General features: G+C 53.4%; 203 protein-coding genes, 1 tRNA gene, 1 pseudogene and 1 riboswitch (1 of these 206 cut by a window edge). Of the genes and pseudogenes, 137 read left to right on the forward strand and 68 right to left on the reverse strand.

Annotation, left to right across the window (positions count from 1 at the left end; genetic code table 11):
• Positions 1-513 precede the first annotated feature (513 nt).
• The 9 genes from SACSAC_RS10630 to dnaA form a co-directional block, all read right to left on the reverse strand.
• Complete coding sequence (locus tag SACSAC_RS10630; protein WP_037286077.1) at positions 514-1,605, reverse strand: HD-GYP domain-containing protein; 1,092 nt, start codon at positions 1,603-1,605, stop codon at positions 514-516.
• Entirely contained in the window at positions 1,577-1,861 is a 285-nt protein-coding gene (locus SACSAC_RS10635; protein ID WP_037286079.1) for a hypothetical protein, read from the reverse strand. The genes SACSAC_RS10630 and SACSAC_RS10635 overlap by 29 nt, the downstream gene beginning before the upstream one ends.
• A 33-nt stretch (positions 1,862-1,894) precedes the next feature.
• Positions 1,895-4,435 carry a DNA gyrase subunit A gene (gene gyrA, locus SACSAC_RS10640; RefSeq protein WP_037286082.1) on the reverse strand — a complete coding sequence of 847 codons (2,541 nt, stop codon included), beginning with the start codon at positions 4,433-4,435 and terminating at the stop codon, positions 1,895-1,897.
• A gap of 266 nt (positions 4,436-4,701) precedes the next feature.
• Positions 4,702-6,618, reverse strand: a complete 1,917-nt coding sequence (gene gyrB / locus SACSAC_RS10645; protein ID WP_037286084.1) for a DNA topoisomerase (ATP-hydrolyzing) subunit B — start codon at positions 6,616-6,618, stop codon at positions 4,702-4,704.
• Positions 6,619-6,836: 218 nt separating this feature from the next.
• The gene (gene remB / locus SACSAC_RS10650) at positions 6,837-7,088 is read right to left on the reverse strand and encodes an extracellular matrix regulator RemB (RefSeq protein WP_037286086.1); all 252 of its coding nucleotides are present in this window, start codon (positions 7,086-7,088) and stop codon (positions 6,837-6,839) included.
• 29 nt (positions 7,089-7,117) lie between these two features.
• Positions 7,118-8,227, reverse strand: a complete 1,110-nt coding sequence (gene recF / locus SACSAC_RS10655; RefSeq protein WP_037286088.1) for a DNA replication/repair protein RecF — start codon at positions 8,225-8,227, stop codon at positions 7,118-7,120.
• 156 nt (positions 8,228-8,383) lie between these two features.
• Positions 8,384-8,602 (reverse strand): S4 domain-containing protein YaaA, encoded by a 219-nt coding sequence (gene yaaA, locus SACSAC_RS10660; protein WP_037286090.1) that lies wholly within the window; start codon positions 8,600-8,602, stop codon positions 8,384-8,386.
• Between the two features lie 247 nt (positions 8,603-8,849).
• Positions 8,850-9,992: a DNA polymerase III subunit beta gene (gene dnaN, locus SACSAC_RS10665; protein ID WP_037286092.1), complete on the reverse strand. Its 1,143-nt coding sequence runs from the start codon at positions 9,990-9,992 to the stop codon at positions 8,850-8,852.
• A 157-nt stretch (positions 9,993-10,149) separates the two neighbouring features.
• The gene (gene dnaA, locus SACSAC_RS10670) at positions 10,150-11,505 is read right to left on the reverse strand and encodes a chromosomal replication initiator protein DnaA (protein WP_037286093.1); all 1,356 of its coding nucleotides are present in this window, start codon (positions 11,503-11,505) and stop codon (positions 10,150-10,152) included.
• A 660-nt stretch (positions 11,506-12,165) separates the two neighbouring features.
• Between dnaA and SACSAC_RS27985 the strand changes: the two genes are divergently transcribed.
• The 31 genes from SACSAC_RS27985 to dnaB all read left to right on the forward strand — a co-directional run bounded on the left by SACSAC_RS27985 (position 12,166) and on the right by dnaB (position 41,146).
• The gene (locus SACSAC_RS27985; RefSeq protein WP_156950988.1) at positions 12,166-12,531 is read left to right on the forward strand and encodes a hypothetical protein; all 366 of its coding nucleotides are present in this window, start codon (positions 12,166-12,168) and stop codon (positions 12,529-12,531) included.
• 108 nt (positions 12,532-12,639) lie between these two features.
• The gene (gene rpmH, locus SACSAC_RS10680) at positions 12,640-12,774 is read left to right on the forward strand and encodes a 50S ribosomal protein L34 (protein WP_018976936.1); all 135 of its coding nucleotides are present in this window, start codon (positions 12,640-12,642) and stop codon (positions 12,772-12,774) included.
• A 68-nt stretch (positions 12,775-12,842) separates the two neighbouring features.
• Complete coding sequence (rnpA, locus tag SACSAC_RS10685; RefSeq protein ID WP_037286100.1) at positions 12,843-13,220, forward strand: ribonuclease P protein component; 378 nt, start codon at positions 12,843-12,845, stop codon at positions 13,218-13,220.
• 129 nt (positions 13,221-13,349) lie between these two features.
• On the forward strand, positions 13,350-14,237 hold the full coding sequence (locus SACSAC_RS10690) for a YidC/Oxa1 family membrane protein insertase (protein WP_037286102.1): 888 nt from the start codon (positions 13,350-13,352) through the stop codon (positions 14,235-14,237).
• Between the two features lie 76 nt (positions 14,238-14,313).
• Complete coding sequence (jag, locus tag SACSAC_RS10695; protein WP_037286106.1) at positions 14,314-15,171, forward strand: RNA-binding cell elongation regulator Jag/EloR; 858 nt, start codon at positions 14,314-14,316, stop codon at positions 15,169-15,171.
• Between the two features lie 197 nt (positions 15,172-15,368).
• Entirely contained in the window at positions 15,369-16,745 is a 1,377-nt protein-coding gene (gene mnmE / locus SACSAC_RS10700; RefSeq protein ID WP_037286108.1) for a tRNA uridine-5-carboxymethylaminomethyl(34) synthesis GTPase MnmE, read from the forward strand.
• Between the two features lie 335 nt (positions 16,746-17,080).
• The gene (gene mnmG / locus SACSAC_RS10705) at positions 17,081-18,967 is read left to right on the forward strand and encodes a tRNA uridine-5-carboxymethylaminomethyl(34) synthesis enzyme MnmG (protein WP_037286111.1); all 1,887 of its coding nucleotides are present in this window, start codon (positions 17,081-17,083) and stop codon (positions 18,965-18,967) included.
• A gap of 2 nt (positions 18,968-18,969) precedes the next feature.
• On the forward strand, positions 18,970-19,692 hold the full coding sequence (rsmG, locus tag SACSAC_RS10710; protein ID WP_037286112.1) for a 16S rRNA (guanine(527)-N(7))-methyltransferase RsmG: 723 nt from the start codon (positions 18,970-18,972) through the stop codon (positions 19,690-19,692).
• 462 nt (positions 19,693-20,154) lie between these two features.
• Positions 20,155-20,979 (forward strand): nucleoid occlusion protein, encoded by an 825-nt coding sequence (gene noc / locus SACSAC_RS10715; RefSeq protein ID WP_037292630.1) that lies wholly within the window; start codon positions 20,155-20,157, stop codon positions 20,977-20,979.
• 34 nt (positions 20,980-21,013) lie between these two features.
• Positions 21,014-21,775 (forward strand): ParA family protein, encoded by a 762-nt coding sequence (locus tag SACSAC_RS10720; RefSeq protein ID WP_037286114.1) that lies wholly within the window; start codon positions 21,014-21,016, stop codon positions 21,773-21,775.
• Positions 21,776-21,779: 4 nt separating this feature from the next.
• On the forward strand, positions 21,780-22,622 hold the full coding sequence (locus SACSAC_RS10725) for a ParB/RepB/Spo0J family partition protein (RefSeq protein WP_037292632.1): 843 nt from the start codon (positions 21,780-21,782) through the stop codon (positions 22,620-22,622).
• Between the two features lie 43 nt (positions 22,623-22,665).
• Positions 22,666-23,835 carry an aminotransferase class V-fold PLP-dependent enzyme gene (locus tag SACSAC_RS10730; RefSeq protein ID WP_037286117.1) on the forward strand — a complete coding sequence of 390 codons (1,170 nt, stop codon included), beginning with the start codon at positions 22,666-22,668 and terminating at the stop codon, positions 23,833-23,835.
• Between the two features lie 172 nt (positions 23,836-24,007).
• Positions 24,008-24,514, forward strand: coding sequence for a DUF4446 family protein (locus SACSAC_RS10735; protein WP_037286119.1), 507 nt, complete (start codon positions 24,008-24,010; stop codon positions 24,512-24,514).
• Positions 24,515-24,528: 14 nt separating this feature from the next.
• The gene (locus tag SACSAC_RS10740; RefSeq protein WP_037292634.1) at positions 24,529-24,771 is read left to right on the forward strand and encodes a putative Se/S carrier protein; all 243 of its coding nucleotides are present in this window, start codon (positions 24,529-24,531) and stop codon (positions 24,769-24,771) included.
• Between the two features lie 136 nt (positions 24,772-24,907).
• Positions 24,908-26,029, forward strand: coding sequence for a mechanosensitive ion channel family protein (locus SACSAC_RS10745; protein ID WP_084778005.1), 1,122 nt, complete (start codon positions 24,908-24,910; stop codon positions 26,027-26,029).
• An 18-nt stretch (positions 26,030-26,047) separates the two neighbouring features.
• Positions 26,048-26,254: a DUF951 domain-containing protein gene (locus tag SACSAC_RS10750; RefSeq protein WP_037286122.1), complete on the forward strand. Its 207-nt coding sequence runs from the start codon at positions 26,048-26,050 to the stop codon at positions 26,252-26,254.
• Between the two features lie 187 nt (positions 26,255-26,441).
• Positions 26,442-26,532 (forward strand) — tRNA-Ser (locus SACSAC_RS10755).
• Positions 26,533-26,699: 167 nt separating this feature from the next.
• Complete coding sequence (rpsF, locus tag SACSAC_RS10760; protein ID WP_037286125.1) at positions 26,700-26,990, forward strand: 30S ribosomal protein S6; 291 nt, start codon at positions 26,700-26,702, stop codon at positions 26,988-26,990.
• Positions 26,991-27,023: 33 nt separating this feature from the next.
• On the forward strand, positions 27,024-27,581 hold the full coding sequence (ssb, locus tag SACSAC_RS10765; protein WP_037286128.1) for a single-stranded DNA-binding protein: 558 nt from the start codon (positions 27,024-27,026) through the stop codon (positions 27,579-27,581).
• A 21-nt stretch (positions 27,582-27,602) separates the two neighbouring features.
• Positions 27,603-27,878 (forward strand): 30S ribosomal protein S18, encoded by a 276-nt coding sequence (gene rpsR, locus SACSAC_RS10770; protein WP_018976953.1) that lies wholly within the window; start codon positions 27,603-27,605, stop codon positions 27,876-27,878.
• Positions 27,879-28,599: 721 nt separating this feature from the next.
• Positions 28,600-30,369: an ABC transporter substrate-binding protein gene (locus tag SACSAC_RS10775; protein ID WP_037286131.1), complete on the forward strand. Its 1,770-nt coding sequence runs from the start codon at positions 28,600-28,602 to the stop codon at positions 30,367-30,369.
• An 88-nt stretch (positions 30,370-30,457) separates the two neighbouring features.
• Positions 30,458-31,420, forward strand: coding sequence for an ABC transporter permease (locus SACSAC_RS10780; RefSeq protein WP_037286133.1), 963 nt, complete (start codon positions 30,458-30,460; stop codon positions 31,418-31,420).
• 43 nt (positions 31,421-31,463) lie between these two features.
• The gene (gene opp4C / locus SACSAC_RS10785; protein WP_037292639.1) at positions 31,464-32,363 is read left to right on the forward strand and encodes an oligopeptide ABC transporter permease; all 900 of its coding nucleotides are present in this window, start codon (positions 31,464-31,466) and stop codon (positions 32,361-32,363) included.
• Between the two features lie 43 nt (positions 32,364-32,406).
• Positions 32,407-33,393 carry an ABC transporter ATP-binding protein gene (locus tag SACSAC_RS10790; RefSeq protein WP_037286136.1) on the forward strand — a complete coding sequence of 329 codons (987 nt, stop codon included), beginning with the start codon at positions 32,407-32,409 and terminating at the stop codon, positions 33,391-33,393.
• Positions 33,390-34,400: an ABC transporter ATP-binding protein gene (locus tag SACSAC_RS10795; RefSeq protein ID WP_051507035.1), complete on the forward strand. Its 1,011-nt coding sequence runs from the start codon at positions 33,390-33,392 to the stop codon at positions 34,398-34,400. The genes SACSAC_RS10790 and SACSAC_RS10795 overlap by 4 nt, the downstream gene beginning before the upstream one ends.
• 250 nt (positions 34,401-34,650) lie before the next feature.
• Positions 34,651-35,598: a D-alanyl-D-alanine carboxypeptidase family protein gene (locus SACSAC_RS10805; RefSeq protein WP_051507036.1), complete on the forward strand. Its 948-nt coding sequence runs from the start codon at positions 34,651-34,653 to the stop codon at positions 35,596-35,598.
• Between the two features lie 290 nt (positions 35,599-35,888).
• Positions 35,889-36,320: a CBS domain-containing protein gene (locus SACSAC_RS10810; RefSeq protein ID WP_037286141.1), complete on the forward strand. Its 432-nt coding sequence runs from the start codon at positions 35,889-35,891 to the stop codon at positions 36,318-36,320.
• 86 nt (positions 36,321-36,406) lie between these two features.
• Positions 36,407-37,336, forward strand: coding sequence for a DUF2232 domain-containing protein (locus tag SACSAC_RS10815; RefSeq protein ID WP_037286144.1), 930 nt, complete (start codon positions 36,407-36,409; stop codon positions 37,334-37,336).
• Between the two features lie 12 nt (positions 37,337-37,348).
• Positions 37,349-39,340: a DHH family phosphoesterase gene (locus tag SACSAC_RS10820; RefSeq protein ID WP_037286147.1), complete on the forward strand. Its 1,992-nt coding sequence runs from the start codon at positions 37,349-37,351 to the stop codon at positions 39,338-39,340.
• Positions 39,337-39,780, forward strand: a complete 444-nt coding sequence (gene rplI, locus SACSAC_RS10825; RefSeq protein ID WP_037286150.1) for a 50S ribosomal protein L9 — start codon at positions 39,337-39,339, stop codon at positions 39,778-39,780. The genes SACSAC_RS10820 and rplI overlap by 4 nt, the downstream gene beginning before the upstream one ends.
• Position 39,781: 1 nt before the next feature.
• The gene (gene dnaB / locus SACSAC_RS10830; protein ID WP_037286152.1) at positions 39,782-41,146 is read left to right on the forward strand and encodes a replicative DNA helicase; all 1,365 of its coding nucleotides are present in this window, start codon (positions 39,782-39,784) and stop codon (positions 41,144-41,146) included.
• 364 nt (positions 41,147-41,510) lie between these two features.
• On the opposite strand, the gene SACSAC_RS10835 is transcribed toward dnaB, so the two are convergent.
• Positions 41,511-41,888 carry a DUF2512 family protein gene (locus SACSAC_RS10835; RefSeq protein ID WP_037286154.1) on the reverse strand — a complete coding sequence of 126 codons (378 nt, stop codon included), beginning with the start codon at positions 41,886-41,888 and terminating at the stop codon, positions 41,511-41,513.
• 581 nt (positions 41,889-42,469) lie between these two features.
• On the opposite strand from SACSAC_RS10835, the gene SACSAC_RS10840 reads away from it, so the two are divergent.
• From SACSAC_RS10840 to rlmH, 12 genes are all read left to right on the forward strand, one after another.
• On the forward strand, positions 42,470-43,756 hold the full coding sequence (locus SACSAC_RS10840) for an adenylosuccinate synthase (RefSeq protein ID WP_037286156.1): 1,287 nt from the start codon (positions 42,470-42,472) through the stop codon (positions 43,754-43,756).
• Positions 43,757-43,985: 229 nt separating this feature from the next.
• On the forward strand, positions 43,986-45,647 hold the full coding sequence (locus SACSAC_RS28650; protein WP_051507037.1) for a M23 family metallopeptidase: 1,662 nt from the start codon (positions 43,986-43,988) through the stop codon (positions 45,645-45,647).
• A 491-nt stretch (positions 45,648-46,138) separates the two neighbouring features.
• Positions 46,139-46,882 (forward strand): response regulator YycF, encoded by a 744-nt coding sequence (gene yycF / locus SACSAC_RS10855; protein WP_037286160.1) that lies wholly within the window; start codon positions 46,139-46,141, stop codon positions 46,880-46,882.
• 3 nt (positions 46,883-46,885) lie between these two features.
• Entirely contained in the window at positions 46,886-48,748 is a 1,863-nt protein-coding gene (gene walK / locus SACSAC_RS10860; RefSeq protein WP_211251337.1) for a cell wall metabolism sensor histidine kinase WalK, read from the forward strand.
• Between the two features lies 1 nt (position 48,749).
• Entirely contained in the window at positions 48,750-50,048 is a 1,299-nt protein-coding gene (locus tag SACSAC_RS10865) for a YycH family regulatory protein (RefSeq protein ID WP_037286162.1), read from the forward strand.
• 37 nt (positions 50,049-50,085) lie between these two features.
• The gene (gene yycI, locus SACSAC_RS10870; RefSeq protein ID WP_037286164.1) at positions 50,086-50,823 is read left to right on the forward strand and encodes a two-component system regulatory protein YycI; all 738 of its coding nucleotides are present in this window, start codon (positions 50,086-50,088) and stop codon (positions 50,821-50,823) included.
• A gap of 38 nt (positions 50,824-50,861) precedes the next feature.
• A complete protein-coding gene (locus SACSAC_RS10875) occupies positions 50,862-51,677 on the forward strand; it encodes an MBL fold metallo-hydrolase (protein ID WP_037286167.1) in 816 nt (271 codons plus the stop codon).
• A gap of 113 nt (positions 51,678-51,790) precedes the next feature.
• On the forward strand, positions 51,791-53,020 hold the full coding sequence (locus SACSAC_RS10880) for a S1C family serine protease (protein ID WP_037286169.1): 1,230 nt from the start codon (positions 51,791-51,793) through the stop codon (positions 53,018-53,020).
• A gap of 330 nt (positions 53,021-53,350) precedes the next feature.
• Positions 53,351-53,521 carry a CxxH/CxxC protein gene (locus SACSAC_RS27665; protein WP_084778008.1) on the forward strand — a complete coding sequence of 57 codons (171 nt, stop codon included), beginning with the start codon at positions 53,351-53,353 and terminating at the stop codon, positions 53,519-53,521.
• Between the two features lie 149 nt (positions 53,522-53,670).
• Positions 53,671-54,738 (forward strand): YdcF family protein, encoded by a 1,068-nt coding sequence (locus SACSAC_RS10885; protein ID WP_051507038.1) that lies wholly within the window; start codon positions 53,671-53,673, stop codon positions 54,736-54,738.
• A gap of 87 nt (positions 54,739-54,825) precedes the next feature.
• Entirely contained in the window at positions 54,826-55,305 is a 480-nt protein-coding gene (gene greA / locus SACSAC_RS10890) for a transcription elongation factor GreA (protein WP_037292648.1), read from the forward strand.
• Positions 55,306-55,651: 346 nt separating this feature from the next.
• Complete coding sequence (gene rlmH, locus SACSAC_RS10895; protein ID WP_037286171.1) at positions 55,652-56,131, forward strand: 23S rRNA (pseudouridine(1915)-N(3))-methyltransferase RlmH; 480 nt, start codon at positions 55,652-55,654, stop codon at positions 56,129-56,131.
• 14 nt (positions 56,132-56,145) lie between these two features.
• On the opposite strand, the gene SACSAC_RS10900 is transcribed toward rlmH, so the two are convergent.
• The 3 genes and pseudogenes from SACSAC_RS10900 to SACSAC_RS27030 all read right to left on the reverse strand — a co-directional run bounded on the left by SACSAC_RS10900 (position 56,146) and on the right by SACSAC_RS27030 (position 57,466).
• Positions 56,146-56,733, reverse strand: coding sequence for a hypothetical protein (locus SACSAC_RS10900; RefSeq protein WP_156950989.1), 588 nt, complete (start codon positions 56,731-56,733; stop codon positions 56,146-56,148).
• Positions 56,734-56,903: 170 nt separating this feature from the next.
• Positions 56,904-56,993: pseudogene (locus SACSAC_RS28780) on the reverse strand (hypothetical protein); the annotation flags it as partial.
• 179 nt (positions 56,994-57,172) lie between these two features.
• Positions 57,173-57,466, reverse strand: a complete 294-nt coding sequence (locus SACSAC_RS27030) for a transposase (protein WP_051507039.1) — start codon at positions 57,464-57,466, stop codon at positions 57,173-57,175.
• Between the two features lie 433 nt (positions 57,467-57,899).
• Between SACSAC_RS27030 and SACSAC_RS10910 the strand changes: the two genes are divergently transcribed.
• Both SACSAC_RS10910 and SACSAC_RS27035 read left to right on the forward strand, forming a co-directional pair.
• Positions 57,900-59,915 (forward strand): AAA family ATPase, encoded by a 2,016-nt coding sequence (locus SACSAC_RS10910; protein WP_037286177.1) that lies wholly within the window; start codon positions 57,900-57,902, stop codon positions 59,913-59,915.
• A 183-nt stretch (positions 59,916-60,098) separates the two neighbouring features.
• Positions 60,099-60,716 carry an MltR family transcriptional regulator gene (locus SACSAC_RS27035; RefSeq protein ID WP_051507040.1) on the forward strand — a complete coding sequence of 206 codons (618 nt, stop codon included), beginning with the start codon at positions 60,099-60,101 and terminating at the stop codon, positions 60,714-60,716.
• A 14-nt stretch (positions 60,717-60,730) separates the two neighbouring features.
• Here SACSAC_RS27035 and SACSAC_RS27040 read toward each other — a convergent pair whose 3' ends face one another.
• Positions 60,731-61,450 (reverse strand): zinc ribbon domain-containing protein, encoded by a 720-nt coding sequence (locus SACSAC_RS27040; RefSeq protein ID WP_051507041.1) that lies wholly within the window; start codon positions 61,448-61,450, stop codon positions 60,731-60,733.
• Between the two features lie 108 nt (positions 61,451-61,558).
• Complete coding sequence (locus SACSAC_RS27045; RefSeq protein WP_051507042.1) at positions 61,559-61,825, reverse strand: recombinase family protein; 267 nt, start codon at positions 61,823-61,825, stop codon at positions 61,559-61,561.
• Positions 61,826-62,725: 900 nt separating this feature from the next.
• On the opposite strand from SACSAC_RS27045, the gene SACSAC_RS10935 reads away from it, so the two are divergent.
• From SACSAC_RS10935 to SACSAC_RS10955, 5 genes are all read left to right on the forward strand, one after another.
• A complete protein-coding gene (locus SACSAC_RS10935) occupies positions 62,726-64,813 on the forward strand; it encodes a GTPase domain-containing protein (protein ID WP_037286185.1) in 2,088 nt (695 codons plus the stop codon).
• A 496-nt stretch (positions 64,814-65,309) separates the two neighbouring features.
• Entirely contained in the window at positions 65,310-66,398 is a 1,089-nt protein-coding gene (locus tag SACSAC_RS10940; protein WP_037286188.1) for a 5-methyltetrahydropteroyltriglutamate--homocysteine S-methyltransferase, read from the forward strand.
• A 42-nt stretch (positions 66,399-66,440) separates the two neighbouring features.
• Positions 66,441-67,931 (forward strand): aldehyde dehydrogenase family protein, encoded by a 1,491-nt coding sequence (locus tag SACSAC_RS10945; protein ID WP_037286191.1) that lies wholly within the window; start codon positions 66,441-66,443, stop codon positions 67,929-67,931.
• Positions 67,932-68,064: 133 nt separating this feature from the next.
• The gene (locus SACSAC_RS10950) at positions 68,065-69,012 is read left to right on the forward strand and encodes a helix-turn-helix transcriptional regulator (RefSeq protein ID WP_037286193.1); all 948 of its coding nucleotides are present in this window, start codon (positions 68,065-68,067) and stop codon (positions 69,010-69,012) included.
• A 79-nt stretch (positions 69,013-69,091) separates the two neighbouring features.
• A complete protein-coding gene (locus SACSAC_RS10955; RefSeq protein ID WP_037286196.1) occupies positions 69,092-69,493 on the forward strand; it encodes a VOC family protein in 402 nt (133 codons plus the stop codon).
• A 97-nt stretch (positions 69,494-69,590) separates the two neighbouring features.
• On the opposite strand, the gene SACSAC_RS10960 is transcribed toward SACSAC_RS10955, so the two are convergent.
• Both SACSAC_RS10960 and SACSAC_RS10965 read right to left on the reverse strand, forming a co-directional pair.
• Positions 69,591-70,250, reverse strand: a complete 660-nt coding sequence (locus SACSAC_RS10960; protein WP_037286199.1) for a YczE/YyaS/YitT family protein — start codon at positions 70,248-70,250, stop codon at positions 69,591-69,593.
• A 109-nt stretch (positions 70,251-70,359) separates the two neighbouring features.
• Positions 70,360-70,782, reverse strand: a complete 423-nt coding sequence (locus tag SACSAC_RS10965; protein ID WP_037286201.1) for a hypothetical protein — start codon at positions 70,780-70,782, stop codon at positions 70,360-70,362.
• A 184-nt stretch (positions 70,783-70,966) separates the two neighbouring features.
• Here SACSAC_RS10965 and SACSAC_RS27050 point away from each other — a divergent pair, with 184 nt between their 5' ends.
• The 5 genes from SACSAC_RS27050 to SACSAC_RS28420 all read left to right on the forward strand — a co-directional run bounded on the left by SACSAC_RS27050 (position 70,967) and on the right by SACSAC_RS28420 (position 78,720).
• Positions 70,967-71,923, forward strand: a complete 957-nt coding sequence (locus SACSAC_RS27050; RefSeq protein WP_051507043.1) for a VanZ family protein — start codon at positions 70,967-70,969, stop codon at positions 71,921-71,923.
• A gap of 162 nt (positions 71,924-72,085) precedes the next feature.
• Entirely contained in the window at positions 72,086-74,152 is a 2,067-nt protein-coding gene (locus tag SACSAC_RS10975; RefSeq protein WP_037286204.1) for an S-layer homology domain-containing protein, read from the forward strand.
• A 178-nt stretch (positions 74,153-74,330) separates the two neighbouring features.
• A complete protein-coding gene (locus SACSAC_RS10980) occupies positions 74,331-76,070 on the forward strand; it encodes an ATP-binding cassette domain-containing protein (protein ID WP_037292653.1) in 1,740 nt (579 codons plus the stop codon).
• A 75-nt stretch (positions 76,071-76,145) separates the two neighbouring features.
• Positions 76,146-77,093 carry an alpha/beta hydrolase gene (locus SACSAC_RS10985; RefSeq protein ID WP_037286207.1) on the forward strand — a complete coding sequence of 316 codons (948 nt, stop codon included), beginning with the start codon at positions 76,146-76,148 and terminating at the stop codon, positions 77,091-77,093.
• A gap of 163 nt (positions 77,094-77,256) precedes the next feature.
• The gene (locus tag SACSAC_RS28420; RefSeq protein ID WP_245608620.1) at positions 77,257-78,720 is read left to right on the forward strand and encodes an S-layer homology domain-containing protein; all 1,464 of its coding nucleotides are present in this window, start codon (positions 77,257-77,259) and stop codon (positions 78,718-78,720) included.
• A gap of 136 nt (positions 78,721-78,856) precedes the next feature.
• On the opposite strand, the gene SACSAC_RS10995 is transcribed toward SACSAC_RS28420, so the two are convergent.
• Positions 78,857-79,948, reverse strand: coding sequence for a GntR family transcriptional regulator (locus tag SACSAC_RS10995; RefSeq protein WP_037286209.1), 1,092 nt, complete (start codon positions 79,946-79,948; stop codon positions 78,857-78,859).
• Positions 79,949-80,505: 557 nt separating this feature from the next.
• Between SACSAC_RS10995 and SACSAC_RS11000 the strand changes: the two genes are divergently transcribed.
• The 5 genes from SACSAC_RS11000 (at position 80,506) to SACSAC_RS11020 (ending at position 86,777) form a co-directional block, all read left to right on the forward strand.
• On the forward strand, positions 80,506-82,107 hold the full coding sequence (locus tag SACSAC_RS11000; RefSeq protein ID WP_037292655.1) for a xylulokinase: 1,602 nt from the start codon (positions 80,506-80,508) through the stop codon (positions 82,105-82,107).
• Between the two features lie 22 nt (positions 82,108-82,129).
• On the forward strand, positions 82,130-82,825 hold the full coding sequence (locus tag SACSAC_RS11005; protein ID WP_037286212.1) for an L-ribulose-5-phosphate 4-epimerase: 696 nt from the start codon (positions 82,130-82,132) through the stop codon (positions 82,823-82,825).
• An 86-nt stretch (positions 82,826-82,911) separates the two neighbouring features.
• Positions 82,912-84,336, forward strand: a complete 1,425-nt coding sequence (araA, locus tag SACSAC_RS11010) for an L-arabinose isomerase (protein WP_037286215.1) — start codon at positions 82,912-82,914, stop codon at positions 84,334-84,336.
• A 299-nt stretch (positions 84,337-84,635) separates the two neighbouring features.
• A complete protein-coding gene (locus tag SACSAC_RS11015; protein ID WP_037292656.1) occupies positions 84,636-85,223 on the forward strand; it encodes a TetR/AcrR family transcriptional regulator in 588 nt (195 codons plus the stop codon).
• 57 nt (positions 85,224-85,280) lie between these two features.
• Positions 85,281-86,777 carry a DHA2 family efflux MFS transporter permease subunit gene (locus tag SACSAC_RS11020; RefSeq protein WP_084778449.1) on the forward strand — a complete coding sequence of 499 codons (1,497 nt, stop codon included), beginning with the start codon at positions 85,281-85,283 and terminating at the stop codon, positions 86,775-86,777.
• Between the two features lie 109 nt (positions 86,778-86,886).
• Here the strand turns inward: SACSAC_RS11020 and SACSAC_RS11025 are convergent, their stop codons facing one another.
• On the reverse strand, positions 86,887-87,798 hold the full coding sequence (locus SACSAC_RS11025) for a helix-turn-helix transcriptional regulator (protein WP_037286218.1): 912 nt from the start codon (positions 87,796-87,798) through the stop codon (positions 86,887-86,889).
• Positions 87,799-87,895: 97 nt separating this feature from the next.
• On the opposite strand from SACSAC_RS11025, the gene SACSAC_RS11030 reads away from it, so the two are divergent.
• The 5 genes from SACSAC_RS11030 (at position 87,896) to dnaN (SACSAC_RS11050) (ending at position 91,329) form a co-directional block, all read left to right on the forward strand.
• Entirely contained in the window at positions 87,896-88,360 is a 465-nt protein-coding gene (locus SACSAC_RS11030) for a VOC family protein (RefSeq protein ID WP_037286221.1), read from the forward strand.
• Between the two features lie 141 nt (positions 88,361-88,501).
• Positions 88,502-88,879, forward strand: a complete 378-nt coding sequence (locus SACSAC_RS11035) for a VOC family protein (RefSeq protein ID WP_037286224.1) — start codon at positions 88,502-88,504, stop codon at positions 88,877-88,879.
• A gap of 87 nt (positions 88,880-88,966) precedes the next feature.
• Positions 88,967-89,755, forward strand: coding sequence for a nitroreductase family protein (locus SACSAC_RS11040; protein ID WP_037286227.1), 789 nt, complete (start codon positions 88,967-88,969; stop codon positions 89,753-89,755).
• Between the two features lie 167 nt (positions 89,756-89,922).
• Positions 89,923-90,165, forward strand: a complete 243-nt coding sequence (locus SACSAC_RS11045; protein ID WP_156950990.1) for a ribbon-helix-helix domain-containing protein — start codon at positions 89,923-89,925, stop codon at positions 90,163-90,165.
• A 24-nt stretch (positions 90,166-90,189) separates the two neighbouring features.
• Positions 90,190-91,329, forward strand: a complete 1,140-nt coding sequence (dnaN, locus tag SACSAC_RS11050; protein WP_037286230.1) for a DNA polymerase III subunit beta — start codon at positions 90,190-90,192, stop codon at positions 91,327-91,329.
• A gap of 106 nt (positions 91,330-91,435) precedes the next feature.
• On the opposite strand, the gene SACSAC_RS11055 is transcribed toward dnaN (SACSAC_RS11050), so the two are convergent.
• The 6 genes from SACSAC_RS11055 to SACSAC_RS11080 form a co-directional block, all read right to left on the reverse strand.
• A complete protein-coding gene (locus tag SACSAC_RS11055; protein WP_037286233.1) occupies positions 91,436-94,252 on the reverse strand; it encodes an alpha-mannosidase in 2,817 nt (938 codons plus the stop codon).
• Positions 94,253-94,327: 75 nt separating this feature from the next.
• Complete coding sequence (locus SACSAC_RS11060) at positions 94,328-95,152, reverse strand: carbohydrate ABC transporter permease (protein ID WP_037286235.1); 825 nt, start codon at positions 95,150-95,152, stop codon at positions 94,328-94,330.
• A 20-nt stretch (positions 95,153-95,172) separates the two neighbouring features.
• Entirely contained in the window at positions 95,173-96,039 is an 867-nt protein-coding gene (locus SACSAC_RS11065; protein ID WP_037286238.1) for a carbohydrate ABC transporter permease, read from the reverse strand.
• A gap of 142 nt (positions 96,040-96,181) precedes the next feature.
• The gene (locus SACSAC_RS11070) at positions 96,182-97,552 is read right to left on the reverse strand and encodes an extracellular solute-binding protein (protein ID WP_037286240.1); all 1,371 of its coding nucleotides are present in this window, start codon (positions 97,550-97,552) and stop codon (positions 96,182-96,184) included.
• 126 nt (positions 97,553-97,678) lie between these two features.
• The gene (locus SACSAC_RS11075; protein ID WP_037292660.1) at positions 97,679-98,932 is read right to left on the reverse strand and encodes a glycoside hydrolase family 125 protein; all 1,254 of its coding nucleotides are present in this window, start codon (positions 98,930-98,932) and stop codon (positions 97,679-97,681) included.
• Between the two features lie 354 nt (positions 98,933-99,286).
• A complete protein-coding gene (locus SACSAC_RS11080) occupies positions 99,287-100,492 on the reverse strand; it encodes a GntR family transcriptional regulator (RefSeq protein ID WP_245608621.1) in 1,206 nt (401 codons plus the stop codon).
• 382 nt (positions 100,493-100,874) lie between these two features.
• Here SACSAC_RS11080 and SACSAC_RS11085 point away from each other — a divergent pair, with 382 nt between their 5' ends.
• From SACSAC_RS11085 to SACSAC_RS11110, 6 genes are all read left to right on the forward strand, one after another.
• Positions 100,875-101,861, forward strand: a complete 987-nt coding sequence (locus tag SACSAC_RS11085) for a DNA-3-methyladenine glycosylase family protein (RefSeq protein WP_084778011.1) — start codon at positions 100,875-100,877, stop codon at positions 101,859-101,861.
• 78 nt (positions 101,862-101,939) lie between these two features.
• Positions 101,940-102,878, forward strand: a complete 939-nt coding sequence (locus tag SACSAC_RS11090; protein ID WP_245608622.1) for an alpha/beta hydrolase — start codon at positions 101,940-101,942, stop codon at positions 102,876-102,878.
• 3 nt (positions 102,879-102,881) lie between these two features.
• Positions 102,882-103,307, forward strand: a complete 426-nt coding sequence (locus SACSAC_RS11095; RefSeq protein ID WP_037286242.1) for a DUF3237 family protein — start codon at positions 102,882-102,884, stop codon at positions 103,305-103,307.
• Positions 103,308-103,383: 76 nt separating this feature from the next.
• Positions 103,384-105,066, forward strand: coding sequence for a family 10 glycosylhydrolase (locus SACSAC_RS11100; RefSeq protein ID WP_037286244.1), 1,683 nt, complete (start codon positions 103,384-103,386; stop codon positions 105,064-105,066).
• A 16-nt stretch (positions 105,067-105,082) separates the two neighbouring features.
• On the forward strand, positions 105,083-105,577 hold the full coding sequence (locus tag SACSAC_RS11105; protein WP_037286247.1) for a VOC family protein: 495 nt from the start codon (positions 105,083-105,085) through the stop codon (positions 105,575-105,577).
• A 219-nt stretch (positions 105,578-105,796) separates the two neighbouring features.
• On the forward strand, positions 105,797-106,249 hold the full coding sequence (locus SACSAC_RS11110; RefSeq protein ID WP_037286249.1) for a helix-turn-helix domain-containing protein: 453 nt from the start codon (positions 105,797-105,799) through the stop codon (positions 106,247-106,249).
• Positions 106,250-106,436: 187 nt separating this feature from the next.
• On the opposite strand, the gene SACSAC_RS11115 is transcribed toward SACSAC_RS11110, so the two are convergent.
• Positions 106,437-107,390, reverse strand: coding sequence for an aldo/keto reductase (locus tag SACSAC_RS11115; protein ID WP_037286252.1), 954 nt, complete (start codon positions 107,388-107,390; stop codon positions 106,437-106,439).
• A gap of 560 nt (positions 107,391-107,950) precedes the next feature.
• Here SACSAC_RS11115 and SACSAC_RS11120 point away from each other — a divergent pair.
• Positions 107,951-108,556 (forward strand): TetR/AcrR family transcriptional regulator, encoded by a 606-nt coding sequence (locus SACSAC_RS11120; protein WP_037286256.1) that lies wholly within the window; start codon positions 107,951-107,953, stop codon positions 108,554-108,556.
• A gap of 4 nt (positions 108,557-108,560) precedes the next feature.
• On the forward strand, positions 108,561-108,908 hold the full coding sequence (locus SACSAC_RS11125; protein ID WP_037286258.1) for a DUF4260 domain-containing protein: 348 nt from the start codon (positions 108,561-108,563) through the stop codon (positions 108,906-108,908).
• 33 nt (positions 108,909-108,941) lie between these two features.
• Here the strand turns inward: SACSAC_RS11125 and SACSAC_RS11130 are convergent, their stop codons facing one another.
• Together SACSAC_RS11130 and SACSAC_RS11135 are read right to left on the reverse strand one after the other, a co-directional pair.
• On the reverse strand, positions 108,942-110,555 hold the full coding sequence (locus tag SACSAC_RS11130; protein WP_037286260.1) for an extracellular solute-binding protein: 1,614 nt from the start codon (positions 110,553-110,555) through the stop codon (positions 108,942-108,944).
• 67 nt (positions 110,556-110,622) lie between these two features.
• The gene (locus SACSAC_RS11135) at positions 110,623-112,950 is read right to left on the reverse strand and encodes a helix-turn-helix transcriptional regulator (RefSeq protein ID WP_037286263.1); all 2,328 of its coding nucleotides are present in this window, start codon (positions 112,948-112,950) and stop codon (positions 110,623-110,625) included.
• Between the two features lie 271 nt (positions 112,951-113,221).
• Here SACSAC_RS11135 and SACSAC_RS11140 point away from each other — a divergent pair, with 271 nt between their 5' ends.
• The 6 genes from SACSAC_RS11140 to SACSAC_RS11165 all read left to right on the forward strand — a co-directional run bounded on the left by SACSAC_RS11140 (position 113,222) and on the right by SACSAC_RS11165 (position 122,364).
• Entirely contained in the window at positions 113,222-114,997 is a 1,776-nt protein-coding gene (locus SACSAC_RS11140; RefSeq protein ID WP_245608735.1) for an acid phosphatase, read from the forward strand.
• An 835-nt stretch (positions 114,998-115,832) separates the two neighbouring features.
• On the forward strand, positions 115,833-118,277 hold the full coding sequence (helD, locus tag SACSAC_RS11145) for an RNA polymerase recycling motor HelD (protein ID WP_037286270.1): 2,445 nt from the start codon (positions 115,833-115,835) through the stop codon (positions 118,275-118,277).
• A 223-nt stretch (positions 118,278-118,500) separates the two neighbouring features.
• Entirely contained in the window at positions 118,501-119,175 is a 675-nt protein-coding gene (locus SACSAC_RS11150) for a response regulator transcription factor (RefSeq protein ID WP_037286274.1), read from the forward strand.
• Complete coding sequence (locus tag SACSAC_RS11155; RefSeq protein WP_037286276.1) at positions 119,172-120,545, forward strand: sensor histidine kinase; 1,374 nt, start codon at positions 119,172-119,174, stop codon at positions 120,543-120,545. Before SACSAC_RS11150 ends, SACSAC_RS11155 begins: the two co-directional genes overlap by 4 nt.
• A gap of 151 nt (positions 120,546-120,696) precedes the next feature.
• Positions 120,697-121,692, forward strand: a complete 996-nt coding sequence (locus SACSAC_RS11160; protein WP_037286277.1) for an alpha/beta fold hydrolase — start codon at positions 120,697-120,699, stop codon at positions 121,690-121,692.
• 195 nt (positions 121,693-121,887) lie between these two features.
• Positions 121,888-122,364: an SRPBCC family protein gene (locus SACSAC_RS11165; protein WP_037286280.1), complete on the forward strand. Its 477-nt coding sequence runs from the start codon at positions 121,888-121,890 to the stop codon at positions 122,362-122,364.
• Between the two features lie 356 nt (positions 122,365-122,720).
• Here SACSAC_RS11165 and SACSAC_RS11170 read toward each other — a convergent pair whose 3' ends face one another.
• The 6 genes from SACSAC_RS11170 to SACSAC_RS11195 form a co-directional block, all read right to left on the reverse strand.
• Entirely contained in the window at positions 122,721-123,542 is an 822-nt protein-coding gene (locus tag SACSAC_RS11170) for an ABC transporter ATP-binding protein (RefSeq protein WP_037286282.1), read from the reverse strand.
• Positions 123,542-124,600, reverse strand: coding sequence for a FecCD family ABC transporter permease (locus SACSAC_RS11175; RefSeq protein ID WP_245608623.1), 1,059 nt, complete (start codon positions 124,598-124,600; stop codon positions 123,542-123,544). The genes SACSAC_RS11170 and SACSAC_RS11175 overlap by 1 nt, the downstream gene beginning before the upstream one ends.
• Positions 124,597-125,637: a FecCD family ABC transporter permease gene (locus tag SACSAC_RS11180; protein ID WP_037286283.1), complete on the reverse strand. Its 1,041-nt coding sequence runs from the start codon at positions 125,635-125,637 to the stop codon at positions 124,597-124,599. The genes SACSAC_RS11175 and SACSAC_RS11180 overlap by 4 nt, the downstream gene beginning before the upstream one ends.
• Before the next feature lie 5 nt (positions 125,638-125,642).
• The gene (locus SACSAC_RS11185) at positions 125,643-126,764 is read right to left on the reverse strand and encodes an iron-siderophore ABC transporter substrate-binding protein (protein WP_037286286.1); all 1,122 of its coding nucleotides are present in this window, start codon (positions 126,762-126,764) and stop codon (positions 125,643-125,645) included.
• A gap of 597 nt (positions 126,765-127,361) precedes the next feature.
• The gene (locus SACSAC_RS11190) at positions 127,362-129,065 is read right to left on the reverse strand and encodes a methyl-accepting chemotaxis protein (protein ID WP_037286289.1); all 1,704 of its coding nucleotides are present in this window, start codon (positions 129,063-129,065) and stop codon (positions 127,362-127,364) included.
• Between the two features lie 273 nt (positions 129,066-129,338).
• Positions 129,339-130,619, reverse strand: a complete 1,281-nt coding sequence (locus SACSAC_RS11195) for a sensor histidine kinase (protein ID WP_037286293.1) — start codon at positions 130,617-130,619, stop codon at positions 129,339-129,341.
• A gap of 280 nt (positions 130,620-130,899) precedes the next feature.
• A riboswitch (TPP riboswitch) is annotated at positions 130,900-131,010 on the forward strand.
• A gap of 80 nt (positions 131,011-131,090) precedes the next feature.
• On the opposite strand from SACSAC_RS11195, the gene SACSAC_RS11200 reads away from it, so the two are divergent.
• From SACSAC_RS11200 to SACSAC_RS11240, 8 genes are all read left to right on the forward strand, one after another.
• Positions 131,091-132,110, forward strand: a complete 1,020-nt coding sequence (locus tag SACSAC_RS11200; protein ID WP_037286296.1) for a ThiF family adenylyltransferase — start codon at positions 131,091-131,093, stop codon at positions 132,108-132,110.
• Between the two features lie 81 nt (positions 132,111-132,191).
• Entirely contained in the window at positions 132,192-132,821 is a 630-nt protein-coding gene (gene thiE / locus SACSAC_RS11205; RefSeq protein ID WP_037286299.1) for a thiamine phosphate synthase, read from the forward strand.
• 3 nt (positions 132,822-132,824) lie between these two features.
• Complete coding sequence (thiS, locus tag SACSAC_RS11210) at positions 132,825-133,025, forward strand: sulfur carrier protein ThiS (RefSeq protein WP_037286301.1); 201 nt, start codon at positions 132,825-132,827, stop codon at positions 133,023-133,025.
• 89 nt (positions 133,026-133,114) lie between these two features.
• Entirely contained in the window at positions 133,115-133,873 is a 759-nt protein-coding gene (locus SACSAC_RS11215; protein WP_037292667.1) for a thiazole synthase, read from the forward strand.
• 69 nt (positions 133,874-133,942) lie between these two features.
• Positions 133,943-135,211, forward strand: coding sequence for an FAD-dependent oxidoreductase (locus SACSAC_RS11220; protein ID WP_037286304.1), 1,269 nt, complete (start codon positions 133,943-133,945; stop codon positions 135,209-135,211).
• A gap of 575 nt (positions 135,212-135,786) precedes the next feature.
• A complete protein-coding gene (locus tag SACSAC_RS11230; protein WP_037286310.1) occupies positions 135,787-136,479 on the forward strand; it encodes a response regulator transcription factor in 693 nt (230 codons plus the stop codon).
• Positions 136,472-137,596 (forward strand): sensor histidine kinase, encoded by a 1,125-nt coding sequence (locus tag SACSAC_RS11235; protein ID WP_037286313.1) that lies wholly within the window; start codon positions 136,472-136,474, stop codon positions 137,594-137,596. The genes SACSAC_RS11230 and SACSAC_RS11235 overlap by 8 nt, the downstream gene beginning before the upstream one ends.
• Before the next feature lie 84 nt (positions 137,597-137,680).
• On the forward strand, positions 137,681-138,544 hold the full coding sequence (locus tag SACSAC_RS11240; RefSeq protein ID WP_037286316.1) for a M15 family metallopeptidase: 864 nt from the start codon (positions 137,681-137,683) through the stop codon (positions 138,542-138,544).
• Between the two features lie 14 nt (positions 138,545-138,558).
• On the opposite strand, the gene nadA is transcribed toward SACSAC_RS11240, so the two are convergent.
• The 3 genes from nadA to nadB are packed head-to-tail and all read right to left on the reverse strand — an operon-like array spanning position 138,559 to position 142,175.
• The gene (nadA, locus tag SACSAC_RS11245) at positions 138,559-139,665 is read right to left on the reverse strand and encodes a quinolinate synthase NadA (RefSeq protein WP_037286319.1); all 1,107 of its coding nucleotides are present in this window, start codon (positions 139,663-139,665) and stop codon (positions 138,559-138,561) included.
• The gene (gene nadC / locus SACSAC_RS11250; protein ID WP_037286322.1) at positions 139,666-140,535 is read right to left on the reverse strand and encodes a carboxylating nicotinate-nucleotide diphosphorylase; all 870 of its coding nucleotides are present in this window, start codon (positions 140,533-140,535) and stop codon (positions 139,666-139,668) included.
• Positions 140,517-142,175 (reverse strand): L-aspartate oxidase, encoded by a 1,659-nt coding sequence (gene nadB, locus SACSAC_RS11255; RefSeq protein ID WP_037286325.1) that lies wholly within the window; start codon positions 142,173-142,175, stop codon positions 140,517-140,519. Before nadB ends, nadC begins: the two co-directional genes overlap by 19 nt.
• Positions 142,176-142,310: 135 nt before the next feature.
• On the opposite strand from nadB, the gene SACSAC_RS11260 reads away from it, so the two are divergent.
• From SACSAC_RS11260 to SACSAC_RS11290, 7 genes are all read left to right on the forward strand, one after another.
• The gene (locus SACSAC_RS11260) at positions 142,311-143,453 is read left to right on the forward strand and encodes an IscS subfamily cysteine desulfurase (protein WP_037286327.1); all 1,143 of its coding nucleotides are present in this window, start codon (positions 142,311-142,313) and stop codon (positions 143,451-143,453) included.
• Positions 143,454-143,474: 21 nt separating this feature from the next.
• Positions 143,475-144,005, forward strand: coding sequence for a transcription repressor NadR (locus SACSAC_RS11265; RefSeq protein WP_037286330.1), 531 nt, complete (start codon positions 143,475-143,477; stop codon positions 144,003-144,005).
• A 70-nt stretch (positions 144,006-144,075) separates the two neighbouring features.
• Positions 144,076-145,101: a Gfo/Idh/MocA family protein gene (locus tag SACSAC_RS11270; protein WP_037286333.1), complete on the forward strand. Its 1,026-nt coding sequence runs from the start codon at positions 144,076-144,078 to the stop codon at positions 145,099-145,101.
• Positions 145,102-145,461: 360 nt separating this feature from the next.
• Complete coding sequence (locus SACSAC_RS11275) at positions 145,462-146,718, forward strand: MFS transporter (RefSeq protein ID WP_037286336.1); 1,257 nt, start codon at positions 145,462-145,464, stop codon at positions 146,716-146,718.
• Positions 146,719-146,896: 178 nt separating this feature from the next.
• On the forward strand, positions 146,897-147,379 hold the full coding sequence (locus SACSAC_RS11280) for a hypothetical protein (protein ID WP_156950991.1): 483 nt from the start codon (positions 146,897-146,899) through the stop codon (positions 147,377-147,379).
• A gap of 105 nt (positions 147,380-147,484) precedes the next feature.
• Complete coding sequence (locus tag SACSAC_RS11285; protein ID WP_156950992.1) at positions 147,485-147,982, forward strand: GyrI-like domain-containing protein; 498 nt, start codon at positions 147,485-147,487, stop codon at positions 147,980-147,982.
• A 167-nt stretch (positions 147,983-148,149) separates the two neighbouring features.
• Positions 148,150-149,160, forward strand: a complete 1,011-nt coding sequence (locus SACSAC_RS11290; RefSeq protein ID WP_037286342.1) for a glycoside hydrolase family 43 protein — start codon at positions 148,150-148,152, stop codon at positions 149,158-149,160.
• A 123-nt stretch (positions 149,161-149,283) separates the two neighbouring features.
• Here the strand turns inward: SACSAC_RS11290 and SACSAC_RS11295 are convergent, their stop codons facing one another.
• On the reverse strand, positions 149,284-149,502 hold the full coding sequence (locus SACSAC_RS11295; protein ID WP_037286345.1) for a hypothetical protein: 219 nt from the start codon (positions 149,500-149,502) through the stop codon (positions 149,284-149,286).
• A 348-nt stretch (positions 149,503-149,850) separates the two neighbouring features.
• Between SACSAC_RS11295 and SACSAC_RS11300 the strand changes: the two genes are divergently transcribed.
• On the forward strand, positions 149,851-151,350 hold the full coding sequence (locus SACSAC_RS11300; protein WP_037286347.1) for a malate:quinone oxidoreductase: 1,500 nt from the start codon (positions 149,851-149,853) through the stop codon (positions 151,348-151,350).
• Positions 151,351-151,679: 329 nt separating this feature from the next.
• Here SACSAC_RS11300 and SACSAC_RS11305 read toward each other — a convergent pair whose 3' ends face one another.
• Together SACSAC_RS11305 and SACSAC_RS11310 are read right to left on the reverse strand one after the other, a co-directional pair.
• The gene (locus SACSAC_RS11305; protein ID WP_037292670.1) at positions 151,680-152,681 is read right to left on the reverse strand and encodes an alpha/beta hydrolase; all 1,002 of its coding nucleotides are present in this window, start codon (positions 152,679-152,681) and stop codon (positions 151,680-151,682) included.
• Positions 152,682-152,758: 77 nt separating this feature from the next.
• Positions 152,759-154,042, reverse strand: a complete 1,284-nt coding sequence (locus tag SACSAC_RS11310; RefSeq protein WP_037292671.1) for a histidine--tRNA ligase — start codon at positions 154,040-154,042, stop codon at positions 152,759-152,761.
• A 365-nt stretch (positions 154,043-154,407) separates the two neighbouring features.
• Between SACSAC_RS11310 and SACSAC_RS11315 the strand changes: the two genes are divergently transcribed.
• From SACSAC_RS11315 to SACSAC_RS11325, 3 genes are all read left to right on the forward strand, one after another.
• Positions 154,408-157,704, forward strand: coding sequence for a glycosyl hydrolase 53 family protein (locus SACSAC_RS11315; RefSeq protein WP_037292673.1), 3,297 nt, complete (start codon positions 154,408-154,410; stop codon positions 157,702-157,704).
• Positions 157,705-157,811: 107 nt separating this feature from the next.
• Positions 157,812-158,090 carry a type II toxin-antitoxin system RelB/DinJ family antitoxin gene (locus tag SACSAC_RS11320; RefSeq protein ID WP_037286350.1) on the forward strand — a complete coding sequence of 93 codons (279 nt, stop codon included), beginning with the start codon at positions 157,812-157,814 and terminating at the stop codon, positions 158,088-158,090.
• Entirely contained in the window at positions 158,083-158,349 is a 267-nt protein-coding gene (locus tag SACSAC_RS11325) for a Txe/YoeB family addiction module toxin (RefSeq protein ID WP_037286353.1), read from the forward strand. The genes SACSAC_RS11320 and SACSAC_RS11325 overlap by 8 nt, the downstream gene beginning before the upstream one ends.
• 60 nt (positions 158,350-158,409) lie before the next feature.
• Here the strand turns inward: SACSAC_RS11325 and SACSAC_RS11330 are convergent, their stop codons facing one another.
• The 3 genes from SACSAC_RS11330 to SACSAC_RS11340 form a co-directional block, all read right to left on the reverse strand.
• A complete protein-coding gene (locus tag SACSAC_RS11330; protein WP_037286356.1) occupies positions 158,410-159,279 on the reverse strand; it encodes an SDR family oxidoreductase in 870 nt (289 codons plus the stop codon).
• A gap of 206 nt (positions 159,280-159,485) precedes the next feature.
• Positions 159,486-160,331, reverse strand: a complete 846-nt coding sequence (locus SACSAC_RS11335) for a helix-turn-helix transcriptional regulator (protein WP_037286359.1) — start codon at positions 160,329-160,331, stop codon at positions 159,486-159,488.
• A gap of 145 nt (positions 160,332-160,476) precedes the next feature.
• Entirely contained in the window at positions 160,477-161,199 is a 723-nt protein-coding gene (locus SACSAC_RS11340) for an S-layer homology domain-containing protein (protein WP_037286362.1), read from the reverse strand.
• A 244-nt stretch (positions 161,200-161,443) separates the two neighbouring features.
• Between SACSAC_RS11340 and SACSAC_RS11345 the strand changes: the two genes are divergently transcribed.
• From SACSAC_RS11345 to SACSAC_RS11365, 5 genes are all read left to right on the forward strand, one after another.
• Positions 161,444-162,112 (forward strand): GDSL-type esterase/lipase family protein, encoded by a 669-nt coding sequence (locus tag SACSAC_RS11345; RefSeq protein WP_037286365.1) that lies wholly within the window; start codon positions 161,444-161,446, stop codon positions 162,110-162,112.
• 205 nt (positions 162,113-162,317) lie between these two features.
• Positions 162,318-163,505: an MFS transporter gene (locus tag SACSAC_RS11350; protein WP_037286368.1), complete on the forward strand. Its 1,188-nt coding sequence runs from the start codon at positions 162,318-162,320 to the stop codon at positions 163,503-163,505.
• A 23-nt stretch (positions 163,506-163,528) separates the two neighbouring features.
• The gene (locus tag SACSAC_RS11355; protein WP_037286371.1) at positions 163,529-164,107 is read left to right on the forward strand and encodes a TetR/AcrR family transcriptional regulator; all 579 of its coding nucleotides are present in this window, start codon (positions 163,529-163,531) and stop codon (positions 164,105-164,107) included.
• Between the two features lie 136 nt (positions 164,108-164,243).
• The gene (locus SACSAC_RS11360; RefSeq protein WP_037286375.1) at positions 164,244-165,326 is read left to right on the forward strand and encodes a hypothetical protein; all 1,083 of its coding nucleotides are present in this window, start codon (positions 164,244-164,246) and stop codon (positions 165,324-165,326) included.
• 91 nt (positions 165,327-165,417) lie between these two features.
• On the forward strand, positions 165,418-166,488 hold the full coding sequence (locus tag SACSAC_RS11365; RefSeq protein ID WP_037286379.1) for a threonine aldolase family protein: 1,071 nt from the start codon (positions 165,418-165,420) through the stop codon (positions 166,486-166,488).
• A gap of 339 nt (positions 166,489-166,827) precedes the next feature.
• Here the strand turns inward: SACSAC_RS11365 and bglA are convergent, their stop codons facing one another.
• Both bglA and SACSAC_RS11375 read right to left on the reverse strand, forming a co-directional pair.
• The gene (gene bglA / locus SACSAC_RS11370) at positions 166,828-168,258 is read right to left on the reverse strand and encodes a 6-phospho-beta-glucosidase BglA (protein WP_037292674.1); all 1,431 of its coding nucleotides are present in this window, start codon (positions 168,256-168,258) and stop codon (positions 166,828-166,830) included.
• Positions 168,259-168,306: 48 nt separating this feature from the next.
• Positions 168,307-170,280: a beta-glucoside-specific PTS transporter subunit IIABC gene (locus tag SACSAC_RS11375; RefSeq protein WP_037286382.1), complete on the reverse strand. Its 1,974-nt coding sequence runs from the start codon at positions 170,278-170,280 to the stop codon at positions 168,307-168,309.
• A gap of 207 nt (positions 170,281-170,487) precedes the next feature.
• Here SACSAC_RS11375 and SACSAC_RS11380 point away from each other — a divergent pair, with 207 nt between their 5' ends.
• From SACSAC_RS11380 to SACSAC_RS11390, 3 genes are all read left to right on the forward strand, one after another.
• Complete coding sequence (locus SACSAC_RS11380) at positions 170,488-171,198, forward strand: GntR family transcriptional regulator (protein ID WP_037286385.1); 711 nt, start codon at positions 170,488-170,490, stop codon at positions 171,196-171,198.
• 121 nt (positions 171,199-171,319) lie between these two features.
• A complete protein-coding gene (locus SACSAC_RS11385) occupies positions 171,320-171,895 on the forward strand; it encodes a TetR/AcrR family transcriptional regulator (RefSeq protein WP_037286388.1) in 576 nt (191 codons plus the stop codon).
• 82 nt (positions 171,896-171,977) lie between these two features.
• Positions 171,978-173,201, forward strand: a complete 1,224-nt coding sequence (locus SACSAC_RS11390) for an MFS transporter (RefSeq protein WP_037286390.1) — start codon at positions 171,978-171,980, stop codon at positions 173,199-173,201.
• A gap of 38 nt (positions 173,202-173,239) precedes the next feature.
• Here SACSAC_RS11390 and SACSAC_RS11395 read toward each other — a convergent pair whose 3' ends face one another.
• Complete coding sequence (locus SACSAC_RS11395; protein WP_037286393.1) at positions 173,240-173,992, reverse strand: hypothetical protein; 753 nt, start codon at positions 173,990-173,992, stop codon at positions 173,240-173,242.
• A 28-nt stretch (positions 173,993-174,020) separates the two neighbouring features.
• Positions 174,021-174,908 (reverse strand): AraC family transcriptional regulator, encoded by an 888-nt coding sequence (locus tag SACSAC_RS11400; RefSeq protein WP_037286397.1) that lies wholly within the window; start codon positions 174,906-174,908, stop codon positions 174,021-174,023.
• 472 nt (positions 174,909-175,380) lie between these two features.
• Between SACSAC_RS11400 and SACSAC_RS11405 the strand changes: the two genes are divergently transcribed.
• Positions 175,381-178,302, forward strand: a complete 2,922-nt coding sequence (locus SACSAC_RS11405) for a glycoside hydrolase family 3 C-terminal domain-containing protein (RefSeq protein ID WP_037286399.1) — start codon at positions 175,381-175,383, stop codon at positions 178,300-178,302.
• A gap of 379 nt (positions 178,303-178,681) precedes the next feature.
• On the opposite strand, the gene SACSAC_RS11410 is transcribed toward SACSAC_RS11405, so the two are convergent.
• A complete protein-coding gene (locus SACSAC_RS11410) occupies positions 178,682-179,131 on the reverse strand; it encodes a hypothetical protein (RefSeq protein WP_245608624.1) in 450 nt (149 codons plus the stop codon).
• 208 nt (positions 179,132-179,339) lie between these two features.
• On the opposite strand from SACSAC_RS11410, the gene SACSAC_RS11415 reads away from it, so the two are divergent.
• From SACSAC_RS11415 to SACSAC_RS11445, 7 genes are all read left to right on the forward strand, one after another.
• Complete coding sequence (locus tag SACSAC_RS11415; protein ID WP_051507048.1) at positions 179,340-179,897, forward strand: GNAT family N-acetyltransferase; 558 nt, start codon at positions 179,340-179,342, stop codon at positions 179,895-179,897.
• Between the two features lie 96 nt (positions 179,898-179,993).
• Positions 179,994-180,416: a hypothetical protein gene (locus tag SACSAC_RS11420; RefSeq protein WP_037286402.1), complete on the forward strand. Its 423-nt coding sequence runs from the start codon at positions 179,994-179,996 to the stop codon at positions 180,414-180,416.
• Positions 180,416-180,784, forward strand: a complete 369-nt coding sequence (locus SACSAC_RS11425; RefSeq protein ID WP_037286405.1) for a type II toxin-antitoxin system RelE family toxin — start codon at positions 180,416-180,418, stop codon at positions 180,782-180,784. Before SACSAC_RS11420 ends, SACSAC_RS11425 begins: the two co-directional genes overlap by 1 nt.
• Positions 180,785-180,826: 42 nt before the next feature.
• Positions 180,827-181,303, forward strand: a complete 477-nt coding sequence (locus SACSAC_RS11430) for a VOC family protein (protein ID WP_037286407.1) — start codon at positions 180,827-180,829, stop codon at positions 181,301-181,303.
• 165 nt (positions 181,304-181,468) lie between these two features.
• Entirely contained in the window at positions 181,469-182,059 is a 591-nt protein-coding gene (locus SACSAC_RS11435; RefSeq protein WP_037286410.1) for a TetR/AcrR family transcriptional regulator, read from the forward strand.
• 64 nt (positions 182,060-182,123) lie between these two features.
• The gene (locus tag SACSAC_RS11440; RefSeq protein ID WP_037286413.1) at positions 182,124-182,981 is read left to right on the forward strand and encodes an SDR family NAD(P)-dependent oxidoreductase; all 858 of its coding nucleotides are present in this window, start codon (positions 182,124-182,126) and stop codon (positions 182,979-182,981) included.
• Positions 182,982-183,128: 147 nt separating this feature from the next.
• Positions 183,129-184,544, forward strand: a complete 1,416-nt coding sequence (locus SACSAC_RS11445) for a M24 family metallopeptidase (RefSeq protein ID WP_051507049.1) — start codon at positions 183,129-183,131, stop codon at positions 184,542-184,544.
• Between the two features lie 37 nt (positions 184,545-184,581).
• Here the strand turns inward: SACSAC_RS11445 and SACSAC_RS11450 are convergent, their stop codons facing one another.
• The 4 genes from SACSAC_RS11450 to SACSAC_RS11465 form a co-directional block, all read right to left on the reverse strand.
• Positions 184,582-185,274, reverse strand: a complete 693-nt coding sequence (locus SACSAC_RS11450) for an ABC transporter permease (protein ID WP_037286416.1) — start codon at positions 185,272-185,274, stop codon at positions 184,582-184,584.
• A complete protein-coding gene (locus tag SACSAC_RS11455) occupies positions 185,246-186,190 on the reverse strand; it encodes an ABC transporter ATP-binding protein (RefSeq protein WP_037286419.1) in 945 nt (314 codons plus the stop codon). The genes SACSAC_RS11450 and SACSAC_RS11455 overlap by 29 nt, the downstream gene beginning before the upstream one ends.
• Before the next feature lie 91 nt (positions 186,191-186,281).
• The gene (locus SACSAC_RS11460) at positions 186,282-187,262 is read right to left on the reverse strand and encodes a sensor histidine kinase (RefSeq protein WP_037286422.1); all 981 of its coding nucleotides are present in this window, start codon (positions 187,260-187,262) and stop codon (positions 186,282-186,284) included.
• Positions 187,262-187,975 carry a response regulator transcription factor gene (locus tag SACSAC_RS11465; RefSeq protein ID WP_037286424.1) on the reverse strand — a complete coding sequence of 238 codons (714 nt, stop codon included), beginning with the start codon at positions 187,973-187,975 and terminating at the stop codon, positions 187,262-187,264. Before SACSAC_RS11465 ends, SACSAC_RS11460 begins: the two co-directional genes overlap by 1 nt.
• A gap of 103 nt (positions 187,976-188,078) precedes the next feature.
• On the opposite strand from SACSAC_RS11465, the gene SACSAC_RS11470 reads away from it, so the two are divergent.
• The 3 genes from SACSAC_RS11470 to SACSAC_RS11480 all read left to right on the forward strand — a co-directional run bounded on the left by SACSAC_RS11470 (position 188,079) and on the right by SACSAC_RS11480 (position 194,356).
• Complete coding sequence (locus SACSAC_RS11470; protein WP_037286427.1) at positions 188,079-189,716, forward strand: protein adenylyltransferase SelO; 1,638 nt, start codon at positions 188,079-188,081, stop codon at positions 189,714-189,716.
• Positions 189,717-190,132: 416 nt separating this feature from the next.
• Entirely contained in the window at positions 190,133-192,559 is a 2,427-nt protein-coding gene (locus SACSAC_RS11475; RefSeq protein ID WP_037286430.1) for a GH36-type glycosyl hydrolase domain-containing protein, read from the forward strand.
• A gap of 222 nt (positions 192,560-192,781) precedes the next feature.
• Complete coding sequence (locus tag SACSAC_RS11480; protein ID WP_037286433.1) at positions 192,782-194,356, forward strand: glucose-6-phosphate dehydrogenase; 1,575 nt, start codon at positions 192,782-192,784, stop codon at positions 194,354-194,356.
• A gap of 154 nt (positions 194,357-194,510) precedes the next feature.
• Here SACSAC_RS11480 and SACSAC_RS11485 read toward each other — a convergent pair whose 3' ends face one another.
• Both SACSAC_RS11485 and SACSAC_RS11490 read right to left on the reverse strand, forming a co-directional pair.
• A complete protein-coding gene (locus SACSAC_RS11485; RefSeq protein ID WP_051507050.1) occupies positions 194,511-195,653 on the reverse strand; it encodes a low temperature requirement protein A in 1,143 nt (380 codons plus the stop codon).
• A 58-nt stretch (positions 195,654-195,711) separates the two neighbouring features.
• Positions 195,712-196,557 (reverse strand): TrmB family transcriptional regulator, encoded by an 846-nt coding sequence (locus SACSAC_RS11490; RefSeq protein ID WP_037286436.1) that lies wholly within the window; start codon positions 196,555-196,557, stop codon positions 195,712-195,714.
• Between the two features lie 256 nt (positions 196,558-196,813).
• On the opposite strand from SACSAC_RS11490, the gene SACSAC_RS11495 reads away from it, so the two are divergent.
• Positions 196,814-197,722 carry a DMT family transporter gene (locus SACSAC_RS11495; RefSeq protein ID WP_051507499.1) on the forward strand — a complete coding sequence of 303 codons (909 nt, stop codon included), beginning with the start codon at positions 196,814-196,816 and terminating at the stop codon, positions 197,720-197,722.
• Positions 197,723-198,005: 283 nt separating this feature from the next.
• On the opposite strand, the gene SACSAC_RS11500 is transcribed toward SACSAC_RS11495, so the two are convergent.
• The gene (locus tag SACSAC_RS11500; protein WP_037286438.1) at positions 198,006-198,560 is read right to left on the reverse strand and encodes a helix-turn-helix domain-containing protein; all 555 of its coding nucleotides are present in this window, start codon (positions 198,558-198,560) and stop codon (positions 198,006-198,008) included.
• Positions 198,561-198,696: 136 nt separating this feature from the next.
• Between SACSAC_RS11500 and SACSAC_RS11505 the strand changes: the two genes are divergently transcribed.
• Positions 198,697-199,278, forward strand: a complete 582-nt coding sequence (locus tag SACSAC_RS11505) for a LysE family transporter (protein ID WP_037286441.1) — start codon at positions 198,697-198,699, stop codon at positions 199,276-199,278.
• A 94-nt stretch (positions 199,279-199,372) separates the two neighbouring features.
• Positions 199,373-200,137: a class I SAM-dependent methyltransferase gene (locus SACSAC_RS11510; protein WP_037286444.1), complete on the forward strand. Its 765-nt coding sequence runs from the start codon at positions 199,373-199,375 to the stop codon at positions 200,135-200,137.
• 1 nt (position 200,138) lies between these two features.
• Here SACSAC_RS11510 and SACSAC_RS11515 read toward each other — a convergent pair whose 3' ends face one another.
• Complete coding sequence (locus tag SACSAC_RS11515; protein ID WP_037292681.1) at positions 200,139-201,062, reverse strand: DMT family transporter; 924 nt, start codon at positions 201,060-201,062, stop codon at positions 200,139-200,141.
• A 148-nt stretch (positions 201,063-201,210) separates the two neighbouring features.
• Between SACSAC_RS11515 and SACSAC_RS11520 the strand changes: the two genes are divergently transcribed.
• Positions 201,211-202,101, forward strand: a complete 891-nt coding sequence (locus tag SACSAC_RS11520; protein WP_037286446.1) for a helix-turn-helix transcriptional regulator — start codon at positions 201,211-201,213, stop codon at positions 202,099-202,101.
• A complete protein-coding gene (locus SACSAC_RS11525) occupies positions 202,098-202,772 on the forward strand; it encodes a hypothetical protein (protein WP_037286448.1) in 675 nt (224 codons plus the stop codon). Before SACSAC_RS11520 ends, SACSAC_RS11525 begins: the two co-directional genes overlap by 4 nt.
• Before the next feature lie 59 nt (positions 202,773-202,831).
• Here SACSAC_RS11525 and SACSAC_RS11530 read toward each other — a convergent pair whose 3' ends face one another.
• From SACSAC_RS11530 to SACSAC_RS11550, 5 genes are all read right to left on the reverse strand, one after another.
• Positions 202,832-204,214, reverse strand: coding sequence for a sigma-54 interaction domain-containing protein (locus SACSAC_RS11530; RefSeq protein ID WP_037286449.1), 1,383 nt, complete (start codon positions 204,212-204,214; stop codon positions 202,832-202,834).
• A 229-nt stretch (positions 204,215-204,443) separates the two neighbouring features.
• Positions 204,444-205,403, reverse strand: coding sequence for a DUF561 domain-containing protein (locus tag SACSAC_RS11535; protein WP_037286451.1), 960 nt, complete (start codon positions 205,401-205,403; stop codon positions 204,444-204,446).
• A 141-nt stretch (positions 205,404-205,544) separates the two neighbouring features.
• Entirely contained in the window at positions 205,545-206,798 is a 1,254-nt protein-coding gene (locus SACSAC_RS11540) for an L-lactate MFS transporter (protein ID WP_037286453.1), read from the reverse strand.
• A gap of 46 nt (positions 206,799-206,844) precedes the next feature.
• Complete coding sequence (locus tag SACSAC_RS11545) at positions 206,845-208,449, reverse strand: acyl CoA:acetate/3-ketoacid CoA transferase (protein WP_037286455.1); 1,605 nt, start codon at positions 208,447-208,449, stop codon at positions 206,845-206,847.
• 533 nt (positions 208,450-208,982) lie between these two features.
• Positions 208,983-209,780, reverse strand: a complete 798-nt coding sequence (locus tag SACSAC_RS11550; RefSeq protein ID WP_425414835.1) for a phosphatidate cytidylyltransferase — start codon at positions 209,778-209,780, stop codon at positions 208,983-208,985.
• A 320-nt stretch (positions 209,781-210,100) separates the two neighbouring features.
• Between SACSAC_RS11550 and SACSAC_RS11555 the strand changes: the two genes are divergently transcribed.
• From SACSAC_RS11555 to SACSAC_RS27060, 5 genes are all read left to right on the forward strand, one after another.
• Positions 210,101-210,682 (forward strand): hypothetical protein, encoded by a 582-nt coding sequence (locus tag SACSAC_RS11555; RefSeq protein ID WP_051507051.1) that lies wholly within the window; start codon positions 210,101-210,103, stop codon positions 210,680-210,682.
• 133 nt (positions 210,683-210,815) lie between these two features.
• Complete coding sequence (locus SACSAC_RS28425) at positions 210,816-211,394, forward strand: YecA family protein (protein WP_037286458.1); 579 nt, start codon at positions 210,816-210,818, stop codon at positions 211,392-211,394.
• 273 nt (positions 211,395-211,667) lie between these two features.
• Positions 211,668-212,255, forward strand: coding sequence for an RNA polymerase sigma factor (locus SACSAC_RS11565; RefSeq protein WP_037286460.1), 588 nt, complete (start codon positions 211,668-211,670; stop codon positions 212,253-212,255).
• The gene (locus SACSAC_RS11570) at positions 212,252-212,923 is read left to right on the forward strand and encodes a hypothetical protein (protein ID WP_037286462.1); all 672 of its coding nucleotides are present in this window, start codon (positions 212,252-212,254) and stop codon (positions 212,921-212,923) included. Before SACSAC_RS11565 ends, SACSAC_RS11570 begins: the two co-directional genes overlap by 4 nt.
• A gap of 97 nt (positions 212,924-213,020) precedes the next feature.
• Positions 213,021-214,157: an S-layer homology domain-containing protein gene (locus SACSAC_RS27060; protein WP_051507052.1), complete on the forward strand. Its 1,137-nt coding sequence runs from the start codon at positions 213,021-213,023 to the stop codon at positions 214,155-214,157.
• Positions 214,158-214,308: 151 nt separating this feature from the next.
• Here the strand turns inward: SACSAC_RS27060 and SACSAC_RS11580 are convergent, their stop codons facing one another.
• From SACSAC_RS11580 to SACSAC_RS11590, 3 genes are all read right to left on the reverse strand, one after another.
• Positions 214,309-215,694 (reverse strand): ATP-binding protein, encoded by a 1,386-nt coding sequence (locus SACSAC_RS11580; RefSeq protein ID WP_084778018.1) that lies wholly within the window; start codon positions 215,692-215,694, stop codon positions 214,309-214,311.
• The gene (locus tag SACSAC_RS11585; RefSeq protein ID WP_037286464.1) at positions 215,694-216,374 is read right to left on the reverse strand and encodes a response regulator transcription factor; all 681 of its coding nucleotides are present in this window, start codon (positions 216,372-216,374) and stop codon (positions 215,694-215,696) included. The genes SACSAC_RS11580 and SACSAC_RS11585 overlap by 1 nt, the downstream gene beginning before the upstream one ends.
• 405 nt (positions 216,375-216,779) lie before the next feature.
• Positions 216,780-217,517, reverse strand: coding sequence for an SDR family NAD(P)-dependent oxidoreductase (locus tag SACSAC_RS11590; RefSeq protein ID WP_037286466.1), 738 nt, complete (start codon positions 217,515-217,517; stop codon positions 216,780-216,782).
• Between the two features lie 169 nt (positions 217,518-217,686).
• On the opposite strand from SACSAC_RS11590, the gene SACSAC_RS11595 reads away from it, so the two are divergent.
• The 9 genes from SACSAC_RS11595 (at position 217,687) to SACSAC_RS11635 (ending at position 227,037) form a co-directional block, all read left to right on the forward strand.
• Positions 217,687-218,289 carry a TetR/AcrR family transcriptional regulator gene (locus SACSAC_RS11595; RefSeq protein WP_037286467.1) on the forward strand — a complete coding sequence of 201 codons (603 nt, stop codon included), beginning with the start codon at positions 217,687-217,689 and terminating at the stop codon, positions 218,287-218,289.
• 447 nt (positions 218,290-218,736) lie between these two features.
• Positions 218,737-219,546, forward strand: a complete 810-nt coding sequence (locus SACSAC_RS11600) for a polyphosphate polymerase domain-containing protein (protein WP_037286470.1) — start codon at positions 218,737-218,739, stop codon at positions 219,544-219,546.
• The gene (locus SACSAC_RS11605; protein ID WP_037286472.1) at positions 219,539-220,228 is read left to right on the forward strand and encodes a DUF4956 domain-containing protein; all 690 of its coding nucleotides are present in this window, start codon (positions 219,539-219,541) and stop codon (positions 220,226-220,228) included. Before SACSAC_RS11600 ends, SACSAC_RS11605 begins: the two co-directional genes overlap by 8 nt.
• 27 nt (positions 220,229-220,255) lie before the next feature.
• Positions 220,256-222,709, forward strand: coding sequence for a carbohydrate-binding domain-containing protein (locus SACSAC_RS11610; protein ID WP_084778019.1), 2,454 nt, complete (start codon positions 220,256-220,258; stop codon positions 222,707-222,709).
• 153 nt (positions 222,710-222,862) lie between these two features.
• Complete coding sequence (locus SACSAC_RS11615) at positions 222,863-223,060, forward strand: hypothetical protein (RefSeq protein WP_037286473.1); 198 nt, start codon at positions 222,863-222,865, stop codon at positions 223,058-223,060.
• A 580-nt stretch (positions 223,061-223,640) separates the two neighbouring features.
• Positions 223,641-224,159, forward strand: a complete 519-nt coding sequence (gene paiA, locus SACSAC_RS11620) for a spermidine/spermine N(1)-acetyltransferase (RefSeq protein ID WP_037286476.1) — start codon at positions 223,641-223,643, stop codon at positions 224,157-224,159.
• A 216-nt stretch (positions 224,160-224,375) separates the two neighbouring features.
• Complete coding sequence (locus SACSAC_RS11625) at positions 224,376-225,587, forward strand: sensor histidine kinase (RefSeq protein WP_051507053.1); 1,212 nt, start codon at positions 224,376-224,378, stop codon at positions 225,585-225,587.
• Positions 225,588-225,609: 22 nt separating this feature from the next.
• A complete protein-coding gene (locus SACSAC_RS11630) occupies positions 225,610-226,278 on the forward strand; it encodes a response regulator (protein WP_037292687.1) in 669 nt (222 codons plus the stop codon).
• A gap of 243 nt (positions 226,279-226,521) precedes the next feature.
• Positions 226,522-227,037, forward strand: a complete 516-nt coding sequence (locus tag SACSAC_RS11635) for a CcdC protein domain-containing protein (protein ID WP_037286478.1) — start codon at positions 226,522-226,524, stop codon at positions 227,035-227,037.
• A 124-nt stretch (positions 227,038-227,161) separates the two neighbouring features.
• On the opposite strand, the gene SACSAC_RS11640 is transcribed toward SACSAC_RS11635, so the two are convergent.
• Positions 227,162-227,443, reverse strand: a complete 282-nt coding sequence (locus SACSAC_RS11640) for an ArsR/SmtB family transcription factor (protein ID WP_245608625.1) — start codon at positions 227,441-227,443, stop codon at positions 227,162-227,164.
• A 188-nt stretch (positions 227,444-227,631) separates the two neighbouring features.
• Between SACSAC_RS11640 and SACSAC_RS11645 the strand changes: the two genes are divergently transcribed.
• A complete protein-coding gene (locus tag SACSAC_RS11645; RefSeq protein WP_051507055.1) occupies positions 227,632-228,012 on the forward strand; it encodes a nuclear transport factor 2 family protein in 381 nt (126 codons plus the stop codon).
• Positions 228,013-228,103: 91 nt separating this feature from the next.
• Here SACSAC_RS11645 and SACSAC_RS11650 read toward each other — a convergent pair whose 3' ends face one another.
• The 3 genes in view from SACSAC_RS11650 to SACSAC_RS11660 are tightly spaced (at most 47 nt apart) and all read right to left on the reverse strand, a layout consistent with a single transcriptional unit that may run on beyond the window.
• On the reverse strand, positions 228,104-229,006 hold the full coding sequence (locus SACSAC_RS11650) for a carbohydrate ABC transporter permease (RefSeq protein ID WP_037286483.1): 903 nt from the start codon (positions 229,004-229,006) through the stop codon (positions 228,104-228,106).
• A 47-nt stretch (positions 229,007-229,053) separates the two neighbouring features.
• On the reverse strand, positions 229,054-230,022 hold the full coding sequence (locus tag SACSAC_RS11655; RefSeq protein WP_037286486.1) for an ABC transporter permease: 969 nt from the start codon (positions 230,020-230,022) through the stop codon (positions 229,054-229,056).
• 38 nt (positions 230,023-230,060) lie between these two features.
• Positions 230,061-230,686 carry the end of a type 2 periplasmic-binding domain-containing protein gene (locus SACSAC_RS11660; RefSeq protein ID WP_245608626.1) on the reverse strand. 1,111 nt of this gene lie beyond the right edge of the window, so the window shows 626 of its 1,737 coding nt (coding positions 1,112-1,737); its start codon lies beyond the right edge, outside the window — the gene reads right to left on this strand; its stop codon occupies positions 230,061-230,063.

Below are 230,686 nucleotides of genomic sequence, written 5' to 3' on the forward strand. Positions count from 1 at the left end.
TCAAGTCCGCTCGACTTGCATGTATTAGGCATGCCGCCAGCGTTCGTCCTGAGCCAGGATCAAACTCTCCATTAAGGTGGCGACCGAAGTCGCCGTTTAAAAGAAAGCACGATGTGCTCGTTTAAAACGTTGGCGATTCTTGACGAATCAAGAATCTTATATTCTCACGATGATCTTCATCATCGCGACTCACTTACTGTTCAGTTTTCAAGGAGCAAACCGTGTTTCTCGTTTCTGCCGTCCAGCGTTTCGCTCGCAGCAGCAACTCTTATATATTAGCACGTTCGTTTTCGTTTTGCAAGTCTTTTTTGAAATCTTTTTTTCAGCTTCGTTTGAAGCTTTCTTTTCGATCTCCTGTTGACTCGCTCACTTGTTCGAACCGCACCGGCGCTCTCTCAAGGCCGTTCCTAGAATATATCATGCGGGTATGCAGATAGCAAGCATTTTTTTAATAAAAACCGCTTTTTCATAAAAAAAGGCCCCTGATTGCTCAGGAAGCCTCATTATAGGGCTTTATAACACTTCAAGGATGAATAATTTGCGTTCCTGAATCAAGTTGATGATCTCTCCATTAATAGAAACAATCGGCCTTGTCGGCTGGTGAGCATCGGCATAAACGATCTCGCCCATCTTGCGGTTACTCAGCTTAACCCGAGTGCCGAGTGACAATTGCGTGGTGTGCTTGATCAAGGTACGTACAATCGCAGGGTCCAGCTTCCCGAAGGAATCCTGCTCCAATTGCTCGAGTACCAGGTAAGGCGACGTGGAGCCCTGATAGCGCCGATCAAGCGTCATCGCATGGAAGATGTCGGCTACGGCTACGATTTTCGCGTAGATGTGCAGTTTCTCTCCTGTTGATCCGAATGGGTATCCGCTACCGTCGACACGCTCATGATGCTGCAAAGCTGCCAGCAGAACGCCTTCTTGCAATGCCGTTGCATTTTTCAGGATTTGATAGCCGTACGTTGTATGGTTGTTCATCTCTGCTTTTTCTTCCGGACCGAGCTGATCGGGTTTATGCAGGATGTTCGGCGGAATTTTGACTTTGCCGATATCATGCAGCAGTCCGGCCAATGCGACTTGAATCCAGTTTTTCTGCGGAATATCGAGCCAGCGTGCAAGCATATATGAAGTCAGCGCACATAATACGGCGTGATGGTACACATAATCGTGCTTGTCCGGCATACGCGGAGTAAAGCCGAGAATACGGTATCCCTGAATCTGATCGATCAGTTTCTCCAGCTGTGCCCGCCATTGGAAAATCGGCATCTCCATGGCCAGTACAGAAGGAAATCCTGTTTTAATTAAAGCCACCAGTTGCTCGTATTCTTCGATAAAGCTTTGTTCCCTGCGACTAGGAACATTTCGGCCCGCTTCAATATTTTGAGTTGCGGAGGTCTTGCCATTTTGTTCTGAAGCTGTCTTCTCGCTGTCCCCTGCGACGCCCTGAAGCTCTACGTAGTCAATCATAAACGCTTGCAAAACCTCTAAATCTTTCGGGAGCAGTACTCTTCCTTTTTGAAAAAGTAGATTGCCTTTATCCGTATAAACATTGGCTACGATTCTTTTACCTGCTTCAAGCTCGCTCACGGGTGTACTCACCATGGCATTCCACCTCCTCTATTGCGGTCGTTCGGGTTTTCCGAATTGAATATTCGTCCTGACTACAGGCTTTTCCGCCTGCTGCGGATTCAGCGTGGCAGCCAGCAATATTCGTTTGCTTGTTGCCGTATACCGCTTGCTTACCAATTCGATTATATGCCGTGATACCAAGCGCAACAATACCAAAAATATCCGAAATCGGTCTTACGCCCAATCTTTTATCAAAAAGGAGGTTTTTACACAAAAAAGGAGGTTCCAAAGAACCTCCTTCCTGCATTTTTAACGATATCAATTATTCGGCGGACTCTTCATCGGTCTCAGGCGCGTTTTTCGTACCTTCATCCGAAGTCGTCGCTTCTGCTTGTCCTTCGACGAATTCGCCTTCAACCAATTCATCTTCATCGACTTCTTCGCTCTTATCGATCCGGCACACGGTCGCTACCGCTTCGTCTTCGCGAATATTGATCAATTTGACGCCTTGCGCATAACGACCCATCGAAGAAATGCCGTCCATGCTCGTACGAATCAGAGTGCCGCCATTTGTGATAATCATCAGATCCTCTTCCGATTTCACGACCTTCAAGCTGGCAACCGGTCCGTTTTTATCCGTGACGTTGATGGTTTTGATCCCTTTACCGCCACGGGTCTGAACCCGGTACTCGCTAATCGGCGTACGTTTACCATAACCTTTGCCGGTTACGATCAGTACTTCGCGGTCAGGCTTCACGACGTCCATGCCGATTACGATATCCTCGTCTTCGAGCGCAATACCTTTGACGCCGGTAGCGCCTCGTCCCATCGAACGAACATTGCTTTCTTTGAAACGAATCGACAGGCCCGAAGCCGTACCCATGATGATCTCCTGCTCGCCGTCCGTCAGCTTGGCTCCGATCAGCGAATCGTCTTCGCGCAGCGTGATCGCGATCAGACCGCCTTTGCGGATGTTGCCATAATCGGTCAGCGGCGTCTTTTTCACGATGCCCCGGCAAGTCGCGAAGAACAGGAAGCGGTCTTCTTTGAACTCGTTTACCGGTATAACGGCATTGATGGATTCGCCTTGCTCGATCTGGATCAAGTTGATAACGGGCGTTCCCCGTGCCGTACGGCTGAGTTCCGGAATTTCGTAAGCTTTGATCCGGTATACTTTGCCGCGGTCCGTAAAGAACAGCAGGTGATTATGGGAGTTGGTTGCGAAAAGATGCTCGACAAAGTCTTCGTCCTTCGTGCCCATGCCCATAACGCCGCGTCCACCGCGCTTCTGGCTGCGATAGGTGCTTGCAGGCAGACGCTTGATATAACCGGTGTGGGAAATGGTGATGACCACTTCTTCCTGCGGAATCAAGTCTTCGTCCAGAATGCTGTCTTCGCCGATCGTGATCTCCGAACGACGTTCGTCCGCATAACGCTCCTTGATATCGTTCAGCTCGTCGCTAATGATTTGAAGCAGCAGCGCCTCGTCGGCGAGAATCGCTTTGTATTCACTGATTCTGGCCAGCAGCTCATTGTACTCGGCTTCGATCTTCTCGCGTTCCAGACCGGTCAGGCGTTGCAGACGCATATCGAGAATGGCCTGGGTCTGCTCCTGGCTCAGCGAGAATCGCTCAGTCAGTTGTTCGCGCGCAGCATCAGCCGTTTGCGAACCGCGGATGATCGCGATCACCTCGTCCAGATGATCAAGCGCTTTGCGCAGACCTTCCAAAATATGAGCGCGGGCTTCGGCCTTTTTCAGGTCAAACTCGGTCCGGCGGCGTACGACTACTTTCTGGTGCTCCAGATAGTGGTACAGCACTTCTTTCAGATTGAGGGTCTTCGGCTCGTTGTTCACGATCGCCAGCATGTTCACGCCGAACGTCGACTGCATCGCCGTATGACGGTACAAGTTGTTCAGCACGACGCTCGGGTTCACGTCGCGACGAAGCTCGACCACGATACGCATACCGTTACGGTCGGATTCATCGCGCAGATCGGTAATGCCGTCCAGACGCTTCTCACGTACCAGTTCAGCAATCTTTTCTACCAGACGGGCTTTATTGACCTGGTAAGGAATCTCCGTTACGATAATTCGCGCTTTGTTGCCGAATTCTTCGATCTCGGCTTTGGCGCGCATCGTGATCGAACCGCGGCCCGTCTGATACGCTTGGCGAATGCCCGAACGTCCCAGGATATATCCGGCAGTCGGGAAGTCGGGTCCTTGAATATATTCCATCAAATCGAGCGGCGTGAGATCCGGGTCTTGGATCAGAGCCTGCACGCCATCGATGACTTCGCCCAGATTATGCGGGGGAATGTTCGTTGCCATACCCACCGCGATCCCCGATACGCCGTTGACCAACAAGTTCGGATAACGGGCCGGCAGCACGACAGGTTCGCGTTCTTCTCCATCATAGTTATCTTGAAAATCGATCGTTTCTTTGTTGATATCGCGCAGCATCTCCATAGCAAGCTTCGATAAACGAGCTTCCGTGTAACGCATTGCGGCCGCACCGTCACCGTCAACGGAACCGAAGTTGCCGTGACCATTAACAAGCATGTAGCGCATCGAAAAATCTTGCGCCATACGTACCATCGTTTCGTATACGGCAGAGTCACCGTGAGGGTGATACTTACCGATAACTTCGCCGACGATTCTCGCTGACTTTTTGTGGGGCTTATCCGGCGACATGCCCAGTTCCGACATTGCGTATAAGACGCGACGGTGAACCGGCTTCAATCCGTCCCGGACATCGGGCAGCGCGCGGCTGACGATAATACTCATTGCGTAGTCCATAAAGGATTCTTGCATCTCTACGCTTATATCCCGGTCTACGACCTGCGATTTTTGTTCTTCCGCCATGACGGCCTCCTTCTATCTTGGATACCACATCGGTACCTGCATAAGCATGAGGTTCATTCTTTTGATTGTATTTGAAAATAAATCTTGAAAACACCTTCCAAATGCCCGAAATCCGGGGCTTCCACATCCTTATTATTATACCATTAATCCAAACAAATGTCCGTATTTTATGGTGGAAAAGCGCCTTGAAACTAAAAAGAAAAGGCGAACCCGAAGCGGGCCGCCTCTTCTGAAAATCGTGCCCTTTCAGCGGAAACGAACTTTCGTTAAATATCCAGGTTTTTCACGTAACGCGCATGTTCGTTGATGAAGTCGCGGCGCGGTTCGACGTTGTCGCCCATCAGCGTATCGAACATCGTATCGGCAAGCATCGCGTCGCCGATCGAGACTTGCAGCATCGTGCGAGAATCCGGATCCATCGTCGTTTCCCACAGCTGTCCCGCGTTCATCTCGCCCAGGCCTTTATAGCGCTGCACGTTGACTTTCGCGCCTTCGCCGAAGCTTGCGATCATCTCGTCGCGTTCTTTTTCGCTGCCGGCATACAAAACCGTTTTGTTGCGTTCGACTTTGAATAACGGCGGCTGCGCGATATAGACGTAGCCCGCTTCAATGATCTGGCGCATGTAGCGATAGAAGAACGTCAGCAGCAGCGTGCGAATATGCGCGCCGTCGACGTCGGCATCGGTCATGATGACGACTTTGTGGTAACGGGCCTTCGAGATATCGAAGTCTTCCCCGATCCCTGTACCGATTGCGGTAATGATCGCGCGAATTTCCGTACTCGACAAAATGCGGTCCAAACGAGCCTTTTCCACGTTCAGGATCTTACCGCGAATCGGCAAGATCGCTTGGAAATGACGGTCGCGTCCTTGTTTGGCCGAACCGCCGGCGGAGTCCCCTTCGACGATATACATTTCGCAGAGCGAAGCATCCTTGGAGGAGCAGTCCGCCAGCTTGCCCGGCAAGGCACTAACTTCGAGCACGCTCTTGCGTCGAGTCAGTTCGCGTGCGCGCTTGGCAGCTTCGCGCGCTCTCGAAGCTTGCAGCGCTTTGTCGAGAATGCGACGAGCGGCAGCCGGATTCTCGTTCATGAAGTCCGTCAGCTTTTCCGAGAACAGGGACTCGACGATGCCGCGAACTTCGCTGTTGCCCAGCTTGGTCTTCGTCTGACCTTCGAATTGCGGTTCCGGGATTTTGACCGAAATGATCGCCGTTAATCCTTCGCGCACGTCGTCGCCCGTCAGATTGCCGTTCGCATCCTTGATCACACCCGCTTTTCGAGCGTAATCGTTGATGATCCGAGTCAAAGCGCTCTTGAAGCCCGATTCGTGCGTACCGCCTTCGTGCGTATGGATATTATTCGCGAACGAATAAATATTTTCGTTGTAGCCGTCGTTGTACTGGATCGCGATCTCGACAGCGATCATATCGCGCTGTCCTTCCACGTAGATCGGTTGTTCTTGAATCACTTCTTTGTTCTCGTTCAGGAACGCGACATATTCGCTGATTCCGCCTTCGTAGTGGAACGAGGAATTTTCACCCGTACGCTCATCCAGCAACGAGAGCGTGATCCCTTTGTTCAAGAAAGCCAGCTCGCGAATTCTTTTCAGCAACGTCGGATAGATAAAGACCGTCGTTTCCGTGAAAATCTGCGGGTCCGGTTGGAAAGTCGTCGTCGTGCCGGTATCTTCCTCGTCCGTCTCGCCGATAATGCGCAGATCGTATTGAGGGGCTCCGTAACGATACTCCTGTTCGTAGATCTTGCCATCGCGTCTGACCTTGACGACAACCTTTTCCGACAGCGCGTTGACGACGGATACGCCGACGCCGTGCAGGCCGCCGGAAACTTTATATCCGCCGCCGCCGAATTTGCCGCCTGCATGCAGAACGGTCATAACGACTTCAAGGGCGGGACGCTTCAGCTTCGGATGTTCGCCAACCGGGATGCCCCGGCCGTTATCGATCACCGTAACGCTGTTGTTCTCGTGCACGATTACCTGAATATGATCGCAGTAGCCGGCGAGCGCTTCGTCGATACTGTTGTCCACGACTTCCCACACCAAGTGGTGAAGGCCTCTTTCGCTTGTGGAACCGATGTACATACCCGGCCGTTTGCGTACCGCTTCAAGTCCTTCGAGAACCTGTATCTGACTGGCATCATATGATTGTTGATCCATTGACATGCTTCGTTCACCCACTCCTGTAAGTTGTGAAATTGTGAGAAAAGAATACGAAACGCCCGCTCCCGGAGCTAAAATCAGCTACAGCGGGAAGGGCGGCGTATCCATGCGTTGACTGCGCTCGATATGAAAATTTCGCTTGGCTTGCAAGAGCAAATCCTCAGAATCGATTCAGTCGACGCAATCGAAAAAGGAATCGCTATAAACCGGACGATCCGGCGTTATAGGCCCGACACGAAAGACTTCGAACGCTTTTTGAGCGTTGCGGAAGAGATCGGCGAGTAATAAACGACAGACTTGGTAACGACGATCGACTTGGCTTCCTCTTCGCCGATTGTTTCCACCACTTTGTTTTCTTTCGCGGCGTTGACAAACTGCTTGGAGATGCGCGAAGACTTTTCGATCGAAACGTCGAAGATGGCGACCAGTTCCGAAGAACGGATGATTTTCTCGCCGCCGAGATGGATATACATAAGAACTCGAAGCCTCCTTGAGAACGCCTTTAGGATTCGACATGCCCTTCGCTGACCTGATAAATATGTGCGCCCTGCAGCTTCTCCGCATGAATCGTTTCGATTCCCGTTGCGGTAATGAAAGTCTGCACCCGGCTCTGGAACGTCTCGATCAGCTGGGTCTGTCGGTACGGATCGAGTTCGGACAATACGTCGTCGAGCAGAAGGATCGGATATTCGCCGATTTCTTCATGGATAAGTTCGATCTCTGCCAGTTTCAGCGAGAGCGCAGTCGTTCGCTGTTGACCTTGAGAACCGAAGTTATGCACCTCTTTTTCGTTGATGAAAAAGCTGAGGTCGTCCCGATGGGGCCCGGCAAGGGTCGTTCCCCGACGGATTTCCTGTTCGCGCACTTGTGATAATTTTATCATAAATTGTTCCAATAAGACAGCTTCATCTTCCTCCTCGGCTTCGCCGAACGAAGGGACATAACGCAGAACGAGCTGTTCCTTGCCGCCAGTTATCCCCTTGTGGATATCTTCTGCCCAGACTTGGAGCTTGCGGATAAATCGCTTGCGGCGTCGCACGATATTAGCTCCGTGCTCGGCCAATTGTTCATTCCAAATTTCCATCATGACCGGGTCCGGCGTTTTACCGTACGATTGCTTCAGCATGTTGTTGCGTTGCAGCAGAACTTTTTGATACTGCTGGAGGTGGAACAGATAACTCGGCTGAACCTGACCGATCTCCATATCGAGAAAACGCCGACGGATGCCCGGCGTGCCTTTGACGATCTCTAAATCTTCGGGAGCGAACATCACCGCGTTCAGCGTGCCGATAAAGTCGCTCAGCTTACGCTGCTCCAGGCCGTTGATCTTCGCTTTTTTTCCTTTGGGCGAAAGAGAGAGTTCGAGGTGGACGTTCCCGTATTTTTTCTCTACATGACAGCTTGCATAAGCGGCATCTTGGCCGAATGCGATCAGCTCGCGATCTTTGGACGTACGGTGCGATTTGGTCAGTGCGAGAACAAACAAGGACTCCAGCATATTCGTTTTCCCCTGGGCGTTCCGGCCGATCATCAGGTTCACGCTGCCGAAGTTTTCCAGTTTCAATTCGTCATAGTTGCGGTAATTTTTGAGTGCGATGTCTCTAACTTGCACGTGATTTCAATGCCTCCTGTGCGCCCGCCGCAAAATGAAGACGAGGCCGCATTTGCATCCTGCAAAGCCGCCCCGTCTGCTGTGGATTGTGGATAACCCGCTTTTTGCGGATGGTGTACGCTGCTCGTATTTGCCGCCGCCAAGCGAGGAAAACCCTTAGGCTTCCCGGATGACTTTGTAGGTGCCTTCGCCGTCGACTTCGACGGTATCGCCCGGATATAGTTTGCGGCCGCGGCGCTCTTCGCTTTCGCCGTTGACCTTGATCAAGCCTTCGGCGATCAGCATTTTGGCGCTGCCTCCGGTGGAGATGCAGTCGGCAAGTTTCAAAAAGGTATCCAGCTTGATGTATTCGGTTCGGATGGAGACTTCATTCATCGGTTTTATCTTCCTTTCGGGGGAGGTCCTGAGGAAAAGGCTCTGCGGCTGCGGGGAAGTTCCGTTACGATCGCTGTTTCCCTCGGGAAGAAGGATTGGATTTTAAAGTGGAATCTTCCCGAGGTCAAAGGCGATACATAGCATATGCTTCCGAAGTGCATTTCTTCGAAATGCTTCAGCTTCTTCACTGGAACTTCCCCTGCGCCTTCGGCCTTTTCTTCAGGACTGGGTATCTGTATTTTAGAGATCAGTTCGTCGTGCGGTAAGGCAGGATGATGTAGAGGCTGTTGCTCTCGTCGGTCGGTTCGATGATGATCGGGCTCATGACGCCGGTGAAGCGGATTGTCAGCTGTTCGCTTTCGATGACTTTTAGGACGTCGAGCATGTATTTGGAGTTGAATGACAGGCGAAGTTGTTCGCCTTCGAATTCGGCTAACTGAATTTCTTCTTGCACGCGGCCCAGTTCGGTCGAGCTGGACGAGATTTCGATGCCGCCTTGTTCCAACGTCTGCATGCGAACGATGTTCGTTTTTTCTTCGCGGGACAACAGGTAGGCGCGGTCGATCGACTCGCTCAGGTTTTTGGTGTCGAGCAGAAGTCTTGTTTTGTGGCTCGACGGAATGATTTTCGACGTGTCCGGGTACAGGCCGTCCAGGATGCGCGAGTAGAACAAGACGCGATCGACTTTGAACAGGACCTGGTTGTCGGCTACGACGATATCGACCAAAGTGTTTTGATCCGGAATGATTTTGCTCAGTTCGTTCAGCGTTTTGCCGGAAATGACGATGTTGTTGAACTCGAGCTCTTCTGCGCCTTCGAGTCGAACGGTACGCGTCGCCAGGCGGTGACGGTCGGTTGCGACGAATTTGAGCTGTCCTTCTTTCAAACTCCACATCACGCCGGTCAGAATCGGAGTCGTCTCCTGGGTCGAAATGGAGAACACCGTTTGGCGGATCATATGACGCAGCAGATCGCCGGGTACGGAAAGCACGCGGTTTTCTTCAATGCTCGGCAGTACCGGGAATTCTTCAGGATCCAAACCTACGAGCTGAATATCGGTTGCGCCCGCACGGATAAAGGTCTGAAACCCGCTCCCTACTTCCATCTCGATTTCCGAGGTTGGAAGTTTTTTGATGATTTCCACGAAAAACTTGGCCGGAAGCACGACGCTGCCCACTTTTTCTACGGTCACAACGGTTTTATTGCCTTCTTCTGCCGGAATGAAGGATTGGATCGAAATGTCCGTATCGCTCGCTGTTAACGTTACGCCGTGATAGGCCACGTCGAATTTGATCCCGCCGAGAATCGGAATCGTGGTTCGGCTGGAAATGGCTTTGGACACATGTTGAATAGCTTCGCTGAGGTGGGATTTGGAAATGCTGATTTTCATCTCGTCACTCCTGTAATAGATAATATATTCTTTAAGATCTTTATAGTAAAAGTAGTAGGGGCACTGAATATGTGGATAAACTGAGAAAAGACCCGAAAAACATAACAAACTAAGCCTATCCACATGTGTATAAGTTGTGCATAGGCTTTTTGTTTATTCAGGAAGGATTTTTTATTTTCTCAGTCAGGCTGTGGACAACTTTCGAGAGTTCTTGGTCCACTTTCAACGAGTGCGTGATCTTTTCATGCGCGTGAATGACCGTCGTATGGTCGCGTCCGCCGAATGCTTCGCCGATCTTGGGCAGCGAGTAGTCGGTCAGTTCGCGAGAGAGATACATGGCGACTTGGCGCGGGAAAGCAATGGCTTTCGTCCGTTTTCTCGCTTTAAAATCTTCCATTTTCAAATTATAGTACTCGCCGACCCGCTGCTGGATGTCCTGGATCGTGATGATCCGCGGCCGGCTGGACGGAATAATGTCCTTCAGCGCTTCGGCTGCCAGATGGGCGGTCACGTCCTGATTGGTCAACGACGAATAAGCCACAACGCGAATCAGCGCGCCTTCAAGCTCGCGAATGTTGGTATCGATCTGATTCGCAATGTACATCATCGCTTCATTCGGCACGTCAAGCTTCTCCGCACGTGCTTTTTTCCGCAAAATCGCGATCCGCGTTTCCAAATCCGGCGGCTGGATGTCGGTAATCAATCCCCATTCGAACCTCGAACGCAGACGTTCTTCCAGGGTCGGGATCTCCTTCGGAGGCCGGTCGCTGGAAATAATGATCTGTTTGCTCTCCTCATGCAGCGCATTGAACGTATGGAAGAACTCTTCTTGCGTCGACTCTTTTCCCGCAATGAACTGAATATCGTCGATCAGCAGAATATCGATATTGCGATACTTATTCCGGAAGCTTTCGCCGCGGTTGTCGCGGATCGAGTTGATGAACTCGTTCGTAAACTTCTCCGAAGAGATATAAACGACGCGGCTGCTCGGATTATGCTGCAAAATGTAGTGGCCGATCGCGTGCATCAAGTGTGTTTTTCCGAGCCCTACTCCCCCGTACAGAAACAAAGGGTTGTAGGCTTTTGCCGGCGCCTCGGCGACGGCGAGCGATGCCGCATGCGCGAAACGGTTACCCGAGCCGATGACGAACGTGTCGAACGTGTATTTGGGATTGAGCATATTGGCGTTCGCTTCGACGTTAACTTGAACCGGAGCAGGCGGCGGAGTCGATTGTTTTTGAAGCGACTCTTCTTCGTGTCCGGGTTCTTCAATGACAAATTTAACCGTGACGCTGCGTCCGAGGACGTCAAAAGCGACCTGCGCCACCAGTTTGGTATATCGGCTTTCCAACCATTCCACGGCAAAAGTCGTCGGCGCCGATACGGTCAGCGCTCCGTTGGTGAGGTGAATGACCTGTGTGGCTTTGAACCAGGTATCGAAGCTGGGTTTGCTCAGCTTCGTTTGGATGATCGATAGAATTTGTTGCCACAATTGAGCGGTATGGCTGTCCACAAACTGTCACTCCTTTAAAAATCGTACGATGTGGCTTGAGCCGGAGCGTCCGCCGAGAGTTTTCGGGATTGCAGGTTGTCTTCAAACGACTCATTCGAATCTGATTCTTCACTTCCGCCGCCGCGCCCACTCAGGCCGGAAGCCGATCAAGAAGCGGAGCTCGCGAAACGAGGAGCGTAACGAAGACGAAACCCAGGGAAGCCGAGAGAGGTTATCCCCACGATCCATAATTATGGGAACAAAAAAAGAAGGATAAACAGGACTTGTTCACAACGTTATCCACAGACTGTTGATAATATAGAGGCTAAAACCGAATATTCACACCGAAAAGTAATCTAATCATAGCAAAAGAAGCCGTTCATTTCAACGGTTCATGCTATTTTATCCACAAAACCAATACCTTGTGCATAAAACATATCCACACCACTAGATATTGTTCATAACGTGTTTAAAATTGACCTGTGAATAAAATAGCTCTCCAAAAATATACACAGGCCAAAAGGCAATACGGTGGAAAAGTGGGTTACGCAAAAACGTGTCTTTCGCAAGGTTGCCAGGTTGGGTGAAAAACGAGACTGTGGATAACCTTGAGAACATCCAAAACCCGAATTCGAATCCCCGATTGCGAAAAACCCGAAGTTCGAGAGGGTGAAGGTCGAGGTGAAGGATCGAAAAAAGGACAACGCCGAAAAAGAGGGAGCAACGAATAATCACGATTTTCAAAAAGGGGAAGAGGAAGCAAATCATTCGGGCCCGCGAATAGGCCGAGCCGTTCTTGGATCGCCAGCGAATGTATTCCGGCGCTGGCCGGCAATCGAGCGCAGTCCAGCGCGATCCGGCAGACTTCATTTGTTTAAAAGGCCGGAACGGCGCCATTTCCAGCCGGTTCAAACCAAGTTAGCAATACGAGGAATATTGCTTGCGAAATTGCCTTTCCTTATATATAAGCATTCCAAGCCTGTTTTTTTCGTTAAAAAAGAGGGAGGATTACGAAGAAGTTTACTTGACTTTGCTGGAAACGCATGATTAAATGATAAAAGGCATGTTCTGCGAGAAGAAGAACGAATGTGTGTAATTATATTGGTTTAGCATATTGCAAAACCTGTACTACCCGTAAAAGGAGGTGCTATTGTAATGGGTCCTACTTTCAAACCTAACACCCGCAAGCGCAAAAAGGTGCACGGATTCCGTAAAAGAATGAGCACGAAAAACGGCCGCAAGGTGCTGGCTGCTCGTCGTCTCAAAGGCAGAAAAGTGCTGAGCGCGTAAGCTTGGGCACATGAGCGAAGACCACCTGGAGGTGGTCTTTTTTCTTAATAAAGGGGACGCGAGAAAAGGTGCAAAAAAAGCTACGATTACGGAACCGTGCCGAGTTTACCCGCGTATACCGTCACGGCAAGTCTTTCGCGAACCGGCAGCTGGTCCTGTATTGGTTTCACAAACGGGATGTCGATCAGTTTCGCATGGGCGTGTCGGTCAGTAAAAAGGTAGGCAATGCGGTTGTCCGCAACCGGATACGCCGTTTAATGAAGGAAATCGTTAGGCATCATGCCGACGAAATCGCGGATCATGTCGATCTCGTGTTCATTATTCGAAAAGGCGCAGTCGACATGGATTACAAGGAGTTGGAGAAGAGCGTGCTGCACGTGCTTCGCAAATCCTTATTGCTCAAGCGTAAAGGTCGGCAAGACCGGCCGGGGGAGACCTCGAAGTGAAGCGCTTTTTTGCGTTTCAAATGAAGGGCTAATTATGGTATGATTTTCACAACTGCAAGCGGTTTGCCCGATGCGGGAGGAAGTCCTGCGGGAGTGCAGGTACATGAAGGTTAAGAGAGGGGTTATCTAGTGTCTCATTTGTTCAAACGCAGAGGCAAGTGGGTGATGGTTATCGCCGCTGTTCTGCTGATTGCCGTCCTTGCGGGCTGTACGCCGGCCACAACGCTGCATACGACGGAAGACTTGAAAAACAGCGGCAGCTTCTGGCAGAGTAACGTCGTCTACTGGTTTGCGCTGGCGCTTGATTCGTTCGCGGAATGGTTCGGCGGCGAATACGGCCTGGCCGTCCTGCTGCTCGTACTCATCGTGCGTACGCTGATCCTGCCACTGACAATCAAATCCGTCAAGAGCTCGAAAGCCATGCAGGCGATCCAACCGGAAATGCAGAAGCTGAGAGAACAATTCAAGGACGATCCGCAACGCATGCAGCAGGAGCAAATGCGCCTGTTCCAAGAGAACAAGGTGAATCCGGCCGCAGGCTGTCTGCCTTTGATTATTCAGATGCCGATCTTTATCGCGCTGTATAATGCGATCATTTATAACAGTGACTTGGCGCAACATTCCTTCCTCTGGATGGAACTTGGCAAACCAGACATTCCGTTGACGTTGTTTGCGGCAGCTACGACGTTCTTGCAAACCTGGTTGATGATGCGTCAAAACCCGGCGCAACAACAAGGACCGATGAAGTTCATGTTGTTCGTTTATCCGGTACTGATCTTCTTCATGGGTTATCAATTCCCGTCCGCCCTCCCGCTCTACTGGGCAATGAGTAACGTATACACGATCGTGCAAAACTTCTTCCTGTACCGCAACAAAGATTCGAAAGCAGCAGCGGTTATCGCTCAACAAGGCGGAGCAAAGCCTGCTGGCAAAACTAGCACTTCCGGCGGCGGCGTAAGCTTGTCCAAAGGCGCGGGCCCGGTATCGAGCCGCAAAAAGAAAAAGAAAAAACGTTAAGTTTACAAAGATCGAAGATAGCTGAATAACGAGCGTGTGCAAAAGACGAAGCGTAACATGAGGGGGCGCGGATTCGATGACGAGCAAAGTGACGGCTGTAGGAAAAACGGTAGATGAAGCCATCTCGCTGGGACTTGGGCAGCTTGGCGTAACGAGGGATCAGGTTGAAGTGAATGTGCTGGAGCACCCTTCAAAAAAATTCCTTGGTTTGTTCGGTGGGCGCAATGCCAAAGTCGAGCTGTCATTGGTTCGTTCTGGCCGTGTTCCGACAGAGACGGAACCTCAGGTTGCTCCGATTGTCGAAGCCGAGGATAACCGGTCTGCAACTACTCGACTGGAGAGCCCGAATTCTGCGGCACCCGGTCCCATGAAAGCCGATGCTTCGGCGCCTACGGAATCCACTCCGAGACGCGAGCAGCCTAATCCGGTCGTGATTGCGCCGAATGAAGCCGACTTGTCCTCCGACGACGCAACAGGCGTTCGCCCGATGGAGCGTTATCATGAGGCGGCCGACTTCATTCGCGAGGTTGCCGGAGCCATGGGGCTCGATGTGGAGGTCGACGTCCGGAAAAATCGGGACGGCGGTCTGCTGGATATTTCGGGTCCCGAGTTGGGCATGCTGATCGGAAGACGGGGCCAGACGTTGGATGCTCTTCAACTACTTGCCGGCGTCGTCGCGAATAAAGGGTCCGATAAGTTTGTAAGACTGACGCTGGATGCGGAAAACTTCCGTCGTCGTCGAGCAAAAACGTTGGAAGACCTGGCTGATCGTTTGGCGGAACGCGTCGTTCGAACCCGTAAGGAAGTCGTGTTGGAACCGATGCCTCCGCAGGAGCGCAAGGTCATTCACGCCCGGTTGCAAAACCATCCTGAAGTCGATACGGGAAGCCGTGGCGAAGAACCGAATCGCCGCGTCGTCATCACGCTCAAATAACGGCGAGCATTCAGGTGAGCGCCCTCTTTGCCCATGCGGCGGAGAGGGCCTCTGCCGTTTGCGCGATAAGCCGCACTATTAAATTTGAAATTGAAAGAAACGGGGAATCGAAGCTTGCGGTCCATTGACCGAAGCCTCCCGTTTTTTCTTGTATATAAGACAGGCAAAAGACAGGCTTGGAAAGAGAGGCATATGGGATGATTAGCGATACAATTGCGGCTATTTCTACAGCGGTGGGGGAAGGCGGGATTGCCGTGATCCGCGTCAGCGGGCCGGAAGCAGTCGGCGAAGTAAGCCGATTGTTCCGGGGCGCTACCCCGCTGACGGAAGTGCCAACGCATACCGTACATTACGGATTCATTATCGATCCGGAAACAAAAGAAAAAATGGAAGAAGTTCTGGTTACGCTCATGCTGGCACCCAAGTCGTTTACCACAGAGGATGTCGTGGAGATTAGCGCGCACGGCGGCGTCGTATCCGTTCGCCGAATCATGGAGCTGCTGCTCAAGCAGCGTATCCGCCTAGCGGAACCGGGCGAGTTCACGAAGCGCGCCTTTTTGAACGGACGCATCGATCTGTCGCAGGCGGAAGGCGTGATCGATTTGATCCGTTCGAAGTCCGACAAAGCTTTTTCCGTCGCGTTCAAACAGGTCGAAGGCGATCTGTCCCGCCGGATTCAGGAACTGCGGCAGACATTGATCGAGACGTTGGCGCATATTGAGGTGAATATCGATTATCCCGAGCATGACGTGGAATCAATGACTTCGCTGTTTATTCAAGAGAAATGCGGCTCGGTGCTGACGGAGATCGAACGCTTGCTCCACACGTCGAATCAGGGCAAAATCCTGCGCGAAGGCATCACCACCGCCATCGTCGGGCGTCCCAATGTCGGGAAATCTTCGCTGCTCAATGCACTGTCCGGTCAAAACCGCGCGATCGTCACCGATATTCCCGGCACGACCCGCGACGTTATCGAGGAATTCATCACCATCAACAATATCCCGCTCAAGCTGCTCGATACCGCCGGTATTCGCGAGACGCTGGACGTCGTTGAAAAAATCGGTGTCGAACGTTCCCGTACCGCGCTGAACGAAGCCGATCTGATCCTGCTCGTGCTGAACAACGGCGACGAGTTAAACGAAGAAGAACAACAGTTGATGGAACAGATCAGCGGTCGTCAATCGATCGTGATCCTGAACAAAATGGATCTGCCGCAAAAAGTCGAAACGGAAAAAGTTCGTCAGTTCTACAAAGAAGAGCTGATTGTGCCGATGACCGTTAAAGAGGGAGAAGGCGTCGACCGACTCGAAGAAGCGATCTCTGCTCTATTCTTCGCCGGTAAGATCGAAAGCGCCGACCTGACCTATGTATCCAACGTTCGCCATATCGCGCTGCTGCACCAAACGAAGCGCTCGTTAATTGATGCCATCGAAGCAGCCGAAATGTTCGTCCCGATCGACATGATCCAGATCGATGTCCGCTTGGCTTGGGAACAACTCGGCGAGATCGTAGGTGACACCGCCCAAGACTCGTTGATCGATCAGATTTTCTCGCAGTTCTGTCTGGGCAAGTAACGTCGATCGACTATTCTATTCAGCCTCATATCGTCCCTATATAGATGAAGCAATTTTTCAGGACTCCTATCCTGAAGCTTCCCCAATCCTGTTATTGCTTTTAAAAAGCGATGTTCAAACGAACAAAGCAGCCCTTTTCTTTTACAAAAACCAAAGCGAAGCCATTGAACGACCAAGCGCAGTATCCTGAAGAAGCGCAGCGCTCGCCTCTGTTTTCGGAATGCCCCCTTAGCCCTACTTCCAATCAGGCATTCCGAAAACAGCACGCGATCGTAAGGATACTGCGCGACGCGGAGTTCATACCCGGCGACGCCCCCACAATCAGGAGGATCAACATGACATACACAGGCGGAGAATTCGACGTCATTGTCGTCGGCGCCGGACATGCCGGCGTCGAGTCGGCATTGGCCGCGGCCCGGATGGGCTGCAAAACATTGATGGTTACCATCAACCTCGACATGGTCGCGTTCATGCCCTGCAACCCGTCGATCGGCGGCCCGGCAAAAGGACACGTCGTGCGCGAAATTGATGCGCTCGGCGGCGAAATGGGACGCAATATCGACAAGACCTTTATCCAGATGCGGATGCTGAACACGGGCAAAGGCCCGGCCGTTCACGCGCTGCGCGCGCAAGCGGACAAATTCTCGTATCAACAAACGATGAAAGAAACGATGGAAAAAGAACCGAACCTGACGATGCGCCAAGGCATGGTCGAAGAACTGATTGTCGAAGACGGTAAATGCGTAGGCGTTGTGACTAAAACAGGCACGCGCTACATGGCCAAATCGGTTGTTATCACCACGGGCACTTACCTGCGCGGCAAGATTATCATGGGCGAGCTGACGTACGAGAGCGGCCCGAACAACCAACAGCCGTCCGTTCGCCTTTCGGAAAACCTACGCGAACTGGGCTTCCAACTGGTTCGTTTCAAAACCGGTACGCCTCCGCGCGTGCACAAAGATACGATCGACTTCTCGAAAACGGAAATCCAACCGGGCGATGATAAACCGAAGTTCTTTTCCTATGAAACGAAAGGTTCGAGCAACGAGCAGCTGCCTTGCTGGCTGACCTATACGTCGCCGGAAACGCACCAGATCATCAACGACAACTTGCACCGCGCTCCGATGTTCTCGGGTCTCATCGAAGGTACGGGGCCGCGCTACTGTCCGTCTATTGAGGACAAAGTAGTGCGCTTCAGCGACAAATCGAAACACCAGATTTTCTTGGAGCCGGAAGGCAAAAATACGTCCGAGTATTATGTACAAGGACTATCGACAAGCCTGCCGGAAGACGTACAGTTGAGTATGCTGCGCACGATCGCCGGTATGGAAAAAGTCGAAATCATGCGTAACGGTTATGCGATCGAATACGACGCTATGGTTCCGACGCAACTATGGCCGACGCTCGAAACAAAGCTGCTGCCAGGTCTGTTTACGGCCGGACAAATCAACGGAACATCGGGCTATGAAGAAGCGGCGGGCCAAGGCATCATGGCGGGGATCAACGCGGCGCGCAAAGCGCAAGGCCGCGAAGGCGTCGTGCTGGATCGTTCGCAAGGCTACATCGGCGTTCTGATCGACGATCTCGTTACGAAAGGCACCAACGAACCGTACCGCCTGCTGACTTCGCGCGCGGAATATCGGTTGCTGCTCCGTCATGACAACGCCGATCTGCGTCTGACGCCTATCGGTCATGAGATCGGACTGATTGGTGACGAGCGTTACGACGTTTTCCTGGACAAAAAGGCCAAAGTCGAAGCGGAGATCAAACGTCTGGGCAAAGCGAAGGTTCATCCGGATCAAGTGAATCCGATGCTGGCGCGTCTGGACTCGGCAGCAATCAACAACGGCTCCGATCTGCTGACGATTCTGCGTCGTCCGGAAGTCTCGTACGCCGATATTCAAGACATCGTCCCGACGGAGATCGAACTGGATGAAGAAATGAAGGAACAAGTCGAGATCCAAGTGAAGTATGCAGGTTACATCGAGAAGCAGCTTGCGCATGTGGAACGACTGAAAAAGATGGAACAGAAGAAGCTGCCTGAAGACCTGGCTTACAATGAAGTTCGCGGCCTGGCCATGGAAGCGAAGCAAAAGCTTTCTTCGATTCGACCGCTGTCGATCGGACAAGCATCGCGCATTTCGGGCGTCACGCCCGCCGATATTTCGATTCTGCTCGTTTACCTGGAACAGTATAACCGGGTAGCGGCTGCACGGGGGTAAGCATGGACGATATTCAACAACGTTTTAGCGATCGATTGAAGGAAAAAGGCATTGAATTGAACGAGCAGCAGCTTGAGCAGTTCGAGACGTATTACAAGCTGTTGGTCGAGTGGAACGAGAAGATGAATCTCACCGGCATTACCGATCGCGAACAGGTGTATGAAAAACACTTTTACGATTCGCTGACGCTAGCTTTTTACGTGGATATGAAAAAAGTAACCAGCCTCGCCGATATCGGTTCGGGCGCAGGCTTCCCGGGGGTACCGCTGAAGATTGCTTTCCCGCATCTGAAGCTGTGCATTATCGACTCGCTCAACAAACGCATCACGTTCCTCAAAGCGGTCTCGGACGGAATCGGGCTGAAAGGCGCCGAGTTCCTGCACGGCCGCGCCGAGGAGTGGGGACACAAGCGCGGCTACCGCGATTCGTTCGACCTCGTTACCGCGCGTGCCGTGGCACGTCTTGCCGTGCTGAATGAATTTTGTTTGCCGTTTGTCAAAAAGGATGGCATCTTTGCCGCAATGAAAGGAACCGACCCTACGGAAGAAATTGCCGATTCGCAAAAGAGCCTGCGCGAGCTGCGCGGGGAAATCACGAATGTGGACGCGTTCCGGTTGCCGTTCGACGATTCGGACCGTCATATCATCCGCGTGCTGAAATTTGCGATTACCCCTTACAAGTATCCGCGCACGCCGGGACTTCCGATGAAGAAACCCTTGGTATAATTGTGTTTCACGTGGAACAGACTTCGGCATGATCCACGGAATGTTCCAAAACGTCGCCTTCGGGCGGCGTTTTTTTGTCCGAATCAAGCTCGAATCAGGATTGGACGAAAAGAATCCCAGGGGATTTCAGGATAGGATTCAGATGGGAAAAGTGATAAACTGAAGTTGTCTGCCTACAGACTTTTTTGAGTTTAACAAATAGAGAATCCTATTAAGTTTCCGTTAAAAAGGATGTCGATCGCACCTCGTGTCGGCGAGATCATTGTATGAAGTCCTGTTGCAAACGGTTGAAAGAACAGGTTTGGCAGATGGCGGCTAAAGCGGAATATGACGGTTGTCCGAAGATGCGGGGGGAACGCAGCGGCACCGAAGCTTCACCGGTATCTTGCGAAATCGGGAGTTGAAATTTCTTGAGAAGAACGGCGTATGGCCGACTTCCCGGAATAGGTGGTCATGTTCGGAATGAAAGAGCAATTTTCCAAATTATTCGGGCTGACGGAGCGTTCGGCCACAGACGAGGTCAAGCAGATTCCGGTAGGCGATATCGTCGGCAGTCCTTATCAGCCGCGAACGATCTTCGATGAAGAAAAGATCGAGGAGTTGTGCCAAACGATTCGAACGCACGGGATCATTCAACCGATCGTGGTTCGTCTTCGCGGCGGCAAACACGAGATTATCGCGGGTGAGCGTCGCTGGCGTGCGGTGCGTAAGTTGGGACTTCCCACGATACCCGCGATTGTCCGCGAGTTCAATGATTCGCAGACCGCTTCGATTGCGTTGATTGAGAACTTGCAGCGCGAAGGCCTGACGGCTATCGAAGAAGCGATTGCTTACGAGAAGCTGATCGAGCTGCATCAATTGACGCAGGAAAGCCTGGCTCAACGGCTGGGCAAAAGCCAGTCGACGATTGCCAATAAGCTTCGTCTGCTTCAGCTGCCGGAACCCGTAAAGTCGGCTCTGATGGAGCGCAAAATTACGGAGCGTCACGCGCGGGCTTTGTTATCGCTAGGCGGCGAAGAGCTTCAATTGCGCGTGCTCAAAGAAGTTGTCGAGAAAGAGCTGAACGTCAAACAGACGGAAGCGCGAGTTTCCTTTTACAAAGAAAAGGAAGCAGTAACGACCCAAAAGTCCAAGCGAGTCTCGTATACGAAAGACGTCCGGCTCGCACTGAATACGATTCGTCATTCCATCGATATGGTATCGGGTTCGGGGATGGATATTCAGACGACGGAAGCGGACCAGGGGGACCATTACGAGATCGTGATTCGGATTCCGAAGAAGTCCTGACGGAATCATCAAAAGCCAACCGAGGTGAATCCGATTGTCCAAAATTATTGCAATTGCCAACCAAAAGGGCGGCGTCGGTAAAACAACGACTTCCGTGAACCTGAGCGCAGGCCTGGCCAAGCTGGGGAAGCGCGTACTGCTGATCGACATCGACCCGCAGGGGAATACGACAAGCGGCGTCGGAATCAACAAGGCTGATGTGGGGCATTGCATTTATGACATTCTCATCAACGAAGTGCATCCGAAGGAAGTCATCGTGCCGACGCATATCGAAGGACTCGACGTCATTCCGGCGACGATCCAATTGGCAGGAGCCGAGATCGAACTGGTGCCGGTCGTCACGCGGGAGCTTCGGCTGAAAAAGAACATCCACCTGGTCAAAAAAGACTACGATTATATCCTCATCGATTGTCCGCCTTCCCTCGGCATTCTGACGATCAATTCGCTAACGGCTGCCGACTCGGTCATCATTCCGATCCAATGCGAGTATTACGCCTTGGAAGGGTTGAGCCAACTGCTGAACACGGTGCGCCTCGTACAGAAACATCTCAACACCGAGCTTCAGATCGAAGGCGTACTGCTGACGATGCTGGACGCGCGCACGAATCTCGGCATTCAGGTCATCGAAGAAGTGAAAAAATATTTTCAGGATAAAGTGTACGGGACGATTATTCCGCGCAATGTGCGTTTAAGCGAAGCACCTTCGCACGGCCAGACGATCATGACCTACGATCCGCGTTCCAAGGGAGCCGAAGTCTATATGGAGCTGGCAAAGGAAGTGGTTATCGGTGAATAAGAAATTGGGCAAAGGGCTCGGCAAAGGACTGGACGCCCTGATTCCTTCGTTATCGGTAGGGGAAAACGACAAGGTGGTCGATGTGCCTTTGAACCGGCTGCGCGCCAATCCGTACCAGCCCCGGCACTCTTTTGACGAGGAAGGGTTGCGAGAGCTGGCCGAATCGATCCGCCAGCACGGCGTGATCCAACCGATTATCGTTCGAAGCGTGTTAAAAGGGTATGAGATCATCGCAGGCGAACGTCGAACGCGTGCGTCCGCTCTGGCAGGTCGAACCAATATTCCGGCTGTCGTTCGCGAGTTTACCGATCAGCAGGTGATGGAGATTGCGTTGATCGAGAATGTTCAGCGCGAGAACCTCAATGCGATGGAAATTGCGGTAGCGTATCAGTCGCTGATGGACGAGTTCAAGATGACGCAGGAGGACCTGTCCGTCAAAGTCGGAAAGTCCCGCTCGCATATCGCCAACTTTTTGCGCCTACTGACGCTTCCGGAGGAAGTAAAAGACTTTGTTTCACGTGGAACGCTCTCGATGGGGCACGCCAAAGCGATCGTCGGATTGAAAAATCCTTCGATCCAGATCGAGCTGGCCGAGCAGGCGATCCGCGAAGGGTGGAGTGTTCGCGATCTTGAAGAGGCGGTTCAAGAAGCGGGAAACAAGGCGAAAAACAAAGCGAAAAATAAACTCAAAAGACGCGATCCCTACATTGAAAATGTCGAGGAGTCGTTGCGGGAGCATTTTAAAACGTCAGTCAAGATCAAACCGGGCAGTCAGGAAAAAGGCAAGATCGAATTGAGTTATTATAACCAGCAGGATTTGCAGCGTTTGCTTGACCTGCTTCAATAGAAGGTTCCGCGTCAGGCGGACGCGCACGGAAGGAGAACCGAGTATGAACAGAGCAAGCGATAAGCCTGTCATTTATCTCGATCATGCCGCAACTTCCTGGCCGAAGCCCAATTCGGTGCTTGAAGCGATGCAGCATTCGATGCTGGAAGAAGCGGCCAATCCGGGCCGCGGCGGACATCGTATGGCGATCGCCGCAGGTCGGGTGCTGATGCGGACGCGAATAGAGCTTGCTCGCCTGTTCGGAATTTCGAATCCGAGCGATATTGCCTTCATGCCCAATACGACGGCTGCATTGAATCAAGCAATCAAAGGACTGCTGCGACAGGGGGATCATGTGATCGCGACGATGATCGAACATAATTCCGTTCGTCGTCCGTTGGAGTACATGCGTCAAGAGCACGGTGTTCAAGTCGATTACGTTCAGGTCGACGAGACGGGGAAGATTGACCTGCTGCAGCTAAAGTCGCTTTGTCGCGCCAACACCCGCCTGATCGTATGCAACCACAGTTCGAACTTGCTTGGTAACGTATTGCCGTTGACGGATATCGCTGAGCTTGCTCGCAGCCGGGGGGCTTTCTTCTTGGTGGATGCCGCTCAGAGTGCGGGAGTCATGGATATCGATGTTGGGGCTTCAGGAATCGATATGCTGGCTTTTCCCGGACATAAGGGACTACTAGGCCCGCAGGGAACAGGCGGGTTGTACATCCATCCTTCCATCGATCTTGTTCCCTTGATCCATGGAGGGACAGGAAGTCAGTCCGAAGAAGCCAATCAACCGTCCGTGCGTCCGGATCGATATGAGTCAGGTACACCGAATACCGTAGGTATTGCCGGATTGGGTGCGGGAGTTCGTTATGTTCGAAGTGAAGGGCCTGCTGCGATCGGTCGCCACGAATGGGAGTTGACGCAATCGCTGATGGAACAACTGTCCTCGTTAGAGGGACTTCGCTTGCTGGGTCCGCAATTGGGCGAACCGCGTACGGGCATCGTTTCTTTTACACTGAAAGGAATGGATTCGGCCGAGATTGCTTTCCGCTTGGATCGGGATTACGGCATCGCGGTCCGAGCCGGTTACCATTGCACGCCGCTGGCGCATCATTCGGCCAACACGTCGATAAGCGGCGCGGTACGCAGCAGTTTCGGCTACACCACGACCCGGGCCGATATTGAAGCACTGATTATCGCCATGCGGGACATTGCAGCTTCCGTGTAAGGCGGCTCAAAATCGGGTAAATATCGAAAATGCACCCGAGCCTCGTACGTTGACCGCTTTTACGCATTTCCAATACATCGGCGCGCATGCAAGTGGCCGGGATCGTCGCTTGTCGATCCGTTTCGCTCGCATGCGCGCCGCAGATAAGCGACAGAAGGGAAAGAGTCGAAGCATGACAGAATTGAATGAATTAGTTTCCGAGCAGATATTCGTAATAATGTCCCTCCTGGCAGTACTGGTGCTTATCCTTCTGATTATTGCGATTGTACAATCGGTCAAGCTGGGCCGACTGCGTAAGCGGTACGAACGCATGATGGCGGGTGCAGGAGTCGAAGACCTGGAATCGCTGCTGCTCAATTTGAAAATGCAGACGGATTCCGTCGAAGACGAGCAGGAGAAACAGCGTCGTTCGCTCATGACGATCGAGCAGCGTCAGCGGATGTCGAAGTCGAAGCTCGGCATCAAGCGCTACAATGCATTTTCCGATCAAGGGAGCGACCTCAGTTTTTCCCTCGCGCTGTTGGATGATCTGGATAACGGTATCGTTCTGAGCGGTCTGCATAACCGGGACAGCTCTTACGTATACGCCAAGCCGCTTGAACAGGGGACTTCGAAATACGCGTTGTCGCCGGAAGAAAAAGAAGCGGTTGAGCTGGCGCGCAAAGAGGGTCAAAAGTGATCGGCGCGCGCGTTATGGCATTCGACTCCTCCCAGCAGGCGCTTCGCGCCGAAATGTTGCTGGAAGAGCGGGGTATTGCGTTCGACATGATTCCGACCCCTGGAGCCATTACGGCGGGATGCGCGTTGAGCCTTTCTTTTTCGACGGAAGAACTTGGGCGTGTCATGGCGGTTGTGCAAGAAGAACATATCGAGATCCGCGGAATTTTCCGGGCTGGCGATTCTTCCGGCGAGGGCTCCTTCGAACAATTGGTCTGATTGACTATAACGAATACGAACGAGGTACCCGTGCCCGGGTCGCAATGTGTCTATCCCAGATGCTGATGCGATTCGGGCGTTGTGCCAGTATGCGGTCTCGACCGACTGAAACCCTGCAAAAGGAAGGAGTGTTAGCATGTTTGAAGGATTTTTGAGTGCAGCAACGACGAGTACGGCTACAGACGGGACAGAGGGCGGCAGCGCACCGGAAGCACCGGCGGGTGATCCTTCTGAAACGGTCCAAGAGGCATTGTCGTTTACCGCAAAGCTTTGGGATCAGGTGACGGACCCCGCCATGTGGTGGGGAATTGCCGATACGGCGATTCGCATTGTGCTGATTATCATTTTGGCGCAGATTGCGATTCGCATTGCCTACAAGGTGATCGATCGGGCCTTACTGAAACAGAAGCAGGATAGCGGAGAAAATAAATTCCGCGTCAAGCCGCGCCGGTTCGTGACGATCGGCAAGCTGCTCAAAAATATGGTCGTGATCGTGCTTAACTTTATGATGTTGATGCTGATTATCTCCGAACTCGGCTATGATCTGGCTCCTCTGATTGCGGGTGCCGGTGTAATCGGCCTTGCGATAGGCTTCGGTGCGCAGAGTTTGGTCAAAGACGTTATTACCGGATTTTTCATCGTCTTTGAAGATCAATTCGCGGTAGGCGACGTTGTCCAGATTGCCACCTTCAAAGGCACGGTCGAAGTCATTGGCCTGCGAACAACGCGGCTGCGTAATTGGAACGGTGAAGTTTATGCGATTCCGAACGGAACGATCACGAACGTAACGAACTTCTCGTTGGCCGATGCCAAAGCCGTGATCGATATTCCGATGAGCGCTGACCGTGCCTTGGATGAAGCGACCCATCTGGTTGCCAACTCTTTGGAAAAGGTTAGCGATGAAAATGAAAAGGTATTGGGTACTCCGAAAATTCATGGCGTGCAAACGATGACGACCGGGGAGTATACGCTTCGCGTTACGGTAAGCTGCTCGCCTAACGCCCAGGCAGAGGTAGAAAGCCTGATCCGGGGCGAGGTGAAGCGGGCGATGGAGCGAAGCGATGCTTTGAAGCAGGCGCTGGCCGAAGAGGCCGAGCGCAAGGCTCAAGCGGCAGAAGAGGAACAAGCCCGTGAATCCGCTGCTGCGTCATCCGAGATCGCGGAGACGAAAACGGAAGGGCTGGGTAAACCGGAGTCGGAAAAAACCGATGCGGAGAAGACGCCGAATACGGAGGACAAGCCGCATTCGGCAAAGTAAGCGAAGGGGGTGGCCCGGTTGGAACGCAAAGTATTCGGCTTGGGAGACATCGTACAGATGAAAAAGCCGCATCCGTGCGGCAGCAACGAAATGGAGATCATTCGCATGGGCATGGACATTCGGATCAAGTGCGTCGGCTGTCAGCATAGCGTGTTGATTCCACGCGTCAAGTTCGAGAAAAACATGAAAAAGGTGCTGAAGTCTGCGGCAGCGGACGAGCAATAAGTAAAAGGCTTCGGGTTAGCGGCTTGTCTTCATTTACTGGGGACAAGCCGTCGATCTGATTCGAGATTAAAAGGCGTTCGGATCGAAGCTTCGTCGGAGTTCAGAAATATTTTTGAAAATACTGATAAAGCGCTTGATTTTTACTTGAGCCTGCTATATAATAAATTCTGTTGTGACACTTATTTATGGAGAGGTACCCAAGAGGCCCAAGGGGGCTGACTCGAAATCAGTTAGGCGTGTCAAAGCGTGCGTGGGTTCGAATCCCACCCTCTCCGCCATATTGTTACTCAGACTAACGACCGTGGGTCGTTTTTTTGTTTTGAAGGGCTGGAAATTTTTATTGATGCCATAAGCAAAGTCTGATATAATAATACGGTCCGGGCTTAACGCCCGTTCCTTGCTCCCAACCCGATTGGGGGCCTTAGTCCAAGAGGAGGTGAAATATATGCGTAACTATGAAGTGATGTACATCATTCGTCCAGACGTTGAACAAGAAGCGGTAGACGCCGCAATCAATAGATTCTCGGGCATCATCACTGACGGTAACGGCGAAATTACCAAGCACGATGCTATGGGTAAGCGTCGCCTCGCGTATGAGATCAAGAAACATCGTGACGGATTCTACGTTCTGACTAACTTCACGGCTGAACCAGCTGTCGTTACAGAGCTTGAGCGCGTCATGAAGATTTCCGATGATGTCATCCGCTACCTGATTACCGCAGTACCAACGAAGTAACAGTCGATCTAATCGGCAAAGGAGGGGACCGAGATGTTGAACCGAGTCATTTTGATCGGCCGGCTGACACGTGACCCTGAGCTGCGGTACACGCCTGCGGGCGTAGCCGTAACCCAGTTTACGATTGCAGTCGACCGTCCGTTTACGAGCCAGGGTGGAGAACGCGAAGCGGACTTCATTCCGGTAGTCACCTGGCGCCAACTGGCTGAGACTTGCGCAAACTATTTGCGCAAAGGACGCCTGACGGCGGTAGAAGGCCGTATTCAAGTACGGAACTACGACAATAATGAAGGAAAGCGTGTATACGTGACCGAAGTTATTGCCGATAATGTCCGTTTCCTGGAATCGCCGAATCGCGAAGGCGGCGGCGGATCGGGCCGCGACGAGTCGTCCTCTTACGGAGGCGGCAACAGTGGTGGCAATAGCAGCGGTGGCGGAAACCGTCCCGAACCATCTTACGGTGGTAACGGTGGCGGCGGAAATCGCGGCGGCGGTAGCCAAGCTCCTCGCGGAGGCGGCAGCAATAATCAGGATCCTTTTTCCGATGACGGAAGACCGATCGATATTTCGGATGATGACCTGCCATTCTAATTATAGAAAGGAATGAATCGAATGAGCTTTAGACAACGTGATGCCGGAGACGGCGAAAGACGTCCTAGCGGCGGCCGTCGTGGTCGCAACAAGCGCCGTAAAGTGTGCTATTTCACTGTAAATAAAATCACTTTCATCGACTATAAAGATACGGACCTGCTTCGTAAATTTATCAGTGAGCGCGGCAAAATTTTGCCACGTCGCGTAACAGGCACAAGCGCGAAATACCAACGCATGCTGACTGTTGCAATCAAACGTTCGCGTCAGGTAGCCCTGCTGCCTTACACAACGGAATAGTATAATTTCCCGAGAGACGATTGGCCTTTGGCCGGTCGTCTCTTTTTTTGTTTTCGAAAAGAACGTTAACAGAGACAAAAAAAGCTGTACAAATATGAAAACGTTCTTATAATAGAAGGAAAATAAAAAAACCTGGCGTGACAAAAAAGACTATCCTTTTGCCCGTGATATGCTAGAATGAAAAAACTCCCTATTTTAAAGGCAAATTCCTTCAAACTTCGAATTCTCATTGTACATATTTGTTATCTAATCTCACATCAAAAGATAATCGTATTACATATTCTTTCCTAAAAGGTTTCGTTTGCATACAAGTCGACGTTTTTTTATACATGATAAAGAGATAAAATACACATTTGAGCTCGAAATGAAACTAAAAAAGGTTTTTTTTCTCAAAAAAAGTGTTGACGTGAGTATATTTTACACGTATTATTTACATTAAATTTACCGCTGGTTCATTAAGCCGACGCTTTATTTCAGGTCATTGCGCGGTTTGAAATCGACCAAAGGTTAAATGCCAAGGTACCAAATGCGTTTATGCATTTATACCGGAGATGGATGCATCCGATGTGTAAGCAGTTTACAAAAGCTGACGAAACACGCGAGGCTCAGCCATCCCAATGTCGATCGCCGTAAAGTTTGTTTGAAATAATCAGAACGCTCTGCGATTTCCGATTATTTTTATAGCTTTTGCTGCTTTTAAACTTCGATTAGGGGGATCTACATGAAAAAGAGACTGTCTTTGATGCTCGTGACGCTTATGGCTTTCGGTTCGATCTTGGCTGCTTGCGGCGGCGAGGAAGCTGCGCCTGCGGACGAGAGCGCAGTAACGACTCCTGCCGAAACCGGCGAGGAAGCAACGGAGGAAACTCCTGCTGAAAACGCGGAAGAAAGCGGTTCGGAAAGCGCAATCGGTTTGACGGAAGCGACCGACATGAGCATGAATCCGGCGCCTGCGCTGGCACGTACGGATTCGATGATTATCGGTACGGTAGCTCCTCAAGGCGTATTCAACCCTCTGTTCCATCAAACCGCATACGACTTCGCGATCGACGACATTATTTTCCCTTCGCTGATCAAGGTTAAAGAAGACGGCACATACGAGAACGACATGGCTGATAAAATCGATATTTCCGACGATAACTTGACTTACACGTTCCATATTCGCGACGATGCCAACTTCAGCGACGGCACGCCTGTTACGGCCAACGATTACCTCTTCGCCGCGAAAGTATTGATGGATGCGAGCTACGACGGCCAGTCCGATCCGCTGAGCTGGAACATTGTGGGCGCCAACGAATACAACGAAGGCACGTCTGCTGATATTTCCGGTATCAAAGTCATCGACGACAAAACGGTCGAAGTCACGGTAAGCGATTATGATGCCATGACTCAAATCAACTTGGGCCTGATTCCGCCGATGTCCGAAGCTTACTACGGTGCCAATTACAAACAAGGCGACGTAAGCAGCATCAAGGAACTGAACAACAAACCTATGGGCGCAGGTCCTTACAAAATGACAAGCTATTCTGCAGGTCAAGAAGTGGACATGGAAGCCAACGAAAACTATTACGGCGGAGCGCCTAAAGTGAAGAGCTTGATCTTCAAAGTTACTACGGACCTGACAAGCATCTCCACGCTGCAGTCCGGCGAGACCGATCTCGATAACGTGACCGTCAATGAAGATAACGTGGAAGAATTGCAAGCTTCCGGATTCCTCGATGTCGACATTCTGAAAAACAACGGTTACGGATACGTGGCGATGAACAACAACAATCCTTTGTTCACCGACGTTAAAGTGCGTCAGGCGCTGACTTACGGCCTGAACCGCGAAGAAGTCGTCGTAGCGGCTTACGGCCCTTACGCCGAAGTTATCAATATCCCGCAATCCGACGTATCATGGGCTTATACGGCCGAAAATATCGATACGTACGACTATGATCCGGAAAAAGCGAAACAACTGCTGGAAGAAGCGGGCTGGGTCGAAGGCGCGGACGGCATTCGCGAAAAAGACGGCAAAAAATTCGAAATCAATTTCTCGGCAACAGCGGATAACCCTGTTATCGAAGCCTTGATTCCGATCATGACGGAAAACTATGAAGAACTCGGCATCAAACTCGTGACGGAGACGCTGGACTTCAACGCGATCATGGAGAAAAAGGACAGAGGCGATTATGACATGTTCTTCGCCGCTTGGGGCCTGACTCCGGATCCGGACACGACCGTATACATTACGGACGGCGCGCAAAACAATTCCGGTTATTCCAACCCTAAAGTAGACGAATTGTATGCTCAAGGCAAAAAAGAACTGGATCTCGAAAAACGCAAAGAAATTTACGCGCAAGCTTATCAGTTGATCAATGCTGACGCTCCTGAAATCCTGATGTACCAAAGAACGAACATGCTGGCGATCAACGGCAGACTCGACGGGTGGGATATCTCTCCTTACAAAGAGTATCAACACAGCTTGAGCCAAGTCGAAATCGCTCAGTAACAGTCATCGCGCATAATAATTGGTCATCCGATATGCTCAGCTCGAGAGAGCTGGGCATATCGATTTATATCCAGAAGGAGAAATGTAAATGAGTCAGTATATCATCCGGCGGCTGCTGCAGATGATCCCGACTTTGATCGGTATTTCGATCATTGTTTTTGCCATTTCCCAGATGGTGCCGGGAGATTATATCACCGCATCGCAAAATCCGAACATGACAGCCGAAAGAGCCGATCAGTTGCGGGCTATTTACGGTTTGGACAAGCCTCCCGCTCAGCAGTATTTCGTTTGGGTGAAAAATATGTTAACCGGTAATCTGGGCGACTCGTTCCAGCATAAGATGCCGGTTACCAGCGTAATCAATACTTATGTTTGGAATTCCTTTCTTATTGCGTTCGTGACGCTGATTTTGAGTTGGACCATTGCCGCTTTCGTCGGCGTTTTCTCTGCACAATTCCAGTATTCCTTTTTCGATAAGGTCGTCACATTGATCGTATTCCTGTTAATGTCGCTGCCTTCCTTCTTTATCGGACTGCTCGTCATCAAATATTTCGCACTCGATTTGAAATTATTCCCGACCGGCGGCATGACGACGGCCGGGTTAAAAGTTAGCGGCTTTGAGCAGATCAAAGATATCGCGAAACATATGGTATTGCCCGTAGCCGTTATGACGGCGCTTAGTATCGGCGGCTTGACGCGTTATTTCCGTACCGGGATGTTGGAGGTTATCCGTCAGGACTACATCCGTACTGCCCGTGCTAAAGGTCTTAAAGAACGCACCGTCATTTTCAAGCATGCTTTCCGCAATGCCCTGCTTCCCGCCATCACTTTGCTGGGGCTTGAGCTGCCGGGGTTGTTCGGCGGCGCAATGATCCTGGAGCGCGTTTTCGCTTGGCCCGGGATCGGACAAGTTTACTTGGCGTCGCTGAATATGCGCGATTATCCGTTAATGCTCGGATTCACGATGTTTCTGGCAGTTCTGACGCTTCTCGGTAACCTGATATCCGACGTATTATATGGGGTTGCAGACCCGAGAATTCGCCTAAAGTAGGAGGAGATGGATAGTGGAACAGCCGGTAAACCGAACTGAGCAGCTGCAAGAGCAGCTCAAAATTGTCAAAACCGAATCTCCTTGGAGAATCGCGCTTCGACGTTTCATGAAAAATCGCTTGGCCTTGATCGGCCTGATTATTTTGGTTCTTATGTTTTTGCTTTGCTTCATCGGTCCTATATTTTCTCCATATACGTTGAATGAAACGGATGTAACCAACAAAAACAGCCCTCCGGATTCGACGCATTGGTTAGGTACGGACAAGCTGGGTCGCGATATTTTGCTCAGAGTCATGCTGGCCGGTCGTATCTCGTTGACGGTGGGCCTCGTGGCGACGGCCATCTCCGTAGCCATCGGCGCCACGCTCGGCGCGGTTGCGGGATTCTATCGCAGATTTGCGGATACGCTGATCATGCGCATCGCGGACATATTTCTCGCTTTGCCTACGCTGCCGATCCTGATTACGCTCGGCGCGATCTTGTCCGACCTTAAAGTTGCGCCCAATCAACGGATTTATTACCTGATGTTTATTATTGGGGTGTTGGGCTGGGTCTCCTTGGCCCGTCTCGTGCGAGGCCAGATTCTGACGCTTCGCGAACAGGAATTCATGCAGGCGACCGAAGCTTTGGGTTTGCGCGACAATCGCAAAATATTCCGTCACTTGATGCCGAATACGGTTCCGATCATCATTGTATCGGCCACGCTGGGCGTCGCGGGCGCGATTCTGCTCGAATCCGCGTTGAGCTTCCTCGGGCTCGGCGTTGTGCCGCCTACTCCTTCTTGGGGCAATATGATTACGGCGGCTAACAGTCTGATCGACTTCCGTAAACGCCCTTGGACCTGGATTCCGCCGGGGATGTGCATTCTGGTTACCGTAATGGCAATCAACTTGATCGGCGACGGTTTGCGCGACGCGCTCGACCCGAAAATGAAACACAGATAAGCCGGTATAAGGCCGTAAATAATCAAGAAGTAGGAGAGACGAAATGGCAAAAGACTTAGTCGAATTCCGAAACCTCGAGACCCATTTTAAAACGTCCGCCGGTACGGTCAAAGCCGTAAACGACGTGAGCTTTTCCATTCGCGAAGGCGAGACGCTGTGCGTCGTCGGCGAGTCCGGCTGCGGAAAAAGCGTAACGGCGATGTCCCTGATGCAATTGATCGAATCTCCTCCGGGAAAGATCGTCGGCGGCGAGATCATGTTCGAAGGCAAAGACCTGCTTAAGCTGAGCAAAAAAGAGATGAGCCGACTTCGCGGCAACGAGATCGCGATGATCTTCCAAGAACCGATGTCTTCGTTGAACCCGGTATTCACGATCGGCAAACAGATTACCGAGCCGCTGCTCTACCATCTCACCATGACGCAAAAAGAAGCCAAAGCCCGCGCGATCGAGCTGATCACGATGGTCGGCATTCCGCGTCCGGAAAAGATTTTCGACTCCTATCCGCACGAACTGAGCGGCGGCATGCGCCAGCGGATCATGATCGCGATCGCGCTGAGCTGCAATCCAAAGCTGCTGATCGCGGATGAGCCGACCACTGCGCTCGACGTAACGATTCAGGCTCAGATCCTCGATCTGATGCGCGACATCAAGACCAAGATGAACACCGCGATCATGATGATCACGCACGATCTGGGCGTTGTGGCCGAGATGGCGGATTTCGTTGTCGTCATGTACGCGGGTAAAGTCATCGAGGAAGCGCCGGTGCTTGAATTGTTCCGCGAACCGCGGCACCCGTATACGCAAGGTTTACTGAAAGCCAAACCGATCATCAACCAGCGTCAAGAACGACTCTATTCGATTCCGGGACAAGTTCCGAACCCGGTCGATCTCGGCGAAAACTGCCATTTCCACGACCGCTGCGAATTCTGCATGGAAATCTGCAAAGTCAAAGCACCGCCGCTGCGTGCGCATATCGATGGGCATAAGACGGCGTGCTGGCTTTACGAAGAGGAGGGGAAAGCACAATGAGCGAATCGGCAGTCCAAGTGGACACCAGACACAGCGGCGGAACCGGCGAACCCCTCGTTCAAGTAGAGAACCTGAAAAAATACTTCCCGATTACAGGCGGAGTTTTCCAGCGTCGGGTCGGCGACGTGAAAGCCGTCGACGGCGTATCCTTCACGATCAATAAAGGCGAGTCGTTCGGCCTGGTCGGCGAGTCCGGCTGCGGGAAAAGCACCATCGGCCGTACGCTTCTTCGCCTGAACGACAAGACGGACGGAAGCGTGCATTTTGAAGGCCAAGATCTGCACAAGCTATCCAAATCCGAGCTGCGCAAAATGCGGACTAAGATGCAGATCGTGTTCCAAGACCCGTTCAGCTCGCTCAATCCCCGGATCAAAGTGGGCGAAGCGATCGGCGAGGCTCTGATCGATCACGGCTTGGTCAGTCGAAAAGACGTTAAAGAACGCGTGATCGAAACGATGAAAATTTGCGGCTTGGCCGATTATCACTATGACCGTTTCCCGCACGAGTTCTCCGGCGGGCAGCGTCAACGGATCGGAATCGCGCGCGCGTTGATCATGAATCCGGAATTCATCGTCGCCGATGAACCGGTATCCGCGCTCGACGTATCGATTCAGGCTCAAATCATCAACTTGCTCAGCGATCTGCAAAGCGAGAAGCAGCTGACCTACCTGTTCATTTCTCACGATCTCAGCGTCGTCGAGCATTTGTGCAATCGGGTAGGCGTGATGTATCTCGGCACGATGATGGAGATGGCGCCGACGGACGAGCTCTTCAGCAATCCGCTGCATCCTTATACAAAAGCGCTCATGTCGGCGATTCCGGTTCCGGACCCGACGTTGAAGCGCGAACGGATCGTGCTTCAAGGCGATATTCCGAGTCCGGCCAATCCGCCTTCCGGCTGCAAGTTCCATACCCGCTGCCCGATGGCTTCGGATATTTGCAAGGAGCAGGTTCCGGAGTACCGCAACGTAGGCAATGAACATTTCGTAGCTTGTCATTTTGCGTAAAAGAATTCAGTGCTCTTATTTTCATAAAGTCGAGATCGAACAATACGTTCGAATCTCGGCTTTTTTCGTTTTGATCGTGATTTCGTTCTTGCTTATGGTGCATTTCGCATATAGATTGGTTACTTCTTTTATGAAAGAATCATGCGAAAAAAAGAAAATTCATAAAAAAGTTAAAATTTTTTTACTTTTTGCAGACTAAAATCAATTTTCGTGCGTCTATAAGAGTAATGAACGAAAGGAGCGGATCGATTTGAAGAACGGGGGCATTTGGAAAAAGAGCATATTGATCGTCATCGCCGTCTTATTGCTGCTGATTCCTCAACAATTGCTGGCCAGCCGTCCGAAAGTCGAAGCGGCGGCAGCCGTTCTGATCGATGCGCAGACGGGAGAAATACTGTGGCAAGCCGAAGGAGACCGGGTAGTGGCTGCTCCGGCAATGGCACAACTCATGACCGAGTGGCTGGTGCTGGATGCGGTGCGCGGCGGTCATGTGGACTGGGAAGATTCAGTGCGCGTCGGCGGCGATGAAAAGGTGGCTCAAGCATCGCTTAAGCCTAATTCCGGCAAAGGCGGAATTTCGTTGAGAGCCGATGATCAGATTCCGTTGAATGAGCTGTTCATGGGGCTTGCCGTTTCGTCGTCGAATGAAGCGGAGCAGGCGCTGGCTCGATATACGGGCGGTTCGGAAGAGTCTTTTGCCTGGATGATGAACGAAAAGGCGCGCCGAATCGGCATGTCGTCATCGACATTGTTCAAGCCGGGCGATACCACCAAAGTTTCTGCACCTTCAACAGAAGGAAGTTTGCCGAACGGCAGTCGAATGACCGCCAAAGACGCAGCCGTATTATGCCGGGCTTTGATCGAAGAGCATCCTGAAGTGTTGCGGATGTCGTCGGTCACGCAGACCGAGATTAGTTCGCGGGGCATTTATATGATGAATACCAACGCCATGCTGCCGGAATTTGCAGGGCCTCATGCTTATCGCGGAATGGATGGGCTTAAAGTTTACGGCTCGGAAAAAGAAGGGTACTCGGTGGCCGGTACGGCGCAGCGCGACGGACATCGATTGATTGTCGTCATTTTGGGAGCGGATAGCCAGCAGAAGAGTTTCCAGGCTGCCGGACGCCTGCTTGATTACGGATATGCGAGGTCGGGTTCGTTCGCGGAACGGGCGACTTCTTGGTTGAAGCTTGTATGATCGTGGAAAAATAAAAACAGCGACCGATCATTCGGTCGCTATTTTTATTTTCCCGCTCATTGTTATTGCAGTAACGAATTTATTCGAACATAAACCTGTGTTTTGAACGTGGTCAATGGAATAGTTTAAGCTATAATAGAAATGAGGCTCACCGGATTGAATGTTCTATTTTCCGGGTGATGAACAGAAGAATGTCCGTCCGCCGACGTGTTTACCAATAGTGCGTTGCTTGAGTGCGAGCTTGCGCTTGCGATCGCGAAGACAACGTAATAAAGAAGGAGAAATCCGTTATGAATATTGCTTTTTTCCTGCTTCCCAAGCATGAAGTTGCGTTCGTGACGCTCGATGCGACGCTTCGTCAGGTCATCGAACGCATGGAGCACCATCAGTACACCGCAATTCCGATTATCGATAAAGAAGGCCAATATGCCGGAACGGTGACCGAAGGGGATATCCTTTGGCATATGAAGCGCTCCGAAGGCCGCATTACTTTTGAGAACGCTTCACGTTTTATGCTCAAAGAACTTCCGCTTCGGATGAACAATAAACCCGTATCGATCGAATCGGACATGGCAGACCTGATCAACCTGTCCAAAATGCAAAACTTCGTGCCGGTCGTCGACGATCGGGGCCGTTTTATCGGAATCGTGCGCCGCAGCCAAATTATCGAATATTGCGCAGGCTTCGTTCCGAGGCAAAACGTGGAATCGCAAAGCACGTAACGCGGAACTCGCTCGGTATCGGGCGCCGCTACGAATATGCTATAATGATTGTTAAACTTTCATATCCGCACAAGAGGTGAATCTACTTGAAATTGCGTTTGTCTTCGGCGATGTGGGCGATCTTGTACCTACTGGTCCTGCTGTCGCTGTTAACGCCGCTGTCCGCGATCACGCTGCTGGTTATGATCGTTCCGGTAGCCGTACTTTATGCCTCGTTGCGCGTAAACGTATTTTGGCTGCACATCGTGCCCGTATTGGCGATTCTCGGTATTCTATCCGGCTCATTGGCACCTGTTACGCTCATATTGGCCGGTTATTTTCTGATTGTCGGCATTGTGATGGGGCATCTGTACAAGAAACGCGCTCCTGCCCTTCAGACGATCATGTACGGGATGGGCACATTGCTCGGTTTGCTGCTGGTTCTGCTTGCCGCAGGAAAATTCATTTTCGGCTTCAATTTGTCCGATTACGTGAGCGATTTCGTGCATCAGACGTTCGATCCGCTGTTGGTTGTCGCAGAAATGAGTCCGATGATCAGCAGCGATCAATGGAATCCGGATTTCATTTTCGCTTTGGCCAACCAGACGGTCATGATGATTCCTCTGGGAATGGCCGTGAGTTCGTTCGTGCTGGCGGTCGTCACGCATGCCATCGTTCGTCCGACATTGTCTTCGATGGGCGTGGCCGTTCCCAAACTTCGTGCCGCCCACGAGTGGAAGCTTCCGCGCGCGCTGATTTTCTATTACTTCGTCGTGCTGATCGTGGACATGGTGACTTACGATCAGGCAGACGGATTTTGGAAAATGGCTGCGGTCAACCTGCTTCCTTTGCTGCAATTCTGCTTTATCATTCAGGCGATCGGATTCTGGTTCTTTATCGGACACGTCAAAAAATGGCATCGGGCGATCAGTGTCCTGATGGCGATCGTGACGGTCATTTTCCCACCCATGCGCATCATCGGGATTATCGACCTGGCCTTCCCGCTGCGTGAGTTCATTACAAGACCGAAACGATAGGGTGAGGAAACCATGCCAAACTTTTTGTTGAAACGCTGGTACGGTTACCGGACCGTTTGGGCGTTTCTTCTGCTGCTGACACTAACGGCATTTGTCACCGCGTATAACTGGCCGATCGGCTTGCTTGCGTTGTGTTTGGTTTTTGTCGTCATATTCGTCATGCTTCGGGCAGAGATGAAATTCAGGCGTGAATTGGCCGAATATACCACGACGCTCTCCTACCGCGTAAATAGCATTGAAGGCGAAATTACGAGTCGCTTGCCGTTCGGCTTGCTGCTGTATGATGCTGAGCGTACGATTGAGTGGCATAACCGCCAAGTCGCCCAGTTGTTTCAAACGGACAGCGTGGTCGGGCTTCCTCTGGTCGAACTGCTGCCCGGACTCCCTCCGCTGACCCGGGATAAAAAAGACGGATCCAAAGAACCGCTTAGTCTGGTACGGGCGGAAATCGAGGTCGGAACCGAAACCTACGATGTTCGCGTGTACCCGGAAGAACGATTGATCTATCTGCAAAAAATGACCGAAATGGCCGAGCTGCGCGAACGTTACGAAAAGGAAAGCTTGGCGCTCGGCATTCTGTTGTTCGATAACCTCGATGAAGCGTTTCAGGGGATGGACGATCAACAGCGTACATTGACGATTGCTCGCGCAACCAGCTTGATTAACGGGTGGGCACGCCAGTATGATGTGTATTTGCGACGTCTGTCCAGCGAGCGTTACATGATGCTTCTGAATCAAGCGGCACTCGAAAAACTGGAAAATAGCCGCTTTGTTATTTTGGACGAAGTACGCGAAGCGACAAGCGATCTGAAAGTTCCGATGACGCTCAGCATAGGAGTGGCCTGCGGCAACGAAAAGATCGGCGAGCTGGGCGCTTTGGCGCAATCCAGTCTGGATATGGCGCTGGGACGCGGCGGGGATCAGGCCGCGGTCAAGGTCGGCCAGCGCCTGTCGTTCTACGGCGGTCGATCCAATGCGGTGGAGAAACGCACTCGCGTGAGGGCGCGCGTGATCGCCCATGCGCTTCGCGATCTGATGAAACGCAGCGATCGCGTACTGATCATGGGGCATCAAAACCCGGACATGGACGTGATCGGCGCCGCAATCGGCATGCTTAAAGCTGCCGATCGGCTGGAGGTCGAAGCGAGCATCGTGCTGGATGGGGACAACCCGTCGATCAGCAAAATGATGGAGCGTATTCGCGCCGACTTAACCTTGGCCGACCGTTTCGTCGGCCCGGAAGAAGCATTGGCACAGATGACCGAACGGACGCTGCTTGTTGTGGTCGATACGCACAAGCAGTCGCTGACGATCGAACCCAAGCTGGTGCAAAAGGCGAAGCAAGTCGTGGTCATCGACCATCATCGCCGCAGCGAGGAATTCATTAACGAAGCCGTCATCGTGTATTTGGAGCCGTATGCGTCTTCCGCCAGCGAATTGGTGACGGAGCTGCTTCAGTATATTCACGACAATATGACGTTAACTCCGTTGGAAGCCACGACATTGTTGGCCGGTATTACGATGGACACCAAACATTTTACGCTGCATACCGGTTCCCGCACGTTCGAAGCCGCAGGCTTCTTGCGCCGAAGCGGCGCGGATACGATTCTTGTTCAGCGCATGCTGAAGGAGGATTTGAGCGAGTACATCTCGAAAGCAGACATTATCAAAAACGCTCGCGTCGTGATGGGCGGGGTCGCGATCGCCGTTACCGACGAGGGACGCCAGTTCCCGCAGCTGTTGATCGCGCAGGCGGCAGATACGCTGCTCAACATGACGGACGTGAACGCGTCGTTCGTCATCGGCAGTCGTCCTGACGGACTGACCGCCATAAGCGCCCGCTCGTTTGGCAAAATCAACGTGCAGGTCGTGATGGAACGCCTGGGCGGCGGCGGGCATTTGACCAACGCGGCGGTACAGCTTGATATTTCTCCGCGCGAGGCTGAGAAAAAGCTGATGGCCGTGCTTGAAGATATCGAAAAGGAAGAGGGGCTATTCGAATGAAAGTAATTTTTCTGAAAGACGTTAAAGGTCAAGGCAAAAAAGGCGACGTGAAGGAAGTATCGGAAGGATACGCACAGAACTTCCTCTTTAAAAACGGAGTGGCAAAACCAGCGACCGACGGTAATGTAAAAACGCTTGAAAATCAGCATGCGGCAGAAGAAAAGCGCAAAGAGAACGAAAAGCAAGAAGCGGTAGACCTCGGCAAAAAGCTGGAAGAAGTTACGGTGCAAATCAAAGCCAAATCCGGCGAAGGCGGCCGTCTGTTCGGCGCAATCACAAGCAAGCAAATCGGCGAAGCGTTGTCCAAGCAGGGCTTCAAAGTCGACAAACGAAAAATCGAACTGGAAGAGCCGATCCGCACGCTCGGCGTGACTCAAGTACCGGTCAAACTTCATAAGGACGTCAAAGCGACGCTCAAGGTTCAGGTTTCGGAGGAATAAGATGAGCGAGGATCTCTTTTTCGATCGGATTCCGCCGCAAAATCTGGAAGCGGAGCAGGCCGTGCTCGGCGCGGTGCTGCTTCAGGCCGAGGCACTCATCACCGTCATGGAAAAGATCACGGCCGACGATTTCTACGACAAGTCGCACCAGATGATATTCGAGGCTATGGTCCAGCTCGGGGAAGAGAGTCAGCCGATCGATCTGGTGACGCTGACCTCGCTGCTCAAGGATAAAGGACAGCTGGAAGATCTCGGCGGGGTCAGTTACTTGGCCAAGCTCGCGCACGGTGTTCCGACAGCCGCCAACGTGGAGTATTATGCGCAGATGATCGAGGAAAAAGCGATGCTGCGCAGACTCATTCGCACCGCGACGCAAATCGTCAGCGAAGGTTATACCGGCGGCGAAGACGTCGGCGCGATGCTGAGCGACGCGGAACGTAAAATTCTCGAAATTTCGAACCGCCGCTCAAGCGGCGGTTTTATCGCCATACGCGACGTATTGATGGAAGTATTCGACCGCATCGAAATCCTTAGCCAAACAGCGGGCAACACCGGAACTACGGGCATCCCGTCGGGCTTCGTCGATCTGGACGGCATGACGGCCGGTTTCCAACGCAACGACTTGATCATTTTGGCTGCGCGTCCTTCCGTCGGCAAGACCGCGTTTGCGCTGAACGTCGCGCAAAATGTCTCGGTTCGCGCCGGCGAAACGGTCGCCATTTTCAGTCTGGAAATGTCGGCGGCGCAGCTCGTTCAGCGGATGATCTGTGCCGAAGCCAACCTGGACGCGAGCATCATGCGGACAGGCGAATTCAAAAACGACGAAGACTGGACCAAGCTGACGATGGGGATCGCGTCCTTGTCGGAAGCCGAGATTTATATCGACGATACGCCGGGCATCACGGTAGCGGATATCCGCTCCAAATGCCGTCGACTTAAAAAGGAACGCGGACTCGGCATGATCGTCATCGACTACTTGCAGTTGATTCAAGGCCGCGGCAAAGCGGGCGAGAACCGTCAGCAGGAAGTCTCCGATATCTCGCGTACCTTGAAGCAGATTGCCCGGGAACTGGAAGTTCCGGTTATCGCGCTCTCCCAGCTCAGCCGGGGCGTCGAGCAGCGTCAGGACAAACGCCCGATGATGTCCGACCTTCGGGAATCCGGCTCGATCGAGCAGGATGCCGATATCGTCGCGTTCTTGTACCGGGACGATTACTACAACGCCGATACGGAAAAAAAGAACATCATCGAGATCATCATCGCCAAACAGCGGAACGGGCCGGTAGGGACGGTCGAGCTGGTGTTCTTGAAGAACTTCAACAAGTTCGTCAATTATGAGCGGGCGCATGATTCGTTCGCCGGGTAAACTCTACGGCCTCACGTTGTCCTCGAAAGTTACGTGTGCGGGGGAAGCGAGAAGACTGCGAGAGAAATTCGTTCAAGACGCTGTCTCACTTGGAAAAGTCGATTGAAATTTTAAGTGGAAGTTTTCCAAGTTCAAAGGCGTATTTCACTGAATTTCTCTCTCCGTCTTCTCGCTTCCAGCTACGTTGGACTTTGTCGACACTTTGAAACCATCGATAACCCGGCGGATTCAAAGTGGGGTAGGATAGGAAAAGGGAAAAGGCACCGGACATAAATCGTCCGGTGCCTTTTCGCTGTGCGTTAAAAAGTAAAACTTCCACTTTTAAAGACATCAAACTCCAAAGAGATCAACATCGTCTCCCTGCTTAACGCTGAGCGGGGAAACGAGCATGGCCGTTGTTATCTTTACGGCCGGGAATGCCGTCTTGGAGCAGCCAGATATGGAAAAAGAATTCGAAAATGCCGACGATGAACGCGATCACGAAAATATCGAAATACGAGATGTTCCAGCCGAGCATCGAAGAAGCGCCCCACAAAACAAGATACGTCAAGGCCGCATCGCCGATCGTGGCGGCGGTATTGCCGGCGGCAGGCAGAATCGTCATATCGCCAAGTACGTAAGCGACGGCGCCGAGTACCAGAGCAACGAGCAAAGCGCTCAGAAAGCTCGCGTCTCCGAACCACATCGTCAAGCCAACCACTACAACCGCGTTCGCCAACATTTTAACTACCAGCTTGATCATACTTTCCACCTTCTCCTCGCTGTATTTTTCATGCTGTATGTCCTTAAGGGAAGTCATGCCTTGTTTAACCTCCAAATTCCAATTTTGAACCTTTTTTTGGAAATGAAAAAACTCGCTCTTCTTCTCTTTTCTCCTTCCCGCTATTTAATGCCGAGGAAAACCCCAGCGGAGGGAAAGTTCTGTAGAGGAAGCCTTTGAAACCGGGGAAGTCCTTATCCAATCCAATTCAAATTCCCCGGTTGAGACAGCGCCCGACACAGAACTCTCCCGCAGCGCCTCCCAACCTCCCCTCCACCTTCCTTTTTCCGAACATTAAATTTACATCCTCACTGATTTGTTCGTTATTTATTTGACTTTGAAAAAACGGGCTGGTACACTATTACTGCTGCGTTAAAGCAGCATAAGGAGCGTTTTTCCCTTTTTCACGGATTGCAACGAAGTACGAAAAAGCGCGAAAAGGCCGTCTCCGCTCGTCCGTTAGCACGCTTCTCTGTTGGTATTTTCCACTGACGAAATTCCTGCCGGGATAGAGGACGGACGACCAATACAAAGGTGCAAAGGCACCCACGGAGGAATGAAAAATGTCAACAGTAGTTGTAGTGGGAACGCAGTGGGGAGACGAAGGAAAAGGCAAGATCACGGACTTTTTGGCAGAAGGTGCCGACGTTGTCGCTCGTTACCAAGGCGGTAACAACGCGGGCCACACCATTTTGATCGAAGAGAAAAAATACAAATTAACCATGATTCCGTCGGGCATTTTCTACACGGATAAAGCCTGCGTCATCGGTAACGGGATGGTCATCAACCCGAAAGCGCTGATCGAGGAAATCAATTATATTCACGATAACGACTTCACGACGAAAAACCTGTCCATCAGCGATCGCGCGCATATTATCATGCCTTACCACATGGTGCTGGACGCGTTGGAAGAAGAGCGCAAAGGCCCGAACAAGATCGGCACGACAGGCAAAGGCATCGGCCCTTGTTACATGGACAAAGCCGCTCGAATCGGTATCCGCATGGCGGATCTGATGGACGCGGAAGAGTTCGAATTGAAACTGCGCCATCTGGTGAAAGAAAAGAACCATATCATTGAACAAGTCTACGGCGGCGGAACGGTCGACGTGGAAGAAATTCTCAAAAACTATTTGGAATATGCCGAAATCCTGCGTCCTTACGTATGCGATACTTCGGTTGTCCTGAACGAATATATCGATGAAGACAAAAAAGTATTGTTCGAAGGCGCGCAAGGCGTCATGCTCGATATCGACCAAGGCACGTATCCATTCGTGACTTCGTCCAACCCGTCCGCGGGCGGCGTATGCATCGGCTCGGGCGTAGGCCCGGCGCGGATCAACCAGGTTATCGGCGTAGCCAAAGCGTACACGACGCGTGTCGGCGACGGTCCTTTCCCGACTGAGCTGCACGACGCAATCGGTGATACGATTCGCGAAACCGGTCACGAGTACGGTACGGTTACAGGCCGTCCGCGCCGCGTAGGTTGGTTCGATACTGTCGTTGTGCGCCACGCAAGACGCGTCAGCGGCATCACGGGTCTGTCCCTGAACTCGCTCGACGTGCTCACAGGCCTGGACACGGTCAAAATCTGCACAGGCTACAAATTCCGCGGCGAGATCATTTCGCACTATCCGGCAAGCCTGAAGCAGCTGGCGGAATGCGAAGCGGTCTATGAAGAAATGCCAGGTTGGAGCGAGGATATCACGGGGGCGAAAACGCTGGACGACCTGCCGGAAACCACTCGTAATTACGTCAACCGCGTAAGCGAATTGACAGGCATTCCGATCGCGATCTTCTCCGTCGGTCGTAACCGCGAGCAAACAAATCCGGTCCTGCCGATCTACGTATAAAGCGGCAAGACAGGCTGCACGCTTGGATCGTCTTATGAAAAAAGTTGGTTAGAAACCTCCAAACCCGCGCCCGGCGCGGGTTTTTTGCTGTTTAGCAAAGTTGAACTATCGGCGCCGGCTGTGGTACAGTAGACAAAGGTTTTGAAAAGGTTAAAATTTTGACACTATTTGAGAGCAATGTTGAAGATGCGCAATAAATCAGTAAGCTTGCCATTTAAAGGAGAAGATCATGAATAGTTCGAACAATAAAGGCCAGGGCGAAGCGGCAGCTTCCGAGAAGTCGGAAATGCAGCAGGAAAGCAAAATCGTCGTGGTCGGGGGAAAATCGAAAAGGACTCGTCGCTGGGCAGCGGGGATCGTCGGCGGGGTTGTGCTCGCAGGCGGACTGACCTTCGGCGGATTCAAATACGTAGAAGCGAATACTTATACCTACTATACCGTTTACTCGGGGGATACGGTGATCGGAACGATCGCCGACAAAAACGAACTCGACGAGCTGATCGACAACAAGCAGCAGGAGTTCTCCAAAAAGTACCCGGGAGCGGACATGAAGCTGTATACGGCAAGCATCCGCGCGGAAGAAATGCAGGGCTACAAAATCGTGCCCGATACCGAAGCGACGTTGGGCAAACTGGACGGCACGATCAAAGCTTACGCTACCGGCGCGGAACTTGTCGTGAACGGCGAAGTGGTCGGAATCGTCAAAGACAAAGCCACGGCGAAAAAGCTGGTCGAAAAAGCGAAAAACTCCTATGTCGAAAAAGGTACGCAAACCGAAGGAGCCGCGACCAAAAAGCTGGCTTCCACAGGAAGTGCGGCTTCGAGCGACGGTTCGACGTCCAAGCTGAACTCCATCAAGATCAACGACAAGATCACGTACGCGGAGACCAAAACGTCGCCGACGCGCATTTTGAGCGAAGAAGAGGCCTACAAGCTTTTGACGATCGGCAAAAAAGATCCGGTTACGTACACGGTTGTCGAAGGCGACAGCGTCAGCTCGATCGCGGCGAAGTTCGGCATCACGCAGGACGAGATCTACGCCAATAATTCGGATATCAAAGAGTTCACGCTTCAGATCGGCGAAGTGCTGCGCATCACCCTGCCTGATCCGATGATGAACGTCACGACGGTCGAGTCCGTATCCGAACTGATCCCGACCGCTCCGGAAATGTTCATTCGCCATAACTCCGAGCTGGCCGCAGGCAAACGCATCGTCGCTTCCCAAGGCAAAAGCGGCTCCAAACGCGTCGATTACCGCTTGACCAAAAAAAACGGCGAGATCGTGCGCGAAGAATGGATCGGCCAAGAAGTCGTTCGCCGTTCCGCTCCGATCATCATTATCAAAGGAACCAAAGTGATCGTCGAAGAAAAGCCGGTGGTTGAAGAGAAGGTAGAAGAAGTATCGACAGCTTCGGTTGAATCGACGGAAGAAAGCAGCGAATCTGCCGAGTCGTCTTCGGAGTCGTCCGCGTCCAGCTCGTCCGATGATTCCTCAAGCTCCAACCAAGAGGAAGTCACATCGAGCGGCAGCGGCTTCAGCTGGCCCGTCAGCGGCGCTTCGATCTCCAGCACCTTCGGAACCCGCTGGGGCAAACTGCACGCCGGCATCGATCTGACAGGCCCGTCTACCATCATGGCCTCCGCCCCGGGCACCGTCACCTACGCCGGACAAATGAACGGCTACGGCAACATCGTCATCATCAGTCACGGCGACGGCTACGAGACCCGCTACGGCCACTTGAGCAGCATCGGCGTCAGCAACGGCCAATCCGTCTCCCGCGGCCAATCGATCGGCGTCATGGGCAACACCGGCCGCTCGACAGGCACGCACCTGCACTTCGAGATCCGTAAAAGCGGCTCCCCTCAGAATCCTTTGTCCTACTTGCCTTAACGACAAAGGACAAGCAGTAACACGCCGGATGCTAAGTAATCAATGTTGAGAGTGACTTTAAACCTCATGAGTGAGCGATGAAGAAAGGCCATGATCAACTCGAACGTGTTCAAGCTACTCGTCTTAATCAATTTAACGAAACTGTTCATATCCCTTGATCTTCTCTTCTTTTTAAAAAAAGCGCCGCCGGCATTCTCCGGCGGCGCCTTTATGTCTTGAATGTGCATTTCCGAAGGCACCAGGCGGAGGGAGAGTTTCAGTGTAGGAGCGCTAGCGTTCGCCTTTGCAGTTGGGAAGCTTCCTTCTAATTCTAATCAAAGCTTCCCAACTGCAACACGCGACCGAAACGAAACTCTCCCGGAGCCGCCCCGCCTTCCCATCAGAAATGTATATTCAAGACGTCCCGCGCCCCCGGAACCTTTTCCGTCGGCGCTTTTTCCCGTCTCCTATGGTAAAATAACGAAGAATCAAAGCAGGGGGGCTGAAAGAAAATGCAGGGTAAAATCCTGGTTGTCGACGATGAACAGCCGATTGCGGATATATTGAAATTCAATCTCGAAAAAGAAGGCTACCAAGTCACCTGCGCGTTCGACGGCATTACCGCCGTCGAACTTGCGCTGAGCGAGCAGCCCGACCTGATCCTGCTGGATCTGATGCTGCCGGGCAAAGACGGCATGGACGTGTGCCGCGAAGTCCGCGCCAAATTGGCCGTGCCGATCATCATGCTCACCGCCAAAGACGGCGAGATCGACAAAGTGCTCGGTCTTGAGCTGGGCGCGGACGATTACGTCACCAAGCCGTTCAGCACGCGCGAACTGCTGGCCCGGGTCAAAGCCCAGATGCGCAGGCACCAGCCGGGCGCGCCGTTGTACGCGGGGGCAGGCGGCCCGAGCATGGGGGCGGAAGCGCCGAAGCGTCAAGGACTGACGGTAGATGCTCTTTTTATCGATACGGATATGTATATGGTGTACAAGAACGGCGAGCAGCTTGATCTGACTCACCGCGAATATGAACTCGTTTACTACATGGCCAAGAATTCGGGCAAAGTCATGACGCGCGAGCACCTGCTGCAAGCGGTCTGGGGCTTCGAATATTTCGGCGACGTGCGCACGGTCGACGTGACCATTCGGCGGCTGCGCGAAAAGATCGAAGACGATCCGAGCAAACCGGAATATATCCTGACCCGGCGCGGACTCGGTTACATGATGCGTTCCAACAAGCCGGGAGGATTTTAACGGATGCTGCGCGGCGCTTCCTTTTTCCGTTCGGTCCAAGCCAAGCTGATTATCGTGTACATGCTGCTGATCGTGATCGCGATGCAGCTGATCGGCGTTTATTTCGTGAGTGCGATGAAGACGTCCCTGACGAACAACTTCACCAACGATCTCAAAGAACAAGCGGAGCTTTTATCCGTGCTGGCCGGGCAAAACTGGTCGGGCAGCGGAGAAGCCGCCGAAGACAAAGCGGCAAGCCTGCGCACGCTGGTCGACAACTTTTCCAGCATGAGCAGCGGCGAGATTCAAGTGCTCGACGTGAGCGGCCGGGTGCTGATTACGTCGCTGTCCACGCATGCCGACCTGGTCAACAGCAAAAACACGCAGACCGTCGTCAGCCGCGCGCTGCAAGGGATCGACGATAACGAAGAGTATATTATCGACGAAGACAATCTGCGCAAAAAGGTCGTCGCCAAACCCGTGTTCAGCGGCGGAAAAATCGTGGGCGCGATCTATATCGTGGCCTCGATGCAAAGTCTCTACGATACAATGCAGCGGATCAACAGCATCTTTATCTCCGGCGTGCTGATCGCGCTCGGCCTGACGGCCGTACTCGGCGTCATCTTGGCGCATACGGTCACGCAGCCGATCAAAGAAATGACCAAGCGGGCGACGGCGGTCGCGGAAGGTCGTTTCCACGTGCGAATGCCCGTGTTCGGCAACGACGAGATCGGACAGCTCGGCGAAGCGTTCAACCATATGACGAGCCGTTTGCAAGGCGTATTATCGCTGAATGAAGAAGAAAAAGAAAAGCTGGCTTCGATCCTCACCAACATGAGCGACGGCGTGATCGCGGCGGACGAGTCCGGTTCGGTCATTTTGGTCAACCGGGTTGCCAGCGCCATGCTGGGAATGCGGGAAATGGACATCATCGGGCGAAGCATCTCGGAGCTGCTGGATCTGCCGGAAGAAGACGAAGAGCTGCCGTCCGCCGGACTGCGCAGCATCATCCTCGGCGGCAGCGGCGGCACTCCGGATTCGCCCGGCGCTCCCGACGGACTCGGCGAAATGACGATCAAAGCGACGCTCAGCCCGATTCACCGCCGCGAAAGCGGAACGGAAATCGGCGTCAGCGGCACGATCGCGGTCTTGCAAGACATCACCGAGCAGGAACGATTGGATACGCTGCGCCGCGAATTCGTGGCGAACGTCTCGCACGAACTGCGCACGCCGCTGACCACGATCAAAAGCTACACCGAAGCGCTGGAAGACGGGGCGCTCGACGATCGGGCTTTAGCGGGACGTTTTGTCGGCGTGATTCAAAACGAGACGGAGCGCATGATTCGCCTCGTGACCGATCTGCTCCAACTGTCGCGCATGGATTCCCGGGAAACGCTCGTGCGGCGCAAGAAAGCGAACTTGTTCGAGCTGATCGAAGAAGTCGCCGAACGCTTTACGTTCCCGCTTCGGGACAAAGGGATCTCCGTATCGCTCAAAGCCTCGCCGCAGCTCGGTTCCGTCAACGTAGACCGCGACCAGATCGATCAGGTTCTCGACAATGTCGTGTCCAACGCGATGAAGTACACGGCGGACGGAGGCAAAGTCACGCTGGACGCCTACCCGCTAGAAGACGGCAAACGGTATGCGGTCGTGATCGCGGATACCGGCATCGGGATTCCGAAGGAAGAGCTGGGACGGATCTTCGAACGTTTTTACCGGGTAGACAAAGCGCGTTCCCGCGGCATGGGCGGCACGGGCCTCGGCCTGGCGATCGCGCGGGAGATCGTGGAAGCGCACGGCGGGGACATCGCGATCGAATCGGAGCTGGGACAAGGTACGCGTGTAACGTTCACCTTGCCTGCCCATATCGAAGGAGGCGGGGATTAACGTGAAAGAGCAGCTCAAAACGGCGGCACTCACGCTCCTCGTCGCCGTCAGTCTGGTGCAAAGTTATCTGTTGATCTATCGGCTGCCGGGTACAGGCTCAGTTGTCGTCTCGTCGGCGGGCTATGTCCGAACCGACGAGATGGGCGAGCAGCTGAACGTGGAAGATACGCTGTATCCGGACCGGATGATTATTCATATGGGCGAGGACAAGCATACGGTTTTTTATCCGAATTCGGCTTTTTACAAGCTGATCTATGCACGGATTCAGGCCCGGGATTTCGCCGCTTTTCAAGCCCAACCGATCTCTAGCGAGGATTGGGAAAAAGTAGCGGCGAACAATCCCGGCATCGAGCTGTCGTTCGGAAGCGGGCTGCCGGTGCCTTTGCTGCAAAAAACGATGCGGCTGGCCGCCGACGCGACATTCGAGACGGCCGACATCGATCGCATCTGGATTTATACCGGAGCCGGCGAGGAGAAGCCGAGAGCCTTTTTCTTCAGTTCGAACGGGCAGGATATCTACGAAGCGAAGCAGCTCGACCTGACGGTGCAGGACGTGCTTCAGCATGTGGCGTTCGGCGAAGAATGGACCCCGTATACGCCGCTCAAAAACCATGCGTTGTACGTGCCGTCCAAGCCGATCGTGCTGGCGGAAGCGGTTCTGGAGACGGATGCGTTTACCAGCGACCAAATGCAGCGCAACCTGTTCGCCGATCCGGCCGTGACGCGCAATATCCATGAACAGGACGGTTCGGAGATTTACACGGACAGCAAGCGGAGCCTTCAGATCGAGGACGAAGGGCGCTGGATGACGTACACCGATCCGGCGGCGGTTCCGGCGATCCGGGCGGACGCCACCGAAAGCGTGCTATCCGCCGTCGACTTCATCAATCAACACGGAGGCTGGAACGGAACGTACCGGGCTGAACTGACCGCGGGCAGCGACGAAGATTCGAATGCGGATCTGAGCGTGCGTTTCCGGCAGTATTATGGTTCGTTACCGATCTTCGGCAGCGGGACGGTACGTTACGGGTATATGGATCTGCTGCTCCAGCAAGGCACGGTCTCGTTCTACGAACGCTCTCTGCTTGAGACGCCGCAAGTGGGCGATCAAGGGCCGCAGTATACGTTGTCCGGCGGTCGGGATCTGATCGATCGGATCGTCAAAGTCGAAGAAGTGCATGGTTTGAAAGTGACGGATTTGTACCCGGCGTACACGCCACGCATGAACGGCGATACGCTGCGGCTGGTGCCGGGCTGGGTAGCGGTGCTGTCCGACGGCACGAACGCGACATTTAACTAATCGGTCGTAGCCGGCCGGGCGAGAGGGGAGGCGGAACATGGATTGGGGAAGGGCTAAAAATGTCTTGATCTACGCGTTCCTACTGCTGAACCTGGTGCTCGGCTATCAGCTGTGGAGCGATTACCGCGAGCAGCAGGGCGCCAACTTGGGCTTCGATTCGCTCAGCGAAAGCACGCAGCGGGCGATGGAAAACAAAAATATTCAGGTGCTGACCTCCGTTCCGGCGGATACGCCGAGCCTGCCGAAAATCTCTTACCGATATACCGAGGAGCTTCCGGACGATCCGGTACAGCTTGCCATTCCGGCGGACAGCAAGCTCATTTTTACGCCCGGAGACCTGGTGTCGGCACTGAAAAACGAAATCCCGCAGATCGGAAATTATAGCTACGACGCTTTTGCGGACAGCAGCGAAGACGGGTCGTTCACGCTGCATCCGTTATTCGAAGGGCAGTGGCCGTTGTTTAACGCGGATCTGGAACTTTTTTATACCGACCAGAAGATTACGGCTTACCTCGGTTCCCCGGTACAGATTCAAGATGCCGGAGGCGAAACGGAAGTGCTGCCCGCGCAAAAAGCACTCGGGACGCTGGTCGAAAATTATTTGCCGGACGGCTCGGTCGTCAAAGAGATCACGCTGGGCTTTTACGGGCAGACCTTCGATTCGGAGACCCAGGTGGCTGCGCCGGTATGGCGGTTTACGGTTGAAAACGGCGATCCGTCTTCGTACAGCGTCTACTACGTGCAGGGAGCCAGCGGAGACGTCATCAGTCCCTGAAGCAGCAAGAGCAGGAGAAAAGGAGATCAACAATGAGTATGGGAATGCGTTTTACCGTGTTGTCGAGCGGATCGACGGGCAATGCGACCGTGATCGAGCTGGGCGGCACGACGATCTTGGTCGATGCGGGCCTCAGCGCCAGAAGAGTCGAAGAACTGCTGCGCGAACGCGAGGTGTCGCCGGAGCAACTGAGCGGCATTCTGGTCACGCACGAGCACACGGATCATATCAAAGGCGTCGGCGCGCTCGCGCGCAAGTACAAGATGCCGATCTACGCGAACGAAAAAACGTGGGAAGGCATGAAAAAGTACGTCGGTCAGATCGAGCCGGAGCAGCGCAAAATCCTGGAAACGGGATCGGCGATCGACTTCGGTTCGCTGAGAGCGGAATCGTTCGGCATCTCGCACGACGCGGCGGAGCCGGTCGGCTACACGTTCGACGACGGCATCCACAAGCTGAGCCTGGCGACCGATCTCGGCTACATGAGCGAAAAGGTCAAAGAAGCGATCTACGATTCCGACGTGCTGGTGCTCGAATCCAACCACGATATCGAGATGCTGCGCATGGGACGCTACCCGTGGAACATCAAACGGCGCATCCTCAGCGACATCGGCCATTTATCCAACAACGCGGCGGGCGAAGCGCTCAGCGAGCTGTTGAACGGCCGTTTGAAGCGCACGTACCTGGCCCACCTCAGCCGCGACCATAACATGATGGATATCGCGAAAATGACGGTGCGCTGCTCGATGGAGGATTGCGGAATATTTTTCAAGGATAGCGAATTCGAACTGCGCGACACGTATTGGAACATGCCCACGCCGTGGGACGAGGTAGGCAGCAAAACGGGCGAATAACGATCGGCAGAGCGCTTTGGAAAAGGCGTCGTTATGCCGATAATCGGTTTAATGGATAGCAGGCAGGAAAAGGGCAAAAAATGCGGCGCATACGGATGGAAGGGTGAATGCACATGGGGCTGTTTGACGACGAATATTATGGCGGGAGCGGGAAAAGGCGCGGATTCAGCGAACGCAGTCCTCGCCGCGGCCGGAGACGTTCCGGTGGCTACGACGCTAACGGCCGCCGTTCTGGCGGTACGCGTGCGGTCGCTTTTAGCGCGATTCTCGCTTCGCTGCTTACGGCTCTGCTGCTCAGCGGCCTGTTCGCGGGCTTTGTCCTGCCGCGGATGAATACGACAGCCATCTCCGCAGGAGCCAATCCTTACGATCGCATCGTTCAGGCCGCCGCCGCCGTCCGGCCTGCGGTCGTCAGCATCGTGAGCCACCGCACTGCGGGCGACACGTCGCCGGACAGTGCGGCATTAGGTTCAGGCGTAATTTTTCAAAAAGAAGGCGGCAAAGCGTACGTCATCACCAATCACCACGTCGTCGCGGGCGCGGAAGAACTGCAAGCCGTGCTGGTCGACGGAACAAGCCTGACCGCGAAGTTGGTCGGCTCCGACGTCATTACCGACGTGGCGGTTCTGGAGATCAGCAGCGCGAAAGTCGCCGCGATCGCGCAGATCGGCGATTCGGATACGCTGGATCTCGGCGAGACCGTAATCGCGCTCGGCAACCCGCTCGGTCTCGGCGATACGCTCACCTCCGGGATCGTGAGCTATCCGAAGCGCGTTATGCCCGTATCGCTGAACGAAGACGGCGTCTACGATTGGGAGCAGCAGGTCATTCAGACCGACGCCGCGATCAACGAAGGCAACAGCGGCGGAGCCCTGGTCGACCTCGACGGCCGGCTGATCGGCATCAACACCATGAAGATCGCCAGTACCGGCGTCGAAGGCATCGGCTTCGCCATCCCGATCAACCAGGTCATGAACACCGCCGAAGAGCTGCTGACCACCGGCAAAATCAGCCGACCTTATCTGGGCGTCTACTCCCTCGACCTGAACAACCCTTACGCCCCGATGGACGAGGACCAGGTCGAAGAACTGAAGCTGCCGAAAGAAGTCGAAAAAGGCGTCGTCGTCCTCGAATCCCTCGGCCCCGCCAAAGACGCCGGCATCCAGCTCAACGACGTGATCGTAGGCTTCGACAACCAATCGATCGACTCCACCCTTATGCTCCGCAAATACTTGTACGGCTACAAAAAGATCGGCGAAAAAATGACCATCAGCTACTACCGCGACGGCAAAAAACAATCCGCCACCGTGACCCTCGGCGAACGCCCGGAAGCGACGCAGTGAGCGCTGATGTACAGATGAGCGGCTTTTTGGAAAAAAGATCGATAAACGAGAAATAAATAAACATCGAAGAAGTCTTGATCGTCAGATAGAAACGTAGTTCTATAATAGAAGCAATGCATTTGCTTTTTTCCTTAACGAAAGATTTTGCAAGAGTAAAGGCTGCACAGCGGCGGGAGAGTTTCAGCGTAGGAGCGTTAGCGATCGCCTTTGAATTCGGGAAACTTCCATATATAATTCATTCCAGTTTCCCGAGTTCAACACGCGACCGAAGCGAAACTCTCCCGCCGCCGCTCAAGGCCGGTTTACCCCAAAAAGTCAGGAGTGTTCTTATTGTACTGTGTCTGCAAGCAACATATCGAAACCGCGCTCGACGAATTTCTAAACGAATACGAAGACGCCGCGCCCGATCTCGTGAACCTCAAAGAAACCGAGTTCTCCGACTGGGACCCGCCGCTCAAATGCGCACACTGCGAAGAGCCGGCCGAAGTGCTCGTCGTTTAATCCGGTTTTAGCGTTTCAACGTTCGCCAAGCTGTATTTTCCGTAATCCAAATCATATGACCGACGGACGGCCGCCCGCGCGCTCCGGCAATGCCGGAACTCGCGAGCGGTCTTTTCGGCCGACGGAACGAAAGGGAGCTTTAACCCACGATGATCTTCCTTTTTAGCTATGGACTGACCGCCCTTGTTTTGCTCGGTTTTGTCGTCTCGTACATGCGCGACAAGCGCCGGATCCGCGTCGGGATGCTGCTGACGTTCGGGCTGCTGCTGCTGGCGTTCTCCCTGATGATCAGCGTGATCCGGATCGCCGACGACAATTCCGCCGTCCGGTATGCCGCCGCGTTCGGCGCGCTGGGCGCCGTCGTCCTGCTGCCGCTGCTCGTGGTCGGTACGGGAGCCGGACTGATCTACAACGCGCGCATTTTATGGAGAAAAGAAGGACTCAAGCCCAAAAACCTGCTGACGCTCGGTCTGGGTTTGCTGATCTTTGTGTTTTTGGGTCTGATGATCACGTCGCCGCTATGGACCACGGACGGAAAACTTGCGCTGCCGATCGCGGTCGTCTCGACGATTACGGCTTATCTGGGCTTCGTTTTCCTCTGCTACCTCGTCTCGTCCGTGCTGTATAATTGGGTGCGCCCGCGCGTTCCGCGCGATTACATCGTCGTGCTCGGCGCGGGGCTCAAAGGCGACAAGGTCACGCCGCTGCTTGCCGGACGGCTGAATCGCGGCATTGCCTTTTACAAGAAACAAGAAGCCCTGCCTTACGTCCCGCCCAAGTTCGTCGTCTCCGGCGGCAAAGGCTCGGACGAGATGATCTCCGAAGCCGCCGCCATGCGCAACTATTTGCTGGAGCAGGGCATACCGGACGAGTGGATCATTATGGAGGACCAGTCGGTGAACACGCTGCAAAACATGAAGTTTTCCAAAAAGATCATGGATGAGGAAAGCGGCAAAGGCCAGTATACGTGCGTGTTCGCGACTAACAACTTCCACCTGTTCCGGGCCGGCGTCTATGCGCGTCAAGCAGGGCTGCAGGCAGACGGGATCGGTTCGAAAACGGCCTTTTATTATCTGCCGAATGCGTTTATCCGCGAGTATATCGCTATTTTGACCATGTACCGCCGCTGGCATCTGTTTTTCATCGCGACGATCGTGTTGATGTATGCGGCTGCGGCCGGGCTGTTCTGGTGGGTAGAGCATACGGTGGACGTTTAATTTGCCGAAACAAGCGAATAGGTCGATTGTTGGAGCAAAAAGGAGTACACTAGATAGATAAGAAATTGTAGTGAGGTGAGCGAAAGCATGGCAGAGGAAGAAGTAGTATTGACCCAAGAAGGATTCGACAAGCTCCAAGCGGAGCTCGACGACCTCAAATACGTGAAACGCAAAGAGCTGGCGGCGCGCATCAAGCTTGCGATCAGCTACGGCGACTTGAAAGAAAACAGCGAGTACCATTCGGCCAAGGACGACCAAGGTTTCATGGAAACGCGCATTATGATCTTGGAGAAAATGCTGACCAAAGCACGGATCGTGGATACAAGCGACAGCGATTCCAGCGCGATCGGCGTCGGCTCGAACGTGGTGTTGAAAGACATCGAGTTCGGCGACACGTTGGAGTATCAAGTGGTCGGACCTGCGGAAGCGGACGTGGCGAACGGGAAGATCTCGTACGAAAGCCCGCTGGGTAAAGCCCTGATGGGCAAAGCGGTCGGCGACAAGATCGACGTCGAAGCGCCGATGGGTATGATTCATTACGAGCTTTTGGAGATTAAAGCGTTGTAAAGCGTGACGATGTACTATGGAAAAGACGGCACTGCCCCAGTGAGGGAGCGGCGGTCGTCTTTTTTGTTGGGCTGCTGGGCGGGGGCTAGCGTATAATGGAAATAATCCAGTACCCTTTCAACTCTTAATCAGAGGATTACGTTTGGCTGAAACCCACACGCTTTAGGTGGATTTCAGACAGGCGTAACCTTACTTTTAACGTTGACAAGGTACTAAGGGCTTGTCTCTCTTATATAGTAGGCTTACGTTTGTAGGAATCGCGCATGGTTGTAGTGCGAATCCTGCGGACGTAACCGTTCATTGGTTTGAGACAAGTCCTTATCATGAGCGGTACACGGGAGGATTTATGTTTATACAAATCATCGGAGTCGGCAAATTGAAAGAGAAGTATCTGGTGCAGGGCATCGCGGAGTACAGCAAGCGGCTGACGCCTTACATCAAGCTGCAAATCATCGAAGTGCCGGATGAGAAAGCGCCGGACAGCTTAAGCGATGCGGAAGTGAAGATTGTGAAGGATAAGGAAGGCGAGCGGATCCTGAGCCATATCAAGCCGGACGCCCACGTGATCGCGCTGGCTTTGGACGGGAAGATGTGGAGTTCGGAAGATCTGGCGTCAGAGTTAGATAAGCTCGGCACGTACGGCAACAGCCACGTGGTGTTCGTGATCGGCGGGAGTCATGGGATCGGGGACGAGGTTCTGAAGCGTGCGCAGCAGAAGCTGTGTTTTGGGAAAATGACGTTGCCACATCAGTTGATGAGGTTGGTGTTGGTGGAGCAGGTGTATCGGGCGGTGAAGATTAATAGGGGTGAACCGTATCACAAATAGGGCGAAATTGGCTGCTATTTATTAGCGATTTTTACGGAAATTCTTTTGTTGAATCCATTGAAAATATCTTGTATTGAAGTGGCTCTTTTTTCAATGAATGTATTCTGACTTGCTACTTCTCTTCTAATACTGACCTGGTCTGTTAGATTTAAAGTCTCCAAATGCTGGATAGCATTTTTTATTAATCCTTTGTGGTTTTGGGCTTCTTCAAGAAACTTATCTGGAATCCAGTATGGGTGAGGATGGGCAGAATTGTCTCTAGACGCTTTTAAACTCTTTAAATGTTCCGCCTGTTCATCGTTGTAGAAGCGGTGGTTCATCGCTTCTCCTAGATCTTGGAGGCTTTTCGTTGGGCTTGAATGACGTTTGTACGTACCTTCGGCTTTCTGGTTTGCCTGATATATTCTAGCGCAATATCCACTTAATTCATCGCGTAGCCTTTCAAGCTTTAAGATCCGCTTTTTTTTATTTTTTATAACAGAAAGAGCTTGGATATCTTTCTTAATTTCATTAATTCTATCTTCGAAGTTTTCATCTAAACGCTTTAGTTGTGCAAGCGTCTTATTGATCTCTTGCTTAACATCTTTGGTTCGTCCCATCATGACTACCTCCTTATTACCTAATATATTATTGATTGTACTCTGCATTCGATTAATGTCACAAGTGTTCTGTATAAAGTATAGATTGGCACTTCACCACAACTTGTCCTTGACAGATTGACAGATGCAGGGTCGGTTTCGAGCCGAATCCGGTGCATAAAATGCGCCATGTTTCAGTAGTCATGCGCTCGTCTTTTTAAGAGTTTCACTTTCGTATTCATACCTTCGAATGGTCCGTTCGACTCGGCAAAAAGAGCTGCTGAAAGAACGCCTTCTTTTTAGGATCGCATCGTTTTGGCCAGACGCTTCACCGCAGCAAACGTATGAAAAGAGAACCGACTTAGCTAAGCCTCTAGTCTTTGTTTAGCTATAGATTGTGTTGGGCTTTTCAGCACATAACGGAAATGCTGCAAGGCTTGGTAACGAGCTTTCAAGGCCTCGTCTACCTGCAATGCTCGCGGACTTCTCTTCGTTCTTCGTCGGTCAGTCGTTCTGGCTTAACGGTCAATAGCCGAAGGGTATGCGGGATTTCTCTGCGTGGATTTCGCCCAAGTGCAGGCATTTTGCGCCTTTGCTTCATGGAATCCGTAAAGAATTGAATCAAGCGAAATCGATCGAGCACATGCACGGCCTGCGGACAAGCGTTTCGAATCGCCTTACTCATCGCGGGTGCAACATCGCTCACGACAATCTGAGCCTGCTTCGCCGTACTTTGCAGAAGTTCACGAATATCCATTTCTTATCATCCTTCGCACACGCCTAAGACCTGTTTGATGTCCAAATCCACCGTACATACATTGTAGGAATGACCCTTTCGCAGCGCAAAATTGTCTACACTGACCCGTCTTGGAGGTGGCCTTTGCGCTGAAGCTGAATCGGCATAAAACCAATGTTCTAGCGTGGTATAAGGAATGCGAAGTTGCCGGGAAACGGCCTGAATGAAACGACCGTGACAGAAGGAAACCGCTAGGCACCGAAACGCTTACGTGACGCGCCCCCGTTCGGGAATGTCGGGAGGTCCCGGGTAAAGGTGCAGTCAAAAGACCGGTAAAACCGTCTTTCGCTCGGCTCTTCCACAGTAGGGTAAAGTGGCTCAAAAAATGTTTTGATAACTTGAGAGGTTGATATATACTCTAGACATTACAATATTAAATGGATGGAGTGTAGAAATGTTACTCGGCGCATTGATCAAAGGTTATAAGTCCTACGAAAAGTCAATTTTTGTCCCAATAAGTAAGTCCGAAAACGAAAAATATTCAGTCTACATAGGTAACAATGGAGTAGGGAAAAGTGCAATATTAGAGGCACTCGATACATTTTTCAATGGAAGACAATGGAATTTAACTAGAGGTGCTACAAAAGATGAAGTTTATATTGCACCAGTTTTTTTGATTGAGAAGGATAAGTTTAGAGAGAGATTGTCAAACAGCAATTATTATGAACCTAATGAATTAGATAAAAACCGACAAGTAATACTTCCATTCATAGAACATATAAGTAATTATTTTTGGAATGTAGAACAGAATTTTAATTCTCTTGTACATAAGTGGCCACATATATTGAGCTTTTTTGATTTAAGGGAGAGTCTTAGAAATAAGTACGCCCAAGATAGATACCTATTGCTGATATTAGGAATACAATATACTAATAAAAATGTTTATTTTAGTGCCTTTAATGAGGACATCAACGGATACCTAGCACAAAAATATCCTAGTAGCGTTCCTAAGGAACTTCTAAATATATCGGAAAGCTCTAGAGAGGTAGTTTCTGATTATTACTCATATGTATATCTGCCTGTTGAGCAAAGTGTTGAAGAAATATTAAAAGTAGAAGCTAAACAGATGCAGACATTGATGAACAAAGATGTTCTTGAGGAAATTGGTTCGGCTTTAACTAGTCGATTTGAAATAAACAGCAAAGAGAGAAGTTTTATAACCTTTTTAAATGATCACTTAAATGAGTTTATGAAGGGGATAAACGAATCTATCCATCAAATAGATAATAAATATAATTATGGAGCAGACCTTTTTATTAAAAAGAATTTGACCGTTTCAGATATTAGAGAAAAAATTTTAGAAGCCTATTTCATGAAGAAATCTTTAAAATATGACAGAAAGGAAATTAGTCAGCTAAGTTCAGGAGAGCAAAGAAGAGCACTAATAGACATAGCTTATGCATTCCTATCGAATGACGGTGTTAGAGATCGAAATATTATTCTGGCAATTGACGAGCCAGAGGTGTCTTTAAGTATATCTAATTGCTACTCGCAATTTGCGAGATTAGAAGAGTTGGCAAATAAGTATAACAATCAAATCCTAATAACGACACATTGGTACGGTTCATTACCCACAATAAACAAAGGATACTTACATCACATTCAAGAAGAGCAACAGCAGGTTGAAATTCGGCAGTTTAATTTCTTTAATTACCTCGAGGAAAGAAAAAAATTTCCTGACGATGTAGATTTAAAGAGTATGTTTGACCTTGCTTCAAGTATATTAAGTTATATAAAAGTGAATACATCATATTGGATTATCTGCGAAGGAAGCGACGATAAAATCTACCTAGAGACAATTTTAGGGAATGAAAATCCCTATAAAATTTTACCTGTTGGTGGTATAGGAAATGTTGTAAAACTCTTCAACCTACTTTCTAGCCCAATTTCTAGCGATAAAAAAGATTTCACTGGATTAAAGCAAAACGGAAGTAAAATACTATGCCTCATAGATACAGACGATCTAAAGTTAAATTTTATGCCTTCAGATAAGGATAGTGCAATACAATTGCGTAGACTACAGGTATTAAGTGACCAGTCGAGGATAGATGTGGTCGATCCCGCACGTCCTGGTGATTACAATAAAACTGTTATGGAAGACTGCCTAGACCCGGCTTGTTATTACTTAGCAATCAAAAAAGTGATAACTGAAAAGGGAACTCAAGATTTAGTAGATTTGTTTGAGGATTTTGACTTCAATAATGAAATGGTAGTTTCTAATTTGAGATCATATAACTCTATAATTATACCCAAAAAGATTGAAGTTTTTAACCGTAAAAAAGAAATAGAAGACTTTTTAAAACAACACGATATTAAGTTTTTGGTTTCTAAAGCTTATTCTGAAATATGCGTACCTAGTCCTCGAGTCTCGCATAAATTGGAAGAAGTTTTAACTGATTTTTTTAAATAGTAAGATAACGCGGACCACGAATCAACGCGGTCCTTTTAACGTATGGAGACATAAAGATGTTTGTTTGTCATTAAGTTAATATACTAAACCGTATAAGAAGTAGGGTGAAGTTTATGTTACAATTGTCTTTAAATAGTATGCGCTTTTACGGTTGCTTTTACATTTTTGATTGGAGGAGATATTGTGGACCTCAAAAATATAAAAAGTATCGAGGATGTAATGAGCTTATTGGATCAAATGGGAATTCAAGAAATTTTTCAATATCGTTTGCATCTCGATACAGAAACAGATCGAGGATGTGCTCTAATGACAGCAGCCTTTTTAGAAGAACAACTCAAAGGGCTTCTAGAAAAAACTTTAGTGCATGACTCTGAGGTGTTTAAAGATTTATTTTCTGGTACAGGTGGCTTGGCAACCTTCTCTTCAAAAATAAATTTATGTTATTTAATGGGCTTGATTGCTCCTAGTGTCCAAAGAGATTTGCATCTTATTCGAAAAATTAGAAATGAATTTGCACATTCAATGCAAATAATAGATTTTAACCATTCTTCTATAGCTTCACGATGCAGAGAACTCCAACATAATGTTTTTCAGGACGAACTTGCTCCTAGAAAAGCATTTAACCGTGTTGCTTTTGGTATAGCAGGATTACTAAATGGGGCAAAGACTATGGCTGAAAAATTAGAGATGCATAAAGATATTAACTTCGGCTCTGAAGAATTTCAAAAAGGGCTAAAACCTGTAGCAGAAATAATGAAATTCTATAGTGATTTTAAGCAACAGCAAGAAAGTGAACAGTAGATTCAACTTTTATTTTAAAGCTTGATTGAAAAATGATGCTTTTTAAGTGATGAAATTTTATCAGACAAAAAGAAAGTCCCCTCTGCTGTTTTAACAGCAGAGGGGATCTCATTTAAAAAGTAGATTTGAGTTTTCTCATTGAACTTTAGCTCGATATGCTCTACCTTTTTCTTCTCATCCAACGTAATCCTTTTTACGATCAAGTGCAGTAACGTCTTCCGCTGCGGAAAAGGCGACAGTCTCAACAACTCCTCGAACCTTTCCATCAAGGAACGCACAAATTCGTAAGGAACCGGCTCTGACTGATCGTCTCGAACCGCCGCCTCCAGCTTCGATCTTCGCCTCAACTCCACATCCAGCTCCTCGTTCAGTTCTCTAAGCCGTTCACTGAAAAGCGCCCGATCAATCTCATCCATTTCGTACAGCTCAAGGTATTTTCGTTTCTTCTCCTCCAGCTTCTCAATGCGAGACTTTACAGCTATGAGTTCAGCCAGCGCCGGTTTGGACTGCTGAGTCCTTTGTTCGTTTACCCTCTGAACGATCGCCTTCAAAATCGAAGGGTTCTCGACGACGCTGCGAATCCGATCCGTAACCGCCTGCTCTGCTTCCAGCTTGCGAACGCTGTTGGCGTGACAAACAGAACTACCCTGACTACGGAAACGGCTGCACGAGTAATACATACGAGTGACTTTGGTTCCGTCCTTCATCTTGTTGACCGTCCGGCTGGCGGTCATTGCCGCCCCGCATTCGGGGCAGCGGATGAGTCCGGTTAGCAGGTATTCGCCTTCGAAATGCTTCTAGGGCTTCTTCGATTTCTTACGCTGAAGAAATTTTACTTTCTCCTACAGTTCTTCGGAAATGATCGCCGGATGTAGCCCGTCCACGATGATCTCGTTATCGCTCTGTCCCCTTCGCCATTTCTCGAACCAGTTCTCGTAGCGATTGTAACGGAGCTTTCCGACGAACATAGAATTAGTGACGATGTCCTCAATGGCCGTCGTGGAAAAAGGCTTTTTTCGCTTCGTTCGATGCCCTTCCTGATTCAGCTCGTTGGAGATCGACTTGAGTCCCCGACCTCCGGCGTACGAGATTTGCTTCTTCCTCGACAATAACGACTTTCGTGTCGCGACTGTACGGGGTACCGTGTTCGTCGACGAATAATTGACTGAATTTTCTGGAAAGTGTACAATAAAGGTAATTTCAAATGCGCATTATGCAATAGCATGCACCAGAACATCGCGAACTTCGAAAACGCGAAAATGTGTTCTGTAAGTTTGTTTCGTACAGACTTTGATGGCCGGTTACTCAACCACAAGGAAGAGGCATGGTCTATTTAGACCATGCCTCTTTTATTGTTTCAAGAGCTAGACAAGCCGTTGTGATTTGTGGTTTGAAAAATCCAAATTGCAGGAGGAAAGAGATTGGATAGTTCAAAATCCGCAAAATTGAAGAATACGGGGCAGAGGGAATTTCAACTCACGAATATCGCTTCGACGACCACAGTATCATGCCCCTCTGAATCTGGTGAGTTATATCTTTTATCGTTGATTCTCCCTAAGACCAGTAATAACCTGCTGGCCTGTAACGTGAAGTTGAAAAGCCCTGCCTTGATTGAAGAGAAGTGTTTTACATGAGCAAGTGGATTTTTAAGATATTACTCTTGATCTTAGTGCTTGGGTTGCTACTTTTAGCTGGGCATCATGAGGTTATTACCATGAAGATTTTTATAACTAAAGTGCAACTATGGGCGGCTTTGGAATGGTTCCTAAGCATTTTAGCTTCAGGTCTCCTATGTTATTACATGGGTACAAGGAAATAGGGTCCTAAAGCAAAAGGGTGAAGGATTTCCTTTCCACGTTTTAAGGATTCTATTAAAAATCCTTAGTAGAACAAGAGTAAGTAAATACTAGTTTACGCAACTTGTAACTCTCCCGACTAAAAGGAGGTATTGTTCACCACAGGCGAATTGAAACAGATTGAAAACGTTTCGTAAGGAGGAATTTCAGTAAATGGATAACATTACATCCAAGGACAAGATGAAACAGAGACGTTCTCGGTTTCGTATGCAAGAAAATGCTCCAACAATCACAGTATCAGGCCCTTCGGGGTCTGGTAAGTCGTATCTGTTAACGGTGCTTCTCCCTGAGACCAGCAATAAACTTTTGGCCTGGAACGTAGGCATGAAGCAAACTACATTGATTAATACAAAATTGATGCTCGATAGTACAATGAACCAAGATGAAGCGGTCATTCGCGTTAAAATGAGGCCTTTCGACATCATGTTAATCAAACCAATTATGCATAAGATGATACTTGATGTCATATTTGAGAACAGGGATGAGTTAGATGGGCTGGAATTAGACGAGGATATAGTGTACAAGGTGCTGAATCCTCGGAATCGAGCCTATCACTTTGCTGAATTCGTCCAAAAACATAGCGATAAACAAGGGTGTCCAGATCAAAAGCTGCTCCTACAATTGCTACAGCGTTTCTTTGAGGGCTTGATTCCAGAAATACAAGAAGCAGTTAAGGAAAAAGAGAAGGGCACCAAAACCGTCTATCCTAAGCCTAAAAAGAAGGAAATTTACGAAATGGTCATTCAAGAGCGCTTGGGCGATAGTGAAGTTCAAGGTCTGGAGAGTGAAGTCTATACTTGGTTCATGCAACTCTATAGTTTTATTAAAGGGGAGATACTAAAAACGTGCGAATTTCTTGATTCAGAGCAGGTGTACGCGGTTGTTGAGGACCGGGTGGAAAGCGATTCGATCAAGAATCTTATTCAAGACACCTACAATGTGGATAGCCCTTACTCGCTTATTATTGAAGAGTTGTCTTACTGCGTGCAACCATCTATACCCTTTGCAATGGCTTTTAAGGAAGCCTATCGTGAGGATGCAAAGCTTGGGAAGGTGCTTAGACTCAATATTCTTGATACACCCGGTTTAACCCAAACGGGAGAGACGAAGGAAGACATGCAGGAAGTTCTGCAACAGGTAATGGGGCATCAATCTGACGCATACCTATTCCTTTGCAGTACGGATGAACGACCGACGGTATATGAAAACATGAAGGAACTTCTCATTAAGAGAAGGGAGAAATTTCAGGAAATACCGATTAAACTTCTTCGGACCAAGGTGGATTTGAACCTGTATGAACTGATGAAGAAGGATCACCTTATGGAGGTAGGCCGTCCTGAGTTTACGGATACTGAGGCATTCTTTTATGCTGAAAAAGCTTACGAAAAATTCACACAAGCTATCGATGCAGAGAACGTTGAATTGAGCGAAAGTTTGGGTGTCTATAATCCACTTGATTTCATTTCTTTAGACTTTACACCCCTGCGCAACTTAGCTGGGTCTTTCTTCGAAAAGAAACCAACCATAGAAAAGGAAAAATTGTTCCATATTTTGTTCGATCTTTCCCGTAAAGTACATGATGCTCATATGCCTTCATATGTAGGGCGCCGCTACCTGCAAATGAAAGAATTGGATGAAGCAGCACTTGTGATTAAGATGAATAAGGAAATGGGGCAATTACTGGAAGACTTTGCTGTCCATATGAAAGTTATGAACTCACGCGAGTATCAGGGGAACTACTATCAATTTGAGTCGAAAAAGAAACTGTACCATGGTCATTCAGTATATACCGGCCTGAAGAAGGCACGGATCGGAGAAGGGCATGAGACACGGGCAACGGTGTACGAAAATTTTAACATCCATGTTCGAAGCATGATCCAAAAGTGGACGACAGCATTTATCCAGAACCGTCCGATTTCATTTGATGTCTCATTTGAAAATATTAGAGATTCCGAAGCCAAAAGGTTAGCGGAGATTGAGGCACCGCAAGTTTTGAAGGACATTTTCCGACAACAATTGTCCCAAATTCTTTACCGCATTAGTAAAGCGTTGAGTTATGACGGGATGAAGACAGAAATTGAGGATATCTATGCCAAACAAGCACCAGACCAGGCCTTCCGAAATAATATGCGCCTTTTTTATGCCAAGTTTAGCGACGAAATGTATTGGAAGGAGGGACTCTCTCGATTCTTGCAGCAGGAACTGAACCAATTACTTAGTAAGATGTATTTTTACGAATAGGCAAAAAGACATGTTGAACATGAGACCTTTAATTGAGCATTGCTATGATATATGCCATTTTCAGTTTGTCATTTCGTAATTATTGAAAAGAACTCTTATATAGTGATTTAAAACTTAGTAGAAAGCATAATATTACTCGTGGATTTCAGGTTAAATTATCTCTTAATGGTGTGGTTATTGGATTAATAAGTGTTAAGCCACTTCCCCAAACATCACGGGCATCACGTGGCGTCGAATTGTGGATTTATACAGTGACAACTCATTAAGGAACCCGTGTCCAAAAAAGTCTAAAGGCACCCCATCGGGTGCTTTTAGACTTTGCTCTGTAACCGACGCCGAACCGTATCATAAATAATGGAAACGAGTCGTAAACCAAATTATTAACCTTCCCAGCTATCACCCAACCATATGACTAGACATGTTTTTTTCCTATAACAACCCTCCTCCTCCCTCGTGGTATACTCATGAGAACAAAAAGCCAGAAGGAGCACTTCATATGATCCCATTCCGACACGACCATGTAGGCAGTTTTTTACGCCCTGCGAACTTAACCCAGGCGCGCGAACAATATAGATCAGGCAGCATCACGCACGACGAATTAAGAGCGGTGGAAGATCAGGAGATCATCCGCATCATCGAAAAGCAAAAGGAAAACGGCGTGCTCGCGGTCACGGACGGCGAACTGCGCAGAAGCTGGTGGCATTTCGACTTCCTGGGCGGCCTGGACGGCGTCGAGCTGTACGAGCAGATCGACGGTCCGAAGTTCCACAATATGCAGACGCGCAAAGGCGGCCTTCGCGTGGATGGCAAAGTCGATTTCTCGACGCATCCTTTCGTGGAAGACTTCAAGTTCGTGCAGCAGCACGCGGGTGACACCGTAGCGAAACAGACCATCCCGAGTCCGAACATGCTGCTCTATCGTTTGGAAAATGGCGCAAACACTTATTACACGGACAATGAGGCGTTCATTCAGGACACAATCGCAGCGTATCAAAAAGCGATTCAAGCCTTCTACGATGCGGGATGCCGTTACCTGCAATTGGACGACACCGCTTGGGCGGACCTCTTCTCGGAAGCCGGTCACGACAAGCTGCGCGCCAAAGGCATGGAACCTGCGCAAGAGTTGAAAACGATGCAGCGCATGATCAACGAATCGTTGGCGAACAAGCCGGCCGATCTCGTGGTCACGATGCACGTCTGCCGTGGCAACTACAAATCAAACTACTTCTCCACGGGCGGCTATGATTACGCGTCCGAAGTGATCTTCGGCGGCTTGGACGTAGACGGATTGTTCCTGGAATTCGACGACGAGCGCTCAGGCGGTTTCGAATCGTTGAAGCATGTGAATCGCAAAGATTTGAAAATCGTACTCGGCCTGCTCACATCCAAAACAGGCGAGCTGGAAGACAAAGAACAAATCAAAGCCCGGATCGCGGAAGCGGCAACTTACGTTCCTTTGGAGCAACTTTGCTTGAGCCCGCAGTGCGGATTCTCGTCGACGGAAGAAGGCAATATTCTGACGGAAGACCAACAATGGCGGAAGCTGCGTTACGTGAAGGAAATTGCAGACGAAGTTTGGGGTTAAGCTTTTCTCAAATTACCAATAGGATTCGCGGAGGGATATCAAATGACAACTCAAGCCAGCCCAGAAGCCATTACCGTTGAAGCGTTGATTAACGGCCAGAACGTAAAATCCCTTTCCCAATCAGCAAAAGAGAATCCGACCAATCCAACCAAGATCGTGGGCTACTTCCCGGATACGACGAAAGAACAAGCCGTTGAAGCAATCGAAGCGGCGGCGGTTGCTTTTAAAACGTGGAAGAAAACCGATATCGAGGAACGCGTTGCCAGCATGCGCAAAGCGATCGAGAAGATCCGCGCAGCCGAGAACGAGATCGTGAATTTGCTGTCCAGAGAACACGGCAAGCCGCTGTACGATGCGCACGGCGAGGTCTATGTAGCCTTGATGTGGATGGAGTTTGCGTGCAACGAAGCGGCCGCGGCTCTGCAAGAACAAGTCACCGAACACGATCACGGGAAAACGATCTTGTCTTACGATCCGATCGGCGTCGTAGCCGCGATCAGCCCTTGGAACTATCCGATTGCGTTGTCCACGATCAAGATCGCTCCTGCACTGCTTGCGGGGAACACGATCGTGCTGAAGCCAAGTCCTTACGCGCCGCTCGCGGCAGCGAAGGTAGCGGAGATCATCGCAAGCGAGTTCCCGGCCGGCGTTATCAACGTGGTGCATGGCGGCGCGGACGTGGGCGTTGAACTCACGACGAATCCTAAAGTGACGAAGATCGCCTTCACGGGCGGAACCGAAACAGCCAAGCATATTATCAAGGCCGCTTCGGATACGATCAAAGACATGACGCTGGAGCTTGGCGGCAATGACGCGGCGATCTTCCTGGAGAGCTTTGACGTGAACGATGAGCGCGCAATGCGCCGGATCGTCGTGTCCAACTTCTTGACGACAGGCCAGATCTGCATGATCGCCAAGCGCGTCTACGTCCACCGTTCGATCTATGATGCGTTCGTGGAAAAATATATCGAAGCGGCAAACCGTTGGATTCGCATCGGCGATCCGTTTGACCCCAATACGACGGTAGGTCCAGTCAATAACCTGAAGCAAAAAGACTACGTACTGAGCTTGGTTGAAGATGCGAAGCAGCGCGGAGCGAAGGTTACGCCTCTCGGCACGATCTTGGATCAGAAGCTGTTCGATCAAGGCTACTACCTCCAGCCTACGCTGGTTACGGGCTGCGACGCGCATGACCGGATCGTCGTGGAAGAGCAGTTCGGTCCTACCGTTCCGATCCTGCCGTTCGACGACGAAGAGCAGGTGATCGGTCTCCACAACGAAAGCATCTATGGCTTGACGAGTTCCGTATGGGGCAGCGAAGCAGAGGCGATCTCCGTGGCGCGTCAGCTCGAAGCCGGAACGACTATGATCAATACGGCTGCTGTACAGGGACTGGACGTTCGCTTCCCATTCGGCGGTTTCAAGCAATCCGGCATCGGCCGCGAATACGGTACGGAAGGCATTCGCACGTATACGGAGCAGCATGTCATCAATGTTCCGAACATGCTGGATCTTCCTTATATCCCGGAATAAAAGCGATACGCCAATACTCCGCTCTGTTGACTGATTCGTACGAATCGGTAAGCAGAGCTTTTTTTACCTGAAGAAGATCCGCTTGATTCGATGGGATGAACGAAATAAATGAACGTAATCAAAAGGAGCGCACGTGAACAAAACCGACCGCCTGCTCGCCATCGTCCTGGAACTGCAAGCCAGAAGAGCTGTACGCGCCGAGGACCTGGCTGCGTTATTCGAAACCAGCGTCAGAACCATTTATCGGGACATCCAGGCACTGAGCGAAGCCGGAGTTCCGATCATAGGAACTACGGGCCAGGGCTATTCATTGGTTGAAGGTTACTTTCTGCCCCCGGTTCGCTTCACGATCGAGGAGGCCGTGACCTTGCTGATCGGAACGGAGTTTATTGAGCAGCAATTCGACGAGGAATACCGCCATAGAGCCTGTCTAGCCCGAAAGAAAATCGAGGTTACGCTATCCGACCGCGTTCGCGAAGAGACTTCGCGCGTCCATCAATCGCTGAGATTGCTCGCTCCCGGCAAGCGGTCGGATTCGTCGGCGGAAAAAGAAAACCTCAACGACATCCGCCGGGCGATATTGGACAGACGGAAGATCCGCTTCGGGTATACGAAAAAAACGAGCCCGGCTGCGGACAGCGCCTACAGCAAACGGACCGTCGATCCTTACGGACTGGTGCTTATTGAAGGCACTTGGATGCTGGTAGCCCGGTGCGATCTGCGGCAGGGCATCCGTCATTTTCGCTTGTCCCGAATAGAGGAGCTTACCGAGCTGGAAGAACCTTTTGAATTTCCGGCCGATTTTGATCTAAAAGCGTATACCCCTTCGGATGATCGCTCCTTGGCCGTGACGCTTCGCTTCGACCCGAGTCTCGCAGACAAGGTCAGACAGTCGAATTTTCCGTACATCGAGGAGACACACGAGCATCCGGACGGCTTGGATGTTGTGCTGCGCGTTCATCAACCGGATGACCTGCTGCAATGGGTAATGGGTTGGGGAGCGGGCGCCATTGTATTGGAACCGGAGTCGTTTCGGCAGCGAGTCCGAGAAGAAGCATATAAGATTCTTAAACGTTACTGACATGATGTTGTCAGTAACGTTTTTTATGATGAGAATTGTCAGTCAATCTTAGTTCTTAATAACGAAAGGATGATCCTTCATGAATTTTGCATCTGTACGTATCATTACCGACCGCGTTGACCGCCTCGCTTCGTTCTACGAGCAAGTCACGGGAATTACGGCGGAGCGCCCCGCCCCCGTATTCGCCGAGATCGTCCTGCCATCCGGCACGCTCGCAATCGGGCATACCCAGACTGCGCAGCTATTCGGAACGGACGCTGCGATCGCAGCTCATAACCGCTCGATAATAGTCGAGTTCCGCGTGAAAGACGTCGAAGCCGAATATGCACGCCTGAAGCCGCTGATCGAAGACTGGGTGCAGGAGCCGACGACGATGCCGTGGGGGAACCGTTCGATCTTATTCCGCGATCCCGACGGCAACCTCGTTAATCTTTTCCAACCTGTAAGCGAAGCGGCCATCGAACGGTTCAGAGATCGATAACCGAACCCTTCCGCATGCAAATAACCCTATCGCCTGCTGTGTCATAAGCGGCAGCGCGATAGGGTGCGAAGCGGTTGATCTAATGTTCGTTCGGCATTTAAGAGCTTACCGTTTTTGGAGGTGCATTTTTTCCGGCCAAAAGTTTTTCCGTAAAATACACGTTGAAGAAATGAATGATCGGTCCCAAGCCGATCATGCACACCAACGTCCCCAGCCCGATAATGCCCCCGAATAAGAAACAAACCAGCGCGCACAGAGCGTCGGTGAACATGCGGTGCCAGAAATAGCTGACTCGCGGGAAGCGATCTCTCATCATCAGCGACAGAGCATCGTAAGGCGCGATGCCGACGTTGGAGGTCTGATACAGGGAGACTCCGAAACTGCATACCACGACGCCGATCGCGACCGTCACCACGCGCTGCCACAGCAGTTGGGGTTCGCCCAGCACATCGATCCAGATATCGTAAAAGAAGGTCGCGAAATAACCCAGCAATACAGCGTTTACAACGGTTCCGGCTCCGATAAAACGGCGTCCCCAAATCAGCTGCACCACGAACAAGGAGAGGTTGAACAGGATCAGAAACCGGGCGTACACGATTCCGCTCGTATCGGCCAAGGCCATCACCATGCCGCTGAAAGGATCGTTCCCCAAGCCGGACAGTTTGAAAATGCTTATTCCCATACCCAAAAAAATATTGCCGATCAGCATGATGATCAATCGTTTCGGATCGGCTAGCGTGGTCAAAAATCCCTTCATATCAACCGTCCCATCGTCAGATTGTCATTTTTGTCCAGCATGAATAACGACGCCATTATATCACAGGTTCCGCGGTCGAAGCTGTACTGTTTTTTTGTTTTCCGATCGGTCAAATCTGCATCCTCGTCTCCAAAAACTCCAAATACTTCGGATCGTCTTCCATAAAAATTCCGATGCCGCCGCCCATGTAGGCCCGACTTAACTCGTCCGCTGCTTTGTCGAAATTCTCCTGCTCGTAATAGACCTGCCCAAGCCGAAGATGGATATACGGATTGCCCAATCCTTTCGGACACTGAACGGCATTGAAAAAGCATTTGAACGCTTTCTCGAAATGGTTCGTCTTATAATGCACGTCGCCCAGCGCGACGTAAATCCAGGTCGCGGCTTCCCATTCTCGGGCAGGGTCGGGCAATAAGCGGAGCGCGGCCAGATACTGCTGCTTGGCGGCCTCCATTTCGCCTGTCTTCGCCAGTTCGTCGCCTTGTCGGCACAGCGTCTGGATAGCGGAATGCGTCGAGTCTGAAAGCTGCACGATATTCCTCCTGTTCGATCGGGACATAAATTCGCTTCGGTCAAAAACTTTCCATTAAAAGTCTAACCGACTTTCCTATTGATTCCTAGGTGATTAACCGATACATTTTTCCGTTTCGAACCGTCTTCCTGACGCTGCGGATTCCGCTTCATACTCACAACCGCAGCCCAAAGGAGATTTTTTGATGACTTCGATAATCCGGCACCGCCTTTTGAACGCAGCCGCCGCTTTTTATTTCGCGCTGCTGTTATACTTCCTTTTCTTCGGATTCGGCCGTTCGGAAAAAGCGGCGAAAGGCGTTTGTTTTTACAACTTGTCGCTTGAGGCGATCGAGCCTTTCCGCTTCGCCGGCCTGCTTCATAATCCGTTCATGCTGTTTCAACTGGGCAACTATCTGGCGTTCATCCCCTGCGGGTTGCTGCTGCCGATGCTGACCCGTTGGGGACCGTTGAAGCTGATCGGAACTTTTTTGCTCGGCAATCTGCTGGTCGAGACGCTTCAACTGCTTACGGGGCTCGGGAGATTCGATATCAACGACGTCGTGCTGAACGCATCGGGGTTCCTGACCGGTTATGCGGCGTGGGCGATCGGCAAATACCTGGGCGGCGCCGTATTCGGCTTTAAACGAATCGCGTATACGGCTGCTTCCGCGGTGCTGCTCGCATCGATTTTCTTGGCAGCTCCTTCGGCGGCGGAACGGATGGTTCAGCGATACGCGGAAGCCGGCGAGATCGCTTTGGAGAACCTGCAGCCTTCGGAAGGAACGGTGCGGTGGGAGAAGGTTCCCGCCGGTCTTGAGCAGACGGGCGCGGCCGACGATCCTTACGCGCCCAAGCTGCATGCTTGGTCGGGCGAAGGCACGGAGACGCTGCATTACGAGCTGGACGGCGGCTATGTGCGCTTTCAGGCGTACGGAACCGTAGAAGGAGGGACAGGCGGCGGCATCGCGTTTATCGTCGACGGCGAACCGGTCTACGAATTTTCTTTTCAAGGCGCTGACGGCGATGTTTTTGATACGGAAAAGATCGAGTTCGATGTTCGGAACGCGCGGGAGCTTACGATCGAATTGAGCCGTCCGGAGGACGGTTCGAACGGAAGCGTGCTTTTGTGGGAAGCCGGACTTGTCGAACGCAAGCGCTGATTTTCCTGCTTGAAGCCGGCTCGGTACGGAAAAAACGAGAATTCGAGTTTAGGCATTTAACGTCCCGGCTCAAAATTTCATTGTTGCTCATAAGTAAGACTCTTTTGCACGATAAAGTATAAGAGAGCAATCCCTATTAATCACAGCGAGAGGATAACACCTATGAGAAAAAAGAAATATTACACCAGCCTGTTGTTGATTGTCGTTCTGCTGTTTTCGCTCCCGCAATATGCATTTGCCATGCAAGTCTTCGTTAAAACACTTACCGGGAAAACGATTACTTTAGACGTGGAACCCAGTGATTCGATCGAAATCGTAAAAGCGAAAATACAGGATAAAGAAGGCATACCTCCCGAACGAATGCGGTTGATATTCGCCGGTAAACAGTTGGAGGACGGGCGCACTTTATCTGATTATAATATTCAAAAAGAATCTACGTTACATTTGGTCGTACGGCAGCCGGAACCGATGGATACCGCGAGTGCCGAGGCTGCTTCATCGATCGTGGGCGTCGGAGCGGATAATGCGATCACGCTGACGGTAAAGGATTCGGAGGACAACGCGGATACCGCGTTTAACGGAGCGTATAACGTGACGATCTCCGGTTATGCGGTTGCACCGAACGGATCGTACGGCAGCTTCAATGGAACAGATTTGACGGAAGGGTCGACTACGGTCAGCGCGACGTTCGTGAACGGTATAGCCGAACTGAACCTGACGCTGAATAAAGCGGCAGAACAAACCATCACGCTGAGCGTGGAAGGCGTGGCAACGCCGCAAACGAATACGTTAAATATCACGTCTACGGCGGGAAATACGGCTTCTATGGAACTAACGACCGAACTTGCAGCCCCGACCGTCAACGGCCATGCATTCGCGAAGCAGCCCGTTATTACGCTGCGCGATGCTTACGGGAATACAAGCGCGGGCGACAACAGTACGGTCGTAACCGTATCGAAAAAGGATACGGGCGCATGGACGCTGACCGGAACCTTGTCCGCAACCGCGAACGCGGGCGTCGCAACCTTTTCCGATCTTGGCGCTGCGAACGACAAGGGCCTCGCCGGCGTACAGCTCGCGTTCGATGCTGCGGGGTTAACGCAGGTGACGAGTTGGACGGACCCGTCGGTGTCGCTTCCTTGGCCCGGACTTGGAGCAGCTCCGAATTTGGAATCTATTGAAGCGGGTGACGGTCACGTACGGTTGAAGTGGAGCGAAGTACCCGGATCGGTGACCTATTCCGTATATCGGGGAACCACTTCCGGCATCTACGGAGAAGCCGTCGCTTCAGTAACCGCAGCCGAGTACGATGCCGCCGGACTGACGAACGGTACGACTTATTATTTTATCGTTAAAGCCGTCAATCCGTCCGGAACAAGCGCATCTTCCAATGAAGTGAAAGCAACGCCGCAGTCGCCGGCTGTTCCGGTGCAGCCTGTACCCGTACAACCGACACCTTCTATACCTGTAGACACATCGATTATAACGAAACCGACACCGTCGGTAGTGACACCGCCCGTGGTAACGCCACCCGTAATAGCGCCGCTGCCAACACCGCCACTGCCGGAACCTGTAGCGGATGTCTTCAAGACAGGCGTTGTGAATACAGGCGAGTTAGTCAAGAAAATGGAATCCCTTGTAGCCGAGGCGAAAGGAACCGACGCGATCATCGATTTTGCCGACACGCAAGAACACTGGGCGGCAAAGCCGATCCACACGTTTATCCAATTGCAGTTGATTAACGGCTACAAAGACGGAACGTTCAAGCCGAATCATTCGATCACCCGTGCCGAATTCGCCACGATTCTGAATCGCACATTCGATATTCAAACGGGGAATGCAAATACGTCACTGAAGGATATCGAGGGACATTGGGCCAAACGAGAGATTGAGAACCTCGTAGCGACAGGCATCATCAAGGGTTACGGCGATGACCGATTCAAGCCGAACCAAACGATTACGCGCGAAGAAATGGTGGTCATGCTGTCCCGGATCGTCGATCTGGATCACTTGGCGAAGGATCAGGACAAAGGCCGTTTTAATGATCTGAAGGGTTCTTATGCAGCATCCGAGGTCATCGCAGGCGCGCAGGCCGGGATCATTCAAGGGAACGGAACCGGAAAGTTCTATCCAAAAAACGGTGCCACGCGTGCAGAAGCCGTGCAAGTCGTCTTGAACGTGCTGGAATTTAACCCTCAGTTAAAGACCGCATTGGATTCACTCACTTGACGCAAGTATGCGGAGGGCTCCCGATCCGGGGGTCCTCTATTTGCCGTAAACAAAAATGAACGGTGCAACTCGGGGGCGAAAAACGTATAATCATAACAGTAAAAGCACAATACAATCCCTGATTTCTAAGCAGCTTTCCCAAATAACCGCCATGACGGCGATTCAGAAAGGTAACACCATGATCAAACTAGAACACCTCTCCTTCTCCTTCCCGCAAAAAGAACTCTACACCGACGTTTCCTTCACGCTCGAAGAAGGCCAACACTGCGCCTTCATTGGCACCAGCGGCAGCGGGAAAAGCACTCTGATCGAGATCCTGATGGACCCGGACAAGCATCTGTACGACGGGAAACTCACGATCGATCCGAATTGCAGCATCGGTTACGTCAGTCAATTTTCGCAAGTCGACCCTGCGCAGCAAATGACCGTGTTTGAATATATCGCAGAACCGTTCAACAAGATTCAAGACGAGCTTACTGAGATTTACGCGGAAATGGCGACGACGTCGGACATGGATGCGGTGATGGAAAAGTATCAACTGGCGTTGGACGCGTTCAATGCGATGGACGGAGACAACTTCGAGAACGTCATCAACAAGCAGCTGAACCTGGCTAACCTGATGAATCTCAAAGACCTGGACGTCACCTCCGTAAGCGGCGGGGAATTCAAGCTGATCCAAGTCATGAAAGAAATGATCAGCCGTCCGGATTTGCTCATTATGGACGAACCGGATGTCTTTTTGGACTTCGAGAACTTGAATTCGCTGCGCAAGCTGATCAATTCGCATAAAGGCATGCTGCTGGTCGTCACGCACAACCGCTACCTGCTGAACCACTGCTTCAACAAAATCATCCACCTCGAAAACACCGAGATCCAGGAGTTCGACGGACGCTATATCGACTACAACTTCTATCTGCTTCAGACCAAGATCGAGCTGCAAGAAATCGCGGTCGCCGAACGGGAAGAGATCGAGCGTTACGACGGCATTATCGATAACCTCAGAGAAATCGCGACGTATAATTCGGAAGCCTCGAGAGGCCGCGCTTTAAAAGCCAGAGTGCGATTCCAAGAACGTTTGGAAGCCCGCCGGATCAAAGCGCCGTTCGTCGATATCAAACAGCCGAAGATCACGTTCGCGAACGGGCCTGAACTGGAAGATGTCGCAGTGATCAACGTCGAGGATTACGGCGTTTCGTTCGACGAGCTGCTGCTCCAAAACGTGACGTTCGAGATTAAAGCTACGGATAAAGTCGCGATCATCGGTCCGAACGGTACGGGGAAAACGACGCTGCTGCGCGACATTTTCCGTAACGAACACGAAGCGATCCGGATCAATCCAGACGCGAAAATCGGTTATTTGTCGCAGCTTCAAGGGGAAACGCTGAAAGACTCCAACACGATTCTGCACGAGTTTATCGATGCCGGATTCGACACGTATGACGAGATCCGCGCGCATTTGCTGGATTACGGCTTCGAAGGCGAGATTTTGGAGCAAAAGATCGAATCCTTGTCCGGCGGCGAAAAAAACATGCTCCAATTGGCGAAAGTCGCGGCCGCGGAAGCCAATGTGCTGATTCTCGACGAGCCGACGAGCCACTTGGACCTCTACTCGCAAATCGCGCTGGAAAAAGCCGTTCAAGACTACAAAGGCGCGATCCTGATGATTTCCCACGATTTCTATTCCGTCGTCAACGGCATGGATTACGTCCTGATCATCGACAACAAAAGCATCCGGAAAATGACGATGCGCAAATTCAGACAGATGATTTATAACCGTCATTTCAGCAAAGACTATCTGCACAACGAGCAACAGAAAAAAGCCGTGGAATTGAAAGTCGAACAAGCGTTGAAAAATGAAAACTTCGAGCTTGCCAAAGTATTGTTGGACGAGTTGGAAGCGATTATCAAGACTCTTTAAAAAGTGTGAAGTCGATGAAAAAGGCTGCTCGATTTATCGGTGGCCTTTTTTGCTTACCAAAGAACGGAGATGCGGATGAAGGAACTATTGACCTACAATCAATCGGTACGTTACTGGGAGCAGTACCAGAAGTTTTTCCCGGAAGAGATGCGAATCACGCCCGGCAACGGACCGACCGAAGAATGGATGGAATGGCGCTCGATGCGGATTCATGTGGACCGGATGCCCGCGCCGAATGCTCCGTTAAAAGTGATCTTTATCCATGGCGCAGGCGGTAACGGCCGGTTGTTGGCTCCTTATGCGCGATTATTGCAAACGGGTGGCTATGAGGTGGTCGCGCCGGATCTGCCTCCGTACGGATTAAGTCATATCGACTCGGTGAAAAGGGTGGATTATCGGCTCTGGATCGATATTCTGGTGGAACTGATCGATCGGGAGCTGGAGCGTGACGGCAAACCGATCGTTCTGCTGGGGAGTAGCATCGGGGGAATGTTGGCTTATCATACTGCGGTGCAAAGCAAGCGGGTGAGCGGACTGATCGTGACGACATTCGTGGACACCAGTCAACCGGACGTGCGGGATCAACTGGCACCGAATAAGCTGATCAGCCGAGCAGGAAAGCGGGTTATGGACACCTTCCCGTCGCTACTGGATTCTCTCAAGATTCCGGTAACCCAAGTCTCCCGTATGAATCTGATCACCAATGATGCAGAGATGACGGAACTCATCATCAAAGACGTTCATGCAGCAGGGACCAAAGTTCCGATTCGGCTGCTGCGGACTTTTTTAAATATGGAGCCTGCGCTCAAGCCCGAGGAATTCGATGTCTGCCCCGTGCTGCTCGTTCATCCGGAACTGGACCCCATGACGCCTTTTCGTTTGAGCCAATCCTTTTTCGATAAGCTGAATGTCCGAAAAGAATGCGTCATTTTGAAAGGCGCCGGACATTTTCCGATTGAGCCGCAGGGGCTGGAGCAGATGAAGTCGGCGGTGCTTTCTTTTCTACGAACAGTCCTTTTGTAAAGAAATCTTTAAAAACGACTTGTTTCATTTGTCTATTAATAAAGTCACTTACCGATTATAATGGGCGTGAAGTCACCTGGATTTTTCAACAAAAGAGCTAATTCGACTATATTTAGGGTGAAAGATTGACCATTTTAATCGGGAAAGTGGGATGATCGAGGGGATGAAAAAGAAAAGTTTGATTTGGGGAGCGGCGCTTATTGCTGGCTTGGTGTCTACGGCAACCGTCGATGTACATGCTGGCTTTGCGAAGACGTCTGCTGATTTTACAGACTTGCAGGACTTGGATGCGGCAACGAAAGCCAAATTTGATGCGCTGATTTCGGGCGGGATTTTTGAAGGGGTCTCCGATAGCAATTTTGGAGTAAAAGAAAACATGAATCGGGCTCAATTTGCCAAAGTTGCAGCTCTGATATTTGGTCTCAAAGTCGATAACGATTTGAAGACTTCTTCGTTTAGCGATGTAAAAGCAGATGACGCAGCAAACGGTTATGCTTTGCCTTACATCGAAGCGCTTAAAAAATCAGGCATCACCGACGGAGTCGGAGCAGGCGAGTTCAATCCGGCAGGCGAGGTAACCAAGGAACAACTGGCTGCATTTTTGGTAAAAGGACAAATGAGAAGCATAGATATAGAAGCCAGTACGAGTAAAAGTGAAGACGCTACCGTTTCGGATTGGGCCAAAGGCTATGTGGCTCTTGCTCTTGAAAAGAAGTTGCTTAACAATGGAAGCGACGGAACGTTTGACGGCAGCTCCAAAGCAAACAGAGAACAGCTAGTGACAGGTGTTTATGAAGCAAAAAAAGAGAGTACCGAAAATAATCCGTTGGAAGTTACCAAAGCTGAATTTGTAGAGGGAAATAAGTTAAACCTGATCTTGACCGATAAGGTCGATGAAAAATCGATCGATCTGTCGAAGATTACGGTTGACGGCGTACCTTTGGATCCTGAAAAAGACAGCTACCAATTGTCGGCTGACGGCAAAACGATTATCGTGACCTTGAATGAAGCCTTTACTTTCAACTTTTCCAAACAGCCCTTGATTAAAGTGGCAGGCTTAAAAACACCTTTCGGGAATGAACTGAAGCAGGAAGAAAATAAAAATATCCTGGTCGATATTAAGGCTTCGTCGAATTACGCTGGGGCAGCGGTGCCAAGAGCTGCGGCGGCAGGAGCTGCGGGGGCGGCAGGAGCTGCGGGGGCGGCAGGAGCTGCGGCGGGATCATTAGTAACAATACCGCTAGGAAGCGCAGTAGCAGTTGGGATCTTTCCAGCAGAACCACCGACGGATCCGAAACCGCCGGTCGAAGAACCGACGACTCCGCCGACAGGAGGAGGATCAGAAGAGCCGATCGAAGAACCGACGACTCCGCCGACAGGAGGAGGATCGGGAGAGCCGATCGAAGAACCGACGACTCCGCCGACAGGAGGAGGATCAGAAGAGCCGATCGAAGAACCGACGACTCCGCCGACAGGAGGAGGATCAGGAGAGCCGATCGAAGAACCGACGACTCCGCCGACAGGAGGAGGATCCACAGGTCAACCATATCCGCCTGGAGGTCCACCAAACGATCCATTTTCTAATCCACCATTTATCTTCCCTACACCGCTTCCCAAAGCCGATTGAGCTAACTGGATCAAACAATGAACTGACGCATATCCAAACGCTCACTTCAAGCGCATGCCAATTCCAAAAGGCGACCTTCGGCCATGATGCCGGGGTCGCCTTTTTTCAACCTACTACCTTATCAACGCTAAAGGTACTACTCCACTTCAATCACCCGAACCGTCTCACCCTCCACCACCACCGGCTGGTAATACGTCTTCTCCGGCAAATCCTTTTTCCCCTGCAAACTCTTGATCACCCAATCCGCCGCGTCGCGCCCCAACTGCTCCTGCGGATGCGTTAGCGTCGTCAACTGAATATTCGCGTTTTTCGCCATATACGAGTTGTCCTGCCCCACGATCGAAAGCTCGTCCGGAATCGAAATCCCCAGCTTTTTGCACACATTCACGACTTCCAGCCCGACCTCGTCGTTGTAGCACACCAGCGCCGTCAGCTCATCCCGATTCTCCGTCAAATACTTCTCCAAATTCACGGACAAGTCAGGCTTGCTGTCCGTATCGAACGAAAGCACATGCTCATGCTGGAACCGCAGCTTATCCTCGCCCAACGCCTTAATAAACCCTTTCATCCGAAACTTCCCTTGCAGATCGTCCATTTTCGCGATAATCCCGATCTGCGTATGCCCTTTGCCGATCAGCTCCCGCGTCGCCAGATAGCTCGATTGCACATCATCCAGGCAGAAAAACGGCACCTCAAGCTCCTCGTAATAAGCATTGATCATCGTAAAAGGAACATCCTGCTCTTTAAAAGAAAGGTAGTACGCGATATTCGGGTTGTACACATTACTCCGCGTCGGCTCCACGATCAACCCGTCCACCCCGTACGACAACATCATCTCCAGCGCTTTTCTTTCCTGAGCAATGTCGTTATTGGTACTGGCGAGCAGCAGCGAATAATTATCCTCATTTAACCGACTCTCGATCCCGCGAATGATAGAAGGAAAAATGTAATCCGAAATATACGTCGTAATGACCCCGATCGTCTTATTCGAAGACTTCGCCCCCGTTTTCGACCGATACTGACCGCTCACATACGTCCCCGACCCTCGTTCGCTCCGCAAAAACCCTTCATTCGCCAGCTCCAGCAGCGCCTTCCGCACCGTCTGCCGACTGACATCATAACTCTCCTGCAACGCAAGCTCCGAAGGAATCTTCTCCCCCACCCTATACGTCCCCGAAAGAATATGACTTTTGATCTCTTCTATAATCACTTGATACTTGGGCTTCATCGTAAGTTCACTTCTTTCTTGTCTCTCTCATATCGTTCTTTATTTAACTTTCTTGCTTTCTTGTAAAGTTGTACGTACACATCTTAGCACGAATCCCCTAATTAGCAAACGACTCTAAAAGATGTACGCTCTCAACGTTTTAGAGAAAGCCGATGCCGCAGGCGAGGCCTCTTCCCCACTCCACCCACAAAGGTAGTTTTCCCACTATTAATCCTTTTCGGTTTCCCCGAGCGCATCAAGCGGAGGGAGGGATTGAGTGCAGGAGCGATAGCGTTCGCCTTTGACTTGGGGAAGCTTCCTTATTTAAATCCAATCCAGCTTCCCCAAGTCAACACGCGACCGAAACCAATCCCTCCCGCAGCGCCCCAGCTCCACAACCGAACAGGAACTTAAAGTTGGTATAACTACCAACCCAGATTGACAAATGTACGTACAAAAAATATACTAGACTCGTCAGTTATTGAAACCGCATACTTTCGATCTGCTCCGCCAAGTTGTCCTATCATTTGCCGGATCAGGCCGAAAGCCGTTCGTATAGAAAGGGGACAAACATGATTATGAGTCAAGCAGACTTGAAAGAAATCATCACCCAAGGCAAAACGTCGCTCGGCATCGAATTCGGATCGACCCGAATCAAAGCCGTCCTGATCGATCCGAGCTTCGAAACGATCGCTTCCGGCAGCTACGAGTGGGAAAACCAACTCAAAGACGGCTTCTGGACCTATGACCAAAAAGAGATCATCAAAGGCCTTCAAGCCGCTTACCGCGAAATGAAGCAGGAAGTCAGCACCCAATACGGCGTCACGCTGCAAATCGTCGGCTCGATCGGCTTTTCCGCCATGATGCACGGCTATATGGCCTTCGATAAACAAGGCGAACTGCTCGTTCCGTTCCGTACTTGGCGCAATGCCACGACGGGCGCATCGGCCAAAGTCTTGACGGACTTGTTCCAATTTAACATCCCGGAGCGCTGGACCATCGCGCATCTGTACCAAGCGATCCTGAACGGCGAAGAGCATGTGCCAAGCATCGACTTCGTCACGACGCTGGGCGGATATATCCACTGGCTGTTGACCGGTAGCAAATCGATCGGCATCGGCGACGCGTCAGGCGTTTTCCCGATCGACGAAGGTACGCATAACTACCATCCGGCAATGGTGCAGCAGTTCGACGACCTGATCGCTTCCCGCAACTATCCGTGGACGCTCCAAGCCGTTCTGCCTCAAGTCCTGCTCTCCGGCGAACAAGCAGGCACGTTGACGGCAGCAGGCGCGCTCCTGTTGGACCCGGAAGACGATCTGCAACCCGGCATTCCGCTGTGTCCGCCCGAAGGCGATGCCGGAACCGGCATGGTCGCGACCAACAGCGTCAAAAAGCGCACCGGCAACGTCTCCGTCGGTACGTCCGTGTTCGCCATGATCGTGTTGGAGCATGAGCTGTCCAAGCTGTACCCGGAAATCGACATGGTGACTACGCCGGACGGCAGCCCGGTCGGGATGGTGCACGCGAACAACTGCTCCAGCGACCTCAACGCCTGGATGGGACTGTTCCGCGAATTCGCGCAGGCGATGGGCTACGAAGCCGACTCCGGCAAACTGTACGGCACGCTGCTGAGCAAAGCGCTCGAAGCCGACCCGGACGCAGGCGGATTGCTCAGCTACGGCTATCTGTCGGGCGAGAACATCACCGGACTTGAGCAAGGCAGACCGCTGTTCGTTCGTTCGCCGGAAAGCAACTTCAACCTTGCCAACTTCATGCGCACCCATCTGTTCAGCGCGTTCGGCGCGCTCAAGATCGGCATGGACATTCTCACCGAGAACGAGAAAGTGGCGATCGACAGCCTGCTCGGGCACGGCGGTCTGTTCAAGACTCCGGTCGTCGGGCAAAAAGCTTTGGCAGCCGCACTGAACGTGCCGATCTCGGTCATGTCTACAGCCGGAGAAGGCGGAGCATGGGGCATGGCACTGCTGGCTTCCTACGCAATCAACAAAGAACCGAACGAAAACCTGGCTGATTTCCTTGGCGAAAAAGTGTTCAAAGACGTCGCAGGCGAAGAAATCGCGCCGGACCCGGCAGATGTCGCAGGTTTCGGAACATTCATCGAACGCTACAAAGCCGGCCTCGCGATCGAGCAAGCGGCTGTCGACCATTTGAAATAAAAAGCAAAAGGAGTGACCCACATTGTTAGAGCAACTCAAACAAGAAGTGTACGAAGCGAACCTCGAACTGCCGAAGCATGGCCTGGTGAAATTCACTTGGGGCAATGCCAGCGCGGTTGATCGGGAAAATGGATTGTTCGTAATCAAGCCAAGCGGCGTTAGCTATGAAGCGATGAAGCCGAGCGATATGGTCGTGGTCGATTTTGACGGCAACGTGGTCGAAGGCGACATGCGTCCTTCGTCCGATACCGCGACGCACGCCGTTTTGTATAAGCATTATCCGCAAATCGGCGGCATCGTGCATACGCATTCCACTTGGGCGACCATCTGGGCGCAGGCAGGACTCGATGTGCCGGTTATGGGTACGACGCACGCCGATACCTTTTATGGAGCGGTGCCTTGCGCAAGATTTCTGACCCAAGAAGAGATCGATCGAGGGTACGAAGCGGAGACCGGCAATGTCATCATCGAGACGTTTGACAAGCTCGGCGTGGACGTGCTGGAGATTCCGGCCGTGCTGCTGCAAGGCCATGCGCCGTTCACGTGGGGCAAAGACGTGAAGTCGGCAGTCGTGAACAGCGTCGTGCTGGAAGAAGTGTGCAAAATGAACCTGTATGCGCGCCAACTGAACAACTTCGCGAAGGAACTGCCACAGGGCATTTTGGATAAACATTATCTGCGCAAACACGGAAAAGACGCGTATTACGGTCAAAAATAAGTTCATTTCTAATCGAGTCGTATTCAACATAAACGTTCAATCATTCAATATGACATTCACTAATCGACGAAAAGAGGATGATTTACATGACAGTAGCCGTAGAAAAACAATTTTGGTTTGTCGTAGGTTCGCAGCATTTGTACGGAGAAGAAGCCCTTGCCGAAGTTAAAGCTCACGCGCAAGAAATGACGGACGCGCTCAACAAAAGCGGCGTGCTTCCTTACCCGCTCGTACTTCAGGATCTGGCCGTCAGCGCGGACAAGATCACCGAAATCATGAAAGAAGTGAACTACCGCGACGAAGTCGCCGGAGTCATCACGTGGATGCACACGTTCTCGCCGGCCAAAATGTGGATTCGCGGCACGAAGCTGCTGCAAAAGCCGCTGCTGCATCTGGCGACGCAGTACAACGAAAGCATTCCGTGGGCGACGATCGACATGGACTTCATGAACCTGAACCAAGCCGCTCACGGCGACCGCGAATACGGATTCATCAACGCGCGTCTGAACAAGCAAAACAAAGTCGTTGTCGGCTACTGGGAGCGTCCGGAAGTGCAGCAGCAAATCGCGGACTGGATGGACGTTGCCGTTGCTTATAACGAAAGCTTCAATATCAAAGTAGCCCGCTTCGGCGACAACATGCGCAACGTCGGCGTCACCGAGGGCGACAAAGTCGAAGCTCAGATTCAATTCGGCTGGACGGTCGACTACTACGGCATCGGCGATCTGGTCGAGGTGGTGAACGCCGTGACCGAGCAGGAAATCGACGAACTGATGGCCGAATACGCCAACCTGTACGAATTTGACTACGGCACCAACAGCAAAGAAGACTGGGAAGCCAGCGTGCGCGTGCAAGCGGGTTACGAGATCGCTCTCAAGCGTTTCCTGGACGCGAAAGGCTATACCGCCTTTACGTCGAACTTCGAAGACTTGCACGGCATGAAACAGCTTCCGGGTCTGGCCGTTCAGCGCCTGATGGCTCAAGGCTACGGCTTCGCCGGCGAAGGCGACTGGAAGACGGCCGCGCTCGACCGTCTGATGAAAATCATGAGCCATAACGAGAACACGGGCTTCATGGAAGACTACACCTACGAGATGGCACCGGGCAAAGAAGCGATCCTGCAGTCCCACATGCTCGAAGTTGATCCTTCCCTGGCGAGCAGCAAGCCGAAAGTCGTCGTATCCCCGCTCGGAATCGGCGGCAAAGAAGATCCGGCCCGCCTGGTCTTCGACGGCAAAGCCGGAGACGGCGTCGTCGTATCCATGATGGACCACGGCACGCATTACAAACTGCTGATCAACGAAGTGACGGCGTTCGAACCGACGGAACCGGCTCCGAATCTTCCGGTCGCCCGTGTTCTGTGGAGCGTGAAGCCGAACTTCCAAGACGGCGTCAGAGCTTGGATCGAAAACGGCGGCGGCCACCACACCGTCGTATCGCTGAACCTGACGACAGATCAGATCGTGACGTATGCGAAACTGGTGAATTTGGAGTACGTCGTGATTAAATAAGCCGAGCCGATAAAAGAAAACCGCTTTTCGATCGATGACAGGGTCATGGATCGAAGGCGGTTTTTGTTTTGCATAGCGATATTCAGATCGTCCACGACTACTCGGTATTTTCGCCGATCAAGCGCCTGCCTGCCGCATCGAAAGGGAGCACGAACGCTGTTTTTCCGGGGCTTTGTAAAGCTTTCCGATTGATAACGGTTACACTGTAAAATTTTAAATAAAAGCATTGACATAGCTCTTGTGATCAAGATAATGTATGTAGACCGATTGTTATAATTTTTTGAAGGAAGTGTCTTTTGTTGAGTGAAAAGTCCAACGCTAAAGAGTCCATCGTCAACACGGCAGCGAGACTGTTTTTTTCACAAGGGTACCACGCGACAGGCTTGAATCAGATCGTAAAAGAAAGCCAAGCTCCGAAAGGGTCGTTGTATCATTATTTCCCGCAAGGCAAAGAAGAACTCGCGCATGTATGCATTCAAAAAACGAACGAGCATATTTTGCAAAAGTTCGATGAGACATTTGCCGCGCATTCGAATACGGCGGAAGGTCTTCAGCAGTTCATTCGCGATATGGCGGACGAAGCGGAGGCGGCCGGATTTACCGGATTTATGCCGTTCAGCTTTTGGGCTGCCGTCGAGACGTCGTGCATCAGCAGCGATCTTCGCGCCGATTGCCAAAACGTGTTCGCCGATTGGCAGGTCATCATCGCCAAGCATTTGGTCGAAGACGGCATGAGCGAGGAAAAAGCGCGGACCACGTCGCTGCTGGTCGTCGCTTTGATGGAAGGCGCGCTGATCATCAGCCTGACGAACCAGAGCAAACAACCGCTGCTTGCGGCGGCCGATCATTTGGCGGTCGTGGCGAAGCACGTGCAAGACATGCCGTAAGGCGTATTCAACAGAACGTTCGAGAGGTTCGAGGAGGATGAAAGAGTGGAAGGTTCAATGAAAGCCGATTCTTTGGGGAATCGTCAAGAAACGCAGCAAGAAGCACAGCAGCAGTACAAGGTTTTTCCGATTTTGTTCGCGATGCTGCTGAGCGGATTTATCGGTTTGTTCGGGGAGACGGCGCTGAACGTGGCGCTGACGCCGCTGATGGCGATGCTCGAAGTCGGACCGACGACGATTCAATGGCTGACGACGGGCTACCTGCTCGTACTGGGTATTCTGGTTCCGGTATCCGGCATGCTTCTTCAATGGTTCAGCACGCGTCAGCTGTTCACGACGTCGCTGATCTTCTCGATTATCGGCACGTTCGTGGCCGCGGTCGCGCCGAGTTTTGAAATTTTGCTGCTGGCGCGCGTGCTTCAAGCGGTCGGCACGGCACTATTGCTGCCGCTGATGTTCAATACCATCCTGGTTATTTTCCCGATCGAAAAGCGCGGCGCCGCCATGGGCCTGATCGGTCTGGTCATCATGTTCGCTCCGGCCAGCGGCCCGAGCATCTCCGGCTTGATCTTGGCCAACTTGAGCTGGCACTGGATCTTCTGGATTTCCCTGCCGTTCTTCGCGATCTCGCTGGTGTGCGGCCTGTTGTTCCTGCCGAACATCTCCAAACTGACCAAGCCGAAGATCGACGTGCTGTCGATCGTTCTGTCCACGCTCGGTTTCGGCGGTATCGTCTACGGCTTCAGCAGCGCGGGCGGGCACGGCGAAGCAGGAAGCGGCTGGACCAGCCCGATCGTGATCGGAACGTTGGCGATCGGCGTATTGTCCCTGCTGTTCTTCAGTATCCGTCAGCTTAAAATGAAGCAGCCGGTGATGGATCTTCGGGCATTCAAATACCCGATGTTCACGCTGGGCTTGATCCTGATCTTCATCTCCATGATGATGATGCTGTCGTCGATGCTGATCCTGCCGATGTACTTGCAGCAGGGCATGGCGGTTACGGCGTTGACCGCGGGTCTCGTCCTGCTGCCGGGCAGCCTGCTTAACGGCCTGTTGTCCCCGGTCATGGGCCGCCTGTTCGATAAGTTCGGGCCGAAGTGGCTGGTCATCATCGGCCTCGCTATCGTGGCAGTCGTATTGTTCATGTACACAAGCATCTCGCCGACGACGACGCTCGGTACGATCATCACGCTGCATATCTTCATGATGGTCGGCATCTCCATGATCATGATGCCTGCGCAGACCAACGGTCTGAACCAGCTGCCGCGCGAGTATTATCCGCACGGCACGGCAATCATGAACACGCTCCAGCAGGTGTCCGGCGCGATCGGAACCGCGGTAGCGGTCAGCATCTTGAGCGCCGGCCAAGCCAGCTTTTTGAGCGGAGTCGCGAATCCGGAAAGCCCGGAGAACCAGCTTGCCGGATTCACGTCCGGCGTGCAAGGCGCGTTCGTGTTCGCCGCGGTCTTGGCGGTCATCGGCTTGATCGTGTCGCTGTTCGTGAAGCGCGTCAAAGTAGGCGCGGGAGCGAAACCGGAAGGGCCGATGCATTAATTCGCATACCGGGCAGTTTTCCGTACGACCTAAAGAAACACATGTAAAAGCGAGGCTTTCCCGATCGGGGGAGCCTCGCTTTTTTTGCGCGGATCCGCTCCTCGCGTTTTTATAAGTAGGCGTTCAGCATATCCTTCAAATACTCCCGAAAGTCCGCAGCGTACTCTTCGGGTTCCGCGATCTTGAGTTGGGTTCCGAAGCCGGCCAGAAACTGAAACCCGATCCAATTGTTCGGAAGCTCGAAGGAAGCGCATAAAAACCGGTCGTCGTAAGGCGTTACGCTTTTGCGGCCGTAACGCTCGACGAACCGGTCGCGGATACTCGGCGAAATCAAGGCTTTGACGGTGATCAGTTCCGGTCGGTAGACGTTCCGGCTTTGTTCTTTCGGCGTTTTTTCTCGGGGGAAGAAAGTTCCGCCCTCCGCGTTCAGACGATCGATCCGAGACAATTTGAATAGGCGGCCGTCCATGCGATCCAGGCAGAAGCCGTTCAGATACCAGCTGCTTTCGTTGAAATGAAGACCGGTCGGTTCAACCGTCCGATGCGTCGCCGCGCCGTTTTTGTCGATGTAATCGAATGCGAGGATTCTTTTGCCCGAGATCGCGTCTTGGCACGTCTTTAACATCCCGCGCAGCTCGGAACGCCCCTCCCAATCGTAAAAAGAAAGCTGCACGCTTCCTTCCGGAACCGACGAACGGACCATCGATTCGATTTTTCGGATCGTGAGCGTGACTTCTTCGCCGAACAGAATTTTCTCCAAGCCGCCGAGTGCCGTCAAAATATGTTCCAGATCGGAGCTGCTGAGCAGCCTTTTGTCCATTTTGTACTCGTCCATGATCCCGAAGCCGCCTTTCGAACCGGTGACCGAATAAATCGGGATATTGGATAAACCCAACGTTTCCATATCGCGCAGGATCGTCCTTTTGGACACGCCGTACAACCGCGCAAATTCACTGGCGGACACGATCTGCTTGCGCAGCAGCACCATAATGATCGAGATCAGCCGTTCAACTTTGTCCATAACGACTCCTTTTTATATCGGGGTAGGGAACGGTGACATACATCCGTCATCTATCGTAGCTTATCATAATCGTATACCGATGAGGAGGTTACACATTATGGCGGCAATCGCATATTTGAATTTGGACGGAACGGCGGCACAGGCAATCGAATTTTATGCAGAGGCTTTGAAGGCGACAGAGGTAAAAGCGGTCAAGTTCGGGGATATTCCGCAAAATCCGGAGTATCCGATGCCGGACAACGAATTGAGCATGATCATGGAATCTTCGATCGAATTCGCCGGAGGCAAACTGATGATGTCCGACGTTCTTCCTTCGATGAAAGCTGTCACGGGTGAATGGGTGCAGGGCAACAGCATGCTGATCAGCCTCGTCATGGACGACAAGGAAATGTTGAGACAGTATTTCGAAAATTTGTCCGCCGGCGGAATCGTCACGATGCCGCTCTCCGATGTGCCGTGGTCGTCCTGCTTCGGCATGTTGATCGACAAGTTCGGCGTGCATTGGAAGTTCAACAGCGACGCGGACCAGTTTTTGGATCAGGTGCTGGCTAATAAAAAGTAACGGTTTTCGAAAAGCAGTCTTGCCCGGCAAGGCCGCTTTTTGCTGCATGAAGAAAATTGGTGTAACCGGGCACGCGCGCCGAGCGCTTTTACGGTGGTACAATAAGCAGATCGAATCTATCCCGTGACAGGAGTGAAGACCATGAATCTGACTATAAACTGGATTACCCTACGCGTTCGCGACCTCGAAGCGTCGATCTCTTTTTACCATGATATCCTCGGCCTGCCTATTCAACGCCGTTTCGAAAGCCGGGGCAAGCAGATCGCCATGCTCGGCAGTGACGCACAGCCCAAGATCGAAGTCATTCAAGGCGGCGAACAGACCGTGCAGCCGGAAAACGGAGTGTCGGTCGGTTTCGAGGTCGAATCGTTGGAAGGCGCAATGGAGGAGCTTCGACACAAAGGCATTCCGATCGCCCGTGGACCGATTATGCCGAATCCGCGTTTGAGCTTTTTCTACATCTTGGACCCGGATGGATTTGAAGTTCAATTGGCACAGCATCACCAATCTATCGAATAGAAAACGTTTTAGACCCTATCCCAAGTCGGTAAACTGGTTTATCATAAAAAGAAAACCAAGCAACATGCACCGGAAGGGGACAGCACTATGGAATTCAACGACGTGATTCACGGACACCGATCGATTCGCCAATACGAAGATCGCGAAGTCAGCCAAGAGGTTCTAGGCAGAGTGCTGGAAGCGGGCATTCGCGCCTCGTCCAGCGGTAATATGCAGTCTTATTCCATCGTGGTCACGCGGGACAAAGAGCAGCGTAAAAAGCTCTACACGCCGCATATGGACCAGTCGATGGTGCTGGATGCGCCGGTTCTGCTAACTTTCTGCGCGGACTTCAACCGGATGCGCAAATGGCTGGAGCTAAACGACGCCCCGATCCATTTCGATAACTACATGAGCTTTATGATCGGCACCATCGACGCGACGCTGGCTTCGCAAAACTGCGCACTAGCGGCGGAAAACGAAGGTTTGGGCATCTGCTACATGGGCTCGACGCTCGCGAACTGCGACCAAATCGGCGAGCTGCTGAACCTTCCGCCGGGCGTGGTGCCTGTCGTCGGCTATTCGTTGGGCTATCCCGCCGAAGCTCCCGCGCTGCGCGACCGCCTGCCGCAGCACGGACTCGTCCATTACGAACAGTATCAGGATTACACGGACGAGCAGATCGAGGACATTTACAAAGACCGCAACGAAAAAGGCTGGCAGCGTTACATGGATGTGCCGAAGCTCAAAGCGATGACCGAAGAACTGGGCCTTAAAAATTTGGCTCAAGTCTACACGATCGCCAAGTATACGAAAGAATCGCATCTCGAGTACTCGCAGACGATCCTGAATTATTTGGAAAAGCAGAATTTCATGAACAACGAAGATTCGAAGTAACTAATACGAACAATAGACGGAGTTCCGCAAAAATGTGGATTCCGTCTTTTTTGTGCATCCGTAAGCATGGTTTTCGATTGTCGTTGCCAAGCACAATGCGAACATGATACGATAAATACAAATGTATATTGAATAAGGTTACTTAAATCAAAAGAGGAGAGAGTTTATTGAACGATCATCCCAAATCCGTCAAAGTCGGTATTTCCAATAAAGAAGGGCAGCTGGGCTTCGTATTTACCAAAGGCGGTCTGCGCGAAGGAGCTGGACGCAAAAGCATAGGCGTGACCCGCAAAGTATCATTAACGTTGAGCGAGGAGATATGGGCTAAGATAGAAGCCGACCGCGTTATAAATGATTCATCGCGTTCGGAGATCATTCGCCATGCATTGGAGTCTTTTTATTCCGAATAATCCTGCCGAAAGAAGGTGCACGCGTTGCGGATCGAAATAGCCCGAGATTCTTTGACTCAAGCTCTGCATGATGTGATCCAAGCTGTAGCAGTTGCTTATACGCAGCCGACTCTTCAAGGCATCCGTATTCGGGCCGATCTGGACGGTGTGACGCTGATGTCCGCCCATGCCCATATGAGCGTTCGAATCAGGCTTCCTCGAAACGACGCTTCCGTAACGGTCGAAAAAGTCGGCTCGATTGTCGTTTCCCTGCACTATTTGTATCACATTCTCCGTAAACTGGATCACAAATCCGTCATACTTGAGATCAAGCAGCCGCTACTCCTCGCGATAGTTTCGGGAAGTTTTCGAATGCGCTTATGCGGCATGGACGATTCGGAGTTTTCCTGTTTTGAGAGTGGAAAAGAAGCGTCTTCGGTGCGGCTTCGTATCAACAGCGCCATATTCAGATCGTCGATCAAGCAGGTAGCGGGAGCGGCCGCGACTTCGGATAGCCGTCCGGTGCTTACAGGCGTATTGCTCGAATACGATCAAGGAAGGTTACGTTTGACGGCTGCCGACGGCATTCGTCTAGCTTCGCGAACATTAGAGGTGGACGATCCCGCAGATCATAGTGTTACAGCGATCATCCCGGCGAAAAGTGTGCAGGCCATTTCGAAAATGCTGGAGCAAGCAGACGAAACAATGGAGGTCGAGATAGGCCGAAGCCGGATCACATTTGTCGCCGGGTGCTTGGAGATCGAATCGGTATTGATCCAGGGAACCTTTCCGTCCGTAAAAAATATGGATTCCGAAGTCTTTCTCTGCGAGTGTCGCATCGATAGGGTCGGATTGCTTCATGCGACGGAAGGCGTCACGATCATGGCCGGTGAAAAGATTATCCGCTTGGCTGCGAACCAGAACCGACTACATTTGTCATCCAAAAAAGCAGAGATCGGAGAAGCGGAAAACGAAGTACCAGTGCATGCAATGACGGGTGAAGGCTTTGTCTTGTCATTGAACGGAAAGCTGCTGACTGAAATTCTTCGCAGCAGCGATTGCGCCGAGCTTCGGATCCGATACGCGGGAAGTATGGCGCCTCTCGTCATTTGTCCGGAAGATTCGTCCGAATCCACCCTGTTTTTGATCACTTCTGTCAGAATCTCCGAATCCTTTTCTGCATAAAAAAGAATCTTCGCAACGACAAAAAGACTGCTGTCCGCAGGTGGACAGCAGTCTTCGAATGGTGTTTCTTGTTGATCCGATTGTATACGGATCAAAGGGCTTAAATTCAACGCGTCACATAAGCCCGCGTCACGATCTTGTACCCGCCGATCGCGTCATGCCGCTCGCTTAGCAGCTCGCGGCGGCGCTCCAATACGTCGCTCTCATAAGCGGCTTCGACATCGAATCCGGCTTTGGCTTGAAGCGATGCCTCCTCGCCTCCGAGGTTGTACCACCGCACGATCACGTCTTCCGTGTCCGCCGACAGCTTCAACGTCGAGAACGCCAATGTCGTATCCTGCTCGTTCCAGCTCACGACCTGCGAAGATAGCGGCAATCCGTTCGCGGCGCCTGTCGAGGTTCCGCCTGCAAGTTTAACGCCGCCGACCGGCTTCTCCGCAGCACGTTCCGACGCATCTGCAAACTCTCCGGTCTGAACGACGGTCCACGGAATCGGGAAGCTATACGCATCGGCAATTGCGCCGGACTTCGCCGCATCACCCGCGAACGGACGGATCGTATACTCGACCGTTTGCTCGCCGAGGCACTGCGCTTCCGGCGTCTCGAACACGCCCCAGTCGCCCAGTTCCGACGAAGCGCGAAGCAACGTGACCGCGATGGTGTTCTGCCCGTCCCGCAGCACTTCGTACTCGTTCAGTCCTTTGTTCGCGATCAACAGACCTTGCTCGCCGTCGGTTACATGCACGAATGCCTGCTGATGCTGCGCGTTGCTTGGATTGATCCATTCCTTCGCAGGCATATTAGCGCGCTTCGCGGATTCGAAGATCGAATCGGCATAGTGATGATCCGCGTTCAAGCCCGTCGGGAACAGCGCCCGCAGACGGTGGTCTTTCGCCTGGTTATTGAACGAAGTGCGCACCTTCACCAGCTCGCTACCCGCTTCCAAGGTGTACAGAGTCGTGATTACCAGCGGCACGGTTTGGTCCGTGCGCTGCGCGGTGCGTTCCGTGAATGGAACCATCTGCTGCTTCTCGCGGTTGAATGTCTCGTCGGCGCCGGCTGGGATTTCCCAACGTGCGACGCTTTCCAAAGTCGCACGGAAAGGCGTCTGTTCGACAATACGGACTTCGGCTTGCAGATGCTCGGTCGTCAATGTCTGCTCGCCTTCCGGTTGGCGGTAGACGTATTCGTTGCCGATATCGCCCGTGTTTTCATACACATTCAGTCCGTTGTAACTCGCCCCGCTTTGCTTGTGTTCGACGGTCAACGAGCCGTTAGCGGCTACGGTAACCTTCAGCTTGCCATTTTCCAAGGTCGCATTGTTCACGTTGACCGTGTCTGCTCCGGTTGTTGCTTCTTCAGCTACTCCGGCCCCGGTAGGAACCAACGCATACGTTCGATAAGCCAACGAAGGGACATCCAATGCTTGGAACGTCACTTTCACTTTACGTGCCATATACGGCTGGCGGAAACGATCCTTCGGCAGATCATACCCGAAGTGCGCGCCGAAATCCTGAATCTCCGCTGCGTAGACGCGGCCTTCTTCGTCTTGCACGACGAAGTTCGGCAGCGGAGCGGCTTCCAGTTCTTGCGCCAACGTCTGCGGATTCGGGCCTTCCGGGAAATACTTTTGCCCGAATAGCAGTTCCGTCTCCAATACGCCGCTGCGCGTCCAGCCTGCGGTGTTGAACGCGACGAAAGGCACGGCGCCTTCGCCCCACTGCTTCAAGACTTCCGCATCGATCACGGCCGCGATCGCCTGTGCGCTTTGCTCGGCGAGTTTCTCAGCCACATGGCTGCTTTTCGCGAAACGGGTCAGCATCTCGCGATGCACCTCGTCCACGCTGCATCCGCAGATGCTGTCGTGCGGATGATTCTGCATCAGCGTTTTCCAGGCATAGGTCAGCAGATGGTGCGGATAAGCTTTCACTCCGGCCAAATGCGCCATTGTCGCGAGCGGTTCGGTCACTTTTTCCAATAACGTCTGGCCTTGTTGATTGAGCTGCTTCAGGTACACGCGCGCGGAGGCGGTATTGACCAGCGTTCCCCAACCGTCCGTATGCTGACTGCGCAGCTCGCCTTCGATGATCGCGAGATCGTCCGGCACTTCTTTGGCAACGGCTTCGATGTAATCGTCAAAGTTCGAATGCACGAAGTCGATGTCCGGGTACAGCTCCGACGAGACGCGGATCGCTTCCGGCAGATCCGTCTGGATCGGCTGATGGTCGCAGCCGTTCATGAACAGCAGATGCGGCGTGGACGCGAATTTTTCGGCTTCCGCCAAATTTTTGTCCCAATACGTTTTCGCTTTTTCCGCGTCGGCAGGGACTTCCATCCCGTTGCAGTACCAGTTCGCGAACAGGATGCCGAGCACTTCCGAACCGTCCGGCGAGCGCCAGATCATTTCGGAATACGGCGATTCATAGCTGTCCGCGTCCACCACCGCATTGTTGAAGCCGGTCGGTTTCACGCCGCGTCCGAATACGGCATTGCCGATATCCGCCTGCTGCAAAATCTGCGGAGCTTGGCCCATATTGCCGAACGAATCGGGGAAGTAGCCGGTTTTCGACAGCACGCCGAACGGCTTGGCATCCTGGTGGCCGATCAGCAGATTGCGCAGATTCGCTTCGCTGCTGGTCAGGAACTCGTCTTGCAGGATGTACCACGGACCGAATTGGATACGGCCTTCGCGGATATAGCGGTCGAGCCGCTCTTGCTGATCCGGGCGGACTTGCAGATAGTCTTCGCGTATGATCGTCTGTCCGTCCAGATGGAAGTAGCGATACTCCGGGTCTTGATCCAGCGTATCGAGCAGCTTGTCCATCAGCTCGACGAGCAGCACGTGATGATGTTCGTAAGGCATATACCATTCCCGATCCCAGTGGGTGTGGGAGATCAGGTGAACCGTTTTCTTTTCCGACATGCGTGAACCTCCTAGGTTAGCAGCTTGTCTGGCTCCGTTGCACAACGAATCGAGACAAGCCGCCTAACGATGTGATTAACCTTTCGTCGCTCCGCCCATACTGAAGCCTTTGGACATATAGCGTTGCGAGAAAATGTAAAGAACGACCGACGGCATGGTATACAGCAGCGAGAACGCGGCGAGTCTTCCATACTCCACCATACCGTGACTGCCGAAGAATTGATAGATCGTAACCGACGCGGGAAGCTTGTCCGGCGTCTGAAGCAGGATATACGGAACGAAGAAGTTGCCCCAGCTCCCGGAAAAGGTAAAGATCGCGATTGTCGAGATGCCGGGCAGCATCAGCGGAGCGACCACTTTGCGCAATCCGGTCCAGACCGAAGCGCCGTCCATCCAAGCCGCTTCTTCGAGGTCGATCGGCACGGAGTCCATGAAGTTTTTCATCATCCAGATGCCGTACGGCAGCGACGACGAAGTCAGGAACAGCATCGTGGCGAAGATCGAGTTTTGCAAATTAAGATACAGGAACATTTGGAATACCGGAACCATGACTGCCGTGATCGGCAATGCCGTCATGAACAGGATGGAGAGCAGGAAGCTTTTTTTGAATCGCATTTCGTAACGGGACAGCGGATACGCCGCCAGTACGGATACGATAACAACCAGCAGCGCTTGACCGCCGGACAGCACGAGGCCGACGCCGAACGAGCGCAGATTGCTGGAATCCGTCAGAACGTCTTTGAAATTTTGCAGCGTCCAAGTGTCCGGGGCTTTGATGCCTTGTTGAGCGTTGGGATCGAACGAAGCGAGAATGATCCAGAGCAGCGGCAGCAGGAAGCACAAGCCGAGCACGACCAGAATGCCGTATTGGATATTGCGCTGAAGTCTATGTTTGACCATTACGGTGCACCTCCTTCATGTTAGACCTTGACCTTCATCGAACGCATGTAGAACAGGCTGGCAATGATGCCGATCAGTAGCAGAACCAGCGAGATCGCCGTGCCGTAACCGAACTGATAATTCACGAAAGCCTGGTTGTACATAAAGATCGGCAGCGTTTGGGTGGATGTGCCCGGGCCGCCTCCGGTCATCGTATAGACAAGCGTGAACACGCCGAGTGTTTGCAGCGTGACCAGCATCATATTCGTGACGATCGAACCTTTCACCATCGGAATGGTGATATGGCGAATGATTTGGAATCCGGTCGCGCTGTCGATAATCGCCGCTTCTTCGACTTCTTTCGGAATATCGTCGAGCGCGGATTGGTAGACCATCATGGAAAAGGCGGTGCCATGCCAGATATTGGCGATAATGACGCTGACCATCGGGAACGAGAACAGCCAGGAGATCGGACTGACGCCGAACCAGCCCAGAATCTGATTGAGCGAACCGTTGTCGCTGAAGAACGCGACCATGCAGAACGCAACGACAATCTCGGGCGTGACCCAACCCGCGATGACGATAATGCCGATGATCCGGCGGAACGTGACGTTTTTTTCCTTCATCAGCAGCGCCAGGATAAAGCCCAGCAGAACCTGCCCGATGACGGCGGAGAAGATCAGGAAAATCAAAGTGCGCCAGACGCTGATCCGGAAATCCGGGTCATGGAACATATTCACGAAGTTTTGGAAACCGACAAATTCAAGACTTTTCGCCGCGGCTCCGGTTAACGCCATATTGGTAAAAGCCAGTCCGATCGTCAGGAAGATCGGCACGATGAAAAAGATCAACAGAAGCAAAACGGAGGGCATCAAAAACAGAAACGCTCCGGGCATTTTTCGGGTCATGGTTCACACTCCATTCGTGGAAAGGGCGAAAGAGCAGATGCTCCTCCGCCCATAGATGGCAATAGGGTCAAGCCGCGCGCGAATGCTCGACGACGGGCCGTTTTTGCCGTCTTCAAAGGCTGCGCGCGCCCTGATGCTGAAATTATTCGATGCTGTCCGCACCGAGCGAGCGGGAGACGTTTTCTTTCAATTGCTTCACGGCGTCTTCCGGCGACAGGTTGCCGGAGGCGATGCTTTCGACGATGCTTTGCAGTTGTGCCGACACGGTTGCGTATTGATCGTTGGCCGGACGGAAATGCGCGACGTTCAGCAGTTCCTGCGCTTCTTCGGTAAACGGACGGTCCGTGTAGCCTTCCACGTCCACCGAGTCGTTGCGCGGGCTGAGACTGCCTTCCGCCACGACGCGTCCGGTCGCGTTTTCTTTGTTCATGAGGAACTCCATGAACTTCCAAGCGGCTTCTTTTTGCTGTGCTTGCGCCGGAATCGACCATGCCCAACCGCCGGACATCGTAGTCGAACCCGGTTCTTGGCCGTTTTGCGTCGGGAACGGGGCGAAGCCCATTTTCTCTTCGACGTTCTCGATCGGAGCCGCGCCGTTCGCCGCCCAAGTCGAGCCTGCCCAGCTTCCGTCTACCGCCATTGCGAGCTTGTCTTGCGGAAGCAGCTGCTGGAACGCGATGCTGCCCGCTTGGCCGTTGAGCGCGACCTGCATCGACGGGCCGACTTTGTCGACGTTGAATACTTGATTGATGAAGTTGAACGAGTCGAGCATGCCTTGGCTGTCCAAATCCCACTTTTTGCTGTCGTCGTTGTACAGTGCGTTTTCCGTGCCGTACAGCAGCATTTCCAGCGTCTGCATGGTCACGCCTTCGCCGTTCGACTTGCCGACGATCAGGTTGAGCGGGGTCACTTCCGGCAATTGCTGCTTGATCGTGCGGGCGGCGTCGAGAACGTCCGCCCAGCTTTTCGGTTCGAACGGAACCGGAAGGCCGGCCTGCGCGAACAGGTCTTTGTTATACCAAATGCCGCGCGTATCGGAGGTTGCCGGAACGCCGTACACTTTGCCGTCTTCTCCGGTCACGCCGGCTTTCAGGTTCTCGATAATATGCTCGTTCCAATCCGACCATCCGGCCACTTGGGTATCGAGCGGTTCCAGATAACCGGCCGCCGCGTCGGATTTGATGATCGACGTATCTTCCGCGATCAGGTCGGGAGCGGTGTCCGGCGATTTCATTTGCAGCACCATTTTGGACGTATAGTCGCCTTCGCTGGCCAGGACCGGCGCGATGTTGATCTTGATGTCCGGATTCTGTTCTTCGAAGGTCGTTACCAGGCCGGATTCGAAGAACTTCGTCAGCGTGTCTTCCGAACCGGAAGAACGGAACGATACGGTGACTTCCGTTTTGCCGTCTGCCGCGCTGCTGCCGGAGCCGCCGCCGCAGGCGGTGGTCATAAGCAGGGCGGAAGCGACGGTTGCGGTGAGCATGGCTTTGAACGGGATCGTCTTTCTCATAGGGATTCTCCTCTGTCGGGATCGATGATCCCGGATTATTGGGTAACGCGGCCGCCCGGCTTAGATCCCGCGTCTTGCCGGGCTCGTTCGCCGTGAGTCGGTTCGTATTTCTTGTGTTCGATTGGCTTATTTATGGATGCGAAGTCCGCAGTAGTCCATCAGAAGTTCGCTGAACAGCATATTGGACCAGGAAAACCAGGGGCGCGTGTATTGATGCGGATCATTGACGGAAAAGCCTTCGTGCGTCAGCCCTGTATCGGCATCCGTATCGCGGATCAACTCCAGCAGGCGCAGCTTTTCTTCCCGCTCCTGCGAAGTCAGTCCCTGCATCGACAATGCGATATGCCAGATGTAGCCTTCCGGCGTATGCGGGCTTCCGATGCCCGAAGCGGCGGTTCCTTCATAGAAATAAGGGTTGGACGAGCTGAGGATGAAGCGGCGGGTGTTGAGATACACTTCATCGTTCTCGTCGACATAACCCAGATAAGGCAGGGCGAGCAGGCTCGGCACGTTGGCGTCGTCCATCAGGTTGTGATTGCCGAAGCCGTCCGTCTCGTACGCGTAGATGCGTCCGAACTCCGGATGCTCGACGATCGCGTGTTTGTCGATGCCTTGTTGAATCTCTTCAGCCAATTGGCGTGCTTGAGCCGCCAGCTCCTGATCGCCGTACACGGTTTCGGCGATCTCGATCAGATAACGCAGCGCCACGACTGCGAACATGTTGGACGGAACCAGATAGCCGTATTCGCAGCAATCGTCGCTCGGACGGAAGCCCGACCAGGTCATTCCGGTGTAGGCGGTTTCGCTGCCTTTGCCTTCGCGGACCAGCGTATCGGTTAGCGGCGCGTTCAAGCGCTGGAACGTATACGGCGATTGCGTCTCGTGATGCTGCTCGGTGCGCCAAAGTTCCAAGATCGTCCGGGCCGCTTCGCGGTACGATTCGTCGAACTGCGACGTGCGCCCGCTGTTTTTCCAGAGCAGATAGCTCAATTGAATCGGATACGCGAGCGAGTCGATCTCGTACTTGCGTTCCCAGATCCAATCGTTCATCTCGGTCAGGTCGTCTTGATGGCCGTTGCCGCTTTGCTGTTCGTTAAAAGCGTTTGCATAAGGGTCAAGGCGAATATACTGAATCTGCCGCTTGACCAGACCTTCGATCATGGAAGCGATCTGTTCGTCTTGCTGGGCGAGAATCAGATACGGTCTGACCTGAGCCGCGGAATCGCGCAGCCACATGGCGGGAATGTCGCCGGTAATGACGAAGGTCGTGCCGTCTTCTTTTTGCTGAATAGTAGTGAGCAGCGTATTGGTAAAACAATTTTCGAACATGCTGACCAATTTGGGCTGATCGGGCAGGTTTTGCCGGATGCGCTCGATCATGGTTTGCAAAGATTTCGGGATCGTGGAATGGTTGGGAACCGTCACGTTTCAGCCTCCTCGTAAAAGTTATCGTAAAGTTAATCGCTTTCATCATCCTAATTCGATTGTATTGTCATGTCAATATATTTATTCGATTAAACATCGATTTTTTTCTTTTTTAAAGAATAAATGATATATCATCCTGCATAAATTCTGCCTTGTTTTTCGACACAATTTGCATCTATGCGCAACAAAAAAGAGACCCGGGATTCCGGATCTCTTTTAGGGCGTGCCTTCAAGCCTCGATGGAAGCAGATTTTGAGGACACGCCCTAGACTGCTGCTCGATGGATAGCGCTCGATGAATAGCTTTGCTTTACTGTCGACCCGACGGCGTTTTGGCCTCCGCGACCGTCTTTCCCCGAACCAGCTCGGCCGGAAGCTCGATGCGCTGAACGACATGCTCCGTGCTTTTCATCAGCTCGATCACCATTTCAAAAGCCTTTTTGCCCATCTCGAATTGATTCTGTCTCAGATGCGTAACGCGGATATCATTCGGGTTCTCCGGGCTATCGAAGCAGATCAGCGACAGGTCTTCCGGAATTCGCCGTCCCAGCTTGGCGGCCGCCTGTTCCGCGAGCAGGGCAATCGGGTATTCGGCGGCGAACAACGCCGTGATCTCCGGATGCGCTTCCAGATGGCGCACGAGCGTATCCACGTCCGTCACTTGATCCTGCGGATCGAACGAGTTCGGCAGAGTGGATACCAGCGATTCGACCCACAGCTCCCGATTCACCAGCACGCCCTGCTCGGCATGCGCGTCGACGATGCCTTTGATCCGTTCTTCGATAGCCGTCGTGTTGATAGGCGGTTGGGTCAGAAAAGCGATATTCCGGTGTCCCAGCTCGAACAGGTGACGCGTTCCGGCCTTCGCCGCGCCGGCGTTATCCGTACTGACGGACGAGGCGGGAATGCCTTTCAGGAAGCGGTCGATCATCACGAACGGGAACTTGCCGATCACCAGCTTCAGAATCTCTTCGCTGAAGTATTCGCCCTGCGCCGGGAAAATGATCAGGCCGTCCACGCCCAATTCCAGCAGCTCCACGATATTGCGCTGCTCCTGCTCGGGCACGCCGAACGAACGCCGCAGCACCAGGAAACCGTCGTGCTCGCGCGAAGCTTCTTCCATCCCGTACACCAGCTCCGTGCCGTACATATCGCTAAAGTGGGTAATAACCAGTCCGATCATTCGCTTGCGGTTCGTCGCGGAAGAGCGACCGCTCTTTTTATCCGAAATGCCTGAGAGCGCCGCTTCTGCCGATTCCTGCGCAAGAGTAGGGTCGGCAAACAGCGCAGGATCGGCTACAAAAGAGCCCCGGCCCGGTTGACGGACGACAAGCTGCTGGGCGACCAACATTTCCAGCGCTTTTTTCGTCGTGATCCGGCTGACGCCGAACTCGTCGCACAATTCTTTTTCGGAAGGGACCCGGTCTCCGATCTTGTATTGTTGCAGGCGTATGCGTTCCCGCAAAGCTTCGAATATTTGCTCGTACATCGGCTTGGAGGCCGAATCATTCTTCAATGCAAGTACCTCCTCCAGAAAACCTTTTCTAGTCGTATTAGATTTAATATATCATGTTATATCAACAAAGGAAAGAATATCGTTTCATCCTTGTTCGATTCTTGAACAGTATACGCTTTTTCTGTAAAAAGAAAAACATGGGAAAGTTTGTGTGGGTGAGGGGGGTGGAGCGGGAAGCGAGAAGACTGCGAGAGAAATTCGTTCAATTCGCTGTCTCACTTGGAAAAGTCGATTGAAAGTTTGAGTTGAAGTTTTCCAAGTTCAAAGGCGTCTTGAACTGAATTTCTCTCTCCGTCTTCTCGCTTCCAGCTACGTTGGGGTTTGTTGAGGCTTAGGAATTTTAAATCTATTTATTTTTATAGAAAAGGAGGCTGTCGCATCCATGCAGAACGCTAACGAATCTTTTGAGAATCGGCATCCTTTTCAAGCTGACATCAGTCCGAACAAGCCTTTCTTTTACGAAAACGACGGCTCCGATATTTGGCTTCGTGTTCCGAGCGAATTCAGTTTTGAAGAAAACTATAATCATCTGTCGACGGCAACTAATGAATCGCTGTATACGTTGCGGGAAGGGCGGATTTATAAGGCGATTGCTGTCGGGGAGGAAGATACGGTTGTGGAGATTGCTGCCGAAGGCGAGCATTATTTGCGTATTCGCTTTATAGAGGAGCCTCTGGTCGATAGTTCGGCGCTTCGCGAAGGCGTTGCTCGATACGTGCATGACTGGTTCGATTTGGGTACGGATCTTAAGCCTTTTTACGAGATGGCGGCTGGAGATCCATTGCTTAAAGAGGCTGTGGTTTCTTTTTACGGGCTGCGCAATATGGGCATTCCTGATTTGTATGAAGCGATTTGTTGGGGGATTTTGGGGCAGCAGATTAATTTGGGGTTTGCTTATACGTTAAAAAGAAGGTTCGTCGAAAAGTTCGGCCGCTTTATCGAGCGCGGGGGAGAGCGGTATTGGCTGTTTCCGACTGCCGAAGATATCGCGGTATTAACGCCGGAGGATTTGTCCGCGGCGGGCATGACAACGGTCAAAAAGTGTGAGTATCTTGTCGATACGGCACGATTGATCGCGAGCGGGGGACTGACGAAGGAACAACTGCTGCAAACCGGCGACGTGAAGCAAGCGGAAAAAAGGCTGGTGCAAATCCGCGGCATCGGGCCGTGGACCGCGCATTACGTGCTAATGCGCTGCTTGCGGATGCCGGATGCTTTTCCGATCGACGACGTGGGGCTGCATCATTCGATCCGGCATGTGCTGGGACTAGACGCGAAGCCGAGCAAAGAACGTATTCTGGAACTTTCCGCCGGATGGACGCTGTGGGAGTCGTACGCGACATTTTATTTGTGGCGGTTTTTGTATTGAAGGTTGGAAAATCGTGGAGCTTATGCAGCGGAAGCGGTAAAATGAAGTTAAGCGTTTACACGGAAGGGGAGTCTTCTATTGGATCAACTGGATCAACAAGCAGCGCGCCGGGCAGCCAACGAAATGCCCGAAGGAACGCAGGTCGTATACGGGGATTTTGCAGAAGCCGGAACCTACTATTCTTGCACGTATCGCCCGGATGTCGCCTATGCGACGCATGACGGGATCGACAGAAAGCTTCAGATCATCACGCCGCACCGGGAAGGGTATGCCTTTCCGCTGATCGTTTTTATTCAAGGATCGGCTTGGCGTCCTCAGGACGTCTACGCCGGGATTCCGAATCTGTCGCAGATCGCGGCCAAAGGTTATGTGATCGCCAGCGTCCAGATTCGGGATACGGACATCGCGCAGTTTCCGGCCGCGCTCGAAGACGTGAAAAGCGCGCTCCGGTTCATGAGGCAGCACGCGGACGAATACGGCGTCGATCCGCGTCGCGCAGCCGTCTGGGGCGACTCGTCGGGCGGGCATTTGTCGCTGATGACGGGACTGACGATCGGCGAATATAACAACGGCTTGTGCGGCGAGCAGTCGGACGAAGTGCTGGCGGTAGTCGATTATTACGGCGTCTCCGATCTGCTCACTTTAGGACGCTACAACGATATTCTCGATCATGATGCCGCGGATTCGCCGGAAGGACTGCTGATCGGCGGACGGGTCTCGGAGAACGAAGAAGCCGCGAAAAAGGCCAGCCCGATCCACCAGGATCTGAGCCGCGAGCTTCCGCCGTTCCTGATTATTCACGGCGACAGCGACAGCATCGTGCACGTGAACCAGAGCGTCGAGATGTACAAAGCGTTGAAGTCGCATGGGCAAAACGTTCTGTTTTACAAAGTAGCGGGTGCGGATCACGGAACGGGCGTGTGGAATCCGCAGGTGCTGGACATCACGGCCCAATTTTTGTCGGTGCATCTCAATCGTCCGTTCACTCAGGCACCCTTTCAACACGAGGTCGATTGACCGATGATAAACAGAGAGCGGGAAGAAGTCATTAGAGTCCATGTCATCACGGCCAAAGCGCTGCATCTGAACAACGAACACGGCGATTCCGTCGTTATGATCCCTTTTACGGGACATGCGACGGGAACGTATTTCGAAGGAAAGGTGCTGGACGGCGGCGTGGATACTCAGATTATCGAACGTAACGGTCGACATCGCCTATCCGCCCGTTATATGCTGCGAGGGACGGATCACGCCGGGCAGGAATGCGAGCTGTATATCGAAAATAACGGAGAAGTCGATCCCGCGCTGACGGACGTGCTGTTTCGTACGTCGCCGCGAATTGTCACCAACAGCCGCGCGCTTGCTTTTCTGAACGACAGCGCGCTGATCGGAGAAGGGTTCCCGGCCGAGTCGGGCGTCGAAATCCGGATCTACCGCGAAGGATGATCCGGGCGGAAGTTTTATCATTCGAAGGGGTGGAGGCTTTAAGATGACAAGGTTTTGGAAAAGGAAAATTGCAGCAGTGTCCACTCTCTTGTTGCTGGGCTCGTCGGTCGGAACTTCCGCGTCGACTTGGGCCGAATCGGGCGATTATCCGCCGTTCGAAACGGAGGTTATCGTCCGGACGGTCAATCAATTTACCGACAAAGAAGACGTCGAAGCTTTCGTCGAACAGGCGGAGCGCTACGGCGTCGACGTGATCAGCATGAACGTGAAGCAGGACGAAGACGACGAAGTGCCTTCGGGCCAAGTCTTTTACCAGAGCGACATTGCCCCGATCGCCGACGGTTACGAGGATTTCGACGCTTTGCGGGAGGTCGTGACCCAGGCTCATGCGGCCGGGATCAAGGTTCATGCCTGGATTCCGCAGTTCCATGATCAGGAGGCTTTTCTGAAAAACGAGGCTTGGCAGATGCAGTCGCTGGTGGACGGGAAACGGACGCCTTTTACCGGATCGAACGGCAGCGAGTATTTCGTCAATCCGCTTCATCCGCAGGTGCAGCAGTATGAACGATCTATCGTCCGGGAAGTCGTCGAGAACTATTCGGTGGACGGAGTGACGCTGGATTGGATTCGTTTTGACGACTACAACATGGATGTGAGCGATTATACGATTGCCCAGTATAAAGCTAAATTCGGCTATTCGCCGCTTACGATCGACTTCGATAAAGATTCGCCGCAGCGCAGACAGTGGAACGAGTGGCGAACCGACCGTATTGGGCAGTATGTGAGCGACGTGCGTCAGGATATTTCCCGTTCTACAAACCCGGATGTGCAGCTTGGCGTGTACGTTCTGCCGCCGGAGTTTACCGAAGTCGGGCAAAACGTAGCCAAATTCAAACAGCACGTCGATTTCATCGCGCCGATGGCCTACTTCGACGATTGGGGCTTCAAGAGCGAATGGGTGTACGGCAGCGAATCCGGCATTTTAAAAGACACTCGCGACCGCCTCGCCGGGACGTCCGCGCAGATCGTGCCGACGCTGGATCAGGATTGGACGGATGAAGATTATCAGGAAATCTACGCAGGCATCCGGCAGAACTATCCGAATGTAAACCGCTTATCGTTCTTCGCCTACGGGGCATGGACGGAGGATGAGCTGGCGGCGATCGACGAACGCACAGGCTGGCCGTCTTCGGGCGAAGAAGACTATGCCGCGAAACTGCCGGAAGACTGGAGCGCCAGAAATATCGGTTCGATGCCGGGAAAAGTCAGCTACAGCGCGTCCAAAAAGCAGTTTACGCTCAGCGGCAGTTCTTCGGATGTCTGGGGTGATTCGGATCAGCTTAATTTCATCTACCAGCCGTTAAAAGGCAACGCGGAGATGATCGTCCAGGTGAAGTCGGTCAGCCGACTGGATGACTGGGCGAAGGTTGGTCTCTCGATCCGGGAATCGCTGGCTGCGGACGCCAAACATGTCGATATGGTACTGACCCCGAAGAACGGAGCATCGTTCCAGTATCGGGAGAAAACGGCCGGGGATACGGTCGATCGCACCGCCGAAGCGTCCGTTCCGGGTTGGTTGAAGCTGAGCCGTCAGGGCAACACGTTCGTCGGCTCCTTTTCTACAGACGGTAAACGCTGGGAGCGGGTCGGAACGATCAGGTTCGCGATGAATACTCAAGCCTATATCGGCCTTGCGCTCAGCAATCCGGGCAAGGATTCGGCCGGAAAAGCCGTGTTGGGTAACCTCATCCACAAATAATAAGGGAGGCGTTCGCATGTCCGGCAAAATCCGTAAGATCACGCCCAATCTGTGGTTCAATTTTCAAGCCGAGGAAGCAGCCAAGCTCTACACGTCCCTGTTCCGGGATTCCCGCATAAACCGCGTGACCCGTTACGGTAAAGAAAGCTATGATCCGACGTCCGAAGGCAAGGCGATGACCGTCGAATTCGAGCTGGACGGCCAGTACTTCATCGCGCTTAACGGCGGTCCCGAATTCAAGTTTACCGAAGCGATCTCGTTCGTCGTGCATTGCGAAGATCAGGCTGAAGTCGATCATTTCTGGAACGGGTTGTCCGAAGGCGGAGACGGGAAAGCGCAGCAATGCGGCTGGCTTAAGGATCGATTCGGCGTCTCTTGGCAGATCGTGCCGACCAAGCTGAACGCGCTATTGGCCGGCGGCGATCCCGACCGTGCCGGTCGAGTCATGAAAGCTCTGCTTCAGATGCACAAGATCGATATTGCCGAATTGGAGCGGGCATACGAAGGTTAAAGAGGATTTTGACTCTTTCTGTTTTCGATTTCTGCTCCTATGGTTCTCCCGGTTTCTTTAGGGAGAGCCATTTGTTTTTTTTGTGAAAAAACGACCGGAATCCGCGTCGCATAAGGCTTGCAACCTACGGTTGCGAAGCTGTGCAACGGATTCGTTCTTTATTATGCGCCGGAACTCCGGCATGCTAAACTCATCCCTTGCAGAAAGGCAGTTGTTCTTATGATCTTCTCGGAAAAGCTGAAAGCGGAACGCGCAAAACGAAACTGGTCGCAAGAGGAATTGGCGGAAAAATTGTTCGTCAGCCGCCAGTCGGTATCCAAGTGGGAAACCGGTCAGAACTATCCGAGCATCGAAGTGATTATCAAGCTCAGCGATTTGTTCGAAGTGACGATCGACGAACTGCTGCGAAGCGATGAGGAGCTGAAGCAAAAAGTGATCCAGGAAAGCAAAAAGTTGGCGCATCCCAGATTGAAGTATATGTTCGACGTCGTTTTCTTATTGGGTGCCGCCCTGCTGGCGCTCAAAATCGTTTTGTTGATCGCGAGCCGTTTGACGGAGTGGGAATTCGAGGTGTTCGGCGGATCGTTCCTATGGAACTTCGGACCGTTGATCCTGATGGTCGGCGGCGGAGTAGGCTCGGGGATCTTAAAGGAGCAGTACAAGAAGGAGTAGTTTTAAAGAGCAGGAAGAAATCGCGTGCGCGGTGCTGTAGGCGATAGAGACCGGCTTTACGACGGAGAGCACGCTGTTTGCGGACGGCGGGTATACGATGATCGGAATCGCAAAAAAATCTGCTCCACAGTCGTATCCGCGACATGGAGCAGCCTCTTTTTGTTCAGAGCGTAAGTCTTCTTAACGGTTAAAAAGCGCCGAATCTCCCGCCCGCCGCTACGCCTCTCGGCGAAATGCGTTCGATCTCCGCCAGATCATCCGTGCTCAGCTCGATCTCCAGCGCACCCAGGTTCTCGCGCACGCGCTCCAATCTTTTCGTCCCCGGGATCGGCACGATCTGCTCGCCCTGCGCTAATAACCAGGCCAGCCCAAGCTGCGCCGGCGTCACGCCTTTTTCCTCAGCCAACTGCTCGATTAAAGCCACGACCGCCACGTTTTTCGCAAAATTATCCCCCTGGAACCGCTCGTAATACCGACGGTAATCGTCCGCAGGCAAATCGTCGAACGTCTTGATCTGCCCCGTCAAAAATCCTCGACCGAGCGGACTATACGGAACCAATCCGATCCCAAGCTCCTTTAACACCGGTAGCACTTCATCTTCGACTTCACGACTCCACAGCGAATACTCCGTCTGAACCGCAGACAAAGGATGCACCGCATGCGCGCGCCGAATCAGCTCAGCCGGAGCTTCCGACAATCCGATATACCGAATCTTGCCCTGCTGCACCAGATCCGCAAGCGTCCCGACCGTCTCCTCAATCGGCGTATTCGGATCAGGCCGATGCTGGTAATACAGATCGATATAATCCAGCCCCAGACTATACAAGCTGGCATCCACCGATTTCTTAATATAAGCCGGATCACCCTTCGGCCCCTGCGTATGCGTCACCCCAAACTTCGTCGCCACAATCACTTCATCCCGCCGCCCGCGCAGCGCCCGCCCAACCGTCTTCTCATTCCCGCCAAACTGCCCCGATACAAAATCCCCGTACAAATCCGCCGTGTCGAACATCTTCACGCCCAAATCCAACGCCCCGCGAATCGTCTCTACCGACTCTTCCGTATCCGGCATCATCATCGTCCCCAGTCCAATCCCCGATACTTCAAGCCCTTGCGATCCAAGCTTTCTTTTCCCAACCATATCTGTTCACCTCTCGTCTCTGCGGACAATCTTTCGACCCCGCGAATACACTCATCCTACCCCCTTCCCAATCCCCTAACCACACTACGCCTATACAGGTAACACCATTAACAGGCAAAAAAACTTCTTGACTGTTCACTCGAACAGTTTTATATTAAACACACAAACTGACTGTTCGATCAAACAGTTTTCGGTTTAGCATTGAAGAGAGAAACAGCAAAAGATTGAGGTCGAATGTTGTAGAGTCGAAAAATGCATTCTTTTAACTAACCAACCGAAGAAAAAATCCAAACCAAATTGAACAGGGATATGTTCCCCCTACCCCAAAAAAATTTAAAATCCTACTCTTGAAACGGCGAAGCAAGCGGAGGGAGAAATTCAGTGAAATACAGGGTTTCGAAGAAAACCTGCGGTAACATATAACGCTATGTTGGCCTTTGAACCCGGAAAGATTCCTTATTCAAATCCAATCCCTTTTCCGAGTGAGACAGCGTCTTGAACGAATTTCTCCCGCAGCGCCCCGCCCTTCAAACGAATAGGATTTCCCAAAGGAGACACTTATGCCAAAAGAAGACGAACGTAAACTCGCCATCATGCAATCCGCCTTCACCCTATTCGGCCAAGTCGGTTACGCCAAAGCCTCCATGAAAGACATCGCCGCCAAAGCCGGAGTCGCTCAGGGCCTGATCGGCTACCACTTCGGAACCAAAGAAACGCTGCTCGTCGAAGTCGTCCGCGAATGGATGATCAACCGCGGAATGAAAGCCGCTTTCGCGCAGATCGACACCCAGGCGTCTCCGCAGGACATGCTTGAGCAAGGACTCCGCCACGTCGCCGAATTCCGCAAATCCAATCCGGAATGGTTCATGCTGCTGGTCAGCCTGTGGTCGGAGAGCGCAGGCAACGAGAAGCTGGCCGCCGAACTGCTCGGCATCTACAAAGAAATGAAAGCCGGTATCATCCAGGTTATCGACCGACTGGAACTTCCCATCGAAGCGCATGAAAAAGAACTTCTCGCTTCGCTGATCCAAGCCGTATTTGACGGGCTAACCCTGCAAGCGCCAACGCTGCTCAACGAGCAACCTTTTTCCTACGAACAGATCTCGCAAAGCATCGGCTGGATTCTCGAAGGCATTCAATCCCGATCTTCCAACAAAGGAGACTAATCCCATGAACCAAAACCTGATCCGCGCAGAAGGCCTGTTCGTTCTTGCCGCATCCGCCACGCTTTATTTCATGAACGGCTACGGCTGGCTCGCTTTCGTCTTATTGTTGTTCGCCCCGGACTTGTCCATGATCGGCTACGCTTCCGGCAATAAAATCGGCGCCTACGTTTACAACGCCGCGCACACTTATACGGTGCCATTGCTGCTCCTGCTGCTGGGCCTGATCTTCCCGACCGCATGGCTGACCATTATCGGTTTGATCTGGACCGCACATATCGGACTGGACCGGATGATGGGCTACGGCCTCAAATACGCTTCCGGTTTCAAAGATACGCACGTGCAGCGGCTGTAGGGTTTGATCCGACTTCAAGCTTCGCCGCATCTTTTACTCCGACAAGGTGTTGGCCTTGTTCGCTTCCGCCAACACCTCAGCCCCGCCCGCATCCAAAAATTCCTGCACAAAGTCATCGAACTCCGCAAGCGGACGTTCCCCGGTAATAAACGAAATATACGCCCGATTACGCAGCGCGATCAGCTCTTCGCTATTGCGAACAAGCGACGGAGTGGAGACTTCCAACGCATTATAAATCCCGTCCTGATCCAGATGCAGCGTCGCGGCCCATTGCTCGCGGCGCTCGGTCGGCGGGTAGGGAACGGTCATCCCGATATTCGCGCCGATCGTATTCAGATAGTTGGCGTATTGGTCGTAAGGCGGCAGCGTCACCACATCCTCCCGCGTCGGTCCCGCCCAGTTCCAATGCTTGCCGATGATGCCGTTTTTCAGCGTTGCACGTTCGGCTTCATCCGGATTGGCGCTGACATCGTCGAGGATTTGCAGAATTTTCTCCAACTTGCCGGGCTCCTTCGTCGCATTTGCTCCAATAGCCGTAAAACTCATCAGCATATCGTAGGCTTTAGAGCCGCGTTTGCCGTCCGGACCGCTGAACGGGCGCCCAAACGATACTTGAGCATCCGGGTTTTTCGCTTGCAATTCCTTGACGTTGTAAGTCGCTTTTACCGGAGTTTCCACGCTTGCCCCGCGAGCATCCACCGTCCACGCCCGGTAATCCCCGTCATCGATCCAATGATAATAATTGCCCATCGAGGTCATGCCGATTCGCCCGTTGATAAAAGAATGCGAAAGATGCTTATATCCGCCTTTGTTTTCTCCGGTAATAAACTCGGGATCGATCACGCCGTCCGCGTACCATTTTCGCAGATAGCCCAGCGCTTCCTTCATTTCCGGCTCCAGCGCCCCGATCACCAACTGCCCATCCTTGTCGCTAAAATAAAGCTGATCCGCAAACGCGACCTGCCCGAAAGCGCCGAATACCACGTTCATGCCTTCCAGCGATAACCCGTATGTATCTTTAACGCCGTTTCCGTCAGGGTCTTCGTTCGCGAACGCGTAAATCACCTGCTCGAACTCCTCCAGCGTGTCCGGCACGTCCAGCCCCAGCTTGTCCAGCCAATCTTGCCGATACACGACCGGAATCCGGTAAGCATTCGTCGGATTCACGACCGGAATGCCGTAGATGCTGCCGTCGATCCGACCCTGATCGGAATAATCCGGCGCATATTTACGAATGGCAGCCATCAGATTGGGCGCATAGCGCTCCAGCGTCTCCTCGGGAATCTCGGCGAGCAGCCCTTGCTGCTGATATTTGAGCAAATCCTGCGGCTGACGAATACGCAGCAGATCCGGCGCGCCTTCCTGTGCCAGCTTCAGATCCAGCAGCGACTCGTAACGGTTGTTTTCCAAATTCCAGATATCCAGATCGACGTCATACTTTTGCTCCACATAACGAATCATCTCCGCATCCTCGGGGACGGGGAGGTTTTGATGCATCGTCCAGGAAATGTTGAACTTCGGGGAGACTTCCTGAGCAGCCGCTTGTTCTTTCGATCCGTCTGCATTTCTTGCGCAGCCGACCAGCAAAGCCAAGGCAGAGACTATCGTGATATAAACCGCCAATCGTCGCAGCAGCGTCCTGTTCATCGTTATCCCCCTTTTATTCAACCGATTCCCGTACTCCGCAGCGATCCGACCTATCCCGTCACTCCGGTTAAGCCTGCTTCCGACTTTCCCGCAAATAGTTGCCCGGCGTGCAGCCGTAAGCTTCTTTGAATTTCTTGATAAAATACGCCGTGGTGCTGTAACCGACGGCCCCGGCAATCTGTTCGATCGTCGCTCCGCCGCGTTCGATCAGCTCTTTTGCCGTTTCCATCCGTCTTTTCGTCACATATTCGGTATACGTGACGCCTAGCTCTTCCTTGAACAATCGGCTCAAATATTTCGCGCTGATAAACACGTTCGAAGATACGGCTTCCAGCGACAGATCGTCAGGAAGATGCTCTTCGATATACTGTTTAGCCGATTCCAGCGTATCCTTCGCCCGTTCGCTGCTGCGCTTTTCGGTTTCGGCCAAAAACGTCCGTACCGAGTCCAGCAGCCATGCCCGGAATTCATCGATATGCGAGAGCGCAATATACTGTCGATGCAAGTCCGGATGACCGCCGCCCGGCTGCTTGTAGCGAATGCTTTTCAAATAATCGGAAAAAGCGAAGACGGTGTTCGACAAAATAAAGTGACAGTAGTCCGCCGGATAGTTGCCTTCTCGCATCGCTTCAATCAATGTGTCGATCGATTCGGCAATTTCGTCGAATTGACGCCCCGGCAGCTTTTCCCGGAACCGTGCAAGAATCGGCTGCGGAAGTTCGTCTTGGCTGTCCTCGCGCTCCGCCAAAGAATCTTCATGCAGCAAAGGGCGTTCAGGCAGAAAATACGCATATTTAATCCGGCTTTCCGCATCGCTTCGGCTCGTATGCAGCTCGTCCGGCTTCATCACTTCGCGTCCCCAAGCCAGCTGAACACTTACGTCCGTAAACTCTTCGCAGGCGTTCAGGAGGCGATCGGCCAAGGTACGCATCCAGTCTTCGTCGCAGGTTGCCGTTTTCGCGAAGGCATCGTCCGGATATTGAACTTCCGTTCGTGCCAGAATAGCTGCAATCTTCTTGTCCGGAAGCTCTTCCGCCACGATCAAAATCCCGGGCAGCCGCATGTGCTCCAGCATTAAGGCGATATCTGCGCGAGTGGTCGCCGCCCCGTGTTCCAACTTTTCGCGAGCTCCCGGTCTTCTATGGATATGCAGCAGCAAACAACGGAATCCGTCGGCTTCGCCGAATAGATTTTCGACCAGCGTCCGTTCTTTAATCGATTGTTCCGCCTGATCGCCCTGAAGCAGCTGCAAGATCATATTGCGCTTCACGATCGGTCCGGTGGCTCGAAGGTTCTCTTCCAACGTGCTGACCTTTTCGTTCAAATGATGCACGGCCGTGTTGATAATCCCGTATTCGTTCGCGCCCGTATCGGACTGTCCGGTCAACTGGCGAATATTGGCGACGAGGCGTTTGAGCGGGCTGTAGATCAGCTTGGTCATCACCCCGGACAGCAGCAATCCGATCAGCAAAGCTACCGCGGAGATCGCCAGCACGAGTCGTTGCGTCGCTAGCGATTGTTCTTGGAAAAAGCTATGCGGCGTGGCGCTGTAAAGCGTCCATCCCGTGGTCGGCAGCGGCTCGTGGAAGATCGTATACGCGTCGCTATTGATCGGCAGTCCGGCTGAGGCTTCAGTTTGTGCGGTTTGCTGCCGTAGATCCGCCGAGCCTTCCGTCCCGATCGCCAGCTCTCCCGAAGCGCCCAGCGACCACGTCTCTTCATATTGAAAAGGCAGCATATTGCGGATAATCGCTTGCACGGATTCTTCTTTGACATCAATAGCCACGATCAGATCGCTATCCGCGCCGGACGATTGAAAAGGATAACTGTGCGCGTACGTCATCAGCTTTTGCCCGCCGTTCTCCGAAAATTCCGAAAACACATCCTCAGGAATGATGCGAGAGCCGGTCCACATTCCGCTGGCTTCCGATATCGACATGCTTGCGATCCAGTCGGTCTGTTGCGGCATATTGCGTTCGCGATGATTCCGGTCAACCAGTCCGTGCAGCGAAGATAGCATCGCGCCGCTCTGCGGATCGTAGAGATGAATCGCTTCGATCAGGTCGGGTTGGGCAGACACTTCGGCCTTCAGCAATTGTTGCAGCTCCAGCAGGCGGGACGGATGATTTTTCCACGAGTCGCCCTGGAACTGCCGCAGATCCGACGTCCGGTCCAGCGCAAGCCCGAGAACCACTTGTTGCACCCGCTGGAACACTTCGGAGTCGATCGTTTTTGCCGTATTCGCGAGAGTCGCCTGATTGCGATCCTGCAATTCCGACATGTACCGATTGGAGGAATAGATATAAAACACCGAACATAGCGAGAGGACGATGACCAGAACGACGGACAGATAAGACACGGCCAGACGGGCCCAGACGGAATTTCGTTTTTTCATCGTACACTCTCCTCCCGCGTGGGATTATACAGGCAAGGTTGCAGAGTTGTTCGGGATTTTTGTAAGGGGATTGTTAAATGCATAAAATTCGACGGATTTCCGCGCAAAACCTCCCAAAATGCTATAAAGGCGAAATCGTTCCATTGCCGAAAATGACTGCCGGATGCTACATTTGCTGCGATTCGAATCGAAAACACAAGCGAATACCTAAACGAAGAGGAGCAACTTTACCGTGAAAAAAAGAACCCTAAAACAAATGCTGGTCGTCGCAATGGGCTTCGCCATCCTTTCCAATACCGCAGTCGTGCATCCCGCTATCGCGGCTACAGATGCTTATGAGATCCAAGTTCCGTCGCAGCCTGCTTGGGGGTACTTCGCCGATTCGTACAAAACGAACAGCGGCGACAACCAAAGCATCGAAAGCAACGCCGCGCTCGGCACGCTGTCGGAATTCTTGAAACTATGGACGCCGGGCAGCACATGGAACAACGGAACGAAGCTGCAAGAAGACGTACTTAACTATAATATTCAATACGTCGTCGACCTGGCGGCAACCCGCACGGCGGCTGACGAAGAACTGGCGTACCTGGTTGACCGTCGCGGACAAACCTACAGTGCAGTAGAAGGACTGGGCGCGCTGACGGACGTCTACCGCGAGCTGAGCAAAACGACAACGTCGATCGACGGCGTAGCCGCAGATGCAACGACGAAAAAATACGATGACGAAGACAGCACCAACAAAGGCGGCGATTCCGAATCGTCCCTGGGCAAAATGGTCGATCTGATCGGCGTGGTGCGCGGCAACTACGCATCCACGAATCCGTCCAAGACCTTCTTCCAATATATGCGTCCGTATCGTTGGGTGAACATGCAGGAAGGTACGACAGATAACCGGATCGTCGTTCCGACGCTGGTTCCCGCGATCAGCACCACTCCCGAAAAAGACGGCGGTTTCCCGAGCGGCCACACGAATGCGTCTTACCTCGCTTCGTTGTCGCTGGCGTATGCGGTGCCTGAACGTTACCAAGAACTGCTGACCCGCGCTTCGGAAATGGGCGACAGCCGGATCGTGTCCGGCATGCACTCGCCGTTGGACGTTATGGGCGGACGTGTGCTGGCGACAGCCTTGGCTGCGGCGACGCTGGCCGATCCGGACAACGCCGAGCTGAAGCAGCAGGCGTACGATCAAGCGCATGACGTCCTGTTGAAAGAAACCGGCACGACCGAAGACCGCTTCGCCGACTACGAGCAAAACAAAGCGGATTACATGCAGCGCCTAACCTACGGCTTCAAGCAAATCGGCGATACGACCAAACCGATGATCGTGCCTAAGAATGCGGAAGTATTGCTGGAGACTCGCCTTCCTTACCTGAGCGACGAACAGCGCCGCGAAGTGCTGGCAACGACAGGCCTGGAATCGGGTTACCCGCTGCTGGACGATCCGGAAGGCTGGGGACGCCTGAACCTGTTCGAAGCGGCAAACGGCTACGGCGCATTCAGCGGCAACGTGACGGTGAACATGGATGCAGCTCAAGGCGGATTCCATGCGGAAGACCTGTGGCGCAACGACATCTCGGGCGCGGGCAAGCTGATCAAGCAGGGCAGCGGCAAGCTGGCACTGGCAGGCAGCAGCACCTACACGGGCGGAACGGAGCTTGCGGCGGGTACGCTTGAAGCGCAATCGGCAGCGGCGTTCGGTATGGGCAACGTCGTAAACGGCGGCACGATCATCGAGAGCGTCGAAGGCCCGCGTCTGCTGACGATCGGCGGAGACTTCACGCAAGCCGCGAATAGCGTGCTGGAGATCGGCGTAACCGGAGCGGACGACGGCATCGAAGTTGCAGGCAAACTGAAAGCCGACGGTACGCTGCGCGTAAACTTCGTCGACGGCTACGAATTCGCGAAACGCGATCTGACGCTGATTACGAGCGGATCGATCGAAGGCACGTTCGATAAGCTCGAAGTCGTGGGAATGCCGGGGGATTATAGCGCGAAGTTAAAATACGAGAGCGGAAAAATCGTGCTGGCGTTGAGCGAGAAGAAGTAATTCAAACCAGCAAAATCCTGTTCGTTAGGGAGGCTTGGCGGCGCTGCGGGGGAAATTCGTTCAAGACGCTGTCTCACCCGGAAAACTTGATTGGAATTTTTAGTTGAGGTTTTCCGAGTTCAAAGGCCAACATAGCATTATATGTTACCGCAGGTTTTCTTCGAAACCCTGTATTTCACTGAATTTCCCCCTCCGCTGAAGCTTCACTCAGCAGAAGATTTTTAAGTTCGAATAGCTTCTATATCTAGCTGGTAAGGGCGAACTTCTCGCTCTTTGGGGTGGGTAAGAAAAGAAAACTAAAAAGAAAAATTCAAAACAAGAAAAGCCCGTCGATTATGACGGGCTAATGTGTCGAGAAAATCAAACGTAGCTGGAATCGAGAAGACGGAGAGAGAAATTCAGTGAAATACAGGATTTCGAAGAAAACCTGCGGTAACATTCAGCTATGTTGACGCCTTTGAACTCGGAAAATTCCTTATTTCAATCCTATCCATTTTCCGAGTGAGACAGCGTCTTGAACGAATTTTTCTCGCAGTATTCTCGCTTCCCGCACCCACGTAACTTTCTCGACACCGTAGGAGCCCGTCAATTTATGACGGGCTTTTCTTGTTTTAACAGCACAATAAAATTAAAAACCCCCGGCTTTTGGCCAGAGGATTGTAGTCGAAATAAATATTGAACGTCGCGATTTCCTGTGATACGATGGGAGAACCGCTATGAACATTTAGAAGGAAATATAGTTATTGCATCTTATCTATACTTTAATATTAGCACGGGTTCCGGCGGATTGTCAAACGGTTTTTCTCCAAAATCGAATAAGGGAGTGGACGGGGAAATGATCGAAGCGAGAGAGTGGGAACAAGAGCAGGAACGATTGAGCGAAGTCAGTGCCAAGCTGGAAGACAGAATCGGGGAGATCGAGCCGGAGATCGAAGGGTTGAACGAGCAGGCTGTCGATATTCGGCGCAAGTTCTGGGAAGAGGTCAGCGTCAGCACGAGCACGAACGAAGACTTCGAAGAGAGCGTATACAGCATCGAGCAGCAGGAAGCGTTGTTGTCGGAGCGCGAGCGCAGTCATCAGAACAAAGTGCGGCAATATCATAAGTTGAAACGATTATTGGAGTCTCCGTATTTCGGGCGGATCGATTTTCGGGAAGACGGAACCGGATTCACGGAGTCGGTCTATATCGGGGTGTCTTCGTTCGTGGACAACGACGGTCTGGAGTTCCTGATCTACGATTGGCGGACGCCGATTGCCAGCCTGTATTACGATCATTCGCCGGGACGCGCGGATTACGAGACGCCGAGCGGCAGCATCTCCGGCAACATGGAACTGAAGCGGCAGTATCAGATTCGGGATCGGCAGATTCTGAACGTATTCGATACCAGCGATACGATCGGCGACGAGCTGCTTCAGCAGGTGCTGGGCGGCGCGGCGGACAATCGGATGAAAAGCATCGTGGCCACGATTCAAAAAGAACAGAATGCGATCATTCGCGAAGATAAAAGCCGGATGGTCATCGTGCAGGGCGCGGCGGGCAGCGGCAAGACGTCGGCCGCGCTTCAACGGGTCGCGTATCTGCTGTACAGTCAGCGGGATCGTCTGCGTGCGGATCAAGTCGTTCTTTTTTCGCCCAATCCGATGTTCAACGGCTACGTCTCCACGGTTCTGCCAGAACTTGGCGAAGAGAACATGAAGCAGACCACGTTCCAGGAGTATTTGGAGCGTCGTTTGGGACAGACGTTTGCGCTCGAAGATCCGTTCGATCAGATGGAATATGTGTTGTCGCAATCGGCCGATCCCGGTTACGAAGCTCGGTTAAGCGGGATTCGCTATAAGGCGTCTTCCGACTTTTTGCAGGAAATGCAGCGGTATGTCGAGGGTTTGGAGCACAGCGGCATGAAGTTCCATGCGCTGACCTTCCAAGGCCGCGAGCTGGTAAGTGCACAGCGGATGCATGAGCTGTTCTACAGTTACGATGCTTCGCTGCGCACGGCCAATCGGGTAGCCAAGCTTCAGGAATGGTTACTGGCTGAAGTAAAGCGGCTGGAACAAGAAGAACAGTATGCGAAGTGGGTCGACGAAGGATTGAACTACATCGATACCGAGCAGTACGAAGAAGCATACGGCGAGCTGCATCAGGAGCGGCATGTGTTCGATTTCTCCGAGCAGTATGCGGCAGCCCGGGCGAGATTGAACGGTACCAGACGTACGGACGAAGGCGACTTCGATTTTTCCGAGCGTCAAGAAGCCTGGCTGCGCAAAGATCTGGTGAGAGAAGCGTTCGAACCATTGAAGCGCGGCGTAAAGCGAATGACGTTCGTCGACGTGACCGCGTTGTATATGCAGTTGTTTGACGAGGAGCAAAGTCTGGAGTCTGATCGGGTTTCCAGTGAAGCCAAAGCCTCTGCATTGCCGCCTGACTGGAACGGGATCGGCCGACAAACCCGAACGAAGCTGGAGCGCGGCGAACTGTACTGCGAAGACGCGACTCCCTATCTGTATTTAAAGGAACTGGTCGAAGGATTATGCAGCAGCTCGGATATCCGGCAGGTATTCGTGGATGAAGGCCAAGATTATTCCGCGTTCCAATATGCGTTTTTCAAAAAGATGTTCCCGCGTGCCCGCATGACCGTGCTCGGCGACTTCAGCCAGGCGATCTTTACGCAGTCCACGGAACTGTCCAGTCCAGACTCGCCGCTCGTTAATTTGTACGGAGCCGCCGATACCCGCGTATTTCGCCTGAATCGCAGCTATCGTTCGACGCGGGAGATCGTGGAGTTTACGAAGGCGCTATTGCCCGAAGCCGCGGATATCGAACCGTTCGACCGCGAAGGAGCCAAGCCGCTGCTGATCCGGGCTGATTCTCCCAAGCAAAAAGCCGAACTTATCGCCGCCCATCTCAAGCAGCTTCAAGCCGAAGGCTTCGACTCGATCGGCATTGTCACGCGCACCGCCGCCGAAGCCCGTGAAGCTCTGGAACGGCTCAACGCCCAAGGCTGCCAAGACCTGCAAGGGATCACCAAAACCACTCCCGAGTTTAAAAAAGGAACGCTGATCCTCCCCGTCTACCTCGCCAAAGGCGTGGAGTTCGACGCGGTATTGATCTATGACGCGTCCGCGAGCGCCTACAACCGCGAGTCCGAGCGTAAGCTGTTCTATACCGCCTGCACCCGTGCTATGCATCGTTTGACCCTGTTTACGGACGGAGCCCCGACTCCCTTTATCGCAAGCACGAACCCGCGCTTGTACGATTCTGTACCCGCCGAACAAGCATAGGGTTTGCACAATCTGCTGTCGAAGCATAAGGGCAAGCTGCAAAGGATAAGAATTTGGCCTCACCGTCCCGATAGCCAAAAAACCGATACCGTTTTATGACGGTGTCTTTTTTTGGCTTTGACGTCGCCAGGTAAACGCCGCCAAAGCGCACGCCTGACGTTTTGTTTTATAATGAAAGCAGAGGTTTAGCCGACAAAACGATCCGACAAGGAGAATGAAACGCATGCCGACCATACTGGTGGCTGACGACGACGCGAATATTCGCGAGTTGGTCTGCCTGTTTTTACATAATGACGGATTTACGACGGTGGAGGCTTCGGATGGACAAGAAGCGCTGGATTTGCATGCCCGCGTACCGGTTGATCTGGTGGTGTTGGATATTATGATGCCGGGCATCGACGGTTGGGCGTTATGTCGGGAGCTGCGGCGGCGAAGCGCGGAGCTTCCGCTGCTCATGTTGACGGCACGGGGCGAGACTTGGGAAAAGGTCAAAGGATTCGAGCTGGGTGCGGACGATTATCTGACCAAGCCTTTTGATCCGTTGGAGCTGACGGTGCGCGTGCGCGCGCTGCTCAAACGATCCCGGATCGGCGCGGACAAAGCGGTGCGAATCGGAAGTCTGGCGCTTGATCGGAGTACGTATAAAGTCACCGTCGGAACGGAATCTTTTACCTTGCCGCTCAAGGAGTTTGAACTGCTGTACACACTGGCGGGAACGCCGGGTCAGGTCTACACGCGGGAGCAGTTGATCGAGCGGATCTGGGGATTGGATTATGGCGGAGACAATCGGACGGTGGATGTGCATATCAAGCGTCTGAGGGAGCGCTTTGCCGACATGGGCGGGTTCGCGATCGAGACGGTGCGGGGACTGGGGTACCGATTGGAGGCCGAAGAATGATTCGCTCGTTGTACACGCGGGTTGTGCTGATCTTCCTCGTGTCGGTGATCGGAGGGACGATGCTGGCTTTTTTTATCGCGACTTGGGCTTTTCGCGATCAGATGAACGAGAATCTGCAAATTCCGCTGACCCAGTTCGCGCAGGATATCGGACGCCTGTATGAAGAGATGCCGACCGAAAAGGCGAACGAATTCGTCAGCGGAATGAATCAGTTGGGTTCGTACTATATCCGCATGTACGAAACGCCAGACAAGTTCCGTGCTTACGGGCAGCCTTCGCTTAAAGAGTTCGGAATCGACGAAGAGCTGGTCCGGCGAGTGTTGGCGGGAGAATCGGTCAGGGTAAACACCAACGGCATCACCATCGAATTGATCGGGATGCCGTTCCGCACGGATAAAGGCGTTGAAGCCTTGTTTATCGAGCCGGTCGGATCGGCTTCCGCGCCTTTTATCATCAAGTGGCTGCTGAATTTCGCGACGTATGCGCTGATCGCGGGGAGCTTGGTCTTTCTGGGAGCGGCGGCTTTTGTCGTACGGCCGATCAAGCAGCTTACGCGAGCGACGCGGCATATTGCGGCAGGCGACTTCAACGTCAAACTGGATATCCGGCAAAAAGGCGAATTGGGCGAGCTGGCACGCAGCTTCGAAGCGATGTCGAGCGATTTGCAGCGGTCGGAGGAGATGCGGCGCGACTTCGTATCGAACGTATCGCATGAGGTGCAATCGCCGCTTACCTCGATCTCCGGATATGCGCTGGCGCTCAAGCAGTCCAATCTCTCGGAGGATCAGCGCAGCCGGTATCTGGATATCATCACCGCCGAGGCGAACCGCATGTCCCGGATGAGCGATAGTTTGCTGAAGCTGAGTTTATTGGAGTCGAAGCCGCAGCTGCACCGCTCCGAGTTGCAATTGGACGAGCAGATTCGCAGGATCATCATTGCGCTGCAACCGCAGTGGTCAGTGAAAGGCATTCGTTTTGAATTGGATCTGCCCGTTGTGCGCATGATCGGCGATGCGGATCAGTTGGGGCAGATATGGACGAATATTATCGGCAATGCGATCAAGTTTTCGCCGGATAACGGGGAGATCGCGGTGACTCTTTCCCGGGATGTCGTGAACGCTGCCGTCCGGATCGCCGACCAGGGGATCGGGATTGCGACGGAGGATCAAGAGCGCGTATTCGAACGTTTTTTCAAAGCGGATCGTTCTCGCAGCCGTAAATACGGAGGCAGCGGCATGGGACTGGCGATCGTGCGGCAGATCGTGTCGTTGCATCGCGGAAGCATCGAAGTGGAGAGCGAGCCGGGGCGCGGTACGACATTTACGGTGACGCTTCCGCTGGATTCGCCGGAGCCGTCTTCGGATCGATAGGGAGGCGGGAGGAGCATCCGGCCGATCTTTTTTCCGAGTTCATCTTGCGTTCATATTGTCGTCACGAGGCGTCCATGATCGCTTGCTATCCTTATTCGTACCTGCTGAGGAAGCAGCGGGCAAAAGTTGACTACGAATAGGAGAGACCGACATGGACAAAATTCAACATAAAGTCGACACCCCTCATAAAAAGAAGAAAAAATGGCCGCGCGTCTTACTGACGACTTTGGGCATTATCGTCGGAGTCATTGCGTTGTTCTTCATTACCGTATTTGCCGTCGATCAAATCGCGACGCGTTCGGAAGCAAGCAAAATCCAGCCGTACGGCCAAACGGTAGCGGTGGACGGCAAGAAGATGAACGTGCTGATTCGGGGAGAGGGCGAAGAGACGATCGTGCTGCTGCCCGGCTACGGAACCGCGGTACCGGCGCGCGACTTCGAGCTGCTGATCCGCGAGCTGGAGTCCGACTATCGAGTGATCGCCGTGGAACCGTTCGGTTACGGGTTAAGCGACGAGACCGACAAAGAACGGACAACGGCGAACATCGTCGAAGAAGTTCACGAGGCGCTTGGGCAGTTGGGCGTGGACCGCTACGTGCTGATGGGACATTCGATCGCGGGATTGTACGGCATCGAATACACGCAGCGCTACCCGGACGAAGTGATCGCATTTGCGGGGATCGATACGAGCGTGCCTAAGCAGGGCGGCATGGACGCGGAACTGCCGGAAGGATTGTTTACCTTTTTACGCGAATCCGGCATGATGCGACTGCTGACCAAGGCGGGCGGAGATCCTTATGAACAACTCGGCTACGACGCGGAGATGAGCAAGCAGATTCGCATGATCACGAATCGCGTGGGCAATAACCCGACCATGATGAACGAGATGCGTCATATTTCGGCAAACTTCGGCGCGGCGCGGGAAGCCGATGCGCAATTCTCGGCCGGTCTGCCGCTGATCCTGTTCGTGAACAAAGAAGATGCCGAGGTGGCGTCTTGGACCGAGCTGCATCAAGAGCAGGTTGCGCATGCCGAGCAGGGCAAGATGGTGGAGATGAACGGGGGACATTATCTGCACCATAAAAATTCGCCGGAAATCGCGAAAGAACTTCGGGCATTTTTGGGAGAGATCGAAGCTGCGCAGTAATCGTGCTATCCGATAAAAATGAGAAAGGCGACCGGGAATGTAATCTCGTGTCGCCTTTTCGCATGAGGTAAAAAAGTTTGCGGCACATCGGGATAAATGCTTGTTCGCAAGCTTGGCGAGAAGCGTTGGATTCGGTAATATAGAACTGTAAACCGGTTCCATTTCTTAAAATGAATGACGAGGAGGAGGTATGCGATGCTAGCCGTAATCGAATCAAACGGAGACGGATATAAAGCCCGATTCGAACGTCGCCTGACACACCCCGCCGAGCAAGCCTGGACGTATCTGACGGACAACGAGCACTTAAAGCAGTGGTTTCCCGAATTGCAGGTCAAAGACCTTCATTTGGGCGGAATCATCCGTTTTGATATGCAGGATGGCACATTTGAAGAACTGCGAATTGTCGGCTTTAAGGAAAGCTCCGTGCTGGAGTACACCTGGGGAGAAGATCGGGTCCGATTCGAACTGTATCCCAAAGCGTACGGAAGCCGACTCGTGTTGGTGGAGACGATGGCTCAGGTGACTCTGCACACGCCGAAGGATCTTGCCGGTTGGCATGTGTGCCTTGATGTCATTGAAGCGCTCATGGACGGACGAACGATAGAATCGCGTAAAGATAATTGGGAAAAGTGGTTTGGAGAGTATCGGACGCTAGTGGAGACGAGGGTTTGAAAAAAGGCTGCCGTTGCCGGCAGCCTTCATGCGTGCCGAGAAAGTTACGTAGGTGGGGGAAGCAAGAAGGCTCCGAGAGAAATTCGTTCAATTCGCTGTCTCACTTGGAAAACTGGATGAAATTATATATGGAAGTTTTCCAAGTTCAAAGGCGTCTTTCACTGAATTTCTCTCTCGGCCTTCTCGCTTCCAGCTACGTTAGGCTTTCTCGACATATTGGCTGCCGGAAAAGGCGGCCTTTTTGCATTGGGTAAGAGGGAGAGAATAATGACGAAATCAGTGCAAAGAAAGATTGATGACGAAGTGGATTGCAAGAACATGTGAGGCTTGATTTGTCGGCTCGGGAATGGAAGGCATCAAGTGACGGACACAAGATCTTCGCTCGCGTGGTAGCGGCCTTTCGGCACGATCATCGGGGAGCCGGAGACCGGGTCGGGAATGACGGCGCAGTCCAAGCCGAATACGTCTTTGACCCGTTCGCTGGTGATGACCTTGGTCGGCGTACCTTCGGCGATCAGGCGACCTTCTTGCAGGGCGAAGATATGATCGGCGTAACGTGCGGACAGGTTGATGTCGTGCAGGACCATGACGATCGTCGTTCCGTGCTTGCGGTTCAGGTCGGTCAGCAGGTCAAGAATTTCGATCTGATAGGTGATGTCTAGGAACGTTGTCGGCTCGTCAAGGAATAGGATATCGGTCTGCTGAGCCATCGCCATGGCGATCCAGACGCGTTGGCGTTGTCCGCCCGATAGTTCATCGATATTATGGTTGGCGAATTCGGTGATATCCATCATGTCCATCGCTTCAGCTACGGCTTGGTAATCCTTTTTTGACCAGCCTCCAAGCAGCGATTGGTGCGGAAAGCGTCCGCGCCCGACAAGATCGGCGACGGAAATGCCTTCCGGCACGATGGGAGACTGCGGCAGAAGTCCGACGATTCGGGCAAGCTGCTTGGACGGGTAACGCGCGATCGGTTTGCCGTCCAGCGTGATGCTGCCGGAGGTCGGCTTGATCAGACGGGCCAGCGCTTTGAGCAGCGTGGACTTGCCGCAGCCGTTGGACCCGATGATTACGCTGATTTGATTGCTTGGAATGGTCAGGTCTACTCCGTTAATGACGGTTTTATTTTCATAACCGGCAACGACTTGCTCGGCTTTGAACGTATGCGTAGGCTTCATCACAATTCTCCTTTCTGGTTCATGCGGATTAACAGGAAGATCAGGTACGGCGCTCCGAGCAATCCGGTAATGACTCCTACAGGGAATCGAGTTACGAAAGCGAACTGTCCGACCAGATCGGCGGCGAGTACAAGGTTGATCCCGACCAGGCCGGCCGGAATAAGATTATAGGAACCGTTTCCGACCAGTCGCTTGGCAATCGGCCCGGCGAGGAAAGAAACAAAGGCGATCGGTCCCGTAGTCGCCGTGGCGATTGCAACAATGAATACTGCGGCTACGATAAGGACAATCCGAGTCTTGTCTGTGCTAACCCCAAGCGAGGATGCCGATTGCTCGCCCAGTTCCAGAACGTGCAGATGCTTGCCCAGAATCATCAGGATGGGCGTGAAGGTAAATACGATGAGGACCAGAGGCGGCAGTTCGTTCATCTTGGAGCCGTTCAGACTGCCGGACAACCATTGAATGGCGGACGGAACGTCTTTTTCCGAGCTGATCAGCAGCAGATACGAGATCACCGCGTCGAGCATGGCCTGAATCCCGATCCCGATCAGAATCAGACGGCCGATCGAGAAGATTTTACCGCGTGACAAAATATAGATCACGACGACTGTAAGTAAGCCCGCAATAATGGCTGCGACAGAAGTAACCGCATTGCTGGCATGCAGCACGGTGAGACAGAACACGGCAGCGGCGCTGGAGCCTGATGTGATCCCGATAACGTTCGGGTTCGCCAACGGGTTACGCAGCAGCGTCTGGAACGTGTATCCGGCTACGCCGAAAGCGAAACCCGCGAACAATCCGGCCAGCATACGCGGCAAACGGAGCGTACTGACGGCGAAAGATACGCCTTTGATCTGTTCGCCGGACAACGCGCGTAACACTTGGTCGAGCGGATAGATCGTATTGCCGAGAATCAGCATGGCGCAGCATAGGGCTAAGGCAAGCAAAGCCAGAATGCCCGTGACAAGCATCCAACGGCGCTGCCGATGACGGCGACCTTCGCGTATGAATGCGACAGATGCAGAAGCTTTATCGAGGTGAGAGGTTGTCATGGTCATAGGGAACGCACCTTTGCCCGCATAGCGAGAATAATAAGAATCGGAGCCCCGACGAAGGCGGTCACGACGCCGACCTCAAGCTCGCCCGGACTGCCGATCAAACGTCCGGCAATATCCGATACAGTAAGAATGACCGCGCCGGCCACAGCCGACAGCGGAATAACAAAGCGCAGATCCGCGCCGACCAGAAGCCGGACCAGATGCGTGGCCAAAAGGCCGATAAATCCGATCGGGCCGGCCAACGCGGTTGCGGCCCCGCACAAGATAACGCCTGCCAGAGCTGCGATCAGGCGCAGCGTTCCCGTCTTCACGCCGAGACCTTTGGCGGCTTCGTCGCCGAGAGCCAGCGCGTTGAGGGCCGGCGAGGTCAGGAAACCGATTAACAATCCGACCAGCAGAAACGGCACGAAAGTCGTCACGCTGTTCCAAGTTCCCGCGCCTACGCTGCCGACCTGCCAGAACCGGAACTGGTCCATGACATGCGAACGGGGAATCAGGATAGCGGTTACCAGCGAAGAGAGGGCCGCACTGGTCGCTGCTCCGGCCAGTACGAGCTTGATCGGCGTCGCGCCGCCGCGTCCGAGCGATCCGATGCCGAATACGAATACCGCGGTAAGTCCGGCGCCCAGCATCGCCAGCCAGATATATTGACTTGCTGTTGTCATACCGAAAAAGGCCATGCCGCACACCACGAACAACGAGGCTCCCGTGTTTACGCCGAGGATGCTCGGATCGGCGATCGGATTGCGGGTCACGGCTTGCATCAGCGAGCCGGATACGCCGAGTGCCGCTCCGCAAAACAGGCTGAATACCGTACGGGAGATTCGTTTGCGAATGATGTTCGCCTCGTAGGTATCCACCTCGGGACGAAACAAACCGTCGATCAAATCATGAAACGGCACTGACCGCGAGCCGAATGCGAGGGAGGCGAGTATACTCGCTCCCAGCAAAATCAGGCTGACGATCAGCACCGTATAGAAATGCTTCGGAATGTGCGGGCTCGGACGTCGACCGTTCGAGACCGTAACATTGCTCATCGGTCTTATTGCACCTTGTCGGCAGCAGCGCCGAGCAATGTCATGTAATCGTCAATCGTGTAAGCGATCGACAGCGGAGTCGGCGTTCCGGCTGCAACCAGCGGAGTGTCCGCCGCGATAAACGCTACGGAACCTCTTTCGATTGCCGGGATTTTACCGATCAGCGGATCGGCTTTGAGCGCTTCGTACAGCGCGTCGTCGCCGTAGCCGACAATGATGTCGACGTCGTTCAGCGCTTGCGCGTTTTCGGCGCTCAGTTCCAGCGAGTAGCTGGTTGGATCGGTAATCAGCGAAGTGATGCTTTCCGGGTAAGTCAGGCCCATCTCTTCCAGGAACGATACGCGGGTATCGACCGGCGTGTAGATGTGCAGTTTGGACAGATCGTCCGCGGAGAAGTTGACCCAAGCGATCTTTTTGTCTTTGAGCTGCGGGTAAGCCTCGAACTTCTCGCTGATCAGGTTTTCCGTATCCGTGATCAGCTGCTCGCCTTCAGCCTGCATGCCCATGCCTTCGGCGGTTAATTGAATTTGCTCGCGCCATTTGGTTGTCCAAGGGGATGTCGGGTAAGCCACGACCGGAGCGATTTCGCTCAGCGTGTCGTAGTCTTCTTGCGTGATGCCCGAGTAAGCGGCCAGGATCACGTCCGGGTTCGCGTCGGAGATCGCTTCGAAGTCCAGGCCGTCGGTGTCCTGGAACACGTTAGGGGCCGTTGCGCCCAGTTCGTCGAGCTTGGCTTTCGTCCAAGGCAGCAGACCGTTGTCTTCTGCGCTTACGCCGAAGTTGGCGGCCGAGAAACCGTCCGGTACAACGCCGAGTGCGAGTACAACGTCCTGGTTGCCCCATTGGATCGTTACGATACGCTCCGGCTTTTTCTCCAGAACGGCTTCGCCCAGTGCCGTCTTGATCGTAAGCGGATATTCGGTAGCGTCCGCTTCGGCAGCCGGTTCTTCAGTAGCCGCAGCTTCCGTCTCAGCGGTGTCCGCAGCAGGAGCTGTTTCGGTCGTCGCCGACTCGGCTGCTGCCGGCGTGTCCGTCGAAGCGGTATTTGCCGCTCCGCAGCCGACAAGTGCAAGGATCAGGATCAACGAGATGATGCTAAGCAGTGAAAACTTTCTTTTGGCGTTCATGATTGTCCCCTCTCTAAATCGTAAAACGTATTGGGTCTTACTATCCATCCGAAATGAATAAAAATGCAACAAAACGGATATCGTTCGACATGATAATGATTATCAACTTCATTTAATATATCGACCAACCCCTTTCGTTGTCAACGAAAACCTTTCAAAAAATAACTGTATACGTATGTATTTTCATAAAACGCTTCAGATAAATTAGGGCGTGTACGCAAACTCAACGCCATGCATCTTGACCTGCCTTTTCGCCCTCTGCGGCGTCATTTTCCCTTGACGTGCCCCGGCACGCCTTCGGAAAAATTCCTTGCCGAGAACGAAAATTCAGCTCAATCTGCTCCTGACGGAGTTTGCGTACACGCCCTAGGCGAAGAAAATAAAAGAACTCCCGGAATTAATCCGGGAGTTCAACGTGTCGAGAAAGTCTAACGTAGCTGGAAGGCAGAAGGCGGAGAGAGAAATTCAGTGAAGGAACGATAGTGATCGCCTTTGAAATCGAGAAAATTCCGCATAAAATTCAATCCCTTTCTCGACAGCCCGACTCCCGGATTTATTCCGGAAGTTCATAATCATGGTAGAGCATCAAAAAGACGATCAGATCTTGAATGTGCCGACTACCCGATGCAAATTGTCCGCCAAATGGGACAGCGCGGTCGAGGAGGAGGAGACCTCTTCCATCGAAGCGAGCTGCTGCTGGGCGGCTGCTGCCACGTTTTGCGAATGATCCGACGTTTCGTCGGCAATATGCAGAATGCCAGACAGATTAGAGGAAGCATTTTGTACGCGGGAGGATACGTCTTGGGTAGCCGAAGACATCCGGTCTACCCGAGTGGTGAGCGTGTTCATCAGTTCCAGAATTTCTTTGAAGTTGGTTTGGGTGCGTCTGACGACTTCAAGTCCGGCTTGAACTTCCGTGCCGACCTGCTCGATCGATTGGTTGGAACGCTCCATGTCGTTTTGAATCTCATGGATCAGTCCCGAGATTTGAGCGGAAGACTGTTGGGATTGCTCGGCCAGCTTCCGAACTTCGTCTGCCACGACGGCAAATCCCCTACCATGCTCGCCGGCTCTGGCTGCTTCAATCGCTGCGTTTAGAGCAAGCAGATTGGTTTGCGAGGCAATCGACGAAATAAATTGCGAGATTTCTTCGATTTCTTTCGAACGACCGTCCAGCAGTTGAATGACTTTGCCGCTTTCGTGTACGGAACGGTCGATCTCTTGAATCTGAACGACGGTCTCGTCGACCAGGCGATCGCCTTCCGAGGCTTTGCGGATCGTTTGATTGCTGACGTCGAGCACGGTTGTCGCGTTATCGGAGATCGAACGAACGCCGGTTACGACTTCATCCAGAGCGGCTGTACTGTCATTCAGACGATGTGCCGATTGTTCCGCGCCCTGCGCGACATCTTGAATGGACATCGCAATCGTTTCCGTAGCCAAGCTGCTCTGTTCCGCGCTTGCGGACAGCTCTTCGGAGGAAGCGGCCACCTGCTGCGAAGTGTCGATGACTTCGTTGAACAGCATGCGCAGATTGCCCGTCATATCGTTAAAGCTGTTCGCGAGCGTAGTCAACTCATCGCCGGAATGGTCGGTTACAGGGTGCGTGAAATCCCCTTCGCCGGCCAGTTTAAGCGAAGCCGCCACGGCTTCGAGACGTTTTCTGATCCGGCGCGTGAACAACAATACGGCTGTCGTCGATACGATCAGGACGCCGGCCAGCACAATAATGAACAAGGTGAAAAAGTCGGACAAAATCTTCTCGATAATGCTCTGCGGGGCACCCACATAAAAGATACCGATCACTTGGCCGTCTGCGCCGAGAATCGGCATGTAGGCGGACTGATACGTATTTCCTGCGACATTGGCTTCGCCCGTGTACAGTTCGCCGCGATCCAGAACGGCTTGTTTCACCGTATCGGATACTTTCGTGCCTACTGCGCGTTTCCCGTCTACCTGAACGTTGGTTGCGATTCGCGTGTCGCCTTGGAAAACCGTGACCGTGCCGCCGCTGTCCGCGCCGATGGAGTCTACCAGATCGAAGTTGTCGTTCATTAGAGTCGTACCTTTATATAATTTCCCGTCGGTTACGGTCCAATCGCCCGGGTTTGCACTGTCGATGTACCGATAGGCCAGCGCCAAATCGCCTTTTGCCTTTTCGACCGCGAACTCCTTGATTCCTTTGCTGACTTGTTGCTGGACCAGAAGACCGACGATTCCGGAGAACAAAATCATGAACACGAGGAACATTAGATTTATTTTTGTACCTAATTTCAATTTCACATGTAATTTTTTGCGCACAATTCGATGGCTCCTTATCTAGGTTTGTGCTAGTTATATCGGTAAAATTTGAAATTTCTAAAGAGTTTTCGACAAAAATTCGACAAATTTAAGGACTTTTAACTTGAGTTGAAAGTCCTATTTCAATAGTTTCATATTTGGATATAAAGTGAAACGTTTCTATTAGGGCGTGTACGCAAACTTAACGACGTGCATCTTTAGCCGCCTTCGAAGTTTGCAGACACGCCCTAGCATATAAAAAAGGCTTTTCGCGATTCGGCGAAAAGCCTTTTTTCAATCTCCCCAGGAAGCTTCGGGAAGGGTCATGGGCAAACTGAACACAAATCGACTGCCTGTTCCGGATGAATACTCCAACCGCAGCTTCCCGCCCATCAGCTCGACGAGTTGTTTGCAGATGGATAAGCCGAGTCCGGTACCGCCGTACCGATTCACGTAATTGGCGGTGTGCAGCTGGGTGAAAGCCTGAAATAGCATTGGCTGTTTATCCGCGGAGATTCCTTTTCCCGTATCGGTTACGGCAAATGTCAGGTAAGCCTCATCTTCGCTGCCTTGCTGTTGCTTGCGTTTATCCGTCCGTTCTTGTTCGTTGCCCGAAGAGACGTAAGCTTCGATCCGAACCTCGCCCGAATCGGTAAATTTTAATGCGTTGGACAATAGATTGACTAGAATTTGACGGATTTTGTTCTCGTCCCCGATCCATAAATCCGGCATGTTCATCGGAATAATCTCATGCAGTTCAATCCCTTTGCGATGGGCCTCGGTGCGGAATAACTGAGTGAGGTCGACCAGGCAGCCGCGCAGGGAAAAAGGCTCGCGCGAGACGTCCATTTTACCGGAATCCAGTTTGGAGTAGTCGAGAATTTGATTCAACAGGGTCATGAGGGAGCTGCCGCTTGAGTGGATGAGATGCAGGTATTGCTGCTGCTTATCGGTCAGAACGGTCGATTGAAGCATCTCGCCCACGTTCAGAATCGCATTCATCGGCGTCCGGATTTCATGACTGAGAATCGCGAGGAGATTGGACTTTTGCTCCAGCGTCTTCAGTCTCTCCTCCTCGGCGGCGCGCCAAAGTCGATGCGTACGCTCAAGGTCCAGCATGTTTTCGAAAAAGGCAGCCAATGAGGTCAACATTTCGACATCGTGCAGCGTGTACGCGTAGAACCTGTCATCGAATGCGCATAAGGAACCGAAGATCTTCCCGTCGCTTGTTTTGATCGTAACTCCCATAAACGAACAACCCCCGACGAACGGCGTAACGTCCATATCGCGGGTAAGGGGATGAGTGAGATTGTTATCGATAATAAGCGGTTCCGGGCCGTTCTCGGTTACAAGGTGACAGTAGGAATCCGTATGATCGATTACCAATCCCTCTTGTAAAATCACGGCGCTGCGATTAATCGTGTTCAGGACTTTGGTCTCCGCTTCGTCGCTGAGAGCAATGCAAAACGTATTGGCCGGGATCGCTTTACTGGCTGTATCGACGATCTGGGCGGCGGAAGCATACAATTTTTCGGACAAAATCTCCATCACGTCAGCGTAACTCGTTTTAAGCATAGCGGCACCTCGGATACATAAATGTTCAATAAAAAAAATATGTTAATGTCAGATTACCACGAATTTTAGATAATAAACGCGAATTTTTGGAGGGGGCGATCAGAAAGCAGGAATTATCGGACTTAATCTGCGTATTTTTGCGGTATTCACTACATAAACCGCTAGGTGACTGGAGTAAACAGGAAAGTCGGCAAGCACTTTCTCCAAGGCTCCGCATGTAGAAAAATTTAGCCGTTTCGTTGCCATTTTCCGTATTGTTCGTTATCCTGATCTTATAACCGAATAAGAATGCGGGTGCTGGATGAAGTCCGGCTGAGATGGAGACCTTGTGTGTCCGGACCGTTAATCTGATCCAGGTAATGCTGGCGTAGAGAATCCCATTCGAATTGTTCAAGCCATTCGTGTATTCTCGAATGGCTTTTTTGCATACTCGCAGGGAAAAGCGGGCATCTGGAAACAAGGAGAAAAGCGATGACCGAACAAGAAGACCGTTATTCGAGACAAATGTTATTCGCTCCGATCGGAGCCGAAGGGCAGAGCAAGCTTGCGAACAGCGCCGTTTGCATTGTGGGCATGGGTGCGCTCGGCACGGTGCTGGCGAGCCATATGGTGAGAGCAGGAGTCGGACGGGTCCGCCTGATCGACCGGGATTACGTGGAACGCAGCAATTTGCAGCGGCAGATGCTGTACGACGAAGAAGATGCCGCGCAGTCTCTCCCTAAAGTGGTGGCGGCCGAGAATAAATTGAAGAAGATCAATTCGGACGTGACGCTGGAAAAAGCATTCGCGGACCTCGCGCCGGGCAACGCGGAAAGTCTGCTGGAGGGCATGGACTTGGTGCTGGACGGCACCGATAATTTTCAAACCCGTTTCCTGTTGAACGATGCTTGTTACAGCGCCGGGATTCCGTTGATCTACGGCGGCGCGGTCGGTTCGAGGGGAATGAGCGCCGTATTCGTTCCCGGAAGCACGCCGTGCCTGCGCTGCTTGATCCCGTCTGCCGACTCCGGCGGGGAAACCTGCGATACGGTAGGCGTGATCTCGCCCGTCGTCGATATCGTCGCGTCGTACCAGTCGGTCGAAGCGCTCAAGTGGCTGGTCGGAGACGAGGAGTCGAGGCGTGAGACGCTGCTGTCGTTCGACGTTTGGAACAATCATATACATGAGTTGAAGCCGGTTCCGGCAAAGCCGGATTGTCCTTGCTGCGGCCTGAAAACGTATCCGGCGCTTCGGCGCGAAGAAGAGACGCTGCTGTCGCTGTGCGGGCGGGAATCGATCCAGATCGCCGGACACGCGCCGTTCGACCTGAACGCGTGGGCGGAAAAGCTTGCTCCGGCAACGCGAACGGTCAAAGCCAATCCGTATTTGATCCGCGCCGAATTGGCCGAAGGCGGGCGGTTGGTGCTGTTCGAAGACGGACGGGTGCTGGTTCAGGGAACGGACGATCCGGTTCGGGCGAGAAGTCTGTATGCGAGGTATATCGGGAACTGAGCAATTGGAAAATCAAAGGCGATAAGGGCAACGGGACGGAACATGATTCGCCGAACAAACGATAAAGGAGAGATTCGACGTATGAAAGAGTTCAGATTGTACGCGATTACCGGGGAGAATTTTCATCCCGGCCGCGAACTGGCGGAAGTGATGGAGCAGGCGATTTTGGGCGGCGCGGATATTATTCAATTTCGGGATAAGCATAGCGGGAAAGAAGAACTGCTGCGCAAAGCAAAAGTGCTGCGGGAGCTGACCCGGCGATACGGCATTCCTTTTATCGTCAATGATCATGTGGAGTTGGCGCTTGAAGTCGATGCGGACGGGATTCATCTGGGGCAGGGCGATCTGAAGCTTTCCGAAGCGCGTCGGATCGTGGGCAGCAAGATTATCGGGATCTCCACGCATGCGATCGAAGAAGCGTTGGCGGCGCAGGAAGAGGGAGCGGATTATATCGGCGCCGGACCGGTGTACGCCACGCAGACGAAGCTCGACGTCGTGGCTCCGGTAGGGCTGGACTATATCCGCGAAGTATCGCGGCGGATTAGCATTCCGTTCGTGGCGATCGGCGGGATCAAGCTTGGCAACGCGGACGAAGTGATTGACGCGGGAGCAACGAGACTGTGCGCGATCAGCGAGATCGTCGGCAGCGAAGATCCCGCCGGCGCGTGCCGCGCGTTTATCGACAAGCTGGAGCGGAAGGAGCGTGCATAGCGGATGGCGGAATTGACGATCAACGGCAAGCGGAAAGAACTGGATGCCGATACGCTGGCGGATGTCGTGGAGCTGCTCGGCCTCGGCGGCCGCCCGGTCGTGGCCGAAGTGAACGGAGAAGTTGTCGCGTCGGAAAAATGGGCAGAGACGCAAGTGGCAAGCGGAATGAAGATCGAGTTGGTTCATTTTGTGGGAGGGGGCTGAAAAAGGTGGATGTTCGAAAAATCAGCGATCAAGCGCAAAGCCGTGCGGAATTAGGCGATGCGGCCGGGGCGGCGAGAGATACGTGGCGGATCGGGGACGAGGAAATGACGTCGAGATTTTTCCTCGGGACGGGACTGTTTCCGAATCCGTTCGTGCAAAACGAGGCGATCGCCGCATCGGGCGCGGAAGTGCTGACGTTCGCGATCCGGCGTGTGGATCTGGAGTCGGCGGAAGACGATTCGATCCTTCAGCATTTGGAGCCGGGGAAGTTTCGCTTTTTGCCCAACACGTCGGGTTCGCGCACGGCGGAAGAAGCGGTGCGCATTGCAAGGCTGGCGCGGGCATCCGGTCTTAGCGACTGGATCAAGGTCGAGATCAGCGCCAACGAGCGCACGCTGCTGCCCGATCCGATCGAGACGCTTCGCGCGACGGAGATTCTGGTGAAAGAAGGCTTCACGGTACTGCCGTATATCTCGGACGATCCCGTGATCTGCCGCAAGCTGGAAGAGGCAGGCGCGGCGGCGATCATGCCCGGCGGTGCGCCGATCGGCACGGGACTAGGCATTCTCAACCCGTACAACATCGGCCTGATCGCCGAAGAAGCGAACGTGCCGGTGATCGTCGATGCGGGCCTCGGCACGGCCAGCGACGCGGCGCTGGCGATGGAACTGGGCGCGGCCGCGATCCTGATGAACACGCCCGTCGCCAAAGCGCAGGACCCCGTCGGCATGGCGCTCGCGATGAAGCTGGCGATCGAAGGCGGAAGACTCGCGTATCTGTCGGGACGGATGGGCAAAAAGAAATATGCGTCGGCGAGCAGCGGATTCGACGCGTTAAAAGTGGAGTGATCCGAAGGGCAGGGAACTTCATGCAAAGGATCGGTGAAGCGGCGGAAAGTTTGAAAGGGGGACGGGCGCATGAATGAGTCGTTTATCGTGCTGGGCGGCGGCATTATCGGATTGTCCTGCGCGCTGGAACTGCGGCTGCGCGGCGCTGACGTGACCGTGCTGGAAGCCGGGGAATGCGGCGGGCAAGCTTCCGGGGCGGCGGCCGGGATGCTGGCGCCGTATTCGGAGAATCCGGAATATCCGGACGAATTTTTCCGGCTGTGCCGGGAAAGCCTGGAGCTGTATCCGCAGTGGCAGCGCAGAGTCAGGGAATTGTCCGGCATGGACTTCGAGTATACGGAGTGCGGGAGTCTGTACGCCGCTTACCACGAAGCGGATCTGCTTGCGCTGGAAGGTCGGCTGCACTGGCAGCGGCAGCACGGTTCGAGCGGCGAGATTCTGCGCGGCGCGGAGCTGTTCGCGGCGGAGCCGGGATTGTCGCGCGAGGTTGTAGCGGCGCTGCGCACGCCGGAGGAAAGCCATATTTACGCGCCGGACTTCGTCGAAGCGCTTAAATCCGCCTGCTTGAAGGCGGGGGTTGTCGTGCGCGAACGGCTCGGCGAACTTGAGCCGACGGAGTGGGAACGCGGGGTGGAAGTGCGGGGGAACGGCGGATTCGACGCCGAAAGTCCGTTGGAACTTGCCCGGAGAGCGGATGACGGGAAGGGTCAAATGCCCGGAGGCGTCGATCCGACTGCGGAGAACGGGATTCTCACCTCCGGCGAAGCCGTATTCCGCGCGGATCGGCTCGTGATCTGCACCGGAGCTTGGGCCGGGAAATTGTCCGGCCGCTTGGGTCTTCGCCTGCCCGTGCAGCCGATACGCGGGCAGATCTGCGCCTACGAATGGGGCGCCGGGGAGGAAGATCATGTGCCGGTACGGCATATGATCTTCGGCAGCCAGGGCTATCTGGTGCAAAAAGCGAACGGGACGTTGGTTTGCGGCGCGTCCGAAGACGTCGCGGGCTTCGATACGAGCGTGACCGAGCGCGGCATCGCGCGCCTGCTTCGCTGGAACAAGCGGGTGCTGCCCGCGCTCGGGCAGGCGCAGCCGTTCCACCGCTGGGCCGGGCTGCGCCCGGCGACGCTCGACGGCCGCCCGCTGATCGGGCGGCTGGAAAGAGCGGAGCGAATCATCTTCGCGGCAGGCCATTACCGCAACGGGATCCTGCTCAGTCCGGCGACCGCGAAGCGGGTCGCGGATTTGGCCGAAGGCCGCAAGGCAGAGCCTTGGCAGGCGGCGTTTCGGCCGGAACGGTTCCACGCGGTCGCCTCGCGCGCCGGATCCGGCTCGCGTTAGCCGCAGCGCGGCGAAAAGGCGTCTAAAACGGGTACCTTTTCAACGTTGAAAGCAAGGTTATGCCCGAATGAAACGCACCTGAAGCGTGTGCCTGGGGCTTGGGAGCGCTAACGGATCGCATGTCCGTTAACGCTCCTTTTTTTCGCGGGTTTCGTTTTTAACGGATTCAGACGACGCTTAGCAGCAAAAACATGCGATTTATCCCCTTAAAAGCTCGACTTTTCCGAGTTAAATGTCATCTCGATCCGTTAAAATTTCCGCTCGCCCAAAAATGTCCGCTAAGCGTCGCCTGTATCCGTTAAAAGCATCGGAGCCGGAGCCTGTTTAAATCTGCTTTGCCGGTCGAGCATGGGCCCTTCATGCGCAGCCGCTTCGCCTCGCGAATTTCGATACCCGCTTCGTATTCGTGCTTTTGAACCGCCGTTTTCCCCGGCCTTTGCGCCGACTCTTTTTCCGCGTAAAATGAAACCATGCTGCCTCCGCCGCCATCGCGGCACGCAAGCGGCCTGTTTTTAAAATCCACGGCTTCGGCGATTCGCTTTTTCCGAAGCCTGCATACAAGGAGCGAACCTATCATGAAAGGTGCCACAATCCTGATCGCGGACGACGAGAAAGAAATCGCCGACCTGGTCGCGCTGCATTTGGAGAAGGAAGGGTATCGGACGCTGACGACGCAGGACGGGCGGGAAGCGGTACGCATCGCGCAGGCCCAACCGATCGATCTGGTCATTTTGGATATCATGATGCCGCATATGGACGGGTACGAGGTGACGCGGCAGATTCGGGAACAGCACCGGATGCCGATCATTTTTCTCAGCGCCAAGACGTCCGACCTCGATAAAATCACGGGGCTCGTGATCGGCGCGGACGATTACATGACCAAGCCGTTCAATCCGATGGAGCTGGTCGCCCGGGTGAACGCGCAGATTCGCCGTTCGACGCAGCTCAACGTGCCGGAAAAACGCAGCTCCGTGCTGGAAACGAATGGGCTGACGATCGATCCGGAACAACGCGAAGTGAAAGTGTACGGCAAAGTGGTCGAGCTGACGCCGAAAGAGTTCGATATTCTCTATCTGCTCGCCGGCCATCCGAAAAAAGTGTTCAGCGCCGAAAATATTTTCCGTCATGTCTGGGGTGACGATTATTTCGAGAGCGGCAATACGGTGATGGTGCATATCCGTACCCTGCGCCGCAAGCTGGGAGAGGACGTCGAGAAGAACAAATGGATCAAGACCGTCTGGGGCGTCGGGTACGCGTTCAATGGCTAGGCTGACGAGCAGTTTCCGCATGCGGATGATCCTGCTGCTGGGCTTGAGCATGCTGTTGTCCGGCGGCGTTACCTACGCGATCTACAAAGCGCTTCAGGTCTATTACGTGGAAAATGCCAAAGTCGGCGACCCCATGGCTAATTTTCGTCGTTTTATCCGCGATGTCGGCGACTTGAATTTTTTCCTGATCTTTTTCGTGCCGCTGGCGATTTTGTTTTTCTTTCTTTTGACCAAGCCGTATTCCCGTTATTTCCGCGAGATTTCGACGGGGATCAATCGGCTCGCGAACGGAGACTTCGAGGGCAAGGTGCAGATCGAATCCAACGACGAGTTCGGCAGCATCGCGGCGGACATGAACGCGGCGGGCGAAAAGCTCAAGAAAGCCGTGGAGCGCGGCGACTTCGCCGAAAGCAGCAAAGATCAGCTCGTGCTGAATCTCGCCCATGATCTGCGTACGCCGCTGACGTCGGTGCTCGGCTATCTGGACGTCATTTTGCGCAGCGACGAGCTGACGCAGGAGCAGATCAAGCATTACACGACGATCGCCTTCACCAAGTCCAAAAGGCTGGAGCGGCTGGTCGACGAACTGTTCGAGATTACGCGCATGAACTACGGCATGCTGACGCTCGACACGCAGACGCTGGATCTCGGCGAACTGCTGGTGCAGATGAACGAAGAGATGTATCCGGTATTCGAGCAAAACGGCCTGGCCGCCCGGACCGACATCCAACCGGACGTGATCATACAAGGCGACGGCGAGCTGCTGGCGCGGGTATTCGAGAATCTGCTGATGAATGCGGCACGTTACGGACAAGACGGTCGGTATATCGATATCGCCTGCCGGATCGAAGGACAAGAAGCGGTCGTGAGCGTAACCAACTACGGCAATTCGATTCCGGCAAATGAGCTGCCGCATCTGTTCGAAATGTTCTACACCGGCGATCGCGCGCGGGTGCAGAGTCATCAGGGCGGCGGTACGGGACTGGGGCTTTTTATCGCCAAAAATATTGTGGAACGCCATAAAGGCAGGATTTCCGCGCAAAGCGACGTCGTGCGCACGGAGTTCGAAGTGCGGTTGCCGGACAGCTTGCCTCAAGCCGATCCGACGCCGTTTTAAGAAAAACTTTAGATTCGTCCATGCTTTTTCTTAAGCGACTCCTCGTATTCTTAGGGTAGAAGAGGGATAGGAGGATTTCGACGCATGAAAAAGCGGGGTTTCACTGCGGTAATTATCATATTGCTATTGATTATTGCGGTCTTTAAGTTGACGGAGCAACGAAGCGGTTCGGCAGAGTCGGCGGACGGGCTGATCCAGGAGATCGCTTTGCGCAACAGCGGACAGTCGTTGCAGGTTGCGGAAGATCAGCTGTACTCCGGAGATCTGCTGCTCGTGAACGGCGACTATCCGATGCGGCCGCAAGGCACTCAGGCAGACGTGACGGAGCTGTTCGGCCATTCGGAGCTGACGGGGCCGGCTTCGCTGCTTGATCGTGAGATTCGGCTGTCGCGCGGGGTAGCGTTGAAATTCGTCGTCATGGTCGATGCGGCCGCGAACGGGGGCGTCGAGCATTTTCTCGTCAGCAGCGGATATCGCGACGAGCTGGAACAAAGCCGATTGTATAAGGAAAAAGGTTCGGATTACGCGCTTCCGCCCGGCTACAGCGAGCATCATCTGGGCTTGGCGCTGGATATCGGTTCGACGGAAGGGCCGATGGCCGAGGCGAAGGAAGGCGAGTGGTTGGAGAAAAACGCGGCCCGTTACGGCTTCGTGCTGCGTTATCCGGCAGACAAAACGGGGATCACCGGCATTTCGTTCGAGCCGTGGCATTTTCGTTACGTCGGTCTGCCTCACAGCCTGTTAATGAAGAAAAACAATCTCGTGCTGGAAGAGTATCTGACGCTGTTGGAAGAGAAAGAAGCGATTACGACCACCGTTAACGGCAGGGAGTACGAGGTCTGTTATTACGCGCCGGATCGTCTGTCGGAGTTGAAAATACCGAAAGGCCGCGACTATGCCCTGTCAGGCGATAACCGCGGCGGCTTAATACTGACTCTGTATCCGTAAAAGGAAAAAGGGCGTCACACGTGCTCGAACATGCGTTCAAGCGCGCTTTTGGCGTCTTCGGCGATCGTTTGCGGAACTTGGATGATCCCTGTCGGCTCCCCGCGGTCGATGCATTCCAAAGACCAGAGCAGATGCGGCAGGTCGATCCGGTTCATGGTCAGGCATGGGCAGAGGTCCGGATTGAGCGAGACGATCTGCTGTTCCGGGTGCTGCGCGGCAAGGCGTCGAACCAAATTCATCTCGGTGCCGACTGACCATTTGCTGCCCGGAGGGGCTTCGTTGATCCGGTCGATGATGTATTTGGTGGAACCGGCGTCGTCGGCGGCGATCACGACGTCATGCGTACACTCCGGATGGACGATCACGCGCACCTCGGGGTCCAAGCGTTTCGTTTCTTCGATCTGCGCGACGGTGAATTTCTCGTGCACCGAGCAGTGGCCTTTCCATAAAATAATCCGAACGTCTTCAGGGTTCTGATCCGTCAGCAGGCGCTGCGCATACGGATCCCACACCGCCATCTCGTCCAGCGGAATGCCCAGTTGGAACGCCGTATTGCGTCCCAGATGCTGATCCGGCAGGAACAGGATGCGTTTGCGCTGCTTGAGCGCCCACGCGATGACTTGGCGGGCGTTGGACGAGGTGACGGTCGCGCCGCCGTGGCGGCCGACGAACGCTTTGATCTCGGCGGTGGAATTGACGTACGTCAGCGGCAGGATGCTATCGCCGACTTGTTCGGTCAACAGGCGCCAGGCAATTTCGGTCTGGGCCATATTCGCCATGTCCGCCATCGAGCAGCCTGCGCGCATATCGGGCAAAATGACCTTTTGCTGCGGTTGGGTCAGAATATCGCACGTCTCGGCCATGAAATGCACGCCGCAAAACACGATATGGCGCGCTTTGGTATTTTGGGCGGACAGGCGTGCCAGTTCCAGCGAATCCCCGGTCATATCGGCAAATTGGACAACCTCGTCGCGTTGATAATGGTGCCCGGGGATCAGCAGTTCCTCGCCGTGTTTCTGCTTGATCTCCCTTACCCGGCGCTCCATTTCTTCCGTCGGGAGATCCCGATACGCGGCCGGCATCATCGGATATTGCGGCATGACTTCATTGAATATCGACATTTAGTTTACCTGCCTTTCTATGGTCTGCAATCGTTCGGGGCTGGCTACAATATCCATGCTGATATCCAGGCTGGACACCGAATGGGTCAAAAAGCCGAGCGAGATGTAATGGACTCCCGTGCCTTTGTACGTCGGAAGCGTGCGCATATGGATCCCGCCGGAAGCTTCCGTGGTGATGTGCGGCGGCGTGAGTTGAGCGAATCGTCTGACCGTGTCGGGATCGCAATTGTCGAACATGATGATGTCCGGACCTGCGGCAATCGCTTCGCGAAGCTGCGCTTCGTCCTCGATCTCCACCTCAATTTTGACCATGTGCCCGTGTTTGGCTTTCGCTTTGGCGACAGCCGCCGTGATCGAGCCTTCCGCGGCGATATGGTTGTCTTTGATCATGATGCCGTCGTACAAGCCGAACCGATGGTTGTATCCGCCGCCTGCGGTGACCGCGTATTTTTCCAACATGCGCAGGCCCGGGGTTGTTTTGCGGGTATCGCAGATGCGGATCGATGGATCGTTCAGCGTTTCGATCGCGTTGCGCGTCGCCGTAGCGATGCCCGACATGCGCTGAAGCAGGTTCAGCACTACGCGTTCGCCCGTCAACAGAACCGAAGGGTTGCCGGACAGCGTCGCGATCGGCTCGCCGTAGGCGATCGCGTCTCCGTCTTTTTTTAACAGAGACACACGAACCTGGTCATCCAGCACGGAAAAAGCTTCGCGAATCACGTCGACCCCGGCCACGATCCCTTCTTGCTTGGCATAGATGACCGCCTGCTGGTTGTCGGAATCCGAGATCAACTGCGCGCTCAGATCCCCGCTGCCGATATCCTCCATGTAAAACTGTTCCAACATTTTTCTTAACGCAATACGCTGCATGCTTCGGTTGTCCTTTCGTGATGCAAAATGGGAGCGGCCGACCCGGTATGGGTGATCGTGCGTCCCGACCACTGCGGATCGAGGCGCATCGGGTAGTCTTGCCGATAATGCGCGCCGCGGCTTTCCGTGCGCAATAGAGCTGAAGTGACGACCAGGCGAGCGAGCTGCCAGAGTCGGGATAGTTCCGCTTGTTCGCGGGTGAGATCGGACAAGCGGATCTCTTCGCTGTGTAGACTGCTCAGCCAACGTTCCAATTGCTCAAGTCCTTCGGCATGGCGAACGATGGAAGCGTGTCGGCTCATCTGCTGCTGAAGCTCGGCGAGCGTAGTGTGCGGCACGGTCAAGGCAAGATCGCTATTGATCGACGTCTCATCATGAACGGTAGAATTGACGAGCGCGGGATCGCCGAAAGCCTTATGCCCGTCGCTCACCGGATAACGGAATAGATCCGGCGAGTGGCCGTCTCCATCGTTTTGCCGCGCATAATCGAAGATATGCCGTGCCGCCCTTTTACCCAGAACCAGAGCTTCCAGCAGCGAGTTGCTAGCCAGGCGGTTCGCGCCGTGCAGACCCGTGCAGGCGGCTTCGCCGATCGCGTACAAGCCGGGAACTGAAGTGCAGCCGTGCGCATCCACCTTGATCCCGCCCATCATGAAGTGCATGCCGGGGACAACCGGAATTTTTTGCGCTTCAAGGTCAATGTCCGCTTTGCGCAAAATGCCCGTGATTGTCGGAAACCGTTCCGTAAAGCCGACGCAGCCGCTAATATCCAGATGAACGCGATGCCCGCTCTGCATTTGTTCATGAATCGCCCGGGCGACAATATCGCGCGGAGCCAGATCGCCGAGCGGATGCTTGCCTTCCATAATGGCCCGTCCTTGCTCATTCCGCAGCACACCGCCTTCCCCTCGAACCGCTTCGGAAATCAGGCCGTAGGTTGTGCCGTTTTTCACCAACAAGGTCGGATGAAACTGCATGAACTCCAGATCGCATAATTCCGCTCCGGCCTCGTAAGCGAGCATCAGTCCGTCTCCCGTAATGCTGGCATCGCCGCTATGGTTGGCATACAGACTTCCGCAACCGCCGCTGGCGATAATGACGGAATCCGCGCGGAACGTTGTCAATTCTCCTTCATGCAGAGCCATGACTCCGACGCAGCGGCGTTGTTCGACGATCAGCTTCAGTGCGTGGGTCTGCTCCAGAATCGAGATATTGCCCGGAATGCGCGCAAGCAGATATTCGGTCAGCAAGCGTCCCGTGGCGTCTCCGCCCGCGTGAAAGATCCGGTTAAACGAGTGGGCACCTTCCAGGCCGAGCCGAATTTCCTGCCGCGTATCGCGATCGAACGGAAAACCGTCTTGAGCCAGTTGATGCACATAGGCGCTGCCTTCCGACAATATATCCTGCACGATCGAAAAATCGGTATGGCCGTCTCCGGCCGTCAATGTATCTTCAAAGTGCGAAGCCACGGAATCTTCCGGCAAATGGACAGCGGCTATGCCGCCTTGAGCCAGCATGGAGTTGCCGCTTCGCACGGAAACTTTGGTCAGCAGTTGAATACGGCACCCTTCCGGCAAAGACGCAATCAGCGAGAGGGCTGCCGCTCCGGCTCCGATGACGATGACAGATGGTTTGGACAAGATGATCCACTCTCTTCTTCGAAAGGTTTACAAATTAACATACAGGTGTCTTGACACCTATATTTACACAAACATAAACTAAACTCAAGTCTATCGACAACATTCGCCGGATTTGTACCGGAAAAGGAGTTTGGGATGATTTATTTGGATTATGCCGCGTCTTCGCCCCTGTGCGAGGAAGCTTTGCAAACATTAATGACGATGAGCCGGGACGTATACGCCAACGCGAGCAGTTTGCATGACGGAGGTGGACAGGCTGCGCATATTCTGGAACGAAGCCGGGAGTTTGTCGCCGGATTGATCGGAGGAGATCCCAAAAGGCTGTACTTCACGAGCGGAGGAACCGAGTCGAATATTCTGGCGATCCACGCTTTGGCGAGAGGACTGCCTGCGGAGCGCAGGCATGTACTGGTTTCGGCCATGGAGCATCATTCGGTCAAGCTTGCCGCAAACGGGCTGGTTGAACTCGGGTATGAAGTCGAATTCGTTTGGCCGGATGCTTGGGGACGGATCACGCCGGAGCAGATCGAGCCGCTGCTGCGACCAGATACCGGATTGGTCTCGGTGCAGCACGCCAACTCCGAGACCGGGCTGATCCAGCCTTTGGCCGAGATCGGTGCCTTTTTGCATGAACGGGGGATCTTGCTGCATGCGGACGCGGTTCAGTCGTTCGGAAAAATCGGCTTTTCCGTCGAGGAGTTGGAAGTGGATGCCGTATCGGTCTCTTCGCATAAGGTGCAAGGGCCGAAAGGAGTCGGAGCGGTGTATATTCGGCCCGGCGTTTCTTATGTTTCGGTGTATCCCGAAGCGCTGCATGAAGGCGGCTTCCGACCGGGAACGGTCAATGTGCCGGCAATCGCCGCGTTCGCTTCCGCCGCTGTCCATACATGCGGACTGATCGAACAGCGCACGGAGCAATACGTGTCGCTGAGGAAATATTTGACGGAACGTTTCCGCGAATACGAGCTGCCCGCTTATCTGGTGACGGATCGTTTGCTCGGCAACGCGCTGAATATTTTGCCCCATATCGCCGGCTGCGCCGGGTTGGGCTACGAGGGGCAATATGTTATGCTGGAATGCAACCGGAAAGGCCTCTGCATCTCCACGGGAAGTGCCTGTTCTTCGGGTCATCAAGCCATTCCCGATACGTTGTCCGCACTCGGATTGTCAGGGGGAGAAGGACATTCGTTTTTCCGTATTTCTTTCGGCCCCGATACGACGACGCAGCATTTGGATCGACTGGTGCAGGCTCTGCATGAGCTTGCGCAAACCAAATAGAGAAGGGAGTCTCTCATCCCTATGGAAGAAATCAAGTTGACGGGCGACCAGCGGCGCGAGAAGCTGCTGTCTTGGCTCCAAGAATCGTCGCCCTTAACCGGAAGCGAGTTGGCGCGCCGGGCGTCCGTATCCCGGCAGGTCATCGTGCAGGACATGACGCTGCTCAAAGCCAAAAACCATGCCATTCTGGCGACCAGCCAGGGCTATATTTATCTGACGGAAAACAAAGAGCCTCGCTCTGAGCGCATTATCGCCTGCAAGCATGATCCTTCCCGCACGGAAGAGGAGCTGCTGCTCTTGGTGGATTACGGGGTCAGCGTCGACGACGTCATTATCGAGCATCCGGTATACGGGCAATTGACGGCGTTGATTCGCGTAAGCACGCGCAGCGAAGTGTACGAGTTTATCGAACGGATCACGGCGACCGGGGCGTCGTATTTGTCGGAACTGACGGACGGCATTCATCTGCATACGATCTCCGCGCCGGACGAAGAACGAATCGAGAAAGCCTGCGCCGCGCTGCAAAAAGCCGGTTTTTTGGTCGAAGACTGAAAACCGGTTTTTTCTTGCGCTTATCGCGGGTACGGGAAACGAAAATACGACGGAAAACAACGGAGGCGTTATGGGAAAAATCAAACTGGCCGTGATCGGCCTCGGCAATATGGGACGCAATATGATTCATCGGCTTGTGCCGCGGTATGCAGGGCAGGTGGAACTGGTCGCGCTGTGCGACAGCAGCGAAGAGAGTTTGCGGCGCGAAAGCGAAGCTGTGAACGGTGCGCCGAAGTTGTACACGGACTATCGGACGCTGCTGGCGGAGACCGATGCCGATCTGGTGTATATCGCGGTTCCGCCGTCCATGCACTACGAAGCGGTAAAGCTGGCTTTCGAACGGGGGATTCACGTCTTTTGCGAAAAACCGCTGGCCAACAGCCTTGAAGAAGCGAAAGAGATGGTGCAGTTGGCGGAACAGTCCGATCGGCTGAATGTCGTTCACTTCTCGTTCCCGCTGGAACCGGCCGTATTGAAGTTCCGGGAGCTGATCGAGCAGGGCGTTGCCGGAGAAATCGAGCGTGCCGACCTGTATCTGGAGTTCCCGAGCTGGCCGAGAGCCTGGCAGCAAAACGACTGGATCGGCACGCGCCGCGAAGGCGGTTATCTGCTGGAGGTCGGCATCCATTGGATCAACATGATTCAGCAAACTTTCGGCCCGATCGTCGCGGTACGCAGCGAGGTGGAGTTCCCGGCCGACGAGAACTTGTGCGAGACGGTCACGACGGCGGTACTGCGTTTGGAAAGCGGCTTGGAGATCCATCTGTCCGGTACGGATCGCCGCGAAAGCGAGGAAGGCGAGGAACGGGTATCGCTGGTTGTGCGGGGATCGGGCGGAACGGTCGCGCTGGAGAATTGGGGCAGTCTGTTCGTCGGTGCTGCTGGTGAAGAACCCAAGAAGGTGATGGAGGACGAAGACCACGACGGCGAAGGCCAATACCTGCCGATTTTCGGGCAGATTCTGCGGATTTTGAACGGGGAAAAAGGTACCGTGTACGATTTCCGCGATGGATATCAGGCGCAGCTGGTGCTGGAAGCGCTGCGGAATCCGACAGGAAACGGCAAGTTCGTCGAGTTGCCATCGGCATTGATCTAAATTTCTTATTTTATGAATTTCTCCCGCAGCGCCCAAACTGCTGAAAGGAATACGAACTTAACAGAGTATTTCGTTTTGCTTGTTGTATGCGCTCTGGGAATCCGTTAATCTGGAGTCAACTTTAGCTGGAGGTGCTCTCCGTGACCTATTCGATGCGCTTGAGATAATCGAACATCCCGCACCGGCGGACCGTTAGCCTTTTTTTAAAAGGAAAAACGTACGCCTTTTTGTGTCGGGATCGTTTCGCGTTGTCTGGAGCCTTATGGAATAGGTCTGTTTGTGCGGTCTGAATCGGCGAACGGACTCACTAACTACGGAGCTTCGAATGATTATTCGGAAGCCGACAGGAGAGCAACTTTTATGAAAACCACACAAACCCAATGGAAAAAAACGTTCGCGACTATTTTTACCGGACAGTTATTTTCGATTTTGACTTCGGCGATGGTGCAGTTTGCGGTGATTTGGCATTTGACCGCGACGACCGGATCAGCGACGGTGCTGCTCCTTGCAGGGCTGGCGGCGTTCTTGCCTCAGGCGATTTTGGGGCCGTTCGTCGGCGTCTGGATCGACCGCTGGAACCGCAAGATCACAATGATTATTGCGGATAGCGCGATTGCGTTGTTCAGCTTGCTGCTCGGGATTTATTTCTATCTGGGTGACCCTGCCCTGCCGGTCGTGTTCGCGATTTTGGCGATTCGCTCCGCCGCATCGGCGTTCCATGCTCCCGCATTCCAGGCGGCGATGCCGTTGATTGCGCCGGAAGATCAACTTACGCGCGTGGCGGGTTGGCAGCAGTTGGTGTTCTCGGCATCGAGCATCGCCGGGCCGGCGCTTGGGATTGCCGTGTATTCGTCTTCTTCACTGGCGGCAGTGCTGCTGCTGGATGTGGCCGGGGCTTTGTTCGCGAATCTGATGCTGGCGCTCGTGAACATTCCCAAGCAGCAAAGGGATGCTTTCGAAGCGGAGTCGCCGTCGTTCATGCGAGAGTTCAAAAGCGGTTGGTTAGCCTTCGTCACGGTGAAACCGCTCGTCCGATTGAGCTTTGTCACGATTGCGTTCAGCATCGTATTTATGCCGTTAGCTACCTTGTTCCCGCTCATGACGCTTCAACATTTCGGACTTGGCGGCTATGCGGCCAGTATCGTGGAAGCAGGATTCGGCATCGGCATGATTGCGGGAGGGGCTTCGTTGGCAGTCTTCGCCGGGAAGCTGAAAGACACTACCTTCCTAAGCCTTAGCTTGATTCTGATCGGCTTAACCTGCGGATTTAGCGGCGTGCTGCCGATTACGGCTTTTACGATCTTCGTCGTTTTATCCTTTTTCATGGGTGCGGCGGCTCCGCTCTACAACGGCCCTTACATGGCGATGATCCAGAAGGCGTATCGTCCGGAACAGCTGGGTCGCGTCATCTCGTTCATCACCAGTTTGACCATGCTCGCCTCCCCGATCGGGTTGGCCTTCGCGGGTCCCGTGGTCGAAGCTTACGGCGTGCAGGTCTGGTTCCTCGGATCGGGTGTAGTGGTGACATTGCTCGGTTTGCTGGTTCTGGCGGGCAGTAGCCGGTTTAGCATTACGGAAATCGCGGGAGCAGAGGCTGAGCCGGAAGCGACCGAATAGTTTTTGGTGCAACGTTGAATCATGAAGGTAGGTTGTTTGAATGATTTTTAAAAGGAATATCTTCGTTATAACCATAATTGTTGTATTGATCGCCGCAGGAGTTCTAGGATTCAAGGCTTGGAGCAATGCCGGCAACAGGCTTCCTATTCAACACATTCAGGGAAGCTTTGTCGTCGATGTGGATAACAAAAATGAAGTCGTCGGGCTTGTGGATTACGTATTTGTCGCTAAAGTTATCCACAATAAAGGCACAATCCACAAAGATATCGTGACGATGGAGGACGAAGACGGCAAACCGACAGAGGTAGGCTCGCCTTACACAACGTACACGATTGAAGTTGTGGATAATATCAAAGGGAAGCTGAAGAAAAATATCCCCTTTGACATTCTGAAGCAAGGCGGAATCACACTGAACGGTCAAGCCATCCAAATGTTTGAACAGGATGTTTTGCCGGAAGTCGGCGAGTATTACGTGTTCTTGGGCTATGCGCAGTCAGATGGTTCGCTGCTTATTTCAGGGCCGAATTCCAATGTGCGGATTAAGGGGGCGGATGAACAGGAGATTGTCTCTTCGGACGTCTATCGGACTTATCAGGAAGCTGTCGAGAATCAGATCGTAACGGTAAAAAGGGAGCGGTTTACTTCGGATTTCGAAGAGTAGGCGAGTGAAAAGGCGTTAAGAGGCTTGATCCGCAATTCTAAAAGCCGGCCGTTCTCCGAGGAGGACGCCGGCTCTTTTTACATTCAGATTCGAGGAGAGACGGAAATGAACGTGCGTATTGCGGAGACGCAGGCTTCAAAAGCGGTAGGCGTATCGACGAAAATCGTGGATCCGTATCGGGAGATTGCGGTGTTTGCGGAGCAAATCTGGAACGATGGCAGACATGATCGGGTCAATGAGACCGTCGGCAGACCAATTCGGACGATGCTCAGCGGTTATCACTACGATTTTCGGGAAGATGGGACACGGCAGTACATGATGGGGACGGAACTAGAAGAAGAGGTAGAGGTGCCAAGCGACCTGACGGTGATCGATATTCCCGGTGGTAGCTATGCGGTGTTCGAGATGAGTGCCACGCAGCCGGACGATCAGGAGATCGACACGCAAATTCAGGATCTGTGGCGGCGCATCTATTCGGAGTGGTTCCCTTCATCCCGATTCGAACAGGCAGAAGGTCCGTGCATCGAGACGTATGCGTGGACAGATGAAGCGAGTGGCGATTATAAGAGCGAGATATGGATTCCTGTTCGGATTAAGGCTTGATCGTCTAGAAGAAGTAACTGTCAGACGTAATAAGAACCGACTGCGCCGAAACTGGCGAGTCGGTTTTTTTAGGGTGAACATGTCCGTCGACTTGCATCCCGAGAAACTTCACCGTTATAGTGGAGATAAGTTGTAAGCGCAAACAAAAATCCGAAGGAGCTGATCCCATGTCTGTCCAGCCCGCCTATAATGCCGCTTCCGATGTGCAGAATCCGCAGGGAGGCCATCGCCTTGCCGATATGCCGGTGCATGACCCTTTTATTCTCGCTGATTCGAACAGTGACACTTACTATCTGTACAGCGGAGCGGCTCCCCGATTGAACGGGGTCGACCGGCACGGCGTGCTTGTGTATAAAAGCAAAGACTTGGAAGAGTGGGAAGGGCCTTATGTCGTATTCGCCGTGCCGGACGACTCTTGGGCGGACCCGCAGCATGGAGCATGGGCGCCCGAGGTGCATGAGCATAACGGCCGATATTATTTGTTCGTGACGCTGCATAACGAAGGCCGTCCGCTCGAAGGCGATCCGGTGCAAGGTTATGCGAAGCATTGGCGGGGGACGGCTACGGCTGTGAGCGATTCGCCGGAAGGTCCTTTCGAGCTGTTGAACTTGGAAAGTCCGGTGGTGACTTCGGAGCAGATGACGCTGGACGGGACGCTGTATCTCGACGAGGAAGGCCAACCGTGGATGGTGTATTGCCACGAATGGGTGCAGACGTTGGACGGTACGATCGAGGCCGTTCGGTTGAGCGACGATCTCTCTTCCGCGGCAGGCGAGCCGATTCTGCTGCTGAGCGGTTCGGCAGCGCCTTGGATCAGAACGGCGGCGACAAGCGAATCGGAGCATGGGGGATTGTCCTCCGATGCCGAACCGCTCGTTTACGTCACGGACGGCTGCCAGTTGTACCGCACATCCGACGGCAGCCTGAACATGCTCTGGTCGAGCTATGAAGACGGCAGCTATGTGCAGACGATTGCCCGTTCGATGAGCGGCAAGCTGGAAGGGCCGTGGGAGCAGCTTGATCCGCTCGTCAAAGAAGACAGCGGGCACGGGATGTTTTTCCGTACTTTTGACGGCGAATGGAGGTTGGTCCTGCATCGTCCGTTCCAAATGCCGGAGTCGCGCGGTTACGTGTATCCGATCCGGGATCTGGGCGACCGATTCGGATTGGCCGAGTAACGAAATAGGTTAACCGTTCAGCGAAAAGATGCAGCCCAAAAAACCGGGCAAGAGTCGGCGAAAGACTCGCCGTTCCTGTCCGGTTTTCGTATGGGCTTGCTATGGGCGGAATGCGGATGTTGGTTACTTTTTGCCTTTGCCGGGTTTATTGAGATTAGCGCTGCCTTCAGGACGTCGTTCTACCCGCAGCCACAGAATACCGCTGACTAGCGCGTAGGTCGCCACGGCCAAACTGAAGATGCCAGCGATTAGATTATCTTTTAGCATTAGAATGCCCACCACAATCATGAGAATAGCCAGTACAAAGCGGATGATGGAACGGTTGTGTTTCTTGAGCATCATTACATGCAGTCTCCTTCGACAAGATATTATCCTGCTGATACGCAGCGCGGCGGCTATCGGTTTCATTCATGGGGTTGAAAAGGAAATGCGATCAAAGCGCTGGCGGAAATGGTGTACAATGGAAAAGGGACTGCGTACTTTTATACGGTAAAGCAATAGGATTTGGGTGGATTTTGGTTTATAGTAAACGTAGTGACGATTTTTTTTGAAAATAAGAGAATTCCTTCGCATTAGCCTTACTTTTGTAGCATCCGTGCAGGTCGCCCCATTCTTCGCAGGCAATAAAACGAAGCAATGGACGCGTACCCTGCTTACTTGGCAAATATACTGGATAAGGCAGGTTTTGTGATGAGCAGCGTAGTGAAAAAAACAGACGTGATCTTAATCGGGGCCGGAGTCATGAGCGCGACGCTCGGAACCTTGCTGAAAGAGCTGTCGCCGGAATGGGAAATTAAGACGTTCGAGAAATTAGCGAGCGCCGGCGAAGAAAGCTCCAATGAATGGAACAATGCAGGCACGGGCCATGCAGCGTTATGCGAACTCAATTACACGACGGAAAAAGCGGACGGTTCGATCGATATCACGAAAGCCGTCAATATCAACGAGCAGTTCCAGCTGTCCCGGCAGTTCTGGGCGCATTTGGTCAGACAAAACTTGCTTCGCAATCCGGGAGAGTTTATTCGTCCCATCCCGCATATGAGCTGGGTGGCCGGAGACAAGGACGTCGAATTTTTAAGCAAGCGATTTAAAGCGCTATCAGAGAATCCGTTGTTCCAAGGAATGGACTATTCGGAGAATCACGCTCAGCTTCAAGAATGGATTCCTTTGATGATGCAGGGCCGGGAACCGTCGGAAAAGGTCGCGGCGACCAAGATCGATTCCGGCACGGACGTGAATTTCGGCGCGCTGACGCGGTTGCTGTTCGACCATCTCAAAACGCGCGGCGTCGAAGTGAACTACCGTTACGCGGTCAAGGACATCAAGCGCGCGCAAGGCGGAGGCTGGCGCGTTAAGGTGCAGAACCTGAACAACAATCAGGTTGAGTATCACGAGGCACGCTTCCTGTTCATCGGAGCAGGGGGCGCGAGTCTTCCTTTGCTGCAAAAGACGGGCATTCCGGAGTCCAAGCATATCGGCGGCTTCCCGGTCAGCGGCGTGTTTATGGTTTGTAAAAATCAGGCGATCGCGGAAAAGCATCATGCAAAGGTATACGGGAAAGCCAAGCTGGGCGCACCGCCGATGTCCGTTCCTCACTTGGACACGCGTTATATCGACGGAAAAAAAGCGCTGCTGTTCGGTCCGTTCGCGGGCTTTACGCCGAAATTCCTGAAGACCGGCTCCAACATGGATTTGATCGGTTCGGTCAAGCCGAGCAATCTGTTGACGATGCTGGCGGCCGGAGCGAAGGAAATGGGGCTGACCAAGTATCTGGTTCAGCAGTTGATGCTCTCGAACGCCCAGCGGATCGCGGAGCTGCGCGAGTTTATTCCCGAAGTGAAGGACGAGGACTGGGAAGTCGTCATTGCCGGTCAGCGCGTGCAGGTCATCAAGGACACGCCGCAGGGAAAAGGCACGCTGCAATTCGGCACGGAAGTGGTCAGCGCGTCGGACGGTTCGGTCTCGGCTTTGCTCGGCGCTTCGCCGGGGGCTTCGACTGCCGTGCATGTCATGCTTGAAGTAATGCAGCGCTGCTTCCCGCAGCAGATGCCGCAGTGGGAGGAGAAGATCCGGGCGATGATTCCTTCTTACGGCGTGCGGTTGTCGGACGAGCCGGAGTTGTTCAAGGAGATTTTCGATTCGACGGCGGAGGCGCTTGGGCTGGAGAAGATCGCCGAAGTGCGGAGTTAACCTGCTCTCGAAAGTTACTTTGGTGGGGGGAAGCGAGAAGACTGCGAGAGAAATTGCCAGCATAGGCTTCCGAAGTGCATTTCTTCGAAATGCTTCACAAGACGCTGTCTCACTCGGAAAAGGGATTTGATTTAACTAAGGAATTTTCCGAGTTCAAAGGCGTCTCTCACTGAATTTCTCTCTCCGTCTTCTCGCTTCCAGTTACGTTGGATTTTCTAGACAGGTTAAGAGCTTTGATTCTTAAAGGAATCAAAGCTCTTTTTGATTTTTTGATCGCGATGACGAAATCAGGCTTCGTTATTTCGGGGGATTTTGTTCCGGCGGCTTGTTCAATTACTTTTTTCGGTGATCAGAGTATTCGGCTGCGGTGCGAAATATCGATCTACGGCTTGTCCGAAAGCGTTCAGCAAAAATGCCGTCGCTTTTTTGCTTACTTCCGCCTTCGGGCACATCATGTCGAAGGCGTGATAGCATCCGGGATACAGTTCGAATTCTGCTGCCACGCCTGCTTTGCGTAAGCTCTCTACGTATCGAATCGTCTCGTCGCGGAAAGGTTCGAGATTTCCGGCGAAGGTGACGGCAGGAGGCGATCCGGCGTAGTCGGTTGCCCGAGCGGCAGCGGCGTACGGCGGAAGGTCGTCGCGTCCGTACAGCTCGCCCAAGTACAGTTTCCATGCCCATTCGTTGGAGTTGGAATTCCAGATCGGGGCGTTGTTGTTTTGGGCCGATTCGCCTTGCATGCGGTCGTCGATCATCGGGTACAGCGGCATCTGGAAAGCGAGGTTCACTTCGCCCAGGTCGCGGGCGTACAGAGCCAGGGCCGCGCTCAGACCTCCGCCCGCGCTTTCGCCGCCGACCATCAGTTGGTCGTCCCGAATGCCCAGCGAAGCGGCATTGGCCTTCATCCAAAGCAGCGCATCGTAGGCGTCATGCAGCGCCGCTGGGTAAGGCGCGTCGATTGATAGCCGATACTCCGGTGCGATGATGACGCAATCCCGGGTAGCGATCAGGTTTTTGTACATATCGGCGTTCAGTTCGGGAATACCGAGCGCATAGCCGCCGCCGTGCAGCCACAGGATGCCTGGCATATTTGCGGCTTCGTGCAGCGGGCGATAGATGCGTATGCGGATCTGCCGACCGTCGCGAGCGGGAATCCATTGTTCGTCGCAGCGCAGGCCGTCGATATTTTTGCCTTTGCGGGACTCCAATGCTTTCTTGGCGCTTTTGGCGGAGGCGATGAATTTGGCTTCGGTCGATTTTTTCGTCAGGGCCGTCATGATGACGCCCTTCACTCTAAGCTGCCGATCGATCATGCGGAGGGTGACTTTCATTTCGATGCTCATCTCCTTCGTGACGTGATACACGCGCGCTTTCTACCGATCATTGTACCTCTTGTGCGGGATCAGGCTCAATCGGCACCTTTGATTCGTTCCAGCGCTTCCGCCGGGATGAGCAGCTGCTCGCTTTTTTTCGTCATGTCCTTGAGCTGCACCTGCCCCGCTGCCGCTTCATTTTCGCCGATCAGAACCACCCAGCGAATCCCGCGAACCGACGCCGACGCCAGCGATTTTTTCAACTTTCGCCCGATCGGTTCGACACTTGTCCGAATGCCGTCTGCACGCAGCAGCGCGGCTGTTTCCAGCGCGGGCGCGATCATGTCCTCGCCGATCGGAACGATCAAAACCTGCGGCTGCGGCATCTGTGTCTCGCGTTCGGCCAGCATCGCCATGATCGACTCCATTCCGAACGAGAGGCCAACCGTCGGATACGCGATGTCCGGTCGTTCCACGAGCTGTCCGATGATGTTGTCATACCGTCCTCCTCCGCCCAGACTGGACGTGAAGCGGCCGGAAGCGTCGAAGATTTCGTAGACCGTTCCGGTATAGAAGGATAATCCTCTGGCGAGAAAAGGATCGAAACGGCAGACGGAGTCCAGTCCCAAGCGTTCCAGCAGCCCGGCGAGCGCCCGAGCTTCGTTTGCGCCTTCGTCGTTTTCCACGCCGCAGGATGTCACCCAGTCTTCAAACGTATCCACAGGCGCTTCGGTCAGGCGAACGATCGACTCGGCGACGGAGGCTGACAGTTCTTTGCCCGCCAACTCCCGCAGCACGCCGTCCCGCCCGATTTTGTCGAGCTTATCCAGCGTCAGCATGACGGAGGAGCGCAGCTCTGTCGGTACGCCGAGGTATTCCAGCGTCTCGCCGAGCAGCTTGCGGTTGTTCCAGCGAATTACCGCCGGAATCTCCAGTCTGCGGAACGCTTCTGCGGCCAGCTGCATCAATTCCGCTTCCGCTTGCGGTCCGGCGATCCCCACGACGTCCGCGTCGCATTGCAGGAATTCGCGCAGCCGCCCTTTTTTGACCGGGCCGTCGCGGAACACTTTGCCGATTTCGTAGCGTTTGTAAGGGAATTCGATGCCGGGATTTAGCGCGACGACTTTGGCAAAAGGAATCGTCAGATCGTAACGCAGTCCCAGCTTCCGCTCGCCCTGGTCGGTCAGTTGGTACATTTCTTTCAGGATTTCGTCGCCGCCCGCGTATTTCGAAGCCAGCAGATCCAACTCGTTCAGAATCGTGGAGCTCATCTCGTCAAAGTCGTACGCTTCGAACAGTTGTCGCAGCGTCGCCTCTACCTTCCGGCGTATCGCTTGCTCTTTTCCGAAAAAATCATATGTGCCTTTTACGTTTTGCATGATCGTCATCCTCTCTCTTCGCAAAGTTTTGAAAACAAAAAAACGCGCAGGACCTCTTGGTCCTGCGCGTTTTGCTATGCCGCAGGGAGGCCAACGCGAGAAGCGTTAGCCCGCCCCGGATTTATTGCTCGGGGGTGCTAACGCTGCTTGTGATGATGAAGTTGAGTCGATAAGGTTGCCTGCATGGTGACCCTCTCCTTCAGCATGAATTATGAACGATTATAGCGATCCTCGCCGAAATAAGCAATCCCTTTCCGAAACACACGAAATGTTGCAATAATCCCGTATCGTCTCCCCCGCGGCAGTTGTTATATTGATCACAGTCAAAATGTAAACGCTTCATACATAGAGGGGAGATGAATAAATTGGGAAGAAAAAAACGAATTTTACCGCTGCTTTTGGCTGTAGTTACCGTTCTTGGAACGTTGCCGTTTCAAGCTAAAAACGTGCACGCAGATACGGTTGATCCGCAGATTGCGAACGGAGGATTCGAAGCGGATTTTTGGGACGGTCAGTCTTGGAAAGTGGAGCCATCCGATTGGAGTCAGGTGGAGGTTAGCCGGTTTGCGTATGCGAGTGACACTTCTATCAATCCGAGCGAGGGCGATCATGCTTTCAAATATTGGATCAAAGACACGGCTTTGGCGGAGCAGTCGATCACGGTCAGTCAGAACGTGTACGAGCTTCCGGCAGGCAGTTATGAGCTGACGGCTCAGTCGATGGGCGGAGGGGGCGACGAAGCGGGTCATGTGACGTTGTTTGCGGGAACGGAACAATCGGCCGCGATCCCGACGACGGGGTATAACGCTTGGGGCAAAGTATCCGTGAAGTTCGTGCTGCCCGATACGGTCGATGAATTGTCCGTTGGAGCTTCGATCAGCGGCAAAGCCGCGGCGTGGGGCTATCTGGACGACGTACGCTTAACACGACTCGGCAGCGAGGCGTCCCAACCCGAGCCAGCGGATATTTTCGTGCAAAAGGTCGAAGGATTAGGGGCCGACTTTATCAAAGGCGTTGACGTATCGAGTGTGCTCGCCCTTGAGAAAAGCGGCGTCGTGTTCCGGGACGAACAAGGAGCGCCAGCCGATCTGTTCGCCACGCTCAAACAATCCGGCGTCAATTACGTCCGGGTGCGCGTCTGGAACGATCCGTACGATGCGCAGGGACGCGGTTACGGAGGCGGGGACAACGACCTTGCCAAAGCGATCCAAATCGGCAAGCGTGCCACCGCTAATGGGATGAAGGTGCTGGTCGATTTCCATTACTCCGATTTCTGGGCCGACCCGGCTAAGCAGCAGGCACCGAAGGCTTGGAAGAACTACAACGTCGAGCAAAAAGGCCAAGCCCTGTACGACTACACGAAAAGCAGCCTGGAGCAGTTGCGAAGCGCGGGCGTCGACGTGGGCATGGTGCAGGTCGGCAACGAAACGAACGGATTTTTTGTCGGGGAAAAAGATTGGGCTTCGATCGCGTCGTTGTTCAGCCAAGGCAGCAAAGCGGTGCGGGACGTCGATTCGTCGATCCTCGTCGCGCTGCATTTTACCAATCCCGAATCGGCAGGCCGTTATGCGAGCTACGCCGCGGAATTGACGAAATACGGCGTCGATTACGACGTGTTTGCAAGCTCTTATTATCCGTTCTGGCACGGCACGCTCAGCAATCTGACCAGCGCATTGAAGCAGGTCGCGGACGCGACGGGCAAAAAGGTCATGGTCGCGGAAACGTCGTACACGTACACGGCGGAAGACGGCGACGGTCACGGCAACTCGGCTCCGCAGGCATCGGGCCAGGAGCTGGATTACCCGATCAGCGTACAGGGACAAGCCACTTCGGTGCGCAACGTTATCGATGCGGTAGCCAAAGTCGGCAATGCCGGAATCGGCGTGTTTTATTGGGAACCGGCCTGGCTGCCTGTCGGTCCGGCTTCGGATCTCGCGGGTAATCAGGTACTGTGGGAGCGAGAAGGATCGGGCTGGGCATCCAGCTTCGCGGCCGAGTACGATCCGCATGACGCCGGTCAGTGGTTCGGAGGCAGCGCGGTCGATAACCAGGCGTTGTTCGATTTTACGGGCAAGCCTTTGGCTTCGCTCAATGTGTTCAAGTACGTGAATACCGGAGCCACCGCGCCGCTGAAAGTCGACGCGATTTCTCCGGTCAGCGTGACGGTCAATGCGGGTGAACCCGTGACGCTGCCTGCCGTTGTTGAAGCGGTCTACAACGACGGAAGCACCAAGCTGATCGGCGTGAACTGGAACCAAGCGGCACTTCAAGCGGCTGTGGAAAAAGGAACCGGCCAATACGTCATCGAAGGTTTGGCGGAAGGAGGGATTCCGGTGCAGGCTGCGCTTGAGATCCGCAAACGGAATTTGCTGCTGAACGGCAGCTTCGAAGACAATGACCGCAGCATGTGGAACATCACCTACGGCGAAGGAAGCGTGCCGCCTACGGCGTATCAGAATAAAGCCTCTGACGCTAAATCCGGCAGTTATTCGTTGCATTTCTATTCGTCCGAGGCTGTGAACTTCCGGGTACAGCAGACGCTGCAAGGACTGGAGCCGGGGTATTACGACCTGTCCATGTCCATTCAAGGCGGCGATGTGACGGAGGGCGAGATGAAGCTGTTGGCATCGAGCGGCGGACAGGAACGCGAAGCCGTAACCGGGGTCAAAGGTTGGGCCCAGTGGAACGAGCCGAAGATTGCGGAGATTCGCGTGGAAAAAGGCGATCTCACGGTTGGCGCTTCGATCCGGGCCAACGCGAAGGCTTGGGGAACGCTGGACGACTTTACGTTGACGTTCGTTCGCGGATTGGAGACGACGACTCCTCCAGGGGAAGGCGGACAGGATGGCGGTTCGCCGGGCGGCGGAACGCCGTCGACTCCGACGCCTTCGCCTTCGGTGTCGCAAACTCCGTCGCCTGTCGTGACTCAACCTGCGGTTCCGACTCCTTCGAACCCGGTGGATAACGGAGTCGTTCAGCCGCCGAATCCAGCGACTCCGGGGGCAGAAGGAACCAACGGAAGCAACGGACAAAGCGAAGATCCGGCTACAGCCGGAATCTCGTATATGCAAGGATACCCGGACGGAACGTTCCGTCCGGCCAAGTCGGTGACGCGGGCAGAGTTGGCTTCGATGCTGTTGCGTCTGAGCGGCGGGCAGTCTGCTGCCGGCAGCGCGCCTGCAAACAGCAGCGCCTACCGCGATGTAGCCGCAGGAAGCTGGGCTGCGCAAGCCGTGCAAACCGCCAGCGAAGCGGGCTGGATGCGCGGAACGGGCACGGAGTCGTTCGATCCGAATCGTCCGGTGACGCGCGCCGAATTGGCTGCGGTGCTGGCACGTTGGAAAGGACTCAACGCGGTAGGCGATACCGGGCTTGAATCGGCGGCGTTCACGGATACGGCCGATCACTGGGCAGCGGGCGATATTGCCCGCGCGCGTCAAGCCGGTTATTTGCTCGGACTGCCTGACGGCCGTTTCGAACCGAATCGTGCGTTGAGCCGCGCCGAAGCGGCGGCGGTATTCAACCGGGTATTGGGTCGGACATTGCCGACCTCTCCCGATGCTTCCCGCTGGCCGGATATTCCGTCCGGACACTGGGCGCTGGCGGATATCGCGGCAGCGGCGGAGCAAGCTAGGGTTAGCAGAACTACCGATGATTTATAAAATTCGATTAAAATGCGCACGATGTATATCTATCGTGCGCATTTTTGATTACTTTTAATTCTTTGTTTGATATAATACAGGTGAAACGAATTTAAGGAGGGAAAGGTATGGCACAGGCTAACATTAATATTCGGGTAGACGAGGAAGTGAAAAAAGAAGCCGAGCTTCTATTCTCTGAACTTGGGTTGAACATGACTACGGCAGTCAATATCTTTATCCGTCAGTCGATCCGTCAAGGCGGTATTCCTTTTGATATCACGACACAAACAGATGCTTTTTATAATCCGGCCAATATAAAAAGACTAAAGGAATCAATCAAGCAAATCGAAGAAGGAAATACAGTAACAAAAACCTTAAAGGACTTGGAAATTTCTGATCATGCGTAATCTGATTTTTTCAAGTTATGCGTGGGAAGATTATGTTTATTGGCAGACGCAAGACCGTAAGACGATAAAAAGAATCAACCAACTCATTAAAGATATTGAACGAGGCGGCTATAAAGGAATCGGAAAGCCAGAGCCTCTTAAAGGTGAATTATCGGGATATTGGAGTCGACGAATTGATGATACGAATCGTATTGTTTATCGACTGACCGAATCTTCGATTGAATTCTATGCTTTTCGTACTCATTATGGCGATCATTGAGAAAAGCGACCCCGAAAGATCTGGGTCGCTTTTTGCTTACTCTATTTTTAAGGCTAGGCTTTACACCCCGACATCATCCGCGTCCGTGGAATATGCCAATTCCTTCTGCGCTTCCAATGCCGCCAGTCTTGCCAGCAGCGATTCGCGCATTACCGCATAAGCGTCGCTGCCGAGCGCGAGGCGCAGCGGGCCTTCGCCGGCATCCGAACGATCGATAATCGCCTGCGCCATTTTCTCGGGATCGCCGACGACGGCGCGGTTGAAAGCTTCGGGCGTGTCCATACCGGGCAGTTCGCCTTTCATCATGCGGGCGAACTGTCCGGCTTCCTGCTCGCGATAGACGTCCATCGGTTCGCCGTAAGCGGCGTTGCCGCCGAGAAATCCGGTTCGGATGCCGCCAGGCTCAACCATCGTGGACCGAATGCCGAACGGCGCGGCTTCTTTGGCGAACGCTTCAAAAGCGCCTTCTACCGCCCATTTGGTCGAACAATATAGTCCCATGCCCGGAATCGAGTAATGCCCGGCCGAGCTGGAAAGCTGCACCAAATGCCCGTGTCCCTGTTTTCTCAAAAAAGGCATAGCGGCTCTGGCGGCGCGAAGCGAGCCTAACACGTTAGTATGAAATTCGTGCTCCATCTGCGCATCGCTCGCTTCTTCGACCGCGCCGTATAATCCGTACGCCGCGTTATTGACGAACACGTCGACCGTGCCAAGCTCCGTAAAAGCCCGCGTGACCACTTCTTCGATCTGCGCCGCGTTCGTCAGATCCAGATACGCCGACCATAGCCGATCTCCGTACGTATTTTTCAACTCGTCCAAGACTCCGGCTTTGCGCACCGTAGCCGCGACCCGGTCGCCCCGCTCCAGCAATTTGCGTGTCAGATGAATAGCCAAGCCGCCCGAAGCGCCCGTAATGAACCATGTTTGCATCTGTATCATCCTCCCGTAATTGAATTCCTGCCCAGCATAACCGCTGCATCGAAAAGCTAACCAGAGCAGGATGATACGGGTAACGACGTTAATAGGCTGAGTCGCGGTACGTTGTCGGATTTGGATCAATATCCACGGAATCCCTTGTCTGTAGGGCCGAAAAGGTATCTACATCTACATGCTGACCGTGTTCGATCACTTGAGACTCATGACTCGGCATCCCGTTTAAGCAAATCCTTGAGCTGCTGTTCGGTATCCGTGCCGGGCGCAGGAACGAGAATCGACCAGACCAGGCTCGGGTCCTGATCGATCTGGGAAGCGGAATGAATGTCGAAGTCCAACCGTTTGCCGTCAGGCAGAATAAAGTGCATCGGGCAGACATGGTTTTGTTTGACCTCGAACAGATCCCAGCAGCGCCGGAACTCTTCGCTGTCTCGGCTCAACCGCTCGAATCGTTCCATATATCGCGGATTATGCTTGTTTCGCTCGAAATTTGTGCGCACCCAAGCCGCCGTATAACGGGCAAACTGCTCCCAATTCAGCAGCCGTTCCCGAAACGCCGGATTCAAAAACACCATATCCAGTACGTGCCGATCCTGCTCGGAAGCGTGGCCGAAGTCCGCCATTAACAGCTCGGCAGAGCGATTCCATGCGAGTACGTCCGTGCTGTCGTTCGTAATAAAGCACGGGTAAGTGAGTTGGTTGGTCAATGCCTGCAATAACGGAATATCGGTTCTGGCATCCGCTACATGCGTAGGAGCCAGCGAAGATTCAGCCAATGAAAAAAGGTAGTTCTGCTCCGAATCGCCAAGTTTCAGCGCGCGACCGATGTTGAGCAGAATCTCTTGAGACGGATTGAGGTCTTTCCCCTGTTCCAACCAAGTGTAGTAAGTAACGCTCATATTCGCCAAGTACGCGACCTCTTCCCGACGAAGCCCCGGCGTACGCCGACGTCCCGGAAGCGGATCGATGCCGGAATCTTCGGGCTGAAGCCGCTGACGGCGCGATTTGATAAATTCGCCGAGCGCGGAGGATGAACGGTTGTTTGTCATGAAGAACCCGCCTTTTCGCAGAGTATATCTATAGTTTAGGTCAAAACGGACACGCGCACAAAAAACGCCCGATGCGAGGGTGGGGTGGTCGCATCGGGCGTTCTTGTTTTGCGGGATCAACCTCAATAAATGCTGCCAATCGATCTTATTTGACTTCGATCGGCAGGATGTGCATTTCGCCGTCTTCTTCAATCGGCAGAATCGTGATCGGCTGCTTCAGTTGGTTCATGTAATCGATCGCGTTGTACAGCATAACGGCTGCTTCGGCACGCGTGATTTCTTCTTGCGGGTGGAACTTTTTGTCGGCATCCAGTTGTACGATTTCCAGCGCGATCGCCAGTTGAGTGGAGCCGAGCGACATAATGTCGAACTGGTCTTCGTCCGCGATTTCCGGTACGAGGATGTTGATCATCGGCAGGTTGCCTGCTGTTTTGAGCGTGTCCATCAGGTAGTCGACATAGGCTTCGCGTGTGATTTTTGCTGTTGGATCGACATCTGTCGGGATGCTTGCGCCGCTTTGTGCCGCATCAAGGAAAGCTGCCGCGTACCAAGCATCGTTCTTCACGGCGGGGAACAGGTCATGAGCCGTCTGCGATGCGTCCACGTCCGGCAGTTCAAGCGATGCCAGGCCGAGACCGTTCGAGATGAACTGAACCGCTTGAGCTTGCGTCACCAACGAATTCGGAGCGAACGAGCTTGCGCTCACGCCCTTGATAATGCCTTGTTCTTGCAGCGATTGGATTTTTTCTTGTCCGGCTACATTCTTCAGATCCTTAAACGTCGTAGGTGCGGCAGCAAAGATCGAACCGCCGAGCGAAGCAGTCAGGATCGAGACGGACATCAGGGAAGCGGCGAATTTCTTTTTCATGGATAAAACCTCCTATGGGATCAGTAGATTAACATCGTTATGTTCTCGTTCTTGCCTACCCAGACGAACCGTTTTCGGCAAAGGTTGCGAAGATCTGAGATTTACCTAAAAATTAATTAAAGGAATGATTTTAGAGCATGATAGGCCTTTTGCGCGCAGAGTGGTTATTCACTTCGCCTTCCTCTAATATGAACATAGAAGCGTGTCTACATTCCGATTTCCATATCAAAAGGAGGATTTCCCCATGACCTCGAATCTCCCAACCGATCAACCGGAACTTGCACCCGACAAGCAAGCCAAAGTTGACGCTTACCGCATTCTCAACCGCTATGCCGTCAAAGGACAGACGGTGTTCGCGGGGTCTTCGTTGATGGAATTTTTCCCGATTCACGAGCTTCAACAGACATCCGGCAAGCCGTTTACCGTATACAATCGCGGCGTCGCCGGATTCGTGACACGGGAGCTGCTGGCTTCGCTCGATGCCTGTATTTTGGAACTTGCGCCGTCGCGTTTGTTTATCAATATCGGAACGAACGATCTTGGCGAACCGGATTATACGATTGACGGTCTGATCGAGCGTTATGAGGAGATTCTTCGACGGGTACAGGAGCATTTGCCCGATTGTCGTATTGTGTTGCTGAAATACTACCCGGTCAATGCGGAAGCGAAGTTTCCCGGCGTTGATCCTGCGGGCGCTGCCGAGTTTTTCTCGCTCCGAAACAACGGAACGCTCGCCCAAGCCAACGAAGCGGTTCAGCAACTCGCCGAACGGCTTGGGCTGGAATATATCGACGCGAACCAAGGGCTGACGGATGAACATGGAAACTTGAACGAAGCCTATACGATGGACGGCATCCACATGTTCGCGAACGGATATAAGATCGTCTGGGATAACTTGCAGCGTTACGTGTGAAAAAGCGAATAAATCACACGTTGATCAAGCACGAACTCTTTGAAAAGGGTTCGTGCTTTTTTTATGCCCAAACGCGAGAATGAACTGACTGTGGTAAGTTTATTTTCGTTTTAAAAACATTTTTGACATAAAATAATCTTTACAAACTGACTACGGTCAGATAAAATTCGTCTCATATCAAATTTAAGTATCAACGGAGGTAGAGATGAGTACGAAAGTGTTGACGGCCCCGGCGGCCCGGCTGTGGAGCCGATCTTTTATTTTCATTATGGTCGCGAACGCGCTGCTCTTCATGGTGTTCGAGATGATGCTGCCGACGCTGCCGCTGTTCGTGTCGAAGCTGGGCGGAGGCGCGTCGCAAGTCGGACTGGTGACCGGAATTTTCATGTTTTCCGCGATTCTGATCCGTCCGTTCACGGCCAAGCTTGCTGCGAAGTTCGATAAGAAATACCTGCTGCTGACCGGACTTGCGATCTGCGCGTTGATGACGGGGGCTTATTACCTCTCGACGAGCATCGGGATGATTCTGGTATTCCGCGTGCTGCACGGTCTGGGTTTCGGCTTGGCGACCACGTATTTCGCGACGCTGGCAACGGCGAGCATTCCGAAAGAACGCCGCGGCGAGGGATTAGGCTACTTCGGCGTAGGCGAGACGGTCGCGGTGTCGGTCGGCCCGCTGATCGGTACTGCCATTCTGATGCGTTACGACTTCGGTAATCTATTTTTCGGCGGCGCGTTCATTTTGCTGCTCGCCGTGCTGATGACCGCATTCATTTCGCGCAAACCGCAGGCCGATGCCGAGTCGGAAGCCGTGCATGGAGAGGCCAAGGTCAAACTGATCGAGCGCAAAGTGTTGTTCCCTTCGCTGCTCATTTTGCTGGTCGGTATTGCGGCGGGTTCGATCATGTCGTTTATTGCGTTGTACGCCGCGGAAAAAGGATTCGGAGCAGTAGCCTGGTTCTTCTTCATCGTGGCGGCGGCAAGCTTCGCGGTTCGTCTGGTCTCGGGTAAAATGTTCGATCGCTTCGGTCCGGGTTCGGTGCTCGTTCCATCGGCGTTCTTCATGATCGCGGGTATCGGATTGCTTACGCTGGCCGGAAACGAGGCGATGTTCCTGCTATCCGCCGTGCTGTACGGACTCGGCTTCGGCGCGGTATTCCCGGCGATCCAGACATGGTGCGTCAATCTGGTCGGCGAACATGAGCATGAGAACGCGATGGCTTCGTTTTTCAACTTCTTCGATCTCGGGATCGGCGGCGGCGCGATGATTCTCGGCCTGATCGCTTCGGCATTTTCCTACGAATTGGTGTATGATGTGGCTATCGCGGTCATGGTCGTTTATCTGCTGTTGTATGCGGGATATGCGATTCGCAACCGGAAAAAGAGGGTCTGATCCGGCCCGTCGGAGGGTTGTCATTGAGCAGGGAAAAAATCAAAGAAGCGGCAATCGCGCAGTTCAACCTTCACGGTTACGAGGGCACGAAGATGTCGCAGATCGCCGAAGAAGCGGGCATTCGCAAGCAATCGATGGCGTACCATTTTGCAAGTAAAAAGGAACTGTTGACGGAGCTGTACGGGGAAGTCGTGGAAGAAGAGATCGCGTTCGTGCGCGGCTTCTTCGGCGAGACGTCGAACAAGACTTGGGAAGAGCGGCTGCACGGCTATATGATCGAGCATAAGAACCGTTACCTCACGCGCCCTGGCATGCACCTGATGTTCGTGTTTTCTTTTACCACGCCGCTTGAAGTTCGGGATTTCGTATTATTCGAATACCGTCGCTACCTGTCCGTGCTGAAAGCGGAGCTGACGGCATTGTTTGATCAGGCAGAAGTCGGCCATCTGACTCCGGAAGAGTGCATGGTGGCCTGCATGACGATGATGGACGGGCTGGATATTCAGTTGGTCTATGAGACGCGCCAAGCTTACGATCAGACGTTGGCGATCGCGTGGAAAGTCTTTTTGACCGGGATCGGACATGCGCCGGGAAAACCTTGAAATCTTGACGTCATCCGCGGAAACGGCGACCTTCGAATCGAAGGCTGCCGTTTTTTCGTATTCGGAAGGATGTTTCAATTGTACGGCATCGGTCTTTCTATATACAGGTAAGAGTACGCGAAAAGGAGGAATTCCCATGTTCGTCATTGTCGCGATCACACTGCTGCTGCTCGCCGCGCTGTGCGCGAAATTCGTTCGCATGCCCGCCGTGCCGACCGCCGACGGAGCCGCCGTCATGGCGTTCGCGATCTTCACGCAGGGCGCGTTGGTTCATTTTGCGGGAAAAGGATCGGCTTGGACGATCGGCTTCGCCGTCTTCACGCTGCTGCTCTGGCTGTTCCTGCTGACGTGTTATCTGCGTTCGGTGCTGGACGGCAGCTTCAAAAGCCGCCATTGGGACGATCCCGTCGGGCGCTTCGCGATCGGGACATGGGTAGCCGGTACGGGAGCGGCGTTGACGGCGGCCCATCTGAATATTCCGCAGCTGCATCCGGTGCTGGTGGCGCTCGGCATCTTGAACGTCGGGCTGTTGATCTTCTACCTGTTCGGGGCGTCGCTGGCGGCGGGGGAAATCGCGGGCCTGCGGTTGACGGGGAAATTGCACGGCGTGATTTTGCTGACGACCGTCGCGCTGCAATCCGTCTGCCTGATGCTGCACGAGCTGTTCGGGGCGAAGGAATACATGGTCTACCGCGTGCTGATCCTGCTGGGTATCCTATTCTATCTCGCGGGCGCGGCGCTGCTGTTCCTGCGTTATCGCCGCCGCGATTGGAATCTGGCGGACGATTGGCCGGAAAGCAACTGTATTCTGTACGGCGCCGTCGCCATCACGGGAGCGGCCGCGCTTAAGTCGTCGGTGTTCCCGGCAGGCGTGTTGATCGGCATCTGGATGTTCGCGCTGCTGGTTCTGCTGCTCGTCGAAGGGACGGAAATCGTGCGAGCCTTCCTGCGCGCGCTTCGGTACGGCTTGCGCAAAGGACTCGGCGCGTATGCTCCGGCGCAGTGGTCGAGACTGTTCACGCTGGGGATGTTCTACTTCTTCGGCCGGGAGGCCGCGAAGGTGTTCGACGACCATGCACCCGAATGGATGAATGTCCTTCATAAATGGACGTTGTATACTGGCGCGTGGATGATCGTTTTTCTTTTTGTCGCTCAGTTGTTGGTTTGGATAGCTCATTTGTTTTATCATTCGTCCACTGGTAGAAAACATTCTTCTTAAAAATTTTCGTATAAATATACAAAATCCGCTGCAGACGGAGTATGATAGGAGCAACGGATTTTGACTTATACAGAAAATGGAGAGATCAACCATGACCCGATTCGAATGTGATTATACCCAAGGCGCGCACCCGCGCATTTTGCAACGTTTGCTGGAAACGAATATGGAACAGACCAGCGGCTACGGCACGGACGAGCACTGCGAGCGCGCACGCGATCTGATCCGTCAGGCTTGCGCGGCAGAACGCGCAGACGTACATTTCCTCGTTGGCGGCACGCAGACGAATACGACCGTGATCGCCGCGCTGCTTCGTCCGCATCAAGGCGTGCTCTCGGCCGACACCGGACATATCGCGGGACACGAGACCGGCGCGATCGAATCGACGGGACATAAAGTGCTGACGCTCCCGCATCAAAACGGCAAGATCACGGCGCAGCAGGTGCGGGAAGCTTATGAAAATCATCTAAGCGACGGAGCGAAAGAACATCTGGTGCAGCCCGGCATGGTCTACATCTCGCAATCGACGGAAAACGGAACGATCTACAATCTGGCGGAACTCGAAGCGCTCAGCGCCGTTTGCCGAGAGTACGCTCTGCCCCTGTTCGTCGACGGCGCGCGTCTCGGTTACGCGCTGGCCGCTGAAGGCAGTGACGTTACCCTGGCCGACTTGGCGCGCCTGACCGACGTCTTCTACATCGGCGGCACCAAGCTCGGTGCGCTGATGGGCGAAGCCGTTGTAATCATGAACGAAGAGCTCAAGCGCGATTTCCGTTATCTGATCAAGCAGCGCGGCGGTCTGTTGGCAAAAGGACGCCTGCTCGGCATCCAATTCGAGACGCTGTTCGAGGACGGCCTGTACTTCGAGATTTCGCGTCACGCGGTGAGCCTGGCGATGAAACTGCGCAGCGGCATTCAAGAGCTGGGCTACGGCTTCCTGCACAACTCGCCGACCAACCAACAGTTCCCGATCCTGCCGAACGAACTGCTGGAAGAGCTGAAAACCAAGCATACGTTCACGACGTGGGAAAAGGCGGACGAGCAGCATACGGCGGTTCGTTTCTGCACAAGCTGGGGAACGACGGACGAAGAGATCGACGAGCTGGTCCGCGATCTGCGCGGCGTACAGCAAAAAGTACAAATACCGGCGGATGTTTTGTGTTAATACGAAGACCGTTGCGAGTGTTTGCGAAAACGAATAACTGCATATCTCCACTTATTTTCTTAAAAAATCGGCATTTTGAGAAATAACTGCATATCTCCATTTAATTTTGTCTTTTTGGGTTCGATCGTGTACGTTTGGCTCGAATAACTGGATTTATGCACTTATTTTCGTGAATGATCCGATTTGGCGAGAATTAAATGGATTATTGTAGTTATTTCAATATAGTTAGCCTGTAGACGCGGTCGAATTCAAAGAAGCTGCCTCCAAATCCCAATCCGGGTCGGAGGCAGCTTCTTTTGTTTTACGTATTAAAGATGTTTTCCCGCTCGCAGCTTCGGTTTACAGTTCTTCCCCGTTCGATTGGATCACCTTGCGGTACCACTCGAACGAATCCTTTTTCATCCGCTGCATGGAGCCGTTGCCCTGGTTGTCGCGATCGACGTAGATCATGCCGTAGCGTTTTTTCATCTCGCCCGTCGTGAACGATACGATGTCGATAATGCCCCACGGGGTGTAGCCCATCAGGTCGACGCCGTCGTAGAGCACTGCTTGCTTCACGGCTTCGATATGCGAACGCAGATAGTCGATCCGCTGAGGATCGTGGATCGAGCCGTCTTGTTCGACGGTGTCGACCGCGCCGAAGCCGTTCTCCACGATGAACAGCGGAATCTGGTAACGGTCGTAGAAACGGTTCAGCGTATAGCGCAAGCCCGTCGGATCGATTGCCCAGCCCCAGTCGCTCGATTGGATAAACGGATTGTCGACGCTGTGCGGAAGGCGGCCGTTGTTGATGTCGCGGCTGCCGTCGGCGGAAGCGTCGCTTTTCACCGTTGTAGACATGTAATAGCTGAAGCCCAGATAGTCGACGGTACCCCGCTTGAGGATCTCGGCGTCGCCGTCTTCGAACGGAATCGTGATGCCTTCGCGTTCAAACTCTTTGAGCGCGTAGCTTGGATAATAACCGCGCACTTGCACATCAGGGAAGAAGTAACGCTCGCGCATCGATTCTTCGGCCAGCATCACGTCGTCCGGATTCGAGGAAAACGGATAGATCGGCACATGCGACGCCATTGCGCCGATCAGGAAGTCCGGGTTGATGGCTTTGCCTTTGATCACGGACAAGGCACTGGCGAGCAGTTCATGGTGACCCGCCCGGTACATCACTTCGCGGGCGTTCTCGCCTTCCTCGACGATCACGCCGGAATTGGTCCACAGGAACAGCGGATTGCGGACGTCCATCTTGTTGTTGATCTCGTTGAACGTCATCCAGTATTTGACCTTATCCTTGTAGCGATCGAAGCATACTTCGGCGAATTTGACGAAGAAGTCCACGACTTTGCGGCTGCGGAAACCGCCGTATTCGCGCGCCAGGTGCAGCGGCATTTCGAAATGGGACAAGGTGATGACCGGCTGGATGCCGTGCTTGAGCAACTCGTCGAACAGGTCGTCGTAGAATTGCAATCCGGCTTCGTTCGGCTGCTCTTCGTCGCCGTTCGGGAAGATGCGGCTCCAGCCGATCGAGGTGCGGAGCGCTTTGAGGCCCATCTCGGCGAATAGAGCCACGTCTTCTTTGTAGCGATGGTAAAAGTCGATCGCTTCGTGGTTGGGATAGAACTCGCTCTCTTCGACGCTATCAGTGATCCGGCGCGGCACGCCGTGTTCGCCTGCCGTCAGCACATCGACGACGCTTGGGCCTTTGCCGCCGGCGTTCCAGCCGCCTTCGAATTGATGGGCAGCGAGCGCGCCGCCCCACAGGAAACCTTCGGGCATTTGGTTTTTCGCGTTGCGTTCAGTAGCAGTCATAGATGAAAATCCTCCTTATTTAACGACCGTCAGCAGCTTGGTGCTCAGCGTGCTTGAGGTCAAGTTTTCGATAACGACGTCTTTATAGTCGAAAGCATTGGTAACCAAGACCGGAGTAATCGTCGGCATGCCGGCTTTTTGGATGGCTTCCCGGTCGAACTCCAGCAGGAGATCGCCTTTTTTGAAAGATTGGCCTTCTTCGGCATGCAGCGTGAACGGTTGGCCTTTGAGCTTCACGGTGTCCATCCCGACATGCACGAACAGCTCGACGCCGCCGTCGGAGCGCAGCCCGATCGCGTGTCGGCTCGGCGTCGTCGTAGCGACGATACCGTCGAACGGCGCATACAATTTGCCTTCTTCCGGTTCAATTGCGATACCGGGGCCCATCGCTCCCGTGCTGAACGCTTCGTCCGGCACTTCGGACAGCGGAAGCACGCGGCCTTTCAGTGGAGACAGCACCGCTTCATCTTCGAGCGGCAGCGTTCCTTGAGTTGCTGATATGTCAGGCGAACCCTGCATATCCACGATTTGCGGAGCCGTAGCTGCGGTTACCCCGCCGCGTGCGGCTGCTTGTCCCGTCTCGGCGTCTCCGCCCGCGAACGCAGCCGCTTTTTCTGTCGCGTCTTCGCCGTAGCCGAAGAACATAATCATGAGAACCGGAAGCACCAGCGAGATGGCACAGCCGATCAGGATACCCCAGACCGACGTCGGATAAGCTTCGTTAATGCCGTTGACGATGGTCAATGGACCCGGCAGTCCGGCATACGCGAAGTAATACGGAGTGAAAAAGCTGGCGACGATCGAGCCGATCGCACCGGATAGACAGCCGTAGATCATCGGTTTCTTGAACTTGAGCGTGATCCCGTAGATCGCAGGCTCGGTAATGCCGAAGATGCCGGTAATGCCAGCGGATACGCCGACTTTACGCGTCTCCTGCGAACGGGTCTTGATAATAACGCCGAGCACGGCACCGATCTGAGCCACGATAGCGATCGTTTGATACGCCTGGAACGAATCGCGTCCGTACTGCTCGAAGTTGGCGAGTACCATCGGCGTGACGCCCCAATGAACGCCGAAGATGACGATGACCTGCCAGAAGCCGCCGACGATCGCTCCGGCAAGCGCAGGCACGTTTTCAGCCAGGAAGTTGTAGCCGTTCGCGATTCCGTTGGCGCCCCATGTGGACAACGGACCGATCAGTGCGATGGTCAGCGGCACCATGATGACGAGGCACAGGAACGGCACGAACAGCGGACGGATGACTTCGTGCATGATTTTGTTCAGGAACTTTTCCAAGTAAGACAAGATCCAGACCAGGAACAGCGGCGGCAGCACGGACGAGGTGTAAGTCGTCTCGGTCAGCGCGATCCCGATAAAGCGGAAATTCTCGCCGTCCGCGATGCGCGTCGCGATGCCCGCCCAATCCGGACTGACGAGCGCGGCGCAGCTGGCGACGGCGATGAAGGTATTGGTCTTGAAGTGCTTCGACGCCGTGATGGCGATAAAGATCGGCAGGAACGTGAACGGCGCCCAAGAGATGAAGCTGAATACTTCGTAGGTGCCGGTCTGTCCGAATGCCGGATAGATCAGGTTGGCGACGATCAGCAGGCCTTGCAGGATACCTGCGGCCGCCAGTATGTATACGAATGGAGCGAACACGGCCGACATGGTCGCAATGATGCGGTTCAGGATCGTGCCTTTCGGCGCGTCGTCTTCCGTATTCGCATCGAGGTTCGCAAGCCCCGCGAACGCCTCGTACACTTCGCCGACATGCTGGCCGATGACGACCTGGAATTGTCCGCCGTTTTCCACGACCGTAATGACGCCGGGCATGGCTGTTACTTTCTGTTTCGCTTCGGCCCCTGATTCCTTGAGCACCAATCGGAGCCTTGTCGCACATCGTGTAGCGCTTACAATATTGTCGCTCCCGCCGACGGCGTCCAGTATGTCTTTTGCCAATTTCGGATAATCTCTTACGCTAGCTGCCAAAGAAATCCCTCCCGTCGATCAGAAACGATCGATATACAGATTTTAATAATTGTACCGGTATAATTTAATAATAACCAAACAAAATAAAATTGAATAGACAATTAAATAAAAAGAGTCAAATTATTTTTCTGTACCGTTTTCGGAAAAAGAGTGTGCTATAATTTCGGTAAAATCGGGGAGCGCCCCAACGAAAAGGACGATAAACCCATGCTCAAATACCAGCAGATCGCGGACGAAATCGAACAGTACATCGAAGAACGGGAATTGCAGCAGGGACACAAGCTCCCGGTGCTTGAAGAATGGATCGCGCGTTTCGAGGCCAGCAAAAGTACGCTCACCAAAGCTTTGGAGCTGCTGGAACGCAAAGGCGTCATTTTCCAAGTTCGGGGCAGCGGGATTTTTGTCAGACGGCACAAGCGCAAGGGCTATATCAGTCTGACGTCCAACCAAGGTTTCAAAAAAGACCTGGAAGACTTCAAAGTCAGTTCGAAGGTGTTGGAGCTGGATATCCGCAAGCCGACGGGGGAAGCGGCATCCAACCTCAATCTCACGACCGAAGACGACGTCTATTACGTGAAGCGCGTTCGTTACATCTTCGAGCAGACGCTGTGCTTGGAAGAGTCGTATTTCAGCAAATCGATCGTGACCTATCTGAACCGCGAGATCGCCGAAGATTCCGTGTTCCAGTACGTGAAGGAAGGATTGGGTCTCAAGGTCGGGTTCTCGGATCAATACATGCACGTCGACAAGCTGAACGCGGAAGAAGCCGGATATTTAGGGTTGAAAAAAAATGATCCCAAGTTCGTCATGGAGAGCATCTTCTATCTGACCAACGGGCAGCCGTTCGACTTCTCGAGAGTAACGTACAACTATATTCAGTCGCAGTTTTTTATTCAGGCGGGGGATCAGGGGTATTGAATAAGCAAGAATCAGAAGGCTGCCTTTGCAAAAGGGTAGTCTTTTTTAAAAATAATACTGGAACAATCATTCCGAAAAGAGTATGATGGGTTCACGAACGAAAAAGAAAGGAGACATGACGATGGCGAGGACCAAAGAATTCGACCGGGCGCAGGTGCTCCATAAGGCGATGCTGCTGTTCTGGGAAAAAGGGTACGACGGCACAAGCATGGCCGATCTGCTGGAGACGATGGGCATCAGCCGATCCAGCATGTACGAGACGTTCACGGACAAGCATTCCTTGTATCTGGAAGCGGCGCAGCTGTACAGGCGAACCAGTCAGGAGAAGCGGAAATTCCTGCTGGAAGCGGAGTCGGCCAAGGAAGGCATCCGGCAGTATTTCGAGCGTCATATCGACGGATCGTTCCGCGAAGACACGCCGATGGGCTGTCTGGTGACGAACACGATCGTGAACGTCGATTCGCCGGGAGACGAGATCAATGTTCTGATGCGGGCGCATTTCGACGAACTCCGGGTGGCTTTTCTGGAACTGCTGAGACGCGGACAGGAATCGGGCGAAATCGCGGCGGATCGCAATGTCGAAGATTTGGCGTACATGCTGCTCACGATCAATCACGGGATCAACGTTGCGGCCAAGCTGAACAACAGCCGGGAACGGGCGGAAAGCATGATCGAGATGGTCTTGGGCATGCTGTAAAAAAAGAAAATAGGAGCACGAAGCCTATTTTTTTAATCATTACGGAACGATCGTTCCGAAATATGAAGGAGAGTGAGTGAAAATGACAAGCACAACGAACGTGAAAGTAAGCTCGAATCCGGGATCTCGAAACGAAAAAGAAATCCCCGGCTGGTTATTGCTGTTCTTGGCTGCGGCTTGCGGGATCATCGTCGCTAACCTGTATTACGCCCAGCCGTTGGTGGAGCCTATCCGCCAAGCGATCGGCCTGTCCGCAGGTTCGGCCGGCCTGATCGTGACGCTGACGCAGATCGGCTACGCGGCCGGGTTGCTGCTGCTCGTGCCGCTCGGCGACATTTTGGAAAACCGGAAGCTGGTGTCGGTACTGCTGCTCTTCACCGTCGCGGCGCTGGCATTATCGGCCGTCGCCGGAAGCGCCCCGCTGTTCCTGTTGGCCGCGCTGCTGATCGGGCTTGGCTCCGTTGCTGCGCAGATTCTTGTTCCTTACGCGTCGCATTTGGCTTCGGAAGAGTCGCGAGGTCGGGTTGTCGGTAACGTTATGAGTGGTCTGCTGCTCGGCATCATGCTGGCGCGTCCATTGTCCAGTCTGCTCGCCGGTTGGTTCGGCTGGCGCTCTATTTTCTTCGTGTCGGCGGGTCTGATCTTGCTGTTGGCCCTCGTCCTGCTGCGTGCCCTACCGAAGCGGCATCCGCAGTCCGGCATGACGTATCCGCAGCTGCTTGGGTCGATGCGCCGTCTGCTGACTTCGACTCCGATCCTGCGCCGCCGCGCCGTGTATCATGCCCTGTTGTTCGCGTCATTCAGCTTGTTCTGGACGACGGCTCCTCTGCTGCTTGCAAGTCCCGCTTTCGGCTTCTCGCAAACGGGCATTGCGATCTTCGCGCTCGTCGGCGTAGCGGGTGCGGCGGCGGCTCCGGTTGCCGGACGTCTGGCTGACCGGGGATGGAGTTACGTCGCGACGGGATTGGCTCTGGCTCTGGTTGCGGCTTCCGCGTTCCTGCCGATGTTCGTCCACCACCGCTCGATCTTCACCGTCGGCCTGCTGGTTACCGCCGCCGTGCTGCTCGATCTTGGCGTCTCCGCCAATCTGGTGCTGAGCCAGCGGGCGATCTTCTCGCTCGGCGTTGAAGCGCGCAGCCGCCTGAACGGTCTGTTCATGGCGATCTTCTTCGTGGGCGGCGCGGCCGGTTCGGCGGTCGGAGGCTGGGCGTTCGCTTCGGGCGGCTGGCAGGTGGCGATGATGATCGGCGCTGCGCTTCCGTTGCTGGCGCTGGCTTATTTCGCCACGGAAGGCAGCAATCCATAAGTTGCTTGCATTTAAAAGTCATTAAAAATTTCAAATGGTTATTTATATTTTTTTGATCCTCGAGTCTTCATTACGATAAGACCCGATATGAAGATCAAGCTAGCTACCAATAACCAAGACAATGAGGAAAATTTGGATTCTACTATTTGTGCAGAAAAATCGCCTGAGCCGGATTTGGAAGAGTTATCATTGTTATTCTGGTATTCTAGTTTGATTTGTTCTCCGATATTTTTTACAGAAAGTTCGCTATTTCTTCTCATACTTAATGTCGAATTGTTTTTAATAGGTATGAAGCGATCGATCCCGTCCGTCACTGCAACCATTCTAAATGATTCATCATATACCAAGAAATCTGAATGTTTAGAAGCCTTAGCGTTAAATAAATTACTATTGCTTTTAATTTCTTGTGCGAATGTGAGATCACTTTTAATAGTGGATACTTTCCAACTACCTTCTTGTTGTTCTGCAAAAACGATTCCAGCAGATTTAGAGCCTACTTCAATAGGGAAAATATATCCTGAAAAAGAAAACATGTCTGAATTTAAATTGTTAAGAAAATCTTTTGAAACTACGTAATAAGGATAACCCTCTCCAAGAACGGCATTCGTGACTTCATCGTCTTCAGATAATCCAAAATGTTCTTTGTCATTATCCAATGAAATCATGTAAGTTTTAAAATCATCCTCAACCTGTGTTTTAACTTCGTTCGGAATATCGGTATTGGCAGAAGCAAGCGAAGCCAAAGAAAATAAACTTATAACCAGTCCCCAAAATACGACTATTTTTCTCATATTTCATGTCCTCCTTTAATCCTGATTGTCACTCCCCGTGCCTGAACCTCCGATATTCCTTCGGCGTGCGCCCTTGAATCTTTTTAAAAGACTGCACGAAATGGTTCACATGGTTGAATCCCGTCTTGCCCGCGATTTCCGTGATGGTTCGATCCGTCGACGTCAGCAGTTCGATGCCTTTTTTGATGCGGTACTTGATGAGGTAGTCGTAAGGCGTCGTGCGGATCGTTTTTTTGAAACTGCGGGTGCATTCCGAGATGCTCAAATGCGCGGCGTCGGCGATTTCCTGCAACGTGATCGGACTGGCGTAGTGCTGATGGATAAAGCTAAGCATGAGCTGCAACCGCTCTTGCTGCCGCTTTTCGTGCTTGGGCGTTTCTTCGGGCGAGAGCGTGAGGTTGGAGATTAACAGGAACCATAGCTGCGCCGTTTTGATCGACACTTCGTATTCCCAGCCCCAGCTTTTGGCCGAATCGAAAATCTTTCTCATGTCTTGCAGCATGTCCAGTACGCGTTTCTCCCATTCGGCTTCTCCTTTGATGAAAAAGGCAACAAGGGAGGAACGCGTATAAGGGAGAACATAGTTGGCTTCCATCGTGCTGTCCGAATGGAACGCGAGCAGCTTTTCCGGGAAATTGAAGCTGAGATATTCGCCGCCGCGCGTCAATTGCGTCGCGATATGCAGCATGCCCCGGTTGATTAGAATCGCTTGACCCTGTTCTAACTTGTGGTCGATCCCGTTCACCTGGATGACTAGGCTGCCGCTCGTGACCCAAGTGATTTGCAGCTCTTCGTGCCAATGCAGATCGTTGAAGCCGCGGCCTTCGGGAATGCTTTTGTCGAGCGTGTGGGTGTAGAGGATGCAGGGGAAGGAGAGGTCGGGGAAAGAGATGGTTTCGTGTAAAGGTTTGGCCATGGGGGTGCTCCTTTCGGTGACGATATATCGATATCATCATAACAGAGTCGACTTTTTTAAGAGTAGAGTTCGTTTCAAGACTTAGTAGCTTGACCAACCTTAATCATAGGTTTACGTTCGGCTGAAACGCACACGCTTTAGGTGCGTTTCAGCCGGGCGTAACCTTACACTTAGTAGCTTGACCAACCTTAATCATAGGTTTACGTTCGGCTGAAACGCACACGCTTTAGGTGCGTTTCAGCCGGGCGTAACCTTACATTTAACTTGGTCAAGCTACTAGGTGCATTTCAAGACTCAGATGCGTTTCAAGAGTCGCTTAGCGCGGATGTATGTGATCTTCTTGCCCGGAGGGGTCGAAGATCACATGAATCATAGAATCTCACATGAAAACGCAACCAATTATCCGGGTAGTTTGCCGGAGCGCATCTATTTTAAAATAGAGAGAAGAAAGCGTATTCTAAGGAGGATCTCCATGTCTGTCGAAACCAACTATCCGTTTCAAAATACATCGCTTCCGCTCGAGGAGCGCGTAACCGATCTTGTCTCCCGCTTCACGCTGGAGGAGAAAGTCGATCTGATGATCCAATACCAGACCGCCGTCGAGCGTCTGGGCGTTAAACCTTACAAGCACGGCACCGAAGCCGCTCACGGCATGGCTTGGCTGGGCGAAGCAACGGGCTATCCGCAGCCGATCGGCTTGTCGAACATTTGGGACGAAGAGCTGCTGGAGCGCATCGGCAGCGCGATCGGCGACGAAGCCCGCGGCTTTTACAAACGCAATCCCGAAATCAACGGCTTGACGCTGTGGGCGCCGACCGTCGACATGGAGCGCGATCCGCGTTGGGGACGTACGGAAGAAGCTTACGGCGAAGACCCGATTCTGGCCGGTAAACTCTCCTCCGCACTGGTAAAAGGCATCCAAGGCGATCATCCGACGTATCTGAAAGCGGTTGCCACCTTGAAGCATTTTATCGGCAACAATAACGAAGTAGGCCGCGGCGACGCTTCGGTCAGCATCGATCCGCGCAATATGCGCGAATACTACCTCAAAGCGTTCGAAATACCGTTCAAAGAAGGCGGCGCTCAGTCGATGATGACGTCGTACAACGCGGTCAACGGCGTACCGGCCAACCTGAACCCGGACGTAAACGGCATCGTCAAAGAAGAATGGGGCATGGACGGTTTTGTCGTTAGCGACGCGTTCGACGTATCCGGCACCGTGCGCGATCACGGCTACCTGGAGTCCCATACCGAAGCGGTCGCCCGTTCCGTCAAAGAAGGCGGTATCGACAGCCTCACCGACGACGGCGAACTGATGAAATCTTCGCTGCGCGAAGCGCTGCAAGACGGACAGATCACGGAAGCCGACCTTGATGTAGCACTGCGCAACACGTTCCGCGTGCGTTTCCGTTTGGGCGAGTTCGATCCCGAAGAAGGCAACCCGTACGCGGCGATCGACGAATCCGTCATTATGAAAAAAGAACACGCCGAGCTGGCCCGCGAAGCTGCGCGGAAAGCCGTCGTGCTGCTCAAAAACGATAAAAAACTGCTGCCGCTGCAAGCGGACAAGCTGAGTAAAATCGCCGTAATCGGACCGCTGGGCGGAACCGTGTATCGCGACTGGTACAGCGGCGAGCTTCCATACGCGATCACGCCGCTGGCGGGTATTCAGGAAAAGCTGGAGAGTGCGGGCAAAGGCGGCCAAGCGACATTTGCGGGCGGCACGGATCGTATCAAACTCAAGTCGAAAAAGAACGGCAAATACGTAGCGCTCCAGCAAAAAGAAGAATCGCCTTTGGCGGCATCCGCCGATTCGGCCGAACAGGCTTCCGTATTCGAACTGACCGATTGGGGTTGGGACAACGCGACGCTGATTGCCGAAGAAAACGGTCTCTATCTGACAACGGACGACCGGATCGTTAAGGCATCGGCTAATCGCATCTGGGAATGGTTCACGAAAGAAGTCTTCTTGGCCCGTCCGGAGAACGGCGACGCTTCGGGAGAAAACAATTCGGTCACTTTCTCGACGTGGAAAGACACGCCGGTCACGGTTGGGGAAAACGGAGAGCTGCTGTCCGGTGATGGCCGCGCGGAAGAAACATCGAACGAGATCGACGCAGGCGGCACATCGGCGCTCGACAACTCGGCGGCTGAAGCTCTTCAAGCAGACGTATTCGAAGTGGAAAAGGTAACCGACAAATACGAAGCGGCTCGCGAAGCAGCCCGTAACGCGGAAGTCGCGGTCGTATTCGTCGGCAACCACCCGCTGATTAACGGCAAAGAAACCGTCGACCGTCCGGACATCACGCTGCCGGAATCGCAAGAGCAGCTGATTAAGGAAGTGCTGGCGGTTAACCCGAATACGGTTGTCGTGGTCATCGGCAGCTATCCGTATGCGCTGAACTGGGTCAACGACAACGTACCGTCCGTGCTCTATTCGACGCATGCCGGCCAAGAGGTGGGCCGTGCCGTTGCAGACGTTTTGTTCGGCGAAGAAAACCCGGCCGGACGCGTCAGCATGACCTGGTACAAATCCGTCGATCAACTGCCGGAGTTCATGGATTACGATATCATCCAAGGAAACCGCACTTACCGTTACTTCGACGGCGAACCGCTGTATCCATTCGGTTACGGCCTGTCATACACCACATTCGGCTACGATGCTTTGAAGCTGGCTGTCCCAAGCGTAACGGCTGCGGAAGGCGCGAAGATCGACCTGACCGTTACCGTGACGAACACGGGCGACGCGGACGGCGAAGAAGTCGTGCAGCTCTACGGTCGCGTGGAACAATCCCGCGTGAAGCGTCCGCTCAAGCAACTTCTGGCTTTCCGTCGTATCAAGCTTGCCGCCGGACAGTCGCAAGAAGTCTCCTTCAGCGTTCCGCTGTCGGAGTTGGCCGTATGGGACGTAACCCAAGAGCGCTTCGTGATCGAAAACGCCAAGTACACGCTGTCCGTCGGTTCGTCGTCGGACAAACTGCCGCTCAGCACTGAACTGCAAGTCTCCGGCGAGACCATCCCGCCGCGCGATCTGACGCAATCGACGAAAGCCGTCAACTACGACGCTTACGAAGGCGTATTCCTCGGCGAATGCTACGAAGGCGGCAGCGCCATCGAAGTCGCGGGCGACTCCGGCTGGATTGGATTCCAGGATGCGGAGTTCGGCGCAGGCGCACAATCCGTGACGATCCGCGTTGCCAGCACGACAGGCGGCACCGTCGACGTTCGTCTCGGCAGCGCAGACGGCCAATTGGTCGGCCATGCCTCGGTAGAAAAAGGCGGCGCTCAGCAATGGGCAGATGTGCAAATCTCCTTGAACGGCGTAAGCGGCCGCCAGAACGTATACGTCATTCTGAACGGCAAAGTATCCGTAAGTTCGATCCGTTTCGCATAAAGCGGGAAAGTCCTGTACGTGAGGTGAAGCTTGAAGCCGGCGGAGGGAGAAATTCGTTCGAGACGCTGTCTCACGCAGAAAACCTTCGGTTTTCCGCGTTCAAAGGCGTCTCTCACTGAATTTCTCCCTCCGCCTTTTCGCTTCGTCTACAACCAAGACTTTCTTTAGGCAGTAAGCCGGGTTCCCTTTGGTATAGGGAACCCGGTTTTTTGCATATTGCAGTTATATGCAAGTGCGACTACGCCAAAGCATGACAAAAAGCGAAGCACGAACCTAAAGGTCCGGCACTTCGCTCATTTAAAGAAGGCTTCGCTTGGTGGTAGTTTTAGATGAATAAGGTTTTGACTTTTAGTCCTATACCTACCCCCGCAGCGCCCTCCTATCTCATATTCCCGATAATCGAAGATCTCGAATCCTGCATCTTCTTGATGAAGTTCGTCATGACGTCGAACGCTTCGTTGCGTTTGTTGCTCAACGATTGCAGGCGAAGCATGTCCATTTGCTGACTGTTGCTCGCTGCGTCGATCTGCGCTTTGCGCGCTTCTGCGGTTGCGGCGTCGCCGTTGGCTTGAGCTTCGGCCAGTTGCGAGTTCAGGATTGCGAGCTGCGCGTTACGATCTTGGACTTCTTGAATTTGCGTTTTCAGTTGTTGTTCCAGCAGGTTCGCGCGGTTCTGTTGCACGGCCATCATTGCCGTCTCCAGATCCATTGAACGAATATCGATCTGCGACAAATCGCCGATCGAACTTGCCGAAGCCGGTGCCGCGACGGCAACAGCCGCTACGGCTGCGAATGCGGAAGCCGCGAGTGCTTTTTGAATCTTTTTCATCAAAGTCCCTCTTTTCTATAGGTATCCTGCATGCTTTGCGCCTCGAAATGCTCGCTAGCTTTCGCCATCTTATATCACGATTTTAAAATAAACAATTCTATTTAAATTAAATTTGAGTTAAATATTTAGCAGATTTCACGTGCCGTCGGCACCTTATCCCTTTTTGCCCTATAATGGAACAAAGAACGCATAAACAGGGGGAGATCGCATGGAAGAAACTCATCAGGCAAAAGGCATCCGAATTGTTCGTTTCGACATCGAGCACATCCCTTACGTCAATGATATGAACGAGACGTTTCCGATCTTCGGCCGACTGGTTCCGAGTTTTCAGAATGGAGTCTGGACGCATATCGAGGAGATGTTGGACAAGGTAAGCTATATTTGCTTTCCGGACGACCGTCTGGACTGGGAATCGTATATCGGGAATGACGAGAAAGTTATTTTTCTTGCCTTTTACGGTGCAGAGTGCGTAGGTCAGGTCCGTCTTGTACGGGAGTGGACGCGTTATGCGTACATTGAAAATATCGCCGTTCGCGGCTCGCATCGCGGTCGCGGAGTAAGCACGCTGCTGATGGAGCAGGCGGAACGTTGGGCGCGCGAGCATGAACTGTTGGGCCTGTCGCTCGAAGCGCAGGATGATAACCTCGCGGCATGCCGGTTCTATCTCAAGCAAGGTATGGTACTCGGCGGAGTAGATACGCTTAAGCAGGCGGCTAATCCGGAGATTGATAGCACGTTATATTTTTATAAAATTTTTAACAACTGAAAATGAAGTGACGCTTTAAATGTGTTGTTAACTCACGTCGTTGATCTTATAATATAAATATATTTCAAAATATAACGTACAAACGGAGGTGCGATTGTGCCCGCTTTAGAAAATGATAAGTATGAAAAAAGTGTCCGGAATTTTAGATATACGCCAGCGACGTCACAAGTTCTATCCTTTCTTCAAGATCAAGTTTTGACGGTTACAGACGTGACACGAACCAAGAAGTTGACCGAAATCTTGGACATTTATGCGGAAGAAGAACCTAGTGAAGAAATCTTTGTTGTACAAAACACGAGAAATAAAAATGCGCAAGCTGTTATTGCTGACTTAGATTATTTTCAAGAGCTATTGGAGATCAGAGAAAAAGTCGAAGAAGCCAGTGATGAACTTATGTATCAAGTGGCGTTAGAGAGAAAAAATGAAAAAGCAGATATCGATCTAGCTCAAGTTATTGAGGCGAATGGACTTGATGCAAAGCGAATTTTACAACTTATCGAAGATGAGGATTTTGAATAATGTCACCTGTCGAAATGATCAACCAGATGTTAGCCGAGTTTAATGTTATCGTTAGATTCGGTACAGGGGCATTTGATGACTTGAGCCAATATCCTCGCGGCGAACAAGAAAAAATTATCGCTTTAATCGTAAAAAGAGGAATGAAAGGGCCTCTTATTAGACCCGATGGACTCGGAGAGCCTTTACACGGTGAGTTATACGGATTTACCAAAATCAAGCCTAAGAAACTTGGATTGCGAATTATCTATCGACCTGTGCAAGATGATGTAATTGTTATGGAGATTATCGCAATCGGACCCAGAGACAAGAAACAGGTCTACAATATGGCGGCAAAAAGAATCACAGAGTTTAAAGGCGAAATGAAGTAATGCCGATCTGCCTTGAATTTTCAGCACACGAAAGGACCTATTATGATCAAAGGACTGTTCGAAACCCATATCAACGTCAGTAATTACGAGAAGTCGGCGGCTTTTTACGAGCGGTTGCCCGGTTTGATCCCGCTGCACGAGGATGCTGCGCGCAAGTCGAAGTTTTACTGGATCGGACGTCCGGGCGAAGCGATGCTGGGTATTCGGGAAAATTATCCGTCGCCGCTTGTGCAGCGCCAGCATTTTGCTTTTCGCGTGGAATTGAATGATCTGGAGTCGACCCGGCGAATGCTGCATGGACAGGGCATTTCCACAACGAATTTCTTCGGAGAAAGCGATGCGCCGTTAAGCGTATTCCCGTTTATGCCGGCGGTCTCGCTCTATTTTGAAGACCCCGACGGCCATTCGATTGAGTTGCTGTCGATGCTGCCGGATGCGCCGAGACCGGAGCTTGCGATCATGCCGTGGCCGGAGTGGGAAGAAACATGCGGCAGAACGCCTGGGCCAGCAGGTCGGTAAAAGAATCACGAGGAGCCTCCTTCTATCGTGACTGCATTGAATCTGAGACTTGCGCTCGAACACAGTTAAAGTGCTGCAACCCGGATTCTTTTCCAAGATTTACTTGCTGTTCGCGATTGTTTCGTTTATCCTGCAATTAGTACAATCGTTCTAAAGGAGAAGTTCATGAGCAAACGCCATTACGACAGCGAAGAGACGCGCCGGATTATCGCGGACAAGGCGACTCAGCTATTTGCCCGAAAAGGCTTCGGCGGAACATCGATTGCCGATATTTCCAAAGAGTCGGGCTTCAGCAAAGGGCATATCTACTACCATTTTGAGAACAAAGAAAAGCTGTTCGTCGCGTTGGCTCGGGATACGATGAAGGCTTGGGGAGAGAAGTGGGAAACGATCGCGCCGAGCTATCCAACCGCGACCGAGCAGCTTCACGCCGTGGCCCAGTTCGCCATGAACAATTATAAGACGCCGCTGCTGCACGTCGGTCAGGAATTGGCAGTCAATCCGGCCACTGATCCGCAAACGCTTCAGCAATTGCAGGGGTTGGCGGAGACGCCTATGGGCATTTACGGCGGAATTCTGAGTCAGGGCGTTGTAGATGGCGAATTCGAGATCGCAGATGTGCCCGGCGCGGCTTTTCTGTTCGGGACCTGGATCGGTTCGTTATGTCCGCTGATCTTCACGATAGAGGCCGAAGCGCTAAGCGCATTGTTCCGTCAAGGCGTCGATATTTTTGTAGGAGGAATTCGTCCAAGGTGACGACTTCCTTATGTAGATTAGAACGATTGTACTAATTATTCTAATCGAGATGAGGCGAACGGATATGGAAAAGGCAGGACGTAAAGTCGCGATTGTCACAGGCGCGGCTTCCGGAATCGGAAAAGCGATTGCGAAGCAGCTTGCCGGGCGCGGCGTTGATGTCGTGATTGCGGATATCGACGAAGTACGCGGTCGGCAGACGGTTGAAGAGATTGCCCAAGCAGGCGGGGCGGCGCGTTTTCTAAAGTTGGACGTGACCGATTATGCGGAGGTCGAAGCGGCCGTGTACGAGGCGTATCATGAATACGGACGACTGGACTATATGTTCAATAACGCGGGAATTTCGTTGTATGCCGAGCTGTACGATATGACCGAAGCACATTGGCGCCGAATCGTGGACGTCAATGTGTGGGGGGTGATCAACGGCGTGCAGGCTGCCTATCCGATTATGAAAAAGCAGGGTTTCGGCCATATCGCCAACACTTCGTCCGCTACCGCACTGGGTCCGGCACCAACGGCTGCCGCTTACGCCACGACCAAACACGCCGTGTTGGGTCTGACGACTTCGCTGCATTACGAGGCGGAAGCGTTCGGCGTTAAGGTGAGTGCGCTCTGCCCTTCTTTCGTCGATACGCCTATTTTCGCGGCAAGCCAGGGCATCAACATGGATACGGCCAAAGTACAAGCGCAGATGGCGAAGCAGAAAAAGATGAGTCCCGAGCAATTTGCCGCGCTCGCTCTTCGGGATCTGGAACGCAACCGCCCGATCGTGTGCCCGATGCCGCTGCGACGCACGATGGACGTGTTTTTTGCCCTTTTCCCCGCGGCTCATCGCAGCTTGATGCGTCTGGTATGCCAAGTATCCAGGCAAGCGCGGGTCGAACCCGGTGAAGTGACCAAGAGCAGTGAACGCGCGGTATGAAGCTTAACTAGGAAAAGGAGAGATTTTGCATCTGCACAAGAGGGTTTGTCCCGTCCGTCCGGTAATGATAAAATCTAGGCGATTCATCGTGCAGTTAGAAAAACATACCAGACAACAGATAGATCGATAACGGAGGGCGAGGACTGTATGGAAAAAGAAACTCAACATCGCTTGTTCAAGACAGTGACCTATGCACAAATCCCAAAACCGACGACCCGTCCGGCTCCAGCACCGGTTGACCTGACGGACGACACGCTGGAGCTGCATAAAACCAAGATTCTGCAAAGGATGCAAGCCGCGGGTCTGGAACTGCTCGTGATTTATGCCGATCGCGAGCACGGAACGAATTTCGGCTACCTGACCGGCTACGAGCCGAGATTCGAAGAAGCGGTGCTGACCTTGCATGCGAGCGGAACAGCAAAGCTGATGCTGGGCAACGAGTCGCTGCGCATGGCTCCGTACAGCCGAATTCCTGCGGAAGTCGTGCATACCCCGCATTTTTCGCTGCCGAATCAGCCGATGGCCAACACTCGTACGCTCATCGAACTGATGGGCGATGCAGGAGTGAAGCCGGGGATGCAGGTTGGTTTAGTGGGTTGGAAGCTGTTCACGAGCGCGGTGGACGATAATACGCAGATGTTCGCCGTTCCTTCGTTTATCGCGGATGCAGTCAAAAATATTACAGGCATGCACGGACGAGTGTTAAACGCGACAGGTCTGTTCATCGATCCGGATCACGGCGCTCGCGTACGCATGAATGCCAATGAGATCGCGCATTACGAATTTGGCGCTTCTCAAGCGTCGGACCGCGTGCTGCGGCTGCTCGACAAGCTGGAGCCGGGACTGACGGAAATGGAACTGGCTCATGAATTAGCGGTATACGGCCAGCCGAACAATGTGCAGACGATCTGCGCCACGGGCGATCGATTTACGAATGCTGTCGTGGCCCCGCGTGACAAGCCTGTTCGAGCGGGAGACAAATTTTCGGCGACGCTCGGTTATCGGGGAGGCTTGACCAGCCGCTCCGGGTACGTCGTATCTTCGGCAGACGAACTGCCGCAGGAGGTTGCCGATTATATGGACGCGGTCGCGATTCCATATTACCGTGCGGCCGTAACCTGGTATGAACGTCTGGAGATTGGACTCACCGGAGGGGCGATGTACGAAGTGATCGAAGCCGTGCTGCCCAAGTCCCGCTATCATTGGCACTTGAATCCGGGCCATCTGACGGCAGGCGAGGAATGGCTGTCGTCGCCTTTTTACCCGCAGTCGGATATTCCGGTACAGAGCGGCATGCTGCTTCAGATGGACATCATTCCGTCCGTACCGGGTTACGGCGGCGCCAGCGCGGAGGACGGCGTAGCGATTGCGGACGAAAAGCTGCGCCGCGAACTAGCTGATACGTACCCGGACGTGTGGGCACGCATCGCAGAACGCCGCGCGTATATGGAAAAGGTACTGGGCATCGCGTTGAAGCCCGAAGTATTGCCCTTATCGAATCTGAACGGGTATTTCCGTCCGTTTCTTCTCAACAAGGCATTTGCGTTAAACGTAAAAGAGTAAGCGACTGTTGCATGAGCGCTGTCACATCTGCTGCGATTCAGGCGACGTCGATCTGATCGATATTGCGGAAGCTGAGGTATGCGCCGATGATGCCGATTGCGGCGAGCGCCAGCGGAATCGCGATGATCGAACTGAGCGAGAACCCGGCGTTGTTCGACGACACGATCGCGACAATAAAGATCGACGATACGATCGTGGCGGCGACCGAGCGGCGCGGTAGCCCGATTACGAGCGGCAGCAGACTCATGCCTGCGGCGCCGATTGTTTGGAGGATTACATGACCGAATTGATGCACCAGATTCGTTGCGCTGAGGTCGGAAGCCAAATCGCCGACGAAATGATTCACGGTCAGCATCAAAGCGTCCAATAGAACGTTTCCGAGCACGATCGCGACGAAGCACCATACGAATACGATCGAAAGCTTGGCGAAAATCAACTGTTTGCGGCTGACCGGATAAGCGAACAGCAGGGTCATGGTACGGTCTTTGAACTCGCTGATCACAAGCTTCGATAATAAGGCGGACGCATAAACGATGAACGTCGCGCCGACGAGCGTATTTACGGCCGATAGCATATCCGCCTGATTTTTGAACGTGGATCCTGTCGGTTCGTCTTTCACGAAGTACATCAGCATCAGCAAACCCGCGATCGCCGCGTAAGCGATCAACGCTCCGAGGATGTATCCCCGCAGACCGCCTTTTTTAAGCTCCAGTTTGACCAGGTGCAGCATGGTCGTCGCCTCCTTTGATCATATCGAAAAAGTATTCTTCCAGCGAATGATGCCGACGGTTGATCGACTCGATCGACACGTCGTTCAAAATGAGCATTTTCGACAACGACTCCTGCGGCACCCGAGTATCATAGACGCGCAGCGTATGGTCATCGATCTGCTTGAATTGATCCAGTCCGAGCTTTTCGGTCAGTACGTAAGCGGCCAATGCCGCGTTCGGCGTCGAAATCTCCACGAAAGCGGTCGTCGATGTCCGCACGTCGTCCAGCGACACTTCGCGCAGCAGACGTCCTTCATTGATGACGCCGATCGTGTCGGCGATCTGTTCGATCTCCGACAGCAAATGGCTGGAGACCAGAATCGAGGTGCCCCATTCGTCGCGCAGCCTGCGGAACAACAAGCGCATCGACTGAATGCCTTCCGGATCGAGTCCGTTGATCGGCTCGTCGAGGAGCAGCAGTTCCGGCCTTGTGGAGATCGCGCGCGCAATCGCCAGACGCTGCTTCATGCCGAGCGAGAATTGCTTGACCGGTTTGCGGTCCGTTCCTACGAGGTGCACCATGCGCAGCGCTTCGTCGATGGCTCCTTTGCTGTGATAGCCCATATACTCGGCGTGCAGTTCCAGATTTTCCCGAGCCGTCATGCGGTCGTAAAAAACAGGCGTCTCGATCAGATGGCCGATTCGTTTCAGGTGTTCGTTGCGTCCGATTATCAGCTTTTCGCCGAACAATTCGATCTCGCCGCCTGTCGGTTGAACCAGTCCAAGCAGCATTTTCATCACGGTGGACTTGCCCGCTCCGTTCGGCCCCAGGAACCCGTAAATTTCGCCCCGCTTTACCGTCATCTCGACATTGGATACGACATCCGCCGACCGATAACTTTTGCTGAGCATCCGTGTGCGTATCGTGTGCGTCATGGTTTTGCTCACTCCTTATCGCGTATTTTCTTCATGTCTTCATGTTATCGGGCGAGGCTGTCTTTTCCCTGTCGCGATTCTTACTTATTTCTTACGTTGAGCGCGTGAGCGTAGGCGGGGTATAAGACGAAGCCGCAAAAACAAGCGTAAAGCAAGTCCGAACGCCCGGTTCGCTCGTTAAGGCAACCGTGCCGTCCATTCGTTCCGTCAGCCTTTTCGCGATCGCAAGTCCCAGGCCGCTGCCTTGAAATCCGCGGTTGCGGGAATCGTCCAGCGTGTACATGCGTTCGAATACGCGAAGCTGCTCGGAAGCCGGAATGCCTTTGCCCCGGTCGACGACTTCGATGGTGACGCGGCTCTCCGAAGAAGTCAGCCGAAGCCCCAGATAACCGCCGTCCGCGCCGTACCGAATCGCATTGGAGAGCAAATTATCCAAAATGCGGTGTAGCGCGTCGGCGTTGGCGTAGATCCAAGCAGGCTGCTCGGGCAAATCCAGCGCTACTTCAATGCCGCGATCCGCAAGCAGGTCGAAATACCCGAGGATGCGTTGGCGGCAGGCTTCGGCGGCATCGATCGGGGACAGCTGCAGATCGTAATCGTCGGACTCCAGCTTGGACAGATCGAAAAAGGCATTGATGCGCTCATGCACCTCGACCGTTTTGCGGTACACTTTGCCCAGCATGTCGCGGCGTTCCGCATCGGTCAGTTCCGGGCTGCGATCCAACACTTCGGCATAGCCCATTACGACGGTCAGCGGGGTTTTGAGATCATGGGAGACATTAGAGAGCATCCGGCGCATGGCTTGTTCGGTGCGGGCGTAATCGGAAGCCGACTCCGCCGCCCGGTCCAGCAGTGCGTTGATATTTTGCAGCAGCTCCCGCAGTTCCGGTTCTCCCGTCACCACAAGCAACCGTTCGCGGCCCGGCACATGCTCGGGAGCCGTGAACGATAGCAGCTTTTCATTCATATAAGCCAGATCTCGCCGCAGTTTGCGCACGCGCAGTTTTTCCCCGACATAGAGCGCAAGCAGTACCCCGGCAGGAAGCAGACCGATCCACCATCGTTCATCCATTACCGCTCACCCAGCCGATAACCGATTCCCCACAGCGTCACGATATAGCGAGGGTTCGACGGATCGTCCTCGATCTTCTCGCGCAGCCTGCGCATATGTACGTTGATCGCGTTATCGTCGTTGTAATATTCTTCGTTCCAGACCTGCTCGTACAGCATGGCTTTCGTGTATACGCGGGAAGGGTGCTGGAGCATCAGTTTGAGAATCTGGAATTCTTTTGCCGTCAAACGAATGTCTTCGCCGCGCTTGCGCACGCTGAAGTTGTCCGGGTCTACGACGAGATCGCCCGCTGTCAGCAGTTCCGGTTGGGTCGGTTGAATCACAGCCTGCTCCTCCGGAATCGAATACTGCGTCGCTCTGCGGATCGAAGCTTGAATACGGGCCGACAACTCGATGAGGGAAAAAGGCTTGGCAATATAATCATCGGCGCCGAACCGCAGTCCGAGCGCTTTCTCGACTTCATTATCTTTGGCCGACACGATCAGGATCGGGACGCGGCTGACGCCCCGGAGCTGCTGGAGCACGTCCATGCCGCTGAGTCCGGGCAGCATTAGGTCGAGCAGCACCAGATCGTAACGGTCGGCTCGGAAGGCTTCCAACGCGCTGCTGCCTTCATGCACAACGGCAGAACGGTAGCCTTCCTTCTTCATATAATCCGCGATCATGTCGCTAATCCCTGTATCGTCCTCGATAATCAGAAGATTTCCTTCCACCTGTTCTCCTCCTAAAGTGAAGCGAATGTTTCCAAACTGGAAATGGAACGCGTTCTCCTCTACTCTAAGGGAGAGGAACATTTTGAACAAGGAGGCTTGTCTCATGACTGAATTGTCTGGAAAAGGTTCATCCGGCATGTCCGCCGGATGGAATTTTGATCATAGTTATGCCCGTTTGCCCGAAGTGTTCTACAGTTCGCTTCCGCCCGTCCCTGTGGCTCAGCCGAAAGCGGTCATTCTGAACGACGAGCTGGCGAAAGAATTGGGGCTGGATACGGAATGGCTGCACGGCAACGAAGCGGCCGCCGTGTTTGCCGGAAACGACTTGCCGGAAGGCGCGAAGCCGATCGCGCAGGCTTATGCGGGTCACCAGTTCGGCAGCTTCAATCGGCTCGGCGACGGGCGTGCGGTACTGCTCGGCGAGCATCTGGCGCCTTCCGGCGAGCGCTTCGACATCCAGCTCAAAGGCTCGGGACGCACCCCGTTCTCGCGCGGAGGAGACGGCCGCGCCGCGCTCGGCCCGATGCTGCGGGAATATATCATCAGCGAAGCGATGTATGCGCTGGGTATTCCGACAACGCGCAGTCTGGCCGTCGCGACGACCGGAGAGCATATCCGGCGCGAGACGCCGCTGCCGGGCGCCGTATTGACGCGCGTCGCGGCCAGCCATCTGCGCGTCGGCACGTTCCAGTATGCGCTTCAATGGGGCGGCGCGGACGCGCTGCGCGAGCTTGCGGATTACGCGATCGCGCGGCATTACCCGGAGATCGACGAAGCCGAAGAAACGGCTGCCGGAGAAGCAAGCAACCGCTATGCCCGCTTCCTGCGCGGCGTCGTAGAACGCCAAGCGAAGCTTGTGGCGAACTGGATGCTGGTCGGATTCATCCACGGCGTGATGAACACGGACAATATGACGATCAGCGGCGAGTCTATCGATTATGGGCCGTGCGCCTTTATGGACGCGTACGATCCTTCGACTGTGTTCAGCTCGATCGACACCGGAGGACGTTACGCGTACGGCAACCAGCCGTATATGACGCTGTGGAATTTGTCGCGACTGGCGGAGACGCTGATTCCGTTGCTCGACGAGGACGCGGATCGCGGGATGGAGATCGCGGAGCAGACGCTCGCCGGGTTCGAACGTTTGTATCTGAATATCTGGTTCGACGGCATGCGGGCTAAGCTCGGGTTGTCCAACCGCGAAGAAGAAGACGAGAAGCTGATCGCCGATCTGCTGGATCTGATGAAGGCGTTCCGGGCGGACTATACGAATACGTTCGTGGGGTTGACGTTCGACGCGCCGACGGAAGCAGGCGGAGGCGATGGCGCGGACTTAGTCGCGCAGACTTACGACGACGCGGGTAACGCGGAGGAGGCTTTTGCCGGTATGGGCGGCACGGACGGCGGTTTCCAACCGACGGCGTTCCCCGGCGCGGACGCGCTGCTCGCCAGCGGCGAGTACCGCGTCTGGCGCGAGCGGTGGCGGGAACGCCTGGGACGCCAGGCGGATACGCCGGACGAGGTGCGCAAGCGCATGCGCGCGCACAATCCCGCGGTCGTTCCGCGCAACCATCGCGTGGAAGAAGCGCTCGCGGCCGCCGCGCAGGGCGGCGATTACGGCCCGCTGCACCGCCTGCTGGCGGTGCTGGCACGGCCGTACGAGCATTCCGCGGATCAGGCGGAATACGCGGAGCTTCCGCCGGAGGCGGATAACGGGTACCGAACGTTCTGCGGGACGTGAGGGGATTTGAACAGGCGCTCGACGGAACGTGAGCGCCGGGGTTTTGTTTAGGCGGAACTAACGGCGGAATATCGCCGCAATGTTGCGAGAGTCCATCATTTTGGCGTTGCGAGGACGGTTTGAGGCCGAACTATGCGAAAATGATGGATGCCTGCAACAAATGTTTTCGGTTTTGATTTTCCTATTCACGAAGAGCCGCAAGCCTGTTGAACACTTTCTCTGTGCCTCATCAGTTACTCTTTAAACCAAGCCGAACCGTACTTTTCTTCGTTCTTTTTTACAAACTTCGCCCACTTGTTTCGCCAACTGCTCTATAATAAACGCTATGAATGCCGCTGCGTCTATTTGTTTTCGAAAGCGTTTGCGTTAACCGTAGCGCCGCAGTGAATCTTTGTCGAAAAGAGGAGTTTTCCGCAATGATCAGACCTACCGAAGACCAGCAGTACTACGAGTTGACCAGTCCGACCGCGCTGCCGAAGGCGTCCGGATTTCTGTGGAACAATCAGATGATGATCCATATGAACTGCCGCGGCTATGCCATTGCCCAGTTCATGCAGCCCGAACCTGCCAAATATTCGTATGCGCCCAATCTGGAAGCCAAAACGTTCATGCAGCCGGAGCAGCCGTATTACGCGCATCATCCGGGACGTTTTCTTTTTATTAAGGATGAGGAGAGCGGTTACATATTCTCGGCTCCCTACGAACCGACCCGTCAGGTGCCGGATAAATTCGTGTTCGCCGCGGGCAAGCACGACATCGTCTGGACATTGGAACATTGGGATCTGCGCATCGAAATGACATTGACGCTCCCGAGAGACCATGCCGCCGAGCTGTGGAAGATCAAAGTGACGAACACAGGCAACCGCAAGCGTAAAATCAGTCTGTACCCGTATTTCAGCGTCGGCTATATGTCGTGGATGAACCAGTCCGGCGAGTATGTCGAGGAGCTGGGGGCGATCGTTTGCTCTGCGGTTACTCCTTATCAGAAAGTGCAGGATTACCCGAAGATCAAGACCCTTAAGGACAAGACCTATCTGCTCGCGGAAAAGAAACCGGAAGCGTGGGAAGTCAGCCAGGAAGCGTTCGAAGGGGAAGGCGGCATCATGCGTCCGTCGGCTTTGGAATCAGGGACGCTTGCCTGCGGCGACGCGCGTTACGAGATGCCTGCCGCCGTCATGCAGTACCGGATTCAACCGGAAGCGGGCGAGGAGCAGGAGTATCGGTTCGTGTTCGGTCCGGCGAAGGATGAAGCGGAGATCGCGGATATTCGGGAACTTTATTTTGGCTTGGATGGGGAAAAAGGAACCGGGGAGGATGCAGAGAGCGGATCGGAGGCGCATCAGGCGTATTCCGAATACGGTTTCGACGCAGCCGCTTCCGACTACGCGGCTTACGTGGCGGAAGGACGCGGCAGTCTGACGATCGACACGCCGGATAAAGACCTCGACAACTTCGTCAATCACTGGCTGCCGCGCCAGATGTATTACCACGGCGTGACCAACCGGCTGTCGACCGATCCGCAGACGCGCAACTATTTGCAGGATCATATGGGAATGAGCTATATCGATCCGCGCAGCACGCGCCATGCGTTCCTGACCGCGTTGTCGCAGCAGCGTCCCGACGGCTCCATGCCGGACGGCATCGTATTGTACGAAGGCGCCGAGCTGAAATACATCAATCAGGTGCCGCATACCGACCATTGCGTCTGGCTGCCGGTGTGCCTCATTACGTACCTCGACGAGACGAACGATTATGCGCTGCTCGATGAAGAAGTCACGTATGCGGGCGGGGAAAAGTCCGGCACGGTGTTCGAGCATATCGATCTGGCCGTGAAGTGGCTGATCGGGGATCGGGATGATCGCGGATTGAACTATATCAATCAAGGCGACTGGTGCGATCCGATGAACATGGTCGGTTACAAAGGGCGCGGCGTATCCGGCTGGCTGACGATCGCGACGGCATATTCATGCCTCGTCTGGGCGAATATCTGCGAGCGCAGCGGACGTTCGTCGGAAGCGGCGGATTACCGCCAGCAGGCGGAAGAAATCAACGGCGCGGTTAACCGCCATCTGTGGGACGGCGATTGGTACGCGCGCGGCATCACCGACGACGGCGTGCCGTTCGGCATCAGCGCGGACGAGGAAGGCCGCATCTTCATCAATCCGCAAGGCTGGTCGCTGCTCAGCGGTGCGGCGGACGATGACAAAAAGGAAAAGCTGATCCGAGCGGTCGCCGAGCAGCTCGAAAGTCCGTACGGCGTAGAAAAGCTCGCTCCTTCTTACACCGCGATGCGCGAAGACGTCGGCCGGGTGACCCAGAAGCATCCGGGCTCGGCGGAAAACGGCGCGGTGTACAACCATGCGGCGGCGTTTTATATCTATGCGCTGTACGCGGTCGGGGAAAAGGAAAACGCCTACCGTCTGCTGCGCAAAATGCTGCCGGGCGCGGACGAAGGTGATATCCGTCAACGCGGCCAGCTTCCGGTGTTTATTCCGAACTACTACCGGGGCGCGTACCGTCAATTCCCGCGCACGGCGGGACGTTCCAGCCAGCTGTTCAACACCGGCACGGTGCCTTGGGTGTACCGCTGCTTGATCGACGGATTGTTCGGGGTTCAGGGCACGCCGGACGGTCTGCGCGTATCGCCGCAGCTTCCTGCGGAATGGAACGAAGTCTCCGTGACGCGGACGTTCCGGGGCGCGGAATTCCGTATTGCGATCAAACGGGAAGACGGCGTGAGCGAAACGGAAGTGTACGTCGGCGGTGAGCGGATCGAAGGCAGCGTGATTCGCGACGTTGCCGAAGGCGAGACGTATGCGGTCGAGGTGAAGCTTCCGCTGTAAATTCAAAACAAAAAACGGTGAATCTTGAACAGGGAAAAGTGTCGAATGCTGCCAAGCGGCATATCGGCGTTTTTTCCGTTTTCTACAAATCGAACGTTTATGGTTTCCTCCGCGTCACTAGGTGTGCGAAAAGTGCGTACTTCCGGGATGTGTTTCGTGCGGGTATACTTGGACTCTGCCTTTTACGGCAAAGTATCAAGTCTGGATCAAGGAGGTACAAGCATGAGCGTATCCGTAATCGTATTCGGCGCTTCGGGGGATCTGGCTCGGCGCAAGATTTACCCGGCGCTTTTTAATTTATATTTGAACGGCGGACTGCCTGCTTCGTTCGCGGTGGTCGGTTCGGGGCTTGAAGATTGGTCCCGGCAGGAATTTCGAGAGCGCGTCAAACAATCCTTGTACGCGTTCTCGCGGCATCTGATTTCCGATCCGGCCCGCAAAGACGAATTTTTGTCATGGTTTTATTATTCCCGGTTGGATGCCGATGAGCCGGGCGACTATGCAAATTTGCGTTCGGAGACGGAAAAGGCCGAATCGGAAAAAGGTCTTGGCGGCAACCGGTTGTTTTATTTCTCGGTCGCTCCGACGCTGTTCGGACAGATCGCGCGACATATTCGTTTGAGCGGTCTGAGCGAGACTTCCGGCTGGAGCCGGTTGATCGTGGAAAAGCCGTTCGGCCGCGACCTCGCTTCCGCCCGCGAATTGAACGACAAGCTGTCCCGAACGTTCGGCGAAGAACAAATTTATCGAATCGATCATTATTTGGGTAAACCGATGGTGCAAAATCTGCACGCGTTGTCCGCGGACAATCCGATGCTCAAATCGTTATGGAACGCCCGCCATATCGCCAACGTGCAGATCACGGCTTCCGAAACGGTCGGCGCGGGCGAACGCCTCGGTTATTACGAACGCTCGGGCGCGGTTCGCGACATGCTGCAAAATCACCTGCTTCAAGTATTGGCGACGGTCGCGGCGAATCGGGGCTTCGAAAACGGAGAAGGACGGGCCGCGAAAGAAGAAGTGCTGCGCGCGCTGCGCGGCTTCGAACCGGCAGAGGCGGCAGCACACGTGGTGCGCGGGCAGTACGGACCGGGCGAATCGGAAGGGCAGCCGGTCCTCGGATATCGCCAAGAAGACGAAGCCGTATCGGATTCGGTCTGCGATACGTTCATTGCCGCAAGGTTGTACGTGGACCTTCCGGCTTGGAACAAAGTGCCGTTCTATCTTCGGACGGGCAAGCGCATGGCCCGCAAAGAAACCCGGATCGTGATCGAGTTCAAAGAATCGCCGGATTATTCGTGGTCGGACACGGCTGCAAAGCCCGCGGTTCCGCCGCTATGGCGTTCGTTCCCGGCTTCCTGCGCGAATCCTTCAGCCGCCGAAGCCGAAGAGAATGCCGATTTTGCCGGCAATACCGCGGTCGCCGTCGCCTCGAAGCAGGATCGCGAAGTTCTGCCCAATTTGCTCGAAATCCGGATCGAACCGAATCTCGGCATGTCGCTCAGGCTGAACAGCAAAAATGCGCGAACGGGACAGGTCGAGCCGATCAACGTCGATTTTTCGGATCGCCATCCGGAAACGCCGGAAGCGTACGAGCTGCTGCTGGCGGACGCGATCAAAGGGAATAAAGAGTTTTTCGCGAACTGGAACGAGGTCGAACAGTCTTGGATCGCGGTGGAGCCGATTCTGAAAGCGTTCGAGGAGAACTATGTGCCGCTGGAGCTTTATCCGGCGGGGTCGCAAGGGCCGGAATCGGCAGAATCGTTGTTGGCTTCGGACGGGTTTCGCTGGTGGTGATTCTCGGAAGAGTAGTTCGTTCAAAGCTTCAACGACAAAAAAGCTTCTCCTCTAGCATAGGAACTTGACCAAGTTAAATGTAAGGTTACGTTCGCCTGAATCGCGCTTAAAGCGTGTGCGTTTCAGGCGAACGTAAACCTCTGATTAAAAGTGGTCAAGGTAATAGGAGGGAAGCTTTTTTGCTGTGTTTCCGTACAATCCCTTCCGCCAGCGCGAATCCGGCGAACAGGAGGAACAGGGCTGCGTAAATTATCGTGGTCGAAGGCAGCAGAGGCAAGGCCACGGCAGCAACAGCAATAAATACGAGCGTACGGATTAGCGTCTGCCGAATATGTATCCGACTTTTACCCGGCAGGAAAATGACGGCGGTCGAGATGACGTACAACGCGAACCCGGACAGCGCCAACCAGCCGAAGTTGCGAACCGTCAGCTCTTGGTGGAAGTCGTAATGCAGCACGTTGGCGATCAGGCCCAGCGACAGGAACGTCAGCAGATGGCCGTAGATGATCGACTGCCCGGAGCTTTTGCGGTCTTCTTCCGCGATATGCTCGGACGATTCGAAGTAATGCCACCAGATCGAGACGGTCGTCGCGAAGCCAAGCACGGCGGCTATCATGTATTCGAATCCGACATGACCTTCGCGCAGTCCGTTGACGATGACCAGAATCAACTCGCCGAGCAGGATAATCGTCGCGAGTCCGTAGCGTTCGAGCAGATGCGGGTGATGTACCGGCAGATGGCTCAGCACCTTTTTACGGGCCAGCAACGGCAGCAGGATATCGGCGAAGATGCCGAGATAGAGCACGAAAAATTTGGCGTCGCCCGGCAGGAATACCGAAGCGGAGCTGACGAGCGCGCCGCCAAGGAACGTCAGTCCCAGATAACGGGCGATGCGTCGTTGTTCTCCGTCTTTTTCCAACCAGGTACGGATATACATTAACGCAGTCGAGAGCCGAATGCCGACATAGCCGAGCATGAAGGCCAGATAATACGCGTCGAAGTCTTCGTTGATACTGGCCGCCATGACAATGACAAAAGCCATTTGCACGAAATAAGCGATACGCTGAATGACGTCGTCTTTGCCGAATCGGTTGACGTAGACGGTGAATCCGGTCCAGGCCCACCAGAGGGGGATGAAGATCAGAACATACTTGATCGCGGTTCCGGCCTGGATGGCGCCATGATGGGAATGGACCAATACATGTGCGGTGATCGAGATCGCCGCGACGTAGATCAGGTCATAAAAAAGTTCCAGCCAAGTGACCTTTTTGTGGGCGATGTGCGAAATGAGAGTCACGCATCCTTTCCTTCAAATTTGTGATAACACAATTGAAGTCAGTATACCAGCGAACACGCTAACCGCCCAGCCCCAACCTAGCCGCCATGCTATACCCGTTAGGCCCGGCATTATACCTTTTGCGCAGCTCGATCAGATTCGGACCGAACGTCGCTTCCAGCGTCTCGCGGTGCGCCTGCATCAGCTCGTAAATGTACAAGTCGTGCACGATCACTTCGGTGATCGGCATGACGAGTCCCGGATGAAGCGTCCAAGCCGCGCGGCTGTCCGCGCCGAGCGATACGATGCCCGCCACGACTTCGCGATCGTCCGCGCTAACCACGATCCAGCGTCCGCCGTACTCCTGCGTGATCTCGTCGCTCGAATCGTGCGGATAGACCTGGGCGAAATCAAATTCCGACAACTCCCCGTACACGACGAGCAGGACATCCAGCCCCCGCTTCGCGGCAGCACGCAGATCTTTTTCGAGCAGCTTCGCTTCTTCCGGCCAAATCTCCAGCAGCACCCGTTGTTCCGCGCGCTCGATCGCATCGGCAGCCCGTTCGAGAATCGCATCGGCACCGGTAATATTCCAGATGTTTTCCCGGTTGGAAGAGACGAAAGAATAATGCTCCAAGGCCGTCTCTGCCGCTTCGAATGACGACTCAACACGGCGCTTTTTCAAACGAATCAATTCCTGTGGCGGCAGCGGGGTATAGAGTGCAGGCTCTTCGTGACTGACCAACACCTCCCCGCGATCGACCAGTCCGCCGAGCACCTCATAAATTTTGGAGCGCGGAACGCCGGAGCCCAAAGACACGGCATAACCCGACAGCGGAGATTTATCCAAAAGCGCAAGGTAAGCCTTCGCTTCGTATTCGGTAAAGTTCAGATCTTGCAGCAGTTTGACGATTTCGGGTTTCATCGGTGAACCTCCCTGTTCTTTTGCGGCCGCAGTCATGCAGTCATGCGATCACGACCCAAAAGCCTCGCCTTTCGGCGGTCTTTTCCTTGTATTATCCCACACCTGCCTTGACACCGTATAGCGTCGATGTTATATCTGTATACTAGTGACTACAAAAGTAGCGACTATATAAAAAACGATGATGGATCGCGCAAATGGAGGTATAGCAGTGGGAACGATCACGCAGGAACATAGCAAGACCAATAAACCTAAACGCATTTCAGGCGCGCAGACCGGCATTCGTCATGCCCGTACGCTTTATCTGATTGCCGCGTTAATTGCGATTCTATTATGGAGCACATCATTCGTCGGAACCAAGATCGCCTATGCTTCGTTCCCTCCGTTGACCTTGGGCGCTGCGAGATTCGCGATCGCGTCGGTGATTTTGGGCGGAATCATGCTGCTGCAACGTCAGTTTGCGCTTCCCGCTCCGAAAGACCTCGGGATGATGGCATTGAGCGGTTTGCTCGGCACGACGATGTATTTTGCTTTGGAAAATATAGGGGTAGAGATGACTACGGCGTCGAGCGCCGCGCTGATTGTCGCTTCGTACCCGGCGATTACGGCGCTGCTGGAATTCATGTTTTACCGGACGAAGATTTCATGGATGCGCGGAATCGGGATCGCTATGGCGATCTTCGGGGTATATCGAATTTCCGGCGGGGGCGGCAGCGAAGGCGGCGAACATGCGCTGATCGGAAATCTGCTGCTGATCGCGGCGGGCTTCGTGTTCGCGGTATACAACTTCGCAACGCGCAAGGTGGTCGGCCGCTACTCGATGGTGACGGTGTCATTTTACCAGACGATTGCAGGTACGATTGCTTTTATCCCGTTGGCTTTGATTGAAAAGGATAAGTGGCAGATGCCGACGACGGAGTCGATGTGGATGCTGATGTATCTGGGGCTATTCTGCTCGGTGGCGGCGTTCATGCTGTACAATTACGGGCTGCGGGGGTTGACGGCGGGTACGGCGATGGCGCTAATGAATCTCGTGCCGATCTTCGGCGTGGCGCTGTCGATTACGGTGCTGGGAGAGACGCTGCGGCCGGGGGATTGGATTGGGGGGAGTATCGTTATTTTGGGCGTGATCCTGAGTGTGAGGGAGAAGAAAAAGCCTACTCGGTGAGGATGGAAGCTGGGGGCGCTGCGTGCGAAATTCGCTCAAGACGCTGTCTCACGCAGAAAACCTTCGGTTTTCCGCGTTCAAAGGCGTATTGAGCTGAATTTCGCCCTCCGCTGGAGCTTCCGGGGAGTAGGCGTTTTCTTCGGAGCGGGTAGGTAAAAGAAAAGGCAAAGATAACGATAGAAAAAAGGATAGAGATAAAAATAGGGCAGAGCGGATGTTATTCGCTTCTGTCTTTTTTGCGTTTGACGATTCTTCGTCTTCGCTTATTTTGCCTTGCTTCCCCTTAATCCCGATAACGGATCGTCATGCTCAATTTTACCGGGTCGGGTCCTGTGTTGCGGTAGTTGTGGGGGCGGTCGGCGCGGAAGCGGATCGCGTCGCCGGTTTGCAAGGTGTAGGATTGGCCGGCTATTTCAAGTTCCAACGTTCCCGCGAACAGGGTGATCAGTTCTTCGGTTCCTTCGCGGTGCGGGTCGGATCCTAGTTCGCCGCCTGGATCGATCTCGACGGTGTAGACTTCGAAGCCGCGTTCGGCGTCGTAAGGGAATACGGGGTAGAGTCGGTATTTGTGCTCCGGGTCTTCTAAGGTTTGGATGTCTTGGCGGCGTATGACCACGGCATCGGCGGGAGGTTCGACGATCAGGGAAGTGAAGGACACCTTTAGCCCATTCGCGATTTTCCAGACGGTGGTGAGAGATGGGCTGGATTCGCCGCGTTCGATCTGGCCGAGCATCGTTTTGCTGATTCCGGTGAGTTCGGCGAGCTTATCCAGACTCAGTTTGCGTTCGGCACGCAGGTTTTTGAGATTTTGACTCAAGATTAGGTTGATGGGTTCCACGACAGATTCGCTCCTCTTTATGGTGTGCGCTAAAAAGTCTATATTGATCTTTTTAACGTACAGGTCTATAGTAAAAAAACAAAAGTGCGTTAAAACGTACATTTCGTGCAATTATAACATACAAAGGAGTGAGAGGATGTCATTTGTTGCGTTGTTTTCCTATGCGATCGCGGCCAGTTTTACGCCGGGACCTAACAATCTGATGGCTTTAGACGGAGCACGGAGATGGGGGTTTCGTCGAATGACCGCGTTTGTGACGGGCGTGTCGGCGGGTTGCTTTGGCGTTACGTTGTTGGCTTGTCTGCTGAATCTGGCGCTGTATCAATGGATTCCCGGTGTTCGGATCGTGATGGGTGTGCTCGGAACGGGGTATATGCTGTGGCTGGCGCGGAAAATTTATACGAGCACAGGCAGCGGTAATGGAAAAGAAATCCGGCTTGCGTATTCGCTTCGCGCCGGATTTTGGCTTCAATTCGTCAATCCCAAGCTGCTGCTGTACGCGATCACGGCGGTGTCAACGTTCGTGATGCCGTATGCGCCTTCGCTGCTGCAACTGCTCGGCGTCTCGGCGCTGCTTGGCGTGATTGCTTTGTTTTCTTCCGGCTCATGGGCGGCTTTCGGTGCGTTGTTCCAACCTTTTCTTATCCGACATGAACGAGCTTTTAATCTGATCATGGCGCTGTTACTTGTATATAGTGCGATCGCGGTCTGGTTGTAACTGCGTTGCGATCAAGTTGGTTTCTCCTGTATAATGATGATAAAACGAAACTCAGTTTCATTAAATGAAACACAATCAGAGGAGGAAACAAATTATGGACAGCAAACAGCGTTTTTCTGCCCGGGTAGACGCGTACGTCAAATACCGCCCGGATTACCCGCAGACGGCAATGGACTATCTGTATACGGAAGTCGGGTTGAACAACGTAACCGAAATCGCGGATATCGGAGCGGGAACCGGCATCTTTTCGCGTTTATTGCTCGATCGCGGCAGTCAGGTTATCGCCGTTGAGCCGAACGACGACATGCGGGGCGCGGCGGAAAAGCAATTGGGCAGCAATCCTGCGTTTCGCGCCCTTGCCGCTCCAGCCGAGCATACCGGACTGCCGGACGCAAGCGTAGGAGCCATTATATGTGCGCAGGCGTTCCACTGGTTCGACCGGGAAGCGGCCTACAAGGAGTTCAAACGCATTTTAAAACCCGGCGCTCCCGTCATTCTGATCTGGAACAACCGCCTGACGTCGGGCACGCCTTTTCTCGAAGCGTACGAACAGATGCTGTTGACGTACGGAACGGACTACAGCCAGGTCAACCATCGGAATACGACTAATGTCGAGACGGAAGAACTACAGTCGTTTTTCGGAAAAAACAAGATGACAGTAGCCAAGTTCCCGAATCACCAGTTGTTCGACTTCGAAGGAGTCAGCGGGCGCTTGAATTCTTCTTCCTATGTGCCGTCGCCGGATCAAGAAAACTACGCGCCGATGATGGAGGAACTACGCCGAATCTTCGACCGTACCGCCAAAGACGGCCGGATTTCTTTTGACTATGAGACGGAAGTGTATTGGGGCACGCTGTAACTCAAGCCCTTCCGCGCAGGCTCATCAGCAGCACGACCGCGATAATGCACACCGTGCCGCCCCACTGCCATAAACCAAACGGTTCGTGCAGCCAGACGACCGTCGTCAATACAGCCGCGAGCGGTTCCAGACTGCCGAGCACGATGGTCTCCTGCGGAGGCAGATTGCGCAGGCTCTCGATGTAGAACCAGAAAGCCAGCGTCGTCCCGAAGATCAGCACAAAGGCCAGATATCCGTATCCCGTCGCATCCAGCGTCGGCCATGGGAAACTCCACGGTGGACGAACCGCGGCAAGCGTCAGACCGCCTACCGTCATCGCCCAGCCGACCACGACGAGCGAGTCGTATTTTCGCAGCAAAGGGACGGCGGCTAACGTATAGAAGGCAGCGGCTACCGCCGATAGCAAGCCCCAGATGACCGCGGGCGTCGGCACGGATAATGAGGACAGCGAACCGTTGGTCAGCAGCATGAAGCAGCCGATCAGGGCAAGAGCCGCTGTGGTCATTTCGAGCCGGGTCGGTGCTTTGCGTTGTCTCATTAAAAAGTAAAGCAGCGTGACGACTGGAGCGAGATACTGGAGCAGCGTCGCCACGGCCGCGTTGCCGTAGCTGATCGACGCAATAAACGTATATTGCACGGCGAGCATCCCGGCCAATCCGTAGAGTAGCAGCAGCGGCGCGATTCGGCGATCTTTCCAGACTCCGAAAATCTGGCGGCGATCCTTCAGCACGAATTGCAGCAAAAGCAGCAGCGGACCCGCGACTAACAATCGAACCGTAACCAACCAGGCCGGATCGGCGCCGTAATGGTGCATGAGCTTCTGAGATACCGTCCCGCCAACGCCCCATAGTATAGCGCCTACGATGACAAAAAATAATCCGGTTTTCCGATTTTTCGGTCGATCAGCTGTAGTGTCCGGTGACATTACGGCTTTTTGACGCGTTTGCGATTCTATTGGATTTTCCATGCTGCGTTTTCTCCTTAATGATGTCGTGATAGGATGATTATAGTGGGCAGAAGGCTTCGAAAATACGCAAATATGAGCTAAAAATATCGGGATATTGAGGTGAGTCATGCAAATACGGGATTTTCCGATCGAAAGCGAAAGCCTGCGCGAACTGACCGCTCACCGTACCGCGATGCTGCCGGTGGCCTGCTATCGTTCGCGAATCGATCGACATGTACACGGACGCATTCCGCTGCATTGGCATGACGAGGTTCAATGGACGCAGGTCGAGCAGGGAGAAGGTATTTTTCGTGTAAACGATGAAGAACTGACGCTGCGAGCGGGTGACGGTTTATTTATCAACAGCGGTTGCCTGCATGGGGCGGAGGATCGGAATCATTCGGGCTGCGTGTATGTCTCGCTGAATGCCGCGCCGGATTTTCTGCTGCCGCGCGAGCTGCGTGAAGCGTATCTGTTGCCTTATCTGGGGACGGCGGGCATGCCTTATTTGCGCTTTGACGGAAGCACGCGCAGAGGGCAGAGTTTGCAGCAGGGAATCGGCGAGGTGCAGCGGTTATTGGCGGAAAAGCCTCCTTTTTACGAACCGGAGATTGCTATGTTGTTGACCCGTTTGTGGCACGGTGTGATCGCCGGAGGACCTGAGCCCCGTCCGGATGAGGAACGCGGACAGCGCAGCCGCAGGGTCAAAGAGATGCTGAATTGGATTCACGCGCACTATGCGGAACCGATTCGTCTGGAGGAGATTGCGCAGGCGGGCGGTTTGAGTCGCTCGGAATGCTGTCGATACTTCAATAGATACCTCGGCGGTACGCCGCTAGGGTATGTGACGGAGTATCGGATTCGGCAGGCGATGGATTTGCTCAGGGGAGACTTGAACGTAACGGAGACGGGGTATCGGGTGGGGTTTGTCAGCACGAGTCATTTTATTGAGAAGTTTCGGTTGAAGACGGGAATGACTCCATTGGCGTACAAGAAAAAGGAGGCGAATAAAGCGTGACATCGATCATCAAAGTGAACGGGGCGGCGAGAGAAGATTTTCTTGCATTGCTTCCGGATGAGGTGTGGGTAGGATGTCGCTATGGTACGGAAGGCCTGGCGGGAACCGTGAATCGGGAAGAATTTCTTGCGTTAAAAAAGCTCAAGCCTAAGGCTAAATGGATCTTGGCATTCGATGAATCGGAGACGACGCATGAGGAGCGGCTGCGACTGCTGAATGAGTTGGCGCCGGACTATTATGAATATACGCCACCTGATCCACTGAAAAAAGCCGAATTCGCCGCCTGTATGGAGCGACTTGCGGAGATCCAAGTACCGAAGATCGCAGGGCCTTTTCCCGTGCTGAAGGACGATATGTCGATGATCCGCGAGCGTGAGCCGTTTGCCGAGATGATGCGGCGAGGCACGATGTATTTTCGATTCGACGTGGAGTCGGCAGTGAACGCGAACTTCCGCCTATCTGCCGCACAGCGGCGCAAGCTGGACGAATTTTGGGCGGAGTTTCCGGCTTTGGTGAACGATTCGTTTGATCGGTTGGACAATTATCCGCTGCACAATCAGCATGGCTATGATGTGGATGCGATCGTGCCCGGAACGGATAAATCGGCTCGGAGCTGGAACGCGATGACGTCGGGGAAGATTGTTCGGTTGGTGAAGACGCTAGTAGCTTGACCAAGTTAAATGTAAGGTTGGTCAAGCCACTAGGATAGACGGATAAGAAGGCGCTGAGCTTAATCGCCCAACACCTCTTCCATCTTTTTCAGCTTGCGATACACGACTGACCGGTCCACGCCCAGACGTTTGGCGACTTCTGCCGCATTCCCGCCGCACTCGGCCAGCATTTGCTTGATGTAGCGTCCTTCCGCAATAGCGGCGAAGTCTTTTAATGAATTGGCACGCTCGCGATTGCGGGAGATGAAATGATCGAGCGCAAAAGCATCGTTCAACCCTTCCTCGCCGCTTCGTTCGTCGCTTTGCACCCTGCCCGTGATGACCAGCCGCTCGATATAATTGCGCAGCTCGCGTGCATTGCCGTGCCAGGGCTGATCAAGGATGCGCTGGAACTCGTCTGCGCCCAGCATATACCGTTTGCCGTAGGCCGAATTGAAGTGCGCGATAAAGTTCGACGTCAGTCCGACAAGGTCCGGTTTGCGGCTGCGCAGCGGAGGGATATGGATCGGAATCACGTTGATCCGGTAATACAGATCTTCGCGGAACTGTCCTTGCTGCACCATGCTCCACAGATCGCGGTTGGTGGCGCAAATGACCCGGCAATGAACGGGAATCGGCTCTGTGCCGCCGATTCGGCGCAGCTCGCTGCTTTCGAGGACATGCAGCAGTTTGGCTTGCATATCGAGCGGCATTTCCGCGATCTCGTCGAGGAAAAGCACGCCGCCCGCTGCCAGCTCGACCAGTCCTTTTTTGCCGTCCGTATTCTCGACTGTCTGCGGCTCGCGTCCGAATAATTCGTATTCGAACGAATCCACCGGGATCGCGGCGCAGTTGACCGGAATGAACGGGCCGTTCCATCTTGAGCTTTTGCGGTGAATGTATTTGGCGATGATTTCTTTGCCCGTACCGGACTCCCCGAGGATCAGCACTTTGCTGTCGTAGGAGGCGATCTGGTTGCAGACCTGAATGATTTGCTTCATAGCCAAGCTTTCGGCGATGATGCCGGAAGTCGTGTCCGGATCTAGGCGAACAGCGCCGCGTCGCGGCTTGGCGTTGGGTGAAGGCGGCGTTTCTCCCCGCACGGCTTCGCCGGGGTAACTGTTGGAACTGGTGACGACGAGCTGCACCTCGCCGTCCTGGTTCAGAATCGGGGTGGCGGTGGACATCACGTTGAAGCCTTGAACCGTGCGAATGACCATCGAGACTTTCTTTTTGGCCGCGATTGCCTTCATGGTGACGGAATCGCTATAATATCCGGCGTTCACCAGATCCTGCACATTATATTTCAAAAGCTCTTCGAGCGGAATGCCGATCGTGAGCGCCGTGAATTCATTGGAAATGAGGATATTGCCCCGCGCGTCAGTGACAAAAAGCGTGCCGGGCGACTGACCGTCGATCAGGCCCGCATATTCGTTCGCAAGGCCGTCTTGGCTGCGGTTCATACAGGATCACCTCGAAATGATCCGTTGACTACGTCCGATAGACGGTCAACGGAATAGGATGGCAAGCAGGCAAATAGAGTAGATTATACGTATCATAACCGAATCGCTTGAATAAAGAGTGCTTTTTAACGGCAATTAGCCAAAAAGCAAAACGGGGCGACTTCCCGAAAGAAGTCGTCCCGTTCAGGAAATGCGAGAGTACGCGAGAGTTGGACTCCAACTACAAGCGTTAAGCCTGTACAGCCGCTCTCGGCGTAAGGCTCAGCGCACCCAGACGATCCAGATGCTGCTGCGCGTCGGCGAACATGCCGGTGATCATTTCTTCGACGCTGGTCAGTTCGTTGCACAGTCCGGCGATTTGTCCCGCCATGACCGAACCGCGATCCGTATCGCCTTCGAATACGGCACGGCGCAGGGAACCGAGGCTGATTTTTTCCAACTCTTCGCGCGAAGCGTGTTCGTTCTCCAGCTTGAGGAATTCGGCGATCATGCTGTTTTTGATACTGCGAACCGGGCCGCCGATGCTGCGTCCGGTCACCGTTGTGCTGGTATCGTCGGCGTCCAGCACGGCTTGTTTGAAATTCTCGTGGGTTGGGCATTCGAAGGTAGTGAGGAAGCGGGTTCCGACTTGCACGCCTTGCGCACCCAATGCGAAGGCCGCCGCAATACCGCGACCGTCTGCCACGCCGCCAGCGGCAACGACCGGAATCGATACGGCGCTTACGACCTGCGGAACCAGCGCCATGGTTGTGGTTTCGCCGACGTGTCCGCCTGCTTCAGTGCCTTCGGCGACCACGGCGTCCACGCCGAGAGCTTCCATCTTTTTGGCGATCTTCACGGACGGGATCACGGCGATAACGGTCAAGCCGTTTTCTTTGAGAATCGGCATGTACGGAGCAGGCGTGCCCGCGCCCGTGGTCACGATCTTCACGCCTTCTTCCAAAATGACGCCGATCAGCTCGGGGATGTTCGGCATCATCAGCATGAGGTTGACGGCAAAAGGTTTGTCCGTAGCGGCTTTGACCTTGCGGATCTCTTCGCGCAGTACGTCCGCGCTCATGCCGCCGGAGCCGATAATGCCAAGACCGCCTGCGTTCGATACGGCGCTGACCAGCGGTTCGCGTGCGATCTGCGCCATGGCGCCTTGGAAGATCGGATATTGGATGCCGAGCAGTTCAGTGATAGTCATGAGTAATTCCCCCAATTAAGTAAATGAAATTTTGAAATAGGAATGAAGCGTGTGGCGTTCGAACCGGGAGAACTCCCAGGCTTCGAACGCCATGATTCTTTTAGCATACCGATAGAAGGTCGTACGGCGCGAGGATCAAAGTCACGCTGCGCGAGTCGGAGTGACCGGAGTCGCAGCCGTCTTTTTCTCCATCGCCTTGAAGACGAAGGTCAACGCGAATCCGACCAGAGCGATAACAAGTGCAATATAGAAAGCATTGGTGAACGCGCCGCCATTTGCCGCCGCGACCGAACCCGCGATACGAGGGCCGAAGAAAGCCGCGCCGGAGTAGCCGATGAAGGTCACGCCGTAGTTGACGCCGTAATATTTCATGCCGAACTTTTCGCCGACGATCGAAGGGAAGATGCCCATCGTGCCGCCGAAGCACAGTCCGATGCCGATGATCGCGACGGCGAAGCCGACAACGGAAGACGAGAGGGCGATCGTGAGCATCATGACCGCGATCACTAGATAGATAGCCATCAAGCATTTGGTACGTCCGATCCGGTCGGACACCGCGCCCCAGACGATCCGGCCCAGGCAGTTGCTGAGCGAGTACAGGCTGACGAACAAGGCGGCGCTGGCCGCGGTCAGACCGAACATCGTTTGACCGATGACCGAAGCGTTGGCGGTGACCATCATGCCGGACAAAGCGCCGATCAGGAACAGGCAGGCGATGACGTAAAAGATCGGTTTGCGAATGATTTCATGCCAGTTGAAGTTGATCCCGCCGTGCCGTCCGGCCGTAACCGGCGGCGTCCAGCCCAGCGGCGCGTAGCCGACGGGAGCGGCTTTGACCAGCAGGCCGCAGCCGAGGATGACAATCAGGAAAGCGACGCCGAGCATCATCATGGCCGATTGCACGCCGGAGCCTGTAATCAGCGCATTGGCGATCGGCGCGATCACGATCGTACCGCCGCCGTAGCCTGCGGTCACGAGACCGGCAGCCAGACCTCTTTTATCCGGGAACAGCTTAACGGTATTGCCGATGGTTGCCGAGTAGACGATCCCTTGGCCGATCCCGGTGATGACGCCGTACGTCAGGTAGAGCATCCATGGCGCGGTCGCGAGGCCGGATAAAATGAAGCCGATGCCGAACATCGCGCCCCCGAGGAAGATCGCGGTCCGCGCGCCCCCTTTATCGACGAGCTTGCCGCCGAGAATCATCGGAATCGGGGAGATCGCGCCGTTGATGGTGAAGGCCATCATGATCTGCGGCATGGTAGCGTCGAATACTTTGCTGAGCGGCATCGCGAATACGCTGAACGCGTAAATGGAGCCGACGCAGATATTGATCAGAACGGAGACGATCAGGATCGTCCAGCGGTTCAAGTTAGGTTGGGTCGATGAATTCATGGCTTATATTCTCCTTTAAAATGGGGGAATGAATGCGTTAGCCGATCTAACGGATCGCAACCGGCTCTTTGGACTGAACTTGTGCGGCTTTGCGTTCTGCGATGATGGATTTCAAGCTGCCCCAGGTCTCGCGGAACATGCCGGGGTCCATCGATTTCAGGTCTTTGGCGATAACCGGTGCGAATTCCATCTGATCCAGAATGTCGCGCTGCAAGTCGATGCCCGGTGCGATCTCGGTTAAGGTCATCACGCCTTCAACCAGTTCGAAAACGGCGCGTTCCGTCACATAGGTGACAGGTTGCCCGACTTTGGCCGCATACGATCCGCTGAACGTCACCTGTTGAACGTTTTTCAGGAACTTCTTCGCTTTGCCTTCTTTTACGATCTTGAGCTGTCCGTCTTCGACTTTCACTTCAAGGCCGCCTGCGGTAAAGGTTCCGGCGAACACCAGCTTTTTGGCCGCCTGCGAGATATTGATAAAGCCGCCGCAGCCTGCAACCCGCGTGCCGAATTTGCTGACATTCACGTTGCCGAACTGATCGGTCTGCGCCAAACCCAACACCGAGAGGTCGATGCCGCCGCCGTCGTAGAAGTCGAATTGCGAATCGTGGTCCACGATCGCTTCGGAGTTATAGGCGTGGCCGAAGTCTTTCAGTCCCGCCGGAACGCCGCCGATCGAACCGGCTTCCGTGGTCAGGATAAGTTGGTCGCTTACGCCTTCTTCGGCCGCGACTGTGGAGACGTTGACCGGGATGCCGACGCCAAGATTCAGCACGGTATTCGGAGCCAGTTCAGCGGCTGAGCGGCGGGAGATCACTTTGCGCTCATCAAGCGGAATGGTCTCAATATCTTCGAGCGGAACTTTGATCTGACCGGAAAAGGCCGGGTTGTACAAGGTGTTCTCCGTCTGGAAATGGTTCTCCGGCTTGGCGACGACCAGATGGTCGATCAGGATGCCGGGCACTTTGACGTCTTTCGGATTGAGCGTGCCGTTTTTGGCGACCGTCTCTACCTGGGCAATCACGATCCCGCCAGAGTTGCGCACGGCTTGGGCGATCGGCAGCACTTCCATATGCAGACCTTCTTTTTCCAGCGTCAGATTGCCGTTCTCGTCAGCGACGGTGCCGCGAATCAAAGCAACCTGAATCGGGAACGTCTTGTAGAACAACCATTCTTCGCCTTCCAGCTCGATGACCTTGACCAGGTCTTCTTTCGAAGACGGCGACATCCGGCCTCCTTCGAGGCGCGGATCGACGAAGGTCTCCAGTCCGACTTTGGTAATAACGCCCGGACGCTTGGCGGCAATCTCGCGGAATAGCTGCGTGATGACGCCTTGCGGAAGATTGTAAGCTTCGCACTTGTCTTCTTCGATCAGCTTCGCCATGCCCGGCGACGCAATCGCGATCCCGCCGATCCACCGCTTGATCAGTCCTTCATGTCCGAGGTGACTCATGCCTTTCTCGCGACGGTTACCGACGGCGCTAGCATGGATGACCGTCAGATTGCGCGGCGCGCCGCTCTGCATGAAGCGTTCCTCAATCGCGATCCCCATCTCTTCCGCCCAGCAGGAAAGCCCGAATCCACTTGCTGCTACCGTATCTCCGTCCTGAATCAATGCTGCTGCTTGCGACGTCGTAATCACTTTAGACATATTCAATCACTCCTTAATAAGAATGGAAAAATCATCGTTTTTTAAAATGTGAAAATATTCACTTTATCTGGCGAGTTGTTATGTGAACCCTTTCACTTGGAGAATAACGCGCAGAAAAATCATCGTCAATATCTTGTGATCCTTGCAAAAAACCACTCCCAAAGTGTAGCGAAAATGCGACTGGAAGAAGGGGTAGCCGAAGAGAAGCGATACTTTTTTCCAAAAGACCACGGATTAATCCAGGTTGGCAAGCAGTCGGACGCAGAAGTTCAACCTGTCGCAAAAAAGCAACATCTTTCACGAGAGAGGAGCGCTTTGAAGATCCATCTGGACTAAGCGAGAAAATGATCCGGTGCGGACTATACGAAATCTGAAATGGCGAAAAAGCGAGGTTACATCCGGTAGGATCGATAGAAGGATAAGGATGTGACGAAATCGTGAAGAGCGACAGATGGGCATTTTTGCAACAGAATTCGGAGTCGCAAAAAAGCGCATGAGCCCGTTAACGGACGCATGCGCATGCAGCTTGTCTGTTACATAAATTCGAAGAAATAGCGTACCGCGTGGAAAAAGACCGGAGCGGTGTAGGTAAGACTGTCGATCTGGCTGAGGTAACTCTTCTTGAGCGTCGCGGCTTTGTCTTCGTCGCCGACGAGCAGATCACGCTTCAATACGGAAACCGTCAGGCTGCCGAACAGACCCGCCAGAGCGAGCAATGCACCGAACCACGCGGCGGCGGTGGGGCTGAACGGCGTCAGATGCGGCGCCAGCGCCAGCGAAGCACCCATCGTCACGATGAACGCGCAGACAAAGCCTTCCCAGGTCAACTGCGGATTGGCGGTCGGCACGATCTTTCTTTTTCCGAAATAAAGCGAGACTAACGTATGTACGACATCGTTGATCTGGGTCAACACGACGAGAAACAGAACTAACCCGCCGCCGAACTCCGGGGTCGCGAACTGGAAATACGCCAAATGGCTGAGACCGAACACCATGAGCATCAGGCCCCATTGGGTGGAGCTGACGCTGCGCAGGAAGCCGAATGTTCCTTTCCCCAATAGACGCGGAATCGGCAGCACCAAGAATACATAGAGCGGAATGAACACGATGAACATGCCGTACCAACCCGTGTAGATCCAGTAGAACTGCACCGGAATCGCGAGGTACGCCCAGAGGAAAAGCCGTCGATCCGCTTTGCGCGTGCCCCGGATCATGGAGAAATATTCCTGAAGCGCGAAGAAGCAGAGCAGCATCAAGGAAACGAGCGAGACGGCAGGCGTGAATAAGGTAGCGAGGCAGAAAATGAAGAACATGCCCCACCAGGTTTTCATGCGCGTTCCGATCGAGGAATAGTCTTTGCCCGGCTGCTTGCGGCTGACGAACACATACACCAGATTCGCGGCAACCAGCACGGCAAGAACGATCAACAACACGATATATGAACTGAACAAATCATCACCAACTTAAGGGTAAAATAGCAGTCGTAACCGCTTGACTATGCTATCATAAGGGAATCATTCAAAAAGGCGCAACAGGAAACTTGGCCCGGCGCATGGATCGTTCGTAACGTTGAAGCGGAAGCGATCCATGCACCTGAACAAAAAGGCCCGATTTCGTCAGCCCTGCGCCCAGGCGGAAGGGGAAATTGACAATGACGGATCAACGGTCCGTGTACATTCTACTGACCAATACCGGCACGCTGTTCACCCGCATGATCCGGGTCTACACGCGCGCGCCTTACAATCATGCCTCGATCTCGTTCAACCGCGAGCTGACGGAGCTGTACAGTTTCGGGCGCAAAAATCCGTACAATCCGATCGACGGCGGCTTCGTGCGCGAAGACATTCGGACAGGCACATTCAGCCGCTATCCGAACACGACCTGCGTGATCTACAAGCTTGAGGTGAGCGAGCGCGAAGAGACGAAGATGCGGCGGGTGCTGAACGTCTTTATCCGCAGCCGGGAAAAGTATCTGTATAATCTGCTCGGCATCGTCGGCGTGGCGTTCAAGGAACCGGTAGAGTTCAGCAACTCGTATTTCTGTTCCCAGTTCGTGGCCGAGATTCTGCATCGATCGGGTATCAAGATCTGGAACAAGCTGCCCGCGCTCGTAACACCGGACGATTTCCGTCAAAGCGAGCGCATGATGCTGGTCTACGAGGGGCGGCTGAGCGAGTATGAGCATGCCGCTTCCCCGGAAGAGCTGACCGTCGAAGGCGCCAAGTTGGAATAGTACCTTATCAACGCTAAAAGTAAGGTTATGCCCGCCGGAAACCCACCTAAAGCGTGTGGGTTTCCAGCGAACATAATCCTATGATTAAGAGTTGATAAGGTACTAGATTATCGTTGAAAAAGGAGAGAGTCGATTGAAAATCGGAAGAAACGACCCGTGCTTCTGCGGTTCGGGCAAAAAGTACAAGAAGTGCTGCATTGATCGAGATATCGCCTTCGCAGATTCCGTGAAGTTTGCAGAACGCAAAAAGACAGACCCCGCCTTCACGCCGCGAAGCTACTATATCAACCGCGTCACGACATTGAACGATCGTCTGCAAAACGAAGCACGCTCCGAAGAACTCGATACGCAGCTGATGGAACTCGCCGGAGACACCCTGGACGATCTGGACGGCGCACGCCTGCATGCTTTCACCCGCTACGGCGAAGGTTTCTTGCCCACAGAGCGCCGCCTGCTTCAAGCCCTAGCCAACCGACTCTGGGGAGCCCTCGTCTTCGGCGAATTCCAGGAACAAGAAATCCTGCGCCCGTTGATGGCTTTCGCCGCATCGACGCTGGCCGAAGGCATTAGCGAAGCCGCGCCAATCTCTGGAGCCATACTGACGACGGACGAAGACGGAAATCTGTTGAATGCGTCCCTGAAGCCTGCTGCTGAAGGCGAAGAACTAGAAGTGTTCGAGTTGGATATAGAGATCGAAGGCGTTGAACTTTAAAATCAGAAGCATTTAAGCGGAGGGAGAAATTCAGCGAGAGACGCCTTTGAGCCGGGAAAGCTGCAAGCTTTCTCGACGAAACAACGTCTCGAACGAATTTCTCTCGCAGCGCCCAAGCTTCCCCAACGAATAGGATTTTAACGATCTGACAACCCAGCCGCCTTACAGGCGGCTTTTTGCTGTCCAGATTTTTTCCGAATCCTCGCATAACCAATCTTCAAGATTTCCGTCTGTAATCATGAAGGGAACGCAATCCCGGAAAGGAGCCTCACATTGAACAGTCCATCCAGCTCAACGAGCGAATCGCAAGACGAGAAAATCATCGATCTATTCTGGAACCGCAGCGAATCGGCGATCAGCGAGGCCGCGAGCGAATACGGTCGTTACTGTTATTCCATTTCCTATCATATTCTGCGCAGCACGGAGGACGCCGAAGAATGCGTCAACGATACGTGGCTGCGCACCTGGAACGCTATTCCGCCGCAGCGTCCCGGCAAGTTGTCGTTTTTCGTTGGTCGCATCGTGCGCAATCTGTCGCTCGATAAATTCCGCAGCAAAAAAGCCAAACGGCGCGGCGGCGAAATGTCGCCTATTCTCGAAGAATTGAGCGAAGCGATTCCCGGCGGACCGGATACGGAAAGTCTGGTGCTGGATCGGGAACTCGGACGCGCGATTAACGACTTTTTGCGTACATTGCCCGAGAACGCCTGCAATCTCTTTTTGGCCCGCTACTGGCATAGCATGCCGCTGACGGAAATCGCGTCGAAGTTCGGCGTGAAGGAGAACAATATCAAAGCCAGCCTGTTTCGCACTCGGGGCAAACTGAAAGAGTATCTGGAGAAAGAAGGGATGCAGCCGTGAACAATGAAGAACGATTGTACCGGGCGATTGGCGAAGCTGACGATGAGCTGTTGGAGAGAATGGAGCAAGCGATGGCGGCAGGCAAGGCGAGTCATTCCGATCTAAAAAAACGACGGCGGATCTGGCAAGCGAGCGTAGCATCGCTGCTTGTAGCGGCGGCCGCATTGCTGCTCATTTTCAACGACAGCTTGTTCAACCGCGATGGTAATGTGACCTATACGGCATCCGGGCCGGTCGTCGACCGGGCAATCGGAAATGAGCCTTCAAGCAGTGTGGTTACTCCGGGCAACGGTCAAATCGTATATTTCGATTCGGTTCGTCGCGCATTCGAGACGAACAAGGATTCCAGAACGAAGTATTTTGTCGCAATCGATCTGTTCGCGGACGACATGCCGCTTAATGTAGGCAGCTTCGATACGCATCGCGAGTTGAAGCGGCTTCAAGAGCTGGGATTGCAGGTGGGTTATGCCGAGTCGTGGACGTATCAAGGCGAAGGCGTACAGGTTGATTATTTGTATGCAGCAGGCCTATTAACGGCGGAGCAGCTGAAGAACTTCCCGGCTTCGTCCGAATACGGCTACGCGTTCCGCTTCGCGACCAACGCTGACGGAACTCCCGTACCGACAGAGAACTTTGTTGAATCCGGTTCCCAAACGAAAATGAAATAAAATGTTGTCGCCAGAATAACCGAAGCGGAAAATCTCCGTCTTGTAGGGCAGAACGTCAAAAACAAACCCATTCAACCCCTTCAAGGAGGAACTTCCCATGCATAAAAAAATCGCAACGACTGTCCTGTCCGCTTCTCTGCTCGCCGCTTCCTTAGGCGGTGCCGCTTCGGCCGCGTCCGCTACGAACTTCCGCGATCTGCAAAACGTAACGGGCCACGACAAGATTCTCGCGCTGCATGACAAAAAAATCGTCAGCGGCGTGAGCAAAACGGCCTTTGCGCCGCAGTCGAAATTAACGCAAGCCGAAGCGCTCCAGCTTATCGTCAACGGGTTTAAACTGGACGAGAAACCTTTGACGGATGCGTTGATCGCGCTGAATACTCTTTTCCCGGCTGTCAAAGAAGATGCTTGGTACGCCAACGCGTTCAGTTATGCGTACTACAACGGCGTCGATATCCCGAAGTCGGTCAGTCCGTCGGCAACGATCACCCGGGAGCAATATATCGATTACGTGATGACGGGTCTTCAAGCTGTAGGAAATATGCCGGCTATCGACGTAGTTGCTCAAGAGATCGCGGACGGCGACAAGCTCAATCCGGCATACCTGGATTCCGTACAGTTGGCGATCGTATTCGGCATTGCGGAACTGGATTCCGAGCGTAACTTCAATCCGACTCACGAGATTACACGAGCGGAAGCAGCCGTGATCTTATACAATGCGGTGGAGTTTTTGGAGAAAAGTTCTTCGAATCAAGTGAACTCGAATGATGAACGCATCATCGACGTGCTGCCGCATGAACAACCGACCACGGCTCCGGCAGCCGGTCTTTATGCAGCTCCGGAGAACGGCAAGTTCTTCTCGACAGGCAGCGTGCAGCAGGCGATTGACGAACAGGCCGCTCCAAGCACGAAGGTACAGGTCGCGGTAACGCTGTTCGAGAACGGATCACCGATCGATGAACAAAGCGCCAAAGGCGCCGCAGAGCTGAAGCGTCTCCAGTTACTCGGCTACGATATCGATTATGCCCAAGCCTGGACGTATCAAGGCAATCTGGAGAAGGTGGAATACACGTATATTTCCGGCGTGTTCACGGCAGAGCAGCTTGAATCGTTCCAAGCCTCTGCAAACTACGGTTATGCTTTCGACTTTGCCTCAAACGGTGACGGATCGGCAGTATTGGGTAAAAACGATGCCGTAACAGGTACGAAAAGCCCGCGTCTGATTGCGGAATAAATAGCGGATAACCGAAATAGCGATAAAAAATGTTGCAAGCTCTCATCGTTCTCTCTCGGATTGCGGATTAATCGCACAACCGGGATGGCGGATGGAGCTTGCAACATTTTGTTTTGAGGACCTCTTTTTCGGTACGGGTTGGTATTCCCGGTCAAGCCGGAAACTGCACGGTAAACGTCGTCTTTTCGCCGACCGTGCTTTTCGCCGAGATCCGTCCTTTATTTTGTTCCACAATGGAGCGCGCGATCGCAAGTCCCAGCCCGTGTCCGCCCTGTGAGCGGGTACGCGACTGGTCGGTACGATAAAAGCGGTCGAATACGCGCGGCAGATGCTCGGCGGGAATGCCTTCGCCCGTGTTGCTCACCGTTAGCACGACCTCGCCGTGTTCCTGCTTCAGCGACACGTCGATCCGGCCTTGCGCATTCGCGTATTTAATCGCGTTGTCCAGCAGGATCATCGTGACCTGCACGATCTGCTCGCGGCTTCCCGTAATGCTGAGCGCGGGTTCGATTTCGTAGTCGAGCGTCAGATCCTTTTCGAAAACAACGGCTTCCATCGTCAGCATGACGTTCTCCACCGCATCGCTCAGATCGAAACGAGCCTGGATCATATTCGAGCGGGAGTCGTCCATTTCGGTTAGATAAAGCAAGTCGCCTGTCAGCTTCGCCATGCGTTCCGTCTCGGATTTAATATAACGAAGCCATTTTTCCTGACTGCGGATCGTCTCGTCCCGGTTCGCCAGCAGCACGTCCGCGTTGGTGTTAATGACCGCGAGCGGCGTTTTCAACTCGTGCGAGGCGTCTCCGATGAACTGCTTCTGCTTCTCGAACGCTTCGCGTACCGGCTGAATCGAGCGGTTGGCGAAGAATCGGCTGAAGAAGAACAGGACGACCAGCATCGCCAGCCCTACGGCGAGGAACGCGTAGACCAGCGTCGTCAAAATCTCTTCGCGGGACGTCGTGTCGATAAATACGTACATCGTTCCGTCTTCCGTCTGCATCTTTTGGAACGTCCAACGGCTGTTGCTGAGCGTGAAGCCGCCGCTGTCTTTGCCGTCGGCTACCGCCTGCGCAAGCGCTTGGGCGTAATCGTCTTCCGTCATGCTGAAGCGGGATTCCGTATCGATCAGCGTACCCGAAGCGTCGGTCAGCAGCATGAACGAGACCGACCGTTCCGGCGCATTGTTTCCGCCGAAGCCGTTCATCGGGGGCTCGCCCATATCGAAGCTGCCGTTTTGCGAGCTTGAACCGCTGCCGCCCGTATTTCCGCTTCCGTTTGCCGTATCCGGGATCGCACCTTTTTGACCGGAACCGCCGCCCGGCATCTCGCCGTTTAATCCGCTGCGGTACATATTCGTCGTGCGCTCCAGATCCATGCCGATCTCGTCGTGCACCTGTCGGTACGTGATCGTGTAGATCGTGGCGAAGGCGACCAGCATGATGATGACGATCGTGACCAGATTGACGATGAGGAATCGGTTGCGCAGCTTTTTGAACAGGGGGTTCATCGGCATGTTTTTCATATTCAAGCCGCCCATTACGCTTTGCCCTCCTCCAGTACATAGCCGACGCCCCGGATCGTGGTGATGCGCGTTTCCGAGCCGAGGAAGTTCAATTTTTTACGCAAAAACGAGATATAGACCTCCACGTTGTTATGCTCCGCTTCCGAGTCGAACCCCCACAGCTTTTCGATGATTTGTTCCTTCGACGTCACCGCCTGTTTGCGCACGATCAGCAGCTCAAGCAGTTCGCTTTCTTTCGGATTCAGCTTGATTTCTTTGCCGCGTACCGTCAGCTTCGGATTGGTTGCGTTCAACTCCAAATCGCCGAACTTAAGCGCGTCTTCCGGCATGACCTCGCCTTTTCTGCGCATCGCGGCCCGGATTCTTGCCAGCAGTTCGTCTGAGGAAAAAGGTTTCGCCACGTAATCGTCCGCTCCGTGATCCAGCCCCGCGATTTTGTCCGGGATCTCGCCTTTGGCTGTCAGCAAGATGACCGGGACGGCCATGCCTTTGCTCCGTACGTTTTTCAAAATGCTGATGCCGTCCATGCCCGGAAGCATGATATCGAGCAGCAGCAGGTCGTAAATATCGCTGAGCGCGTAATCCAAGCCGTCTTCGCCGTCGTGCACGACATCGACCGAATAATTGTTCTTTTTCAAAATTTGAGACAGGGCTTCCGCCAGATGCAGCTCGTCTTCCACGATTAGGATTCGCATGTCTATATTCACCCTCTGTTTAATTTTCGTTTGAATGGAGGCTTTCGTTTATCGATTGTCTTCATTATATCGGGAAAGGCTTTAATGAACCTTAAGGTTTTGACGCGGCGAGATTAAACGCAAAAAAGACGCTCTCCGGTGGGAGAACGTCTGGGTGTCGAGAAAGTTACGTAGGCGAGGGAATCGAGAAGACTGCGAGAAAAATTCGTTCAAGACGCTGTCTCACTCGGAAAATGGATTGGATTTAAATAAGGAGTTTTCCGAGTTCAAAGGCGTCTTTCACTGAATTTTTCTCTCCGTCTTCTCGCTTCTAGCTACGTTGGAGTTTCTCGACACGCTGACGCTCTCTGGGTGGAGAACGCCTTTTTGAAAAGGTAAAGTGATTGTGTATGCCAAACTGCTTAATTATTGCGCCGTATATCCGCCGTCCACGATCAGGCTGCCGCCGGTCATGTACGAAGAATCGTCGCTTGCCAGGAACAGGACGGCCGTCGCCATTTCGTCGGCTTGGCCGAGGCGTTTCATTGGCGTGATTGCGGCCAGTTCTTTTTTGTTTTCTTCCGGGATGATCGGCGTGTCGATGAAGCCTGGGCAGAGGGCGTTTACGCGAATGTTTTGGTCTGCATACTCAAGTGCCAGGGAACGGGTCAGGTTGATGACGCCGCCTTTGGCCGCGTTATAGGCTGCCGATCCCGGGGAACCGACCCAGCCGTACATGGAAGCGGTGTTCACGATCGTGCCGCCGCCTGCTTTGAGCATTTCGCGAATAGATTCACGGGCAACGAGGAATACGCCGTCCAGATCGACGTTGACGGTGTTGCGCCATTCCGAGTAGTCCAATTCATGGGTAGGTTGCACGCGTCCGATTCCGGCATTGTTGAATACGATATCGACTTTGCCGAATGCTTCGACCGCTTGTTTGAACAGGCTGGCTACTTCTTCTTCGCTGGTGATGTTGGCTTTAACGAATACGGCTTCGGCACCTTGCGCTTTCAGTTCCGCTTCGAACGCTTTGCCTTTTTCCTCATTGAGGTCGGCGAGTACGACTTTGGCTCCTTCTTGTACGAACAAACGAGCAGTTGCCGCACCGATACCCGACGCTCCGCCTGTAATCAACGCGATTTTATTCTGTAATTTTCCCATTTTGAATTCCTCCCGTATAATAAATGAATGAAATTTAATTGAAATTGTGCGTTTTTGGTCACAATTTAAGTTTACTCCGATGAGTTCCGATAACAATCATTAATATGACGGCAAATGTCTGATTAATAGACAGATGCGACCTAAATGTCTTGCCAGAAGGAGAATAATAATGACGGAAGTGCGAAATGGGACGTCTCCTCGCCGTAATCGAACCAAAGAACATCTGCAAGAGGCTTTGGTCAAACTAATCAAATCCAAAGGCTATCATGCCGTAACTGTGAGAGATATCGTTGACACCGCCGCTTATAACCGCAGTACCTTTTACGTGCAGTACCCGGATAAGCCAGGTTTGGCGGAAGATTTGCTGAATGTCATGCTTCAAGGCTTGGAAGATTCGGTCGGCAAGCCGTACGTGCCCGGACACTGGGTGAATTCGGCTGCTCTTGACGCGCCTTCATTCAACATCCTGACTTACATCCACGAACATCGCGACTTTTTCGAATTGATCAAATACGAAGATACCCTGCCCGGCATACATACCGCCATCCCGCAGACCTTTTTAAAAATCTATATGGAACAATTCGACTTCGAAACCATCGATAACCGCCCGGTCGATATGGATTACTTCAAGAAATACACAGCCTACGGCTTTTACGGACTTGTCTTAAACTGGATCACCGAAGACTTCCGCGAATCGCAAGAAGAGTTCGTCAAAAAAGTCATCGACCTGACGCGCACCCATATTTATTCGTTTCAATATAGAGGCAAATGATCGAGCATCGAGCTTGAAAACGAACTTGGATCGGCGCGATTGTCGTACAAAGTGAATTCAAGAAAAGAAGAACCGGAAATCCAGTTCTCAACGTGTCCAGAAAGTCCAACGTAACTGGAAGCGAGAAGACGGAGAGAAAAATTCAGTGAAAGACGCCTTTGAACTTGGAAAACCCCATTATAAAATTTCAATCCCGTTTTCCAAGTGAGACAGCGAATTGAACGAATTTTTCTCGCAGTCTTCTTGCTTCCCCGTACCAACGTAACTTTATCGACAATCCTGAGAACCGGAACCCCGGTTCTTTTTTGTTGTGTAAACGCTGCGTAAAATCCCCCACACCATTTTACAAACTCCTCGATTTATTTAAGATTCGCTAAAGGTTGCAGGCCTAAGATACAGACATGGCAAGGGAACACCGACAACTTCACAACGAAAGGAACGAGGAACATGGCAATCGAGGTCTTCAACCGGTACGAGAGCAAATACCTGATGGATCATGCGTCTTACGAGAAAATTTACGCGGCGCTGCTGGAATATATGGAGAAAGACGAGTACAACAAAAACGAATTTTATTCGATCAGCAATCTGTACTTCGATACGCCGCATGATTCGCTCATCCGTCAAAGCCTAGCCAAACCGAAATACAAGGAAAAACTTCGTCTCCGGGCTTACGGCGTACCGAACGAAGACGCGAAAGTCTATCTCGAAATCAAAAAGAAAGTGTTCGGTCTGGTCAACAAACGCCGCACGGCGCTAAAGCTGAACGAAGCCTACGAGTTCGTCCGCACCGGACAACCGCCGGAGTTTCAACCTTACATGAACGCGCAGGTGCTGGACGAGATCGAATACTTCCTCCGCCTGTACGACCTGGACCCGAAAGTTTATCTCTCCTACGACCGTAAAGCTCTGTTCGACAAGACGAGCCGCGACCTGCGGATTACCTTCGACACCAACATCCGATGCAGACGCTACGACGTCCAACTGGAACGCGGCGATTACGGCGAACAACTGATGCAGCCCGGTCAATGGTTGATGGAAGTCAAAGCGGAAAAGACTGTACCGGCGTGGTTGTCCAAAATGCTGTCCGAACACGGCTTATACCGGACGAGCTTTTCGAAATACGGCAACGAATACAAAAAGCTGCTGAAAACCCGAAGAATGATGCCCGACCTGCAACCCAACATTCAATTGAACGCGATCGGCGATCTGCCGACTACAGAACGCGCAACCGAAAAGGAGACTGTGCTTTATGCTTGATTCCATCCTCAACAGCACCACGACGAGTACCACCGACCTGACTTTGAGTAATGCGCTGGTGACCATCGGCCTGGCGATCGTGCTGGGCCTGATTATCAGCCTGACGTATATGAAGACCAACAAAGCCACTTATACCCAAGGCTTCACCCTCACGCTGATCGTTCTCCCGATCGTCGTCGCCGTCATTATCCTCATGATCGGCAGCAACGTGGCCCGCGCATTCAGCTTGGCCGGCGCGTTCTCGATCATTCGCTTCCGCAGCGCGGCAGGCGATCCGAAAGACATCACCTACGTCCTGTTCACGATGGCGGCAGGCTTGGCTTGCGGCGTCGGTTCTCTCGGCTACGCGGTACTGTTCACCGTAATCCTCTGCGTCGTGATGTTCGTGCTCAGCCGTTTCAAATTCGGAGTCAAAAAATCGCAGCAAAAAACGCTTAAAGTCACCATCCCGGAAAACCTCGGCTACGAAGAAGCGTTCGAAGAAGTCTTCAACAAATTCGGCGTACAGCATGAACTCAAAAAGATCCGCACCACCGAACTCGGCAGTCTGTACGAACTCGTTTACTCCGTCACCATGGATCAGAATGTTAACCAAAAAGCATTCCTCGATTCGATCCGGACCCGCAACGGCAACCTCGATTTGTCGCTGACGATGGCTCCTCCGGTGACGGCGGAATATTAATTAAGAAGCGAAGGGAAGAGAACTCTCATGAAAAAAGCAACCAAGATCGCGAAAACGAAAAAGTTCAAAGCCAACAAAAAAATGGCGGCAGCCGGTCTGCTCGGCGCGGTGCTGCTGACCTCGGCGAGCGTCGTTCCTGCGGCAGCGGCCGGATTGACCTGGAATGCCTCGAACGGTTATCTGATCAACGCAACCAGCAGCAATACGACCAGCACGACGTCCGCTTCGACTTCTACAGGCACGACCGCATCTACCGCATCCGATTTGAAAGTGACCAACATGACCGTCTCGGATCTTGTCACGTTAAAAACGAAGGATTACGCGACAACGTGGAGCACCGGAACCTATACGACGATCAAGCTGAACAGCACAAGCGCAACCGTTAGCGGCTCGGGTGCCAAGGCATCCGGCAGTACGGTTACGATCTCCGAGGCAGGCACGTATGTCGTGAGCGGCAAACTGACGGACGGGCAGATCGTCGTTGCGGCAGCGGACACGGATGATGTGCATATCGTCTTCAAAGGCGTGACTTTGGCTAACGATTCGACTTCGCCATTCTATGTAAAGTCGGCGGATAAAGTCGTAGTCACTCTGTCAGCGGGCACAACGAATACGATCACGGACAGCAGCACCTATACCTTTGCGGAGGGCGAAGACGAACCGGATGCCGCGATGTTTAGTAAAGCTAATCTGACCATTAACGGCACCGGAACCCTGAACGTCACGGGCAATTACAAGGACGGTATTCGCAGTAAAGATAATCTCAATATCGTCAGCGGTAAAATTACGGTCAAAGCGGTCGAAGACGCCATTATCGGTAAAGACCGCGTCGTGATCGAAGGCGGCACGTTCAATATCGATGCAGGCTTCGACGGAATCAAATCCACCAACGATACCAATACGGCAAAAGGCTTCGTTGCGATCTCGGGAGGCACGTTCAACATCACGGCAGGCAATGACGGCATTCAGGCCGAAACCGCGCTTGTCATCGATGGCGGGGACTTCGACATCGTAACGGGCGGCGGTTATGAAAATGGACGGACGCATACCGACGACTTCGGCGGCGGTGGAGGCTTTGGCGGTCAAATGCCAGAAGATTGGACACCGGGCGAAATGCCGACGAATGCGGATGGCACAGCGATGACCTTCCCGACCAATGCAGACGGCACAACCATGACGCCGCCAACCAACGCGGACGGAACGGCGATGACGCCTCCGACGAACTTGAATACAGCCTCCGGTACTGAAGCGGACGAAACAACGGAAGAAGCGGAGACGACCGAAAGCATGAAGGCGCTCAAAGCGGGCACCGAATTGGTTATCAACGATGGAACATTCACGATCGATGCGGCTGACGATGCGGTGCATAGCAACGGCAACGTGAATATCACAGGCGGAACATTCGACGTCGCGACCGGAGACGACGGCTTCCATGCCGACGCGGTACTGGAAATCTCGGACGGTACGATTGAGGTTACGAATAGCTATGAATCGTTGGAAGGCTTTATCATCAATATCAAAGGCGGCGATATTGACGTAACCGCTTCGGATGACGGTGTCAATGCGGCTGGTGATGATCCGACGTTGGCAGCAACGACGGATACGACGTCTACAGACAGTGCGGCAACAACAAGCAGTGCGACACCAGCAAGCAACACGCAAACAGCCGCAGCTTCTACATCCAGCGCAAGCAGCTCTTCAACTGCAACGACAAGCACCGCGGCGGCAGCCGACACGACGACCGATGCGACTTCCTCCGCTTCGCAGACGCCAGGCAACGGTATGATGCCGGGCGGCATGGGCGGCGGAATGATGGAAGCCAGCAACGCCGAACTGAATATCAGCGGCGGAACCCTAACCGTTAACGCAGGCGGCGACGGTCTGGATTCCAACGGTTCCGTCAATATGACGGGCGGCACGGTGATCGTGAACGGCCCGATGGATAACGGCAACGGGCCACTCGACTATGACGGCACATTCGAGATCAGCGGAGGTACCCTGATCGCAGCCGGAAGCTCGGGCATGGCACAAGCCCCTTCGACTTCATCGAGCCAACGTTCGCTGGGCATTACCTTTGCCGCTTCGCTGAGTGCAGGAACGCTTGTGCATGTGGAAGACTCGGCGGGCAACAACGTTCTGACCTTCGCTCCGTCCAAATCGTTTAGTTCGGTCGTGGTTAGCTCTTCCGCGTTGAAAGCAGGCGAAACGTATACCGTTTCGACAGGCGGCACATCGACGGGTACGGAGTTTGACGGTCTCTACACAGGCGGAACGTATAGCGGTGGAACAACTTACACAACCTTCGAATTCTCAACGAGCGACGCCACAACCTGGGTCGACGAATCCGGCGTAACTGCCGGACCGAGCGGCATGGGCGGATTCGGCAGTGGAGGCATGGGCGGCGACGGCACGACCCGCGGCCCGCGAGGTACGCAATCAAGCAGCACGTCTACTACGACAAGCACAACAACGGCGGAATAATCGGAAAATTTAGCCCTAAAGCAAGGCCTTCCCTTTTCATAAGGGGAGGCTTTTTTCGTGAGGAATAGTTGGCTTTTCGCGTTTATAGACTGAATGCTTGAATATTCGATAAAGCTCGCAAGTATGGAAGTTGACCACTGATTGGAGGCAGGTATGGATATCATTTTGATCGCAACCTTTTTAGCAGCGATTCTGAGTTTTTTTATCGTATATATCTTAATAGGTATTTTCAACGCGCACGCAAATCCGAAAAGCCGCATCCTTGTGAGTTTTTTGACAGCCATTCTTTCCTTGATTTTCTTTGCGTTTATGGCTGTGATCGTGGGCCAAGTATCTTTGATTACCCTTTGATATTTTTGTGCACCGATTGCAAGACTCGGATCGGCGGCTGCTCTTAGCGGCTTTCGATCTCGCGCTCAAGTACGGATACGAATCGCCGGAAGCGTTCACTCGGGCTTTTAAAAAAATGCACGGAATTACTCCGGCAGACGCACGAAAGCCCGGCATCAGGCGCAAAGCTTATCCGCGAATTTCCTTTCAACTTTCTAATGGATCTATTCGGCAGATCGACGCTAATCGGAAATATAGGCGAACACCTTATCAACAAATCCCGGAATTTTGGCAAACCTGTATTGCCGACGGCACCGTCGACCGCATCCGCGCAGCACCGCGGCAATGGTATGTACGAGATGGAAATCTGGATTCCCATCGCGCCAAAAACAAATAAAAACTAAACCCATCCCCACCCGCTGGCAACTTCTTCCCGCCACGGGTTCTTTTCATATCTATTTTTATTGCAAACGCAATAAAAATAGACTATATTTCTGAGTGTCGCTTACACTAACCCAACTCCGGGAGCGAGATCGTTTCGAACCGAAGCGCAGGTCGAAACGATCTCGCTCCCTCTCCCACCCGGAAAGGAATGATAAAAATGACAACTACAATCCGAAAATGCGACATCCAAGACTTGAAAACCCTCCGCGAAATCGGAATAGAAACCTTCAACGACACCTTCGCCGAGCAAAATAAACCCGAAAACATGCACGCCTATCTAGCAAAAGCATTCGACGAAAAAAAGTTCCAACAAGAACTGAACACCCCAAACTCTTCCTTCTTCTTCATCTCGCATAACAACCAGCTAGCCGGATTCCTAAAAGTAAACGTCGGCACCGCACAATCCGAACCGATGGGCGACGATAGCCTCGAAGTCGAACGCATCTACGTCCGTAAATCGTTCAAACGCATGGGTCTAGGCAAAAAACTCATGAACTACGCCTTCGAACTCGCCAACCAACAAGCCAAAACAAAAATCTGGCTAGGCGTCTGGGAAAAAAACACCTCCGCCATCCTTTTCTATGAACAACAAGGCTTTGTCCTAACAGACAAACATTCTTTCTGGATGGGCGACGACGAACAAATCGACTGGATCATGACAAAATCGCTAGCTTAATTTTGCCTTCGTCCTTTTAATTTTATCTTTTCGCCTTTAATCTTTTCTTCTCTCTACTACCCCACCTCCGGGAGCAAGACCGTTTCGAACCGAAGGGCCTTTGCCCTTAGAGGGAATGGACAACGAAGCCCAGGTCGAAGCGGTCTTGCTCCCGCCCTCCCATCGTTATGCTAGAATCGAAGTGAAAAGATCAATACGCGAAAGGCGGTCTCCTACATGACCTCATTGCCGCTTCGCCGAGGCCAGATTATCTCAAGCATCGTGCTGCTGTATCTGTTCACGCGCTTGCTGCCCGATTCGAATTCGGCGCGCTGGGCTTCGGCGATCTTATTTCTGGCCTTTATCGTCGGACTGGCGATTGCTCCGCGAGTCCAAAATCCAACCATCCGATTGCTCGTATTCGGAGGCCTGTACGCGGCGTCCGTCGCCTATTGGCTGGCGTTCGGCCACGACACGTCGCTGCTGCTGATCCTGCAAGGATTTCTGGTCAGCTATATCGCGCTATTACTGGTCGAACCCGCTTCAGCGGTACTGGCGAGCGCGATCGTGGCGTTTACTTTTATTCTGCAAATCGAGTATGAAGGGGCCTCCTGGGAGAGCTTGCTGAGACAGGATTTGTTTATTTATGTCGGACTGTACGCGCTGCTGCGCATGATCCGCATTAGCCGATCCAAACAGCGCGAACAGCAGCGGCACGCGGAAGAGTTGAAGATTATTCATGCCAAGCTTCAGCAGGCGCATGAGGAATTGGAACAGGCTACGGTGCAGTCGCTGCGTTATGCCGTGTTGGAAGAACGCAGCCGGATCGCGCGGGATATTCACGACAGTATCGGCCATCGTCTGACCTCGGTCATCGTTCAGCTTCAAGCTCTGCCTTACGTGTTGAAAAGCGATCCGACAGAATCCGAACGTATCGTGCGCACGGTGCTGGAAGTGGCGCGCTCATGCATGCAGGAAGTCCGTTCCGTCGTGCACGAGATGGGTACGGACGAGAGTGGGGCCGGGATCGTATCATTACGCAGCCTGGTGCAGCAGACCTCGGCCGTTCCGGGCGCGCCGAAAATCAGTTTGAACATTGAAGGGGAAGAGGCAAAGAGACAGCAAGAGTGGCCGCCGCAAATTGCGGCAGCCTTGTACCGTTGCTTGCAGGAGGCTTTAACGAACACGATTCGCCATGCTCAGGCGCATCAAGTAGAGGTTACGATCAAGCAAAGCGAGAGTCGTCTGGCGCTAAATTACCGTGACGACGGTATTCTCAAGCCGGGAGAGTCGTTGCAAGAAGGCTTTGGATTGGGCGGGATTCGCAAACGGTGCCGGGATGTCGGCGGGGAATGTATCATCGCGGTACGGGAACCGCACGGCATCGCGATCGATATTGCGCTGCCGCTGGCGATCGATCGAGACAAGGGAGATGAGCAGCATGACTAACGCGGAATCTGCGAATGAAAGATTGGACAACGGAATCGCCAAAATCCTGCTCGTGGACGATCAGCCGCTTGTTCGCCAAGGAATGAAATACATCATCGGCGCGCAGCCGGATCTTGAAGTCGCAGGCGAGGCCGGAAGCGGACCGGATGCGGTGAAGGTCGCGCTGGAGCAGCATCCTCAGCTTATTTTGATGGATGTCCAAATGCCGGAGTTTAACGGAATCGAAGCCGCGCGGCGCATTTTGGAAAAACTGCCGGATTGCAAAATCGTCATTTTGACTACGTTTGATACGGAAGAGTATGTGCTGGAAGGGATTCGCGCGGGAGCGATCGGCTATTTGCTGAAAGATACGGAGCCGGAGGAGCTTTTAACTGCGATTCGTGCCGCATTGCGCGGCGAAGTCATTTTCCGCACCGCGCTGGCCGGGAAGCTGATCGGTCAGGCCTTGCAGCGGCAGGGGGACAATGCTTCGGATTCGATGACCACGAAGCTGCTCCAACCTTTTACCGCGAGAGAACTGGAAGTGCTTCAGCAGATGGCCTACGGATTACGTAACGAAGAGATCGCGGCCAAGCTGTTCGTCAGCGAAAGCACGGTGAAGACGCATGTACATCGAATCCTGCAAAAGTTCGACGTACAGGATCGGACGCAGGCGGTGGTGTACGCGATTCGCAACGGGATCGTGGAGTGAAGGGAACGGACACAGAAGACGCGGAGCGGCGGAGTGCGGTCGCATCACCGCTTATCCACAGAGCCGACGGCGAACAGAGCGCCGTCGGCTTCTTTTTGCCTGGGGATAACCGATTTTCCGCGTCTGCGCATCCATCCACAGGTGGATAAGCGCCTGCGGCAAGAGCAACCCCTCGGTGGACGCGGTGCCTCCTGAATCGGGATAAGCTTAAGACATCCCAAAAACAACAAGGAGGCAACACACATGACCGCAACGACCTGGATCTCGACGCTCGCTATTTTCGCTCTTCTCACTTGGAGTACATTCGGCCGCAAGGCATTCAATCCGGTTCGCCTGATTATGCCTATTCTGGTCATCAGCTACTTCGGCGCCACCTACCTGAAAGACATCCCGAGCGACGGCAATAACGGTTGGCTGCTCGCGGCGTCCGCCGCATTCGGCGCCCTGATCGGCGCGCTGCTGCTGACCATGTCCCATATCGAATATGACGGCAAAAGCCGCAAGACTTACGTAACCAACGGCATCGCCAGCATCGGCGTTCTGTCGATCATGTTCATCCTGCGCATCGGACTGGTGCAATGGGTGACCAGCCACGGCGAGACCGCTTACCGGTACTCGCAGCTGCATCATTTTGACTTGTACATCATCGGTCCGGCATTTATTTTCATGGCTGCTTCGATGCTGATCGTGCGGATCGTCGGCCTGTTGATTCGGGTGAAACGCACGCGTTCGGAAGCGGTATCCGGCTGGAGTGCCTAATGAATACGCTTGGAAAAACAGCACCGCAAAACAGGTCGATTAACGGACATTCATCCGCTGATCGACCTGTTTCGTTTTTGCCGAAGATTGTTCGCAGGGTTTGCAAATCGCCTTTTACCATCCGTTATTCCGTCAATACAGGCTCGTTCAACAGCAGATCGACCATACCCGGAAAGCGGCGGTCCAGGTCTTCCTTTCGCAGAGAGTAGAAATGTTCCTTGCCTTGAAAACGCGGTTGGATCAATCCGGACTCGCGCAGAATCTTGATATGGTGGGATAACGTCGATTTGGAAATGTGTTCGACTTCGAAGCCGGAGCAGTTTTTCTCGCCCGAGCGAGCCAAACACTGAACGATCTTCATGCGTACGGGATCGCCGAGCGCGGCACATACGGTCGTTAAATCCATTTCGGAGATCGAAGGAAGGGTTAGAGTTTTCATGGTTGTAGGGTAGCACAATCGCGGATTGAATACAAATTTCGAAAAAAATCGAACTAAAGATTGCGAAGCGGCGAGAGAGTGTGTTATATTCCTTTTCAGTTCGAAAAATATCAAACAATAAATGATGCAGCAGCATTGTTTCGGGAGGATTAACCATGGAAACGTTGACGGTATTGAATACGTATTTTCGCTTGTTCGACGCGGCGCGCACGGATGAATCGGCAATGAACGACTTGTTGTCGCTGTTCACGGAAGATGCGGAGATCGTGCTGAACGGCAATAGCCGAAACGGCTTTGAAGATTTCGTAAGAGCCTTCTACGCGCATAACCGCGACGTCAAACATATGTGGGACGGCTGGGTGCTTCAAGCGGACGGCAGCTACCATACCAATTGGGCGGTATGCGGCCAGACGTCGGAAGGTGCGGTCTATGCGAAAACGGGCGTGGATATTGCTCGTTTTAACGCGGACGGAAAGATTGTGTATTTGGAAAACGTGCCGACGGATAAGGATGCGTTCGGAAAATATACGTCTTAAGCGCGATCTCTCTGAAAAATAGGAAAGCCGCCGCAATCAGGTCGAATCCCTGACTACGGCGGCTTTTTGCTGTCATTTGTTTGAACTCAAGCTATCCCTTAATCGATCCCACATATACGCCTTTCACGAAATACTTCTGCAAGAACGGATACACCAGAAGGATCGGGAGCGTCGAGACGACGATGGTGCAGTATTTGACCAGTTCGCGGTAAGCGGTGGCGCTGCCTGCGCTGTCGATCACGACGCCGCCCGCGCTGCCCATGGTGGCTGCGCTCGTATCGTTGGCGACGAGGATTTCTTTTAACAGCAATTGCAGCGGGAACTTATCCCGGTCTTGCAGAAGCACCATCGCATTGAACCAGGAGTTCCAGTTGCCGACGAGATAGTAGAGGAAAATGACGGCCAGCGTCGCTTTGGACAACGGGATGATGACGCTCAGCAGGATGCGCGCTTGGCTTGCTCCGTCGATCGTCGCAGCTTCTTCCAACTCCTGCGGCAGCGCCTGGAACCCGGTTCGCAGGATGATCATGTTCCACGTGCTGATCGCGCCGGGTAAGACCATCGCCCAGATATTGTTGTACAGCCCGATGTCTTTCATCAGCAGGAACCACGGGATCAGGCCGCCGCCGAAAAACATCGTGATGGTGATGACGATCATGATGTACTTTTTAAAGAACAACTCGCGACGGGACAAGACGTACGCGCCCATGATCGTCATGACCATGTTGATCGCCGTGCCCAGCCCGACGTACAGCAGCGTGTTGGCGTAGCCGACGATCAGGGCGTTGTCGCGGAAAATCAGCTTGTAGCCGTCGAGGGTGAATCCGAGCGGCGCGAGCAGCAGTCCTTTATGCGCGACCAGCTCGCTCGGATTGCTCATCGAAGCGAACAGGATATGCACGATCGGGTACAGGCAGACCAGCGTAAGTATCGTAAGCAGAACGTAGATCGCGCCGTCGAACAATCGGTTGCCCAGCGATTTGTATTGGACCATTTGCGGATTCTCTCCTTTCGAACGCGGGTGTGACGGTGTCTAACGGCTTACCACAGGCTGACTTCGGATTTTCGCCGGGCGATATTGTTCGTCATCCACAGCAGTCCGAAGTTGATGACCGCGCTGAACAGTCCGACCGCCGTCGAGTAGCTGAGGCTGGCTTCGCGCAGACCGCGGCGATACACGTAAGATGCGATCACGTCGGCCGTGTCGTAGGTGAGCGGGTTGTAGAGCAGGATGATTTTTTCGTAACCGGAAGCCATAAGGCCGCCTACCGCGAAAATGAACAGGATCACGATGGTCGGCGTAATCTGCGGAAGGGTGACATGCCACATTTTTTGCAGCCGATTCGCGCCGTCCATATCCGCGGCTTCGTAGAGCGACGTATCGATCGAGCCCATCGCGGCGAGGTAGATGATGCTTTCCCAGCCGATGCTTTGCCAGATGCCCGAGAACACGTACAGCGGCCGGAACATGGACGAATAGCCGAGCAGGGACGAGTATTCTTTGCCCGTGATCCATTGCAGCACCTGCGTGATGATCCCTTCGTCGGCGGTGAAAATATGGATCATGCCCGCCACGACCACCAGCGAGATAAAGTGCGGCATGTAAGTGATCGTTTGCACGGTGCGTTTGAACATCTTATTGCGGATCTCATTTAGCAGCAGCGCCAAAATGATCGGGGCGGTGAAGCCGAAGCCGATGCCCCACAGATTCAGCAGCAGCGTATTTTTGACCACCCGCCAGAAGTACGGACCTTGGAAAAAGTCGACGAAATGCTTGAAACCGACCCAAGGACTGGCTTCGAAACCGAGCAGCGGTTTGTAGTCTTTGAACGCGATCAGCACGCCCCACATCGGCCCGTAGCAAAAGATGATAAACCAGGCGAGTACGGGGATCGCCAGCAGGTAGGGAAACCAGTTTTTGCGTACGTCTTTGCGGATCATCAGCGACGTTTTCGGGCGTTCGGACGCGGCGAGGGCGTTGCCTTTTTTGTTTTTGCGCAGCGTTAGCACCGGTCGGTCACCTCCTTTTTTTCAATAGGTCGGATGGATTAACGTTGGTTGTACCGATCCAGCGCGGCTTGGTGCAAGCTCAGGAACTCGTCGAGACCCATCTTCTGCGCTTCGGCCAAGAATTTGTCGTACGCGTCCACCGGCATCTCGCCCATGATGATCTTGGCGAAATATTCGCTGCGCAGCGTCGCCAATTGGTTGCCGAGTTCCGCTTCGCGCGAAGCTTCGGCCTGGGTGAACGTGATCGGAGGCATGGTCATGCTCGCGTCCATTTCTTCGGTCCACGTTTTGCGGATATCGCCCGAGTAGCTGCCTTCCGCCACGATCAGCGGGTTGGAGTTATGCTCGTCGCGGATGTCCGGCCAGTTGTGCATGCGGTATTTGTGCAGCGTCGTCGCGACCGGCTGGCCGTCCGGGTCTTCGTAAATGTAGCTGTCGGCCGGATAGTAAGGCTTGCCGTCGGCGTCGATCAGATGGACTTTGCCGTATTCGCCGTAGTTGAGCAGCTCCCAGCCTTTTTTCGTATAACTGAAGTCGAGGAACGCCATCGCCGCTTCCACGTTCTCGGCCTGCGTGGTGATCGCGGCGTTGGTGCCGGCGCGCATGAAGTTTTTGTAGCTGACCTGCGGCTGGTCGCCTTCGTTGAGCACCGGATTCGGCGCGC

Origin of the sequence: Saccharibacillus sacchari DSM 19268, assembly GCF_000585395.1 — a bacterium.
In the GTDB taxonomy this organism is placed as follows: domain Bacteria; phylum Bacillota; class Bacilli; order Paenibacillales; family Paenibacillaceae; genus Saccharibacillus; species Saccharibacillus sacchari.

Bases quoted from the DNA above. Each gene is read 5' to 3' on its own strand.
- SACSAC_RS11220 (WP_037286304.1), top strand. From the start codon at position 133,943: ATGAATGAGTCGTTTATCGTGCTGGGCGGCGGCATTATCGGATTGTCC.
- SACSAC_RS11055 (WP_037286233.1), bottom strand. From the start codon at position 94,252: ATGTCGGAAAAGAAAACGGTTCACCTGATCTCCCACACCCACTGGGAT.
- SACSAC_RS11065 (WP_037286238.1), bottom strand. From the start codon at position 96,039: ATGACCCGAAAAATGCCCGGAGCGTTTCTGTTTTTGATGCCCTCCGTT.
- SACSAC_RS11135 (WP_037286263.1), bottom strand. From the start codon at position 112,950: ATGAAAAAACGAAATTCCGTCTGGGCCCGTCTGGCCGTGTCTTATCTG.
- SACSAC_RS10955 (WP_037286196.1), top strand. From the start codon at position 69,092: ATGAATTTTGCATCTGTACGTATCATTACCGACCGCGTTGACCGCCTC.
- SACSAC_RS11385 (WP_037286388.1), top strand. From the start codon at position 171,320: ATGGCGAGGACCAAAGAATTCGACCGGGCGCAGGTGCTCCATAAGGCG.
- SACSAC_RS11240 (WP_037286316.1), top strand. From the start codon at position 137,681: ATGAAAAAGCGGGGTTTCACTGCGGTAATTATCATATTGCTATTGATT.
- SACSAC_RS10900 (WP_156950989.1), bottom strand. From the start codon at position 56,733: ATGATGGGACGAACCAAAGATGTTAAGCAAGAGATCAATAAGACGCTT.
- SACSAC_RS11260 (WP_037286327.1), top strand. From the start codon at position 142,311: ATGATTTATTTGGATTATGCCGCGTCTTCGCCCCTGTGCGAGGAAGCT.
- paiA (WP_037286476.1), top strand. From the start codon at position 223,641: ATGACAACTACAATCCGAAAATGCGACATCCAAGACTTGAAAACCCTC.
- walK (WP_211251337.1), top strand. From the start codon at position 46,886: ATGCTGCGCGGCGCTTCCTTTTTCCGTTCGGTCCAAGCCAAGCTGATT.
- SACSAC_RS11030 (WP_037286221.1), top strand. From the start codon at position 87,896: ATGGCGGCAATCGCATATTTGAATTTGGACGGAACGGCGGCACAGGCA.
- gyrA (WP_037286082.1), bottom strand. From the start codon at position 4,435: ATGGCGGAAGAACAAAAATCGCAGGTCGTAGACCGGGATATAAGCGTA.
- SACSAC_RS11070 (WP_037286240.1), bottom strand. From the start codon at position 97,552: ATGAGAAAGACGATCCCGTTCAAAGCCATGCTCACCGCAACCGTCGCT.
- SACSAC_RS10835 (WP_037286154.1), bottom strand. From the start codon at position 41,888: ATGATCAAGCTGGTAGTTAAAATGTTGGCGAACGCGGTTGTAGTGGTT.
- SACSAC_RS11310 (WP_037292671.1), bottom strand. From the start codon at position 154,042: ATGCAAAACGTAAAAGGCACATATGATTTTTTCGGAAAAGAGCAAGCG.
- dnaB (WP_037286152.1), top strand. From the start codon at position 39,782: ATGAGCGAGGATCTCTTTTTCGATCGGATTCCGCCGCAAAATCTGGAA.
- araA (WP_037286215.1), top strand. From the start codon at position 82,912: ATGACAGTAGCCGTAGAAAAACAATTTTGGTTTGTCGTAGGTTCGCAG.
- SACSAC_RS11535 (WP_037286451.1), bottom strand. From the start codon at position 205,403: ATGACTATCACTGAACTGCTCGGCATCCAATATCCGATCTTCCAAGGC.
- SACSAC_RS11510 (WP_037286444.1), top strand. From the start codon at position 199,373: ATGGACAGCAAACAGCGTTTTTCTGCCCGGGTAGACGCGTACGTCAAA.
- SACSAC_RS11540 (WP_037286453.1), bottom strand. From the start codon at position 206,798: ATGAATTCATCGACCCAACCTAACTTGAACCGCTGGACGATCCTGATC.
- SACSAC_RS11185 (WP_037286286.1), bottom strand. From the start codon at position 126,764: ATGAACGCCAAAAGAAAGTTTTCACTGCTTAGCATCATCTCGTTGATC.
- SACSAC_RS11400 (WP_037286397.1), bottom strand. From the start codon at position 174,908: ATGGCCAAACCTTTACACGAAACCATCTCTTTCCCCGACCTCTCCTTC.
- SACSAC_RS11230 (WP_037286310.1), top strand. From the start codon at position 135,787: ATGAAAGGTGCCACAATCCTGATCGCGGACGACGAGAAAGAAATCGCC.
- SACSAC_RS11415 (WP_051507048.1), top strand. From the start codon at position 179,340: ATGGAAGAAACTCATCAGGCAAAAGGCATCCGAATTGTTCGTTTCGAC.
- mnmE (WP_037286108.1), top strand. From the start codon at position 15,369: ATGATTAGCGATACAATTGCGGCTATTTCTACAGCGGTGGGGGAAGGC.
- SACSAC_RS11330 (WP_037286356.1), bottom strand. From the start codon at position 159,279: ATGCAAACATGGTTCATTACGGGCGCTTCGGGCGGCTTGGCTATTCAT.
- SACSAC_RS10885 (WP_051507038.1), top strand. From the start codon at position 53,671: ATGATCTTCCTTTTTAGCTATGGACTGACCGCCCTTGTTTTGCTCGGT.
- SACSAC_RS11650 (WP_037286483.1), bottom strand. From the start codon at position 229,006: ATGGTCCAATACAAATCGCTGGGCAACCGATTGTTCGACGGCGCGATC.
- SACSAC_RS11155 (WP_037286276.1), top strand. From the start codon at position 119,172: ATGATTCGCTCGTTGTACACGCGGGTTGTGCTGATCTTCCTCGTGTCG.
- SACSAC_RS10875 (WP_037286167.1), top strand. From the start codon at position 50,862: ATGGGAATGCGTTTTACCGTGTTGTCGAGCGGATCGACGGGCAATGCG.
- SACSAC_RS27040 (WP_051507041.1), bottom strand. From the start codon at position 61,450: ATGACCGCCAGCCGGACGGTCAACAAGATGAAGGACGGAACCAAAGTC.
- remB (WP_037286086.1), bottom strand. From the start codon at position 7,088: ATGTATATCCATCTCGGCGGCGAGAAAATCATCCGTTCTTCGGAACTG.
- SACSAC_RS10730 (WP_037286117.1), top strand. From the start codon at position 22,666: ATGAACAGAGCAAGCGATAAGCCTGTCATTTATCTCGATCATGCCGCA.
- SACSAC_RS11110 (WP_037286249.1), top strand. From the start codon at position 105,797: ATGATCTTCTCGGAAAAGCTGAAAGCGGAACGCGCAAAACGAAACTGG.
- SACSAC_RS27050 (WP_051507043.1), top strand. From the start codon at position 70,967: ATGACTTCGATAATCCGGCACCGCCTTTTGAACGCAGCCGCCGCTTTT.
- SACSAC_RS10985 (WP_037286207.1), top strand. From the start codon at position 76,146: ATGAAGGAACTATTGACCTACAATCAATCGGTACGTTACTGGGAGCAG.
- mnmG (WP_037286111.1), top strand. From the start codon at position 17,081: ATGACATACACAGGCGGAGAATTCGACGTCATTGTCGTCGGCGCCGGA.
- SACSAC_RS11490 (WP_037286436.1), bottom strand. From the start codon at position 196,557: ATGAAACCCGAAATCGTCAAACTGCTGCAAGATCTGAACTTTACCGAA.
- SACSAC_RS11025 (WP_037286218.1), bottom strand. From the start codon at position 87,798: ATGGACAAAGTTGAACGGCTGATCTCGATCATTATGGTGCTGCTGCGC.
- gyrB (WP_037286084.1), bottom strand. From the start codon at position 6,618: ATGTCAATGGATCAACAATCATATGATGCCAGTCAGATACAGGTTCTC.
- SACSAC_RS11095 (WP_037286242.1), top strand. From the start codon at position 102,882: ATGATAAACAGAGAGCGGGAAGAAGTCATTAGAGTCCATGTCATCACG.
- SACSAC_RS10975 (WP_037286204.1), top strand. From the start codon at position 72,086: ATGAGAAAAAAGAAATATTACACCAGCCTGTTGTTGATTGTCGTTCTG.
- SACSAC_RS10995 (WP_037286209.1), bottom strand. From the start codon at position 79,948: ATGAAGCCCAAGTATCAAGTGATTATAGAAGAGATCAAAAGTCATATT.
- SACSAC_RS11305 (WP_037292670.1), bottom strand. From the start codon at position 152,681: ATGAAAGTCACCCTCCGCATGATCGATCGGCAGCTTAGAGTGAAGGGC.
- SACSAC_RS10820 (WP_037286147.1), top strand. From the start codon at position 37,349: ATGCCAAACTTTTTGTTGAAACGCTGGTACGGTTACCGGACCGTTTGG.
- SACSAC_RS11555 (WP_051507051.1), top strand. From the start codon at position 210,101: ATGACGGATCAACGGTCCGTGTACATTCTACTGACCAATACCGGCACG.
- nadC (WP_037286322.1), bottom strand. From the start codon at position 140,535: ATGCAGCGTATTGCGTTAAGAAAAATGTTGGAACAGTTTTACATGGAG.
- SACSAC_RS11290 (WP_037286342.1), top strand. From the start codon at position 148,150: ATGTCTGTCCAGCCCGCCTATAATGCCGCTTCCGATGTGCAGAATCCG.
- SACSAC_RS11615 (WP_037286473.1), top strand. From the start codon at position 222,863: ATGGATATCATTTTGATCGCAACCTTTTTAGCAGCGATTCTGAGTTTT.
- rpmH (WP_018976936.1), top strand. From the start codon at position 12,640: ATGGGTCCTACTTTCAAACCTAACACCCGCAAGCGCAAAAAGGTGCAC.
- rlmH (WP_037286171.1), top strand. From the start codon at position 55,652: ATGTTTATACAAATCATCGGAGTCGGCAAATTGAAAGAGAAGTATCTG.
- SACSAC_RS11060 (WP_037286235.1), bottom strand. From the start codon at position 95,152: ATGGTCAAACATAGACTTCAGCGCAATATCCAATACGGCATTCTGGTC.
- noc (WP_037292630.1), top strand. From the start codon at position 20,155: ATGAAAGAGCAATTTTCCAAATTATTCGGGCTGACGGAGCGTTCGGCC.
- SACSAC_RS11170 (WP_037286282.1), bottom strand. From the start codon at position 123,542: ATGAAGCCTACGCATACGTTCAAAGCCGAGCAAGTCGTTGCCGGTTAT.
- SACSAC_RS27060 (WP_051507052.1), top strand. From the start codon at position 213,021: ATGCATAAAAAAATCGCAACGACTGTCCTGTCCGCTTCTCTGCTCGCC.
- SACSAC_RS10940 (WP_037286188.1), top strand. From the start codon at position 65,310: ATGATCCCATTCCGACACGACCATGTAGGCAGTTTTTTACGCCCTGCG.
- SACSAC_RS11040 (WP_037286227.1), top strand. From the start codon at position 88,967: ATGGAATTCAACGACGTGATTCACGGACACCGATCGATTCGCCAATAC.
- SACSAC_RS11295 (WP_037286345.1), bottom strand. From the start codon at position 149,502: ATGATGCTCAAGAAACACAACCGTTCCATCATCCGCTTTGTACTGGCT.
- SACSAC_RS11475 (WP_037286430.1), top strand. From the start codon at position 190,133: ATGATCAGACCTACCGAAGACCAGCAGTACTACGAGTTGACCAGTCCG.
- SACSAC_RS11335 (WP_037286359.1), bottom strand. From the start codon at position 160,331: ATGACAAACAACCGTTCATCCTCCGCGCTCGGCGAATTTATCAAATCG.
- SACSAC_RS11515 (WP_037292681.1), bottom strand. From the start codon at position 201,062: ATGTCACCGGACACTACAGCTGATCGACCGAAAAATCGGAAAACCGGA.
- SACSAC_RS11175 (WP_245608623.1), bottom strand. From the start codon at position 124,600: ATGACCATGACAACCTCTCACCTCGATAAAGCTTCTGCATCTGTCGCA.
- SACSAC_RS11345 (WP_037286365.1), top strand. From the start codon at position 161,444: ATGACCTCGAATCTCCCAACCGATCAACCGGAACTTGCACCCGACAAG.
- SACSAC_RS11440 (WP_037286413.1), top strand. From the start codon at position 182,124: ATGGAAAAGGCAGGACGTAAAGTCGCGATTGTCACAGGCGCGGCTTCC.
- SACSAC_RS11480 (WP_037286433.1), top strand. From the start codon at position 192,782: ATGAGCGTATCCGTAATCGTATTCGGCGCTTCGGGGGATCTGGCTCGG.
- SACSAC_RS10945 (WP_037286191.1), top strand. From the start codon at position 66,441: ATGACAACTCAAGCCAGCCCAGAAGCCATTACCGTTGAAGCGTTGATT.
- dnaN (WP_037286092.1), bottom strand. From the start codon at position 9,992: ATGAAAATCAGCATTTCCAAATCCCACCTCAGCGAAGCTATTCAACAT.
- SACSAC_RS10630 (WP_037286077.1), bottom strand. From the start codon at position 1,605: ATGGTGAGTACACCCGTGAGCGAGCTTGAAGCAGGTAAAAGAATCGTA.
- SACSAC_RS28650 (WP_051507037.1), top strand. From the start codon at position 43,986: ATGAATAGTTCGAACAATAAAGGCCAGGGCGAAGCGGCAGCTTCCGAG.
- SACSAC_RS11165 (WP_037286280.1), top strand. From the start codon at position 121,888: ATGCTAGCCGTAATCGAATCAAACGGAGACGGATATAAAGCCCGATTC.
- SACSAC_RS11265 (WP_037286330.1), top strand. From the start codon at position 143,475: ATGGAAGAAATCAAGTTGACGGGCGACCAGCGGCGCGAGAAGCTGCTG.
- SACSAC_RS11105 (WP_037286247.1), top strand. From the start codon at position 105,083: ATGTCCGGCAAAATCCGTAAGATCACGCCCAATCTGTGGTTCAATTTT.
- SACSAC_RS10780 (WP_037286133.1), top strand. From the start codon at position 30,458: ATGAGTCAGTATATCATCCGGCGGCTGCTGCAGATGATCCCGACTTTG.
- SACSAC_RS11425 (WP_037286405.1), top strand. From the start codon at position 180,416: ATGTCACCTGTCGAAATGATCAACCAGATGTTAGCCGAGTTTAATGTT.
- SACSAC_RS10960 (WP_037286199.1), bottom strand. From the start codon at position 70,250: ATGAAGGGATTTTTGACCACGCTAGCCGATCCGAAACGATTGATCATC.
- SACSAC_RS11365 (WP_037286379.1), top strand. From the start codon at position 165,418: ATGACCCGATTCGAATGTGATTATACCCAAGGCGCGCACCCGCGCATT.
- SACSAC_RS11600 (WP_037286470.1), top strand. From the start codon at position 218,737: ATGGCAATCGAGGTCTTCAACCGGTACGAGAGCAAATACCTGATGGAT.
- SACSAC_RS11435 (WP_037286410.1), top strand. From the start codon at position 181,469: ATGAGCAAACGCCATTACGACAGCGAAGAGACGCGCCGGATTATCGCG.
- rplI (WP_037286150.1), top strand. From the start codon at position 39,337: ATGAAAGTAATTTTTCTGAAAGACGTTAAAGGTCAAGGCAAAAAAGGC.
- SACSAC_RS11360 (WP_037286375.1), top strand. From the start codon at position 164,244: ATGTTCGTCATTGTCGCGATCACACTGCTGCTGCTCGCCGCGCTGTGC.
- SACSAC_RS10980 (WP_037292653.1), top strand. From the start codon at position 74,331: ATGATCAAACTAGAACACCTCTCCTTCTCCTTCCCGCAAAAAGAACTC.
- SACSAC_RS10775 (WP_037286131.1), top strand. From the start codon at position 28,600: ATGAAAAAGAGACTGTCTTTGATGCTCGTGACGCTTATGGCTTTCGGT.
- SACSAC_RS11120 (WP_037286256.1), top strand. From the start codon at position 107,951: ATGCCAAAAGAAGACGAACGTAAACTCGCCATCATGCAATCCGCCTTC.
- SACSAC_RS11085 (WP_084778011.1), top strand. From the start codon at position 100,875: ATGCAGAACGCTAACGAATCTTTTGAGAATCGGCATCCTTTTCAAGCT.
- SACSAC_RS11445 (WP_051507049.1), top strand. From the start codon at position 183,129: ATGGAAAAAGAAACTCAACATCGCTTGTTCAAGACAGTGACCTATGCA.
- SACSAC_RS11455 (WP_037286419.1), bottom strand. From the start codon at position 186,190: ATGACGCACACGATACGCACACGGATGCTCAGCAAAAGTTATCGGTCG.
- SACSAC_RS11520 (WP_037286446.1), top strand. From the start codon at position 201,211: ATGCAAATACGGGATTTTCCGATCGAAAGCGAAAGCCTGCGCGAACTG.
- SACSAC_RS11285 (WP_156950992.1), top strand. From the start codon at position 147,485: ATGAACGTGCGTATTGCGGAGACGCAGGCTTCAAAAGCGGTAGGCGTA.
- SACSAC_RS11160 (WP_037286277.1), top strand. From the start codon at position 120,697: ATGGACAAAATTCAACATAAAGTCGACACCCCTCATAAAAAGAAGAAA.
- SACSAC_RS27030 (WP_051507039.1), bottom strand. From the start codon at position 57,466: ATGGATATTCGTGAACTTCTGCAAAGTACGGCGAAGCAGGCTCAGATT.
- SACSAC_RS11200 (WP_037286296.1), top strand. From the start codon at position 131,091: ATGACCGAACAAGAAGACCGTTATTCGAGACAAATGTTATTCGCTCCG.
- SACSAC_RS10735 (WP_037286119.1), top strand. From the start codon at position 24,008: ATGACAGAATTGAATGAATTAGTTTCCGAGCAGATATTCGTAATAATG.
- SACSAC_RS11350 (WP_037286368.1), top strand. From the start codon at position 162,318: ATGAGTACGAAAGTGTTGACGGCCCCGGCGGCCCGGCTGTGGAGCCGA.
- jag (WP_037286106.1), top strand. From the start codon at position 14,314: ATGACGAGCAAAGTGACGGCTGTAGGAAAAACGGTAGATGAAGCCATC.
- SACSAC_RS10840 (WP_037286156.1), top strand. From the start codon at position 42,470: ATGTCAACAGTAGTTGTAGTGGGAACGCAGTGGGGAGACGAAGGAAAA.
- SACSAC_RS11470 (WP_037286427.1), top strand. From the start codon at position 188,079: ATGACTGAATTGTCTGGAAAAGGTTCATCCGGCATGTCCGCCGGATGG.
- SACSAC_RS10790 (WP_037286136.1), top strand. From the start codon at position 32,407: ATGGCAAAAGACTTAGTCGAATTCCGAAACCTCGAGACCCATTTTAAA.
- SACSAC_RS11550 (WP_425414835.1), bottom strand. From the start codon at position 209,780: ATGAAAACCTGGTGGGGCATGTTCTTCATTTTCTGCCTCGCTACCTTA.
- SACSAC_RS11580 (WP_084778018.1), bottom strand. From the start codon at position 215,694: ATGGGCGGCTTGAATATGAAAAACATGCCGATGAACCCCCTGTTCAAA.
- SACSAC_RS10745 (WP_084778005.1), top strand. From the start codon at position 24,908: ATGTTTGAAGGATTTTTGAGTGCAGCAACGACGAGTACGGCTACAGAC.
- SACSAC_RS11430 (WP_037286407.1), top strand. From the start codon at position 180,827: ATGATCAAAGGACTGTTCGAAACCCATATCAACGTCAGTAATTACGAG.
- SACSAC_RS11270 (WP_037286333.1), top strand. From the start codon at position 144,076: ATGGGAAAAATCAAACTGGCCGTGATCGGCCTCGGCAATATGGGACGC.
- SACSAC_RS11395 (WP_037286393.1), bottom strand. From the start codon at position 173,992: ATGAGAAAAATAGTCGTATTTTGGGGACTGGTTATAAGTTTATTTTCT.
- rpsR (WP_018976953.1), top strand. From the start codon at position 27,603: ATGAGCTTTAGACAACGTGATGCCGGAGACGGCGAAAGACGTCCTAGC.
- SACSAC_RS11585 (WP_037286464.1), bottom strand. From the start codon at position 216,374: ATGCGAATCCTAATCGTGGAAGACGAGCTGCATCTGGCGGAAGCCCTG.
- SACSAC_RS11180 (WP_037286283.1), bottom strand. From the start codon at position 125,637: ATGAGCAATGTTACGGTCTCGAACGGTCGACGTCCGAGCCCGCACATT.
- SACSAC_RS11275 (WP_037286336.1), top strand. From the start codon at position 145,462: ATGAAAACCACACAAACCCAATGGAAAAAAACGTTCGCGACTATTTTT.
- SACSAC_RS10935 (WP_037286185.1), top strand. From the start codon at position 62,726: ATGGATAACATTACATCCAAGGACAAGATGAAACAGAGACGTTCTCGG.
- SACSAC_RS11595 (WP_037286467.1), top strand. From the start codon at position 217,687: ATGACGGAAGTGCGAAATGGGACGTCTCCTCGCCGTAATCGAACCAAA.
- yycF (WP_037286160.1), top strand. From the start codon at position 46,139: ATGCAGGGTAAAATCCTGGTTGTCGACGATGAACAGCCGATTGCGGAT.
- SACSAC_RS11390 (WP_037286390.1), top strand. From the start codon at position 171,978: ATGACAAGCACAACGAACGTGAAAGTAAGCTCGAATCCGGGATCTCGA.
- SACSAC_RS11405 (WP_037286399.1), top strand. From the start codon at position 175,381: ATGTCTGTCGAAACCAACTATCCGTTTCAAAATACATCGCTTCCGCTC.
- SACSAC_RS11605 (WP_037286472.1), top strand. From the start codon at position 219,539: ATGCTTGATTCCATCCTCAACAGCACCACGACGAGTACCACCGACCTG.
- SACSAC_RS11300 (WP_037286347.1), top strand. From the start codon at position 149,851: ATGAGCAGCGTAGTGAAAAAAACAGACGTGATCTTAATCGGGGCCGGA.
- SACSAC_RS11635 (WP_037286478.1), top strand. From the start codon at position 226,522: ATGACCGCAACGACCTGGATCTCGACGCTCGCTATTTTCGCTCTTCTC.
- SACSAC_RS11505 (WP_037286441.1), top strand. From the start codon at position 198,697: ATGTCATTTGTTGCGTTGTTTTCCTATGCGATCGCGGCCAGTTTTACG.
- SACSAC_RS11625 (WP_051507053.1), top strand. From the start codon at position 224,376: ATGACCTCATTGCCGCTTCGCCGAGGCCAGATTATCTCAAGCATCGTG.
- SACSAC_RS11130 (WP_037286260.1), bottom strand. From the start codon at position 110,555: ATGAACAGGACGCTGCTGCGACGATTGGCGGTTTATATCACGATAGTC.
- nadA (WP_037286319.1), bottom strand. From the start codon at position 139,665: ATGTCGATATTCAATGAAGTCATGCCGCAATATCCGATGATGCCGGCC.
- bglA (WP_037292674.1), bottom strand. From the start codon at position 168,258: ATGCCCGAAGGTTTCCTGTGGGGCGGCGCGCTCGCTGCCCATCAATTC.
- thiS (WP_037286301.1), top strand. From the start codon at position 132,825: ATGGCGGAATTGACGATCAACGGCAAGCGGAAAGAACTGGATGCCGAT.
- rsmG (WP_037286112.1), top strand. From the start codon at position 18,970: ATGGACGATATTCAACAACGTTTTAGCGATCGATTGAAGGAAAAAGGC.
- SACSAC_RS10910 (WP_037286177.1), top strand. From the start codon at position 57,900: ATGTTACTCGGCGCATTGATCAAAGGTTATAAGTCCTACGAAAAGTCA.
- SACSAC_RS11125 (WP_037286258.1), top strand. From the start codon at position 108,561: ATGAACCAAAACCTGATCCGCGCAGAAGGCCTGTTCGTTCTTGCCGCA.
- SACSAC_RS11545 (WP_037286455.1), bottom strand. From the start codon at position 208,449: ATGTCTAAAGTGATTACGACGTCGCAAGCAGCAGCATTGATTCAGGAC.
- SACSAC_RS11450 (WP_037286416.1), bottom strand. From the start codon at position 185,274: ATGCTGCACCTGGTCAAACTGGAGCTTAAAAAAGGCGGTCTGCGGGGA.
- SACSAC_RS11035 (WP_037286224.1), top strand. From the start codon at position 88,502: ATGAATCTGACTATAAACTGGATTACCCTACGCGTTCGCGACCTCGAA.
- SACSAC_RS11020 (WP_084778449.1), top strand. From the start codon at position 85,281: ATGAAAGCCGATTCTTTGGGGAATCGTCAAGAAACGCAGCAAGAAGCA.
- SACSAC_RS10795 (WP_051507035.1), top strand. From the start codon at position 33,390: ATGAGCGAATCGGCAGTCCAAGTGGACACCAGACACAGCGGCGGAACC.
- SACSAC_RS11410 (WP_245608624.1), bottom strand. From the start codon at position 179,131: ATGAAAAAGATTCAAAAAGCACTCGCGGCTTCCGCATTCGCAGCCGTA.
- SACSAC_RS11530 (WP_037286449.1), bottom strand. From the start codon at position 204,214: ATGAACCGCAGCCAAGACGGCCTTGCGAACGAATATGCGGGCCTGATC.
- SACSAC_RS11320 (WP_037286350.1), top strand. From the start codon at position 157,812: ATGGCACAGGCTAACATTAATATTCGGGTAGACGAGGAAGTGAAAAAA.
- SACSAC_RS11150 (WP_037286274.1), top strand. From the start codon at position 118,501: ATGCCGACCATACTGGTGGCTGACGACGACGCGAATATTCGCGAGTTG.
- SACSAC_RS11075 (WP_037292660.1), bottom strand. From the start codon at position 98,932: ATGATCGAGCGCATCCGGCAAAACCTGCCCGATCAGCCCAAATTGGTC.
- SACSAC_RS11000 (WP_037292655.1), top strand. From the start codon at position 80,506: ATGAGTCAAGCAGACTTGAAAGAAATCATCACCCAAGGCAAAACGTCG.
- SACSAC_RS11590 (WP_037286466.1), bottom strand. From the start codon at position 217,517: ATGGGAAAATTACAGAATAAAATCGCGTTGATTACAGGCGGAGCGTCG.
- SACSAC_RS11460 (WP_037286422.1), bottom strand. From the start codon at position 187,262: ATGGATGAACGATGGTGGATCGGTCTGCTTCCTGCCGGGGTACTGCTT.
- helD (WP_037286270.1), top strand. From the start codon at position 115,833: ATGATCGAAGCGAGAGAGTGGGAACAAGAGCAGGAACGATTGAGCGAA.
- SACSAC_RS11340 (WP_037286362.1), bottom strand. From the start codon at position 161,199: ATGAAAAAGAAATTCGCCGCTTCCCTGATGTCCGTCTCGATCCTGACT.
- SACSAC_RS11380 (WP_037286385.1), top strand. From the start codon at position 170,488: ATGCTCAAATACCAGCAGATCGCGGACGAAATCGAACAGTACATCGAA.
- SACSAC_RS11140 (WP_245608735.1), top strand. From the start codon at position 113,222: ATGGGCTTCGCCATCCTTTCCAATACCGCAGTCGTGCATCCCGCTATC.
- ssb (WP_037286128.1), top strand. From the start codon at position 27,024: ATGTTGAACCGAGTCATTTTGATCGGCCGGCTGACACGTGACCCTGAG.
- yycI (WP_037286164.1), top strand. From the start codon at position 50,086: ATGGATTGGGGAAGGGCTAAAAATGTCTTGATCTACGCGTTCCTACTG.
- SACSAC_RS11115 (WP_037286252.1), bottom strand. From the start codon at position 107,390: ATGGTTGGGAAAAGAAAGCTTGGATCGCAAGGGCTTGAAGTATCGGGG.
- SACSAC_RS11195 (WP_037286293.1), bottom strand. From the start codon at position 130,619: ATGCTTAAAACGAGTTACGCTGACGTGATGGAGATTTTGTCCGAAAAA.
- SACSAC_RS11610 (WP_084778019.1), top strand. From the start codon at position 220,256: ATGAAAAAAGCAACCAAGATCGCGAAAACGAAAAAGTTCAAAGCCAAC.
- thiE (WP_037286299.1), top strand. From the start codon at position 132,192: ATGAAAGAGTTCAGATTGTACGCGATTACCGGGGAGAATTTTCATCCC.
- SACSAC_RS11235 (WP_037286313.1), top strand. From the start codon at position 136,472: ATGGCTAGGCTGACGAGCAGTTTCCGCATGCGGATGATCCTGCTGCTG.
- SACSAC_RS11640 (WP_245608625.1), bottom strand. From the start codon at position 227,443: ATGGATTTAACGACCGTATGTGCCGCGCTCGGCGATCCCGTACGCATG.
- SACSAC_RS10880 (WP_037286169.1), top strand. From the start codon at position 51,791: ATGGGGCTGTTTGACGACGAATATTATGGCGGGAGCGGGAAAAGGCGC.
- SACSAC_RS11645 (WP_051507055.1), top strand. From the start codon at position 227,632: ATGGAAACGTTGACGGTATTGAATACGTATTTTCGCTTGTTCGACGCG.
- SACSAC_RS10810 (WP_037286141.1), top strand. From the start codon at position 35,889: ATGAATATTGCTTTTTTCCTGCTTCCCAAGCATGAAGTTGCGTTCGTG.
- greA (WP_037292648.1), top strand. From the start codon at position 54,826: ATGGCAGAGGAAGAAGTAGTATTGACCCAAGAAGGATTCGACAAGCTC.
- SACSAC_RS28420 (WP_245608620.1), top strand. From the start codon at position 77,257: ATGAAAAAGAAAAGTTTGATTTGGGGAGCGGCGCTTATTGCTGGCTTG.
- SACSAC_RS11325 (WP_037286353.1), top strand. From the start codon at position 158,083: ATGCGTAATCTGATTTTTTCAAGTTATGCGTGGGAAGATTATGTTTAT.
- yaaA (WP_037286090.1), bottom strand. From the start codon at position 8,602: ATGAATGAAGTCTCCATCCGAACCGAATACATCAAGCTGGATACCTTT.
- SACSAC_RS10740 (WP_037292634.1), top strand. From the start codon at position 24,529: ATGGCATTCGACTCCTCCCAGCAGGCGCTTCGCGCCGAAATGTTGCTG.
- rpsF (WP_037286125.1), top strand. From the start codon at position 26,700: ATGCGTAACTATGAAGTGATGTACATCATTCGTCCAGACGTTGAACAA.